Origin of the sequence: Streptomyces sparsogenes subsp. cuspidosporus, assembly GCF_039532705.1 — a bacterium.
In the GTDB taxonomy this organism is placed as follows: Bacteria; Actinomycetota; Actinomycetes; order Streptomycetales; family Streptomycetaceae; genus Streptomyces; species Streptomyces sparsogenes.
The window spans coordinates 114,115-341,344 of the sequence record NZ_BAAASD010000004.1 but is presented as its reverse complement, the minus strand read 5'-3'; the positions used below and the strand labels follow the sequence as shown (position 1 = coordinate 341,344).

196 protein-coding genes and 18 pseudogenes (2 of these 214 running past the window's edge) are annotated in these 227,230 nt (G+C 71.1%); 110 read left to right on the top strand and 104 right to left on the bottom strand.

The window, feature by feature from the left end; all coding sequences use genetic code 11:
• Positions 1-1,154: the 3' portion of a CaiB/BaiF CoA transferase family protein gene (locus ABFY07_RS07745; RefSeq protein WP_346173716.1), read on the top strand. The gene continues 118 nt to the left of window position 1, outside the view; the window shows 1,154 of its 1,272 coding nt (coding positions 119-1,272); the start codon falls outside the window, past its left edge; the stop codon is at positions 1,152-1,154.
• Complete coding sequence (locus ABFY07_RS07740; protein ID WP_346173715.1) at positions 1,151-2,023, top strand: citryl-CoA lyase; 873 nt, start codon at positions 1,151-1,153, stop codon at positions 2,021-2,023. Before ABFY07_RS07745 ends, ABFY07_RS07740 begins: the two co-directional genes overlap by 4 nt.
• A gap of 48 nt (positions 2,024-2,071) precedes the next feature.
• Here ABFY07_RS07740 and ABFY07_RS07735 read toward each other — a convergent pair whose 3' ends face one another.
• Together ABFY07_RS07735 and ABFY07_RS07730 are read right to left on the bottom strand one after the other, a co-directional pair.
• A complete protein-coding gene (locus tag ABFY07_RS07735; protein WP_346173714.1) occupies positions 2,072-2,839 on the bottom strand; it encodes an IclR family transcriptional regulator in 768 nt (255 codons plus the stop codon).
• Between the two features lie 88 nt (positions 2,840-2,927).
• Positions 2,928-3,443 (bottom strand): annotated as a pseudogene (locus ABFY07_RS07730) (alpha-glucuronidase); the annotation flags it as partial.
• On the opposite strand from ABFY07_RS07730, the gene ABFY07_RS07725 reads away from it, so the two are divergent.
• Both ABFY07_RS07725 and ABFY07_RS43105 read left to right on the top strand, forming a co-directional pair.
• Positions 3,403-3,732 carry a hypothetical protein gene (locus ABFY07_RS07725; RefSeq protein ID WP_428836869.1) on the top strand — a complete coding sequence of 110 codons (330 nt, stop codon included), beginning with the start codon at positions 3,403-3,405 and terminating at the stop codon, positions 3,730-3,732. The pseudogene ABFY07_RS07730 and the gene ABFY07_RS07725 overlap by 41 nt on opposite strands.
• Positions 3,733-3,958: 226 nt before the next feature.
• Positions 3,959-4,777, top strand: coding sequence for an ASCH domain-containing protein (locus ABFY07_RS43105; protein ID WP_428836868.1), 819 nt, complete (start codon positions 3,959-3,961; stop codon positions 4,775-4,777).
• Between the two features lie 112 nt (positions 4,778-4,889).
• Here ABFY07_RS43105 and ABFY07_RS07715 read toward each other — a convergent pair whose 3' ends face one another.
• Positions 4,890-6,305 (bottom strand): purine-cytosine permease family protein, encoded by a 1,416-nt coding sequence (locus ABFY07_RS07715; protein ID WP_346173712.1) that lies wholly within the window; start codon positions 6,303-6,305, stop codon positions 4,890-4,892.
• Between the two features lie 136 nt (positions 6,306-6,441).
• Entirely contained in the window at positions 6,442-7,092 is a 651-nt protein-coding gene (locus tag ABFY07_RS07710; RefSeq protein ID WP_346173711.1) for an SDR family NAD(P)-dependent oxidoreductase, read from the bottom strand.
• Between the two features lie 167 nt (positions 7,093-7,259).
• Between ABFY07_RS07710 and ABFY07_RS07705 the strand changes: the two genes are divergently transcribed.
• Complete coding sequence (locus ABFY07_RS07705) at positions 7,260-7,928, top strand: TetR/AcrR family transcriptional regulator (RefSeq protein ID WP_346173710.1); 669 nt, start codon at positions 7,260-7,262, stop codon at positions 7,926-7,928.
• Here the strand turns inward: ABFY07_RS07705 and ABFY07_RS07700 are convergent.
• Positions 7,919-8,089, bottom strand: a complete 171-nt coding sequence (locus ABFY07_RS07700; protein ID WP_346173709.1) for a hypothetical protein — start codon at positions 8,087-8,089, stop codon at positions 7,919-7,921. The genes ABFY07_RS07705 and ABFY07_RS07700 overlap by 10 nt on opposite strands.
• A 7-nt stretch (positions 8,090-8,096) precedes the next feature.
• Between ABFY07_RS07700 and ABFY07_RS07695 the strand changes: the two genes are divergently transcribed.
• A complete protein-coding gene (locus tag ABFY07_RS07695) occupies positions 8,097-8,285 on the top strand; it encodes a hypothetical protein (protein WP_346173750.1) in 189 nt (62 codons plus the stop codon).
• A gap of 66 nt (positions 8,286-8,351) precedes the next feature.
• Here ABFY07_RS07695 and ABFY07_RS07690 read toward each other — a convergent pair whose 3' ends face one another.
• The 5 genes from ABFY07_RS07690 to ABFY07_RS07670 all read right to left on the bottom strand — a co-directional run bounded on the left by ABFY07_RS07690 (position 8,352) and on the right by ABFY07_RS07670 (position 12,592).
• Positions 8,352-9,137: an IclR family transcriptional regulator gene (locus tag ABFY07_RS07690; RefSeq protein ID WP_346173708.1), complete on the bottom strand. Its 786-nt coding sequence runs from the start codon at positions 9,135-9,137 to the stop codon at positions 8,352-8,354.
• Positions 9,138-9,187: 50 nt separating this feature from the next.
• Positions 9,188-9,643: an Lrp/AsnC family transcriptional regulator gene (locus tag ABFY07_RS07685; protein WP_346173707.1), complete on the bottom strand. Its 456-nt coding sequence runs from the start codon at positions 9,641-9,643 to the stop codon at positions 9,188-9,190.
• 80 nt (positions 9,644-9,723) lie between these two features.
• Positions 9,724-10,509, bottom strand: coding sequence for a cyclase family protein (locus ABFY07_RS07680; RefSeq protein ID WP_346173706.1), 786 nt, complete (start codon positions 10,507-10,509; stop codon positions 9,724-9,726).
• Positions 10,510-10,547: 38 nt separating this feature from the next.
• The gene (locus ABFY07_RS07675; RefSeq protein WP_346173705.1) at positions 10,548-11,909 is read right to left on the bottom strand and encodes an amino acid permease; all 1,362 of its coding nucleotides are present in this window, start codon (positions 11,907-11,909) and stop codon (positions 10,548-10,550) included.
• A 224-nt stretch (positions 11,910-12,133) separates the two neighbouring features.
• Positions 12,134-12,592, bottom strand: coding sequence for a YqfO family protein (locus ABFY07_RS07670; RefSeq protein ID WP_346173704.1), 459 nt, complete (start codon positions 12,590-12,592; stop codon positions 12,134-12,136).
• A 282-nt stretch (positions 12,593-12,874) separates the two neighbouring features.
• Between ABFY07_RS07670 and ABFY07_RS07665 the strand changes: the two genes are divergently transcribed.
• The 3 genes from ABFY07_RS07665 to ABFY07_RS07655 all read left to right on the top strand — a co-directional run bounded on the left by ABFY07_RS07665 (position 12,875) and on the right by ABFY07_RS07655 (position 15,684).
• Positions 12,875-13,663 (top strand): IclR family transcriptional regulator, encoded by a 789-nt coding sequence (locus ABFY07_RS07665; protein WP_346173703.1) that lies wholly within the window; start codon positions 12,875-12,877, stop codon positions 13,661-13,663.
• A gap of 97 nt (positions 13,664-13,760) precedes the next feature.
• Entirely contained in the window at positions 13,761-14,225 is a 465-nt protein-coding gene (locus ABFY07_RS07660) for a CBS domain-containing protein (protein WP_346173702.1), read from the top strand.
• A gap of 160 nt (positions 14,226-14,385) precedes the next feature.
• Positions 14,386-15,684: an ArsB/NhaD family transporter gene (locus tag ABFY07_RS07655; RefSeq protein ID WP_346173701.1), complete on the top strand. Its 1,299-nt coding sequence runs from the start codon at positions 14,386-14,388 to the stop codon at positions 15,682-15,684.
• Between the two features lie 37 nt (positions 15,685-15,721).
• On the opposite strand, the gene ABFY07_RS07650 is transcribed toward ABFY07_RS07655, so the two are convergent.
• The gene (locus ABFY07_RS07650; RefSeq protein ID WP_346173747.1) at positions 15,722-16,183 is read right to left on the bottom strand and encodes a GNAT family N-acetyltransferase; all 462 of its coding nucleotides are present in this window, start codon (positions 16,181-16,183) and stop codon (positions 15,722-15,724) included.
• A gap of 262 nt (positions 16,184-16,445) precedes the next feature.
• Here ABFY07_RS07650 and ABFY07_RS07645 point away from each other — a divergent pair, with 262 nt between their 5' ends.
• Positions 16,446-18,266 (top strand): bifunctional metallophosphatase/5'-nucleotidase, encoded by a 1,821-nt coding sequence (locus ABFY07_RS07645; protein WP_346173700.1) that lies wholly within the window; start codon positions 16,446-16,448, stop codon positions 18,264-18,266.
• 22 nt (positions 18,267-18,288) lie between these two features.
• Here the strand turns inward: ABFY07_RS07645 and ABFY07_RS07640 are convergent, their stop codons facing one another.
• The 4 genes and pseudogenes from ABFY07_RS07640 to ABFY07_RS07625 all read right to left on the bottom strand — a co-directional run.
• On the bottom strand, positions 18,289-19,263 hold the full coding sequence (locus tag ABFY07_RS07640; protein ID WP_346173699.1) for a serine hydrolase domain-containing protein: 975 nt from the start codon (positions 19,261-19,263) through the stop codon (positions 18,289-18,291).
• 113 nt (positions 19,264-19,376) lie between these two features.
• Positions 19,377-20,243, bottom strand: coding sequence for an AraC family transcriptional regulator (locus ABFY07_RS07635; protein ID WP_346173698.1), 867 nt, complete (start codon positions 20,241-20,243; stop codon positions 19,377-19,379).
• A gap of 101 nt (positions 20,244-20,344) precedes the next feature.
• A pseudogene (locus ABFY07_RS07630) lies at positions 20,345-20,809 on the bottom strand (TetR/AcrR family transcriptional regulator).
• 1 nt (position 20,810) lies between these two features.
• Positions 20,811-21,005: pseudogene (locus tag ABFY07_RS07625) on the bottom strand (LbetaH domain-containing protein); the annotation flags it as partial.
• 117 nt (positions 21,006-21,122) lie between these two features.
• Here ABFY07_RS07625 and ABFY07_RS07620 point away from each other — a divergent pair.
• Together ABFY07_RS07620 and ABFY07_RS07615 are read left to right on the top strand one after the other, a co-directional pair.
• A complete protein-coding gene (locus tag ABFY07_RS07620) occupies positions 21,123-22,826 on the top strand; it encodes an amidohydrolase (protein WP_346173697.1) in 1,704 nt (567 codons plus the stop codon).
• A gap of 31 nt (positions 22,827-22,857) precedes the next feature.
• A complete protein-coding gene (locus ABFY07_RS07615) occupies positions 22,858-23,682 on the top strand; it encodes a helix-turn-helix transcriptional regulator (protein ID WP_346173696.1) in 825 nt (274 codons plus the stop codon).
• A gap of 84 nt (positions 23,683-23,766) precedes the next feature.
• On the opposite strand, the gene ABFY07_RS07610 is transcribed toward ABFY07_RS07615, so the two are convergent.
• A complete protein-coding gene (locus tag ABFY07_RS07610) occupies positions 23,767-24,663 on the bottom strand; it encodes an NAD(P)H-binding protein (protein ID WP_346173695.1) in 897 nt (298 codons plus the stop codon).
• 68 nt (positions 24,664-24,731) lie between these two features.
• Here ABFY07_RS07610 and ABFY07_RS07605 point away from each other — a divergent pair, with 68 nt between their 5' ends.
• Complete coding sequence (locus ABFY07_RS07605) at positions 24,732-25,541, top strand: LysR family transcriptional regulator (RefSeq protein WP_346173694.1); 810 nt, start codon at positions 24,732-24,734, stop codon at positions 25,539-25,541.
• Between the two features lie 49 nt (positions 25,542-25,590).
• Here ABFY07_RS07605 and ABFY07_RS07600 read toward each other — a convergent pair whose 3' ends face one another.
• The 3 genes from ABFY07_RS07600 to ABFY07_RS07590 form a co-directional block, all read right to left on the bottom strand.
• On the bottom strand, positions 25,591-26,088 hold the full coding sequence (locus ABFY07_RS07600; protein ID WP_346173693.1) for a GNAT family N-acetyltransferase: 498 nt from the start codon (positions 26,086-26,088) through the stop codon (positions 25,591-25,593).
• Positions 26,089-26,171: 83 nt separating this feature from the next.
• Positions 26,172-26,540: a hypothetical protein gene (locus ABFY07_RS07595; protein ID WP_346173692.1), complete on the bottom strand. Its 369-nt coding sequence runs from the start codon at positions 26,538-26,540 to the stop codon at positions 26,172-26,174.
• Between the two features lie 135 nt (positions 26,541-26,675).
• Positions 26,676-27,935, bottom strand: coding sequence for an FAD-dependent monooxygenase (locus ABFY07_RS07590; protein WP_346173691.1), 1,260 nt, complete (start codon positions 27,933-27,935; stop codon positions 26,676-26,678).
• A 74-nt stretch (positions 27,936-28,009) separates the two neighbouring features.
• On the opposite strand from ABFY07_RS07590, the gene ABFY07_RS07585 reads away from it, so the two are divergent.
• The 4 genes and pseudogenes from ABFY07_RS07585 (at position 28,010) to ABFY07_RS07570 (ending at position 31,268) form a co-directional block, all read left to right on the top strand.
• Positions 28,010-28,657, top strand: a complete 648-nt coding sequence (locus ABFY07_RS07585) for a TetR/AcrR family transcriptional regulator (protein ID WP_346173690.1) — start codon at positions 28,010-28,012, stop codon at positions 28,655-28,657.
• 153 nt (positions 28,658-28,810) lie between these two features.
• Positions 28,811-29,455: pseudogene (locus ABFY07_RS07580) on the top strand (alpha/beta fold hydrolase); the annotation flags it as partial.
• Positions 29,456-29,596: 141 nt separating this feature from the next.
• Positions 29,597-30,766 (top strand): ATP-grasp domain-containing protein, encoded by a 1,170-nt coding sequence (locus ABFY07_RS07575; RefSeq protein ID WP_346173689.1) that lies wholly within the window; start codon positions 29,597-29,599, stop codon positions 30,764-30,766.
• 97 nt (positions 30,767-30,863) lie between these two features.
• Positions 30,864-31,268: a hypothetical protein gene (locus ABFY07_RS07570; protein ID WP_346173688.1), complete on the top strand. Its 405-nt coding sequence runs from the start codon at positions 30,864-30,866 to the stop codon at positions 31,266-31,268.
• Between the two features lie 184 nt (positions 31,269-31,452).
• Here ABFY07_RS07570 and ABFY07_RS07565 read toward each other — a convergent pair whose 3' ends face one another.
• The 4 genes from ABFY07_RS07565 to ABFY07_RS07550 all read right to left on the bottom strand — a co-directional run bounded on the left by ABFY07_RS07565 (position 31,453) and on the right by ABFY07_RS07550 (position 34,834).
• A complete protein-coding gene (locus ABFY07_RS07565; protein ID WP_346173687.1) occupies positions 31,453-31,830 on the bottom strand; it encodes a DUF2255 family protein in 378 nt (125 codons plus the stop codon).
• A gap of 218 nt (positions 31,831-32,048) precedes the next feature.
• Entirely contained in the window at positions 32,049-33,320 is a 1,272-nt protein-coding gene (locus ABFY07_RS07560; RefSeq protein WP_346173686.1) for a multidrug effflux MFS transporter, read from the bottom strand.
• 34 nt (positions 33,321-33,354) lie between these two features.
• Positions 33,355-33,768 (bottom strand): (R)-mandelonitrile lyase, encoded by a 414-nt coding sequence (locus ABFY07_RS07555; RefSeq protein ID WP_346173746.1) that lies wholly within the window; start codon positions 33,766-33,768, stop codon positions 33,355-33,357.
• A gap of 49 nt (positions 33,769-33,817) precedes the next feature.
• Positions 33,818-34,834, bottom strand: coding sequence for a zinc-dependent alcohol dehydrogenase family protein (locus ABFY07_RS07550; protein WP_346173685.1), 1,017 nt, complete (start codon positions 34,832-34,834; stop codon positions 33,818-33,820).
• A gap of 178 nt (positions 34,835-35,012) precedes the next feature.
• On the opposite strand from ABFY07_RS07550, the gene ABFY07_RS07545 reads away from it, so the two are divergent.
• Positions 35,013-35,903, top strand: a complete 891-nt coding sequence (locus ABFY07_RS07545) for a helix-turn-helix transcriptional regulator (protein ID WP_346173684.1) — start codon at positions 35,013-35,015, stop codon at positions 35,901-35,903.
• Positions 35,904-36,009: 106 nt separating this feature from the next.
• Here the strand turns inward: ABFY07_RS07545 and ABFY07_RS07540 are convergent, their stop codons facing one another.
• Complete coding sequence (locus ABFY07_RS07540; protein ID WP_346173683.1) at positions 36,010-36,696, bottom strand: DUF2848 domain-containing protein; 687 nt, start codon at positions 36,694-36,696, stop codon at positions 36,010-36,012.
• A 139-nt stretch (positions 36,697-36,835) separates the two neighbouring features.
• Between ABFY07_RS07540 and ABFY07_RS07535 the strand changes: the two genes are divergently transcribed.
• Entirely contained in the window at positions 36,836-38,200 is a 1,365-nt protein-coding gene (locus ABFY07_RS07535; RefSeq protein ID WP_346173682.1) for an MFS transporter, read from the top strand.
• A 66-nt stretch (positions 38,201-38,266) separates the two neighbouring features.
• Positions 38,267-39,058: a carbon-nitrogen hydrolase family protein gene (locus ABFY07_RS07530; protein WP_346173681.1), complete on the top strand. Its 792-nt coding sequence runs from the start codon at positions 38,267-38,269 to the stop codon at positions 39,056-39,058.
• Between the two features lie 154 nt (positions 39,059-39,212).
• Here ABFY07_RS07530 and ABFY07_RS07520 read toward each other — a convergent pair whose 3' ends face one another.
• A complete protein-coding gene (locus ABFY07_RS07520) occupies positions 39,213-39,839 on the bottom strand; it encodes a GntR family transcriptional regulator (RefSeq protein WP_346173680.1) in 627 nt (208 codons plus the stop codon).
• A gap of 92 nt (positions 39,840-39,931) precedes the next feature.
• Positions 39,932-40,783, bottom strand: a complete 852-nt coding sequence (locus ABFY07_RS07515) for a phosphotransferase enzyme family protein (RefSeq protein ID WP_346173679.1) — start codon at positions 40,781-40,783, stop codon at positions 39,932-39,934.
• A 139-nt stretch (positions 40,784-40,922) separates the two neighbouring features.
• Between ABFY07_RS07515 and ABFY07_RS07510 the strand changes: the two genes are divergently transcribed.
• A complete protein-coding gene (locus ABFY07_RS07510; RefSeq protein WP_346173678.1) occupies positions 40,923-41,390 on the top strand; it encodes a hypothetical protein in 468 nt (155 codons plus the stop codon).
• A 63-nt stretch (positions 41,391-41,453) separates the two neighbouring features.
• Positions 41,454-41,984: a chloramphenicol phosphotransferase CPT gene (gene cpt, locus ABFY07_RS07505; RefSeq protein WP_428836879.1), complete on the top strand. Its 531-nt coding sequence runs from the start codon at positions 41,454-41,456 to the stop codon at positions 41,982-41,984.
• A gap of 49 nt (positions 41,985-42,033) precedes the next feature.
• Here cpt and ABFY07_RS07500 read toward each other — a convergent pair whose 3' ends face one another.
• Positions 42,034-43,152, bottom strand: coding sequence for an FAD-dependent oxidoreductase (locus tag ABFY07_RS07500; protein ID WP_346173676.1), 1,119 nt, complete (start codon positions 43,150-43,152; stop codon positions 42,034-42,036).
• 278 nt (positions 43,153-43,430) lie between these two features.
• Here ABFY07_RS07500 and rox point away from each other — a divergent pair, with 278 nt between their 5' ends.
• Positions 43,431-44,867: a rifampin monooxygenase gene (gene rox / locus ABFY07_RS07495; RefSeq protein ID WP_346173675.1), complete on the top strand. Its 1,437-nt coding sequence runs from the start codon at positions 43,431-43,433 to the stop codon at positions 44,865-44,867.
• Between the two features lie 52 nt (positions 44,868-44,919).
• Here the strand turns inward: rox and ABFY07_RS07490 are convergent.
• A pseudogene (locus ABFY07_RS07490) lies at positions 44,920-45,135 on the bottom strand (SAM-dependent methyltransferase); the annotation flags it as partial.
• 23 nt (positions 45,136-45,158) lie between these two features.
• Between ABFY07_RS07490 and ABFY07_RS07485 the strand changes: the two are divergent.
• Positions 45,159-45,359: a hypothetical protein gene (locus ABFY07_RS07485; RefSeq protein WP_346173674.1), complete on the top strand. Its 201-nt coding sequence runs from the start codon at positions 45,159-45,161 to the stop codon at positions 45,357-45,359.
• 46 nt (positions 45,360-45,405) lie between these two features.
• The gene (locus ABFY07_RS07480; RefSeq protein WP_346173673.1) at positions 45,406-46,065 is read left to right on the top strand and encodes a maltokinase N-terminal cap-like domain-containing protein; all 660 of its coding nucleotides are present in this window, start codon (positions 45,406-45,408) and stop codon (positions 46,063-46,065) included.
• 178 nt (positions 46,066-46,243) lie between these two features.
• Here the strand turns inward: ABFY07_RS07480 and ABFY07_RS07475 are convergent, their stop codons facing one another.
• From ABFY07_RS07475 to ABFY07_RS07465, 3 genes are all read right to left on the bottom strand, one after another.
• Positions 46,244-46,756: a hypothetical protein gene (locus ABFY07_RS07475; protein ID WP_346173672.1), complete on the bottom strand. Its 513-nt coding sequence runs from the start codon at positions 46,754-46,756 to the stop codon at positions 46,244-46,246.
• A gap of 131 nt (positions 46,757-46,887) precedes the next feature.
• Positions 46,888-47,868: an AraC-like ligand-binding domain-containing protein gene (locus tag ABFY07_RS07470; RefSeq protein WP_470069907.1), complete on the bottom strand. Its 981-nt coding sequence runs from the start codon at positions 47,866-47,868 to the stop codon at positions 46,888-46,890.
• A 256-nt stretch (positions 47,869-48,124) separates the two neighbouring features.
• Positions 48,125-49,291 carry an ATP-grasp domain-containing protein gene (locus ABFY07_RS07465; RefSeq protein ID WP_346173670.1) on the bottom strand — a complete coding sequence of 389 codons (1,167 nt, stop codon included), beginning with the start codon at positions 49,289-49,291 and terminating at the stop codon, positions 48,125-48,127.
• 184 nt (positions 49,292-49,475) lie between these two features.
• Here ABFY07_RS07465 and ABFY07_RS07460 point away from each other — a divergent pair, with 184 nt between their 5' ends.
• From ABFY07_RS07460 to ABFY07_RS07450, 3 genes are all read left to right on the top strand, one after another.
• The gene (locus tag ABFY07_RS07460) at positions 49,476-50,213 is read left to right on the top strand and encodes a helix-turn-helix transcriptional regulator (RefSeq protein ID WP_346173669.1); all 738 of its coding nucleotides are present in this window, start codon (positions 49,476-49,478) and stop codon (positions 50,211-50,213) included.
• A gap of 18 nt (positions 50,214-50,231) precedes the next feature.
• The gene (locus ABFY07_RS07455; RefSeq protein WP_346173668.1) at positions 50,232-50,834 is read left to right on the top strand and encodes a helix-turn-helix domain-containing protein; all 603 of its coding nucleotides are present in this window, start codon (positions 50,232-50,234) and stop codon (positions 50,832-50,834) included.
• Between the two features lie 134 nt (positions 50,835-50,968).
• Complete coding sequence (locus tag ABFY07_RS07450; protein ID WP_346173667.1) at positions 50,969-51,493, top strand: hypothetical protein; 525 nt, start codon at positions 50,969-50,971, stop codon at positions 51,491-51,493.
• Here the strand turns inward: ABFY07_RS07450 and pdxR are convergent.
• Positions 51,459-52,928: a MocR-like pyridoxine biosynthesis transcription factor PdxR gene (gene pdxR / locus ABFY07_RS07445; protein ID WP_346173666.1), complete on the bottom strand. Its 1,470-nt coding sequence runs from the start codon at positions 52,926-52,928 to the stop codon at positions 51,459-51,461. The genes ABFY07_RS07450 and pdxR overlap by 35 nt on opposite strands.
• A 47-nt stretch (positions 52,929-52,975) precedes the next feature.
• Between pdxR and ABFY07_RS07440 the strand changes: the two genes are divergently transcribed.
• The 4 genes from ABFY07_RS07440 (at position 52,976) to ABFY07_RS07425 (ending at position 57,862) form a co-directional block, all read left to right on the top strand.
• Positions 52,976-54,241, top strand: coding sequence for an MFS transporter (locus tag ABFY07_RS07440; protein WP_346173665.1), 1,266 nt, complete (start codon positions 52,976-52,978; stop codon positions 54,239-54,241).
• Between the two features lie 336 nt (positions 54,242-54,577).
• Positions 54,578-55,786, top strand: a complete 1,209-nt coding sequence (locus ABFY07_RS07435) for a PP2C family protein-serine/threonine phosphatase (protein WP_346173664.1) — start codon at positions 54,578-54,580, stop codon at positions 55,784-55,786.
• A 295-nt stretch (positions 55,787-56,081) separates the two neighbouring features.
• Positions 56,082-57,338, top strand: a complete 1,257-nt coding sequence (locus ABFY07_RS07430; RefSeq protein WP_346173663.1) for an arsenic transporter — start codon at positions 56,082-56,084, stop codon at positions 57,336-57,338.
• A 5-nt stretch (positions 57,339-57,343) separates the two neighbouring features.
• Positions 57,344-57,862: a universal stress protein gene (locus ABFY07_RS07425; protein ID WP_346173662.1), complete on the top strand. Its 519-nt coding sequence runs from the start codon at positions 57,344-57,346 to the stop codon at positions 57,860-57,862.
• A gap of 81 nt (positions 57,863-57,943) precedes the next feature.
• Here ABFY07_RS07425 and ABFY07_RS07420 read toward each other — a convergent pair.
• Both ABFY07_RS07420 and ABFY07_RS07415 read right to left on the bottom strand, forming a co-directional pair.
• Positions 57,944-58,834: pseudogene (locus ABFY07_RS07420) on the bottom strand (bifunctional ornithine acetyltransferase/N-acetylglutamate synthase); the annotation flags it as partial.
• A 59-nt stretch (positions 58,835-58,893) separates the two neighbouring features.
• Positions 58,894-59,700: pseudogene (locus tag ABFY07_RS07415) on the bottom strand (zinc-binding dehydrogenase); the annotation flags it as partial.
• Between the two features lie 178 nt (positions 59,701-59,878).
• Here ABFY07_RS07415 and ABFY07_RS07410 point away from each other — a divergent pair.
• On the top strand, positions 59,879-60,523 hold the full coding sequence (locus ABFY07_RS07410) for a TetR/AcrR family transcriptional regulator (RefSeq protein ID WP_346173661.1): 645 nt from the start codon (positions 59,879-59,881) through the stop codon (positions 60,521-60,523).
• A gap of 105 nt (positions 60,524-60,628) precedes the next feature.
• Here ABFY07_RS07410 and ABFY07_RS07405 read toward each other — a convergent pair whose 3' ends face one another.
• Positions 60,629-61,468 carry a helix-turn-helix transcriptional regulator gene (locus ABFY07_RS07405; protein WP_346173660.1) on the bottom strand — a complete coding sequence of 280 codons (840 nt, stop codon included), beginning with the start codon at positions 61,466-61,468 and terminating at the stop codon, positions 60,629-60,631.
• A 368-nt stretch (positions 61,469-61,836) separates the two neighbouring features.
• On the opposite strand from ABFY07_RS07405, the gene ABFY07_RS07400 reads away from it, so the two are divergent.
• The 3 genes from ABFY07_RS07400 to ABFY07_RS07390 all read left to right on the top strand — a co-directional run bounded on the left by ABFY07_RS07400 (position 61,837) and on the right by ABFY07_RS07390 (position 65,975).
• On the top strand, positions 61,837-63,006 hold the full coding sequence (locus tag ABFY07_RS07400) for an MFS transporter (protein WP_346173659.1): 1,170 nt from the start codon (positions 61,837-61,839) through the stop codon (positions 63,004-63,006).
• Positions 63,007-63,146: 140 nt separating this feature from the next.
• Positions 63,147-63,998: an arylamine N-acetyltransferase family protein gene (locus ABFY07_RS07395; RefSeq protein WP_346173658.1), complete on the top strand. Its 852-nt coding sequence runs from the start codon at positions 63,147-63,149 to the stop codon at positions 63,996-63,998.
• A 228-nt stretch (positions 63,999-64,226) separates the two neighbouring features.
• Complete coding sequence (locus tag ABFY07_RS07390; protein ID WP_428836878.1) at positions 64,227-65,975, top strand: GAF domain-containing sensor histidine kinase; 1,749 nt, start codon at positions 64,227-64,229, stop codon at positions 65,973-65,975.
• Positions 65,976-66,033: 58 nt separating this feature from the next.
• On the opposite strand, the gene ABFY07_RS07385 is transcribed toward ABFY07_RS07390, so the two are convergent.
• Positions 66,034-66,426: an STAS domain-containing protein gene (locus ABFY07_RS07385; protein ID WP_346173656.1), complete on the bottom strand. Its 393-nt coding sequence runs from the start codon at positions 66,424-66,426 to the stop codon at positions 66,034-66,036.
• 175 nt (positions 66,427-66,601) lie between these two features.
• Between ABFY07_RS07385 and ABFY07_RS07380 the strand changes: the two genes are divergently transcribed.
• Entirely contained in the window at positions 66,602-67,042 is a 441-nt protein-coding gene (locus ABFY07_RS07380) for a pyridoxamine 5'-phosphate oxidase family protein (RefSeq protein WP_346173655.1), read from the top strand.
• A gap of 19 nt (positions 67,043-67,061) precedes the next feature.
• On the opposite strand, the pseudogene ABFY07_RS07375 reads toward ABFY07_RS07380, so the two are convergent.
• Positions 67,062-67,243: pseudogene (locus tag ABFY07_RS07375) on the bottom strand (CBS domain-containing protein); the annotation flags it as partial.
• A 444-nt stretch (positions 67,244-67,687) separates the two neighbouring features.
• On the opposite strand from ABFY07_RS07375, the gene ABFY07_RS07370 reads away from it, so the two are divergent.
• The 8 genes and pseudogenes from ABFY07_RS07370 to ABFY07_RS07335 form a co-directional block, all read left to right on the top strand.
• A complete protein-coding gene (locus tag ABFY07_RS07370; protein ID WP_428836877.1) occupies positions 67,688-69,103 on the top strand; it encodes an APC family permease in 1,416 nt (471 codons plus the stop codon).
• 27 nt (positions 69,104-69,130) lie between these two features.
• Entirely contained in the window at positions 69,131-70,345 is a 1,215-nt protein-coding gene (locus ABFY07_RS07365) for an arginine deiminase (RefSeq protein WP_346173653.1), read from the top strand.
• 20 nt (positions 70,346-70,365) lie between these two features.
• Positions 70,366-71,367, top strand: coding sequence for an ornithine carbamoyltransferase (argF, locus tag ABFY07_RS07360; RefSeq protein ID WP_346173652.1), 1,002 nt, complete (start codon positions 70,366-70,368; stop codon positions 71,365-71,367).
• 2 nt (positions 71,368-71,369) lie between these two features.
• On the top strand, positions 71,370-72,293 hold the full coding sequence (locus ABFY07_RS07355; protein WP_346173651.1) for a carbamate kinase: 924 nt from the start codon (positions 71,370-71,372) through the stop codon (positions 72,291-72,293).
• 161 nt (positions 72,294-72,454) lie between these two features.
• Positions 72,455-73,075, top strand: a complete 621-nt coding sequence (locus ABFY07_RS07350) for a hypothetical protein (protein WP_346173650.1) — start codon at positions 72,455-72,457, stop codon at positions 73,073-73,075.
• Between the two features lie 116 nt (positions 73,076-73,191).
• Positions 73,192-74,091 (top strand): universal stress protein, encoded by a 900-nt coding sequence (locus tag ABFY07_RS07345; protein ID WP_346173649.1) that lies wholly within the window; start codon positions 73,192-73,194, stop codon positions 74,089-74,091.
• Between the two features lie 23 nt (positions 74,092-74,114).
• Positions 74,115-75,137, top strand: coding sequence for a zinc-dependent alcohol dehydrogenase (locus ABFY07_RS07340; RefSeq protein WP_346173648.1), 1,023 nt, complete (start codon positions 74,115-74,117; stop codon positions 75,135-75,137).
• A gap of 130 nt (positions 75,138-75,267) precedes the next feature.
• Positions 75,268-75,465 (top strand): annotated as a pseudogene (locus tag ABFY07_RS07335) (type I glyceraldehyde-3-phosphate dehydrogenase); the annotation flags it as partial.
• 417 nt (positions 75,466-75,882) lie between these two features.
• On the opposite strand, the gene yicI reads toward ABFY07_RS07335, so the two are convergent.
• From yicI to ABFY07_RS07320, 3 genes are read right to left on the bottom strand one after another with little or no spacing between them, the layout of a single operon-like run.
• Positions 75,883-78,165, bottom strand: a complete 2,283-nt coding sequence (gene yicI / locus ABFY07_RS07330) for an alpha-xylosidase (RefSeq protein ID WP_346173647.1) — start codon at positions 78,163-78,165, stop codon at positions 75,883-75,885.
• Positions 78,162-78,305 (bottom strand): family 1 glycosylhydrolase, encoded by a 144-nt coding sequence (locus tag ABFY07_RS07325; RefSeq protein WP_428836867.1) that lies wholly within the window; start codon positions 78,303-78,305, stop codon positions 78,162-78,164. Before ABFY07_RS07325 ends, yicI begins: the two co-directional genes overlap by 4 nt.
• 25 nt (positions 78,306-78,330) lie before the next feature.
• Positions 78,331-81,171 (bottom strand): glycoside hydrolase family 3 C-terminal domain-containing protein, encoded by a 2,841-nt coding sequence (locus tag ABFY07_RS07320; protein ID WP_346173646.1) that lies wholly within the window; start codon positions 81,169-81,171, stop codon positions 78,331-78,333.
• Positions 81,172-81,542: 371 nt separating this feature from the next.
• Between ABFY07_RS07320 and ABFY07_RS07315 the strand changes: the two genes are divergently transcribed.
• The 5 genes from ABFY07_RS07315 to ABFY07_RS07295 all read left to right on the top strand — a co-directional run bounded on the left by ABFY07_RS07315 (position 81,543) and on the right by ABFY07_RS07295 (position 89,492).
• Positions 81,543-83,225: a type 2 periplasmic-binding domain-containing protein gene (locus ABFY07_RS07315; protein WP_346173645.1), complete on the top strand. Its 1,683-nt coding sequence runs from the start codon at positions 81,543-81,545 to the stop codon at positions 83,223-83,225.
• The gene (locus ABFY07_RS07310; protein WP_346173644.1) at positions 83,225-84,295 is read left to right on the top strand and encodes an ABC transporter permease; all 1,071 of its coding nucleotides are present in this window, start codon (positions 83,225-83,227) and stop codon (positions 84,293-84,295) included. The genes ABFY07_RS07315 and ABFY07_RS07310 overlap by 1 nt, the downstream gene beginning before the upstream one ends.
• Positions 84,292-85,218, top strand: a complete 927-nt coding sequence (locus tag ABFY07_RS07305) for a carbohydrate ABC transporter permease (protein WP_346173643.1) — start codon at positions 84,292-84,294, stop codon at positions 85,216-85,218. Before ABFY07_RS07310 ends, ABFY07_RS07305 begins: the two co-directional genes overlap by 4 nt.
• A 108-nt stretch (positions 85,219-85,326) precedes the next feature.
• A complete protein-coding gene (locus ABFY07_RS07300; RefSeq protein WP_346173642.1) occupies positions 85,327-87,294 on the top strand; it encodes a beta-galactosidase in 1,968 nt (655 codons plus the stop codon).
• Positions 87,291-89,492 carry a glycosyl hydrolase family 95 catalytic domain-containing protein gene (locus ABFY07_RS07295; protein ID WP_346173641.1) on the top strand — a complete coding sequence of 734 codons (2,202 nt, stop codon included), beginning with the start codon at positions 87,291-87,293 and terminating at the stop codon, positions 89,490-89,492. Before ABFY07_RS07300 ends, ABFY07_RS07295 begins: the two co-directional genes overlap by 4 nt.
• 15 nt (positions 89,493-89,507) lie before the next feature.
• On the opposite strand, the gene ABFY07_RS07290 is transcribed toward ABFY07_RS07295, so the two are convergent.
• The 3 genes from ABFY07_RS07290 to ABFY07_RS07280 all read right to left on the bottom strand — a co-directional run bounded on the left by ABFY07_RS07290 (position 89,508) and on the right by ABFY07_RS07280 (position 95,114).
• Positions 89,508-91,022, bottom strand: coding sequence for a glycoside hydrolase family 43 protein (locus ABFY07_RS07290; RefSeq protein ID WP_346173640.1), 1,515 nt, complete (start codon positions 91,020-91,022; stop codon positions 89,508-89,510).
• Positions 91,023-91,093: 71 nt separating this feature from the next.
• Positions 91,094-92,854 carry a cellulase family glycosylhydrolase gene (locus ABFY07_RS07285; RefSeq protein ID WP_346173639.1) on the bottom strand — a complete coding sequence of 587 codons (1,761 nt, stop codon included), beginning with the start codon at positions 92,852-92,854 and terminating at the stop codon, positions 91,094-91,096.
• Between the two features lie 118 nt (positions 92,855-92,972).
• Entirely contained in the window at positions 92,973-95,114 is a 2,142-nt protein-coding gene (locus ABFY07_RS07280) for an alpha-galactosidase (RefSeq protein ID WP_346173638.1), read from the bottom strand.
• A gap of 192 nt (positions 95,115-95,306) precedes the next feature.
• On the opposite strand from ABFY07_RS07280, the gene ABFY07_RS07275 reads away from it, so the two are divergent.
• Positions 95,307-98,156, top strand: a complete 2,850-nt coding sequence (locus ABFY07_RS07275; protein WP_346173637.1) for a glycoside hydrolase family 3 C-terminal domain-containing protein — start codon at positions 95,307-95,309, stop codon at positions 98,154-98,156.
• A 13-nt stretch (positions 98,157-98,169) separates the two neighbouring features.
• Here ABFY07_RS07275 and ABFY07_RS07270 read toward each other — a convergent pair whose 3' ends face one another.
• The 3 genes from ABFY07_RS07270 to ABFY07_RS07260 form a co-directional block, all read right to left on the bottom strand.
• Positions 98,170-98,886: a GH12 family glycosyl hydrolase domain-containing protein gene (locus ABFY07_RS07270; RefSeq protein WP_346173636.1), complete on the bottom strand. Its 717-nt coding sequence runs from the start codon at positions 98,884-98,886 to the stop codon at positions 98,170-98,172.
• Positions 98,887-99,024: 138 nt separating this feature from the next.
• Complete coding sequence (locus ABFY07_RS07265; RefSeq protein WP_346173635.1) at positions 99,025-101,385, bottom strand: xyloglucanase; 2,361 nt, start codon at positions 101,383-101,385, stop codon at positions 99,025-99,027.
• A gap of 189 nt (positions 101,386-101,574) precedes the next feature.
• Positions 101,575-102,558 (bottom strand): acetylxylan esterase, encoded by a 984-nt coding sequence (locus ABFY07_RS07260; protein ID WP_346173634.1) that lies wholly within the window; start codon positions 102,556-102,558, stop codon positions 101,575-101,577.
• 181 nt (positions 102,559-102,739) lie between these two features.
• Between ABFY07_RS07260 and ABFY07_RS07255 the strand changes: the two are divergent.
• A pseudogene (locus tag ABFY07_RS07255) lies at positions 102,740-103,553 on the top strand (LacI family DNA-binding transcriptional regulator).
• A 138-nt stretch (positions 103,554-103,691) separates the two neighbouring features.
• Here the strand turns inward: ABFY07_RS07255 and ABFY07_RS43100 are convergent.
• Positions 103,692-103,868 (bottom strand): hypothetical protein, encoded by a 177-nt coding sequence (locus ABFY07_RS43100; RefSeq protein ID WP_428836866.1) that lies wholly within the window; start codon positions 103,866-103,868, stop codon positions 103,692-103,694.
• Between the two features lie 397 nt (positions 103,869-104,265).
• Here ABFY07_RS43100 and ABFY07_RS07250 point away from each other — a divergent pair, with 397 nt between their 5' ends.
• Entirely contained in the window at positions 104,266-105,369 is a 1,104-nt protein-coding gene (locus ABFY07_RS07250; RefSeq protein WP_346173633.1) for an SGNH/GDSL hydrolase family protein, read from the top strand.
• A gap of 433 nt (positions 105,370-105,802) precedes the next feature.
• Here the strand turns inward: ABFY07_RS07250 and ABFY07_RS07245 are convergent, their stop codons facing one another.
• The 5 genes from ABFY07_RS07245 to ABFY07_RS07225 all read right to left on the bottom strand — a co-directional run bounded on the left by ABFY07_RS07245 (position 105,803) and on the right by ABFY07_RS07225 (position 113,787).
• Positions 105,803-106,723: an alpha/beta hydrolase gene (locus tag ABFY07_RS07245; protein WP_346173632.1), complete on the bottom strand. Its 921-nt coding sequence runs from the start codon at positions 106,721-106,723 to the stop codon at positions 105,803-105,805.
• Positions 106,724-106,776: 53 nt separating this feature from the next.
• Positions 106,777-108,210: a glycoside hydrolase family 43 protein gene (locus ABFY07_RS07240; RefSeq protein ID WP_428836876.1), complete on the bottom strand. Its 1,434-nt coding sequence runs from the start codon at positions 108,208-108,210 to the stop codon at positions 106,777-106,779.
• 74 nt (positions 108,211-108,284) lie between these two features.
• A complete protein-coding gene (locus ABFY07_RS07235) occupies positions 108,285-109,892 on the bottom strand; it encodes a glycoside hydrolase family 27 protein (RefSeq protein WP_346173745.1) in 1,608 nt (535 codons plus the stop codon).
• Positions 109,893-110,041: 149 nt separating this feature from the next.
• On the bottom strand, positions 110,042-112,159 hold the full coding sequence (locus ABFY07_RS07230; protein WP_428836875.1) for a glycoside hydrolase: 2,118 nt from the start codon (positions 112,157-112,159) through the stop codon (positions 110,042-110,044).
• Between the two features lie 581 nt (positions 112,160-112,740).
• A complete protein-coding gene (locus ABFY07_RS07225) occupies positions 112,741-113,787 on the bottom strand; it encodes a LacI family DNA-binding transcriptional regulator (protein ID WP_346173744.1) in 1,047 nt (348 codons plus the stop codon).
• 449 nt (positions 113,788-114,236) lie between these two features.
• Between ABFY07_RS07225 and ABFY07_RS07220 the strand changes: the two genes are divergently transcribed.
• Positions 114,237-115,658: a non-reducing end alpha-L-arabinofuranosidase family hydrolase gene (locus ABFY07_RS07220; RefSeq protein ID WP_346173629.1), complete on the top strand. Its 1,422-nt coding sequence runs from the start codon at positions 114,237-114,239 to the stop codon at positions 115,656-115,658.
• Positions 115,659-116,007: 349 nt separating this feature from the next.
• Here ABFY07_RS07220 and ABFY07_RS07215 read toward each other — a convergent pair whose 3' ends face one another.
• Together ABFY07_RS07215 and ABFY07_RS07210 are read right to left on the bottom strand one after the other, a co-directional pair.
• Positions 116,008-116,535: a hypothetical protein gene (locus ABFY07_RS07215; RefSeq protein ID WP_346173628.1), complete on the bottom strand. Its 528-nt coding sequence runs from the start codon at positions 116,533-116,535 to the stop codon at positions 116,008-116,010.
• A pseudogene (locus ABFY07_RS07210) lies at positions 116,532-117,446 on the bottom strand (arginase family protein). The gene ABFY07_RS07215 and the pseudogene ABFY07_RS07210 overlap by 4 nt, the downstream one beginning before the upstream one ends.
• A 107-nt stretch (positions 117,447-117,553) precedes the next feature.
• Between ABFY07_RS07210 and ABFY07_RS07205 the strand changes: the two are divergent.
• Positions 117,554-118,216, top strand: coding sequence for a CGNR zinc finger domain-containing protein (locus ABFY07_RS07205; RefSeq protein ID WP_346173627.1), 663 nt, complete (start codon positions 117,554-117,556; stop codon positions 118,214-118,216).
• A 237-nt stretch (positions 118,217-118,453) separates the two neighbouring features.
• On the opposite strand, the pseudogene ABFY07_RS07200 reads toward ABFY07_RS07205, so the two are convergent.
• The 3 genes and pseudogenes from ABFY07_RS07200 to ABFY07_RS07190 all read right to left on the bottom strand — a co-directional run.
• A pseudogene (locus ABFY07_RS07200) lies at positions 118,454-118,757 on the bottom strand (hydantoinase/oxoprolinase family protein); the annotation flags it as partial.
• Positions 118,758-118,810: 53 nt separating this feature from the next.
• Positions 118,811-119,488, bottom strand: a complete 678-nt coding sequence (gene folE, locus ABFY07_RS07195; protein ID WP_346173626.1) for a GTP cyclohydrolase I FolE — start codon at positions 119,486-119,488, stop codon at positions 118,811-118,813.
• A gap of 18 nt (positions 119,489-119,506) precedes the next feature.
• Positions 119,507-120,106, bottom strand: coding sequence for a TetR/AcrR family transcriptional regulator (locus ABFY07_RS07190; RefSeq protein ID WP_346173625.1), 600 nt, complete (start codon positions 120,104-120,106; stop codon positions 119,507-119,509).
• 118 nt (positions 120,107-120,224) lie between these two features.
• On the opposite strand from ABFY07_RS07190, the gene ABFY07_RS07185 reads away from it, so the two are divergent.
• Entirely contained in the window at positions 120,225-120,974 is a 750-nt protein-coding gene (locus ABFY07_RS07185; RefSeq protein WP_346173624.1) for an SDR family NAD(P)-dependent oxidoreductase, read from the top strand.
• A gap of 14 nt (positions 120,975-120,988) precedes the next feature.
• The gene (locus tag ABFY07_RS07180; RefSeq protein WP_346173623.1) at positions 120,989-121,738 is read left to right on the top strand and encodes an SDR family oxidoreductase; all 750 of its coding nucleotides are present in this window, start codon (positions 120,989-120,991) and stop codon (positions 121,736-121,738) included.
• Positions 121,739-122,104: 366 nt separating this feature from the next.
• Here the strand turns inward: ABFY07_RS07180 and mgtA are convergent, their stop codons facing one another.
• Positions 122,105-124,858: a magnesium-translocating P-type ATPase gene (gene mgtA / locus ABFY07_RS07175; RefSeq protein WP_346173622.1), complete on the bottom strand. Its 2,754-nt coding sequence runs from the start codon at positions 124,856-124,858 to the stop codon at positions 122,105-122,107.
• A 252-nt stretch (positions 124,859-125,110) separates the two neighbouring features.
• Between mgtA and ABFY07_RS07170 the strand changes: the two genes are divergently transcribed.
• On the top strand, positions 125,111-126,514 hold the full coding sequence (locus ABFY07_RS07170) for an FAD-binding oxidoreductase (RefSeq protein ID WP_346173621.1): 1,404 nt from the start codon (positions 125,111-125,113) through the stop codon (positions 126,512-126,514).
• Positions 126,515-126,747: 233 nt separating this feature from the next.
• On the opposite strand, the gene ABFY07_RS07165 is transcribed toward ABFY07_RS07170, so the two are convergent.
• The 4 genes from ABFY07_RS07165 to ABFY07_RS07150 form a co-directional block, all read right to left on the bottom strand.
• On the bottom strand, positions 126,748-127,026 hold the full coding sequence (locus ABFY07_RS07165) for an SHOCT domain-containing protein (protein WP_428836865.1): 279 nt from the start codon (positions 127,024-127,026) through the stop codon (positions 126,748-126,750).
• Between the two features lie 291 nt (positions 127,027-127,317).
• Positions 127,318-128,538, bottom strand: coding sequence for a permease (locus tag ABFY07_RS07160; RefSeq protein WP_346173619.1), 1,221 nt, complete (start codon positions 128,536-128,538; stop codon positions 127,318-127,320).
• Between the two features lie 116 nt (positions 128,539-128,654).
• Positions 128,655-129,587, bottom strand: a complete 933-nt coding sequence (locus tag ABFY07_RS07155) for a hypothetical protein (protein WP_346173618.1) — start codon at positions 129,585-129,587, stop codon at positions 128,655-128,657.
• A 104-nt stretch (positions 129,588-129,691) separates the two neighbouring features.
• Positions 129,692-130,120 carry a hypothetical protein gene (locus ABFY07_RS07150; protein ID WP_346173617.1) on the bottom strand — a complete coding sequence of 143 codons (429 nt, stop codon included), beginning with the start codon at positions 130,118-130,120 and terminating at the stop codon, positions 129,692-129,694.
• 183 nt (positions 130,121-130,303) lie between these two features.
• Between ABFY07_RS07150 and ABFY07_RS07145 the strand changes: the two genes are divergently transcribed.
• Together ABFY07_RS07145 and ABFY07_RS07140 are read left to right on the top strand one after the other, a co-directional pair.
• Positions 130,304-130,639, top strand: coding sequence for an ArsR/SmtB family transcription factor (locus tag ABFY07_RS07145; RefSeq protein WP_346173616.1), 336 nt, complete (start codon positions 130,304-130,306; stop codon positions 130,637-130,639).
• Between the two features lie 2 nt (positions 130,640-130,641).
• The gene (locus ABFY07_RS07140; RefSeq protein ID WP_346173615.1) at positions 130,642-131,358 is read left to right on the top strand and encodes a cation efflux transmembrane domain-containing protein; all 717 of its coding nucleotides are present in this window, start codon (positions 130,642-130,644) and stop codon (positions 131,356-131,358) included.
• Between the two features lie 250 nt (positions 131,359-131,608).
• On the opposite strand, the gene ABFY07_RS07135 is transcribed toward ABFY07_RS07140, so the two are convergent.
• Entirely contained in the window at positions 131,609-132,049 is a 441-nt protein-coding gene (locus ABFY07_RS07135) for a GNAT family N-acetyltransferase (RefSeq protein ID WP_346173614.1), read from the bottom strand.
• Between the two features lie 303 nt (positions 132,050-132,352).
• Here ABFY07_RS07135 and ABFY07_RS07130 point away from each other — a divergent pair, with 303 nt between their 5' ends.
• Together ABFY07_RS07130 and ABFY07_RS07125 are read left to right on the top strand one after the other, a co-directional pair.
• Positions 132,353-132,859, top strand: coding sequence for a DUF3995 domain-containing protein (locus ABFY07_RS07130; protein WP_346173613.1), 507 nt, complete (start codon positions 132,353-132,355; stop codon positions 132,857-132,859).
• A 104-nt stretch (positions 132,860-132,963) separates the two neighbouring features.
• Positions 132,964-133,395: a TetR family transcriptional regulator C-terminal domain-containing protein gene (locus tag ABFY07_RS07125; protein ID WP_346173612.1), complete on the top strand. Its 432-nt coding sequence runs from the start codon at positions 132,964-132,966 to the stop codon at positions 133,393-133,395.
• A gap of 191 nt (positions 133,396-133,586) precedes the next feature.
• Here the strand turns inward: ABFY07_RS07125 and ABFY07_RS07120 are convergent, their stop codons facing one another.
• The 4 genes from ABFY07_RS07120 to hisD all read right to left on the bottom strand — a co-directional run bounded on the left by ABFY07_RS07120 (position 133,587) and on the right by hisD (position 139,107).
• On the bottom strand, positions 133,587-135,374 hold the full coding sequence (locus ABFY07_RS07120; RefSeq protein WP_346173611.1) for a thiamine pyrophosphate-binding protein: 1,788 nt from the start codon (positions 135,372-135,374) through the stop codon (positions 133,587-133,589).
• Between the two features lie 36 nt (positions 135,375-135,410).
• A complete protein-coding gene (locus ABFY07_RS07115) occupies positions 135,411-136,079 on the bottom strand; it encodes a ThuA domain-containing protein (protein ID WP_346173610.1) in 669 nt (222 codons plus the stop codon).
• Positions 136,076-137,686 carry an APC family permease gene (locus tag ABFY07_RS07110; RefSeq protein ID WP_346173609.1) on the bottom strand — a complete coding sequence of 537 codons (1,611 nt, stop codon included), beginning with the start codon at positions 137,684-137,686 and terminating at the stop codon, positions 136,076-136,078. Before ABFY07_RS07110 ends, ABFY07_RS07115 begins: the two co-directional genes overlap by 4 nt.
• 95 nt (positions 137,687-137,781) lie before the next feature.
• Positions 137,782-139,107, bottom strand: coding sequence for a histidinol dehydrogenase (gene hisD, locus ABFY07_RS07105; RefSeq protein WP_346173608.1), 1,326 nt, complete (start codon positions 139,105-139,107; stop codon positions 137,782-137,784).
• A gap of 126 nt (positions 139,108-139,233) precedes the next feature.
• Between hisD and ABFY07_RS07100 the strand changes: the two genes are divergently transcribed.
• Positions 139,234-140,841: a PucR family transcriptional regulator gene (locus ABFY07_RS07100; RefSeq protein ID WP_346173607.1), complete on the top strand. Its 1,608-nt coding sequence runs from the start codon at positions 139,234-139,236 to the stop codon at positions 140,839-140,841.
• 20 nt (positions 140,842-140,861) lie between these two features.
• On the opposite strand, the gene ABFY07_RS07095 is transcribed toward ABFY07_RS07100, so the two are convergent.
• The gene (locus ABFY07_RS07095) at positions 140,862-142,445 is read right to left on the bottom strand and encodes a GMC oxidoreductase (RefSeq protein WP_346173606.1); all 1,584 of its coding nucleotides are present in this window, start codon (positions 142,443-142,445) and stop codon (positions 140,862-140,864) included.
• 196 nt (positions 142,446-142,641) lie between these two features.
• Here ABFY07_RS07095 and ABFY07_RS07090 point away from each other — a divergent pair, with 196 nt between their 5' ends.
• Positions 142,642-144,222, top strand: coding sequence for a GMC family oxidoreductase (locus tag ABFY07_RS07090; RefSeq protein ID WP_346173605.1), 1,581 nt, complete (start codon positions 142,642-142,644; stop codon positions 144,220-144,222).
• Between the two features lie 28 nt (positions 144,223-144,250).
• Here ABFY07_RS07090 and ABFY07_RS07085 read toward each other — a convergent pair whose 3' ends face one another.
• Complete coding sequence (locus ABFY07_RS07085) at positions 144,251-145,012, bottom strand: DeoR/GlpR family DNA-binding transcription regulator (protein WP_346173604.1); 762 nt, start codon at positions 145,010-145,012, stop codon at positions 144,251-144,253.
• Between the two features lie 90 nt (positions 145,013-145,102).
• Between ABFY07_RS07085 and ABFY07_RS07080 the strand changes: the two genes are divergently transcribed.
• The 3 genes from ABFY07_RS07080 (at position 145,103) to ABFY07_RS07070 (ending at position 147,043) form a co-directional block, all read left to right on the top strand.
• Positions 145,103-145,306, top strand: coding sequence for a hypothetical protein (locus tag ABFY07_RS07080; protein ID WP_346173603.1), 204 nt, complete (start codon positions 145,103-145,105; stop codon positions 145,304-145,306).
• Between the two features lie 103 nt (positions 145,307-145,409).
• Positions 145,410-146,396: an LLM class flavin-dependent oxidoreductase gene (locus tag ABFY07_RS07075; RefSeq protein ID WP_346173602.1), complete on the top strand. Its 987-nt coding sequence runs from the start codon at positions 145,410-145,412 to the stop codon at positions 146,394-146,396.
• A gap of 35 nt (positions 146,397-146,431) precedes the next feature.
• Complete coding sequence (locus ABFY07_RS07070; RefSeq protein ID WP_346173601.1) at positions 146,432-147,043, top strand: HAD family hydrolase; 612 nt, start codon at positions 146,432-146,434, stop codon at positions 147,041-147,043.
• A 75-nt stretch (positions 147,044-147,118) separates the two neighbouring features.
• Here the strand turns inward: ABFY07_RS07070 and ABFY07_RS07065 are convergent.
• A pseudogene (locus ABFY07_RS07065) lies at positions 147,119-147,492 on the bottom strand (NF041680 family putative transposase); the annotation flags it as partial.
• Positions 147,493-147,794: 302 nt separating this feature from the next.
• Here ABFY07_RS07065 and ABFY07_RS07060 point away from each other — a divergent pair.
• From ABFY07_RS07060 to ABFY07_RS07040, 5 genes and pseudogenes are all read left to right on the top strand, one after another.
• A complete protein-coding gene (locus ABFY07_RS07060) occupies positions 147,795-148,061 on the top strand; it encodes a GNAT family N-acetyltransferase (protein ID WP_346173600.1) in 267 nt (88 codons plus the stop codon).
• A 155-nt stretch (positions 148,062-148,216) separates the two neighbouring features.
• Positions 148,217-148,987 (top strand): annotated as a pseudogene (locus ABFY07_RS07055) (transposase); the annotation flags it as partial.
• Positions 148,983-149,192: a helix-turn-helix domain-containing protein gene (locus tag ABFY07_RS07050; protein WP_346173743.1), complete on the top strand. Its 210-nt coding sequence runs from the start codon at positions 148,983-148,985 to the stop codon at positions 149,190-149,192. The pseudogene ABFY07_RS07055 and the gene ABFY07_RS07050, both read left to right, overlap by 5 nt.
• An 81-nt stretch (positions 149,193-149,273) precedes the next feature.
• Positions 149,274-149,573, top strand: coding sequence for a beta-Ig-H3/fasciclin (locus ABFY07_RS07045; RefSeq protein WP_346173599.1), 300 nt, complete (start codon positions 149,274-149,276; stop codon positions 149,571-149,573).
• A gap of 218 nt (positions 149,574-149,791) precedes the next feature.
• Positions 149,792-150,041, top strand: a pseudogene (locus ABFY07_RS07040) (site-specific integrase); the annotation flags it as partial.
• Between the two features lie 172 nt (positions 150,042-150,213).
• On the opposite strand, the gene ABFY07_RS07035 reads toward ABFY07_RS07040, so the two are convergent.
• The 4 genes and pseudogenes from ABFY07_RS07035 to ABFY07_RS07020 all read right to left on the bottom strand — a co-directional run bounded on the left by ABFY07_RS07035 (position 150,214) and on the right by ABFY07_RS07020 (position 152,782).
• A complete protein-coding gene (locus ABFY07_RS07035) occupies positions 150,214-150,564 on the bottom strand; it encodes a hypothetical protein (RefSeq protein WP_346173598.1) in 351 nt (116 codons plus the stop codon).
• On the bottom strand, positions 150,561-151,073 hold the full coding sequence (locus ABFY07_RS07030; RefSeq protein ID WP_346173597.1) for a DUF6232 family protein: 513 nt from the start codon (positions 151,071-151,073) through the stop codon (positions 150,561-150,563). The genes ABFY07_RS07035 and ABFY07_RS07030 overlap by 4 nt, the downstream gene beginning before the upstream one ends.
• 202 nt (positions 151,074-151,275) lie before the next feature.
• A pseudogene (locus ABFY07_RS07025) lies at positions 151,276-152,054 on the bottom strand (Tn3 family transposase); the annotation flags it as partial.
• Between the two features lie 359 nt (positions 152,055-152,413).
• On the bottom strand, positions 152,414-152,782 hold the full coding sequence (locus ABFY07_RS07020; RefSeq protein WP_346173596.1) for a DoxX family protein: 369 nt from the start codon (positions 152,780-152,782) through the stop codon (positions 152,414-152,416).
• Between the two features lie 95 nt (positions 152,783-152,877).
• Here ABFY07_RS07020 and ABFY07_RS07015 point away from each other — a divergent pair, with 95 nt between their 5' ends.
• On the top strand, positions 152,878-153,528 hold the full coding sequence (locus tag ABFY07_RS07015) for a TetR/AcrR family transcriptional regulator (protein WP_346173595.1): 651 nt from the start codon (positions 152,878-152,880) through the stop codon (positions 153,526-153,528).
• Positions 153,529-153,953: 425 nt separating this feature from the next.
• Here the strand turns inward: ABFY07_RS07015 and ABFY07_RS07005 are convergent, their stop codons facing one another.
• From ABFY07_RS07005 to ABFY07_RS06995, 3 genes are all read right to left on the bottom strand, one after another.
• On the bottom strand, positions 153,954-155,204 hold the full coding sequence (locus ABFY07_RS07005) for an amidohydrolase family protein (RefSeq protein ID WP_346173594.1): 1,251 nt from the start codon (positions 155,202-155,204) through the stop codon (positions 153,954-153,956).
• A 189-nt stretch (positions 155,205-155,393) separates the two neighbouring features.
• The gene (locus tag ABFY07_RS07000; protein WP_346173593.1) at positions 155,394-155,837 is read right to left on the bottom strand and encodes an Rrf2 family transcriptional regulator; all 444 of its coding nucleotides are present in this window, start codon (positions 155,835-155,837) and stop codon (positions 155,394-155,396) included.
• An 896-nt stretch (positions 155,838-156,733) separates the two neighbouring features.
• On the bottom strand, positions 156,734-157,423 hold the full coding sequence (locus ABFY07_RS06995) for a nitroreductase (RefSeq protein ID WP_346173592.1): 690 nt from the start codon (positions 157,421-157,423) through the stop codon (positions 156,734-156,736).
• Positions 157,424-157,531: 108 nt separating this feature from the next.
• On the opposite strand from ABFY07_RS06995, the gene ABFY07_RS06990 reads away from it, so the two are divergent.
• The gene (locus ABFY07_RS06990) at positions 157,532-158,119 is read left to right on the top strand and encodes a TetR/AcrR family transcriptional regulator (protein WP_346173591.1); all 588 of its coding nucleotides are present in this window, start codon (positions 157,532-157,534) and stop codon (positions 158,117-158,119) included.
• A gap of 291 nt (positions 158,120-158,410) precedes the next feature.
• Complete coding sequence (locus ABFY07_RS06985; protein ID WP_346173590.1) at positions 158,411-158,983, top strand: hypothetical protein; 573 nt, start codon at positions 158,411-158,413, stop codon at positions 158,981-158,983.
• A gap of 92 nt (positions 158,984-159,075) precedes the next feature.
• Here ABFY07_RS06985 and ABFY07_RS06980 read toward each other — a convergent pair whose 3' ends face one another.
• Positions 159,076-160,392: a phytase gene (locus ABFY07_RS06980; RefSeq protein ID WP_346173589.1), complete on the bottom strand. Its 1,317-nt coding sequence runs from the start codon at positions 160,390-160,392 to the stop codon at positions 159,076-159,078.
• A gap of 391 nt (positions 160,393-160,783) precedes the next feature.
• Here ABFY07_RS06980 and ABFY07_RS06975 point away from each other — a divergent pair, with 391 nt between their 5' ends.
• From ABFY07_RS06975 to ABFY07_RS06950, 6 genes are all read left to right on the top strand, one after another.
• Positions 160,784-162,541, top strand: a complete 1,758-nt coding sequence (locus tag ABFY07_RS06975) for an ABC transporter permease (protein WP_346173588.1) — start codon at positions 160,784-160,786, stop codon at positions 162,539-162,541.
• Between the two features lie 3 nt (positions 162,542-162,544).
• On the top strand, positions 162,545-163,651 hold the full coding sequence (locus tag ABFY07_RS06970; RefSeq protein WP_346173587.1) for an ABC transporter ATP-binding protein: 1,107 nt from the start codon (positions 162,545-162,547) through the stop codon (positions 163,649-163,651).
• Positions 163,635-164,498: an HAD family hydrolase gene (locus tag ABFY07_RS06965; RefSeq protein ID WP_346173586.1), complete on the top strand. Its 864-nt coding sequence runs from the start codon at positions 163,635-163,637 to the stop codon at positions 164,496-164,498. The genes ABFY07_RS06970 and ABFY07_RS06965 overlap by 17 nt, the downstream gene beginning before the upstream one ends.
• Positions 164,495-165,334, top strand: a complete 840-nt coding sequence (locus tag ABFY07_RS06960) for an inositol monophosphatase family protein (RefSeq protein ID WP_079151319.1) — start codon at positions 164,495-164,497, stop codon at positions 165,332-165,334. The genes ABFY07_RS06965 and ABFY07_RS06960 overlap by 4 nt, the downstream gene beginning before the upstream one ends.
• Before the next feature lie 37 nt (positions 165,335-165,371).
• Positions 165,372-166,562, top strand: a complete 1,191-nt coding sequence (locus ABFY07_RS06955) for an ABC transporter substrate-binding protein (RefSeq protein WP_346173585.1) — start codon at positions 165,372-165,374, stop codon at positions 166,560-166,562.
• Between the two features lie 118 nt (positions 166,563-166,680).
• Positions 166,681-167,454 carry a GntR family transcriptional regulator gene (locus ABFY07_RS06950; RefSeq protein ID WP_346173584.1) on the top strand — a complete coding sequence of 258 codons (774 nt, stop codon included), beginning with the start codon at positions 166,681-166,683 and terminating at the stop codon, positions 167,452-167,454.
• Positions 167,455-167,511: 57 nt separating this feature from the next.
• On the opposite strand, the gene ABFY07_RS06945 is transcribed toward ABFY07_RS06950, so the two are convergent.
• The 6 genes from ABFY07_RS06945 to ABFY07_RS06920 form a co-directional block, all read right to left on the bottom strand.
• On the bottom strand, positions 167,512-168,924 hold the full coding sequence (locus tag ABFY07_RS06945) for an FAD-binding oxidoreductase (RefSeq protein WP_346173583.1): 1,413 nt from the start codon (positions 168,922-168,924) through the stop codon (positions 167,512-167,514).
• 2 nt (positions 168,925-168,926) lie between these two features.
• Positions 168,927-170,189, bottom strand: a complete 1,263-nt coding sequence (locus ABFY07_RS06940; RefSeq protein WP_346173582.1) for an LVIVD repeat-containing protein — start codon at positions 170,187-170,189, stop codon at positions 168,927-168,929.
• 46 nt (positions 170,190-170,235) lie between these two features.
• Complete coding sequence (locus ABFY07_RS06935) at positions 170,236-171,402, bottom strand: substrate-binding domain-containing protein (protein WP_346173581.1); 1,167 nt, start codon at positions 171,400-171,402, stop codon at positions 170,236-170,238.
• On the bottom strand, positions 171,402-172,517 hold the full coding sequence (locus ABFY07_RS06930) for an ABC transporter permease (RefSeq protein ID WP_346173580.1): 1,116 nt from the start codon (positions 172,515-172,517) through the stop codon (positions 171,402-171,404). Before ABFY07_RS06930 ends, ABFY07_RS06935 begins: the two co-directional genes overlap by 1 nt.
• Positions 172,514-174,043 carry a sugar ABC transporter ATP-binding protein gene (locus ABFY07_RS06925; RefSeq protein ID WP_346173579.1) on the bottom strand — a complete coding sequence of 510 codons (1,530 nt, stop codon included), beginning with the start codon at positions 174,041-174,043 and terminating at the stop codon, positions 172,514-172,516. The genes ABFY07_RS06930 and ABFY07_RS06925 overlap by 4 nt, the downstream gene beginning before the upstream one ends.
• A 119-nt stretch (positions 174,044-174,162) precedes the next feature.
• On the bottom strand, positions 174,163-174,669 hold the full coding sequence (locus tag ABFY07_RS06920; RefSeq protein WP_346173578.1) for an ATP-binding protein: 507 nt from the start codon (positions 174,667-174,669) through the stop codon (positions 174,163-174,165).
• A gap of 184 nt (positions 174,670-174,853) precedes the next feature.
• Between ABFY07_RS06920 and ABFY07_RS06915 the strand changes: the two genes are divergently transcribed.
• The 5 genes and pseudogenes from ABFY07_RS06915 to ABFY07_RS06900 all read left to right on the top strand — a co-directional run bounded on the left by ABFY07_RS06915 (position 174,854) and on the right by ABFY07_RS06900 (position 180,114).
• A complete protein-coding gene (locus tag ABFY07_RS06915) occupies positions 174,854-176,737 on the top strand; it encodes a helix-turn-helix domain-containing protein (RefSeq protein ID WP_346173577.1) in 1,884 nt (627 codons plus the stop codon).
• Between the two features lie 159 nt (positions 176,738-176,896).
• Positions 176,897-177,739: pseudogene (locus tag ABFY07_RS06910) on the top strand (dihydrodipicolinate synthase family protein); the annotation flags it as partial.
• A gap of 254 nt (positions 177,740-177,993) precedes the next feature.
• Complete coding sequence (locus ABFY07_RS43090) at positions 177,994-178,164, top strand: SDR family oxidoreductase (RefSeq protein ID WP_404778419.1); 171 nt, start codon at positions 177,994-177,996, stop codon at positions 178,162-178,164.
• Complete coding sequence (locus ABFY07_RS06905; protein WP_346173576.1) at positions 178,161-178,991, top strand: DUF1932 domain-containing protein; 831 nt, start codon at positions 178,161-178,163, stop codon at positions 178,989-178,991. The genes ABFY07_RS43090 and ABFY07_RS06905 overlap by 4 nt, the downstream gene beginning before the upstream one ends.
• A 52-nt stretch (positions 178,992-179,043) precedes the next feature.
• Entirely contained in the window at positions 179,044-180,114 is a 1,071-nt protein-coding gene (locus ABFY07_RS06900) for an SDR family oxidoreductase (protein ID WP_346173575.1), read from the top strand.
• Between the two features lie 48 nt (positions 180,115-180,162).
• Here ABFY07_RS06900 and ABFY07_RS06895 read toward each other — a convergent pair whose 3' ends face one another.
• Positions 180,163-180,873: a GntR family transcriptional regulator gene (locus tag ABFY07_RS06895; protein WP_346173574.1), complete on the bottom strand. Its 711-nt coding sequence runs from the start codon at positions 180,871-180,873 to the stop codon at positions 180,163-180,165.
• Between the two features lie 91 nt (positions 180,874-180,964).
• The gene (locus tag ABFY07_RS06890; protein WP_346173573.1) at positions 180,965-183,898 is read right to left on the bottom strand and encodes an FAD-binding and (Fe-S)-binding domain-containing protein; all 2,934 of its coding nucleotides are present in this window, start codon (positions 183,896-183,898) and stop codon (positions 180,965-180,967) included.
• Positions 183,899-184,413: 515 nt separating this feature from the next.
• Here ABFY07_RS06890 and ABFY07_RS06885 point away from each other — a divergent pair.
• A complete protein-coding gene (locus ABFY07_RS06885; RefSeq protein WP_346173572.1) occupies positions 184,414-186,153 on the top strand; it encodes a gamma-glutamyltransferase family protein in 1,740 nt (579 codons plus the stop codon).
• On the top strand, positions 186,150-186,869 hold the full coding sequence (locus ABFY07_RS06880; protein WP_346173571.1) for a YoaK family protein: 720 nt from the start codon (positions 186,150-186,152) through the stop codon (positions 186,867-186,869). The genes ABFY07_RS06885 and ABFY07_RS06880 overlap by 4 nt, the downstream gene beginning before the upstream one ends.
• Positions 186,870-186,983: 114 nt before the next feature.
• On the opposite strand, the gene ABFY07_RS06875 is transcribed toward ABFY07_RS06880, so the two are convergent.
• On the bottom strand, positions 186,984-188,324 hold the full coding sequence (locus ABFY07_RS06875; RefSeq protein ID WP_346173742.1) for an APC family permease: 1,341 nt from the start codon (positions 188,322-188,324) through the stop codon (positions 186,984-186,986).
• A 345-nt stretch (positions 188,325-188,669) separates the two neighbouring features.
• On the opposite strand from ABFY07_RS06875, the gene ABFY07_RS06870 reads away from it, so the two are divergent.
• Positions 188,670-189,389, top strand: coding sequence for a GntR family transcriptional regulator (locus ABFY07_RS06870; protein WP_346173570.1), 720 nt, complete (start codon positions 188,670-188,672; stop codon positions 189,387-189,389).
• 19 nt (positions 189,390-189,408) lie between these two features.
• Here the strand turns inward: ABFY07_RS06870 and ABFY07_RS06865 are convergent, their stop codons facing one another.
• The 6 genes from ABFY07_RS06865 to ABFY07_RS06840 all read right to left on the bottom strand — a co-directional run bounded on the left by ABFY07_RS06865 (position 189,409) and on the right by ABFY07_RS06840 (position 193,961).
• Positions 189,409-189,894 carry a flavin reductase family protein gene (locus ABFY07_RS06865; protein WP_346173569.1) on the bottom strand — a complete coding sequence of 162 codons (486 nt, stop codon included), beginning with the start codon at positions 189,892-189,894 and terminating at the stop codon, positions 189,409-189,411.
• Positions 189,881-190,543 (bottom strand): TetR/AcrR family transcriptional regulator, encoded by a 663-nt coding sequence (locus tag ABFY07_RS06860; protein WP_346173568.1) that lies wholly within the window; start codon positions 190,541-190,543, stop codon positions 189,881-189,883. The genes ABFY07_RS06865 and ABFY07_RS06860 overlap by 14 nt, the downstream gene beginning before the upstream one ends.
• A 31-nt stretch (positions 190,544-190,574) precedes the next feature.
• A complete protein-coding gene (locus ABFY07_RS06855; RefSeq protein WP_346173567.1) occupies positions 190,575-191,522 on the bottom strand; it encodes an alpha/beta hydrolase fold domain-containing protein in 948 nt (315 codons plus the stop codon).
• Between the two features lie 52 nt (positions 191,523-191,574).
• Positions 191,575-192,816, bottom strand: a complete 1,242-nt coding sequence (locus ABFY07_RS06850) for an acyl-CoA dehydrogenase family protein (protein ID WP_346173566.1) — start codon at positions 192,814-192,816, stop codon at positions 191,575-191,577.
• A gap of 94 nt (positions 192,817-192,910) precedes the next feature.
• On the bottom strand, positions 192,911-193,312 hold the full coding sequence (locus ABFY07_RS06845) for a hypothetical protein (RefSeq protein ID WP_346173565.1): 402 nt from the start codon (positions 193,310-193,312) through the stop codon (positions 192,911-192,913).
• A gap of 199 nt (positions 193,313-193,511) precedes the next feature.
• Positions 193,512-193,961, bottom strand: coding sequence for an Lrp/AsnC family transcriptional regulator (locus tag ABFY07_RS06840; RefSeq protein ID WP_346173564.1), 450 nt, complete (start codon positions 193,959-193,961; stop codon positions 193,512-193,514).
• Positions 193,962-194,127: 166 nt separating this feature from the next.
• Here ABFY07_RS06840 and ABFY07_RS06835 point away from each other — a divergent pair, with 166 nt between their 5' ends.
• The 7 genes from ABFY07_RS06835 (at position 194,128) to ABFY07_RS06805 (ending at position 202,176) form a co-directional block, all read left to right on the top strand.
• Complete coding sequence (locus tag ABFY07_RS06835) at positions 194,128-195,156, top strand: Glu/Leu/Phe/Val dehydrogenase dimerization domain-containing protein (RefSeq protein WP_346173563.1); 1,029 nt, start codon at positions 194,128-194,130, stop codon at positions 195,154-195,156.
• 49 nt (positions 195,157-195,205) lie between these two features.
• Positions 195,206-196,357 carry an acyl-CoA dehydrogenase family protein gene (locus ABFY07_RS06830; RefSeq protein ID WP_346173741.1) on the top strand — a complete coding sequence of 384 codons (1,152 nt, stop codon included), beginning with the start codon at positions 195,206-195,208 and terminating at the stop codon, positions 196,355-196,357.
• Positions 196,358-196,444: 87 nt separating this feature from the next.
• Positions 196,445-197,554, top strand: a complete 1,110-nt coding sequence (locus tag ABFY07_RS06825) for a thiamine pyrophosphate-dependent dehydrogenase E1 component subunit alpha (RefSeq protein WP_346173562.1) — start codon at positions 196,445-196,447, stop codon at positions 197,552-197,554.
• Positions 197,551-198,519: an alpha-ketoacid dehydrogenase subunit beta gene (locus ABFY07_RS06820; RefSeq protein ID WP_346173561.1), complete on the top strand. Its 969-nt coding sequence runs from the start codon at positions 197,551-197,553 to the stop codon at positions 198,517-198,519. The genes ABFY07_RS06825 and ABFY07_RS06820 overlap by 4 nt, the downstream gene beginning before the upstream one ends.
• A gap of 15 nt (positions 198,520-198,534) precedes the next feature.
• The gene (locus ABFY07_RS06815; RefSeq protein ID WP_346173560.1) at positions 198,535-199,857 is read left to right on the top strand and encodes a dihydrolipoamide acetyltransferase family protein; all 1,323 of its coding nucleotides are present in this window, start codon (positions 198,535-198,537) and stop codon (positions 199,855-199,857) included.
• A 306-nt stretch (positions 199,858-200,163) separates the two neighbouring features.
• A complete protein-coding gene (locus tag ABFY07_RS06810) occupies positions 200,164-201,015 on the top strand; it encodes an isocitrate lyase/PEP mutase family protein (protein WP_346173559.1) in 852 nt (283 codons plus the stop codon).
• 120 nt (positions 201,016-201,135) lie between these two features.
• Complete coding sequence (locus ABFY07_RS06805) at positions 201,136-202,176, top strand: bile acid:sodium symporter family protein (RefSeq protein ID WP_346173558.1); 1,041 nt, start codon at positions 201,136-201,138, stop codon at positions 202,174-202,176.
• Between the two features lie 26 nt (positions 202,177-202,202).
• Here the strand turns inward: ABFY07_RS06805 and ABFY07_RS06800 are convergent, their stop codons facing one another.
• The 3 genes from ABFY07_RS06800 to ABFY07_RS06790 form a co-directional block, all read right to left on the bottom strand.
• Positions 202,203-203,393, bottom strand: coding sequence for an alanine racemase (locus ABFY07_RS06800; RefSeq protein WP_346173557.1), 1,191 nt, complete (start codon positions 203,391-203,393; stop codon positions 202,203-202,205).
• 121 nt (positions 203,394-203,514) lie between these two features.
• Positions 203,515-204,963 (bottom strand): APC family permease, encoded by a 1,449-nt coding sequence (locus tag ABFY07_RS06795; RefSeq protein ID WP_346173556.1) that lies wholly within the window; start codon positions 204,961-204,963, stop codon positions 203,515-203,517.
• Positions 204,964-205,167: 204 nt separating this feature from the next.
• Entirely contained in the window at positions 205,168-206,235 is a 1,068-nt protein-coding gene (locus ABFY07_RS06790) for an ROK family protein (RefSeq protein WP_346173555.1), read from the bottom strand.
• A gap of 100 nt (positions 206,236-206,335) precedes the next feature.
• Between ABFY07_RS06790 and ABFY07_RS06785 the strand changes: the two genes are divergently transcribed.
• On the top strand, positions 206,336-207,550 hold the full coding sequence (locus tag ABFY07_RS06785) for an ROK family transcriptional regulator (RefSeq protein ID WP_346173554.1): 1,215 nt from the start codon (positions 206,336-206,338) through the stop codon (positions 207,548-207,550).
• A gap of 50 nt (positions 207,551-207,600) precedes the next feature.
• On the opposite strand, the gene ABFY07_RS06780 is transcribed toward ABFY07_RS06785, so the two are convergent.
• Both ABFY07_RS06780 and ABFY07_RS06775 read right to left on the bottom strand, forming a co-directional pair.
• A complete protein-coding gene (locus ABFY07_RS06780) occupies positions 207,601-207,816 on the bottom strand; it encodes a hypothetical protein (protein WP_346173553.1) in 216 nt (71 codons plus the stop codon).
• Positions 207,813-210,341 carry an FtsX-like permease family protein gene (locus ABFY07_RS06775; protein ID WP_346173552.1) on the bottom strand — a complete coding sequence of 843 codons (2,529 nt, stop codon included), beginning with the start codon at positions 210,339-210,341 and terminating at the stop codon, positions 207,813-207,815. Before ABFY07_RS06775 ends, ABFY07_RS06780 begins: the two co-directional genes overlap by 4 nt.
• Positions 210,342-210,561: 220 nt before the next feature.
• Here ABFY07_RS06775 and ABFY07_RS06770 point away from each other — a divergent pair, with 220 nt between their 5' ends.
• Positions 210,562-211,290, top strand: a complete 729-nt coding sequence (locus ABFY07_RS06770) for a response regulator transcription factor (protein WP_346173551.1) — start codon at positions 210,562-210,564, stop codon at positions 211,288-211,290.
• Between the two features lie 13 nt (positions 211,291-211,303).
• Here ABFY07_RS06770 and ABFY07_RS06765 read toward each other — a convergent pair whose 3' ends face one another.
• From ABFY07_RS06765 to ABFY07_RS06745, 5 genes and pseudogenes are all read right to left on the bottom strand, one after another.
• A complete protein-coding gene (locus ABFY07_RS06765; protein ID WP_346173550.1) occupies positions 211,304-211,663 on the bottom strand; it encodes an AQJ64_40280 family protein in 360 nt (119 codons plus the stop codon).
• A 79-nt stretch (positions 211,664-211,742) separates the two neighbouring features.
• Entirely contained in the window at positions 211,743-213,020 is a 1,278-nt protein-coding gene (locus tag ABFY07_RS06760) for a sensor histidine kinase (RefSeq protein WP_346173549.1), read from the bottom strand.
• 366 nt (positions 213,021-213,386) lie between these two features.
• Positions 213,387-213,578, bottom strand: a pseudogene (locus ABFY07_RS06755) (hypothetical protein); the annotation flags it as partial.
• A 288-nt stretch (positions 213,579-213,866) separates the two neighbouring features.
• Positions 213,867-215,228, bottom strand: a complete 1,362-nt coding sequence (locus ABFY07_RS06750) for an MFS transporter (protein WP_346173548.1) — start codon at positions 215,226-215,228, stop codon at positions 213,867-213,869.
• A gap of 46 nt (positions 215,229-215,274) precedes the next feature.
• The gene (locus ABFY07_RS06745) at positions 215,275-215,586 is read right to left on the bottom strand and encodes a putative quinol monooxygenase (RefSeq protein ID WP_346173547.1); all 312 of its coding nucleotides are present in this window, start codon (positions 215,584-215,586) and stop codon (positions 215,275-215,277) included.
• A gap of 174 nt (positions 215,587-215,760) precedes the next feature.
• Between ABFY07_RS06745 and ABFY07_RS06740 the strand changes: the two genes are divergently transcribed.
• From ABFY07_RS06740 to ABFY07_RS06700, 9 genes are all read left to right on the top strand, one after another.
• The gene (locus ABFY07_RS06740; RefSeq protein WP_346173546.1) at positions 215,761-216,579 is read left to right on the top strand and encodes an Rv0792c family HTH-type transcriptional regulator; all 819 of its coding nucleotides are present in this window, start codon (positions 215,761-215,763) and stop codon (positions 216,577-216,579) included.
• Positions 216,576-217,637, top strand: coding sequence for a TIGR03619 family F420-dependent LLM class oxidoreductase (locus tag ABFY07_RS06735; RefSeq protein WP_346173545.1), 1,062 nt, complete (start codon positions 216,576-216,578; stop codon positions 217,635-217,637). Before ABFY07_RS06740 ends, ABFY07_RS06735 begins: the two co-directional genes overlap by 4 nt.
• 47 nt (positions 217,638-217,684) lie before the next feature.
• Entirely contained in the window at positions 217,685-218,428 is a 744-nt protein-coding gene (locus ABFY07_RS06730; RefSeq protein WP_346173544.1) for a transglutaminase-like domain-containing protein, read from the top strand.
• Between the two features lie 94 nt (positions 218,429-218,522).
• The gene (locus tag ABFY07_RS06725) at positions 218,523-219,932 is read left to right on the top strand and encodes an NAD-dependent succinate-semialdehyde dehydrogenase (RefSeq protein WP_346173543.1); all 1,410 of its coding nucleotides are present in this window, start codon (positions 218,523-218,525) and stop codon (positions 219,930-219,932) included.
• A 46-nt stretch (positions 219,933-219,978) separates the two neighbouring features.
• Positions 219,979-220,707: an NADPH-dependent F420 reductase gene (gene npdG, locus ABFY07_RS06720; RefSeq protein ID WP_346173542.1), complete on the top strand. Its 729-nt coding sequence runs from the start codon at positions 219,979-219,981 to the stop codon at positions 220,705-220,707.
• A gap of 81 nt (positions 220,708-220,788) precedes the next feature.
• Complete coding sequence (locus ABFY07_RS06715; RefSeq protein ID WP_346173541.1) at positions 220,789-221,049, top strand: hypothetical protein; 261 nt, start codon at positions 220,789-220,791, stop codon at positions 221,047-221,049.
• 261 nt (positions 221,050-221,310) lie between these two features.
• A complete protein-coding gene (locus ABFY07_RS06710; RefSeq protein WP_346173540.1) occupies positions 221,311-221,499 on the top strand; it encodes a hypothetical protein in 189 nt (62 codons plus the stop codon).
• A gap of 212 nt (positions 221,500-221,711) precedes the next feature.
• Entirely contained in the window at positions 221,712-221,948 is a 237-nt protein-coding gene (locus tag ABFY07_RS06705) for a hypothetical protein (protein WP_346173539.1), read from the top strand.
• A gap of 36 nt (positions 221,949-221,984) precedes the next feature.
• Positions 221,985-222,155: a hypothetical protein gene (locus ABFY07_RS06700; RefSeq protein WP_346173538.1), complete on the top strand. Its 171-nt coding sequence runs from the start codon at positions 221,985-221,987 to the stop codon at positions 222,153-222,155.
• 400 nt (positions 222,156-222,555) lie between these two features.
• Here ABFY07_RS06700 and ABFY07_RS06690 read toward each other — a convergent pair whose 3' ends face one another.
• Positions 222,556-225,168, bottom strand: a complete 2,613-nt coding sequence (locus tag ABFY07_RS06690; protein ID WP_428836873.1) for an ATP-binding protein — start codon at positions 225,166-225,168, stop codon at positions 222,556-222,558.
• A 289-nt stretch (positions 225,169-225,457) separates the two neighbouring features.
• Between ABFY07_RS06690 and ABFY07_RS06685 the strand changes: the two genes are divergently transcribed.
• The 3 genes from ABFY07_RS06685 to ABFY07_RS06675 all read left to right on the top strand — a co-directional run.
• Positions 225,458-225,946, top strand: a complete 489-nt coding sequence (locus ABFY07_RS06685; RefSeq protein ID WP_346173536.1) for an RICIN domain-containing protein — start codon at positions 225,458-225,460, stop codon at positions 225,944-225,946.
• A 513-nt stretch (positions 225,947-226,459) separates the two neighbouring features.
• On the top strand, positions 226,460-226,957 hold the full coding sequence (locus ABFY07_RS06680; RefSeq protein ID WP_346173535.1) for an RICIN domain-containing protein: 498 nt from the start codon (positions 226,460-226,462) through the stop codon (positions 226,955-226,957).
• A gap of 170 nt (positions 226,958-227,127) precedes the next feature.
• Positions 227,128-227,230: the 5' portion of a hypothetical protein gene (locus ABFY07_RS06675; protein ID WP_346173534.1), read on the top strand. Its footprint extends 83 nt past the window's final position; the window shows 103 of its 186 coding nt (coding positions 1-103); it begins with the start codon at positions 227,128-227,130; the stop codon falls past the right edge of the window.

Below are 227,230 nucleotides of genomic sequence, written 5' to 3'. Positions count from 1 at the left end.
TGGCCGGCCCGCTCGCCGGCTATCAACTCGCCCTGCACGGCGCCGACGTCATCAAGGTCGAGATGCCCGGCAGCGGAGACCTGGCCCGGCAGCTGGGCGCGGACCGGGCGCTCGGCGACGACCTCCTCGGCGCCTCGTTCCTCGCCCAGAACGCGGGCAAGCGCTCGCTCACCCTCAACCTCAAGGACGAGCGCGGCCGCGCGGCACTGCTGCGCGCGGCACACGACGCGGACGTGCTCATCGAGAACTTCCGGCCCGGCGTCATGGACCGACTGGGGCTGGGCTGGGACGTCCTGAAGCAGGAGAACCCCCGCCTGGTGTACTGCGCCGTCTCCGGCTTCGGCCAGACCGGACCCATGCGCACCCGCCCCGCCTACGACCAGATCGTGCAGGGCCTGTCCGGCATGATGAGCGTCACCGGCACCCCGGGAGGCGACCCGCTGCGCGCGGGCTTCCCCGTGGCCGACACCCTGGGCGGCATGGCGGCCGCCTACGCCGTCGCCGCCGCGCTCGTCCGCCGCGAGCGCACCGGGCGCGGCGCCTTCCTCGACGTCTCCATGCTCGAGGCCGCGCTCACCGCGATGGGCTGGGTGACCTCCAACTACCTGATCACCGGCCGACCGCCCCGGCCGATGGGCAACGAGAACTTCACCGCCGCGCCCTCCGGAACCTTCCGCACGGCCGACGGCCACCTCAACATCGCCGCCAACCGACAGCAGCAGTTCGCCACCCTGTGCCGCCTGACCGGCCGCGAAGACCTCCTGACCGACCCGCGCTTCGCCCACCCCGCCGGCCGCAAGGACCACCGCGAGCAACTGCGCGACGAACTGGAGAAGGCCCTCGCGCCGCGCACCGCCAAGGAGTGGGAGGAGATCCTCTCCGACGCCGGCGTCCCCGCCGCCCGCGTGCTGTCCGTCCCCGACGCCCTCGGCCTGGAGCAACTGGCCGCGCGCGACTTCGTCCGCGCCCTGCCCTTCCCCGACGGCCGCGACCGCCCCCTGCGCGTGCTCGCCAGCCCCTTCCGGGTCGACGGCCGGGCCGTCGACACCCCAGCACCGCCCCCGCTCCTGGGCGAGCACACCCACACCGTCCTGGCCGAACTCGGCTACAGCGACGACGAGATCACCGTACTGAAGGAACAGGGCAGCATATGACCATCCGCACCGCCACTACCGAACCCGCCCCCGCCCCTGCCGCGTCACCGTCGCTCGACGACGTCACCGGCTGGTGGTCCACCGCCGTCAGCCGCATCCGCCCCGGCGAGATCCTGCTGCGCGGCTACCCCGTCCAACAGCTCATCGGCCAGGTCAGCTTCGCCGAGCAGATCTGGCTGATGCTCCGGGGCGACCTGCCCACCGCCGCCCAGGGCCGGCTGCTGGAGGCCGCGCTCGTCGCCGCCGTGGACCACGGCCCCCAGGCCCCCTCCATCGCCGCCGCCCGGATGGCCGCGACCTGCGGCACCGGCCTCAACAACGCGGTCGCCACCGGCGTGAACCTGCTCGGCGACGTCCACGGCGGGGCCGGCCAGCAGTGCATGGAAGTCCTCGCCCGCCTCGAAGAAGAAGTGGCCGATGGCGCCGGCCCCGACGAGGCCGCCACCCACCTGGTCGCGGAGTACCGCGCCGCCCGACGCCACATCCCCGGCTTCGGCCACCGCTTCCATCCCCGCGACCCGCGCCGCGACCCACTGCTCACCCTCGTCGACCAGGCGGCCGCCGACGGCGACACACCGGGCGGCGCCCTGCGCGCGGGCCTCGCCCTGGAACGCGCCCTGGCCGTCGGCCGCCCCCGCCCCGTCCCCATGAACATCGACGGCGCCACGGCCATCGTCTACCGCGAACTCGGCTTCCCGCCCGAGCTCGGCCGCGGCCTGTTCGTCCTCTCCCGCAGTGTCGGCATCCTCGCCCACGCCTGGGAGGAAAAGGCCGCCGGCGCCCGCATCAAGGGCCCCCTGCCCCGCCCCCTGCTCCCCGCCTACGAGGGAGCGGCCCCCCGCGACCTGCCCCCGGGGGAACGCCGATGACCGACCCGTGCCCCGCGCCCCCGCGCCGGCCCGCCGGGCGCCGCGGGGTCAGCGGCCGCCGATGAACCGCAGCCGCGACAGGGCCCGGCCCGCGTCGGCGAGCAGGGGAGCGAACCGCTCCACCCGCTCGTCGGTGAACCGGCTCGTCGGCCCGCCGAGGCCGACCGCGGCCACGACCCGGCCGTCCTCGTCGGTGACGGGCGCGGCGATCGCCGAGACCCCGTCCTCGCGCTCCCCGTGGCTGACGGCCCAGCCCCGCTCGGCCGCCCGGCCCACCCGGGCGGCCAGCTCCTCCTCGAAGGCCTCCCCCCGCCCCGCGGCCGCGGCCACGCGGCGCAGCTGCCGGCCGTCCGCACCGGTCAGCAGCACATGCCCGGAGGCCCCCGCCCACAGCGGCATCTCCTCGCCCACGCGCACCACATGGCGCAACGGCTGGGTGCCCTCGTGCTGGGCCACGCACACCCGGAAGGTCCCCTGCTGGACGTAGATGCGGGACGACTCGCCGCCGGAACGCTCCGACACCTCGCGCAGACACGCCTGAGCCTCCGGCGGCAGCCGCCAGGCGTCCTGGGCGAGGGCCGCCCACCGCAGCAGCCCCGCGCCGGGCGTCAGCCGGCCGTCCCCCCTGCTCCACAACAGCCCGCGCTGCTCCAGCGTGGCCACCAGGCGCACCACCGTGGACTTCGCCAACCCGGACTCGTCGATCAGCTCCCGCACCGTGCGCGAACGGTGGGTGTCGTCGAACAGCGCCAGCAGATCCAGTGCCCGCAGCACGCTGCGCACACCCTCGCCACCCTCACCAGACGTCTTCTGCACGCCGCCTCGCTCCACCCGTACATCCCGTCAGCTCGTCACAACGGTCTGAACGTACCACCAGACGGTACGCGGAACCCGTGGAACGCCCTCAGTGGATGCGGCGCCCGCGGGCGTCCGGCACGCCGGACTTCCGGAAGAAGTACGTGTTGATGTGATCCCGCCACTCGCGGGCGCCGCGGAGCTGCTCCTCGTAGCGCTCCGCCACCCTGGCGTGGCGCGCCGCACCCATCAGACCCGCGAGCCCGGCCCACACCCGGCGGGCCTCCTCGACCTCCGCCACGCCCGCGAAGTGGGTGTCGTAGATGTGCTGGATCACCGTGTCGCCGCTGTGCAGCACATGGCCGTACGGCACGTGGTGGAAGAAGAGCAGCAGCTCGTCCGGGCAGGTCTCGGGCGACTCGTACACCTCCGCCCACGGCTTCGGGTACTGCCCCGCGAACCCGGTGCCGGTCGCCCGGCTGCGGTCGACGCCGACCCCGTCCCGGTCGGCGAAGTGGTACGTCCCCCACGGGCTGTACTCGTAGCCGTCCACGCTCGGGCCGTAGTGGTGTCCCGGCTGCACCATGAAGCCGACGCCCAGGGGCGCCGTGTACTTCTCGTACATCGCGCAGGCCAACCTGTACGCGGTCGGCCGGCTGGCCTGGCAGCCCGACGCTGATCCGGGCGCCGTGCTGGACGAGTGGATCGAGCTGTCCTTCGTGCCAGGCCAGACCGCTGGCGTCCGCCACTTCCGCGTGGACCGTGTCCACCAGCGGGCCCGCGCCGCGGATCAGCGTGCGCCGGGACCCGAGCGGACGGAACACCTCGGGCGGCAGCCACGCCGGGTCCACGCCGCCGGGCAGCGACGGTACGGAGGGAAGCACGGATGCGGATGCTGTCACGGACACCCCTGAGCAGTGAGTATCGAGCGCGCTCGAGAGCGCCCAGGCGGTCGGGCGCGGGCGGGCGGCCCAAGTATGCCGGGAGAGGGCGCCGCCGGGAGAGGGCGGCGCCGGGAGTGGGGCCGCCGGGAGAGTGGGGCCGCCGAACCGCTTCCGGGGCAGCCGCCCCGGGGGCCACCGCGGGCCGACCCGCGGCGCCGCCCTTGATCATCGCGTCGGGGGTTCGTACGCTCGCGCGATGGGACACGACGACCTTCCGACTCTTGAACTCGCCTTTCCCGGTCCGGAGCGCGACCGTGGGGTGGCGGCGATCCTGAGCGGTGAGAAGACCGCGCTCACGGGCCTCCTGGAGATCTTCGAGCACGCCGGGGAGGCGGTACCGCGGGTCGGCCGGCGGTTCTCGGTGCTCGACTCCGAGGGGCGTCCGGCCGTCACGATCGAGCTCGTGGACGTGCGGGTCGTTCCCATGAAGGAGATCGACGACGACTTCGCGCGAGCGGAGGGCCGTGGCTACCGCGACGCGGCACAGTGGCGGGCGGCCCACGAGGAGTTCTTCCGGAGCGACGGCGTGACCGAGTTGCTGGGCCGTACCCCCGTGGTCGACGACGACACGCTCGTCGTGGCCGAACGCTTCCGCGTGGTCGAGCTCGACGACCCGGGCCTGACAGTGGTGACCCGCCTGGTCACTCACGTCGATCTGGACGACGGTCCCACCGACACTCGGCGGCTGTCCGTGTCGGCACGGCTCGCGGCCGTCCTGGCGGACGGCCGCGAACTGGTGTTGCTCGACGACCGTGGCTGGAGCTCGACGGCACACGGCAGGGGAGTGGACATCCGGGCGTCCACCTCCGTCGAGGACATCGAGCGGACGGCCCGGACGGTGGTCGGGCCGGACGAGCCGATGGACGGGGAGACGCAGGAGCAGACGGCGGCCGCCCACTGGAGCGCGCTGGCCGGCCTGCTCGGGCGGCAGGGTGTGGAGGTGGACGCACACGAGCTGGAGCGGCTGCCGCACGATGTCCAGCTCAGCGAACGCCTTCGCGCGTGGCTGGCCTGACAGACCCCCGCCCGAGCCGGGCCCCCTCTGACGGGGCTCTCGCCCGGCCCGGGCCCTGCCCGGGGAGACCCTCCAGCCCGGCCCGGGCCTTCGCCCGGGCCGGGCCACCGAGTCACCGCTGCGGCGCGACCGCCTCCGGGGCCGGCGCGTCGGCCGCCGGCTCCGGGAGGTGTGCCGTGTCCCGCCGGGCCACCAGCCAGTACAGCAGCGCGGGGACGATCAGGCCCACGATCCACGACACGTCCGCGCCGCCCAGCGGCTCGACGCATGGGCCGGTGTAGAAGCCCGTCGCCAGGAACGGCAGCTGCGCGAGCAGCCCGACCGCGTACACCGCCAGCGCGCCCCAGCGCCAGGTCCCGTACCGGCCGCGCGGGTCGGAGAGCGCGGGGATGTCGTAGCGCTCCTTGGAGATCAGGTAGTAGTCGACCAGGTTGATCGCCGACCACGGGGTGAAGAAGGTCAGCAGGAACAGCAGGAAGTCCTTGAAGGAGGACAGGAAGCTGTCCTTGCCCAGGAGGGCGATCGCGGTCCCCGCCACCATGATCAGGGCGATGTACGCGGCCCGGCCGCCCCGCGACAGCACCCGCCGCCCCTGGAAGCCGCTGACGCCGGTCACCAGCGACATGAAGCCGCCGTAGGTGTTGAGGACGTTGATGGTGAGCTTGCCCAGGGCGATCACGAAGTAGAAGAACGAGGCCACCGCGCCCGTGCCGCCCAGCGCGACGACATAGCCGACCTGGCTGGCCAGGAACTTCTCCCCGGCCGTGGCCGCCACCAGCACGCCGAACGTCATCGACCACTGGGAGCCGAGCGCCGAGCCCGACAGGGTCCACCAGAAGGTGGCCTTGGGCGAGGTCGTACGGGGCAGATAGCGCGAGTAGTCCGCCACGTACGGGCCGAAGGCCAGTTGCCAGGACGCCGACAGGGACACCGCCAGCAGGAACATCGGGAACGAGAAGTGCGCGTCGCCGAGCAGCGCCCCGACGTCCGCCCGGTCCAGCAGCCGGATGCCCAGGTAGACGAAGGCCAGGGCGCAGATCACGCTCGCGACCCGGCCCAGCGTGTGGATGACCCGGTAGCCGACCGCCGCCATCAGCGCTGTGACGACGGCGAAGACGACGATGCCGGTCGTGTCGTCGGTGTGCGTCAGCTCGCCCACCGCCTGCCCCGCCAGCACACTGCCGCTCGCGAAGAAGCCGATGTACATGACGACCACCAGCAACAGGGGCACGACGGCGCCGTACACCCCGAACTGGGCCCGCGACTGGATCATCTGCGGCAACCCCAGCTTCGGCCCCTGTGCCGAGTGCAGGGCCATGACCGCGCCACCGAGGAGGTTCCCGACCAGCAGACCGACGATCGACCAGACCACGTCGCCGCCGAACACGACGGCGAGGGCGCCGGTGACGACGGCCGTGATCTGGAGATTCGCCCCGAGCCAGAGCGTGAACTGTGAGAATGCCCTGCCATGTCGCTCGTTGTCGGGGACGACATCGATCGAGCGGAGTTCGACCAGCCCGCCTGCCATCACTTCACCAGCCTCTGCTGCTCACCGTGCGTGCGCCGAGCCACGGGCCCCCGAACATCGCGGTGTCCCGTGCGCATCGACTGCATAACATCATGCAGAGTTCTCGATGGCTGAATAAGTTGTCAATGGTTCGGCGTTAATCCGAGGTAACGGATGGCGATGTGGCGCGGATAAATGTCTGCTTGGCGCCGGTATGCGGCTCACGAAGTGGCCGAACCGTGACGTTGCGTGAGCGGGGTCGTCGACGGGCGGCGAAGGCCACGCCGAGCAGGTCATTGGCGCGGAACGACTGCAAGGTGGCCTTGGTGCCGCTGTAGCGCCGCGTCAGTTGCGGGTCCTCCCAGTGGATACGGCCCAGGGTCACGCCGGGGGTGCCGACGTTCATGGCGACCGGTCGCGGCGCGGACTCCAGTACCTCGCGGAGGCCGTGGCTCAGGACGTATCGGCTCAGATAGGCGAGAGCGAAGCTGTGCTCGAATCCCTCGGGGGTGACGGTCCGGGGGCCGAACAGCCGGTACCGCTGGGCGCACAGGACGAGCTGGTCCACCGAGGGGCAGGTGCCCTTGATCGTGGTGACGAGTTCCTCGGCCGCCGCGACCGAGGTCAGGTCGGCCCGCAGGAAGGTGACACGGTCGAGGGCCGAGAGGGCCGCCGCCTCGGCGAGCAGCGCCTCGCCCTTGGCGGGCGTGCTGCCCACGGCGAGTACCCGCGCTCCTTGGCGCAGGTGGTGCAGGGCAAGCCCCTTGCCGAGTCCGTCGGTTCCTCCCGTGATGACCACGGTCCGCATCCCTGGTCCTCCCTCCCTCGGGGCCGTGCGACGGACATACGGCCCGACGCCGCGACCCGCTATGTGGATATCTTGTATCCGCTTATGCGGGGGACCGTACCACGGAAGCGGATATGCTGTATCCGGTTGATGGCCGGTCCGGCCACGCGGGCGGAGAGGGGTCGTTCATGGGCAGGCGGACGGAAGGCGAGGAATCCGCCGCGCCGGGGGCGCGCCCGCTGCGGCGGGACGCCGAGCTCAACCGACGGCGCATTCTCCAGGCCGGGCGCGAGGTCTTCGCCGCACGCGGCCTTCAGGCCACGCTCAACGACGTCGCGCACCACGCCGGTCTCGGAGTCGGCACCGTCTACCGCAAATACCCCGACAAGCAGACGCTCGCGGAGGCCGTCTTCGGCGAAGAGCTCGACGAGATCGCGGCGATGGCGCGGGAGGCCCGGGCCGAGGACGACGCCTTCGCCGCCCTGGCCGGCTTCCTCGAGCGCGCCCTGGCGCGGGCCGCGCACAACCGCGGGCTGCGCGAACTGATGCGCCACGACACCCTCGAAGGCGCCGCCCTCACCCGAGCGCGGCGGGAGATCACCTCACACTGCGAGCATCTGGTGGCGCGGGCCCGTACCCAGGGCGCGCTGCGCGACGGCGTCACCGAGGCCGACATCGCACCGATCGCCGCGATGATCGACGCCGTCATGGCCCTGCCCGCCGAACACCCTTCCGAGACGTGGCGGCGCTATCTGGCGATCATCCTCGACGGCCTCCGCGCCCACCCGCGCCAGGCACCGCTGCCCGGCCCTCCCCGCACACCGCCCGCGCGGATCCCGGGCGCCGATCAGCCCTGACCCGGGCCGGGCAGGGCCATCGGCACGGTGGCGACGCTGTGGCCGCGGCCGTCCAGGACCCGGCCGACGTTCTTCTCCGTACGCAGCACCACCGCCCGGTCCTCGACGCGGAAACCGACGCGGACCAGGTGCTGCTCCAAGTGGGCCTCCAGGCGGTGCACGTCGTGGATGCCGCGCAGGGTGCTGTTCGTCCTCGTCGTCTCGCTCCTCAACCTGCTGACGTGGCTGGGCACGCTGCTGTCCCGGCTGGCCGTCTACGTGCTGCCGTTCATCGTGTCCTGGCTGGCCGTCCTGGGGCTCTTCTACGCCTTCGACCTCCCGCTGGGACCGGGGGCCGGCATCGGTCAGGCCCCCTGAGGAGACGTACATCCCGGCGCCATCGCCGGGGGCGTCACGGCCCCGCCGCGTGGTGTGGAGGTCCGGCTAGTCGGTGGTGTCCTCGATGAGACGCCCCAGCGAGGAGGCCGAGGCGGTCAGGTCGGCGCGGATGGCCTCTTCCCTCGGCCCCAGGTCCGTGTGCCGGCCCAGCACCGCGAGCGCCGCGAAGATCCGGCCCTGACCGTCCCTGACCGGCACGGCGTACTCGGTGACGCCGTGCTCGAACTCTCCGTGCGCGGCGATCATCCCGCCCGGCCGGTCACGGTCGTTGGCCGCCGCCACCTCGGCCGCGGAGTGCGCGGCGTTGGGCCCGCCGACGCCGATCAGTTCGTAGTCCCGCAGCAGCTCGGCGATCTCCTCCCCGGAGTGGTCCAGAAGCAGTGCGCGGCCGGCTCCCGTGCACCAGCAGGGGGTGACCAGGCCCACCCGTACGGGCCATGGCTCGGTCGCGGCCGCCGCCTCCGCGCGCAGGAGGCGGACCAGGACCCCGTCGCGCACCGAGAGGCGGGCACCGGAGCCGTGCTCGATCGCGAGGCGGCGCAGGACCGGACGGGACCCGCGCAGCAGCCCGTGGTTCAGGGCCCGGGCCAGCTCGTGGAAACCGGCGGCGACGCGAAGGGTGGAGTCCTCACGGCGCTCCAGGAATTCCCGGTCGCACAGCTCCTGGGTCATCCGGGAGGCCTTGCTGGGGTCGATGCCCATCTCCTGGGCGAGCCGGGCGACGTTGTACCCGGTGCGCCCGGAGGTCTCCCGCTCCAGGACCGCGTTGATGATCCGCAGGCCGGTGCGCAGCGAGGACGCCGCCTGGGGCTTCGGCGGGTTCGCGGTCACGGCCTCACTCTAACAGCGTGATCCGCGGCGGCCGCGGGGCCGGCGCTCGCTCATCCGCTCCGCGGACGGCTGACCACGCGGGAGAGCGTCAGCGCGGTCACGGTGTCGCGTACCCCGGGCATCTGGGCGATCTGCTCCCAGATGCCCTGGACGCGCTCCAGTGACCTGGCCTCGATCCGCACCATCAGGTCGAACTCCCCGCTGAGCACCTCGCAGATGACCACCTCCGGGATGCGCTTGAGCGCCGCCAGCACCTCCCCGCCGCGCAACCGGTCCTTGCGGTAGACCAGGACGAGCGCCGAGACCAGCTCCTCGTCGTCGGGCCCGCCGCGGACCAGCGTGTAGCCGCGGATGTGCCCCTGCCGTTCCAGCCGTTCGATCCGCTGCCGCACGGCGTTGCGGGACAGCAGCACACGCTGCCCGAGCTCGGCGTGCGACAGGCGGGCGTTGCGGGTGAGTTCGGCGATGATCTTCTCGTCGATCGCGTCCAGGGCCGTCCGTTCCATCGCGACTTCCGTTTCCCGCACGGCGACACCCCGGCGGACCGGTGTCCGCCGGGGTTCCGTGCGCCCTCTCAGTGGTGCTGTCAGCCGTTCGGGCACAGGGCGAAGACACGGGCCGGGAACCCGGAGCCGCCCAGGGGCTTGGGCCAGGTGGCGACGATCAGCGCGCCCGCCTCCGGGACCTGGTCGAGGTTGGCCATCAGCTCGATCTGCCACCGGTCACGGTCGAGGACGTACCGCTCCAGGCTGAAGTCCCCCACGGAGGTGGCCGACCCGGGGTCGGTGTCGGTCTGCTCATGGCCTATCGCGGCGACCCCGGCCTCCTCGAACAGATAGCGCAGGACCTCGGCGGACCAGCCGGGGGAGTGGCTGACGCCCGCCGCGTCCCTGTTGGCCATCGCGTCCCGGTCCGGCCACCGCCGACTCCAGCCGGTGCGCAGCGCCACGAACGAACCCGCCGGAACGGCGCCGTGGCGCGCCTCCCAGGCCGCCACGTCGGCCGCCGAGGGGGTCGCGTCCGGGTCGGCCGCCACCCGCTCGCTGATGTCGAGCACCACCAGCGGCAGGATCATCTCCGACACGGGGATCCGGTCCAGGGTGCGCGCCCCGGCCACGAAGTGCACGGGCGGGTCGACATGCGTACCCCACTGGCCCACGAGGGTGTACCGGTCGACATTGAAGCCGTCCCCGCGGTCCATGTCGAAGATCTTCTCGCGCTGTTCGTCCGGGAACGCCGGGAAGTGCGGCTGGCCGGGGTGGAAGGCGTGGGTGAGATCCGTGTACGTCACCTTCCCGGCCAGCTCGCCCCAGGCCGCCCACAGGCCGGGGGCGGCGGTGCCCACGTCGGTGCTGGTGCTGGTGTGGTCCATGTACGGGGTTCCTTTGCGCGTCGTCACGTCTTCAGGGTTCATGAGGGGGTCTCGCTTGTCCTGCGGCCGTGCCGCAGGTGGTAGTACAGGTAGCAGGCGGCGACGAAGGGGATGCCGAAGTACAGGGCCGTGGCCTGGGCGGGATCCAGGGCGACGCCGACGAGGGAGACCAGGCAGAGCAGGAACGCCAGGACGGGCACGGCCGGATAGAGCGGGGTGCGGTAGGGCAGCGTCCGCACATCGCCGCCGTCGCGCAGGAACGCCCTCCGGTGGAAGAACTGCGAGGCCGCGATCGACATCCACACCGCCACCGCGGCGAACCCGGCGATCGACACCAGCACGAGGTAGACGGTCTGGGCCGCCACCACGCTGCTCAGCAGGGACGCGAGGCCCCCCAGCATGCTCACCACGAGCGCGGCCATCGGGATCTGGCGGGCGTTCAGCCGCCGCAGCGCCTGCGGGGCCTGGCCCTCCTCGGCGAGTGAGAACAGCATCCGCGCGCAGGAGTACAGGCCGCTGTTTCCGGCGGACAGCAGGGCCGTGATGATCACGAAGTTCATCACATCGGCCGCGTAGGGGATCCCGATGGCCGTGAAGACGGTCACGAAGGGGCTCTCGTCCAGGCCGACCTTGTCGTACGGGATCATCGCGGCGATCACGGTGATCGCCCCGGCGAAGAACACCAGCAGCCGGACCACCGTCACCCGCAGCGCCTTGGGGACCGCCCTGGCCGGGTCGTCCGTCTCGCCCGCGGCGACGCCGATCAGCTCGGAGCCGGAGAAGGCGTAGAATGACGCGAGCACGGTGACCAGGACACCGGACATCCCGTGCGGGAAGAGGCCGCCGGGGGTGTCGAAGTTCTCGAGCAGGTGCGGGAAGACCTGGTGGCGGTCGGCCAGCGGGTGGAAGCCGGCGATGGCCGCGCCGCCGAGGACGATGAGGGCGACGACCGCGGCGACCTTGATGAGGGAGAACCAGTACTCGGTCTCGCCGAAGACCCGGGCCGAGATCGCGTTGACGGTGAACACCACGGCGGCGCAGACCAGGCACCACACCCAGACGCTGACGGAGGGGAACCAGCGCTGCATCAGCAGGCCGCAGGCGGTGAACTCCGAGCCCAGGGCGACCGCCCAGGTCAGCCAGTACAGCCAGGCGGTGGTGAAGCCGGTCGCCGGGTTGATCGAGCGCGAGGCGTAGATGTGGAAGGCGCCGGAGACGGGATAGGCGCAGGCGAGTTCGCCCAGACAGGTCATGACGAGATAGACGACGAACGCGCCGATCAGATAGGCGAGGACGGCGCCGAGCGGACCGGCCTGGGAGATGGTGTAGCCGGAGCTGAGGAACAGCCCGGAGCCGATGACACCGCCCATCGCGATCATCACGAGGTGGCGGCTGGTCATCGAACGGCGCAACGTCTCCCGGGGAGGGTGGTCGGGCGCTCTGGTGGGGACCGACGGGCTCTCCGCCGGTGGTGATGGGGTCGGTGGTGATGTGGCCATGACATTACTTCCTCGGGGTGGCGGTGACGGGAACGACACGGCGTGGCGGAGGGTGATGCCACCTCTTCGGCGATCGCGGCGCGCGCGGGGTCCGCGCGCCATCGGCCGCCGGGAGCGCGGAGGACTCACGCGCGGGAGACGAGCTCCAGGGGTGCGGAGAGCTCGACGACCGGGACCTCCCACGGGTGGGCGGCCACGATGCGCGCGAGGACGCGGGACACCTCGTCGTCCGCGACGGAGGCGTCCAGATACGTGGTGAAGGTGAGCGTGGGGGACAGCGAGCGGCTGCCGACCGCCCCGAGGGCAGGGGTGGACCCGGGTGCCGCGGTGAACCCCTCGACACCGACCCCGACCTCGAAGACATCGGTGTAGAGACCGAAGTCCCCGAGCTCCGGCGAAGCCTCCAGGGCTCGGAACAGCCCGGCCAGGGACTCGTCCTCGTGCAGCACCGCGACCTCCCCCTCGGCCAGGGTGGCCAGGGTCTGCCGCGAGACGGGCCAGTACACCTTGATCGCGCGCACCGAACGGCGCCGGATCGCCGATTCGGCACGGCGCGGCCCCTGTCCCTGGGTCGCGGACGTCATCGTCGCCGTCATGGCAGTCGCTGTCCCTTTCTCATGCGCCCCGATGGGGCGGTTCTCATGCGCCCCGATGGGGCGGTTTTCACGCGCCCCGATGGGGCGGTTCTGGTGTGCCCCGGTGGGGCGGCTCAACCGTTGGCGAGATGCTATGCGTGCACATGCTGCATGGCAAGATGCAAATAATGCACGGCCCTCCGGGGAGGGGTCGGGCAGTAGAGTGACGGCGACAGCGATCGCGCCGCGCGGACGGCGCGGGACACGGCGTGGCGACGTGGCTGAGGGGTCATGGAATCGAGCGTGGGCAAGGGGCTGGACGTACTGATGGCGCTCGCCCACCGGACCGCGGCGGGGCATCGCCACACCTCGGCCACCGACCTGGCACGCGAGCTGGCCCGCGATCGCAGCCAGCTCTCCCGCGGCCTGGCCGCCATGCGGGAAGAGGAGTTCGCCTCGCACGGGGCCGGGGGAGGAGCGCCCCGCACCCTCGCCCTGCACTGGAGGCTCTACGCCGACGCCCTGGAGCTCACCGCCCACCGCCTGCGCACGGACGGGCAGACCGCGCTGGAAGGCATGGTCGACGAGACCGGCGAGAGCTGCTACCTGGGCGTCCTGATCGGCGACGCGACGGTGACGATCGCCGAACGCGTCCCGCAGGGCAGCAAGCAGGTCGGCTCCTGGATCGGCCGCCCCTACCCCGCCTACTGCAGCGACTGCGGGCAGGCGCTGCTCAGCGACGCCGACGACGAGGAGGTCGCCGCCGTCTTCGCCCGCACCGACTTCGTGCGCCACGGGCCCAACACCCCCACCGGCGTCGACGACTTCCTGCGCCGGCTCGCCGCCACCCGCGAGCGGGGCTACTCCATCGTCGACGAAGAGGCCGAACCCGGCCTGTACTCGGTCGCCGCCCCGGTCCGCGACTTCCGCGGCGAAGTGGTGGCCGCGCTCCAGGTCGTCGGCCCCCGCGTGCGCCTCGCCCCCCGCACCGAAGAGCTGGCCGCCACCGCGCTGCGCTGGGCCGGCCGCCTCGAGACCGCCCTGCGCGGAAGGGCCGGTGCCGCCGAGGGGCCCGCCTGAGCGGTCCGCCCGGCGGTATCGTGCTCGTACGGCAGGCGTTCCCGACGGCCGGGAAACCACCGACCGGGGTTCGTCGACGGCGGAACAGGAGTTGGGTGTGCGGGCGCGTGACGTGGCGACGGAGTACGAGACGGTCGGCCTCGACGTCGACGCCCTGGACGCCGCGCGGCTGATGGCCGAACACCGGCTGCCCGCGCTGCTGGTGGTGGACGAACTGGGGGTGCCGAAGGCGATCCTGCCCGCCTCTCAGATGATCAAGACGCTGGTCCCCGAGTACGTCGTCGACGACCCCACCCTCGCCGCGGTCGTCGACGAACGCCACGCCGACCGCCTGTGCGTGGCGCTGCGGGGCCGCAAGGTCCGCGACTGCCTGTCGAACACCACGCCGCCACTCGTGGTCGCGGCTCCGGACGACACCGCCCTGGAGATCGCCGCGCAGATGGCGCGGTCCCGCAGTCCGTTGGTGGCCGTCGTGGACCACGACAAGGCGGGCCCCCGGCTGCTCGGTGTCATCACCGCCTCCCATCTGCTGGAGCGCCTCCTCGCCGTCACCTCTGACTGAGGACGGCCCGCGCGACGCGACCGCCGCCGACGGCATCCTGCCGCGGAGGCGTCAACAACCTTTCCCGCGCGGCCGCGGCAGCGGACCGGGAGCGCGGTGGCTCCCGGCCGCTCGGCGTGATCGCCGCAGCGCATCTGTGGGAACGACTCCCTGGGGTGACATGAACTGGCACAGCTGGGCGGCGATCGCCGTCTTCGTGACCGCGTACGCGGCGATCATCAGCGAGCGCGTCCACCGGACGGCCGCCGCCCTCACCGGGGCGGCGGCCATGCTCGCGATCGGCGCCTCCGACGACAAGGCCGCCTTCTTCGACGAGCACTCCGGGATCGACTGGAACGTCGTCTTCCTGCTGCTCGGCATGATGGCGATCGTCGGGGTCCTGCGGCAGACGGGGCTGTTCGAGTACGTGGCCATCTGGGCGGTCAAACGAGCCCGCGGCAGGCCCTTCCGCGTGATGACGATGCTCATAGTGATCACCGCGGCCGCGTCCGCCCTGCTGGACAACGTCACCACCGTGCTGCTGATCGCCCCGGTCACCCTGCTGGTGTGCGAACGCCTCGCCCTGCCCGCCGCGCCCTTTCTGATCGCCGAGGTGCTGGCGTCCAACATCGGCGGCACCGCGACCCTCGTCGGCGACCCACCGAACATCATCATCGCCAGCCGCGCCGGACTCACCTTCAACGACTTCCTGGTCCACCTGGCGCCGCTGGCCGCCGTCCTCACCGTCGTCCTGGCGGTGATGTGCCGGCTGATGTTCCGCAAGCTGTTCGTCTACGACGAGGAACGCGCCGCGGAGGTGATGGCGCTGGAGGAGCGCGAGGCGATCCGCGACCGCCGCCTGCTGTACCAGGGCCTGGCGGTCCTCGCCCTGGTCGTCGTCGGCTTCGTCGCGCATCCGGTGCTGCACTACGCGCCGAGCGTGGTGGCCCTGCTCGGCGCGGGGCTGCTCATCGCCCTGTCCACCGTACGGGCCGACGAGGCCCTCAAAGAGGTCGAGTGGCCGACCCTCGCCTTCTTCGCCGGGCTGTTCGTCATGGTCGGCGCGCTCATCGAGACCGGAGTCATCGGCGAGGTCTCCCGGGCCCTGGCGGACGCCACCGGCGGAAGCCGGCTCGGCGCGACGATGTTGCTGGTGTTCGGCTCGGCCGTGCTGTCCGGGATCGTCGACAACATCCCGTACGTCGCCACCATGGCCCCCATCACCGCCGACCTGGCCCACGGCTTCGGCGGGGGCCACGGCACCCAGGTGCTGTGGTGGGCCCTGGCCCTGGGCGCCGACCTCGGCGGCAACGCCACCGCCATCGGCGCCTCGGCCAACGTCGTCGTCCTGGGCATCGCCGAACGCAACCGCCAGCCGATCTCGTTCTGGCAGTTCACCAAGTACGGCCTTGTGGTCACCGCGGTGACGGTCGCTCTGTCCGCCGCCTACCTGTGGCTGCGGTACTTCGCTCTGGCCTGACCGCACGAGCCCGCCGCCGAGCGCACCACCCGCCCCGTCAGCCCACCCGGCGGGCCAACACCTGCCCCGGCCAGGACCCGGACCGGAAACGATCGGTGGGGGTGAAACCGTTGCGCACGTAGAACGCGACCAGTTCGCCCCCGCCGCCCGCCCAGCAGTCGACCCGCAGCAACTCCACGCCCGCCCGCCGGGTCTCCTCGACGGCATGGGCCAGCAGCGCCGCCCCGATGCCCCGACCGGCGTGCCGGCGGTCGGAGACGAGCAGCCGGACGTACCGCTCGGGCTCCCCGGCCGGCGCGATCGGCACCTGGGGGCTGGGCCCGGAGTGCAACACCATGGCCCCCACGGGTGTCCCGCCCAACTCCGCGACGTAGGGGGAGTTCTCGGTCAGGTACCGCTCGACCCGCTCCACCCCGCCGGGCTTTTGCGAATACGGTGTCGTGCCCCACTGTTCCGTGTTGCCCCGATCGTTCATCCAGGCCACCGCGGCGTCGAGCATGTCCAGCACCGCTCGTGCGTCGGTGAGGTCGCCCGGTCTGATCCGTATGCCATCTGGTGTGCCGTCCACGGCGGAAGCCTAGACCCCGCTCCAGACCTGTGACTTCCCAGGCCCCGCGAGCGGCCGTCCGGCGGGTGGGCGCGCGGATTGTGGCTCGTTCTGTTCGGGTTCACTCGCCGGTCGCTGAGCGAGGCTGGGTTCCTCCCTCGCCGAGTGGCTCCCGCCGACGGCACCTCAGCAGTCGCCCTGATGGAGGCATCGCATGGCCGCTCGCCCGAATCTGTCGCGTCGAAGCGTTCTCGCGGGGGCGGGTGGGCTGGCCTCCGCCTTCGCCATCGGCGCGCCCGCCTTCGCGTCGGACGCCGCGCGCGGAGGCGCGACCGGTGATTCCCTCGCCGTGCAACTGCTCAACATCACCGACTTCCACGGCAACCTCCGCACCCCCACCTCGGCCGCCGACGGCTGGATCCCGAACCCCGACGGGCCGGGCACCATCAACGTGGGCGGCGCCGCTTACCTCGCCGCGCACCTCAAGCGGCTCCGCGCACCGCGCAATTCGATCCTCTTCGGCGTCGGCGACCTGTGGTGCGGTGCCGAGCCCCTGGACACCAAGCTGCTCCGCGACGAATCCGCCATCGAGGTGCTCAACCGGCTCGGCCTCGGATTCTCCACCCTCGGCAATCACGAGCTCGACTACGGCCTCGACTACCTCCTCGACCACATGGTCCACGCCCGCCCCGTCGGCGAACCCGGTCGCGACTCCAGCTTCCCCGACTCCACCGGCCGCAGGTTCCGGGGGCTGGCGTTCCCCTACTACTCCGCGAACATGCTCTCCAGAAAGACCGGCAAGCCGGTGCTGCGGCCGTACAACATCGCATGGGTGAAGGGGCCGGACGGGCGGCGCCATCCGATCGGCTTCATCCACCTGACCGTGACGAACACCCCGGTCGGATCGAGCTCCTACGAGCCGCGGCTCATCGGCTACGACCAGATCGAGATCGCCAACCGCTACGCCGCCCGGCTCAAGAAGCGCGGCGTCAACGCGCTCGTCATCAGCGTGCACGACGGCGCCCAGCAACACGACAACTGGAACGCGCCTATCAACGGCGGCGACATGAGCACCGGCCCCGCCCTGGAACTGGCGGCCCGGATCGACCCGGACATCTGCGCGATCATCACCGGGCACTGGCACTGGTGGTTCAACGCGATGCTGCCCGACCCGAACGGCGCCCTGCGCCCCGTCGTCGAGGCGAGCCACGCCGGACAGATGATCAATGAGATCAACCTGTTCCTGGACCCCGCGACCGGCAAGGTGAAGCGAGACCTCACCGTCTCCACCAACCACGCCGTCACGCTCGACATCGAGCCCGACGCCGAAATGCTGCGGGTCGTCAACTACTGGACCGCCTACGGAGAACGCCGCTACGCGGAACCGGCCGGCCGGCTCACCGGCGACTTCACCCGCACACTGAACGAGCACGGGGAATCCACCATGGGCGACCTCGCCGCGGACTTCGTCCACTGGGACGCCAACTCGTACGACGCCGGCCGGGCCGACTTCGGGCTGTTCGCCGTACGACCCGCGCAGGGCTCCACCGCGCTGCGCGGCGACTTCCTCTACACCAAGGGCCGGGACGCCGCCGACAAGGACGGTCTGATCCTGTACGGCGAGGCGTACGCGTACCTCGGCTACGAGAACCCCGTCCTGACCGTCACGCTCACCGGCGAGCAGATCCGCCAGGCGCTGGAGCGGCAGTGGCAGCCGCAGCGGGACGGGACGGTGAAGTTCGCCCCGCTCGCCGTGTCCTCCAATGTCCGCGCGACCTACGACGCCTCCCAGCCGGTCGGCCGGCGGGTGGACCCGGCGTCCTTCCTCATCGACGGCACGCCGCTGGACCCGGCCCGCCCCTACCGCGTCGCCGGACTGGCCTACACGCTCATCGGCGCCGACGGATTCGGCGCCCTGGCAAGCTTCACCGACCCGGTCCGCAACGACCGCGACCACGAGGGATTCATCAGGTACCTCCAGGCCATGGGCGCGATCAGCCCGTCCCCGCGCGACCGGATCACGATCAGGTCCTGACCCCGCACATCGCGGGCCGCTGTCAGGCGGCGAAGTCGTCGATCGCCTCGGCGATGTCGTCGCCGGTCAGCGGCCGCTGCATGGCGCTGAGCAGCCGCGCCAGGGCGGACAGGGCGCTCTCCTGGCCGGAGAGCGCCACGCTCACGTAGTCCCGGTCCGGGACCAGGACCATGGCGGCCCGGTAGCCGGGCAGCCGGCCGTTGAGATACATCTGGCCCGACGGTCCCAGTGCCCACCCGAGCCCATAGGTCATGGCGTCGTCGGGCCGGGTGCGCGCACGGCGGACCTCCGTCACGAGGGCCCGGTCGGCGAGCAGGACCTCGCCCGCGGTCAGGAGGTCCGACACCGACGACCACAGGCCCCCGCTGGGCCGGCGGGTGCGCGGGTAGCCGAGCGGCGGGAGCTCGGCCGTGCCGTTCCACCCGGTGATGGGCCCCGCCGGGGTGGCGAAACCCGTGCGCGAAAGTCCCCACGGGACAAGGATGTTCTCCTCCAGCGCGCTCTCGTACGTCGTGCCGCTCAGAACCGCAAGGAGAGAACCGGCCAGGAAGTAGTTGCCGTTGTAGTAGGACCACCGCTCCCCGGGCTCCCGCTCGTTCCCGGCACGGACCACGAGCCGCGCGGCTTCCAGGAGCGCCCCGTCCCCGGAGCCCAGCGCCGCCACCGTCGCCGCGTCCACCGATGCGCGCAGGCCGGAGACCTGCCCCAGGATCTGCTCGACGGTCAGACGCGCGTCGGCCCGCCAGTCCGGCGCGAGGCCGGGGAGCAGTTCGACGGCAGGTGTGTCCAAGGGGACCCCCTTGTCCCGCAGCGTCCGAACCAGCCCCGCGCAGGTAAAGATCTTCGTCAGCGACGCGATACGGAAACACGAGTCCGCCGTCACCGCCACCGACCCGCGCGCGGCCGTCGTGCGCACTCCCGCCACCGAGGACCCCGCCACCACGGCCGGGACATCACGAAGACCCGCCTGCTCGTCCATCAACTCCTGAAGGTTCACGGTCCGCATGGTAGAGCGTGTTGTGGCAGGCCGGGCCGGCCTCGGGGAGACCCGTCCCGCAACCGGTGGGCGCCCGCCGTGTCCTGGGTGGGCGCCGACCGCGTCCCGCTCGCTCAGACAGTGGATCGTTCCGCGGGAATCCACAGCGTCGCGTCCGCCCGCGTCCCGTCCTGCGACAGCCGCACCCGCAGGATCTCGGGTCCCGGCCTGCTCTGGTACGGGTTCGACGGGAACCACTGCGTGAACACATCCCGCCACAGGTGCTGGAGCGCCTGTGGGAACGGCCCGGAGTTCTCGAAGACGGCCCATGTCCCGGCCGGGACGGCGAGGACGTCCATGTCCTCAGGCGCCTCGGCGCCCGTCACCACGCCGTGGTAGTAGTCGAGTTCGGTCCCCTCCGCCCGGCTCGGATCGAGCCGGTCGCTCACCCCGACGATCCCCGCCGGCTCCTGGTCGGACAGCGCCGTGATACGCCCCAGCGTCTCGGGGCCGATGCTCCGGATGAACTCGGCGATCGCCGGGTTGACCCCCTCATGGACGAGCGGGACACGGGCCTTCCTGCCGACCACACGGAACTCCTCCTTCTCCACGATCCTGTACCGCATACTGCTGCTCCCTTCGACGATGAGGCGGAAGGACATCCGGGGCTGGGAGCGCAGAGCCGCACCGGTCCGCCGGGCCTCGCCGGGCCCCACTCCGTGGACGGCCCGGAACGCGCGGGCGAAGGCCTCTCCCGAGCCATAGCCGTAGCGCGTGGCGACATCCAGCAGCGTCCGTTCACCGGCGAGCACTTCGGCGCCCGCCACGGTCAGCCGTCTGCGGCGGATGTACTCCGACAGCGGGATGCCCGCCAGCGCGGAGAACAGCCGCCGGAAGTGATACTCCGACACCACCGCGATGCGCGCGAGATCGGCCACCTCGATCTGCTGGTCGAGGTGCGACTCGATGTGCTCCATGGCCTGGTTGAGCCGCTCCAGCATCCCGGTCCCCTTCCCTTTCGATCACTCACGTTAGGAAGGAACCACCCTGCCGGACCCGACATCCTGTGCCCGGCCCGGTCGGGTCGGGGCCGCACGGGCGGTCAGCGGGCCCGTGTGCCGGGTGCGGTGATACGGGCGATCGCCTCGAGAGTCAGCGCGCGGCCGTGGGGCTCCCGGGCGAGGGCCCGGTGCAGGATCAGCCCCTCGATGAGGGCCGGCGGGCGGCGAGGGTGTACAGCTCCTGGGTGAGGACGAGGTCGCGCCGACTCCCCTCGGACAGGGCGTGGACGAGGTCGGCCACCGCCTCCGCTGCCTGGCCCGGGGTCGGCCGGTGTGCTGAGATACGCGTCGAACACCGCCACGATGTGGTCGGTGAAGCGGTCGAAGGCCTCGCGCAGCAGGTCGTCCATGCCGCTGAAGTGGTGGGTCATCGACCCCAGCGGCACCCCGGCGCGGGCGGCGATCCTCCGGTGGGAGACGCGTGCGATGCCCTCGTCGGCGATGAGGTCCAGGGCCGCGGTGAGGATGCGCTCGCGCCGCTGGGGGTCGGCGTGTCCGGTGGCCAGGGTGGTAGTTGACGAAGGTGCGCGCTCCGATGGTGATGTTGCTGCCGTAGTCGACGTACAGCGGCGGCCGCACATGTGCCTCCTCGCCCAGGGAGCCCAGCAGTTCGGCGAGGATCGGCCGGGCCGCCTCGGCGTCCTCGGCGTACGCGGCCTGGTAGCGCGCGGCCAGACGTATGGCCTGCTGCAGGCGGCGGGCGTGCCGGAGCGCGTATCGGTGGGATGACCGATGTGCGCCCGGCGGGGGCGCGGCCATAGTCCTCGGGAGATCGTTCGCGGGCGGCCGTGAGGCGCCCGGTTTTCGAAGGGACCTTCCATGGATACGTACGCGGATCTGGTGTTTCTCGGCGGGCGGGTGGTCACGGTCGACGCCGAGTTCTCCGTCGCCTCGGCCCTGGCGGTGACCGGTGGTTTCATCAGCGCCGTCGGCGGGCGGGACGACGTCGCGCCGCTCATCGGACCCGGCACCCGCGTCGTCGACCTGCGGGGAGCGACGCTGCTTCCCGGTATCAACGATTCCCATCTGCACGGATGCGCCTTCGGCATGGCGACGCCGCCGCTCTCCCTCGACCTCGGCCACCCCGCCGTGTCCTCCCTCGCGGACGTGGCCGAGGCGGTACGGGAGGCCGTGGCGCGGGTCCCGGCCGGGCAGTGGATCACGGGGCACGGCTGGGACACCGGTTACCTCGACGAGTGCGTGTCCGACGCGTCGCGGCTGCCCTCGCGGCAGGACCTCGATGCCGTGAGCCCGGACCACCCCGTCGTCCTGTACTCCTTCTCCGGGCATGCCACCTGGGTCAACTCCAAGGCGCTGGAGCTCATCGGGATCGACCGGCACACCGTCGCCCCGCCCGGCGGGGCCATCGTTGCGGACGAGTCCGGGGAGCCGACCGGGCTGCTCCACGAGGGGGCCCAGGCCCTCGTCCAGAACGCGCTGCCGCCGCTCAGCCGGCAGGAGCGGACCGACGCGATCAGGTCGACCCTCGCCACGCTCGCCCGGCTCGGCGTGACCAGCTACACCGAGCCCGGGCTCGGCCCCGGCGGCGACGGCATCATGCGGGGCGCGCTCGGCGCGGAGACCCTCGACGTCTACCGCGGCCTGCTGGCCGACGGCGAACTGACCGCCCGCGTCGGGGTCCTGCTCCTGCCCACCGGAATGGCGAGCACCGCCGAGGAGTTCGCCCGCACCCTCACCGCCCTCGGCGAGTCCGGCGACACCGATCCGCGCCGCCTCGCCATCCACGGGGTCAAGATCTTCGCCGACGGCGTCGTCCCCAACAAGACGGCCTGGATGCACGAGCCGTACGTCGGCGGCGGCTGCGGCTCCCTGTGCGTCGGCGGCGAGACCGACGCCGAGCGGATCGCCGTGGTCAACGCCATGATCCGGCACGCCCACGCCGCGGGGCACCAGCTGGGCGTCCATGTCACCGGCGACCGGGCCATCGACACCGTGGCGGACGCCTTCGCCGCGGCCCTGGCCGAACACCCGCGGCCCGACGCCCGCCACTACGTCATCCACGGCGACTTCCTCACCGCGCACAGCATGAAGGTGCTGGCCGCGCACGGCTTCGGCGTCAACATGAACCCCACCATCAAGTGGACCGTCGCCGACATGGAGGAGGAGTTCGTCGGCGCCGGACGGGCCGCGTACGCCTGGCCCTACCGCGATGCCCTCGACGCCGGCGTGCGGGTCGCCAGCGGGTCCGACGCCCCCGTCACCTACCCCGACTGGCGCCAGGGCGTCGCCACCATGGTGCTGCGCGAGTCGAAGGCGGCCGGCCGGGTCAGCGGCCCGGAGCAGCGCATCGGGCTGGCGGAGGCGATCCGTACGTACACGATCGACGCGGCCTGGCAGGACTTCGCCGACGACTGGAAGGGCTCCCTCGAGCCGGGCAAGGTCGCCGACCTCTGCGTGCTCGACGGGGACCTGCTCACCGCCGACCCCCACGACATCCCGGAGATGCCCGTCGTCCTCACCGTGGTGGACGGGCGCGTCGTGCACGACACCCTTCACGATTGACGTATTCCGGGCACATGATCATCCTTGGAGGATGACAGCGGAGCGGAGCACGGCGGACATCCTGGACGCGGCCGTCCACGTCCGTGAGGCCGCCAGGAGCGCCACGACCGGCGCGACCGGCGTCGACACGGTCCTGGCGGCGCTGGCGGAGGTGATGGACTACGACCACGCCTCCCTGGCCCGCTGGGACCCGCGGCGTGGGCGCCACACCACCCTGGCCGGGAGCTACCCGGACGACGCCACGGCCTACATCGAGACCCGCCTCCACCGCGACCCGGTGTTCCCCGTGCTCCGCAGCCCGGCCCGAGGCGGTCTCTGGCTCAGGGACGTCCCCCGGCATCTCCTGGCCGCCTCCCCGGGCTTCCAGAAGGTCCTGCGCCCCCTCGGCATCGAGGACGGCGTGGCCCAGTGCCTCTTCGCCCCCGACGGCCGGTACGTCGGCATGCTGAACGTCAGCACCCGCCGCCCGCGGCGCACCCCCGATCCGGCGCGCGCCGTGGTCACCCTCCTCACCGAGACCCTCGCCGCGGCCGTCGCCCCCCGCGTGGGCCCGCCGCCCGAGGAGCCGGCGGCGGACGCCCGCGCCGCACCCGCGCGGCGCCCGGACCCGGCGCGGCCCGGCGGACTCTCGCCCCGGGAGCTCCAGGTGCTGGCCGAACTGACCGCAGGCCGCACCAACCGGGAGATCGCCGAGCGGCTGTATATCACGCCGCGCACGGTGGGGACCCACATCGAGCACCTCCTCGCCAAGCTCGACCTCCCCAACCGCGCGGCCGCCGCCGCCCGGGCCGCCGCCTGGGGAATCGAGCCTCCCGCCGACGCGAGCCCGGCAGCGGGGCCCGGACGGTCCCGATGACGTCTCAGCCGCGGCGCGCGTACTCGGTGGCGAGGCCGGGGCCGAGAGTGCGGGGGGTTCCGACGACGAGGGCGGTTTTGGCGTTCATGCCTGGACCGCGGGCTTGAGGACGTCCTCGCACCACTGCCGGAAGGTCGTCGGGCTCGCGGTCCGGGGCGTGCGCGCCACTCCGGTGTCCAGGCCGTCGTCCTTGGCGCGCATCATGGCGATGTAGCCCTCCACGAGCGCTTCCGCCATGCCGTGTCCGGCGAGCGCGGCGCGGCAGTCGTCGAGCGACTGCCGCTCGTAGCGCACCGGGCGGCCGAGCACCTCGGACATGATGCGGGCCATGTCATTCGCCGACAGGTCCTCGGGGCCCAGCACCGGGACTTCGCCCGTCCCCGTCCAGGAGCGGTCGAGCAGCAGGCCGGCGGCGGCCGCGGCGATGTCCCGGGTGGCCGCGAGCGGTGCCTTGCGGTCGGCGGCGACGACATCGGTGAACACACCGTCGTCACGGATCGAGGCAACCTGCCGCAGCAGGTTCTCCATGAAAGCCGGGTTCGCGAGCGCCCGGTAGGCCACGCCGGTGTGCGCGATGAGGTCGTCCATGGCCAGCGACGCCGTCACATGCCCGGCGCGGTCGGCGACCGGAGTGCCGCGGCCGAGCGCCGAGACCCCGACGACGTGTCCCACTCCATGGGCCGTGAACGCCTTGGCGGCGGCGCGAGTGAACTCCGAGTAGACGGAGTCCAGGCTCGGTGCCCGCGGGTCCGGCGGGGCCAGCCAGAAGACCGCGTCCGCGCCGGCGAAGGCCCGGTCGACGACCTCGGCGTCGCCGTGCGAGCCGGTGACGACGTCGACGCGGGCGCGGACGGCCTCGGGGAGTTTCCCGGGGTCGCGCACGATGACGCGCAGCTCTTCGCCGCGCGTGGGGGCCTCGTTGAGCAGGATGTCCAGGAGCCGGCTGCCGATGTGGCCGGTGGGGGCGGTAATCACCATCATGCGTGGAGTCTCGGCGCGGCCACCCGCGGAGGTCCAATACCTTTGATGGCAATTGATACCTTGAAGGTATGGATCTCGACCTGCGCAAGCTCCGTTACTTCGTCGCGGTGGCCGAGCACCGGCACTTCGGCCGAGCGGCGGATCAGCTCTACATCGCCCAGCCCGTTCTCAGCCGTCAGATCAAGGCGCTGGAGCAGGAGTTGGAGTGCGCCCTGCTCGTGCGGACCACCCGCAGGGTGGAGCTGACCGCCGCCGGGAAGCAGCTCTACGGAGAGGCGCAGGGGATCCTCGCGACCGTCGCCGCGGCGGTGCGGCGCGTGCGGGACATGGACCAGGGTGTCCAGCGGCTCGTTGTCGCCTTCTCTCCCGGGCTGCGGGTGTCGGACGCGATCCGGGCGTTCACGGAGCGCCACCCGGATGTCGAGACCGATGTCGTCCCGGCGCGCTGGTGGGAGCAGGACGCGCCGCTCCGGGACGGCCGGGCCCAGGTCGGATACCTGCGGCGGCCGTTCAACGACTCGGGGTTGCACACCATCCCCATCGGCCATGAGCCCAGGGTCGCGTGCATGCCGGCGGCCCACCCGCTGGCGGGCCGCCGGAAACTCACCACCGCGGACCTCGACGGCGAGCGGATGCTCGACGCGCCGACGCGACGCACCTCCTCACTGGAAGAGAAGTTCGAGCTCATCGCCTCCGGGCACGGCATCGCGCTCGTCCCGCGGAGCGTCGCGCGATCCTACTCCCGCCCCGACCTCGTCCACCTCCCCGTCACGGACGCCCCGGAAGCCGAGACCTACCTGGCTGTTGCCGGGGACCGGCGGGAGAAGCCGCTACGCGACTTCCTGGAGATCGCCACCGCCACCCTGCGGCCCACCTGACCGCTCAGTACGTGAGGCCACGGCCGGCGACGGCCGCGGCCCCCGGGTGTCAACACGCCCGTTCGTACTCGACCTGGTCAAGGGGGTTCCCATCGCCGAAGTCGTAGGTGCGTGCGGTGCCGCACTCGGTGAAACCGCACTTGGTGTAGAAGCGGCGGGACCGTGGCGTGTCGCGCAGTGTCCACAGGTGCACCCGGGCGAACCCGTCGTCGCGCAGATGGCGCAGCGTCTCGGTCATCAATGCCGCGGCGACACCGCTGCCCCAGCTGTCGGGGTGACTGTAAAACGTGAGGATCTCGGCGAGCCCCGGACGGGTCGAGGACGGGGCGAAGGCGGACAGCGCCAGAGGACAACGATCGTGTTCGGCCAGCAGGATCGTCGCCGCTCCCTGCGCGATCCTTTCGTGCCACCGCGTTCGCCTGCTCCGGACCGCACGTGCGGCGAACTCCGGATCGAAGAAGGGGGCGTACGCCGCCTCCCAGGCGGCGGCGTGGATCTCGCCCAGGCGGTCCCCGTCGTACGGGCCGGCGCGACGAACGGTGAACATCCCCTCAGCCTATCGGGCAACGGGCCTCAGCCGTGCGGTTCTCCGGCACGGACCAGCCCGGTCTCGTAGGCGATGACGACGAGTCAGGCCGTGCCGCCGTCCTCGCTGATCTGCGCCCTGCCCGCCGGTGTGTACGGGCTGCTGACGGAGGCGACCCCCGGCGCGTCGGCGATGCGGTCGAGCGCCCCGGCCATCGCCCGTTCGGCCGCCGGCTCGGTGACCTTCCCGCCTCCGACCTGCCAGACGACCCGGCCGCTCTTGCCCGCCGCGCTGTTCGACGCCCGCTCCAGCAGCGCGGTGGCCTTGGCCGAGTCGGTGTTCTGCGAGGTCGGGCTGTTGCCGAAGGCGCTGCCGGCCGCACCCACTCCCGCGCCCAGGGCGAGCAGGAGGCCCACCCAGAGCAGGACGACGGCAAGCCGGTGCCGGTGGCACCAGCGGGCGAGAGGGGACATCGACGAGCCTTTCCAGCAGTACGCCACACGAGGGTGGGCCGGGGGCCCGGCCCACCCTCACGCTCGCATTGCCCCTGGTCCGTCGTCGTTGGCCGGGCGCAGACACTTTCGCCTACTGCGATCGCAGTAGATGGGTCATCGATCCGCTCGACCCCGCGTCGCTGCTCGCGAGGAGCGGTCAGGTCCGCCCGGACCCTGCCGGGCCCGTCCCTGCCGCGGGCCCGGCGGGCGCCAGTCGGCTATGCCGTCGAAGCCCCGCAGCAGCAGGCCGGGGACCAGCCGGCTGACCGCGGCCACCACGGCGTCGCGCAGGGCGACGGCGGGGGCGCTGGACAGGGCCGGCATGCGGCTGCTGAGCGCCGAGCGGCGCACGATGTCCATCGTGCGGGGCAGCCGGTCGCGGGTGTAGGCGGCCAGCGCGCCCGGCAGGTCGGCGGCGTGCGCGGCGTCGCCGGCGGCCACGTGGTGGGCGAGGACGACGGCGTCCTCGATGGCCTGGTTGCCGCCCTGCCCCAGGGTCGGGGCCATCGCATGGGCCGCGTCGCCGAGGAGGACGGTGCGGCCCCGGTGGTAGGCGGGCAGCGGTTCGGTCTGGTGGCGGATGTCGTGGCGCAGCACATCGCCCGGTTCGACGGCCGCGAGGAGATCGGGGATCGGCCGGTGCCAGTCGCCGAAGAGCCGGAGCAGTTCGGCCCTCTCGTCGTCGGGCGCGCGTCCGCCCTCCGGGGTGAAGGCCGCCGCGTAGGCGTAGACGCGGCCGTCCAGGAGCGGCTGCGTGCCCCAGAGCCGTCCCCGCCCCCAGGTCTCGTGCGGCGTGAAGGGCCGCGCGGGGGCGGGGGCGACGATGCGCCAGGTGGTGAATCCGGCGTAGCGGGGTCCGGGCCGGCCGGGGAAGAGGACGCCGCGGGCCGCCGAGTGGATGCCGTCGGCGGCGACCACGAGTTCGGCCTCGAGCTCCTCGTCCGCCACGGTCACGCGCGCGGGGCGGTCGGCGGCCCCGGGGTCGGCCAGTTCGGCGGCGGCCCCGGTGCGTACGAGATCCCCGGGCAGCCGGGAGGCGAGCAGGTCCACGAGGGTCGCGCGGTGGAGGAGGACGGTCGGTCCGCCGAACCGCCCGTTCGCCGCCGCGCCGTCCATCCGGGCGAGCCGGCGCCCGCCGGGGGTGCGCAGCTCGCCGTCGCCCCGCCAGGCGGCCAGGGCGCGTATGTCGTCGCCGAGCCCGATCACATCGAGGGCGCGTTGGGCGTTGGGGGTGAGCGAGATCGCGGCGCCGACGGGTTCCAGGGTGGCGGCGCGTTCCAGGACGGTGACGGCCCAGCCGCTGCGGTGCAGGGCCGCGGTGGCGGTGAGTCCGCCGACTCCGGCGCCCATGACGACGGCACGGGGCTGCTTCATGATTCCTCCCGACACTACAGGTGTAGTAACCGCCAAGCTACTACACCTGTAGTCGGGCAGATAGGTTGGGGGCCATGACCGCTGATCAGACCCCCGCCGCCCCGGCCGGCGGATCCCGCGCCGAGCTCATCGCCGACACCGCCCTCGCGCTGCTGGCCGAGCGCGGCATGCGGGGCCTGACCCATCGCGCGGTGGACGAGGCGGCCGGGCTGCCGCAGGGCTCGACCTCCAACCACGCCCGCACCCGCGCCGCCCTCCTCGCGGCGGCCGTCCGACGGCTGGCGGAGCGTGAGGCGCGGGTACTCACACCCGACGAGATGCCGCACCCGGGCGGCAGCCCCCTCGACACCGCCGACGGCCGGAACGGCGACGCGCTCGACGCGGTGGCCGACGCCCTCGCCCTCGCCCTGCACCGCGCCCTGACCGGTCAGCGCGCACTGCTGATCGCCCGTTACGAACTGGCCCTGGAGGCGACCCGCCGACCCGAGCTGCGGGAGTTCTACGACACGGCCGGACGCGGCTTCCGGGAGCCGCTGGAGTCGCTGCTGACGGCCCTGGGATCGCCCGAACCGCGACGCCATGCCCAGTCGCTCGCCGCTTGGTGCGAGGGGCTGATGTTCCTCTGCGCCGCCGGGGTCGACCATGCCGCCGTGCCCGGCCACGCGGCGCTGCGCAAGGGGTTCGCGGAACTGCTGCGCGGCATGCTCGACACCTCGGCCTGACGACGTCGGCTCCTGCCGCGCCCACATCCTCGGGCGGGCCCCTCTGGGCGACGGCCAGCCCCCCAGTGGCTCGATGAGCGGCTGTGACCGGCGCGTTCGATGCGTTGGCCGCCTGGAAGGCTCATGAACCTTCCAGGCGGGAGGCGACGTGGCCTTGTCACCGCGCTCGGGGTGTCCTCGGCCGCCGTGGTGGGCATCGACGCGGGCACCGCGCCGGCCTTCCTCCTCGCCCTGCGCCGCCCCGGCCTCGTCCGGCGCCTGGTCGTCATGGAGTCCCTGCTGGGCAGGCTGCCCGGCGCCGAGGACTTCCTCGCCGGCGGGCCGCCGTGGTGGTTCGGCTTCCACTCCGCCGCGCCCGGACTCGCCGAGACCGTTCTGGAGGGCAACGAGGCCGCTTACATCGACTGGTTTCTGCGCGCCGGCACGCTCGGCGACGGCGTGCGCCCCGCCCTCCGGGACGCCTTCGTCCGCGCGTACACCGGCCGTCAGGCGTTGAGCCGCGCGTTCTCGTACTACCGGGCCCTGCCCGAGAGCGCGGTGCAGATCGAGCAGGTGGTCGCCACCGACCGCCTGACGGTGCCGACGATGGCGCTGGGCGCCCAGCCGGTGGGTGCCGCCCTGGAACACCAACTCCGCCCGTTCACCGACAATCTCACCGGACACGTCATCGAAAACTGCGGCCACATCATCCCCCTGCACCGGCCCCGCGCCCTGCTCGCGCTGTTGCGTCCGTTCCTGGCCGGTGAGGAGGCGAGAGCGGCGCGGTCATTCGGGACCCGACCCGACGGGCGGGAATGACGCGAGCTATTCCATTCCCCCCATGAGCCGCATTGTGACTTGCGCCACACCCCATCCCGCAAAGGATCACATCTCCGCACCCCTGTGAAATGATGCGGACTTCTTCGAAGTCTTGGCCGGCCGTAATCCGGGGAGGCAAGAATGCCGACGATGATTGTTATCGGATACAGAGGCGATCTCGATCAGGCACTGCGGCGCCGAGGACTGGATCCCTACTACATCGCGCAGGCGCCGGCAATCCCTCCGAATGGCACGAGATTCAGTCGTGTCGCCGATATCGAGGATGTCCAGGAAGTGCTGCGGGCGGTACTCTCCGCGCGCATCGATGACGTGGCCGGGGCGCTGAGCGTCCATGAGATGGGCGTCTTCGGGGCAACCTATTTGCGGCAACAGCTGAACCTGCCCGGGAACACGGACTCCAAGACGGCCCTGTATTTCCGGGACAAGTACCTTCAGAAGAGCAGGCTGCCGTCCCATATCAGGCGGGCTCGCTGCCGGTACGCGTCACAGGACACGTCGTTCGCGGAACTCGCCGACGACCTGGGGGACGTCTTCGTGGTCAAACCGGCGACCGGAGCCGGCTCGCTCCGTACGAGCATTGTCCGTTCCCCGGAAGAGTATGCGCGAGCCCTGGAGCCGTTCCCGGGCCGATCGGACGTCCAGATCGTCGCCGAATCCTTCATCGACGCCCCGGAAGTTTATGTCGACGGGGTCTGGGAGAACGGCGGCCTCCGGTGGTCGTCCATGAGCAGCTACCACGTATCACCGCTGAGGGCCGCGCAGGGCGGCATAATGGCCGCCTATCTGCTCGACCGAAGGCGGCATTCAACACTGTTCGATGAGTCGGAGGCGATCGCCACGCAGGCACTCGCCGGCCTGAACGCACCCGATTGCGTATTCCACCTGGAGATCTTCCAGGCGGAGGCGGGGCTGACTTTCGGCGAGTGCGCCATCCGCATCCCAGGCGGCCTGGCCCCCCAGATCAACGAGCTGACATACGGCGTCGACCTCTTCGACATCGAAATCAGCCTCGCGCTCGGAGAGGGAGCGTCCAAAGCCCTGAGTAACCAAAGGACGCCGGATCGCTTTCACGGATGCATTCTGCTGCGCGCTGCCAGCGACGGCAATCTGACCCAAAAGGACTTCGAACGCAACTTCACTTTCGATCTGATCGACTACGATTCATCGCCCGATGCGCCGATCGGGCCGTACGGCCGCGTCGGCCAGGCAATCGTCTCCGACCCGGACGAGCTGAAACTGCGGAAAACGATCGAGGAGATCGTGCGATTCAACGAGTTCGGACCCAACTGACGCGCCATCCGGGTCACAGTGGCCGCAGTCGGTGATACGCGCGCCCCCCGCGGGTACCGATACCACCCTCCCCGCCGCTGACGCGAAGGACCTCACGATGCGGAACAGCGCCCGCCCGCTCGGTTGTGCCCGGCCCGCCAGGCTGGTGGGCGCGCTGCTGTGTCTGGCGGTGGCCGTCGTCCATGTGGTCGATCAGGGCGGGTTTCCCGGGTCCAAGGCCCCGCGCTACGTGGCGTTCCTCTTCTACGCGCTGGAGGCGGCCGGTGTGCTGGCCGCGGTCCTTGTGCTGGCGCGTGCCGTCAGGCCGGGGTGGTTCCTCGCGATGGGAGTCGCCGCGGGCCCCATCGCGGGCTATGTGCTCTCGCGCGGGCCGGGCCTCCCCGACTACAGCAGCGACATCGGCAACTGGACCGAGCCCCTGGGGCTGCTCAGCCTCGCTGTGGAGGGGCTGCTGCTGGTCCTCTCTGTCTCCTGCTGGTGGTCGGTGGTGCGGCGCCGATAGCGAAGCTGGGCGGGTGGGGGCGACCGGCGCCGCTGCGGTGGACGGAGTCGACGGCGGGAGAGGTGTGTTCAGGCGCATCACCACCCAGGCCGGGACCGGCGCCGATGAGGGCGAACGTGGTCATGGCAGGACGCTCTCCTGGAGATCGGCAGGCGCCCGGCCCGGGGCGGGCCGGGCGGTGGGTTCAGGGCTGGGGGCTCAGGCGGAGCGTGGTGGCGCGGGCCGGCTCGGCGACCATGGGCTCGACGTAGCCGCTGTAGCGGCCGTACTTGGCCCGGTAGGCGCCGTCCACGCGGTCGTTGACCGCCGGGTCGCCGACCGGGGTGAAGGTGACGTCGGTCTCGACACCGCCGGCGCTGATGTGCCCGGTTCGGCCGGCGCGGGCGGTGTTCCACCACGTGCCGGCCGCGCCGCGCCAGGAGCGGACGTACAGGTCGTCACCCTCGCGCACGACCCAGATGGTGGTCGGCGTGCGCAGCGTTCCGTCGGCGCGGCGGGGCGCGATGCGCAGCTCGTCGGCGTCGGCGATCCGCTGAAGCGTCTCGGGGGTCCAGGTGGTCACGGGCCGTTCTCCTTCACGGTGCGAGGGCTTTTTGGAGGGGGAATGTGTTACCAGGCGTATGCCTCGGGGGCTTCGCCGCCGGGGCCGGGCCAGATCTCGTCCAGCTTGCCCAGCGTGTCCTCGGAGAGGGTCATGCCGCCGTAGACGTCGGCCCTTTCCGTGGGCGCGGATCTGTGGGCGCGGACGGATACGTACCCGTCCGGCGGAGCGGCGGCCGGTCAGGAGGCGGCCGTCACCCGGTCGACCGGTTTCCCGCCGGCGACGACGACCTCCGCGGTCCGGGCGCGGGGGCGGACCGCGAAGGCGTAGGCGATCACCGCGAGCGCGGCGCAGACGAGGGTGACCAGCCCGAGCGGGACGGCGGTGCCGGCGCCGCCGAGGCCGACGAGCGGGGCGGCCAGCCCGCCGAACGCGAAGCGCGCCATGCCGAGCAGCGAGGAGGCGGTGCCCGCGATGCCGGGGTAGTGGGCCAAGGCGAGCGAGGTGGACGGCGGGGTGGTGGCGGCCACGCCGCTGACCATGGTGAGCAGGGACAGCACCATCGCGGCCAGCGGCAGCCGCAGCGCGGCGGTGACGAGCAGCCCGGCCGCGCCGAGCAGGGTCATGGCCAGACCGACGACGAGGGTGCCCTTCTCCGACCACCGTTCCGACAGCCGTCCCGCGACGAAGCCGAACACCATGAATCCGGCGGAGTTCAGTCCGAACGCGAAGGAGTAGCCCTGCGGGGAGAGCCCGTAGACGCCCTGGAGGACATAGGTGGCGCCGCTGAGGTAGGCGAACAGGGCCGCGTTGACGAAACCGGTGATCAGGACGGCGCCGAGGAAGAGCCGGTCGGACAGCAGCCGGCGGAAGTCGCGCCCGCTCCGGCACAGCCCGCCGCCGGTGCGCTCCCGCGGCGGCAGGGTCTCACGGAAGACGGTGAGACATGCCAGCAGGATGACCGCGCCGAGCAGGGCGAGGAAGAGAAAGATCCCGCGCCAGTCGGTGAAGGCGGCGAGCTGCCCGCCCGCGACCGGTCCGATGATCGCGGCCAGTCCGCCGATGACGGTGAGGCGGCCGTAGTAGCGCACCAGCTTGCCGCCGGAATACAGGTCGCGCCCGGCGGCCTGGGCGATCACGATGCCCACCGCTCCGGCCAGACCCTGCACGAAGCGGGCGGCGACCAGCGACTCGACGCTCGGGCTGAGCGCACACAGCACCGAGGTGGCGATGTAGGCGACGGCCCCGACCACCATGGGACGGCGCCGGCCGAACCGGTCCGACAGTGGTCCGGCGACCACTTGCCCGAACGCCAGGCCGAGCAGACACGCGGTGACCGTCAGCTGCGCGGCCGAGGTCGACGCGTTCAGCTCACGGGTCAGCGCGGGCAGCACCGGCAGGTAGAGGTCCATCGAGATCGGCCCGAAGACGGTCAGCAGCGCCAGAACGACGGCCAGGGCGCGGCCGACCGCCCGCTCACGCGGCGCGCTCGGGATCACGGGGGTGCTCACACAGCTCCCATCGAACAGCGGAGGGAAAACGGGTTCAGCGGCGGTGTCCGGGAGCGGCGGCGTACTCCTCGTCGGTGACGGGGGCCAGCCAGTGCACGACGTCGTGGTCCGCGTCGCCCTCGTTGATGGCCAGGTGGACCATCAGCCGGTTCGGCGCGGCGCCGTGCCAGTGCTCCTCGTCGGCCTCGAACAGGACGCGGTCGCCGGGCCGGATGACCTCGACCGGTCCGCCCCGGCGCTGGCACAGGCCGACCCCCTCGGTGACGAAGACGGTCTGGCCCAGCGGGTGGCGGTGCCAGTGGGTGCGCGCGCCGGGCATGAAGTGCACCAGGGCGGCGCTGACCCGGGACGGGGAGGGTGCGGCGGCCACGGCGTCGATGTAGACGTCACCGGTGAACCAGTCGTCGGGCCCCTTGAAGGTGTCGATGGAGCTTCGGGTGATCTGCAAGGTCGTGTCCTTCTCTGTGAGCCTCATGCCGCGGAGCCGCGGCGCGGGGTCAGGGCTTGAGGAGCGCCTTGATGGCGCGGCGCTCGTCCATGGCCTGGTAACCCTCGGCGACCCGCTCCAGCGGCAGGGTGAGGTCGAAGACCTTGCCCGGGTCGATGTGGCCGCTCAGGACGCGCTCGATCAGGTCGGGCAGGTAGCGGCGTACGGGGGCGGGGCCGCCGCGCAGGCCGACGTGGGAGAAGAACAGCTCCTGGCCGTCGACGGCCACGTCGTGGGGGACGCCGACGAAGCCGACGTTGCCACCGGGACGCGCGGACTGCAGGGCTTGCCGCATGGCCTGGGCGGTGCCGACGCACTCCAGGACCGAGTCGGCGCCGATGCCGTCGGTGAGCTCCTTGATCCGGGCGACGCCCTCGTCGCCGCGCTCGGTGACGATGTGGGTGGCGCCGAACTCCCGGGCGAGCTTCTGACGGGGCTCGTGACGGCTCATCGCGATGATCCGCTCCGCGCCCATCTCCTTCGCGGCGATCACCGCGCACAGGCCGACCGCGCCGTCACCGACCACCACGGCGGTGGAGCCGGGCCTCACCTCGGCGGCGTCGGCGGCGTACCAGCCGGTGCCCATCACATCGGAAACGGCCAGCAGGCCGGGCCAGAACTCCTCGCCCGGCACCTCATCGGTGGCGACCAGAGTGCCCTGAGCGTGGGGGATACGCACGTACTCGGCCTGGCAGGTGCTCATGAACTCGCGGTCGAGGCAGTTGGACTGCCATCCGTTGCGGCAGTTGGCGCAGGTGTTGTCCGAGGTCGCGAACGAGCCGACAACGAACTGGCCGGGCTTGACCGCGGTGACCTCGGCCCCGACCTCCTCGACGAAACCGACGTACTCGTGCCCCATGGGGTGCGCCTCGTCGGTCGCGTCCAGGCCGCGCCAGGGCCACAGGTCGGAGCCGCACACACAGGTGACGGCCGTGCGGATGATCGCGTCCGTCGGCTTCAGGATTCTCGGGTCGTCCAGGGTCTCGAAGCGCACATCGCCGGGGGCGTGGATCACTGCTCCGCGCATGGGGGAAGTCCTTACGTTCGTTGCTGGGAGTTGCTGGGAGTTGCTGAGGGTTGCTGGTGGTTGCTGGGGGGTGGTTCTGCTCCAGGTAACCGCTCATCCCGACGGCTAGCGAGATACCAGCGAAAGGTGTACTGGCAGTACATCCCTCCCGCGGCGGGCAGGCCGTACGGTCGAAGGCATGGACAACCGTGAGGAGGTCCGCGAGTTCCTCACCTCGCGGCGAGCGAAGATCAGCCCGGAGCGGGCCGGCCTGCCCGCCGGTTCCCGGCGCCGCGTGCCCGGGCTGCGCAGGAGCGAGGTCGCCGCGCTGGCCGACATGAGCGTCGAGTACTACGCGAAACTCGAACGCGGCAACCTCGCCGGGGCCTCCCCGGCCGTCCTCGAAGCCGTCGCCCGCGCCCTGCGGCTGGACGACGCCGAACGCGCCCACCTCCTGCACCTGGCCCAGGCCGCCGACGGCTCCGACGCCCTCACCCGCCCCCGTCGCCGCACCACCACTCGGCAGTGGACCCCGCACCGCAGCCTGCAATGGACCCTCGACGCGATCACAGCGGGGCCCGCGGTCGTGTGCAACGGCCGGATGGACATCCTGGCCGCCAACCCCCTCGCCCGCGCCTTCTACACCGACCTGCTCGCCAACGTGGACAACCAGAAGAACCTGGCGCGCTTCAACTTCCTCGACCCGGCCTCCCGCCGGTTCTACCCAGACTGGGACCTGTTCGCCGACATGGCGGTGGCCATCCTGCGCCGCGAAGCCGGCCGCGACCCCCACGACAAGGACCTGCACGACCTCATCGGGGAGCTGTCCACCCGCAGCAAGGACTTCCGCACCCGCTGGGGCGCCCACGACGTGCGCCGCCACGGCACCGGCACCAAGCGGTTCCGCCACCCCGCGGTCGGCGACCTCACCCTCGCCTACGAATCCCTGGACCTGGCCGCCGAACCCGGACTCGGCATGACCATCTACACCGCCGAACCCGGTTCCCCCTCAGAAGAGGGACTGCGGCTGCTCGCCTCCCTGGCCGCCACCGAGGACGCCGGCTCGACGGCACGGCACCCCACCGCCTGACACCACCGCGCACCCCGACGCCGGCGGACGGAGCGGGCGGGCCGTCATGCCGGTCATCGGGGCCCCTTTTTCTCGAGTTCTTCTCGCGTCAGCCGGTTTTCCCGCGTCAGCCGATGGGCGCCGGCATGGGCTGGACGTCGTAGTCGAGGCGGATGGCGTCCCCGGTGGCGGGGTCGCCCAGTTCCACGCTCCAGCCGTCGGCGAACTGGTCGACGCCGGGGGTCATGGGGATGGTGCCGGAGATCAGGACGGTGCCGGGCGTGAGGGTGCCGCGTGAGCGCAGGACGTCGACCCAGTAGGCGGGGGTGAGGAGCTCGGCGAGGGTGCCGCTCTGGATCTCGGTCCGCGTGTCGCCATGGGTGACCCAGGCGCGCAGGGTGAGCTCGTCGACGCGGGACTCCACGTCGGCCAGGCGCCAGGCGCGGCGTGCGAGGACATCGGGGCCGGCGTTCTTGCTCCACGCCACGCCGTGCACCTCGAGGTCGCGGTCGGTGTGGTCGCAGGCGGCCGTCAGCAGCAGCTCCCCGCCGTCCGCCACGACCAGCGCCCACTCCGCCTCCCCGGAGGTGCGCCCGTGCTGCACCTGGACCCGGTCGGTCTGCTGGGCGAGGTAGGGGGAGACCGGGTAGAGGGCCGGCGTCACGGACGGGCCGGGCACCCCCAGCTCGGCGAGCTCCGCCACGTGCGCGGCGACGTCCTCCTGGCTGCGCCCGGCGTACCCGGCGTTGAGGACCTGGACGACGTCGACCTCGCGCGTCGATCCGTCGGGCAGTTCGAAGGTCAGCACGGCCATGAGGGCACTCCCAGAGATCGGGTGACGGACCGCGGGTGGGATTTCTCCGCGGTTAAGTTCTCGCGCAGGACTTGCGCATACGACCTGTATACAAGAAGTATGCCGGAAGGTCGATGTCCCCCGAGCAAGGATGGGAACCATGCACGACATCCCGATGGACGGCGCGAAGGCGCCCGACAGGCACTCCGGCGTCCGCCGGGCCTTCGTCGCGAGCCTGACCGGCACGGCACTGGAGTGGTACGACTTCGCCGTCTACTCCGCCGCGGCCGCCCTGGTCTTCGGCGACCTGTTCTTCCCCTCGGAGGACCCGCTCACCGGCACGCTCCTGGCGTTCTCCACCTACGCGGTCGGCTATGTCTCGCGCCCGCTGGGCGGCTTCGTCTTCGGCCGCCTCGGTGATGTGATCGGCCGCAAGAAGGTGCTGATCGCCACGCTGGTCCTCATCGGCGCGGCCACCTTCCTGATCGGCGTCCTGCCCGCGTACTCGACGGCCGGTGTGGCCGCTCCCGTCGCCCTGGTCGTGCTGCGCTTCGCCCAGGGCGTCGGCGTCGGCGGCGAGTGGGGCGGCGCCGTACTGCTGTCCAGCGAGTTCGGGGACCCACGCCGCCGCGGCTTCTACGCCTCCGCCGCGCAGGTCGGCCCGCCCGCCGGCAATCTGCTGGCCAACGGAGTCCTGGCCGCCCTCGGCGCGCTGCTGACCGAGGCGCAGTTCGAGTCGTGGGGCTGGCGCGTGGCCTTCCTGCTCTCCGGCGCTCTCGTCGCGTTCGGGCTGTGGATCCGGGCGAAGCTCGAGGAGACCCCGGTGTTCAAGGCGATGGAGGCCGAACACTCCCGGCCCGAGGCGCCGATCCGCGAGGTCTTCACCACCCAGCCCCGCGCCCTGCTCGCCGCCATCCTCTGCCGCGTCGGCCCCGACGTGCTGTACGCCATGTTCACCGTGTTCATCCTGACGTACGCCACCGAGGAGCTCGGCATGTCGCGTGGCTCCGCCCTCGCGGCCGTCCTCATCGGCTCCTCGCTCCAGGTCTTCCTCATGCCGCTGGCCGGCGCACTCTCCGACCGGATCAACCGCCGCCTGCTGTACGGCGGCGCCGCGCTGGCCGCCGGCGTGTGGCCCTTCGTGTTCTTCCCGATGATCGGCGGCGGCACCTGGCTGCCCCTCGCCACCGGTGTCGTCGTGGGCCTCGTGATCCACTGCTGTCTGTACGGACCGCAGGCCGCCTTCATCGCGGAGCAGTTCTCGCCCCGACTGCGCTACACCGGCTCCTCCCTGGCCTACACCCTGGCCGGGATCATCGGTGGCGCCGTCGCTCCGCTGCTGTTCACCAGTCTGCTGAGCGCCTACGACAGCTGGGTGCCGCTGGCCACGTACATCGCCCTCGCCTCGGCCGTCTCGCTCGCCGGGGTCTGCCTGGGACGCGACCCCGAAGCCGCCGTCGACGAGGACACCCGCCTCGCCTCGCCGGAGGCCCCGGCCACGGCGGACGCCACCCGCGTCGGCTGACCACGAAGCCGGCGCTCTCCCGCCCCCTCGATCCCTCATCCCGTCCTGTGAAGGAGGAACCGCACCGTGCGGATCGCCCTCAGTCAACTCACCACCGGCCCCGACCCCGACAAGAACCTCCGGCTCGTCGAGGAGTGGACCCGCCGCGCCGCGGACGCCGGAGCTCGGGTCGTCGTCTTCCCCGAGGCGTCGATGGCCTGCTTCGGCACCCCCCTGGCACCGCTCGCCGAGCCGCTGGACGGTCCGTGGGCCGACGGGGTACGGCGGATCGCCCGGGCCACCGGCATGGTCGTCGTGGTCGGCATGTTCACTCCGGCCGACGGGGGACGGGTGGCCAACACCCTGCTGGCCACCGGGCCCGGGGTCGAGGCGTCCTACGACAAGATCCACCTCTACGACGCCTTCGGCTACCGCGAGTCCGACACCGTCGCCGCGGGTTCCGCCACGACGGTGATCGAGGTGGACGGCGTAAGGCTGGGCCTGGCCACCTGCTACGACGTGCGCTTCCCGGAGCTGTTCCGGGCCCACGCCGACGCCGGAGCCGTGGCCACGCTGCTGGCCGCCTCCTGGGGCGCCGGGCCCGGCAAGCTCGACCAGTGGGAGCTGCTGGTGCGGGCCCGTGCCCTGGACGCCACCGTGTGGCTGGCCGCCGTCGGCCAGGCCGATCCCGGCACCGAGCCGGGCCCCGCGCCGACGGGCATCGGGCACAGCCGGGTCGTCGGCCCCGACGGAACGGTCCGGCACGCTCTGGGCGCGGAGCCCGAGCTGCTGGTGGCGGACCTGGACATCGCCGAGGTCGCCGCGGTCCGGCAGAAGACCTCCGTGCTGGCCAACCGGCGGCCGGAGGTATGGCGGTGAGCAAGCCCGAGCCGGACCGCTCGGCCGGGCCTTCACCGCGGGCATGTACGTCTGCCGCCCGCCCGGGATGGCGCACGGCCCCTGGACCTCGCGGGACGGTGTCACCATGCTGGTGATCACCTACCCCGAGCCCGGCCGGCGGTGATCGACGGGGTCAACCCTCGAGCAGCACCTTGAGTGTCGACTCCAGATGGTGGTCGATGGCGGCGCACGCGGCCTGTGCGTCACCGGCGGCCAGGGCGTCCAGGATGGCCTTGTGTTCCTCCAGCACGGCTTCCTGACGCCCCTGCTGGTTGAAGAGGGCCACCACTCCGGCGCGGACCTGGCGGCTGCGCAGTCCGTCGTAGTGCCGGTCCAGGAGGGCGTTGCCGACGGCGGACACCAGGACCGAGTGGAAGCGGTGGTCCACGGCGATGAACTCCCGGGCCTGCTCGGCCCCGGTGAGCTCGCGCTGCCGTTCCAGCAGGGACCGCAGCTCCGCCACCGGGGCCCGTCCTTGGGAGACGAGCTGCTGGGCGGCGTACCGCTCGACGATGCCCCGCAGCTCCATCAGCTCGCGGATCTCCCGTCCCGCCAGGGGCGCCACCCGGGCGCCCCGCTTGGGCACGAGCTCGACCAGGTCCTCGGCCGCGAGCTGCAGCAGCGCCTCCCGGATGGGCGTGCGGGAGACACCGATGCGGTCGGCGAGCTCCTGCTCCGACAGGAAGGCCCCTTGCATCTCGGGATCCGTCAGCACCGTGTCCTTGAGATACGCGTACGCCTTCTCCCGACCGGACGCCACGGCAACCCCCAGACATCGCATACAGTTTGTATACAGACGCTACCACGCGTCTTTCCGCCACGGCACGCGCGGCGACCGCCAAGGTCCCGCGCTCAGCCGTGGGCGTCCAGGGGGTTGTGGTCGAGTGCTGCCCGGATCCGGCTGAGCCACTCCGCACCCAGCCGGCGGCCGTCGGGGAGCTGGTCGTCCCGATCCCAGCGCCATGTGGTGATCATCGCCAGCACGAGGATCCGGCACTCGCGCAGCAGGTCTCGATCGACGCCCGGATAGTGCTCGCCGACTTCTTCGGGCGCATGGGCGAGGTCGAATTCGACGGGCCCACGGCAACACGTCTCGAGGTCTATGAACAGCAGTCCGTTGCTCGTGGTGAGCACGTTGCCCGGATGCGGCTCGCCGTGCAGCAGCTGCTGGGCACCACCGCGCTCGCCGATCACTCGTCGCAGACGTCGTAACGTGTCGCCGAGCAGCTCCCGGTCCGCGTCGGCGAGCGCCGGAGTGCGGTCACGGTCCGCCAGGAGTCGTTGGGCCTGCTCGACCCGGTCCGTGAAGTGCGGCGTCGGGACATCGACCTCGCGCATGCCGGCGTGCAGCCGCTCGAGCGCGTCGGCGTAGTCGGCTGGTGAGACCTCTTGGGGCGCCACGGGTTCGTACCAGGTCCACAGCGTGACCACGAAGCCGTCACGCTCATAGGCGCGTGGCTCCACCCGAGGCTCCAGAGCAGCCACAGGGCATCCGGATTCGGCGAGCCGCTGAGCCAGCTCGACTTCGAACTCCGCCACCTGATGCGCCACGGGTGCCACCCGGGCCAGGACGTCACAAGGCAGCAGACGCAGGGTGAGCTTGTTCGAGTCGTTGAGAACGACCGCGCCTTCGACTGCCAGGCCGAGTGAGGAGGCGATCGACATGGCCGCGGCCACCGCACGCGGGAACTCCGACGCCTGCATCGTCGCCTGGCCCCTCTCCCTTGGCCGCTGCCATGACTCCCCAAGCGGTGCAACTCGCGCACCCTACCAGGGCCGATCGCGCCGGCCGGAGGATCGCGGCAGCACCGGGGCCGGCATGCCCGGTGGCTAGGGTTGCCTCGTGGAGTTTGACGTGCGGGAACGGTGGGGCCGCCAGCCGTTGTGGGCAAGGTGGGTCCTTGGGGTGTACCTGATGGGTTTTCTCGTCGGCTTCGGGAGCCATGCCGCCGATCTGGCCCGTGGCGGTATCCACGCCTATGCGGGGTTTCCTCAGGTTCCCTTTCAGGTGTTCTTCGTCGGTCTGGTGGTCCTCGATCCGCTGGTCGCCGTCATGGTGGCGCTGATGCGGCGGGAAGGGGTGTGGCTGGCAGTGGCGGTGATGGTGGTGGACGTCTGCGCGAACTGGTGGGGCAATCGGCACTGGCTGCGTGACGATCCGGGGCAATTGGCGGGGCTGCTGCCCCTCACTCTGTTCGGTGTCTTCGTCATCGCGTCCTGGCTGCCGTTGCGCCGCGCGATCGCGAAGGCGCTGAGCGGGCCGTCTCCGGAGAGGGACTCGAGAGAGAAGGGCACCTTCGTCAGCCACTGAGATCCCGCTGTTCACGGAAATCCGTTTAGAGGGTTGCCCCGGGGCCTCTACTGTGGCGCCGTGATGACTCAGGTGATCGTTGTCAACGGTGGTTCCAGCTCGGGGAAATCCGGGATCGTTCGATGTCTGCAGGCGGTCCTGCCGGATCCCTGGCTGGCCCTCGGCACGGACACGCTGGTTGAGGCGATGCCGGCGTCCATGCAGGCTTCGGACGGCGGGATCGAGTTCGCTCCGGACGGAGAGGTGACGGTCGGTCCCGAGTTCCGGACGCTGGAAGCGGCATGGATCGAGGGGGTCGCCGCGATGGCCCGCGCAGGCGCCCGGGTCATCGTCGATGAGGTGTTCCTCGGCGGGGCGGACTCACAACAGCGCTGGCAGAAGGCCTTGGGCGAACTGCAGGTGCTGTGGGTCGGCGTCAGGTGTGACGCGGCGGTGGCCGCGGGCCGTGAGGTCGCGCGAGGCGATCGGACCATCGGGATGGCCGCGTCCCAGGCGGAAGTGGTCCACCAGGGCGTGTCCTATGACCTCGAGGTGGACACCACACACGCGGAGGCGATGGAGTGCGCCCGGACCATCGCCGCGCATGTCACGTGATCGATGGCCGGGCGGGCCGTCTGCCGCTGGGGCCTCGCGCGCTTGGCGGTCAGGATGGCTGGACTTGGTCGAAGAGGGCGACGGCCTCGGCGGGGTCCGGGCTCACCAGGCGTTCCAGACCGGCCATCGTGATCTGCGCCCACTTGCCGGCCCGTGTCCACATCTGTTCCTCGAAGGCGCGGACCGCCTCGTCCAGATCACCAGGGCCGGTGGCGATGGACTCGGCGAGTTCGGCGCCTTCCAGCAGCGCGAGGTTCGCGCCCACCCCCAAGGGGGGCATCAGATGGGCGGCGTCGCCCAGTAGCGTCACCCCGGGGACGTGGGTCCAGGTGTGGGACACGGGCAGGACATAGCAGGGGCGGTGGACGAAAGCGGTGCCGTGGCGGAGGAGGTCGAGGACGGGAGCGGCCCAGCCGTCGAACAGACCCAGCAGGCTCGATCGCACGGCCTCGACATCGGCCAGGTCCAGATTCGCGTGCCAGTCCACGGGCGCGCGGAACCTGGCGTACACCTTGACGTGGCCGCCGCTGTTGCGCTGGGCGACGAGGGAGCGGTTCACGCCGTACGCGGCCACGGAACCGTCGCCGATCAACCGCGCGAGGTCGGGGTGGCGGGTGTCCACGTCGTCCAGAGAGGTCTCGACCGAGGTGACGCCGGTGTAGTGCGGCGTCACCGACGAGACTGCCGGGCGGGTCCGGGACCAGGCGCCGTCCGCGCCGACCACGAGGTCGAAGGTCTCCTGGCCCCCGTCCGCGAAATGGACCGTCGCGCCATCCTGGGTCCCCGGCACCACCCGCGTCACGCCCTGCCCCCAACGGACGTCGAGGGGGCCGAGCAGCAGGTCACGGAGTTGCCCGCGGTCGATCTCGGGATTGGCCTGTTCATCCGGACGGGGTCGCCAGTCGCGCAGGACGGTCCCGTCCGTGTCCAGGATGCGCATGGCCTGCCCCTCGCGACGAGACAGCGCGTGGAACTCCGCCAGCAGCCCCGCCTTGTCCAGCGCGAGTTGGCCCAGCCCTTCGTGCAGGTCCAGCGTGCCGCCCGGGGGGCGGGAGTCGGGGGCGGGATCGCGTTCGAGGACGGCGACGGGGTAGCCATGGCGGTGCAGGACGCGGGCGAAGGCAAGGCCGGCGGGGCCGCCCCCGACCACCGCGATGCGGTGTCTCATGGCGATACACCGTATTGCTTCATTACGGTGAATCGCAACCGTGCGGCGTGACCATCACGGTGGGGGACCGGTCGGAGCCGCCGGCCCGCTCCGGGAAAGCATTGGACGAGGTGATGCCGGGGCTTGTAGCTTGCAGGGGACCGTGACACCGCCCGAGGAGGTGAGACCCATGAACGCTGTATCGACGTGGGTGCTCCCCCTTCCCGTCACGGCCGGCGATTGACGTAGGCGTCGCCGGGAGCGCCTCGACAACAAGGCACTCCCGAAAGGCAACACCTATGGACTCTCCGCAGTGGGACGTGATCATTGCCGGGTGCGGGCCGACCGGCGCGATGCTGGCCGCCGAACTCCGGCTGCACGATGTGCGGGTACTCGTTCTGGAGAAGGAAACCGAGCCCGTTTCGTTCGCCCGCATAGTCGGTCTGCACATCCGCAGTATCGAGCTGATGGCAATGCGCGGACTGCTGGATCGCATGCTCCAGCACGGAAGACAGCGTCCGGCCGGCGGATTCTTCGCCGCCATCGCCAAACCCGCGCCCAAGGGCCTGGATTCCACGCACGCCTATCTGCTGGGCATCCCGCAGCCGGTCGTCGTTCGCCTGCTCGAAGAGCATGCGATCCAACGGGGAGCGCAGGTCCGGCGCGGTTGTGCGGTGGCCGATGTCGAGCAGGACGACGAGGGCGTGACCGTCGAGCAAGCCGACGGCGAACAACTGCGTTCGCGCTATCTCGTCGGCTGTGACGGCGGGCGCAGTACGGTGCGCAAACTGCTCGGCGTCGGCTTCCCCGGCGAGCCCTCGCGGAACGAGACGCTGATGGGCGAGATGCAAGTGGGTGCGCCGCAGGAGGAGATCGCCGCCAAGGTGGCCGAAATCCAGAAGACCAACAAGATTTTCAGTCTCAGGCCCTTCGGCGCAGGTGTCTATCGCGTCGTCGTCCCCGTCGCGGGAGTCAGCGATCGCGCGGAACCGCCCACCCTCGAGGATTTCAAACAACACCTGCGCACTATCGCCGGAACCGATTTTGGCGTGCACTCACCGCGCTGGTTGTCCCGCTTCGGGGATGCCACCCGGCTGGCCGAACGTTATCGGGTCGGGCGGGTGCTGCTGGCCGGCGACGCGGCACACATCCATCCCCCCACCGGCGGGCAGGGCCTCAATCTGGGGGTTCAGGACGCGTTCAACCTCGGCTGGAAACTGGCCGCACAGATCCGCGGCTGGGCGCCGGAAACACTGCTGGACACCTACCAGGCCGAACGCCATCCGGTCGCCGAGGACGTGCTGGACAACACCCGCGCCCAGATGGAACTGCTGTCCACCGAACCGGGCCCGCAGGCCGTGCGCAGGCTGCTCACCGAACTGATGGACTTCGACGAGGTGAACCGCTACCTGATCGAGAAGATCACCGCGACCGGCATCCGCTACGACTTCGGCGAAGGCCCCGACCTGCTCGGCCGCCGCCTGCCCGACATCGACGTGCAACAGGGCCGCCTCTACGACCTGCTGCATCGCGGCCGCGGACTGCTGCTGGACCGCACCGGACGCCTGACCGTCGGCGGCTGGTCGGACCGGGTCGATCACCTCGCGGATCCCACCGCGCCACTGGACGCTCCATGCGCCCTGCTACGTCCCGACGGCCACGTCGCCTGGGTCGGCGACGATCAGGAGGACCTGGACGACCACCTCTCCCGCTGGTTCGGCAACCCCGCCAACTGATGTCGCCTGAGCGACCAGCCCCCGGCACCGAACCCCACCGTCCAGCGGGTCCTCAGCCGGGGCGCTTGGCCATGACCACCAGGCCCGGCCCGCTCTGCTCATCCGCGGGGAGCCGGAGTTCGGCGACCGGACGCAGTCCGGCCTGCTCGATCAGGTCCACGAGTGGTTCCGGCCGCCACTTGTGTGTCGTCCACCGAACGGGTACACCCCCGTAGGCCTCGGTGCGCACCACGTCTTCGTCCCCGACGTGGGTCGCGGTGATGAAGTGCTCTGTCACCGGGGTTGAGCAGGATGTGCCCCCACGCGCTCGCACGGTCCGAGCTGATCTATTCCATCCTCGACCGGGCCGGGCTCCAAGGCCCCCACAACAACGACTTCGACGGCTCCTTCCGGCTCGGGCTGGACACCGTGCTCGACGGGATCGCGGCCCACATCGGCGCCTGGGCCGGACGGTCGGAGCGCCTGGCTGTCGAGGGCAGAAGTACGTCATGATCGAACCACGTATCAGCGCATTCAAGTTTGGTGAGGACACATCGGCATGGCCATCATCCACCGCACCACCCTCAAGCCGACCAAGCTGGAACTGCTCACCTCCTGGCTGCCCTCGCGCCCGTGGTACGGGGGCGGCGCCGGTGAAGCCAGGCTGGCGAAGGCGGGAGGCTTCCGGCTGGACGACCCGCGGGGCGCGGTGGGGATCGAGTTCATGGTGGTCACCGACGCCGCCGGTGCGGAGCCGGTCAGTTACCTGGTGCCGCTGACCTATCGCGGTGCGCCGCTCGACGGGGCGGAGCACGCCCTCGTGGGGACCATGGAGCACGGGGTGCTGGGACGCCGCTGGGCCTATGACGGCTGCCACGACCCGGTGCTGGTGGCCCAGTTGTGGGCCCTGATCGAGGGGCGGGTGCAGGCTCAGGCGCAGAGCACATCCGACGCCGTCGACCGGGAGGTCACCCGCTCCTACGCCGGTGCGGGCCTGGCGTCGGAGGAGGCCACGGCCCCTGTCACCGACGACTCCGAGGGCACCGGGCTGACCGCACCGGATGGCGCGACCCTCCGTGTGCACCGGGTCCTGAGGCCCGCCCCGGACGGCGCGTCGCCCCTTCCCGAAGGAGCCATCGGCCATGTCGGCGGTGTCTGGCAACTGCCGGACGGCACCCGCGCCCGCGGGCTGTTCGCCGTCCTGCACCCCGGCTCGTGAACACCGGGGGCCTCCCCGGCCTCGGCGCCGGCTTCCGGCCCCAAGCCCGTTCCGCCTGAACCCGAACGGTCCGGGGACATCCGGGCGCAGCCCGCCGGAACAGCCCGGACACGCGTGAGGGCCCCCGGGCGGCCAACGCCGCGCCGGGAGCCCGTTCACCCCCGCTGGTCGGTGCCGGCTAGAAGCCCTTGCAGCGGCTGCCCGACTGCCAGGGAGCCTTGGCGCCGACGCAGACGTACACCACGACGCCCTTCGAGGAGGAGTCGCCCCACTGGAAGTGCTTGACTCCGCGCGAGGGCCCGTCCGTGGCCAGCGGACCCGACCACTGGCGCACCCAGCGGCCGGTGTGCTTCTTGTCGTACCTCACGTACGCCCGGGCGGCCTTGCGGTCCCTGCTGCTGGTGTCCTGCACCCAGGAGGACGAGTAGTCGATGCGCGCGTTGTACCGGTTGTCCCAGCAGATGTGAGTGGCGGCGCGGGCCCCCGACACACTGCCACGCGCGGAGCGGTGGTGCGGCCAGTTCCTGCCGCACTCCAGCCCCGCGGTCGGGGAGGCAGCGGTGATCCTCTCTCCCTTTGCGGCCTTGGCGTCCGAGGACGCGGCGAAGGAACTGGTCGCCTGGGGGAGAATGAGGCTTCCCCCTAACACCGCTGTACCGACAGCGAGTGTCAGCCTCTTGCTGATGGACATATCGCTCGATCCTTTGTGACTCCGTTGGTCCTCGACCCGCGGGAGGCTGTTCTCCGGCAGGCCCTGTTCCGTACTCCGGTTCATTCTGCGGAGCGGGGGCGGTGGAGTCGTTGGCCGTGCGCGCCCGGTAGTTAACCCGGCGCGCCAGTTCCGGTGAGCGCCTGCTGCCGGTATTCCTGCGGAGAGCAGCCGTACCCGCGTCGGAAGGCGCGGCTGAAGGCCGCGGGATGGCTGAAGCCCCAGCGCGCGGAGATCCGGCACACCGCGGTCCCGCGCTGCGCAGGATCGGAGAGATCGTGCCGGGCTCCCTCGAGGCGCTGTCGGCGGATCCAGTCGGAGACGGTCAGCCCGTTGCTCTCGAAGAGCCGGTTCAGGGAACGGGGCGAGATGTGCAGCGCGGCGGCGACCTCGGCCGTACTGAGCGCCGGATCGCCCAGACGCTGCTGGATGACGCTCTTGCCCTCCAAGAAGAGCGCGCGTCGGCGGCTCTCGGCCGGCAACTCGTGCTCGGCTTCGAGACGGTGCGCCAGTAAGCCGCTGAGCAGGTCGACCAGGATCGCCGACAGGCGGGCCCTGTCGGATGTCCGGTACTGACGGGCCCTGTTCGTCACCTGGGTGAGGAAATGTGCCAGCAGCTCACCGAAGGCATCGGCCGCCGGTATCCGGGTGGCGAAGGCCTGGTCGAGGGTCTGCGGGCGGACAGGGATGAGGCTGCGCGGGATCTGCGCCAGGATCTGCGACACGGGCCGGTCCTCGGCCCTGGCCGAGCCGTGGAACGGTCGGGAGGAACTGAACACCAGCAGCTGATGGACGCCCGCGGTCGCCTCCCGGCCGCAGTGTGACAGCGTCATGGTCCCGTGGACGGTGAGGGAGAGCAGACACGACTCGGGGTCGCGCTGTCGGATGAGCTTCGGCGTCCTCAGGGAGGTCAGTGAGTGGTACGTCATCGCTGTGACCTGTGCGCCACCGAGATCCACGAGATCGGCTGTCGCCCGGAAGCGGGACCGCCGGTCGGTGTCCAACAGGGAGGGAAGCATCGCCGACGCCGTCATCTCCCGCCACCAGCCGAACCGGTCGGCCTGTGGCAGGTCATCGGTGGTGAGGCTGGTCAAGATCACTGTTCTCCCCCTGAGGCCGCTGAAACCACTGCTCGGTCAGGGCCATGCTGGGGCGGGGTCGTCAATGTCCGGATGACGTTCGATAAATGCCGATGAGATCCCTCAGGCTCACCGGCGGGAACGGCCACAGCCGTTCCCGCTCGGCATCCGGTAAGTCGCCTCGGTCAACACCCGGCACCACGGTCCGACAACCCGACGGTCACAGCAACGGGCGGACAAGTCCTGGCGGGCCACCCTGGCGGGCGCCGCGTCAGTCAAGGTTGGCCATCAGCCAGTCCTCCGCCTCGAACAGGCGCCGCTCCACCTCGGCGGTATCGGCTCCGGCGACGATGACGAAGCACAGATGGGACGCGCTGTGCAGGGTCACGGCGTCGGGCCCGGCCTGCTCGTTGACCTCGTAGTGGCGCACCCACGGGAAGGGCGGCCTGCCGGGTATCCGCACCGGACGGCCCTGCGGCAGGATGGATACCGAGCCATGCACCTCGGCCGGGAGGGCGGCCGGCGGCGGGTCCACGGGCAGGCCGCACATCAGACGCAGGGACACGGCGTGGAGATCGACGCCGTAAGTGGCCCGGGTGAGCGCGGGGATACGGTCTCCGCCCACGCGCGACGCGATCTCGCACAGCACCAGCTCGTCCTGGGGGGTGTGGAACACCTCCAGGTGGTAGGCACCGGCCTCCGGGGTGTCGAAGGCATCCAGCACTCGATCGAAGAACTCCTCCAGCCTGCGGGCGAAGGGGTCGTCGGGACGCAGCTGGAGCGAACCGTTGTTCTGCCCGGAGAACACCCCCAGACAGCTGCGCAGGTACCGTGAGGACGCCACGAAGCGGTAGCCATCGGCCAGCACCGCGTCGATGTGGTACATCCGCCCCTCGACGAACTCCTCCACCATGAGGTCCTCGCGCCAGGCGCGGCGGGTGAACTCGATGAGGTCGTCCTCGCCCCGCAGTACCGTGATGTCGCGCGAGCCCCCCTGCTTCACCGGCTTGACGACAACCGGGTACGCGCACGCGTCGATGAAGTCGGTCAGGTCGACGATCGTGTGGAGGCGCGCGAAGCGGGGCGTGGGGACGGCACGGCCGGCCACCTCCTTCATGACGACCTTGTCGCGGAAGGAACGGGCGCTGGCGGAGGACTGCCCCGGGATCCCGAGGTCCTCGCGCATCCGGGCCACCCGCTCCAGGTCGTACTCGTTGTCCGTGATGATGTGGGTGAACGGCTTCTCGCGCGCCAGCCTGCGGATCATCAGTTCCGCATAGGGCACCGCCTCACAGTTCTCGACGTACTCGTAGCGTGCCAGGGCTTCGGTGTTCTTCAGCTCGTGGTGGCTGAACACGTGCAGCCGTTCGGCGAGTTCCGGGAACACGGCCTGGTAGTCGAGGCGCGGGTTGTAGTTGATCACTGCGATGTCGGTCATGAGGGATCGGCTTTCTGTTGTGCGAGCTGCAGGGGGGTGTGCGATAAAAAGCACGTCAGTGCAGAATAATGTCCACCCGAGGGGGTGATGGCGCTCCCTGCAGCAAGCTGCACCCATGGCGCGTCAACGCGTGCCCGGCAGGTCCGGACGAGGCGCCCACGGGAACCCACGAACGGGGGAAATCATGCGAACGCACTGTGGTCCGCCGAGCCCGGAGCGACGGAGCGACCCGCCGGACCGCTTCCGGCCCCTCGCCGACCAGGCCGCCGTCCGAGCGTGGCTGGCAGCGGCCGTCCGCGGCTGCTCCCAGGAGGTCCTCGTCTCCCAGCCGGACGCCGGCCGGCGGGTCGCCCCGGGACTGTGGGACGGGCCGGGGCCGACCGCGTCGCTGGCGGGCCGCGGCGTCGTGGTGCGCGTCATCCACCGGCACACCGCCCGCTTCGACAACGCCTTACGCGCCGGTATGGGACGAGTCGTCCAAGGCGGCGGCGAGGTCCGCACCCTGGCCGACCCCGTGCCGCCACTGATCATTTTCGACCGGGAGACGGTGCTCGTCCCCACCGGCGAGGAAGGTGCCGCCGTGGCCATACGGCATCCAGGGGTGGCGCACTTCATGGTGGAGGCGTTCGCACGAGCCTGGGCGGTCGCCGTGCCGTTCGAGGACGGCCTCCGCGCGACCGGCGCGAGCGAGGCGGCCTCCCGCGTGCGCGCGACCATCATCCGGCTCCTCGCCGAGGGGCAGACCGACGCGGTGATAGCGCGGCGCGTCGGCGTCAGCGTGCGCACCTGCCGCAACCACATCGCCCGGATCTACCAGGAGCTGGGCGCGCGCAGCAGGTTTCAGCTCGGGGTCCTCGTCAGCCGCTCCGGCCTGCTGGAACGGTTGAATGACGACCTCAAGGACACCCCCGCCCGGACCTGACCCTCCTAGGATGCACCCATGCCCGCTCCGTCCTCCGCCACACCGCCCTCCGGCCCGACCACCCGTGATCCGGAGCTCGACTACCCCCGCCCTGGGGAGGTGCTGCACCGGCTCCGCACCCACCAGGGCATGTCACTGCGCCAGGTCGCGGCCGAGTGCGGGCTGTCGGTGTCGTTCCTGGCCGCCCTGGAACGTGGTGAGACCGATATCGCCCTGGAACGGCTCAGCCGCCTGGCCAAGGTCTTCGGCCACGACGTGGGCTCGTTCCTGGGCTTCTCGCGGGGGCGCGCCACTCCCTCGATCTTCCCGGCGCGGGATCAGGAGTCGTTCGAACGGGCCCCCGGGGTCCATTACCGAATTCTCCGGGAGCCCCGGCTCGGCTACCAGGTGGTCACCGCGGACTTCGAGCCGGGCTGCGGCCTCCTGGAGGAACTGCGACACGAAGGGTCCGACCTCATCCTGATGACAAAGGGCGTCCTCATAGCCCGCTACAACGGGAGCGACCACGAACTGCACGCCGGTGACTGCGCCCAATGGTCGGCCGGTTACCCGCACAGCTTCCGCAACGACAGCGACGAGGCGGCCCAGTTCATCGGCGTCCTCTTCTCGAGCCTCTACTAGGGGCGTCACCGACCTCCGCGGCCTGCGATTCAGAGAGATCCGGGACGCGCAAAGTGGCTGCTCCGCCGGGGTAGGCCCCCGAGCGGTCGGCGCCGTTCACCGGAGTATCCGGTACCGGCGCCTATGTTGGTCCGGTGAGCAGTTCTCCGGCCCCGGCGGGGCGACCCGCGCGCCAAGAGCGGGCCCGCGCTCCTCGGACGGACTACGCGGGTGCGGTCTACGGTTCGCTCCTCGCCGCATCGGTGGTGGCCACCGCCGGCACGGCCGGCGACTTCCCGCGGCTTCAGCTGATCGTGCTGCTGCTGGTGACGGGCGTGGTCTTCTGGGCAGCGCACGTATACGCGCACGTAGCCGGTGAACGGATCGTCGGCAGGCCGATCGACCACCGGGAGGTACGGCGCGTGGCCCGGCGCGAGTGGCCCATCGTGGAGGCGGCGGTGCTGCCCGCGGTGGCGGCGGCGGTCAGCCCGGTGCTCGGCCTGGGCCTGTCCGGCACGGGCTGGCTGGTGCTCGCCGTCGCGATCGCCCAACAGGTCACCTGGGCGACCCTCGGCGCGATCAGCGCGGGCGCGACCCGCCGCATGGCGGTCGGCGAGGGCGTCGTCAACCTGCTACTCGGCCTGGTCATTGTGGCCGCCAAGGCCGCTCTGGGACACTGACCCCCGCGCTGACCTTCGCCGCCCGGCCGTGACCGAGCAGGTCACCGACCGCCGCGATCCCCTCCGCGATCGCCCGCTCGGGAACGTCGCCGAAGCCGAGCACGAGTCGAGGCGGCTCGGAATCGCCCGAGGCCCGGCACGCGCTCATACCGTACAGACCGACGCGCCGGGCCCGCGCCGCGGCGATGACCGCCGATTCGTCCGCCCCGTCCGGCAGGTGGGCCACGGCGTGGAACCCCGCCGCGAGGCCGGTCAGGCGCACCTTTGGGGCATGCTCGGCGAGGGCGGCTCGCAGTGTCCTGCAGCGGGCCCCGTACAGAATGCGCATACGGCGCAGATGGCGGTCGTAGCGGCCTGATTCGATCAGCCGGGCCAGGGCCAGCTGATCGAGGGTGGGCGTGCCTCGGTCCGCGATCCGTTTCGCCTCGGTGAGCGGCGCGACGAGCGCCGGGGGGCTCAACAGCCAGCCGATGCGCAGGGCAGGGGCCAGGGACTTGCTGACGGTGCCGATCGAGACGACCCGGTCGGCCGCGAGGCCTTGGAGAGCGCCGACCGGCTCCCGGTCGTAGCGGAACTCGGCGTCGTAGTCGTCCTCGATGACGTACGCGTCGCGGCGCCGGGCCCAGGCGAGCAGCGCGTGCCGGCGTGCAGGGGCGAGGAGGACGCCGGTGGGCCACTGGTGGGCGGGGGTGACGACCACCGCGCGAGCGCCGGTCGCCTCCAGGGCCGCCACATCGACGCCGTGCGCGTCGACCGGGACGGGGACCGGGGTGAGGCCCGCCGCGAGGATGGCCGCGCTCACCGTGGCGGGACTGCCGGGATCCTCGTGTGCGACGGCACGGACCCCGCCGCGGGCCAGCGCCTGGAGGGCGAGGGCCAGCCCCTGGGCGTAGCCGGAGCAGATGAGGGTGCGGTCCGGTTCGGCGTCGGCCGCGCGGATCCGGCGCAGATAGGCGGTGACGACCGTGCGCAGCTCCCGGCTGCCGCGCGGATCCCCGTAGTCGAGGTCGGCGGTCGGCATCCGGCGGGCCGCCTCGCGGACCGCCCACAGCCAGTCGGCACGCGGGAAGGAGGCCAAGTCGGGCACGCCGTGCCGGAAGTCGGCGATCAGACGCGTGGGCTGCGGAGGGCGCTCGGCCGACGGCTCGACGGGGGCGGCGGGTGCGCAGGCAGCGACACGGGTGGCCGAGCCCACGCGGGTGACCAAGTAGCCCTCGGCCTGCAACTGGGCGTAGCAGTCCTGGACCAGGCCGCGGGACAGGCCGAGGGAGCGGGCCAGTTCCCGCGAGGAGGGGAGGCGTTCGTCCACGGCGAGGCGGCCGCCGCGGATCGCGTCCCGCAGCTGCCGTTCCAATTGGACACGCAGTTGCTCACCGCTGCTCCGGTCGATGGCCAGCAGCAGCTCGGGCGACAGACCGGTCCACTGCACAGGCATGAAATTGGATCTTACCGGTGATCCGGTCCCTGCCTAGCGTCAACGGCATGACTCGTCCTGACCCGACCGCGAACCCCGTCCCGGACCCCACCGTCCCGGACCCCACCGTCCCGGACCCCACCGCCGCGACGGCCACCGCCCCGATGGCCACCGCACCGTCGCGGCCGCCCCTGCTGAGCCGCGCCCTGCTGCTGCGGCTCGTGAGCGTGGTGGCTGTGACGGTGAGCTTCTTCCTGTTGCTGTCGGCGGTCCCCACGCACGTCGGCCGCGGTGCGGCGGGCCTCGCGACGGGCGCACTCATGCTGTCCACGGTGCTCGGCGAGCTGGCCGGGCCCCGGATCGTCGGCCGGTACGGCCACCGGGGACCGCTGGCGGCGGGGTTGTTCCTGCTGGGCGCCCCCGCGCTCGCCCTGCCCCTCGACGACGGCGCTGCCTGGACCGCGTCGGTGTGCCTGGTGCGCGGCCTCGGGTTCGGTCTCACGATGGTCGCCGGCGGCGCCCTGACCGCGGTGCTGATCCCCGCCGAGCGCCGAGGCGAGGGACTGGCCTTGGTCGGCCTGGTGGGTGGTGTGCCCTCGCTCGTCACCCTGCCGTTGGGGGTCTGGATGTCCGGACACCTCGGGTACACCACGGTCACCATGGCCGCGGGCCTGGCGGCCCTGGCGGCGATCCCGACCGTCCCGGGACTCCGGGAGACGCAGCCGCCGAAGACCCACGGAACTGAAGGCACGAGTGCCGATGCCGAAGCACTCGGCATGGTGGCCGCCGTGCGTGCCGCGGGGCTGCGGCGTCCCGCGTTGGTGTTCTCCGCCACCGCGGTCGCCGCCGGGATCCTGGTGACGTTCGTGCCGCTGGCCGTACCGCGCGCATCGGCAGGTGTCGCGACGGCGGCGCTGCTGGTGCAGAGCACCGCTTCCACCGTGGCCCGCTGGCTGGCGGGCCGGTACGGCGACCGCCGGGGCTCCGCGCGGCTGGTAACCCCGGGTCTGCTCGCGTCGGCGGCGGGGCTGTCGACGCTGGCCGCCACTGCCGGCCCGGTCGCCGTACTGATGGGCGCGGCGGTCTTCGGCACCGGCTTCGGCATCGTCCAGAACGCCACCCTCACCCTGATGTACAGCCGCGTCTCCCGCCCGTCGTACGGCACGGTCTCCGCACTGTGGAACCTCGCCTACGACGGCGGCATGGGAGTGGGCGCCGCAGGCTTCGGCCTGCTCGCGGCGCACACGGGGTATGCGTGGGGGTTCGCGCTCACGGGGGTGCTGATGATGGGCGCCCTGGCCCCGGCGGTGCGTGACAGGCGGTCAAGAGCGTGACCGGCTGAACCGGGGGAGGGCACCCGTCCGACCGCCCGCCCGCGGCATGGAGAACCGCGCCGCCGTCCAGAGGTTTCGCGGGACGTCGCACCATGGAGCGACGTCGGCCTCGCAGCTGTGGCAACCTGCCGACATGCCAGCAGAGCTGCGAGAACACGCGGGCCTCGGTCCGCGAGGCCGGACCTGAACGTATGGCGACGGATACGGCACCCAGCACACCTCCCGGGGCACCGGCTTTGCGGCGCTGAGGCACGTGCGACCCCGCTCGGCTGCCCCGTCGCACACGTCACAGAGGACGGGATCAGTGTGAGACTGGGCAGGGAAGGGGTGATCTCCGTGTCGGAGCCATCACACGCGCCCGCCCATCCCGGCCTCCCCGTCGACGAGAATCGGCTGGAACAGCTGATCACTGAGGCGCAAACGGCCCTGCCGGTCGAACTGCCTGCCCTGGCCGACCAATGCGCCTCGGCCCTCGGCCTGGGCACCGCGCTGATCTACCTCGTCGACCTGCAACAACGGCTGCTCATTCCACTCGGCGAAGCGTGGGAGCCGCTGTCGGTGGACCACTCGTCGGCCGGCTGGGCGTACCGCACGGTCTCCCCGCGGGTGGTCGATGCCGATGAAGGCTTGATCGTCTGGATGCCTCTGGTCGACGGTGCGGAACGGCTGGGCGTGCTGGCGGTGCGCACCGCCTCGCTCGACGGGGTGCTGATGCGCCGCAGCCGGATGCTGGCCTGTCTGTCCGCCATGATGATCTCCTCGAAGCGCGCCTACAGTGACTGGCTCGCCGCCCGCACCCGCACCGCGGCCATGGGGTTGCCCGCCGAGATGCTGCGGACCTTCCTTCCGCCACGCACCATCGGCAGCAGCAGGTGCGTCTCCACGGCGGTTCTCGAACCGGCGTACGGCATCGCCGGCGACGCCTTCGACCACTCGGTGGCCAAGAACGAGCTGCACACCATGATCCTCGATGGCATGGGTCACGATCTGATCGCCGGCCTGACCACATCGGTCGCCATGGCCGCGGCGCGCAACGCCCGCCGCGGCGGTGGCGACCTGGCTGATGTCGTCGGCTCCGTCGATCAGGCGCTGGCCCAGTGGCTGCCCGACCACTTCTGCACCGGCGTACTGTGCCGACTCTCCGCCGAGACCGGGATGCTGCGCTGGGTCAACTGCGGTCACCCCCCACCGCTGCTGGTCCGTGACGGGCGCGTGCTCGCCGGAGCGCTGGACAGCCCCCCGCAGCCGCCGATCGGCCTGGCCGGCCCACTCGCCCCGGCAACCCGGCAGGTCCACGAGACGAAGCTGGAACCGGGTGACTGCGTCCTGCTGTACACCGACGGTGTCGTGGAAGCTCGCGACGCGGACGGTGCGGAGTTCGGCCTCGACCGGTTCACCGACTTCATCATCCGCTCCAACGCCGCCGGTGAGCGCCCGGCCGAGGTACTGCGGCTGCTCATCCACGCCATCCTCGACTACCAGCGCAACCGGCTGCGGGACGACGCGACCATCCTGCTCTTCGAATGGCGTCCGCAGTACCAGTGACGCGGGCCACCCTCTCGCTGCGGTCGCCGAGCGGCAGGCGCCGGGGTGCTGGGGTGCTGGGGGGCAGGTGGGGGGAACGCCCTGGTTGTCCCGGTCATTGTGCCGCGCCGCACCCAGTCCGCGGCGCGCGGCCCGGCCGACCCGCGCGCCACGTCCCCCTGGTCCCGGGCAGGAGCGGGTCGGCCCTGACCGGGGACTGCCGCGGGGCCCGGGTCGGCCGTCCGGCGGCCTGATGCCCTGCCGTACCGTGCGGCTGTCGTTGCCGCGTCGGGCGGTCGGGGGAAGAATTCTGCTGGTGAGTTCATCTGTGGCGGAGGTCGTCTCCGTCGTTCTGCTTCTGGCGGTGCTGGCGTGCGCTGTCATTCGTCCGTTCGGGTGGCCGGAGGCGGTCGTCGCGGTGCCGGCCGCGGGCGTGGTGATCGCCACAGGGGCGGTCTCGCTGGGGCACGCCCGCGAGGAGGCGGAGCGGCTCGGGCCGGTGATCGGGTTCCTCGCGGCGGTCCTGGTCCTCGCCCAGCTGTGCGATGACGAGGGTCTGTTCCACGCGTGCGGGGCGTGGATGGCGCGTAGCGCGGCGGGTCGCCCGCGCCGCTTGCTGGTGCAGGTGTTCGCGGCTGCGTCGGTGATCACTGCGGTGCTCAGTCTGGATGCCACCATCGTGTTGCTCACGCCGGTGGTGTTCGCCACCGCCGCGCGGCTCGGCGCCCGACCGAAGCCGCACATCTACGCATGCACCCATCTGTCGAACACCGCGTCGCTGCTGCTGCCGGTCTCCAACCTCACGAACCTTCTGGCGTTCGCCGCCAGCGGGCTGAGCTTCACCCGGTTCGCCGCTTTGATGATGCTGCCCTGGCTGGTGGCGATCGCCTGCGAGTACGTGGTCTTCCGCCGGTTCTTCGCCACCGACCTCGGTGCCGGGGCCCAGGCCCCGCCCGCTGCCGAGCCGCGCGAGCTGCCAGTGTTCGCGCTGGTCACGGTGGCCTGCACGCTGGCCGGGTTCGTCGTCACCTCGGCGGTGGGGATCAACCCCGCCTGGGCGGCCTTCGCAGGCGCCGGCGTGCTCGCCGTGCGGGCGCTGGCCCAGCGCCGTACCACGCCCAGGGCCGTCGTACGCGCCGCGGCGGTGCCGTTCCTCGTATTCGTCCTGGCCCTGGGCATCGTGGTCCGTGCGGTGGTCGACAACGGGCTCGCGACCGGGCTGGGGCACCTGGTTCCCGGCGGCACGGGCCTCGCGGCCCTGCTGGGCATCGCGGTGCTGGCCGCGGTGCTGGCCAACGTCATCAACAATCTGCCCGCCGTACTGGTGCTGCTGCCGCTGACCGCGCCGTCCGGGCCGGGCGCGGTGCTGGCGGTCCTGCTCGGTGTGAACATCGGCCCCAACCTCACCTACGCCGGTTCCCTGGCCACGCTGCTGTGGCGGCGCATCGTGCACGAACACGACAGTGAGGTCGGGCTCGGGGAGTTCACCCGGCTCGGTCTCTGCACCGTGCCTGCCGCTCTGGTGCTGTCGGTGGTGGCACTGTGGACCTCGCTGACCCTCATCGGAGGCTGATCGCCATGCACGTCATCGCCTGGATCACCGAGGGCACCTGGCCCGCCGGCATTGACGCAGCCCGCACTCACGCACCCGAGGACGCGGAGATCGTGCTGCTCCACGTCACCCCGGCCGACGTCCCGGGCGCGGCGCACGGCGCGTTCGCCGGCCTGCTCGGCCGAGGTCACCCCGAACGCGACCCCGGCACGAGAGTGGAGCACCTGGCTGCCGTTTCCGCCGACCAGCTTCTCGCTGACGCCGCGCGGCGTCTGGGCCGCCCGTGTACCCGTGTCGAGCGCACGGGCCGTGTCGAACGGGAGGTCGTAGCCGCCGCCGAGGGCGCGGACCTGCTCGTTCTCGCCCGCGACGGCGACCGCACCCGCCTCGGGCCGCACAGCTTGGGGCCGGCCACCCGCTTCATCGTCGACCACGCTCCGTGCCCGGTGCTGCTGGTGTGGCCAGAGGCCGCACCCGACATCGCCACCATCCCGCACCCGCCACCCCACCCGCCACCACCTCCGCACCCGCCACATCACCGGTAGCAGCAGGCGTCGAGCGGGTACCGTGATCAGATGCGGGCCCAGATCACGTCGGTCGAGTTCAGGCTGAGACAGAGCTCCCGGTCATGTCGTGTAGTCCGCGTTGATACGGATGTAGCCGGCGGACAGGTCGCAGCCGTAGACCGTGGCTTCCGCCTCCCCGAGACCCAGCGTGATGACGATGTCGACCTCGTCCTGGCTCATGATGCCGACGAGTTTGCCGAGGGTGTCGGCCTCGGGCTCGTCGGGGTACACCTCGATGTCGCCGAATCGCACGGTGACGTCGCCCGGCGCGATGTCGGTGTCGTCGGTGTTCTTGCCGATGGCCATCACCACCCGCCCCCAGTTGGGGTCGGCGCCGTGGACGGCGGTCTTGACCAGCGGGGAGTTCACCACGCTCTTGGCGATGCGTTTGGCCTGGCTGTAGTCGCCGGCCTGGCCGACTGTGACGCGTAGGAGCTTGGTGGCGCCTTCGCCGTCACGGGCCAGTTGCTGCGTGAGGTCCAGGCACAGGTCGTCGAGGGCTTCGGAGAACCGCGCCGGATCGACCGGTCCTGCAGCGCCGTTGGCGATGACCGCAACAGTGTCGGAGGTGGAGGTGTCCGTGTCCACGCTCAGGCAGTTGAACGTGCGGTTCACCGCTCCGCGCAATGCTCTGTCCAGGTCGGTCGGGGACAGGGCCGCGTCGGTGAACACGTAGGCAAGCATGGTGGCCATATTGGGTTCCAGCATGCCGACACCTTTGGCGACGCCCACGATGCGGGCCTGCCCGACGGTCCGTACGGCGGTCTTCGGGCGGGTGTCGGTGGTCATCATCGCGCGGGCCACATCCAGCGGTCCGGCCGTGAACGCCGCGAGGCCGCGTTCGGGGGTCCCGTCGAAGTGCGTACGGATGGTGCCCATCGGCAGTGGGCGTCCGATGACCCCGGTGGAGCCGATGAGTACCTCGTTCTCCGGGATGCCCAGAACCCCGGCGACGCGGCGGACGACCTCGGCGGCGTTCTCCTCGCCCTGACGCCCGGTGGCGACGTTCGGGGGCCGGGCACGGTGTCGGAGCTGAAAGTGGCGAACGACAACGACCTGCGGAAGGCGTCCACCAGCCGCATGCCGAAGTCTGCCGGTGGCTGCCCCCCGACCACGCCGACAGCCACATACCGCCCGTTGGGGTTCAGCTTGTCCAGGAAGAGAGGAAGCTGAGGACCTGCCACGACATCGATCACGATGTCGAAGCCCGCCGGTGCGTCCGGGCCGCTTCCGCCGGAGCGGTCAAGGGTGTGGGTTGCGCCCAGGTCTCGCAGGCGGGCGCCTCGCTCCGCGGACGAGGTGGTGACGGCCACGGCGCCGGCGCCATTCCTGGCCGCGAGCTGGATCGCCGTGATTCCGATGCTGCCCGCCGCCCCGCGCACGAGCACCGTCTCACCGGGCGTGAAACGGGCACGGTCGAGGGCGTAGTGGGCGACCACGCCGGAGCCGCCGAGGGTCACCGCGTCGGTGTCGGTCAGACCGTCGGGCAGCGCAAGGACGTCCTGGACCGCGGCGACGGCTTGCTCGGCGTACCCACCGGACAGGCCGGTGAACGCCCACACCCGCCGCCCCATCCACGAGGCGTCCACGCCCTCTCCCACCGCGGTGACGATTCCCGCGACTTCGCTGCCGAGGAGATGGCCCTCTTGGAAGCCGTGGGCGGCAAGCGTTCCCCGGCGGATCACGGCGTCCACCCCGCCTACCCCGATCGCCTCCGTGGCGATCTGCACCTGCCCGCGGGCAGGAACGGGCACGGGCACATCGACGACCTCCAGGCCATCGGGGTCTCCGAACGTCCTGATCACGACGGCTTTCATCTTGGCTCCTCGGGTCGGTGGAAGGGACGGGGCGCAACTGCTGCGGTCTTGGGCGTCGAGCCGGCCCCCGCAGCCGGGGCATCACCGGTGAAGTGCGGGGGCGGGGTGGCGGCACCGCCATCGGACCGTAACGGACGCCTCCGTCCGTTTGGCCGCCGTTTGGCTAAAGTGAGAAACGATGACCACCCACTTGCCTCACCCTGTGCGCTCCGACGCCCGCGACAACCGGGCCCGCATCCTGCACGCCGCGCGCGCGGTGTTCGGCGAGGAGGGCCTGAGCGCGCCCATGCGCGAGGTCGCCCGGCATGCGGGCGTCGGCCCCGCCACGCTGTACCGGCACTTCCCGACCAAGCAGGCACTGATCGCGGAGACATTCGCCGAGCAGCGGCGGGCCTGCCATGCCGCCGTCCGCGACGCCCTCGCGGACTCCGATCCGTGGCACGGATTCCGGAGCCTGATCGAGCGGATCTGCGAACTTCACGCGCACAGCCGGGGATTCGCCGACGCCTTCATGACGGCCTTCCCCGACGCCATGGACTTCGCCGCCGACCGGCAGCAGACTCTGCACGCGGTCGGCCAACTGGCCCGCCGGGCCCAGGAGACCGGCCGGCTGCGCCCCGGCTTCGTCGTCGACGACCTGATCCTCATGCTCATGGCCCACCGGGGCCTCCAGGACACGCCGCGTGCCGCCCGGGTCGCGGCCTCCCGCCGCTTCGCCGCCTACGTGATCGAAGCGTTCCGCGCCGCACCAGAGACGGGAGCGCCCACGCCGCTGCCGTCGGCACCGCGCCTGCAGCTCACCCACTCGCCCAGCACGCCGTAAAACACGTCGCGGCGCACCAAGGCGGCTCGCGTTCAGCCGGCCCTGTCGAGTCGGCCGCATCTCCATGCCGGGGGCCGTGTCCCGGAACGGCCGGATGTCCTGGGCTCATCCGCCTGTCTGCAGGCGGCGCAGGGCATCCTCGGAGTCGCGGTCGTCGGGCAGGTAGGCCAGGAAGTGGTGGCCGGGTTCGTCCACGGCGGCCAGCTTCACGTACCGCAGGCGGAGTTCGCCCACGGCCGGGTGCCGGAAGCGGCGGACGGAGGGCTGGAATGCGGCTGTTTCCCGGCGCTCGTACCAGCGGGCCGCGTCGCCGTCGGACAGCAGCTCGCCGATGAGTTCGGCGAACCGCGGATCGTTGGGCCGGCGAGCCGCCCGGGACCGGAACTGGCCGAGCAGGGCGCGGGCCTCGTGTTCCCAGTCGGGGAGCAGGGTGCGGGCCGGCGGCCAGCGGAACACCAGCCACAGGAGGTTGCGCTGCTTGGGGTGCAGCCTTGCCGGATCGGTCAGCAGGGCGGCGTACCCGGCGTTCCACGCCAGCAGGTCCCAGTGCGGGTCGAGCACCACGGCGGGGTGTGGCGTCATGGCCTGCACCAGAGTGAGCAGGTTGCGTGACACCCAGGTGGGGACGTCGACGGTCGGGCTGCTCTCCTCCACGAACGACAGGACGTGCGCGGTTTCCGCGGCATCCAGCCGCAGCACCCGCGACACCGCGCGCAGCACCTGCTCCGAGGTGCGCACCCGGCCCTGCTCCAGCCAGGTGTACCAGGACACGCTGACGCCGGCGAGTTCCGCGACCTCGGCCCGCCGCAGCCCCGGTGTCCGTCGGCCCGGGGCGTCCGGCAGACCCACGCCCTTCGGCGTCAGCCGTTCACGGCGGGACCGCAGGAAGGCCCCCAGTTCATGGCGGGAGGACTCGCCCGGCGGCGGTGTGGGTGCGGTGCTCACCGACCACCGCGCCGGCGCCCGGCCGTGTCCGGCGAGGATCCGTGGTCCGCAGTGGGCGGTGCGGAGGTGTCCAGGGGTGACAGCCTGCCGCGCGTCATGGTGCCCCTCCTCCGGACGGCGGGCGTCCGCCCGGCCGCGGGCGCCCTCTTGTGATGCTGCCGTCACCAGGCCCGATGCCGAACCGGCAGGCTGTGACTGATGGTAATAGCCAGCGGTCTCCGCCCCGAGGGACCCGGTGCTGAACTGGTGGCGGACCGCATCCGACCAGGGTCGGTCCGTCTCTGCCACCCGCTCACCCGCTCACCCGCTCACCGGCTCACCGGCTCATCCGTTCTCGTCGAACCCTCTCGGAAGGGAGCCTCCGCCCCATGACCACCACCGCGTCGACACCGGTGGCGACCTCGCCCGCGGCCTCCCTGCGGCTGTTGCGCACCGCTGGATTCGTCAGCAACTTCGACCGCTTCTGCATCGCGCCCATGCTGGTTCTCATCGGCCGCCGCCTCGGGGCCCCGCTCCCCACCGTGGTGCTGGCCGCCAGCGGCTACTACCTCACCTACGGGCTGATGCAGCCGGTGTGGGGGGTGGCCAGCGACCGATGGGGCCGGGTGCGGGTGATGCGGGTGTCGCTCACCGGCGCGGCACTGGCCGCCCTGGCCTCGGTCCTCGCTCCCAACGCTCCCGTGCTGATCGGGGCCCGCGCCCTGGCCGGCGGGTTCTTCGCCGCCTCCATCGCCGCCTCCTTGACGTACGTGGGCGACACGGTGCCCGCCGCGACACGGCAGCGCGCCCTCAGCGAGCTGATGACCGCGTTCGCGCTGGGCACCGCCGTGGCCACGGTCGTCGCCGGGGTGTTGGCGCACTATCTGACGTGGCGGCTGGTGTTCGCGCTGCCCGGTATCCTCGCCGGCTACCTGGCGGTGGCCCTGCGCCGCCTGCCCGAGCCCGAACGGGCCCCCTCCGGGTCACTGCTGGCGCCCTTCCGCGTGGTCCTGTCCTCGCCGTGGCAGTGGTACGTGATGGCGGTGGCGATGCTGGAGGGGGCGGTGCTCCTCGGCTTCCTGACCTACCTGGCACCGGCTCTGGAGGCGCGTGGCGTTCCCACCACCCTGGCCGGCGCCGTCGCGGCCCTGTACGGGGTCGGGTCCATGGCGGCGGCGCAGGTGGTCAAGCGGCTCGTCGGGCGGTGGTCTCCGGTGGGCCTGATCGTGGCCGGCGGGGTGCAGATGGCCGTGGCGTACCTGCTCGCCGGGTGCAGCCAGTCCACCGGGGCGCTCGTCGTCGTCGCCCTGCTCCTCGGGGGCGGCTGGTCCTTCATGCACTCCACGATCCAGTCGTGGGCGACGGCGCTGTCCCCGACGGCCCGCGCCACGGGCGTGGCCATGTTCGGTGTTGCCCTGTACGTGGGCAGCGCCCTGGCCGGCGGCCTGGCGGCCTCCGCCGCTCAGGCGCACGACTACCGGCCGCTGTTCTGGCTGGCGGCGCTCCTGACCGTGCCCCTGACGACGGCCGCGGCGGTGGGCCGGGCACGCTGTCGCTGAGGGGCGGTCCTGTACGTCGGCCCCGCAGGGCGTGGCCCCGGAACTCGTCCGAAGCCCCGGGGCCGGGCGGGGGACGGGCCGTACGGGCGAGTAGGCTGATCCCCCGTTCGAACCGGTGAGGGGGAGCGGTGAGGGGGAGCATGATCGACATCGACGGGTACCTGGCCGTGCTGGGGGTGGCCCGGCCGGCGGCCCCGACCGCCGAAGCGCTGTGGGCACTGCACCGGGCGCAGGTGGAACGCGTCGCCTACGAGACCCTCGACAACCAACTGGGACGGCCGACGAGCATTGACGCCGCGGAATCCGTGGCCCGGATCCTGCGCGGGCGCGGCGGCTACTGCTTCCACCTCAATGGGGCCTTCGCCGCGCTGCTGACGGCCCTCGGCTACGACGTGACCCTGCACAGGGCCGGAGTGCAGGACGAGGTCGAGGACCCCGAGGGCCCGGGCGGTGACCACCTCGCGCTCACCGTGGGGCTCGACGGCGAGCGATGGCTGGTCGACACCGGGCTCGCCGGCGGAATGTACGAGCCACTGCCGCTGCGCGAAGGCACCTACACCCAGGGCCCGTTCAGCTACGCGATGGCCCCGTCGGCAGTGGTGCCCGGCGGCTGGCGGTTCACCCATGACCCCCGCGGCGCCTTCACGGCGATGGTCTTCGCGCCGGAGCCCGTGGAGCTGTCCTCCTTCGCCGCGGAGCACCACCGGCTGTCCACTTCCCCCGAGTCCGGATTCGTCCGGGTCCTCCAAGCCCAGCTCCGTGACGCCGAGGGCGTGGACATGCTGCGCGGCTGTGTGCTGCGCCGGATCGACGCCGAAGGCACGTACGAGCGGACCATCGACTCGGCCGACGACTGGTACGACGTACTGGCCGACGTGTTCCACCTGAATCTGACCGACGTCGACGCCTCCGCCCGGGCGGCGCTGTGGCACCGCGTCCACGCCGCGCACCAGGAGTGGGCGGCCGCGGGGGAGCGGGCGACAACGCTCTGACGGGAGGGTCGGCGCCCGGGACGGGATGGTCGGGCTGCGGTGGTCGCGCCTCGGCCAGGCCACTGGAGCGGTGGTGACGGTCCGGGCGCGGCGTGGGACTTGTCGCCGATAACCGGTGGACTGACAACGCCGTGGTGCGGTCGTGGCTGTAGCAGGATCCGTTGTCCACCAACAGGGCCGTTCGGGCATGCTGTACCCATGGTCAGGAGAGAGGACAAGGACACCCGCATGGGCGAACCGCCGGGGGCGGAGCGTCCCGGTTCGGTCCCGCCGTTGCGGATGGACGCGCTGCTGAGTGAGCTGCAGGAGCATGTCGAACGGGTGCGCGGCGGCCGGGACCGAATGCAGACCCTGCTGGACGCCGTCATGGCGATCGGCAGCGACCTCGAGCTGGAGGACCTGCTGCGACGGATCGTGCGGTCCGCCGTCGTCCTCGTGGACGCCTCGTACGGCGCGTTGGGCGTGCTGGGCGAGGAGGGCACGATCCGGCAGTTCATCACCGTGGGCATGGATGAGGAGACGATCGCGAAGATCGGGAACTACCCCGAAGGACACGGCATCCTGGGTCTCCTCATCCGTGAGCCCGCGCCGCTCATCCTCGAGGACCTCGGGGGGCACCAGGAGTCGGTGGGTTTTCCACCGGGGCACCCGCCCATGCGCACGTTCCTCGGCACCCCCGTGCAGGTGCGCGGCAAGGTCTTCGGCAACCTCTACCTGACCGACAAGCGCGGCGGGCTGCTCTTCGACGCCGACGATCAGGTGGTGCTCCAGAGCCTGGCCGCCGCGGCGGGGGTGGCGATCGACAACGCCCGTCTGTACGACGACAGCCGCCACCGCGAGCGGCGTCTGTCCGCCAGCGCCGACATGACCCGCGCTCTGCTGTCGGGCGCGCCGCCCGAGGAGATCCTGCGGTCGCTGGCGGACACCGTCCGGCAGATGACCGGCACCGACCTGGTCACGCTTGCCCTTCCCGTCGGGGAGGGCCCCGACCTCACCGTGGAGGCAGCAGCGGGTGAGGCGGCCGACCGGGTGCTCGGCCTGGCGCTCTCGGCGTCCACCCTGGCGGCGAAGGTGTTCACCACCGGAGAGCCGATCACGAGTGAGGCCCTGAGTGATGACCCCCGCGGATCGGGCGGCAGCGCCTCCGTGGTAGGCCTGGGCCCTGCCTTCTTCGTGCCCGTGGGCGACCGCGACAGGGTGCGGGGCGTGTTGCAGGTGGCCAACGTCCCCGGCGGCCCCTCTTTCAGCGACGCGACCATCGACATGGTGTCCACCTTCGCCGACCAGGCCGCCCTGGCGCTGAAGCTGGCCGAGCACCGCCGGGAGGCCGAGCAGCTGACGCTACTCGGTGATCGCGACCGTATCGCCCGCGACCTGCACGACCAGGTCATCCAGCGGCTCTTCGCCGACGGGCTGACCCTGCAGGCCGTACTCGGCCGCGTCCGCGGCGAACCCACCGCGACCGAGCGCATCCAGCGGGTCGTGGACGACCTGGACGACACGATCAAGATCATCCGTGCGACCATCTTCGCGCTCCAGCACCGGGACCGGCAGGAACAGGCCGGCGGGTTGCGCGCCCGGCTGCTGACCGTGACCGACGAATCCGCCGAGGCCCTCGGCTTCTCCCCGGCCCTGCGCATGACCGGCCTGCTGGACACCGAAGTGCCCGCCGCCCACGCCGGCCACCTCCTCGCCGTCCTGCGGGAGGCGCTGTCCAACACCGCCCGGCACGCGCAGGCCACCACGGTGGAAGTCACCGCCGAAGCCTCCGATCGGACACTGCGGCTGACAGTCGCCGACAACGGACGTGGTATCGACCCGGCCGACACCCGCCGCAGCGGACTGGCGAACCTGCGAAGCCGCGCGGAAGAACTCGGCGGCACCTTCGACATCACACGCCGTCACCGGAGCGGCACGCTCTTGGAGTGGACCGTACCCCTGCCCACCGACGGCGAGGCCGCCGAGGAGGGCGGCTGATCCACTCGACGAGGCCCACGCGGCGCCCGGCCGACGTCCGAGCTCGTCCGTGACCCGGTCAGCTCGCCGCGCGCAGAGGGCCTTCCGGGGCTGCGACAGCAAGGGCTTCGGGCAGGCGGTCGTGGACATCGAACACGTCGCTCAGCCCTGCCCCGCTCATGACGCGCAGCACTCGATCGCTGTCGGCGACGAGGCGCAGCCGGCCGTGCCGTCGCCTGATCCGGTTCCGGGCCCGGCACAGCGGGGTCAGTCCCGCGGAGTCGATGAAGGACACGGCGCGCAGGTCCACCACCACGTCCGGGCGCAGGGAAGCCGTCAGGCCGTCCAGACGAACCGTCAGAGAGTGTGCGGCCAGTATGTCGATCTCGCCGTACAGCTCCACGACGGTGGTTCCGCCGACGGTGCGTTCCGTGTGGCGGCATTCGGAGCCGATGTTGGTTTCGGGGGCCATGCTCAGAGGAAAGCCGAGCGGGCGGGCAGGACGGAAGGGCCGTTGGGCCCCCTGCGCCGAAGCGTTTTCCTGGGTCGCTCTCCGGCCGGGGCGGGACCGGTGGCACTCATGGGTGGCCGCGTCCGGGGCTCAGCATGGACAGGACTCCTTGTACCGGCCGGGGGAGGGCTGACCCGTGTACGCGAACGATGGCTTCCGTGAACTCGATCGTGGCGAGTGCCTGCGCCTGCTGGCGACAGCACCCGTGGGACGAGTCGTCCACACGCGGCAGGCCCTGCCGGCGGTGGTGCCGGTCAACTTCGGCCTGGCCACGGACGGAGCGGTGTTGCTGCACACATCGGCGGCGTCCGAGCTGAGCCGCGCGGTCGACGGCGCGGTCGTCGCGTTCGAGGCGGACGCCGTCGACGCGGCGGCGCGGTCCGGCTGGAGCGTCGTCCTGACCGGCCGGGCCGCGGTCGTCACCGACCCGGCGGAACGGGAACGCCTTGAGCGGATGGCCCCGTGCTCCTGGGCCCCCTCGCCCGACGAGGTTCTCGTGCGGATCGACGCCGAACTGGTCACCGGGCGCCGACTCGTCGGCAGCCGGACGCTGTACGGCGTACCGCTGCCGGGCTGACCACCGGGCACCGCCTCGGCTTCCACAGGAACGTCGACGTGCTGACGACGCCGACCACCCGGCCCTCGCCCTCCAGACGGGCAGGCCGCTGACCTTCCAGTCCTGCGTCAGCCGCACCAGCTCCTTGAAGGAGGCGTGGCGGCCGACCGCGACCACCGTGTGGGACATGACGTCGCTGACGAGGTAGGGGGTGCCGCGCATGGTGGCTCCCTCGTGGTTCGGCATGTGGCGAACAGCCGCGCCGGGTCGTCGGCTTCGTCGGCGCCGAGCGGTCCGGCTGGAGTGCGACTCTCCCCGGGACCGGTGAAGTTGACCGACGACCTCAGCGTGGGACGGCGGGCGGGACCGAACCAGGGGCTTCCGGCCCCGGGGCAGGGGTCACCCGTCCCCAACCGCTTGCCGGGCCGGCCGGTGGCGGTGGCGGGCGAGTCCGCCGGGCTGAGCGGGCCCCGGGGACCGGGACCTTCGGGCCGGAGCGGGGCCCTGCGGCCACTGACCTCATCCGGCTCGACGCAGCAGGATCGTTCGCGGATCGACCCGGCCCTGACCTGATCGCGCAAGGAGTACGCCATGCCCGCACCCACACGAGACAGGGAGGGGACGGCGCCGCCTGCGACGCTCGGCCTTCCAGCGGCCTCCGCTCTTGTGATCGGCAGCATCATCGGTACCGGAGTCTTCGCGCTGCCCTCCGCCCTCGCCCCGTACGGACCGGTCTCCCTGATCGCGTTCGTCGTCGTCACCCTCGGCGCGCTCGCGCTGGCGCTGACCTTCGGCGCGCTGTCCAAGCGGATTCCGGCGAGCGGCGGGCCGTATGTCTACGCCCGTGAGGCGTTCGGTGAGTTCGCCGGCTTCCTCAACGCCTGGTCGTACTGGATCACGGCCTGGGCCGGCAACGCCGCGATCGTGGTGGCCTGGGTCGGCTATGTGGAGGTGTTCGTCAACACCGGCCACCACAAGGGGATGTCGGTGCTCCTCGCACTGGTCGGACTGTGGATCCCCGCCGCGATCAACCTCACCGGTGTGCGGAACACGGGCGCCTTCCAGGTCGTCACGACCGTGCTGAAGTTCGTCCCGCTCGTTTTCATGGCCACCGTCGGGCTGCTCTTCATCGACTCCCACAACTTCGGCCCCTTCAACGCGAGCGGCCGGCCGGCGCTGGGCGCGATCTCCGCCGCGGGCGCCATCGCCCTGTTCAGCTACGTCGGTCTGGAAGCCGCTTCGGTGGTCGCCGGGCGGGTCCGGGAGCCGGGGCGCAACGTGCCGCGCGCCACGGTCTACGGCACGCTCGTCTGCGCCGTCATCTACATCCTGGGCACCCTCGCCGTCTTCGGCACCGTTGCCCACGACAGGCTGGGCGGCTCGACCGCGCCCTATGCGGACGCCGCGAACAACATCTTCGGGGGAACCTGGGCCGGTGACATCGTCGCCGTCGCCGCGATCGTCTCCGGGATCGGCGCGCTCAACGGCTGGACCATGCTGTGCGCCGAGATGCCCTACGCGGCCGCCCGCGACGGCCTGTTCCCACGCGCCTTCGCCCGGCTGCGCGGGAAGAGCGACACCCCCGTGTTCGGGATCGTCGCGTCCACCGTACTGGCCTCGCTGATCACCGTGTTCAGCTACACGCGCTTCGACGACGTCTTCACCAAGATCGTGCTGCTGAGCGTGCTGACCGCCGTGATCCCCTACCTGTTCTCCGCCGCCGCCCAGTTGTACTGGCTGCTCGTGCGCAACGGGGAGAAAACGAGCCCCCGACGGCTGGCCCGTGACGTCACGGTCGCCGCGCTCGCCCTCGCCTTCTCGTACTGGTCGATCCAGAGCAGCGGCTACCAGACCGTCTACTACGGCCTGTTCGTCCTGCTCCTCGGAGTGCCGGCCTACATCTGGCTCAAGAAGGGCCAGGCCGTCCGCGAACGGCCGGCCGCCACCCGGGCCGGGGAGAACCCGGCCCAGCAGGAGCGGGCGCCCGAGACACCCCCGCCGGCCCGGCGGCTCTCCCGCGGCACGCGCACCGGCCGCGCCGGCGGACTCCGCCGGCGACACGACCCGCACCCCCACCACTGACCGCACCACCACAAAGGAACCCCCGCTATGCCTACCTTCCACGTCGACTCCGAAGTCGGCCCGCTGCGCCAGGTGATCCTGCACCGCCCCGGCCTCGAACTGTCCCGTCTCACCCCGCGCAACGTCGACGCCCTGCTCTTCGACGACATCCTGTGGGCCAAGCGCGCCCGCGAGGAACACGACGCGTTCGCCCAGGTCCTGCGCGACCACGGCACCCGCGTCCACTACTTCGCCGATCTGCTCGCCCAGACCCTCGACATCCCCGAGGCCCGCGACTGGCTCCTCGACCGGGTCGTCACTCCGGCCACCGTCGGTCCGGCCCTCATCGACCCGGTCCGCGCCCTCTGCGCCGAGCTGGACGGCGAGACGCTCTCCGGCTACCTCATCGGCGGGCTGCTCAAGAGCGACCTGCCGCTGGCCGACCCGCACAGCCTGGTGTGGAGCGCACTCGACGCCGACGACTTCGCCCTCACCCCGCTGCCCAACCACCTCTTCCCGCGCGACAACTCCTGCTGGATGTACGACCGGCTCTCCGTGAACCCGATGGCCAAGCCGGCCCGACGCCGCGAGAGCCTGCACGCGGAGGCGATCTACCGCTTCCACCCGATGTTCACGGAGGTCGCGCCGCGGCCGCTGCTCGACGGTGCCGTGGGCACACTGGAGGGCGGCGACGTCCACGTCCTCGGCAACGGTGCCGTCATGGTCGGCATGGGCGAACGGACCACGGCCCAGGCCGTGGAGAACCTGGCCGCCCGGCTGTTCGCGAGCGGCACGGCAGACCGGCTGATCGCCGTCCACCTGCCCGCCACCCGCGCCTACATGCACCTCGACACGGTGCTGACCATGCTCGACCGCGACGCCTTCGCCGTCTACCCGGGCCTGGCCGACTCCCTGCGTTCCTGGACCCTCACCCCCAGCGACACCCGCGGGACCGGCTTCGACGTCACGCCGAACTCCGACCTGGCCACCGCGCTCGCCGAGGCCCTGGACCTGGACAAGGTCCGCCTGCTCTCCGCGCCGCAGGACGTCCGGGGCGCCGAGCGCGAACAGTGGGACGACGGGAGCAACTTCCTCGCCCTCGCGCCCGGCGTCGTCGTCGGCTACGAGCGCAACGTCACCACCAACACCTACCTGCGCAAGCAGGGCATCGAGATCGTCACCATCGCCGGCGCCGAACTCGGCCGCGGCCGCGGCGGCCCCCGCTGCATGAGCTGCCCCATCGAACGCGGCCCGGCCGCCTGACCCCCGGAAGGGACACCATCATGACCGTCGATCTGCGAGGCCGCTCCTACCTGAGCGAACTCAACTTCACCGCCGCGGACATGCACCACCTCCTCGATCTCGCCGCCGAACTCAAGACGGCCCGCCGCGCCGGCACCGAACAGCCCAGGCTCACCGGCCGGCACATCGCCCTTCTCTTCGAGAAGTCCTCCACCCGCACCCGCTGCGCCTTCGAGGTCGCCGCCGCCGACCAGGGCGCCGCCACCACCTACCTCGGCCCCGGCGACACCCACGTCGGTCACAAGGAGTCCGTCGCCGACACCGCCCGCGTCCTCGGCCGCATGTTCGACGGCATCGAGTACCGGGGCTCCGCCCAGTCGATCGTCACCGGACTCGCCGCCCACTCCGGCGTCCCCGTCTACAACGGACTGACCGACACGGCCCACCCCACCCAGAGCCTGTGCGACATGCTCACCATGCGCGAGCACAGTACCAAGCCGCTCACCGACATCAGCTACTGCTACCTCGGCGACGCCCGCAACAACATGGGCAACTCCCTGCTCTCCATGGGGGCCCTGCTCGGCATGGACGTGCGCATCGCCGCTCCCCGCGCGCTGTGGCCGGACAGCGGGCTGGTCGCCACCTGCCGGAAGCTCGCCGCGCGCAGCAAGGCCCGCGTCACCCTCACGGAAGACGTCGAGACCGCCGTGCGCGGCGCCGACTTCCTGCACACGGACGTGTGGGTCTCGATGGGGGAGCCCGCCGACACCTGGCGCGAGCGCATCGACCTGCTTCTGCCGTACCAGGTCAACGGAAAGACCCTGGCGGCCACCGGAAACCCGGACGTCAAGTTCCTGCACTGCCTGCCGTCCCTGCACGACGACGGCACCGGGCTCGGCAGGGAACTGCTCGCCACCTACGGCCTGACAGGACTCGAAGTCACCGACGAGGTCTTCTCCTCACCCGCCTCCCTCGTCTTCGACCAGGCCGAGAACCGCCTGCACACCATCAAGGCCGTCCTCGTCGCCACCCTGGAGGACTGACCATGCGCATCGTCGTCGCGCTCGGCGGCAACGCCCTGCTGCACCGCGGTGAACGCCCCGACGCGGCCGTCCAGCAGACCAACATCGACCGCGTCGCCACCGCGCTGGCCGCCCTCGCCCAGGAACACGAGCTGGTCGTCACCCACGGCAACGGGCCGCAGATCGGGCTGCTCGCCATGGAGAGCGAGGCCGACCCCGCGCTCAGCGCCCCGTACCCGCTCGACCTCCTCGGCGCACAGACCCAGGGCATGATCGGTTCCCTGCTGGCCCGCGCCCTGCACGAGGCCCTGCCCGGGCGCAGGATCGCCGCACTCGTCACCCACACCCTCGTGCGGACCGACGACCCCGCGTTCACCCGTCCCACGAAGTTCGTCGGTCAGGTGCACTCGCGCGCCACGGCCGAGAAGCTGGCCCGCGAGCGCGGCTGGCACATCGTCCGGGACACCACCGGGTGGCGCCGCGTCGTACCCTCCCCGGCGCCCGAACGGATCCTGGAGACCGACACCGTCCACGACCTGCTCGGCCTCGGCACCCTGGTGATCTGCGCCGGCGGGGGAGGCGTCCCCGTGACCGCCGCCCCCGACCCGGGCGCCCGGACCGGCGTCGAGGCCGTCATCGACAAGGACCTCACCGCCGCCCTGCTCGCCGAGGACCTCAAGGCGGACTTCCTCCTCATCCTCACCGACGTGCCCTGCGTGTACGAGAGGTACGGCACACCGGACCAGCGGCCTCTCTCCGACGTCACCCCCGCCGACCTGCGCCGGGGCGGTTTCCCGGACGGCTCTATGGGCCCCAAGACCGAGGCCGCCGCCCGCTTCGTGGAACGTACCGGAGGACTGGCCGCGATCGGGGCACTGGAGGCCGCGTACGAGATCGTCCACGGGGGTTCCGGCACCCTGGTCCGCCCGCATCTCACGGTCGGCTGAACGGCGGCAGCCCCGTCATACGTGCCGTCAACCGGCCCGCGCGGCAGGGACCTTCAGCCCCGTCGTCAGTGCCCTTCGGCATCCGGCGCATCGCGGCGCACACCGCGAGAGTGAGCAGTGTCAAGCAAACGACACCTGAAAACGCGGAAAGGACCACCATCATGGCCGTGCACCAGCACTCCCACCGCAGCCCGGACTTCCCCCTGTCGCCGCGCCGGAACCGGGCCGGGGCCGCGAGCGCCGTGTCAGAAGGGCTCCACACGCACACCGCGCAGGTCCGCGCCCTCGCGTCCCTGCGCGTCCTGACCGGGTTCGTCTTCCTGTGGGCGTTCCTGGACAAGGCCTTCGGGCTCGGATACGCCACGGCGTCCGGCAAGGGCTGGACCGACGGCGTGTCCCCGACGAAGGGCTTCCTCAGCTCCGTCGCCGCCGGGCCCATGGAGTCCACCTTCCACGCGTGGGCCGGCGACGCGTGGGCGGACTGGCTGTTCATGCTCGGTCTGCTCGGCATCGGCGTTGCCGTCATGACCGGCGTGGCGCTGCGACCGGCGGCGGCGGCCGGCACGGCGATGCTGGCGCTGATGTGGCTCGCCGAGTGGCCGCCGGCCAAACACCTGTCCAACGGTTCACCGAGCATGTCCACGAACCCGTTCGCCGACTACCACCTGATCTACGCCGCCGCGCTGGTCGCCGTGGCGGCAGCGGGCGCCGGCGCCACCTGGGGCCTGGGCCGGCTCTGGGCACGCCTGCCGATCGTCCGCGACCACGCCTGGCTGCGCTGACCGCGACCCCCCCCGCGCCGCGCCCTCCCGCCTGAGGCGCCGCGGCCCCACCCGAACCGAACCCCGAACACGACGCTGGAATCGGGCCGTCGCGCCCGATTCAGGAGGTGGAGAACATGTCCCGCACCATCACCGTGGGCCTCGACGGCTCGCCCGAGAGCCACGCCGCCGCCGAATGGGCGGCCCACGAGGCCGAGCTGCGCGGACTGCCGGTGAAGCTCGTCCAGGTCTGGGGGCCGGTGCCGACCCCGATGGCCGAGGCCCCGTTCCCGGGAGCCGAGAAGAACCAGCACTGGAGCGAACAGATTCTCCGTGAGGCCGCCGATGCCCTGCGCCTGCGCCACCCCGGCGTCGAGGTGACCACCGAACAGCTCACCGGACGGCCCGCCGAGGCCCTGATCGGCGCCGCGGAGGACGCCCACCTCCTCGTCCTCGGCTCCCGGGGCCTGAGCGGGATCGGCGGCTTCCTGGTCGGCTCCGTGGGCCTCGCGGTGGTGGCGCACAGCGAGCGGCCCGTCATCCTGGTCCGCGCCGGTGAACAGGCTCCGAAGGAGCGGGAACCGGCGGCGACCGCTGCCGGTGCCGCACAGCTGCGGCCCGTCCTGCTCGGACTGGACACCACCACCCCGGACCCGGCCCTCATCGAGTTCGCCTTCGAGGCCGCCGCCCGCCGCGCCGTGACACTGCGGGTACTGCACGGCTGGAACCCGCCGTACTACTACGCCTACGCCATGGCCCCCGACCCGGCGGTCACCGAGACGGTGGCCCAGGCCGACGCCGCCGCCTTGGCGGAGACGCTGCAGCCCTGGCGGCAGAAGTACCCCGATGTCGTGGTCGTCGCGGAGTCCCGCTGCTGCAGCCCGTCGCTCGCCCTGATCGACGCCTCCCACGAAGCCTCCCTGGTCGTCCTCGGCCGGAGCATCCGCCGCTCGTCCGTCGGTGCCCACATCGGGAGCGTCACCCACGCCGTCCTGCACCACGCCACCGCCCCGGTCGCCGTCGTCGCGCACGACTGAGCCGCCACTCCCAGGAGAAACCCATGAAAGCAGCTGTCGTACGGGCCTTCGGCGAGCCTCTGGTCATCGAGGAGCGGCCCGACCCCGAGCCCGGCCCCGGCCAGGTCCGCATCCGCGTCGAAGCCTCCGGGCTGTGTCACACCGACATCCACGCCGCCCACGGCGACTGGCCCGTCAAGCCCGACCCGCCGTTCGTCCCCGGTCACGAGGGTGTGGGCCTCGTCGAGGCGCTCGGCGACGGAGTCACCCACCTCCACATCGGGCAGCGGGTGGCGGTCCCCTGGCTCGGCAGGGCCTGCGGACGGTGCGAGCACTGCCTGTCCGGCTGGGAGACACTGTGCGAGCAGCAGATCAACACCGGGTACGGCTGCGACGGCGGGTACGCCGAGAAGATGCTGGCCTGGGCCGACTTCGCCCAGCCGGTGCCCGAGAACCTCACCCCCTTCGACGCCGCCCCGCTCACCTGCGCCGGCGTCACCACCTACAAGGCGCTCAAGGTCGCCGATGTGCGGCCCACCCAGCTCGTGGCCGTCTCCGGTGTGGGCGGGCTCGGGCACCTGGCCGTGCAGTACGCCAAGATCGCCGGTGCCACGGTCGCCGCGATCGACGTCACCGACGACAAGCTGGAACTTGCCCGGGAACTGGGCGCGGACCTCGTCATCGACGCCCGCGAGCAGGATGTCGGGGCGGAGCTGAAGAAGCACGGCGGCGCCCACGCGGCGATCGCACTGGCCGTGAATCGGACCGCGTTCGAGGCCGTCAACTCCGGTCTGCGGCGCGGTGGGAAGCTCGTCATGGTGGCGCTGCCCGCGCACGGCACGATCCAGGTGCCGATCTTCGACACCGTGCTGAACGGCACGGCGATCATCGGCTCCATCGTCGGCACGCGGCAGGACCTCGCCGAGGTCTTCCGGCTGCACGCGGCCGGGCGCACACGGGTCATCCACGAGACCCGGCCGCTCGCCTCCGTGAACGAGTCCATCGACGCCGTGCTGCGCGGCGAGATCAAGGCCCGGATCGTCTTCGACCTGGGTGCCGACGGGTGACCGCGTCCGGCAGCCGCCCCGCGGGGCACCCCGTGGGCCTGGTGGTACCCGAACTGGCCGGCGCCCTCGACGGGATCGCCGTCCGGGTCCCCGTGGATCGGCGGCTTCGGCGAAAGCCGCGTTGATCTCGTCGGCGGCACCGAGCGTCTCGCGCGACATCATCATCGGCGACCCCGCCTCCTGCGTCCTCGACGCCGCGCTGACCCAGGCCAAGGGCACCTTGGCGAAGGTCTTCGGCTGGTACGACAGCGAGTGGGGCTACACCAACCGGCTTCCGGACCTCACCGCGCTGGTCGCCGACGACCGCTCGGACCGGCCGGAGGCTTGAAGGAACGCGTGATGCCGTGGAGGGCCACCGACCGCGCCCGCGCCGCGGCAGCCCGACCCTGCTCGGCGTGGCCGTCGCCCTCACCCCGCGGCGGAGCAGCACCTCCCGACCGGTCTCCGGCAGCGGCGCCGGAGACCGAGTCCCCGGCAGCGGCGCCGGAGACCGAGTCCCCGGCAGCGGCGTCGAGACCGCCTCCCCGGCTCTTTCCGCCTGACCGGGAGAACGGCCACGCCGCCGGCCCGCGGCCGGCAGGGCCCGGCGGCGCGGTTGGTTCTCACGCTCACCGCGGGAGAAGGAGGAGCGCGTCGCAGGTGCCCACCCCCCCCGGTCTTGGTCGTGGGGACGGCCAGGCTGGGCACCTCGGCCTCGGCCATCAGAACAGTCCGAGCTGCGCGGGCCCCGCCCTGGCCGTCGGGTTCAGGCCGGGTACGGCAGGTCGGCCTCCGAGGTGCCGGCGGGGTGGGGGTGCACGGTCGCGTTCGGGCCGCCGATCCGCAGCTGCCACGGGTGCGGGCTGTCGGTGGTCACGTGCAGTCGGCCGCCCCGGCGGCGCAGGTGGAAGCGGGCCGTCTCACCGGGGCCGTCGGTGCTGGGGATCACCACGGTGTGCTCGGCGCCCTCGGCGAAGGCGTGCACCCGCAGTTCGACGCCGTCGGCCCAGGCGGAGACCGGATGCTGGTCGTCGGCGGCCAGCGGGATGACCGAGTCCGGGCGGGCCAGCAGGGGCAGGGTGTGGAAGCCGTGCTGCTCGCGGACCCAGCGCGGACCGGTGACCTGAGCGCCCGTCAGCACATTGGTCCAGGTGCCTTCCGGCACGTAGTACTCGACCGTGCCGTCGTCGGTGAAGACCGGGGCGACGAGCAGGTCGTCGCCGAGCATGTACTGCCGGTCGAGGGTGGCGGCCGCCGGGTCGTCGGGGAATTCCAGCACCATGGCGCGCATCACCGGGACACCGGTGGTGTGTGCCTGCTGCGCGGCGCGTTGGAGGTACGGGGCGAGGCGGTGCTTGAGCAGGGTGAACTCGCGGGTGACGTCGACGGCCTCCTCGCCGTAGTCCCACGGCACGCGGTACGACTTGCTGCCGTGCAGGCGGCTGTGCGAGGAGAGCAGCCCGAACTGCACCCACCGCTTGAACACGGCCGGGGTCGGGGTGCCCTCGAAGCCGCCGATGTCATGGCTCCAGAAACCGAATCCGGACAGGCCGAGGGAGAGTCCGCCGCGCAGCGACTCGGCCATGGCCTTGAAGTGGGACTCGCAGTCGCCGCCCCAGTGGACCGGGTACTGCTGGCCGCCGGCGGTGGCGGACCGGGCGAACAGCAGCGCCTCGCCCTCGCCCCGCTCGGCGCGCAGCAGCTCGAAGACGGCCTGGTTGAAGAGGTGGGTGTAGTAGTTGTGCATCCGCTCGGGGTCGGAGCCGTCGTGCCAGACGACGTCGGTGGGGACGCGCTCGCCGAAGTCGGTCTTGAAGCAGTCCACGCCCTGGTCGAGCAGCGTCTTCAGTTTGCCGGTGTACCAGTCGCGCGCGGCCGGGTTGGTGAAGTCCACCAGGGCCATGCCGGGCTGCCACAGGTCCCACTGCCACACGCTGCCGTCCGGGCGCCGCACCAGGTAGCCCTCGCGCATGCCCTCCTCGAATACCGCCGACTTCTGTGCGATGTAAGGGTTGATCCACGCGGAGATCCGCAGCCCCTGCTGCTTGAGCCTGCTCAGCATGCCGGCCGGGTCGGGGAAGGTCTCCGCGTCCCATGTGAAGTCGCACCACTGGTAGGCGCGCATCCAGAAGCAGTCGAAGTGGAAGACGCTCAGCGGGATGCCGCGCTCGGCCATGCCGTCGATGAAACGGCCCACCGTGGCCTCGTCGTAGTCGGTGGTGAAGGACGTGGTCAGCCACAGGCCCAGGGCCCAGGCGGGCGGCAGGGCCGGGCGCCCGGTGAGCGCGGTGTAGCGCGCCAGGATCTGCTTCGGGGTCGGGCCGTGGACGACGAAGTACTCCAGCGACTGGTCCTCGACGCTGAACTGGACCTGGCCGACCGACTCGGAGCCGACCTCGTAGCTGACCTTGCCGGGATGGTTCACGAAGACGCCGTATCCACGGTTGGTCAGGTGGAACGGGACGTTCTTGTACGCCTGCTCGCTGCTGGTGCCGCCGTCGGCCTGCCAGATGTCCACGGTCTGCCCGTTCTTGACGAACGGGGTGAAACGCTCGCCCAGGCCGTAGACGAGCTCTCCGACGTCCAACGAGAGCTGGCCGAGCATGTAGTGGCGGCCCTCGGCGTCGGTGACGAAACCGGTGCCGCGCTCGCCGGCGGAGGTCAGCACGCGTCCGCCGGCGGTGAACTCCAGCAGCCACGGCTGTTCGGTGTCCACCCGCAGCGTCAGTTCGCCGGAGGACAGCTCCAGCACCGCTCCGTCCCGGCGTACCTTGCCCGCATCGCCACCGGCGCCGGGCAACGCGAACTCCGGCCCCCGGCGCACCGATCCGGCGTGGTGGGTGGTTCGCACGCCGATGACTCCCTCGGCCGGGGACCAGCACTCCACCGTCAGGAGCGGGCTGTTGAGGGTCTGCCCGCGCCGGCTCACGTGTTTCACGGGTGCGTACAGCGTCATCCGGTGGTCATCGGCGTGGATGTCGGCGACCTCGGTGGCATAGCGGGCGGTGCAGCCCGGGCGCATCAGCCAGTAGCCGTCCGTGAACTTCATCGGGCACGTTCCTCCGTCCGCGCGCGGTGCGCGGTGATCAGGCCCCGGTACCAGTGGTAGCTGTTCTTGGGGGTGCGGTTCAGGGTGTCGTCGTCGATGCGGGCCAGGCCGAAACGCTGGTCGCGGCCTGGCTCCCGCACCGTGCACAGGGGGTCGATGCGGACCTCAGCCGGAGAAGGTGACGCGCGCGAGCCGCACCGGTCCGCGCAGTCCGAGGCGGACGTCGTGCACACCGCCCGCCACCACGACGGGGGCGCTCACCGTGGTGTAGTCGTAGGGTCCGGCGGTACCCGGGGAGAGGGTGAGCACTGTCAGTGCCGGACCGCCGCCCAGCGACAGTTCGACCGCGCCCTCACCCGCCGCCTCCACCGCGATTCCGGCAGCCCCCTTGCCGAAGTCGCAGTCACGGAACACCAGCTCGCCCTCACGGCCGGCCACGGGGATCACGGAGTCACCGGACGTCTTCGCGCGGTCCACGATCTCCGTGTCGCTCTGGTCGTCGAAGTCCACCGCCTCCAGGCCGCCCACCATGACCGGCCGGGGGGCGGACGGCTCGCCGTCGAGGTCGACGGTCTCCACCAGGCGGATGTCCTCGCTGGACGCTCCGACGAGGATCTCGTGGCGGCCCGGGGCCACCCGCTGACGTCCCCGCGCCACGTCCCAGAACGCGAACGCCGACAGCGGCACCCGGAAGGCGATCTCCGTGGCCTCGCCGGGCGCGAGCGTCACACGCCGGTGCGCGGCCAGTTCCCTGCGGGGCCGTGGCACCGACGGGTCCGTGGCCCGGGTGTAGAGCTGGGCGACCTCGTCCGCGGTGATGTCACCGGTGTTGCGGACCGTGAAGGTCACGTGCAGTGTCCCGTCCTCGACGCGAGTCGTGAGGTCTGCGTAGGAGAAGGACGCGTACGACAGGCCGTGGCCGAACGGGAAGAGAGGCGTGCCCTCGAAGTAGAGGTACGTCTGGCGGCCGCCGATCACGTCGTAGTCGAGGAGGTCGGGCAGGTCGGAGTCGTCGGCGTACCAGGTCTGCGGGAGGCGGCCGGCGGGGGAGACGTCGCCTGCCAGGATCCGGGCCAGGGCGCTGCCGGCCGCCTGGCCGCCGTGGGCCGTCCACAGCAGCGCCGGCACCTCCCCGTGGTCGACCGCGTACGGATACGCCGACACCAGCGCCAGCACCGTGTTCGGGTTGGCCCTGCGGGCCGCGCGCAGAAGACGCTCCTGGTGGCCGGGGAGGGCCAGGGTGCTGCGGTCCTCGGTCTCGCGTCCGTTGATGTGCGGATCGTTGCCCCCGACCACCAGGACCACGTCCGCCTGTGCGGCGGCCCGGCTCACCGCGTCCTCGCCGCTTTCGACGACGACGACCTCGAAGACCTCCCCGTTCCCGTCGGCGGCCTTGACGCCGTCGGCGGTGACGGAGACGGGGTGCCCCGTACCGATGTGCCGGAGAAGATGCCCGTCGCCGTGCGGTTCCAGGCGGAACGTCTCCTGGACGATCCAGCCTCCGGGCTGGTCGGCGGAGGCCCGGACAAGACCGTCCTCGGCGACGGAGAGATAGCGGCCGTCGGGGGCGCGCAGGGTCAGCACGCCCCCGCCCCAGTCGATGAGGGAGAGTTCGGTGCCGGTCGCGTCGGTGGTGAGCGGGGGCAGGTCCGTCCGGCCCGCGAGCAGGGCCGGGTCGAGGGCGCCTTCCGCGCCGCGGACCTTGTCGTCGGCGTCCGTCTCGGGCACGTGCAGGAAGGTACCGGCCGAGGTCTTCAGCAGGATCCGGTCCACGCCCTCCGCGAACCGCACGCGCTCCGGGCCGAACCGCTCGCGCAGGCCCTCCAACGGGGTGCGGCGGTGCAGGAGCGTGCCGCTGTACCAGTCGAGCTTGCACTCGTCGGCGAGCGGGCCGACCACGGCGAGCCGGGTGCCGGGGGCGAGCGGCAGCAGGCCGCCGTCGTTCTTGAGCAGCACGACCGCCTGCTCGGCGGCCTCCTGGGCGAGGGCGCGGTGGGCCGGGGTGTCGAAGTCCGTGGTGAGCGCGTACGGGTCGTGGTCCGGGTCGAACTCGCCGAGGCGGAAACGGACCGAGAGCTGGCGGCGGACCGCCGCGTCGATGTCCGCCTCGGTCAGCAGGCCCTTGTCGAGAGCGCCGCGCACCCGCGCGGTGATCTTCGAGCTGTCGGTGCCGTGGTCGGTGAAGCTGTCGACGCCGGCCAGCAGCGCGGCGGCCGTCGCCTCCTCGTGGGTGTCGAAGTAGTGCTCGGAGTCGACCAGGTTGGAGGGCGCGCCCGCGTCCGAGCAGACCAGCAGGTCCTCGTCGGTCCAGGTGCGCAGATGCTCGCGCAGATAGGGCGAGAGGTGGTTCGGGCGGCCGTTGACCAGGTTGTACGCCGGCATCACGCCGGCCACGGCGCCCGCCTCGACCGTCTCGCGGAAGGCGCGCAGGTCGTATTCGTGCAGGACGCGCGGGCGGACCGAGGAGGACGTGACGTCGCGGCCCGTCTCGTTGTTGTGGGCCAGCCAGTGCTTGAGGACGGGTGCGGTGCGCCAGTAGGTCGGATGGTCGCCGCGCAGACCGCGGGTGTAGGCGGTGGCGATGGCAGAGGTGAGCCTCGGGTCCTCCGAGTAGCCCTCCTCGTTGCGGCCCCACAGAGGGTGGCGCAGCAGGTTCACGGTCGGCGCCCAGACGTTCAGCCCCACGCGGTCGTCGCGGGCGCGCATCGCCCGGACCTCCTTGGACACCGCCTCGCCGACCCGTCGTACGAGATCCGTGTTCCAGGTCGCGCCCAGGCCCACCGCCTGCGGGAAGACGGTGGCCGGGCCCATCCAGGCCACGCCGTGCAGGGCCTCCTGACCGGTGCGGAACGCGGCGACGCCGAGCCGCTCCACGGCGGGTGCGTACTGGTGCAGGAATCCGATCTTCTCGTCGGGGGTGAGCCGCGCCAGAAGGTCGTCGACGCGCTTCGCGAACGGCAGTCGCCGATCGCGGAAAGGCGGAATTGGCGGCGTGTGTGCGGTCACTTGGGGGTCCCCTTGCCCATGGAGCGGTGTAAACGCTTTCGAAGCGCTTCGATGCTCAGTCGACCCGGGGGTGGGTGTCAAGACACCCCGGCGCAACATCTTCGACTCCTGACCGTTATTCAGGTGAGATATGAGCGCGTTCGGGTCCTCGCACCTCGGAGGAATCTTGGAATCGACCCTTGTGTGCCCTCACGCCTTCACTTAACCTCGCAGCAACTTCGAAGCGCTTCGACTGCGAGGCCGCCCACGTGTGGATGGGGTGTCTCTCGGTAGTGGTCGGAGGACTGCTTCAGCTCAGCCGACTCCACCAAGGACACTACAGCCGACGGCCCACCGCCGAGTGTCCAGGTGCGCCATGAAGGGTTGACGCAATGACGCCGAATGCCGCCTCCATCTCCTCAGGACCCAGCCGGAGAAGCTTCCTCGCTTCCACGGCGGTCGCCACCGCAGCGGTGGCCGGGGGGATACCGCTGCTCACCGCCTGCGGCGGTTCGGACAGCGGTTCGCGAGAGGGTGCCACGTCGGGTAAGGCAGCGGACAAGCTGATCCCGACGTACGTCGCCAGCAAGACCGCTGCCAAGCCGGACCTTCCGTCGAAGAACGGTTCGTCGGCCGGCTACACCGGCAAGATCGACCTCGCGAAGCTGGTCACCTCGGTCCCGGACAAGCTCGGCACCGGCGCCCCCTTCAAGATCATGTCCCCGTTCTGGGGCTCCCCGCCGAAGCCGGGGTGCGTCTACTACACGGCGCTCGACGCTGCGGCGGGCACCAAGATCACCTGGCAGAACCAGGACGGCATCACCTACGGCGAGAAGCTCGGCGCCGTCCTCGCCTCCAGCTCGATACCCGACATGGTGGTCGTGCCCAGCTGGGAACTGGTCGGCAAGATCTCGAGCGCGGTCACCGCGAAGTTCATGGACCTCGGCCCCTACCTGGCGGGCGACAAGGTCAAGAAGTACCCGAACCTGGCCGCGATCCCCTCCGACTCCTGGCGCATGTCCATCTTCGGTGGCGCGCTGCGCGGCATCCCGATGCCCGCCGCTCCCGCGAACATGATCGTGCCCTATTACCGCAAGGACCTCTTCGACAAGAAGGGCTACACCGTTCCCAAGTCGCCCGACGAGTTCCTGAGCTGGGCCAAGGAGGCCACCAGCGCCAAGGCCAAGGTATGGGCCTGTGGCGACATGAGGTGGGCGGCGGCAGCCATCTTCGGTCTCCTCCCCGCCGGACCGCTCGGCTGGAACATCGGGGACGACGGCAAGCTGACGTACCGCATCGAGCACCCCGAGTACCTCGAACACCTGGAGTGGGTCCGCAAGCTGTTCGACGCGGGCGTGGTCCATCCCGACGACAAGGCCATCACGGGCGACGCCGGCCAGCGGTTCACCGCCGGGCAGATCCTGGTCTTCAACAGCGACACCTCCGCCTGGTACGGCAAGACCGCCGAACAGGCGAAGTCCAATCCGGACTTCGACATGGAGGGCATGGACTACTTCGGCGCCGACGGCGGCAAGCCCACGCTGTACGCCGGCCCGCCCGCCACCATCTGGTCGATGATCCGCAAGGGCGCTTCGAAGGAGACGATCGAGAACGCGCTGGCCGCCGCCAACTTCGCGGCAGCGCCCTACGGCACCAAGGAGCGGATGTTCGTCGACTACGGCGTCGAGGGCACCCACTACACGGTCGAGAACGGCGTCCCGGTCAAGACCGACAAGGGCAACCAGGAGGTGGTCAACGCCTGGCCGATGCTGGCCGCCCCGGCTCCCTACCTGGCCCACCCCGACCTTCCCGAGGTCGCCCGCAAGCAGGTCGAGTGGCAGCAGCGGCAGGGCGCCTTCGTGAAGAAGACGTCCACCTACGGCATGAACATCGTCGAACCGGCCCGCTACGCGACCCTCTCCAGCCAGTTCGAGCAGATGGAGATCGACTTCGTGCGCGGCCACAAGAAGCTGTCCGATGTGCAGCAGGCCATCTCCACCTGGAAGTCCTCCGGTGGCGACAAGCTGCGCGACTGGTACAAGAAGCTTCTCGACAAGAACGGCAGCGGCAACTGATGTCGCTCACGGCCGGGAGCCGACCGGACGGGACCCGTCCCCCCGCGGCCGTCGAGGAGCCGGCGGCCGCGGTCGCCACCGCGGCGGCGAAGATCCGGGTGCCACGCAGGACGAGCAAGGCGGGCAAGGCCGGCAAGGCGGGCAAGGTCCCCTGGCGGACGCGGCTGCGCCGCGACCGCGCGCTCATCCTGATGACCTTGCCCGTCATCGCCCTGCTGTTCCTCTTCAACTACCTCCCCCTGCTCGGCAACATCGTCGCTTTCCAGGAGTACGACCCGTACGTCTCCAGCAACGGCATCACGGCGATCTTCCACAGCCCCTGGGTGGGCGTGGAGCAGTTCTCGCGGATGTTCGACGACCCGTTGTTCTGGAGCGCCGCGAAGAACACCGTCGTCCTGTTCGTGCTCCAACTGGTGCTGTTCTTCCCGGTCCCCATCGTCCTCGCGCTGGTCATCAACAGCGTGATCCGGCCCCGGGTGCGGGCCGTGGCGCAGGCGATCATGTATCTGCCGCACTTCTTCTCGTGGGTCCTCGTGGTCACCGTGTTCCAGCAGGTCCTCGGTGGCGCGGGCATCATCGCGCAGACCCTGGAGAAGCACGGGTGGGGCGGCTTCGACCTGATGACCGACGCGGACCTCTTCAAGTACCTGGTCATCGGGCAGACCGTGTGGAAGGACGCCGGCTGGGGGATCATCGTCTTCCTCGCGGCCCTGTCCGCCGTCAGCACCGACCTGTACGAGGCCGCCGCCATGGACGGCGCGGGGCGCTGGCGACGCATGTGGCACGTCACCCTGCCCGCGCTGCGCCCGGTGATCGCCCTGCTGCTGGTCCTGCGGGTGGGCGACGCGCTGAGCGTGGGATTCGAGCAGTTCCTGCTCCAGCGGTACGCGGTCGGCGCGGGGGCCAGCGAGGTCCTCGACACCTACGTGTGGAACGTGGGTATCCAGAACGGCGACTTCAGCTATGCGGCCGCGGTCGGCCTCGTCAAGGGAGTCATCGGAGTGTGTCTCGTCCTGGGCGCGAACAAGGTCGCGCACCTGCTCGGCGAGCAGGGGGTGTACAAGAAGTGAGCCTCAACACGCAGCTCATCCGCAGCCTGAAGGCTCCCCCTCGCCCCGCATGGGAGGAGCCGCCGAGCAAGGTCGGACTCACCGCCAAGGGCGGCTTCCTCCTGCTCTGCTGCCTGGGGGTGCTCGGTCCGCTGTGGATCGTGATCGTCACCAGCCTCTCTCCCAAACCCGTGATCGACCGGGTCGGCGGACTCGTGGTGATCCCCCAGGGCATCACCTTCGTCAACTACACCGAACTGCTCAGCGGCGGCCAGGTCAGCCGCGCCATCATGGTCTCGGTCGGTGTCACGCTCTTCGGCACGCTGTTCTCCATGATGGTCTCGGTGCTCGCGGCCTACGGGCTGTCCCGGCCGGGCAGTCTGGGTCACCGGTTCTTCCTGATGACCATGATGGCGACCATGTTCTTCGGAGCCGGGCTCATCCCGACGTACCTCCTGGTGCAGTCGCTGGGCCTCACCGACACCTATCTGTCGCTGGTCCTCCCGAGCGCGGTCAGTGTCTTCAACATCCTCGTCCTGCGGGCCTTCTTCATGGGGATCTCCCCGGAGCTCACCGAGTCCGCCCGCATCGACGGCGCCGGCGATCTGCGCATCCTGCTGACCATCATCGTGCCGCTGTCGCGCGCGGTGCTGGCCGTCATCTCCCTGTTCTACGCGGTCGGCTACTGGAGCGCCTGGTTCAACGCCTCCATCTACCTCACCGACCAGGAGATGATGCCGCTGCAGAACGTGCTCATCCAGTTGGTCCAGAAGAACACCCAGGCGCCGACCGGCCTCCAGCAGGCGGTCCACACCGGGCAGCTCTCCGCCCTGGGACTGCAGATGGCCGTCATGGTCCTCGCCCTGATCCCCGTCGCGGTCGCCTCCCCCTTCGTCCAGCGGCACTTCAAGAAGGGCATGCTCACCGGAGCCATCAAGGGCTGAGACCCCCTTGACCCCCTTCCCCTTCGTCAAGACCGAGGTATGTCATGAGCACGCTTTGCCTCAGCGGGCTTCCGCTGGTGCCGGTTCGCAGCACGGGGAGCCCGTCCGATGCCCGATCTGAATGACGCGACACGGGGCCGCCTGCTCTTCGGTGGCGACTACAACCCCGAACAGTGGCCCGAGGAGACCTGGCACGAGGACGTCCGGCTGATGAAGGCGGCCGGGGTCAACTCGGTCACCCTCGGCGTCTTCTCCTGGTCGACGCTGGAACCGGAACCCGGCGCCCGGGAGTTCGGCAAGCTGGACACGCTGATGGACCTGATGCACGACCACGGCATCGGCGTCGTCCTCGCCACTCCCACCGCCTCGCCCCCGCCCTGGATGGGCCGGCTGCACCCGGACACCCTGCCCGTCACCGAGGACGGCCGCACCGAGTGGTGGGGCGGCCGGCAGCACTTCTCCCACTCCAGCGCCAGCTACCGGCGCTACGCCGCCGCCATCACCGAGGACCTCGCCGCCCGCTACGGCGGCCACCCGGCCCTCACCATGTGGCACATCAACAACGAGTACTGCACCTTCGACTACGGGGACCAGGCTGCGGCCGCCTTCCGCCGCTGGCTGCGCGAGAAGTACGGCTCGCTCGACGCCCTCAACGAGGCATGGGGCACCGCCTTCTGGAGCCAGGGCTACGACACCTGGGACGGCATCCTGCCGCCGCGCCTGCCGCACTACATGCGCAACCCCGGTCAGATGCTGGACTTCAGGCGCTTCACCTCCGACATGCTCCTGGAGTGCTACGTCGCCGAGCGCGACATCGTCCGCCGCCACACCCCGCACCTGCCGGTCACCAGCAACTTCATGCCGCTGTGGTTCGGCCAGGACGCCTGGCGCTGGGCCGAGGAGGAGGACGTCGTCTCCGTCGACATCTACCCCGACCCGCGCGACCCGCTGGGGGCCCAGTCCGGCGCCCTCGTGCAGGACCTGACCCGCTCCCAGGCGCGCGGGCCGTGGATGCTCATGGAACAGGCGGCCGGGCCCGTCAACTGGCGGGGTGTGAATCACCCCAAGCCACGCGGCCTCAACCGGCTCTGGTCCCTCCAGGCCGTGGCCCGGGGCGCCGACGCCGTCTGCTACTTCCAGTGGCGGCAGTCCCGGCAGGGCGCGGAGAAGTTCCACTCCGGCATGGTCAGCCATGCCGGGGAGGAGGGCAGGACCTACCAGGAGGTCAAGCGGCTCGGCGCGGACCTCGCGCGGATCGCCCCGGACGTCTCCGGCCGGCACGTCACCGCCGACATCGCCGTCCTGCACGACTGGCACTCCTGGTGGGCCGGCGCCCACGACGGCCGCCTGTCGACCCAGGTGGACTACCCGGACGTCCTGCGCGCCTGGCACCGAGCCCTCTGGCGGGCCAACCTCGCCACCGACTTCGCCCACCCCGAGCACGACCTGACACCGTACCCGGTGGTCGTCGTGCCCCAGCTGTACGCGCTCACCGACGCGGCGATCGACAACCTCCTCGCCCACGTCCGCGGCGGCGGCACCCTCGTGTGCGGCTTCCAGACCGGCGTCGCAGACCAGGACGACCGGGTCCGCCCCGGCGGCATGGACGCCCGGCTGCGCGAGCTGTTCGGCATCCGCACCCTGCACGAGTGGTGGCCGCTGGACGCCGGGGAGACCGTCGCCTGCGAGGGCTTCCGGGCGTCCCTGTGGTCCGAGGAACTGGAGGCCGACGGCACCGCCGAGGAGAGCATGGCGTACCAAGGCGGCGAACTGGACGGACTGCCCGCCGTCCTGCGCAAGGGCCGGGCCTGGTACCTCTCCACCCTTCCGGAACCTGAGGCGCTGCGCGACCTGCTGGCCCGGATCGCCTCCGGCGCGGGCGTCCGGCCGGTGCTCGACGGCCTCCCCGAGCAGGTCGAGGCCGTCCGTCGGGGCGAGACGCTGTTCGTGCTCAACCACGGCCGCGAGCAGGTGACCGTGGAGGTGCCCGGGACCCACCACGACCTGCTGACGGGGGAGGCCGTCACCGACCGGGTGACCCTCGGCCGCCACGGCGCTGCGGTGCTCCGGCCGTGACCGCCATCCACGGGCCCGTCCACGGCACCTGGGAGCCGCACCCAGCCGCTCGCTGGGAGGACGGTTTCCTGAGCGGCAACGGCCATCACGGCGCCCTTGTGTTCGGCGAACCGGACGCCGAGCGGATCGTCGTCACACATCACACCCTGGTCCGGCCGGGCGGCGACGGCGAACACCGCCGGCCGCCCCGGCTCGCCGCCGAACTGCCCGCACTGCAGGACCGCCTCCTGGCGGGCGACCGCACCGCCGCGGAGGGTTTCACCGACGGCCGTCCGCTGCAGTGGGTACGGCCCTTCCACCCCGCCTTCCAGGTCCGCCTGGCCCGCCGCGCCGCGGGCTGCCACGACTACCGTCGCGACGTCGACTTCACGACGGGCGTCGTGCGGACGACCTGCGCCGGCTGGAGAAGCCGGGTCTTCGTCTCCCGCGCCGACGACGTGATCGTCCAGCACATCACGGCGCCCGTCCTGACCCTCGACATCTCCTTGGACCACCGCCTCCCCGGCGCCCCCGACCACCTGGCCGTCGGCCACGGAGCCGTCGTCATCCCCGAGGGCGCCCTGCTGAGCCTGCGCGCCCGCTACCCCGACAGCGACCGCGCCTTCACCGGCGTCACCCTGGTCGTGGTCACCGGCGGGACGACGACCCTCGCCCCGCCCCACACGCACATCGAGGGCGCCCGGTCCGTCACTCTCCTCACCCGGGTCCGGCGGCACACCGGCGAACTCGACGTGACGGCGGAAGGCCGGGCCCTGCGCGACCTGCCGACGGTGTACGACGAACTCCTCGCACGCCATGTCGCCCTCCACCGCACCGCCTACGAGCGAGTCACCCTCGACCTCGCCGCCGACCCGGCCGGCCGGGCCCTGCCCGGCTCCGAGCTGCTGAAGAGACCGCGCGACCCCGCCCTGCTCGAGCGCCTCTTCGCGGCCGGCCGGTACCACCTGCTGTCCGCAAGCGGCCTCTTCCCGCCCCGCCTGACCGGCCTGTGGACCGGCGACTGGAACACCGCCTGGTCGGGGGCGTTCACCAACGACGCCAACCTCAACCTCCAGACCGCCTCCGCCCCGGCCGCCGCACTCCCCGAGGTCACCGAGGCCCACGCCACGCTGATCCACCGCCAGCTCCCCGACTGGCGCGACAACGCCCGCGCGATCTTCGGCGCCCGGGGCGTGGTCGCCCCCGCCCACAGCGACGGCGAGTCGGGCCACTCGTACCACTTCAGCCACGAGTACCCCCTGCACCTGTGGACCGCGGGCGCCGACTGGCTGCTCAAGCCGCTCGTCGACCACGACGAGACCCACGGAACCCGCGACCCGCGCACCGCGTCCGCCTTCGCCGACGTGGCCGTGTTCTACGAGGACTTCCTCACCCGCACCGACGACGACGGCCACCTCGTCGTCGTCCCCTCCTACTCACCCGAGAACCGCCCCGCGGGCGCGAGCTGGGGCACGATCAACGCGGCCATGGACCTCTCGGCGGCCCGCCACGCCCTGCTCACCGCGGCCGCCTACCACCCGGGCACCCCCGCGGCCGACCGCTGGCGGGCTCTCGCCGAGCGGCTCCCGCCGCACCGGATCAACGAGGACGGCGCCCTCGCCGAATGGGCCTGGCCCGGCCTCGTGGACTCCTACGACCACCGTCACCTCAGCCACCTCTACGGCGTCTGGCCGCTCGACGAGATCACCCCCTACGACACCCCCGACCTGGCGGCCGCCGCCCACCGCGCCCTCGAACTGCGCGGCGCGGAGAACGACTCCGCGCACGGCCACCTCCACCACGCGCTCATCGCCGCCCGGCTCCGCGACGGCGAACGCGTCGCCCACGCCCTCGGCCAGGTCCTGGACGGCGACTTCTTCCACACCTCCCTGATGAGCGCCCACTACCCGAACCGCCAGGTCTACAACGCGGACGCCGCGCACACCCTGCCCGCCGTACTGATCGAGATGTTCGTCCAGTCGACCCCCCACCGACTGGCCCTCCTGCCTGCGCCGCTCCCCGCTCTCCCGGCGGGCCGGCTCACGGGCGTGCGCACGCGATTCGGCGCCGAGGTCGATCTGACCTGGGGGCCCGACGGGGCGACGGCGGTCCTCAGGCCGACTCGCTCCGTCCGGATCGACGTCAGAACTTCTTCCGGCGACGCGGAGCCGATCGATCTCGTCGCCGGAGAGGACCACGCCCTCAGCATGGAGGCGTAGTGGGCCGGAGCCCGTTCAGGCGAGCGGTTCGTAGTCGAACCAGTCGAAGTGGACCGTGCCTTCGGCGGCGTACAGGCCGATGACCCGGCCGGTGAAGCCGCCGGCCACTTCGGTCGACAGGTAGCGGCCGTCGAGCGTCGCCAGAGCGGTGAACGTGCCGTCGGGCCCCTCGACGCCGAAGGAGACGACATCGGGCCCGGTGCGCGCGTCGTGCGGAGCCGGCGGTTCGATGACCCTGACGGCGAGGACCACCTCCGGCCCGGCAGGCAGGGTCTGGGAGGCCACGACGGTGCTCAGCGAGCCGACGCGCGCGATCACCCGGACGTCCGTGGCGGATGCCTCGATCTCGTAGTGGTGCCGCTCGTCGAGGCGGACGGCGAGGCCACCACGTCCCGACGCCGCGTCGACCAGGGTGCGTGCCCGGCACCTCAGGTGCCGCTGGCGGCGGCCGGCGAACACGACGTCCGGCTCGTCCAGGGAGCCGCCGCGAGCCCGGAGCGTCAGCCAGCCGGGGCGCTCCTCGGTGCTGTAGTGCTCGGCGGGACGGTCCCGAGGGGAGATCCACTGCGGCCGCAGTTCGCCGGCGTCGAAGTCGTCCCGTTGCTCCTCGGCGGGGCCGGGGAAGAGCGGCCAGCCGGGCACGGACGTCTCCAGCGGAACCCCGCCGACGACCGGCCAGCCGTCCACCCAGGTCACGGGCGCCAGAAACGTTTCACGGCCGAGCACGTGCCAGCCCGGGGTGCCGCCGCCCGGCCGGACGCCGAGCAGCACCATCCACCAGGAGCCGTCGGGGGCCTGCACGAGATCGGCGTGGCCGGTGTTCTGGATGGGGTGGTCGGTGCCGCGGTGGGTGAGGATCGGGTTGTCGGGGCACGGCTCGAACGGCCCGCCGGGCGTGCGGCCGCGGGCGATCGACACGCCGTGGCAGCGCTCGGTGCCGCCTTCGGCGATGAGCAGGTACCAGTAGTCGCCGATCCGGTACAGGTGCGGCGCCTCCGGGGCCTTGGCGCCGGGCCCGCCGGACCAGAGCTTGCGCGGTGCGCCGTACGTCTCGCCGGTGGACGGGTCGAGACGGATCTGCGACACCCCGGCGACCGTGCACCAGCAGGTGCCCTCCTCGTCCCAGGCCAGGTCGGGATCGATGCCGGGCACCCCCGGCGCCCGGACGGGGTCCGACCAGGGGCCGGCAGGGTCGGTGGCCGTGACGATCAGATTGCCGCCGCCCTCGCTCACGTTGGTGACGATCAGCCAGAAGCGTCCGTCGTGGTGGCGCAGGGTGGGGGCGTAGATCCCCGCGGAGGACGGCACGTCCGCGGCCAGACGCAACTGGCTCGGCCGGTCCAGGGCGTTGCCGATCTGTGTCCAGTGGACCAGGTCGCGGCTGTGGAAGAGGGGGATGCCGGGGAAGTACTCGAAACTGGAGCAGGCGAGGTAATAGTCGTCGCCGACCCGGCAGACGCTGGGGTCGGGGTGGAAGCCGGGAATCACGGGATTGACGAACGTGTTGTCCGCCTGGTGCTGGTGGGGCACCTGCTGTGTCCTTTCGTTGGGTCCGGGCAAAGAACCCCGGGTGCCGGGTCGGCACCCGGGGCGAGGGGCCGTCAGCCGACGGTGCCGGTCACCGAGGTTCCGGACTTTGTCACGCGGTACGTCACGGTGGCTCCGCTCCAGAAATGGAAGGTGAGCGTCGCCTGTGCGTTGTCACGCAGTGCGTTGATGAACTTGGGAGTGAGCAGGAGAGCGTTGCCCGGGTAGTCGGGGGAGAAGGATTCGTTGAACTCCTGGTAGGACGACCAGTCGACCGGGCCGGCGTTGCCGCCGTCGGCGTACCTGGCCTCCATGGTCGCCAGCTGGTCACCGCGGAACCGGGTGGGGATGGTGAGTCCGCCGGTGCCCCCGGTCGCGGGGGAGAGCACCGGCGTGTCGTACGTGGTCACGTGGATCTTCCAGGGGAGGCCCCGGGAGAACCGGGCCTCGATCGTCGCGTTGACGCCGTAGTCGCGGTTGCCCGCCAGCCGGGTCAGCGCGGCAGCCGTGAGCGTGAGCCGGCTTCCGGAGACGGTGTAGTCCCGGCCCTGGACGAGTGCCGTGCCGCCCTGCCACAGCCCCCGGAAGCCGGTGCCGTTGGGGCTCAGCGTGAGCGTCCGGGCCGTGATCGGACCCGACTTCGCCAGGAAGACGCGGTCCGAGGACGCGGTCCCGGAGCGTGTGGTCCAGCTCGACTTGATCTGGTTGATCAGGGCGGGGTCGGTCCACCGCAGCGTGGTGCGGTCCAGGAAGGCGAAGGTTCCGGGGTCCCACAGGGCCGTGGTCACTCCGGCGGCCCGGGCCTCGTAGCCGAACTGCTCGAAGTACTTCAGCGCCTCGCCCCGTTCGACCCGCGGGGGATGGTTGTGGTCGGGGTACGACAGCAGGCCGTACTCGCCGAGGTAGACGGGGATTCCCTTGGAGGTGAGGGTGTTGCGGATCCGGGCGAAGGAGTCGGTCATGTCCTTCTGCGCGGTGGCGTCGAACTCGGTGCCGCCCGCGACGTTCACGCTGAACGGGTACCAGCCGTAGTAGTGCACGGTCGCCACGAGGTTGGCGTCGTTCAGCGACTTCATCTCGCCGACCAGGGTGTCCAGGAATTCCTGGCCGGCGTTGGTGTGCAGGGTGGGCAGCACGAGCAGACGGGTCGCGTTGTTGCCGCCGGACTGGCGCACCACGGTGTGGAACGCGGTGTTCAGTTCGCTGTTGTACTGGATGCCCTGGGCGTCGGTGGTGTTGTTGAACTGCGGCTCGTTGTTGCTCTCGAAGAGCAGCGTCTGCGGGGAGTCCCTGAACGTGGCGGCGATCTGGGTCCAGGTGGCCTTGAAACGGGCCAGGACGTTGTCGTGGTCGGTGGGCATGTTCGCGATCCACTGCCACGAGTCGTGATGGACGTTGATCACGACGCGGAGACCGTCGGCCAGGGCCCAGTCGACCACCTGCTTGACGCGGTTCATCCAGGCCGAGTCGATCGTGTAGGGGGCGGTGGAGGACTGGTGGTCGGTCCACGTCACGGGGATCCGGACACTGCGGAAGCCCTGGGACCTGAGGGTGTCGAACAGGGCCTTGGTGACCGGCGGGTTGCCCCAGGACGTCTCGTCGGGGATGGCGTCCAGGGTGTTGCCCAGGTTCCAGCTCGGCTGCATCGCGGCCACCGTGTCCATCGGGCCGGCGGCAAGCCGGGGCTTTTCTGCCGAGGACGCGTCCTTGTGGCCCACTGCGGCGAAGGCCGCGGTGCTGGTCAGCCCGATGGTGGCGACCAGCGCCAGGAGGAGGCTGAGCACACGGCCGGGGCCGCGACCGCGGTGGCCGGTGGGTTGTTGCGTTCCCTTCATCTTTGCCCTTTCTCTGTTGGCCGGGCGGGGGTTCCGCCCATGGGGGGACGAAGCGGCAGATGGCCACCGGAGGGGCCCGTCGTCTCCACGGCGGCGGGGTGCGTGCGGTCGCGGTGGCTCAGGGCGCGTCCGGCACCGTGGGGGCGAGGCGGAGCAGCACGGCGGACGGAGCCGTGGGCAGCGTCAGCGTGAGCTCGGCGGACTCGGGGTCCCAGGAGGGAGCGGCCTGGCTCGCGGTGGGGTAGAGGATGTCGACGCGAGCCGCGGAGCCCTGGAGGTGAGGCAGGGGGAGGGCGGTGGTGGCCTCGGCGCCGGGGCGGCGCCAGACGGTGAGGTACGTGGTGGCGGGGGTGCGCAGGGCCAGGGCGAGCCACGGGTCGTTCCAGGCCGGCAGACCGAGCGGCCACGCGGGGACGGCCTGCGCCAGGTCGGTCCGGATGGCCTTGTACACATCGATGGCCTCGTGGACCAGGGCCCGGTCCTCGGGTCGGAGGTCCGGAAGCATTCCCGACAGGTGAACGCGGCCGAGGAGGGCGTTGGCCATGGTGAAGGCCACCTCGTCCGGGGAGTCCTCCGGCCGGGGGTAGGCCCAGACGGCGCCCTGCTCGGGGGTGACCGCGGTTGGCGCGGAGGCGGCGATGGGAGCGTAAAGCCGGAGGTTCTGCTGGTCGCTCGTGGACTGCAACTGGAGCCGCGACAGCAGCGCGTAGTCCCAGCGCATGCCGCCGGAGGAGCAGTTCTCCACCACGAGGTGCGGATAGCGGTCCAGGACGCCGTCGAGCCAGTCCAGCTGGGCACGGTTGTGGCCGAGCAGACCGGCGCCCGGGGTCTCGCCGGGGTGGGCGCTGGTGCCGGAGCCGGGATCGATGTTGTGGTCGAGCTTGAGGTAGCCGACGCCCCACTCGCCGACCAGGCGGTCCACGACCTGGTCCAGGTGGGCACGGGCAGCGGGGTGGCGCAGGTCCAGGTGGTGGCGGCCGGTCTCGGTGACGCGGACGCCGTCGCGGCGGAAGAACGCCTCGTCGGGCAGGGACTTCGCCATGGGGCTGCGTACGCCGATCACTTCCGGCTCCAGCCACAGGCCGGGGACCATACCGCGCTCCCGGATGCGGTCCAGCACCTCGTGGATCCCGCGGTCACCGGGGAAGCGGGAGGCGGCCGGCTCCCAGGCGCCGACGCTGTCCCACCAGCCGCCGTTGTCGCCGTCGTACCAGCCGGCGTCGATCACGAAGTACTCCGCGCCCGCCTCGGCCGCCGCGTCGATCAGTGGCAGCAGTTTCTCGGTGGTGGGGTCTCCCATCAGGCAGTTCATGTAGTCGTTGAAGATGACGGGGAGGCGCTGGTGGTCGGGGTGCGGGCGGCGGATCGCGCGGCGGTAGCGGGTGAGCGCGGCGAACGCCTCGTCCGGGCCGCCGTCGGCGCTGAAGGCGAGGGCGACGGGGACGGTGCGGAACTCGTCGCCGGGCTCCAGAGGGTGGCGCCAGCCGTGGTGGGTGTCGTTGGGGCCGAGCAGCGCCACGTAGGCCAGCTCGTCGCGTTCACCGCACTCCCAGTGCCAGCCGCCGCCGTTGTGTTCGATCTGCCACAGCCAGGTGCGGCCGGAGCGGCGGTCGGCCAGGCCGCCCATGGGCAGCCGGCCACAGCTGGACCACACGCCCCGCCCGGTCCGGGTGAACTCCCCCTTGCCGTTGTCGTAGGCGACGGCGCGGTCGTTCAGGACGGGGGAGGTCGCCCGCATCTGCCGGCGCTGCCAGCGGCATTCGGCGACCCAGTCGTTCTCCGCCCACAGCAGGTCCGCGTCCCCGATGGCTTCCGGACCGTCCGCCAAACAGCCGACGACAAGGGAGGAGACCGACTCCAGGTGCAGCGCGGCCTCGCCTTCGTTGCGCAGGACCACCTCGCCGCGCAGTACGGGCACGGCGTCCGGCGAGCGGTAGACCACCTCGGCCCCGAGCCCGGTCCCGGCATCGTGGAGTTCGACCGTCAGGACGTGCCAGTCACCGTCGCGAGTCGCTCGGTGGGCGCGGTAGCGCAGTCGGCCGCCGAGGGACGTGTCGATGAGGCGACCGCCCGACCAGGCGCGGCCGTGGCCCGCGGCCGTCACCTCCACCAGGGGCAGTGGGGGCCAGGAGCGCCCCTCGGGGGGTGGGCCACCGGGGAGGCCGATCCGCGTGAGGCGGGCGGTGCCGTCGTCGCCGACGCCGATCTCGACCTCCAGAGCCGAGTGGCCCCATCGGAGCGTCCGCGGTGTGCTGGTCATGGCGGCGGCCCTCCCTTCATGGCGTCGAAGCGCTTGACTTGGCGGCGAAACGTTAATGACACATTTCTCGCGAAACAAGAGGGGGAACGCCAAGAAACTTTCTCGCTCCCTGGTCATTGACAGTTCCGTGGAACGAGTGACAGCGTCGAAGCGCTTCAACGCCTCCAACCAGCCTTCATAGGGGTCAGCCTCGTGGGTTCTCCCTCTCCGTCCGCCGCCGGCCGTCTTCCGTTCCGCGACCCCGCGCTGCCGATCGACAAGCGCGTCGACGACCTGCTCGGGCGGCTCACGCTCGACGAGCGGATCGCGCTGCTGCACCAGTACGCGCCGGCCGTGGAGCGCCTCGGCCTCGCCTCGTTCCGCACCGGCACGGAGGCGCTGCACGGCGTGTCATGGCTGGGCGAGGCGACCGTCTTTCCGCAGGCCGTGGGGCTCGGCGCGACCTGGGACGAGGAACTCGTCCACGAGGTCGCCGAGGCCGTCTCGGTCGAACTGCGCGCCTTCCACTACCACCGCCCGACGGCGAACGGCGTCGGCACCAACAGCCTCCACGCGTGGGCACCCGTGGTGAACCTGCTGCGCGACCCGCGCTGGGGCCGCAACGAAGAGGGCTACTCCGAGGACCCGGTGCACACCGCCCGGCTGGGCACCGCCTACTGCCGGGGCCTGTCCGGCGACCATCCGGCCTATCTGCGCGCGGCTCCGGTGCTCAAGCACTTCCTCGCCTACAACAACGAGGACGACCGCTGCGTCACCTCCTCCGGACTGCGCCCCCGCGTCCTCCAGGAGTACGACCTGGCCGCCTTCCGGCCCATCGTCGCCTCCGGCGCGGCGACCGGCGCGATGGCCGCGTACAACCTGGTCAACGGCCGCCCCTGCCACGTCAGCCCACTCCTCGAGACGGAGCTGCGGACCTGGGCCCGGACCACCCGCCACGAACTGTTCGTGGTCAGCGACGAGCAGGCGCCCTCCAACCTGGTGGAGATGGAGCACTACTTCGAGGACCACGCGGCGTCCCATGCCGCCGCGCTGAAAGCCGGCATCGACAGTTTCACCCAGCATCGCGAGGACAGTTCGATCACGGTCGGCCGGCTGCGCGAGGCCCTGGAGCGCGGCCTGATCGACGAGGCGGACATCGACCGAGCGGCCCGGCGACACCTTCACATCCGCTTCCGGCTGGGTGAGTTCGACCCGGAACTCGACCCGTACGCCGGTATCGGACCGGAGGTCGTCGACCGCGCGGAGCACCGCACCCTCGCCCTGCGCGCCGCGACCGAGTCGGTGGTGCTGCTCAAGAACGACGGCCTGCTGCCTCTCCGGGCGGAGCGGGCGCCGCGCGTCGCCGTCATCGGCCCGCTCGCCGACGCCCTGCACGAGGACTGGTACAGCGGCACCCTGCCCTACCGGGTCGGCATCGCGTCCGGGCTGCGTGCGGCGCTCGGCGAGGGCGGCGGCGACGTCGTCACCGTGGACGGCGCCGACCGGATCGCGCTCCGCTCCCGCACCTCCGGCGAACGGCTCGGCGGGACCGCGTACGACGTCTTCGAGTGGGGCGACGGTGTGCTGACCCTGCGCGACGCCGAAACCGGCCGCTACCTCAGCCGCAAGGACGACGACTCGCTCGCCGCGGACCGGGATGTCATCAAGACCTGGTTCATCAACGAAACCTTCCTTCTGGAGCCCGACCCGGCGGGCGACGCCGACACGGTGCTCCTGCGCAACGTCCTCACCGGCCGCTATGCCGCCGTCGACGCGGCCGGCGGCCGGGTCGCCGTCACCGCCGAAACCCCGCAGGCCGCCGAGCGCTGGCAGCGCGAGCTGCTCCGGGACGGCACGGCCGAAGCACGCGCCGCCGCCGAGGCGGCCGACGCGGCGATCGTCGTCCTCGGCAACCACCCGCTCATCAACGGCCGCGAGACCGAGGACCGTTCGGGCATCGCACTACCCGCGACCCAGGCAGCGCTGCTGCGCGCGGTCGCCGAGGTCCGTCCGCAGACCGCGCTGGTCGTCATGAGCAGCTACCCCTACGCCCTCGACTGGGCGGAGGAGCATCTGCCCGCCGTGGTGTGGACCTCCCACGGCGGGCAGGAGACGGGCGGGGCGCTGGCCGCCGTACTGCTCGGCGAGGCCGACCCGTCGGGCCGGCTGCCGCAGACCTGGTACCGCGGCGACGACGACCTTCCGCACCCGCTCGACTACGACGTCATCAAGGCCGGCTGGACCTACCAGTACCACAGGGGCGCGCCCCTGTACGCCTTCGGCCACGGCTTGTCCTACACCGACTTCGCCTACAGCGACCTGCGGCTGTCCACCCCGGCGGTGCCGCGGGACGGTGCGCTCGACGTCACGGTGACGCTGTCCAACACCGGAGCGCGACCCGGCAGCGAGGTGGTCCAGCTCTACGTCCGTGCCCTCGACGCGCGTTACGAGGCGCCCCGGCTGAGGCTGGCCGACTTCCGCAAGGTGCGGCTGGAGTCCGGGGAGAGCCGGGAGGTGGCCTTCCGGCTGCCCGCCGCGCGGTTCGCCCACTGGGACGTGGCCACCGGGGCCTTCACCGTGGATCCGGGCGCCTACGAGATCCTCGTCGCCCGTTCCGCGGAACACGTCGTCCTCAGCGCCCCGCTGACGGTGACCGGCACGCCCCCCGCACCCCGCGAGGTCGTCGGGCGGCACACCCCGGCCGCCGACTTCGACGACTACACGCGCGTCACCCTCGTCGACGCCACCCGCGCCGCCGGCGACGCGGTCACCCCCACCGATCCCGCGCTCCCCGCGACCCTGCTCTACCGCTCCGCCGACCTGGCCGGAGCCGCCCGCTTCGAGGCGAGGGTCGCATGCGAGGGTGCGGGTGCGGGGGAGGCACGGCTGGAGGTGAGGGCCGGTGACCGGCTCCTGGCGCGGATCGCCGTACCGGTCACCGGCAGCCGCTACACCTGGACGACGGTCACCGCCGACGCGACAGCGCCCGACGACGGCGTCCACGATCTGCGGCTGACCCTGCACGGTGACTTCCGCCTGGCGTCCTTCGGCTTCGACGCCTGAGCTCGTCGCGGCGTCAGAAGCCCACGGCGCCCCAGGAGTGAGCGGTGTAGTCGCCCGGCCCGAATTCCCAGCCGGCCATGACGCTGTTGAGGTAGTGGTCCTTGGTGTAGAACCCCCTGTTCAGGCCGTAGTCGAAGAACGGGGTGAGGCTGCCGGACCACCAGCCGGACCTGTTCCTGTCCAGGAAGCTGAGGGTGTGGTCGCCGTTCGGCCAGTTGTACTCGTAGACGTCCCAGGCGCGGCCGCCCAGGCTCACGTTGGTCGCGGCCGGGATCGCGTTGCCGTTCGCGTCGTAGTGGTCGGCCAGCGGCTTGGTGTTGTACCAGTTGAGCCAGATCATGATCTCGGTCTTGGAGTTGCGGTCGGTCGGCGCGGGGTAGGGGTCGATGAAGATGTCGTAGGCGGCGTCGTAGTAGGAGCCGGACCTCGGGTACGCCGACTGGCTGAACCACGTGGTGTTGTTGCGGTTGACGTCGCCGATCTTCTTGGGGAGTGTCGTCACCGGGGATGACCAGCCCCAGTCCTTGCCGTTGACCATGGCGACGAAGCCGGTGCCGGTCGAGGAGTTCACACCCCAGTTGGCGTCGTCGCTGTACCACGTCGAGGCGTTGCCGCCGGTCGCGTAGTGCTTGAACCAGTACGTCGACGACGCTGCCGCTGCCGAGTTCGGCAAGGTGAAGACGAGAGCCAGCGCCGCGAGAAGCGCGGCCCAGCCGATGCGGAATTTCATCAGCCCTCCTGAAGTGGTGCGCTGAGTGGGGGGATCACACGGGAGAGGAGGATTCGGTCGCCCTGCCCTGGGGGCAGGGCCACGTCGGTCTCCCCTTCGGGACGGCGGGTGCGGATCGCGGCGACCTGGAGTCGGACCTCACGTGGGGTCGCCGCAGATGACTCCGCGTCCGTTGGTCCCGAAGTACACGCGGCCGTAGACCCGGGGGTCTCCGGTAATGGTGTTGCCGGTCCAGGCGTACTGGTGGCGGTCGTCGTTGATGCGGACCCAGGTCCGGCCCGCGTCGTCGGACCGGAAGATGCCGCGTACGCCGCGGATCCTGGAGCTGGTGTAGACGGCGGGGTACGTGGCGCCGGGCGCCGCCTTGCCGAATCCGACGACATCGCCCTCGTCCACCGCCTTGAACCGGGTGAAGGTCGCTCCTGAGTCGGCCGACCGCCACAGCCCGTAGGGCGTGGAATCGGTGGACTTGCTGCTGCCGCCGGCCAGCCAGATGTCGCCCTCGTGGCCCGGTGCCGGCTTGAAGCGGACGTTGCCCGCGGTGGGCAGCCCGGTCGCCGCCGTGGCCCTGAAGCTCTTGCCGCCGTCCGTGCTGAGGTAGAACACGCCGGAGCCGAAGGCGTAGAACTTCGCCGGGTTCACCCGGTCGGAGCGCACCGAAACCCCGGCCGGCAGCCCCTTCGAAGCCGTCCAGGTGGCTCCGTTGTCGTCGGACCAGCCGGCCGGCGCTCCGGCCGGTGACCACACGATCCGCCTGCCGTCGGCGCTGACGGCGACGGCCTGGTCATCGACTCCGGGCCCGGTGACGCCGGACGGCTCACTGCGCGAGGGCGTCCAGCTGTCGCCGCTGTCGGTGGAGATGGCGAAGTGCTGGGTCCAGCCGCTGGTGGGGTTGCCGACCCGCACGATGATGTGCGGCGCCAGCTCCGCGTAGTCAAGGGCCGGGGTGGCGCCGAAGGTCGGGTTGTCGTACATCTTCGGCGCCTTGTGGACATCCGTGTGCCGGAAGCCGCCGACGTCGCCCACGCCCGAGAAGAGGTGCGCGGGGCCGGCGGGAGGGCTGATCACGCAGCCGACCGAGGTCTCCTCCAGGCCCTGCGCCCGCACGGAGAGGTGCACCGTGCCTCCGCGGTCCCAGTCGGTCAGGTTGTTCGCCCCGTAGATCGTCGCGCCGGTTCCGTACATGAAGTGGTCGGAGTCGAACGGGTCGATCTGGACGGACTCCATCATCCAGCCCAGCTTCGGTGTGATCTCGGGCAGCGACGGCGAGGCGTTCCAGGTCAGCCAGGGGGCGGCGGAGATGTCGATGTCGTAGCGCAGGGTGCGCTCGGAATCGGCGCCCAGGTCCCAGGCCCGGGTCCAGGTCGCGCCGCCGTCGGTGGAGCGGAAGAGGACGCAGTCGGGGTACCACTTGACCTGGGTGGACACCATCAGGGTGTCCGGGTTCTGCCGGTCGATGGTCAGGCCGCTGTAGCCGTACTGGTTGTCGTCGCTGGTGGACGGGACCGGGCTGATGCGGGTCCAGGTGTCGGTGGCGGTATCCAGCTTCCACACGTCGCCCTTGGAGCCGTCGTAGGGGCCGGCGGTGTCGCTGGTCGCCAGGTACAGATAGCCGCCGGCGTGGTCGAAGACCGCGTGGTGCGGGATGTAGCCGGTGGGCTGCCCCGGTACGCGCTCCCAGGTCGCTCCCGCGTCGGTGGACCGGTACAGGATGTTGTCCTTGTCGGCGACGGTGACATAGATCGTCCGGGTGGCCCTGCCCGCTCTGCCGGTGCGCTTGTCGAAGACGACCTGCAGCACGCCCAGGTTGTCGCCGTTCGGGCCGTTGGTGTCATGGGGGTCGGGGACGAAGTTGCCCGCGTTGGGGAAGCCGGTCACCTTCGCGAAGGTCTTGCCGTGGTCGGTGCTGCGCCACAGCCCGTGGCCCCCGCGCACCCCCAGGTAGAGGATCTTGTTGCGGTTGGGGTCGATCACCAGCCGCTCCCCGATGCCCCGGCCGGGCATGTTGCCGCCCAGCCGGAACGGCAGGGGAGTGGTCTTCCAGGTGCGGCCGCGGTCGGTCGAGCGCAGGATCGCCGCCATCGACGGGTCCCAGTCGGGCATGGGGTAGGTGCCCGCCGCCAGGTAGACGCGGTCGGGATCGGCCTCGTCGGTGGCGACGCTGATGATGCCGGTGTGTCCGTACTCGTCCCAGCCGATCCAGTCGGTGAGGGGAATCCACCGCCGGGACGCCGTGTCGAGGCGGTAGGCGCCGCCGATGTCGGTCCGGGCGTACACCAGTCCGGGCTCGCTCTGGTTGAAGACGATGCCGGTGACGAAGCCGCCGCCGACTATCTCCGCGTTGCGGAAGGTGTACGGCGTGGAGTCGGCCGCGCGGGCGGAGCCGGACGTGCCGGCCGGGCGGGCGGCCGCGGCGGAGGGGGCGAGCAGGGGGAGTGCGGCCGTGGCCGCCCCGGCGGCCAGCAGTCCTCGGCGGGAGAGGTGCGGGGCAGGGGACATGGCGCGTTCTGCCTTTCTGGTACGGGGTCTGTACGGGCCTGCGCGGGAGCGGCGGCCCAGCGGCTCTGGGCGGTGTTTCCGGGGAGGGGCGGGTGGACGGAGGTGGTCGGAGGAGCCGCCGCCGCGGGCGGCCGGCGGCGGCGGGAGACAGGCGGCGCCCGCCGGTCGGGTCGGGCCGGTCTTCTCCGCCTATCGCCGCGGTGTCAGACCGCGTTGGCGCAGCCACTTCATCTGCACCGCGGTGTTCCGGCCGAAGCCACCGCCGTGGTCGGCGAAGGGCCAGACGGTCATGGTCCGGTCCGCCCCCGCGTAGTGGTTGAAGGCGGCATAGACGGTGGAGGGCGGGCAGACCGGGTCCATGAGGCCGACGCTGAACAGTGCCGGGGCCGTCGCCCGACGGGCGAAGTGGACACCGTCGAAGTAGTCGAGCGTGGCGAAGGTCGTATCGACACGGTGCGGACTGTGCCAGCGCAGGTACCTGGTGACTTCCAGGTACGGGCCCTCCATGCTGATCTGCGCCGCCTGACGGAAGTGGCAGAGAAACGGAAGGTCCGCGAGCACTGCCGCCACCCGGTCCGGGGCGAGTCCGGCGACCGCGAGAGCCAGACCGCCCCCCTGGCTGCCGCCCGCGGCGATGACCCGGCCGGCGTCCAGTCCGGGCAGTTCGGCGACCGCGTCCACGGCGCGTACGCAGTCCGTCATGAGGCGGCGGTAGTAGTAGTGGTCGGGTGAGTCGATGCCGCGGGTCATGAAGCCCGCGGCCCATTGCGTGCCGTCGCCCTCGCCGCGGTCCGGGGTGTCGTGGCCCTGTCCGCGGCTGTCGACGACGAGTTGCGCGTAACCGGCCGCGGACCACAGCAGATGGTCGGTGGGAAGCCCGCGGCCGCCGGAGTACCCGATGTAGGTGACGACGACCGGCAACGGGCCTTCGGCGCCGCGCGGGCGCAGCAGCCAGGCGGCCACAGGTTCGCCGTTCCAGCCGGGGAAACGCACGTCGTCCACCTCGACCGTGCTCAGCAGGTGCCGGTCGGTGACCCGCTCGGCCTTGACCGCTCCGCCCAGGGCGCGGGCTTCCGCCAGGGTCCGCCGCCAGAAGGCGTCGAAGTCGTCCGGTACGGAGACGTCCGGCCGGTAGTCGAGGAGTTCGTCAGGATTCTGGTCGGTCAGAGCCATGGTGGTCCTTGCGTTGAGGGGCAGGAATGTGTGGAAGCTCGTGCCGCGCGCACCCTTGATCAAAGGTGTCGGAATGGCGGCGGCAGCAGTCGAGGGATGGGGAAAGGCGACCGCGCCGGACAACCGATCGGGCAGACCTTCACCGGAGGAACACAGTGAGCGTGGTGCGGGACCCGAATCGGTGACCATCGCGTACATCGCCGAGTCGGCGGGCGTCTCGATCCCCACCGTGTCGAAAGTTCTCAACGGCCGATCCGGGGTCTCGGACGAGACCCGGGCCCGGGTCGAGTCGCTGATCCACGAGTACGGTTACCGCAAACCTCCCAAGAGCCGGAGCAATCTGGTGGAGCTGGTGTTCCGGGAGCTGGAGCACATGTGGTCGGTGGAGATCATCCGCGGTGTCGAGCGCGTGGCCCGCAGAAACCGGGTCGGGCTGCTGGTGTCCGCGTTCGGGCTTCCGGACGCGGAGGGAAGGGCCGGGTCAGGCGGCCCCCCGGCATCTGGTCGAGCTGGGGCACCGGCGCATCGCCATGGTCAGCGGGCCGGACCATGATTTCTGCCGCGCGCGGCTCTCCGGTTACGTCTCCGCCCTCGCGGAGGCGGGCCTGCCCCTGGACCCCGGTCTGGTGGTGAAGACGCGGCTCTCGCGTGAAGACGGGTACGCGGCGGCTCGGGAGCTGCTGTCCCGCCCCGATCGCCCCACCGCGGTGTTCACCGCCAACGACATGCAGGCGGTCGGCGTCTATCAGGCCGCGCGGGAGCTGGGGCTGCGTATCCCGCATGACCTGAGCGTGGTGGGTTTCGACGACGTGCCGCCCGTGGCGTGGATGGATCCGCCGCTGACCACCGTTCATCAGCCGCTGGCCGAGATGGCGACGGCCGCCACCGAGCTGGCCCTCGCGCTCGGCCGGGGTGAGGCGGTGCCCCAGGTGGGGCTGGAGATCGTGACCACCCTCACCGTGCGGGAGAGCACGGCCCCGCCGAAGGAGGAGTGAGCCCCGGCTGTCCGGGTCCGCAGGGCGGTGTGGCTGGGCCGTATCGCCGCGACGGCGTCCGTGGCGGAAGCCGGAACCCTGACAGCCGACGGTGCGCTCTGCTCTCATGACGGCTCCTTGGACGAATCAGGGTGGGTGTCACTGCTCTGGCTGATGGTCAGGGCTTGGCCTTACTGCTCTGGCGGATGGTGAGGGCCGGCGTCGCAAGGACCCGTTCGTCCGCCGGCGGCTCCCCCCCCGCCGCGCGGGACCGGACACGGTGGTGAGGGCTGGTGTGTGCTGCTCGGCCGATTGCGCCGGGCGGAGGGCGACCACCGAGGCGTCGTCGGGAACGGACCGCCCGAGGGCGCGCAGCAGGCCGAGCAGAGGCGGCGATCTCCATCCTGACCGGGACGTACATGACCGTCCGCAGCGGCATCACCAGCGCGATGATGCGGGAGCGGCGGTCGGCGTACGCCATGGTCGCCCTCTTTTCTCAAGCGTGTCGAAGCGCTTCACTAGGAAGGGAAGTTAGCGGGCCTGTTTCGTGCGCAACAAGAGCAAAGACGCAAGGAAAGTTTCTCGACCTGGTCCATTGACAGCCCGTTCGGGTCCTGGGGGCGTCGATGCGCTTCGACAACTCATGCATCGGCCTGACAACAGGGAGGCATGAATGCAGGGCAGGCATATGACATTCAGGGTGTCGTGGCGGAGAGGCGCGAGGCGAACGGCGGTGATCACCGCGGTGACCGCCCTGTGGACATCGCTCCTGGCCGGACTGGGCGCCGCCGACACGCGGCCGGCCGACGCGCCGGAGGGTCGAGCGGGCCGCGCGACGGGAGTGCTGGCGCGGGTGCACACCGCCGGGCGGGTGAAGGACGGCGGAAACACGGTGCAATACAGCTGGCCCGGGGTGTACTTCGAGGGCGCCGTCAGGGGCACCGGCGTCGGCATCGTGCTCGACGACCCGGCCGCCGACTACGACGTCCAGATCGACGGAGCCACCGTCGCCACCCTGGTCACGCCCGGCCGGACCACGCACTGGATCAACGGTCTGCAGGACCGCGCGCACACCGTCCGGCTCGTCAAGCGCAACGACAGCCCGTGGGACACCAGCACGTTCGGAGGCTTCGTCGCCGCGCCCGGCGGTGCCGTGCTGCGCAAACCACCGGCCCGCCACCGCCAGATCGAGTTCATCGGGGACTCCCTCACGGTGGGCTACGGCAACCTCTCGGCCTCACGCAGCTGTACCGGGGACCAGCTCAGACGGACCACCAACGCCGACGTGAGCTACGGCGCCCTCACCGCCCGGAAACTGAACGCCGACTACCAGATCAACGGCTATTCGGGCCTCGGCATGGTGCGCAACTACAACGGAGGCTCCCCGGACGTCACCTACCGGACCTTCTACGACCGCGCCCTGCTGAACGTGTCCGGCGACGTCTGGCAGAACCCGGGCACCTGGCACCCCCAGCTCGTGGTGGTCAACCTCGGCACCAACGACTTCTCGACCGCCGTCAACCCCGGTGAGCCGTGGACGCCCGACAGCCTCGCGGCCGCCTACCGCACCGCCTACGGCGACTTCCTCCAGAAGCTGCGGACGCGCTACGGGGCCACGACCACCATCGTGGCAGTCGGCGCCGGCCAGTTCGCGGGCCATGTCCAGCAGGTGGTCAAGGCACGCAACGACGCCGGTGACAGCCGGGTGCGCTACTGGTTCCTCGACGACTCGGGGCTGGACTTCCTGGGCTGCGACTGGCACTACTCGGCGCACGACGACCGACTCATCGCCGACCGGCTCAGATCGTTCGTCGCCGGTCTGCCGATGGGCTGGTGACGCCACCGGACCTGATGGCCGAGGCCCGGTGCCCGGTGGTCCGGGTCGGGGAGTCCGTGTGGTCGAACAGGCCGGGGCAGTCCGTCACCACCCGCATCTCCTACGACCGGGTGGCCGCCGAGGACGCCGAACTGACTCCCGAACAGCGGGGCCCGGGCCGCGTCTACCGGGAACTGGCCCGGCTGGGGGAGGAGCTGGAGACGGCCGGCGGCCTCGTCGCGGGCCTGCGCCCGGACGCCGACGCGGCCTTCCTCTCGGCGGTACGCGGCCGGCGAGACCTTGCCGCTGGGCCCGTGGGACGTGCGGGTGTGCGTCGAGGAAGGCGTGCCGCCGGCCGACCCGGGCACCGACGCGAGCCAGTAGCCGCAGTGGCAGGGCCCCGGCCACGGCCGGGGCCCTGCCCTCGCCCGGAATCCCGGCACGGCGAAATCGCCTAGCCGAGGGCCGCCTGCCAGGAGGTGCCGCTGCTGGTGGCGTCGCTCCCCAGGCGGTCGCGAGCGGCGGTGTCGCCGTACAGGCTCCAGCGGAACCAGTCCAGGAAGGTGTTCTTCGTCTGGGCGTAGTACCGGTAGTCCGGGACCAGGTACTGGCCGTGGTCCGCCCCGACGTGGGTGAGGAACGCCTTGGGCGACGGGAGCTCCGCGTACGCCGTGCGCGCCGAGTTGTAGTCGCAGGTCTGGTCGCGGTCGCCGTGGATGAACAGCACGTTGGCGTGGAGGCCGGCCGGGTTGCCCATGTCCACGCAGGCGACCGGAACGGCGGCGACGACGCGGTTGTCCGGCCAGGCGGTGAGCAGGCCGTGGGTGGTCATGCCGCCCATCGAGTGGCCCGACGCCCCGACACCGGCTCGGGTGTCGATGTGTCCGGCGAACGGGTCGCCCGCCGTGTTGTTGAGCGCCAGTGTCCGGGTGATGACCTCGGAGACGTCCTTGGACCAGTTGCCGTTGTAGACGCTGCCGATGTTGGTGTTGTCGGAGAACGAGGGAGCGGGGCAGATGAAGCCCGCCGAAGCCAGGTCGTGGGTCTGTGAGGAGTAGCAGTCGGAGTTGCACCCCATGCCGTGGCTCCATTCGGCGATGGGAAAGATGCCGCCTGCGACGGGCGCGTTCGGGACGGGATTGCCGCCCGCCGTGCCGGAGGCCGGATAGAAGATCTTCGTGGTCAGCCGGCGGCTGCCGCGGTACCAGTTGAACTGGCGCACGCCGACGGCGAACGGCGCGGTGGGCGCCTGCCGCGGTGAGGACATCCGTGGCGTCAGGGCGCCGGCGGCCGCGCCGCTGCCGAGCAGGGACATGCCCACGCCCGTCGCCGCTGCCGCGCCGAGGCCCAGTAAGGTACGCCGTCGCATCGACATGGATGACTCCTTCGACTCTCCCGGGGTCCCATGGGACCGTGAGACACGAGCACTCATGCGGACGCCCCCTCACTCATCACGGGCGCCGGGGTGAACTGCCACCAGTTCACGTTGGCCAGGTAGCCGCTGCCGCCGGTGAACCGCAGATACAGGTCCTGGGTTCCCACCGCCCCGCTGATCGGGCAGGACACCGTCGTCCAGGTTTGCCAGCCGCCGGTGTTCGGTACCGCGCACCGGGCCGCGACCGTCCCGTTCGGGCCGCCCAGTCGGACTTCGACGGTGCCGCCGCCGGTGGCCGAGGCCACGCGCGTGGCGAAGGAGGACGCACCCGAGCCGAAGGCCACGCCCTTGACCTTGACGTAGTCGCCGTTCTCGAGCCATCCGAGGTTCATCCCGCCCTCGCTCGACGGCTCGGTCTCGATGCCGGAGCCCCAGGCGAGCGTCTCGGCCTCCTGGCGCACGTACGGGTTGAGCGTGCCGGCCTGGGGGGCGCCCGTGGTGGTCATGGTGATGGTCGGGATCGTGCCGTCGGCGTTGTAGGAGAACTTCTCCACGGCGACCGAGCGGGTGAAGCCGCCGCCTCCCGGAAGGGCGCCGTTGTGGTAGAAGAAGTACGAGTTTCCCTTGAAGTCGATGATGCCCGGGTGGTTGGTGAAGCTGCTGCCCTGCGTGGGCATGACCGTGCCGCGGTAGGTCCACGGTCCGGTCGGGCCGGGCGCGGTGGAGTAGGCGATGAACTCCGAACAGCACTTGGCGGCGAACACCAGGTAGTACAGGCCGCCTCGCTTGTAGACCCAGGGCCCTTCCTCGAACAGGGTGGGCCGGTTGGGGTCTCCGGTGCGGGTGCCGAAGCCCGCGGTGGTGAGCGGGATCTTGGTGGGGCTGCCCGAGTACGAGGTCATGTCGGCGTTCAGCTTGACGTACCAGAGGTTCGGGTTGCCCCAGTACAGGTAGGCCTGGCCATCGTCGTCGACGAGAACGGTGGGGTCGATCTCGCCGTTCTCCACCAGGGGGCGGCCGATGGCGTCATGGAACGGCCCGGTGGGGCTGTCGGACACCGCCACGCCGATGGCCATCCGGCCGGTCGCCCGGTTCGTCACCGGCACGTACCAGTAGAACTTGCCGTTGCGTTGGACGGTCTGTCCCGCCCACGCGTTGGAGGACGCCCAGGCGAAGGTGGACAGGCTGAGGGGCGAGCCGTGGTCGGTCCAGTTGACCATGTCGTCGGAGGACCACACCCGCCACTCCCTCATGGTGAAGTTGGTGGAGCCGTCCTCGTCGTGCCCGGTGTAGAGGTAGACCCGGCCGCCCACGACCAGCGGGGCGGGGTCGGCGGTGTAGATGTGCTGCACGATCGGGTTGTCCGCCCTGGCCGTCGTGGGCCGCAGCGCGGCGGGGACGGCGGCCAGGGCCAGGACGAGGGCCACCACCCAGGTCACGGCTCGGCCGAGCCTCGCGTGGGTCGGTGCGGGCCGGGCCGGGAGCATCGTGGCCTCCACGGTGGGCTGGTCGACGAGTGACGTTGGACGGCCGCCGAGGCGGACACGAACGCGTTCCGGCTTCACGCGCGGCTCCATTTCTGGCCGGCCCGGCCGTCGCAGGTCCACAGGACGAGCGGGGTTCCGCCGGCGGTGCCGGATTGGTCGGTGTCCAGGCACAGGCCCGCGTGTGCGTTGCGGATCGACCCGTCGGAAGCGAGGGTCCACTTCTGGTTGTCCTGTCCGTTGCAGGGCCAGGTGATGACACGGGTGCCGTTGGTGGTGCCCTGGTTGTAGGCGTCCAGGCACTTGTCGCCGAAGACGCGGATCTCGCCGCCGTCCCATGTGGTCCACAGCTGGTTGGCGGCCGTGTGGCAATCCCAGATCAGTACCGTGGCCCCGGCGGCGGTGGAGGCGTTGTCCACGTCCAGGCAGCGCCCCGACCCGTTGCCGCGCAGACGGGAGGTGGTGGCGGCCAGCGGGGTGCCGCCGGTCACCCGGAACGTGGCGACGCCGTGTGCGGGCACGCTCGCCGAGATCTGGCCGGACGTGCTCGACGTGCCGCCGGTCCACAGGTCGGTGAGGGTGAACGACCCGCCGGACAGACCGACCTGGGCCGCCGTGGTGGTGACGGTCGCGGTGCCGCTGCCCCGGTTGAACAGACCCACGGCGACCGAGCCGTCGGACAGGGGCTTGGCGAACACCTCGGTGTTCCCGTCGTCGCGCACCCTGCGCCCGCCCGCGCCCAGCGGATCCTGGTTCACCGCCAGCAGGCGCGGGTTGCGCAGGATCGCGCTCACGTCGGCCGACATGGTGCGGATGTCGTTGCCCGCCATGAGCGGCGCGGCCATCAGCGCCCAGAGGGCGAAGTGGGAGCGGGACTCGGTCAGCGACAGGCCGGGTCGGCCGACGACGAGCATGTCGGGGTCGTTCCAGTGGCCCGGCCCCGACTGCGCGGCCAGCGGCGCGGTGACGTCCAGGACGTTGCCCACGCCCATCGGATAGCTGTTGGTGTTGCCGTTCTGCCAGATGTCCAGCAGGTCCTCGGTCGTCCGCCACAGGTCGGCGACCTGGCCCCAGTCGTACTTGTCGCCGGTGATGGCATGGAAGCTGTTCGGGTTGATGCTGTAGACGATCGGGCGCCCGGTCGCGCGCAGGGCGTCGCGCATCAGTGTGAACCGCGCGACCTGCTCGTCCCGGGTGCCGGCGGAGGAGCACCAGTCGTACTTGAGGTAGTCCACACCCCAGGAGGCGAACGTGCGGGCGTCCTGGGTCTCGTGGCCCTTGCTGCCGGTGGACCCCGGGTAGCCGCCCGTGCCCTGGGCGCATGTGCGCTCGTTGGGGACCTGGTAAATGCCGAACTTCAGGCCCTTCTGGTGGATGTAGTCCCCGAGGGCCTTCATCCCGCTGGGGAACTTGGTCGGGTTGGCCCGCAGGTTGCCGGCGGAGTCGCGCTGCGGGTCGAACCAGCAGTCGTCCACGACCACGTACCGGTAACCGGCGTCCCGCATGCCCGAGGACACCATCGCGTCGGCGGCCTGGCGGACCTGCGTCTCGGTGACTCCGCAACCGAAGCTGTTCCAACTGTTCCAGCCCAGCGGCGGGGTGAGCGCCGGGCTGCCCGGCGCGGCCCGAGCTGCCGAGTGGACCGAGGCGGTGGTGAACGCGGTGGCCGTCAGTGCGGCGGCCATCAGGAAGCGGAGCAGTCGGCCGCGTGGTCGTATGGGCACGGTGGTTCCTTTCCCGTGCTGGAGGGAGGGGCCCGGTCGTTCGGGAGGGACCTCGGCGCGGTGCGTGTCCCGGGGCTGATGTCCGCGCCGAGGTCGGTGTCTTCCCGTTGTCAGCAGGTGGAGTTGGTCTGGGTGAGCAGACCGAGGCGCCAGGGCAGGGAGTTGTAGTCACCGCCTGCGTTGGGGTTCATGCCCTGGTAGAGGTACTGCATCTTGCAGGGGTTGATGGTGAGGGTCTGGTCGTAGCCGGCGCGGATCAGCTCGCCGTGGCTGATGTCCCGGGTCCAGGCGCCGGAGGGGAAGCCGACGTTGCCGGCGCGGGCGAAGGGATTGTTCTCGGAGGCGGCGAGCGGTGTCCAGGAGCCGGCGAGGCTGCTGGAGGTCCAGGAGCGGAAGTAGCGCCGGCCGTCGGACCCGATGGCCTCGACGATGAGCAGGTACTGGTTGCTGCCCTGCACTTTGTACACGTTGCTCGCTTCGAAGAGCGCGTACTTGTTGGAGTCCTGGGCGGCGATGACGGTGTTGGTGAACCCGTTGGGGAACTGGGCGAGGGTGGTCTGCGAGCGGTAGAGGTGTCCGTTGTCGTCGGAGGAGAACAGGTAGCAGTTGGCGCTGTCGCAGATCACCCACATGTCGACCCAGTAGCCGTTGCCGATGTTCTGCTTGATGATGTCCGGCATGGAGGAGTAGAAGTTGCGCGGGGCGCTCCATCCGGCCGGGTTGCTGATGTCGGTGTTGGTGGAGTACGAGGCGTTTCCGGTCTGGTAGACCAGGTACCAGGTGCGCTGGGGTGCGAAGTAGAACACCTGGGGCGCGGCCCGGTATCCGCTGCCGATGCCGGTCCGGTCCAGGTAGTGGTGCGTGGCCGAGGCGGCCTGGGACCAGTCGCTGAAGCTGAGGTAGACCAGGCTGTAGCCGGAGGAGCTGGCGACGCTGGCGAACACGTGGTACTTGCCGTTGTAGTAGACCACGGTCGGGTCCTTGAGCCCGGCGATGTTGTGGGTGGAGTCCGGCTTGGGGGACATCAGGACCCCGCTGGAGCTCCAGCTGAAGCTGCCGGGCAGGGCGGCCGCCGAGCCGAGGGAGGCCGGGGTCTTCGCCGGGGCCTTCATCGGCTTCGGCGGGGTTTGTGCCGAGGCATTGGTCACGGTGTTCGCCGTGGCTTTCGCCGGGGTCTTCGCCGTGGGGGTGCCGCCCAGCGCGGACAGCGTCGCGTTGTAGGCGGGCTTCTTGTTGCCGCTGCCGTCGAAGAGCAGGGGCTTCTCCCCGGAGCGCCAGGAGTCGGTGTCCCGGATGCCCCAGACGGTGATGCCGTTGCAGCGGGCGACGTTCATGCAGGCCTTGACGGTGTTCGCGTACGCGGTCGTCGGCGCCTGCGCGATGTCCAGCTCGGTGATCTGTACGTCCACGCCGAGGGCGGCGAAGTTGGACAGCGTGGTCTGGAAGCTGGCGGGCGGGCCGCCGGTGCCGAAGTGGGCCTGGAAGCCGACGCAGTCGATGGGCACGCCCCGCGCCTTGAAGTCGCGGACCATGCGGTAGACGCCCTGGGTCTTGGCGTCGCTCCAGTTCTCGATGTTGTAGTCGTTGTAGCAGAGCTTGGCCGCCGGGTCGGCCGCCCGCGCGGTGCGGAAGGCCTGTTCGATGAAGCCGTCGCCCAGCAGGTTCTGGAACACCGAGGGGCGGTGCGCTCCGCTGCCGCCGTCGGCGAACGCCTCGTTGACCACGTCCCAGGCGTAGACCTTGCCCTTGTAGTGGGCCATCACGCCGTTGATGTGGTTGTTCATCACGGTGCGCAGCGTGTTCGCGTCGCCGATGGAGCTGACCCAGCTGGGCAGCTGGGAGTGCCACACCAGCGTGTGGCCGCGTACGCGCTGGCCGTGAGAGGTGGCGTGGTTCACGATCTGGTCGGCGGGGCCGAAGTTGAACGAGCCGCGGGAGCGTTCGGTGGTGTCCCACTTCATCTCGTTCTCGGGGGTGACCATGTTGAACTCGCGGTTCAGGATGGTCGAGTAGGTGCCGTCGCCGAGCTTGCCGGCGGCCACGGCGGCCCCGAAGTACCGCCCGGACTGAGCCGCCTGAGCGCCCAAGGTGGACGCCTGAAGGGAGGCGGAGGCGGAGTCAGCGGCGGTGGCGGTGGCGGGCGCGGCGGTCGCGGTGCCGGCCACCGCCATCACGCCGGCGGCCAGCAGACCTAACGCCGAGGTTCGGCGCCGACCGGGCGCCTTCATGACAGCCATGATTCTCCTTGTAGGTCGGGACCTTCTTTGTTGGGAGCGCTCCCAATGACGGCTGTGGTGCGATCGGCCATGTTTGAGGATGTCCGGGGGCCTGGGCGGCCGGCGTGCTCCTCCCTGGCGGACGTTCGTGCGATCGCCTGCTCAGGGCGCGACCTGCTCGAAGCGTGCGACTCCGACCGGGTCGCCGGTTGCCGTTCCGCGCAGGCGAGGGGGCGCGGCGGTGATCCGGCGGTCCGGCCGGGCGGGTGGGGGCATGGGGGGACTCCTGTGTCGGCTGGGGGCGGCTCCCCGAACGTCGCTGCCCGTGTGCTCGCACTGCGGCGCGGTGACGTACGGGAGCCTCACCGGATACGTCCTTCAGCGGTGGTCTGTGGGGCCGACACAAACCTGTCCGCCCGGACTGTTCGTTCGGGATGCCGAACGGTAATCGGAAGGTCGGACAAGCATGGATGATAGGCGGGCCGCACGGGACGTCAACACCCCGTGCGCCAACCAACTCGCCGATGGCCGATAAAGACTGTTCGGGTGTCCGGCACTCGGCTCGGGTGCCGGAAGGGCGCTTCCCTCGCCGTTCATCCGCGGGATGCGCGCCAGGGGCCGGTGCTCTCGCGGACGATGAGCGCGGGCTCGTCGCAGGGGTCGGGCGCGGGGGACGCGGGATCGAGCAGCCGGTGCAGCAGTCCGAAGCAGGTACGGCCGAGCCCCTCGAAGTCGGGTCGGACCGTGGTCAGCGCGGGCGCGAGGAAGGCCGCGACGGGTACGTCGTCGAAGCCGGCCACGCTCAGGTCACCGGGGATGTGGCGGCCGGCTTCGCGGGCCGCCCGCAGCACCCCGGCGGCCACGTCGTCGTTGCCGCACAGCACGGCGGTCACCGCCGGGTTCGCGACCAGTCCCCGAGCGGCGAGGTAGCCGGTACGCGGCGTCCAGCCGCCTTCCACCACGGGCGGCTCCGGTGCGCCGGCCGCGCGCAGCGCGTCCAGCCAGCCCTGTGTGCGCTGGGCCACGTCCGCGGTCGAGGAGGGCAGTGCCAGGTAGTGGACGGTGCGGTGGCCCAGGCCCAGCAGATGGCGGGTGGCGTGGGCTGCGGCGAGCCGGTCGTCCAGCCAGGCCTGGGGCCGACTGGAGACCGGCTCCTTGCCGGAGGGGCGCTCGACCGCGGCCACCACGGGTGTGTCGGCGGGCAGCAGCCGCAGGGCGCGCACCCCGGGGGCGTCGAAGGCGATGACCACGACGGGCTCGCCCGGGCGGGTGAGCCGGGCGCGTAACTCGGCTCGGTCCGGAAGGGCCTGGCGGTCCAGCACGCTGACCGCGACCGCGAACGAGGCGGCACGGGCGGCCTCTTCGATCCCGCGCAGTGTTGAGGCGGCCCCGTACAGACTCGTGTCGCTGGTGACGACGGTCAGCGAGCGGGCTGCCTTGCCCGCGAGCTCGCGGGCCGCGTGATGGGGCCGGAATCCGAGCGAATCGATGGCGGCTTCGACGCGGTGACGGGTGGTGTCGGCCACGGCCGCGTGGCCATTGATGACGCGGGAGACCGTCTGGTGGGAGACCCCGGCTTCCCGCGCGACATCGCGGATGGTCACGATGGGTGCGCCACCGGTGTCAGGGGCGGCGCCCATCAGGCTGCGCCGACGTGTGGGAAGGCGGAGGTAGCCGCTCGGCATGGCTGGCTCCTTGCTCCTTGCGGAGGCGGTTATGTGACCGGTCACTCAAGGGCGGGATCATCCGCTCGGTCATTGTGTGCGGTCGTCGGGCCTGATGGGACGGGAGGAGCCCGGTGAAATGTACGCTGCGCGAACTCTTGACACTTCGGTTTCCGAGGCCACAATCATCCGGTGCGCAGCTCCAACCCGTTCCATGTGCTTGCAGTCAACTGGTTGGGGCTGCGAACGTTTCGGCTTGCGAATTATGCAAGAAGTATTGACGCCGTTCACAGGTTCTCCCATCATCCACTTTGCTCGACACTTCGACCCTTGTTCGACATGGCGAACCAACTGCACCGCATGCCAGTCCGTAAAGCCCCGGTTGTTTCGACCGGAACCGCTTACTCAAGGATGACGAGGCTCCCATGCGCAGAAGAAGGTTCAGCCGCAGACGTCTGTCTGTGATGCTCGCCGCCGCGGTTGCGGCCCTGGTCTCGCTGGCGGCCACGCTCGTCGCCGGTCCGGCTCAGGCCGCCACCAGCGGCGCCTTACGCGGCCTTGGTTCCGGCCGGTGTCTCGATGTGCCGAACGCCGGCCAGGCCGAAGGCACGAACCTGCAGGTCTGGGACTGCCACGGCGGGACCAACCAGCAGTGGACGCTTACGGACAGCAACCAGCTCACGGTGTACGGCAACAAGTGCCTCGATGTCCCGGGCCACGCCAATACGGCCGGCGCCCGGCCGGTGATCTGGGCCTGCAACGGCGGTACGAACCAGCAGTGGCGGATGAACTCCGACGGCACGGTCGTCGCCGTGGAGTCCGGACTGTGCCTGGACGTGTCGGGCGGCGCCACGGCCAACGGCACGGCGGTGCAGCTCTGGAACTGCACCGGCGGCGGCAACCAGAAGTGGACCGGCCTGTCCGGAGGGGGCACCACGTGTTCGCTTCCGTCGACCTACCGGTGGACGTCGACCGGTGCGCTGGCCCAGCCCGCGAACGGGTGGAACTCGCTGAAGGACTTCACCAACGTGGTGTACAACGGCAAGCACCTGGTCTACGGCTCGAACGTGTCGGGCGGGACGTCGTACGGCTCGATGGCGTTCAGCCCCTTCACGAACTGGTCGGACATGGCGTCGGCAGGCCAGACCGGGATGAGCCAGTCCGCGGTGGCGCCCACGCTGATCTACTTCTCACCCAAGAACACCTGGGTGCTGGCCTCCCAGTGGGGTGCATCGCCCTTCATCTACCGCACCTCCAGCGACCCCACCAACCCCAACAGCTGGTCCGCGCCGCAGCCGCTGTTCACCGGCAGCATCCCGGGAGGCGGCCCGCTCGACCAGACCCTGATCGCTGACGACAAGAACATGTACATGTTCTTCGCCGGCGACAACGGCAACATCTACCAGGCGAGCATGCCGATCAGGGACTTCCCGGGCAGCTTCGGCTCGTCGTACAAGACGGTCATGACCGACACGAGGAACAACCTGTTCGAGGCGCCGGAGGTCTACAAGGTCCAGGGCCAGAACCAGTACCTCATGATCGTCGAGGCGATCGGCACCAGCGGGCGCTACTTCCGCTCGTTCACCGCCTCCAGCCTGAACGGGCCGTGGACCCCGCAGGCCGCCACCGAGTCCAACCCCTTCGCGGGCAAGGCCAACAGCGGTGCCACCTGGACCAACGACATCAGCCACGGTGACCTGGTCCGCAACAACCCCGACCAGACCAAGACAATCGACCCCTGCAACCTGCAGTTCCTCTACCAGGGCCTGTCGCCCGCCTCCGTCACCCCGGGCATGCCCTACAACGAGCTGCCCTGGCGGCCGGGCGTGCTTACCCTGCAGCGCTGACCAGCGCGATCCACGGTGATCGCGACGTGGTGCGGTCCGCCCGACGCGTAGACGAGCGGTTTACGACGTGGGCGACTCCACCCGCTGACCGATACTCACCGCCTTGAGGATCCCCAGCCGCGCGTCGGCTGGGGGTCCTCTCTTGCGTGGACTTCCATCCTGGGTACGGACCGAAGCGGGAAGGGACCGAAGCACACCAGCACCCCCACGCTCAGGAGGCAGCGCCCGACTGCTGAGCGTGGGGGTGCTCTGGGGCCTCGCCTCCGGTGCCGTAACGGGGGGGTGTCGCCCGTGCCTGCCCTTTCGCCCGCGAGTCATGAGAGATCCTCGTCTGGTCGGAGGACGTCTTTCATCCCGGTTCCTGAGTGGCTTCCAGGCGGCGGGCGTCGGCCTCTTGGTCGAGCCGCCAGGTGTGCCCGCCGTCGGTCGATCGTTCGTTTCGCCAGTGGAAGGCGGCTGCGGTGATGTCGGTGAAGACCCAGCGGACGATTTCGCCGCCTGCGGCGCGTTCCATGACGATCTCATCATCGATCTGACGGGCGTACATGTGCACCAGGTCGCCGCGGGCGGTGCCGTGGAAGGTGAAGCGCCACAGTTGCAGGCGCGGATCCCAGATTCGTACGCACAGGCCGCACTCCTGGTCCGGAGCGCGACCTGAGGCGAGGAGTTCCTCGTGCCCGGGCCATCGCCAGACGTCCAGGACCGCTCTGCCTTCCAGGGCGTAGCCGAACTCCCATTCGCCGCTGACGTGGCGGGCCGGTGAGCCGTCGGTGGGGTAGTAGGTGATCCGGGTTGCCCAGTGTCCGGCCAGGCGTCCGAACTGCTTCATCTCGGTCGCGTACAGGTTGCTGGGGCCGTTGGCGAGCAGCGTCTTCATGCGCGTGTCGCCTCCATGGTCGCAAGCGGGGCCAGGGCGGAGGCGAGGCAGTCGACGATGGGAGCGGCGTACGCGCCGTCCGGGTCGAGCTCCGGGTCGTAGACGGCGACGTCGAGCCCCGCCACCCGGCCGGTGCCGGCCAGGGTCGAGGTGAGTTCGGAGAGCTGGGAGAAGTCCAGGCCGGGACGGCCCGGGGAGTCCACCGCGGGCAGGACGCGTTCGTCGAGCACATCGAGGTCGAGGTGGAGCCAGACGCGGTCCAGTCCACGCTGCTCCAGGCGGCTGATGACCCGCTCGCCCAGACGGGCGATGCCGATCTGCTGGATCTCCTGGGCGGTGAATCGGGTGACCGGGGGTATCTCCTCGTGCTCCCGGTCACCGATCTGGATCACGTCCTCGTCGGCGACCAGCGGCCGGCCCACCTCCGGCCAGTGGGTGAGCAGCAGTTCACCGCGGCCGGTGGCCAGGGCCAGATCCATGCCGGCCACCGAGCCGAGGGTCGAACCGGCGTCGTAGTTTCCGGGGTGCCGGAAGTCGCTGTGCCCGTCGAGGTGAACCAGGCCGCAGTGTCCCTAGCTTCGGGCCCCCAGCAGGCACCCCAGCAGGATGCTGCAGTCGCCGCCCAGCACGACCGGGAACCGGGAGGCGGCGAGTGCGGCCCGGACCGCCTCGCCGAGCCGCAGTGTCTGCTCGCGGATGGTCACCCCGTTGCGGATGCGGGTCGCGGGCTGCGGGTCGAAGTCGTACGGCGGACGGTCGAGCTCCACCGTCCGGGCCGGCCGCAGCCGTGCCTCCAGCCCTGCCGACAGCAGCGCTTGGGGGGCGCGCCAGGTTCCGGGCTCGCGCCCCGGCGCCGGTGGTCGCAGGCCGAGATTCCAGGGGGCCGCGATGAGCTCGACGGCAGCAGTCATGGCGTCGCCTTTCAATCGTGAGGCATTCCAACCGGATAAAATCCAACCGGATAAAATCAGTACACTGGTTGGATGGAGCGAGGCAAGCCCATGAAAGGAGGTCATGCGTGACGGGAACCATCCAGGCTCACGCCTTCAGGCCCCGTGACCTGGTCGGCGGGCACATCGTCATCGACCTGGTGAACACGGTCACCGCTCGTGACGCGGAGCCGATCGACTGGCTCGACGGCTACCCGCGCCTGCTGGAGTGGGCCGCCCTCACTGGTCAGTTCGCCCCCGCCGCCCTCGCCGACTTGCGACGGCTGGCCGAGACCGAGCCCGGCAGGGCCGCGTCGGCCCTGGAGCACATCCGCGAGCTGCGCGAGGCGCTGTACGACCTGATCACGGCCCTGCTCGACCACGACGCCGCGGCTGCTGAAGGCGCGGTCGGTCAGGTTGAGAATCATTGGAAGCAGGCGGTCGCCAGTGCGCGTCTCGTCGTCCGCGGGACCACGCCGCAGCCCCAGGTCGGCATGGAGACATCGGGGCTCGAGTACCTCCGTCACGAACTCGCCCTGCAGGCGTTCGACCTGCTGCGGTCGCTGCCGCTGGACCGCACCCGCGTCTGCCCTGGTCTGCGATGCGGCTGGGTGTTCATCGACGGCTCCCGAGGCGGCCGCCGCCGGTGGTGCGACATGGCCACCTGTGGGAACTCGGCCAAAGGCCGAACTCACTACCAGCGGAAACGCCAGACCGCGAGCCCGCAGGGCCACCAGCGGCCGCCCGGCTGACGGTAGATCGAAGCAGCCTGTGCGTGGGGGACGCCCCGGAGGCGCGTCGACCGTGCCGACGTACACCTCGACCACCAGCGGCCGCGACCGGTGCCGGGTTGGCAGCCCGGTGGCGAGCCCGCCGTCCCGCTCTATGACGCGGACCTGCGCCGGGTCGGGGTTCATGCGGCGCCCGAACTCCTCGGCTGCCTGGGCCCATCGGCGCAGGACCAGGGGATCACGCCCCTCGTGGGTGGGCGTCCCCGCCGGCAGTCCCACCGCGGGCGCCGGCACCCCGTCGTCGCCGTACGAGGTGGCGTCCCGCACCGGCGAGGCGAGCGCCTCGCCGGCCGCGCCCACGGTCGTCGTCCTCACCCGCGCGTCGGACACCCCGAGCCGCACCACCCCAGCCGCGTCCACGACCCGCACGGGTCGCCGCAGTGCGCGCAGCCGACGCGACGCCGTGGGCCGCGGCGCCCTGCGCGACGACCGCGCGCTCGGCCTCGACACGCACGGCGAGGACCTGTTCCCGGGGGGCGCCGGGGGTGATGCGCTCGACCTGGCCGGGAGGGGCTCGTTCCCCCTGGCGCGCGCGCCTCAGGAGGGTTACGCCGGTCAGGAGGTTGCGCCGGTCAGAGCGAGGAATTCGCTGCGGGAGCGGGCGTCCGAACGCAGCAGGCCGAGCAGGGTGGAGGTCATGGTGCTGGAGCCGGTGGCCTGGACGCCGCGCAGGGTCATGCAGGAGTGCTCGGCCTCGATGACCACACCGACGCCCTTGGGCTCCAGACGGGTCTGCAGCCAGTCGGCGACCTGCTTGGTCAGGCGTTCCTGTACCTGGGGTCGGCAGGCGAAGTGCTCGACGACGCGCGCCAGCTTGGACAGGCCCAGGATCCGGGCGCCGGGCAGGTAGCCGACGTGGGCGGTGCCGAGGAACGGCAGCAGGTGGTGTTCGCAGACGCTCCGGACAGGTATGCGGCGGGCAAGGACGAGTTCGTCGTAGCCCTCGTCGTTGGGGAAGGTGGTCAGGTCGAAGGCGCGCGGGCTGAACAGTTCGGCGTACGCGCGGGCCATCCGGCCCGGTGTGCCGCGCAGGCTCTCCGAGTCGGTGGGGATGCCGAGCGCGGTGAGGAAACCGCCGTCCAAGAGGACGGGCGGGCCCTGTGCGGTGCTGCCGTCAGGCCGGCCGGCCGTCGTCCACCACATCGTGGTGTCCGCCGGGAGCTTGACCTCGTCGTCGGTCTGGGCGAGCTCGTCCCTGCCGAGCAGGACGCGGCCGTACGCCGGGATCCGCACGGCCTCCGAGCGGTCCGCTCACGCCCGCAACCCGTCCACTGCCGCGTCGATCGCCGCCAGGGCCGCCGTCTTGTCGAGCCCTGCCCTCGATACGAGGGAGAGGCCCTGGACGATATAGAGCAGGAGTTGCGCCTGGGCCTCTGGAGAGCAGGTGTCCGTGACTTCTCCGGCGGCCTGTGCGCGACGGAGTGCGCCGGCGACGATGTCGGTGAACCGGAGGTACGAGCGGGCGACGATCTCCGTGGCTTCGCTGTCCTGGGGGACGAGTTCGGCGGTCGTGTTGCCGACCAGGCAGCCCTGCGGCACGCCCCGGTCGGAGATCAGTTCGTCCAGCCGCACGGGATGGGTCAGGATCTCGCGCAGGGCGGGCAGGAGCGGGCTGGTGTCGAGCGCGCTCACGAGGTGCCGTTCGTACACCTGCCAGTAGAGCCTGACGGCTTCGAGGTAGAAGCGGCGCTTGTCGCCGAATGCGCCGTAGAGGCTGCCGCGCTCGACGGCCAGTGCGTCGACCAGGTCCTGGATCGACGTCGCCCCGTATCCCCGGGACCAGAACAGTTCGAGTGCGCGCTCCAGCGTCTGTTCCCTGTCGAACTCGCGGGGGCGTCCGGTTCGTGCCACGGGCTCGATACTACGACTTCTTGACTAGGCGTTCAAGAAGTCGTAGCTTCCGTTGCGGCACTTCTTGAACGGATGCACAGAAGTCGGCCGCTCACCGGCCGGCATGGAGGGCGGAGCAATGGAGTTCGCAGGCAAGACGGCACTCGTCACCGGATCGGGCAGGGTCGGGGGACTCGGGCACACAACGGCCAAGGTGCTGGCCGCGGGCGGAGCCGACCTGATCCTGACCGGCACCGATCCGCAACGGGGCGCCCAGGTCGTGGAAGACCTCCGCGCAGCCGGTGGCGAGTCCGCCGGGACGGTGCGTTTCATCGCTGCCGATGTGTCCGACCCGGAGGGTGTGCGAAAGCTGGTCGAGGGCGCCGGAGCCGTCGACATCCTGATCAACAACGCGAGCGTGATGACGTTCTCCCCGACCACCGCGCAGGACCCGGCGAGCTACGACGCCGCCTTCGCGGTCAATGTGCGTGGCCCGTTCCTGCTCACCGCCCTGCTCGCGGAGAAGATGGCCGCCAACGGCGGCGGCAGCGTCGTCAACGTCAGCTCCACCGCGGCCGGCCTCGGCATGCCGGGCATGGCCGTCTACGGCGCCACCAAGGCGGCGCTCGAATCGCTGACCCGTACCTGGGCGGCGGAGTTCGCCGAGTGGAACATCAGGGTCAACGCCGTCGCTCCTGGCCCCATGCGCACGTCGAAGGTGGTCGCGGCAATGGGGCCGGACATGGGGGGCATGGGCCTGGCCACCGCGCTCAAGCGCACCTCCGACCCGGTCGAGGTGGCCCACGTGATCGCCTTCCTCGCCGGCGACCGGGCCAGTTACATGACCGGGGCCGTCGTGGCCGCCGACGGTGGCCGCACCGCAATCTGAAGAGAGACGGAACAATGGATCGCCTTGCGGGAAAACACGCACTGATCACAGGGGGAACGAGCGGCATCGGCCTGGCAACGGCCCGCGAATTCCTCGCCGAGGGAGCGACTGTCGCCATCACCGGCCGCTCGCGGGAAAAGCTGGACCAGGCAGCCCGGCAGTTGGACGGCCCGCTGCTGACCATCGCCAGTGACGCCGGCGACGTACCCGGCCAGGCGGCGCTCGCCGCGCGGCTCCGGGAGGAGTGGCCGAAGCTCGACATCCTGATGAGCAACGCCGCCGACGTCACCCACCTCCCGATCGAGGCATGGACGGAGGAGGCGTTCGACAGGCTCCTCGCAACCAATCTCAAGTCGCCGTTCTTCCTGATCAGGGACCTGCTACCGCTCTTCTCGCAGCAGTCCTCGGTCATCCTCGTCGGCTCGGTCTCCGCGTACATCGGACACGGGAACGCGACGGTCTACGGCGCGGCCAAGGCGGGCCTGCTCTCCTACACGCGCGGGCTGACCTATGAGCTGAAGGACCGGGGCATCCGCGTCAACGGACTGAGCCCGGGCCCGACGATCACCAACGTGTTCGCGCCCCTCGGCCCCGAGCGCCAGGCCGCCCTCTACGAGGAACTCCGGCAGACCGTGCCTCTCCACCGCCTGGGAACCGCCACCGAGCTGGCGAAGGCGGCGGTCTACCTCGCCTCAGACGAGTCCGCCTACACCGCAGGGACGGTGCTGCGCGTCGATGGGGGCATCGGGCAGCTCGCGTACTAGGGAGGGTCTCCTGGCCCACTGGGCAGCCGACGGTACCTAACGCCATTGATGTGCACCGCGCCGTGTGAACGGTGACGCTCACAGCCCATAGGTTCACCGTCACGGGTGATGCAGCGAGCAAGAGAGCCTGCCTGACAACCGCCACGTGGCTGCGTGACCGTGTCGATGGCCGCCGTGGGGCGGGAGGCAGAGCGGAAGGAACCGTGCGCATCGCCGTGGAATCCGCGACTGACCCGGCGTGAGCGAAGGATCGCTGTGCGGGCTTCTCAACTCTTCGGTCGGCGGCAACCGCCCGCGCTACTGGGGCTCCCTCACCTGCGCGACGGCAAGATCCAAAGGGCGCGCCGTCGTCAGCCCCACGGTGGATCACTGAGTGGCTCTCGGCCGCGGCAGCCGGGTGACGGTGCTGAACCGCGCTGCCCGGCGGCGCAGGTGCCGGTGGCCGAGGGCCGGCCGGGGCGGTATCGATGGGGGCGCGGCCCTGTAGAAGATCCTCTTGCCGATCTCGACGAGGACGAGGTAGACGACGACCATGCCGGCCACCGTGGCGAAGAAGACGGTCGGAAGAAGCTGGAAGCCGAGGACATGGGCCAGCGGGGTGACCGGCAGGGCGGCACCAAAGGCAACGACACCCAACGCGGTCAGTGTCAGGGGCAGGCTGGGGCGGCTGCGCCAGAAGGGGATGCGGCGGGTGCGGATAGCGAAGATCACCAGGGTCTGTGTGGCGAGTGATTCCACGAACCAGCCGGTGTGGAACTGGGCGGCGTCGGCGTGGAAGACACCCAGCATCACCGCGAAGGTCAGGAAGTCGAACAGCGAGCTGATCGGTCCGAAGCACACCATGAAGCGCCGGATGAAGGCGATGTCCCAGTGCGCCGGCCGACGCACCTGCTCCTCGTCGGCCTCGTCGGTGGGGATGGCCAGTTGGCTGCTGTCGTACAGAAGGTTGTTGAGCAGGATCTGCGAGGGCAGCATCGGCAGGAAGGGCAGGAACAGGGAGGCGCCGGCCGCGCTGAACATGTTGCCGAAGTTGCTCGAGGTACCCATCAGGACGTACTTGATGGTGTTGGCGAAGATCCGCCGTCCCTCAGTGACGCCGTCGGCCAGGACACCGAGGTCCTTCTCCAGAAGGATCACGTCGGCGGCGTCCTTGGCCACGTCCGTGGCCGAGTCCACCGAGATGCCCACGTCGGCGGCGTGGAGCGCGAGGGCGTCGTTGACGCCGTCGCCGAGGAAGGCGACATCGCCGCCGGTCCGCCGCTGGATGCGCACGATGCGGGCCTTGTGCTCGGGGCTGACGCGGGCGAAGACAGTGGTGTTCCGGGTGGCGGTGGCGAGCTGGTCGTCGTCCAGGGTGTCCAGGTCGTTCCCGGTCAGAACGCCGGCGTCGGTCAGCCCCAGGTCGTGGCAGACCTTGGCGGCCACGGCGGGGTTGTCGCCGGTGACGATCTTCACCGTGATGCCCAGCGTGTCCAGCCGCCGCAGCGCCGCGGCCGCGTCGGATTTGGGCGGGTCGAGGAACACCAGCAGACCGGCCAGGGAGAGGTCGTGTTCGTCGGCGGCCGTCAGGGTGCCGGCGGCCGGAGCGGGGCGGGTCGCCACCGCCACGACGCGGTTGGCGGCGGCGAACTCGGCTTCCAACGCCCGACGGGCCGTCTCCGGCACCTCCGTGCAGCGTTCCAGCACCGTCTCGGGGGCACCCTTGGTGATCAGCACGGTGACACCGTCGGGATCGGTGACCGTGACGGAGACCATCCGGCGCTCATGGTCGAAGGGCAGGATCCCCACGCGCTTCCGACCGCCGAGCGCCGACCGCTCCGAAGCGGCAGCCGGGGACTCCCACAATGCGGCGTCCAGCGGGTTGCCGCCCACCGGCCGGCCCTGGTCGTCGACCTCCGCCTCCGTGCACAGCAGCCCCAGGCGCAGCACCTCCTCCGCCGACGTACCGTCGACCGGCACGGCCCGCATGAAGTCGATGCGGCCTTGCGTCAGCGTCCCGGTCTTGTCGGTGAACAGCACATCGACGTCCCCGAGGTCCTCGATGCACACCAGGCGCTTCACCAGCACCTTGCGCCGGCTCATCCGCCGCGATCCCGCGGCCAGGCTGGTGGAGACCACGGCCGGCAGCAACTGCGGGGTGATGCCGACCGCGATGGCGAGCGAGAACAGCAGCGCGTCGATCAGCGGCCTGTGAAGCGCCACGTTGATGACGAAGATCGACGTGGTCAGTGCCCCCGCCACATACACCAGCAGCATCGAGAACCGGCGCAGCCCCACCTGGAACTCGGTCTCCGTCTGATGACCACTCAGCCCAGCGGCGATCTTCCCGAACTCGGCCTCCGCGCCGGTGGCGACCACCACCCCACGGCCGCTTCCGGAGTGCACCACGGTGCCCATCAGGGCGCATCCGGACAACTCCGCCAGCGCCGTGCCGGCCCGCACGGGAGCGGTGTCCTTGACGACCGGCAGGGACTCACCGGTCAACACCGACTCGCTGCACTCCAGCCCGGTGACCTGGAGCAGCCGCAGATCCGCAGGCACGATGTCGCCCAGCCGCAACTCCACCACGTCACCCGGAACCAGGCCCGTGACCTCCACCTCCTGCGGACGGCCGTCGCGCAGCACGACCGCCCGGTGACGGACCTTCGCGTGCAGCGACTGGGCGGTCTTCTCCGCCCGGTACTCGTTGACGAAGCCCAGACCGACGGACAGCGCCACGATCACCCCGATGATCAGCGCATCGCTGCGCTCACCGACGAAGGAGGAGACAACGGCGGCGGCCAGCAGCAGACCCAGCAGTGGTGACCGCATCTGGTGCCACAGGACCAGCCACACCCGGGCTCGGTGCGAGTGGACCGCGTTGGGCCCCCAGCGCCTCAGCCGCCGTGCCGCCTCGTCCGACGACAGACCACCTTCGGTCGCCCCCAGATCACGCAACGCCTCCGCAGCGGGCCGGGTGGCCGCGGCGGCGGCACCCCCGGTGGCCGGCGGGCGCGTCGGCACGGTGGCCGTCACCGTCGCCGGCCAGTCCCTGAGGCCCTGCACTCCGCCACGGCGGAACACGTCGGCGCGGAGCTGGACGGGCGTGGGGGAGCGGCCACCGGACAGGGGCACGGACATGGCCGCGCATGAGCTGACAGCGGCATCACAGACCCACCCTTGCCGTTCTCCGCTCGCGTCCCAAGGGCCATGCGGCCCCCTCCGCCGGGACCTGCCTCCCGGGATGACTCCGCCGACCGACCTATCGACTGGCCAGGGCTTCCCGGACGGCCGGCTTCGTGCCGGACTTCGCCGCACATGCGGGGGCGTCCGTTCCGGCATAGCGTGGAAGGCAGGGTGGCTCGCGTCGCGTGCCTGGGAGAGGTGAGGCCCATGCCGAGCGAGCAGACAGAGGCACAGGAACGAGCCCTGGTCGAACGGCTCCGGTCCTCACTGCGCGGTGAGGTGATCGATCGCCGTCACCCCGGCTACGACGAGGCACGGGCCGTATGGAACGGGCTGATCGAGCGCCGACCCTCCGTGATCGCCCGGTGCGCCGGGACGGCCGACGTCGTCGAGGCGGTGGCGGCCGCGCGCGAGCACCGGCCGGTTGTGAGCATCCGCGGTGGCGGGCACCAGGTCGCGGGGAGCGCTGTGTGCGACGACGGTCTGGTGATCGACTTGTCGCACATGAAGGGCGTGCACGTCGACCCCTCGGCCCGCGCCGCACGCGCCCAGGCGGGCGTGACCTGGGGCGAACTGGACCGTGAGACCCAGCTGCACGGGCTGGTCACGCCTGGCGGGGAGATCTCTGCGACCGGGATCGCCGGTCTCACGCTCGGCGGCGGCCTCGGGTTCGTGATGCGGACGTTCGGGTTGAGCTGCGACAGCGTCCGGTCACTGGAGATCGTCACCGCGGACGGCAAGGTGCGCACGGCGAGCCGGGAGGAGGAGTCCGACATGTTCTGGGCGGCGCGTGGCGGGGGCCGGGGCCTGGGCGTCGTCACATCCTTCGAGTTCGACCTCCATCCGCTCGGTCCGGACGTGGCCGTAGTGCTGGTTCTCCACCCGTACGAGCGCGCCGAGGAAGTGCTGCGGGCTTGGCGGGACGCGACGTACACTGCGCCGGATACGGTCACGCCGGAGATCCTGCTCTGGAGCGTCCCCGCCGACCCCGCGATCCCGCAGCAACTTCATCGATCGAATTGCGTGATGGCCGGCGCCGTGTACGGTGGTCCGCCGGACGACGGCGCCACTGCCGCGCTGGCGCCGCAGCGCGAACTGGGCCCGCCGCTCATGGACCTGAGCGGAACCGTGCCCTACGTCATGTTGCAGAGCGCGAACACCTGGCGGTTCCCCGACGGCGAACGCTACTTCATGAAGTCGCACTTCGCGGAGGAGCTGACGGACGAGGCCATCCGGACACTGGTGGACTGGGACTCCCGGCGGCCGACTCCGGAGAGTCTGATAGTCATCCGCACCCTGGGCGGCGCTGTGGCGCGCGTGGGTCCCGATGACAGCGCGTTCGCGCACCGGTCCGCGCGCTACAACGTGAGCATCGACGCGGGCTGGCAGGACCCCGCGCTGGACGAGACCGCGATCAGGTGGGCGCGCTCGGCATGGGAAGCGATGAAGCCGTTCTCGAGCGGTGGGGCGTACGTCAACTTCGCCGGCTTCGGCGAGGACGCGAGCGAGCTGCGGGGCGCGGTCTTCGGCTCGCACGAGGAGCGGCTCGAGCGCATCCGCGCCGCCTACGATCCGGAGGGCCTGTTCGCACCAGCCGCGCGCAGGCCGTGAACCGGCCGTACCGCCGGGGCGTGCGCGGAGGACCTGCCGCAGATCGCCGCTGAGGCACTCTCGGCCGGTCTGGACACTCGCCATGCCGCAGGAGCCGCGTGGCCGAAGAGGCCGGTGCCGGCCAGCACCATGGACGCCGGTGCTGGCCAGCACCATGGTGGTCGCGCTGCCCAGCACCAGTGCGGTGGCCGCCCCGGCGATGATCAATCATGTGCTGCGCCGGCGGTCCGGGTTCACCGGTGCTCCCGCAGCAGCGCGAGCCGTCGTTTGTACTCGTCTTCGTCGATTTCCCCGCGAGCGAACCGCTCGGCCAGCAGGTCCTCGGCCCGTCTGCTTCCCCATCCCGGTTCACCGGACGAGGGAGGCCGTTCGGACTGGCGGTCGTGAGGCGCGCCACTGAAGTAGCGGACGAGCGCGACGATGCCGAAGATCACCAGCGCCCAGAACAGCACCATGAACACGGCCATGAAGAACCAGCCGCCCCAGCCCCAGCCACCGTCGTACCAGATCACGCCGATCACCCTCTCTCGGCCCGCCTACGGCTGTGAGAGCTGTCCTCTTCCAGGATGACGCGGTGCGACGTCTGCGAAGAGGGCCTACCGGCCCTCGCCCAGGGGCCGGTAGGCCGTGCGGGCGATCGGGTGGCTTGGGGCGTGCCGGGCAGCTGGACCGGTTTGCCGTCCGGGCTGGGTATCACGCACGGCAGGGTGGCAGTCACAGACCTACTCCAGCATGCCTGTGGCGGTTCAGGGACCGGCCCGTGGGCAGAGCTGGTCCTCCGCCCGGGGGTGGAGGACTGCTCTTCAATTGTGGTGCCCGCCGTGCGTGTCTCCTGGTTGCTGCCCGCGCTGCTGATGGCCGGCGTGGTCGTGGCCGGGGTGGTCGTGGCCGGTGTCGGGTGAGCCGCCCATCATGCGCAGCATGGACAGCCCGCCGGTCCGGATGAAGCGCACCAGGAGCACGGCGGCAAGGAGGAGGAAGGCGATGTTGAGCCAGGTGGTGTAGTTCCAGCTCAGGCCCTCCATGGGGACCCTCGCGTCGGCCTGGTCGGGGATCAGGCCGAGCCCGCCGAAGGCGAATTCGACGATGTACCCGGCGAGGACCGTCGCCACGTAGAAGGTGCCGAGCAGGAAGGCGGCCGTCCTGACGCCGTAGTACTTCCGGTAGATGTTGAGGATCGGCAGGATCAGCAGGTCGGCGAAGATGAACGCCACCACGCCGCCGAAGCTGATGCCGCCCTTCCACAGCACCACCGCCAGCGGCACGTTGCCGATGGAACACACGAATGAGGCGATCGCTACCAGCGGGCCGACGACCGGGCCCCACAGCTTGGCAGCCAGGGGGTGGCCGTCGAAGAAGAAGGCGCGCCAGAAGGAGTCGGGAACCCAGGCGGCGATGGCCCCGGCGATGAGCAGGCCGACGACCAGGTCGCGCAGGATCGCCGCCCACTCCATGACGAACACGTGGCTGGTGGCGGTGAAGCCGTCGGGGGAGAACAGGCGCCGAGCGAAGGGGCCCTCACGGTGGACGGACATGTCCATCGAGGCGTGCCCCTCCATCGACCCGGCCAGTCCCCGTTCTGCCTGCTCGCGGGCGGCGCGCAGAAGTTTGTCCCGCAGGAAGACGCGGAACAGGACCGACAGCAGGATGATCATGATCGGGCCGCCGACGAATTCAGCGGCAGTGAACTGCCAGCCCATCAGCAAAGCCAGGATCACGCCGAGCTCGACGACCAGGTTGGTGGAGGCGATCTCGAAAGACATCGCCGCGGTGAAGTTCGCACCCTTGCGGAACAGCGAGCGGGCCAGCGCGACGGCCGCATACGAGCAGGACGAGGACGCCGCGCCCAGGCCGGCGGCGACGGCGAGGGTGCGGGGTCGGTCATCGCCCAGGAGCGAGACGACGGTGGACTTGCGGACCACGCCCTGGACGAGCGCGGACAGGGCGAAGCCCAGAATCAGGGCCCAGGTGATCTCCCAGGTCATGGACCCGGCGATCGACAGTGCGTGCAGTACGGCGTGCATCTGTGAAGCCTTACTCCGTGAGGTGCGGCCCGCTGCCTGCGGACACGCCCTGTGCGGGGTGCGCGTCCGGCGGGCCGGGCTGCGGGACGCCGCCAGGGGCGGCGCCCCGCCGGGGCTCAGCCGACGCGCAGGGTCAGAGCGGCGGTGTGGAGCTTGCCGCCCGTCTGGAACTGCAGGAAGAGCCGCCAGTTGCCGGAGGTGGGCAGCTCGGCGTGGAAGGACAGGTCCGGGCCGCCGTTGTCGCCGGTCACCTTGGTGGTCGGGTGGAGGTGGGCGAACGCGGCGTCGCCTTCGTGGAAGGCGGTCAGGTGGGCATAGGTGTCCAAGTAGGGCTCGAGGTCGGTGACAGGCTTTCCTTCTTTGGTGATTGAGACGGTCAGCGGCTGCGCCATGCCTGCCATGGGCTCGCCCTTGACGGTGACGGTGTACCCGTCGGCCTCCGTGCCGGTGGCCGGTGCGGGCAGCGGGGTCTTCGCTGCGTTGCCGGGCACCGTGACGGCGCGGGAGAGCACGAAGTCCGCGCCCCTGCCCGTGCCCGTGCCCGTGTTCGGGGTGAAGGAGGCGAACACACGCCAGGAGCCCGGGGCGAGGGCGGACAAATCCGCACTCCAGGTGCCGTCGGCGGCCATGGTCGGGTGGACGTGCTGGAATCCGGTCAGGTCGGAGCGGATCGCGTAGAAGTGCATCCGCTTGGTCTGGTCGACAGCGAACTCGGTGACCGGCTTGCCGTCCGGGCCGGTCACCGCGAACCGGTACGCGGCCGGTTTGCCGGCCGGCAGCGTGGTGTCCTTCGAGGTGAGGCGGTAGCCGCCCTGGCTGTCGGACAGGCCGTTGCCGGAAGCCATGTGGTCCATGCCGGGCATGTCACCCATCGAGGGCGACGCGCTGGACGAGGACGCTGCGGAGGACGTGCTGCCGTGGTCCCTGCCCGGCATGGGCGAGGAGCCGCTGGAGGAACCACAGGCGGCCAGGGCCAGCGCGAGAGCGGCCGTGGCGCCGGCCGCGGCGATCGCGCGGCGGCGCGCGATGAGACGGGAAGAGGAGATCATCGAAGTGGGGATCTTTCCGGGTGGGCGCACCACACCGGTGGCGCGCGGAGAGGGACAGGGCACAGGGCCGGTCCCGGCCGGGGCCGGGTCTCGGCGCGTTCCTGTCACGTCCGCGCGATGCACGCCTGAAGCAGATGATCTCGTCCGCCGGCCGGCGGGCCGCGCAGCCCGCTCCCGCCCAGTGCCCGCAGCCCGGCGGGCGTCCATGCGGCCGGCACCGTGACGGCGGCCACGGCGAGGAGGCCGGGCACCGGCAGAGGCATCCGCTCGGGGACCGGGATCGCCGCACACAGCGCCCCAGGCATCCCGGTGGCCTGGAGGGCGGGGTCCTGGTGACGCGAGGCGGTCGCGTGAGCCGTGGTCGTCGAGGAGGCGCCGGGGCCGGCCGCCACCGGTGCGGATGCAGGCATGGAGCTGTGGCAGCCCTCGGCGGCACTCGCCGGGGAGCCGTGCATGAGGAACAGGCCGAACACCACCGCGCACACCGCAGGCAGCCGGGCGATGCCCCGCCTGCCCGCATGCCCGCCACCCATGTCGCGTCCCTCTCGCCCTCGCCGTTCGGCGCGTCGCCTGTGATCGTCCATCTCACCATACCGGGGCGGGGTATCGACTGCCTCGGGTGCGTTCGCCGGAGGCGCCGGGCGTATCGCTCACCGCCTCTCGCGAGCGATGATCCACGTTTCTGTGAATTCAGGATTCCGTGTACTGTCGTGTGCGTGCTGACTGTTGCCCCCGACATCGAGGTACTGGCCCGCTTCGGCCGTGCGCTCGCCGACCCGATCCGGTGCCGCATCCTGCTCGCCCTGCGCGACGCCCCCGCCTACCCGGCCCACCTCGCCGACACGCTCGGCATCTCGCGGACCCGGCTGTCGAACCACCTGGCGTGTCTGCGCGACTGCGGCCTGGTCGTCACCGTGCCCGACGGTCGCCGCACCCGCTACGAGCTGGCCGACGAACGTCTGGGCCACGCGCTGGACGACCTGCGTACCGCTGTGGTCGCGGTCGAGACCGACCGCACCTGCCCGGACGCCGGCGAGAAGGGCTGCTGCTGACCGTGACCGCCGAGATATCGCTGTCCGCGGGCCCCTGCCCTGCCCGCCGTGACGCGCTCACCCGCCGGATACGTCTGCTCGTCACCGCGACCATCACCTATAACGTCATCGAGGCGATCATCGCCATCACCGCCGGCACGATCGCCTCCTCCACCGCCCTCATCGGATTCGGCCTGGACTCCGTCATCGAGGTCTCCTCCGCCGCCGCGGTCGCCTGGCAGTTCTCCGCCCGCGATCACGCCGTGCGCGAGGCACGGGAGAAGACCACCCTGCGGATCATCGCCGTCTCCTTCTTCGCGCTCGCCGCCTACGTCGCCGTCGACGCCGTCCGCTCCCTGGCCGGCACCGGCGAGGCCGAGCGGTCGATCCCCGGCATCGTGCTCGCCGCCGTATCCCTGGCCGTGATGCCGTTCCTGTCCGCCGCTCAGCGCGCGGCCGGCCGCGAACTCGGCTCCGCCAGCGCGGTCGCCGACTCCAAGCAGACCCTGCTGTGCACCTACCTGTCCGCCGTGCTGCTGCTGGGCCTGCTCCTCAACGCCATGCTCGGCTGGTCCTGGGCCGACCCGATCGCCGCCCTCGTCATCTCCGCCGTCGCGGTGAAGGAGGGCCACGACGCCTGGCAGGGCAAAGGCTGCTGCGGACCCACGACCGCGGCGGCGCCCGCCGACGCCGAGACGGACTCCGGTGGCTGCCGCCCCGGCTGCGACTGCTGCGCCTGACCCCACGCAACGCACAAAGTGGGCCCCGGCGCCAGCCAGGACCCACTTCGCGTTCAAGATCATGCGCGCAGAACGGCTGCCCCGCTGCTCCGCGAGCACCGGGCCCAGCTACCTGCACGGGTTCCTCACCGGCTCGCCGAACTGGCGCGGAAAACCCCGGCTCGAACGTCTTGCTGCACTGGCCGGACGCCCGCCCGAACTGCTGGGGCGAGTCTTCCAGGCAGTATGGGCCGTGGCTTCACCTATCGGGTCACAGGGCGATGAGTCCGGCGTTCGTCGGCTGAAATCCGCAGGCGTCAAAGTAGAACGGCCGGTGTTCGTCGTCGAAGTCTACGTGCAGCCACTCGCACCCGGCTGCCCGAGCACCGCGTACGGCTTCCGCGACGAGGCTTGTGCCGACGCCCCGGCGCTGGAACTCCCTGTCGACCAGCGTGTCCAGGACGAAGGCGTGCACGCCACCGTCCCAGGCGACGTTCACGAATCCGACAAGTCGACCGCCCGCCTTGGCCTCCCCCGGCGCACCGCCCTTGCCGACTCCCTCGGTTTCCCTGGCCACGACCCACCCGAGGCTGTGCCGCTGCACCTGCTCCCACCAGCCAATGGGCAGCGTCGAATGACCGAACCCTTGACTGTGCAGGGCGTTGAGGGTGCCATCGTCGAAGTCGCCGCGCCATTCGTATGTGACCTGCATGCGCCGATCGTAGTGGTCTCTCGCAGGCCACCCGGCGCGGTCCCAAGGGCTGTCCCATAGCTGATCTTTGAGGATGCCGGTTCCGGGTCCGTCGGACTGCTCGCAGCTCGGACGCCGAGAGGTAGCTCTCGTGGTGGAGGCGGATCCCCCGTGTGGATGACGCACAGTCTTCGCGGTGCGGACCATGCTCGAGTCATGTCAGTCATGCGTTCCTTGGACGCGACAGAACATTCCGTCCCGTGCCGGAAGGTCCGCCTCTGCCTGAGCAGGTGGCCTGGATACGCCGCTGCGGCATGGGGGTTCTTGTTCGCGGTACCCAGTTTCTTCTGGGCGACGGGCCATACCTTCGGCGCGCAGTCGACGGTGTCGCCATCGTTGGTGAAACTCGCTCGCGACGGAGTGCCGTGGTTCCTGACCGTCCTGGTGGTCACTGGCTTCCTGAAGCTCTTTGGGGCACTGGTCGGCATCGGCTTGACGCGGCCGCGAGGCTCGCGGATCAGCCGACTCATGGTGTTCTGCGGCGGTGGCGCGGCGATCCTGCTCACGTGGCATGGCGGCCTCTTCGTCGTCCACGGTGTGCTGGTCGAGGCTGGTGCCATCTCTGTTGAGCCGGATCTGGCTGCGCTGACTGGTTGGTACCTCTACCTGTGGGGACCGTGGTTCATCATCGGCGGCCTGGCCTTCGCCGGGGCTACCGCACTGTATGTCCGCCAACGCGATGACCGGCGCAAGCTGCGGCTCTACGGCGCCGTGGGCGCGCTGGGTGCCCTGGTCCTGTCCGTGGCCTCGACGGCTACCGGGATCGGTTGAGAGCTGTCACGCAACTGCTGGTCACGGGTGCGAGATCTCGTGGTGGCTGGTGTGATCACGGCATCGGAGCCGGCCCGGACCGCTCCGTTCACAGCCATACGGTGATGTACCGGCCCAGCCCGGCCGTCGGCGACGCGGTCATCCACCAGGCTGTTGGCGCCCGCCTGCGCCGGGTCCGCGAGCCCGGCGTCGACAGCCCCCTCCGCGTCTTCCAGCGCTTCTATACCCTCATCTCGGGTACCGAGTTCGACAAGATCAGCAAGCTCTGGCTCAACGCTCGGCATCTGTCGCGGTACCGCCCAGCGCTCCACGACCGGGTCGTCAGCCAGGAGCTGCGCTGGTGCCACCGCATCGACCAGATCATCGCGCAAGGAGTGCGGGAGGGGGCATTCCGCTGCGCCGACCCGTGGAGCGCCGCCGTACGGGTCCTGGCCGTGGTCGACGGAGCCGGCGCGTACATCAACACCAGCACCGACCGCCGCGTGGAGCCGCTGGCGATCTGGTCCGCACACTCGCGGAAGCGGAACTGGGCCTGACGCCCGGCGGTCTGAAGCAACCTCCCCGATGCCCGCCGGAGTGAGCACCCGCGGCTACGCCGACATCCCCGCGCGGGGGTACGATCCCCACCGCGGCCGCCACTTCAAGCCCCAGCGCCTCCATGAGGACCGCCCGTGCGGCCAGGTCTCGGCTGCACGGGCGGTCGTTTGTCGGCGGGCGCGGGGCCGTCTCAGAGGTGCTGTTCGGTGGCGCGGGTGCGGTGGTACTCGTCCTGGCGTTCGTCGGTGATGTACGCCGGGATCGGGAAGTCCCACCAGCCGGGGACCCAGGGACCCGCGGCGTCGCGGTCCGTGGGGACCTCGATCACGGCGGGGGCCCCGGACTGGACCGCCTTGCGCAGGGTCGGCTCCAGGGACGCGGCGTCGTTGACCTTCCACGACTCGATCCCGAAGGCCCGGCCCATGGCCGCGAAGTCAGGGCTGTACGGCGAGCCGTCGGGGTACGAGAACTCGGTGCCGATGTGGCGCGAGGTCTGCTTGCGCTGGCCGCCTCGGATCGACATGTAGCCCGCGTTGTTCTGGACGACGAAGATCACCGGTGCGTCGGCGGTGACGCTGAGGGCGATCTCCTGGGCGGTCATGAGGAAGTCGCCGTCGCCGAGGACGCACACCACGGGGCTGTCGGGCCGGGCCAGCTTGGCGCCGACGGCGGCGGGGACGGCCCAGCCCATGGACGAGAAGCCGCCGGAGGTGAGGTGGGTGCGCGGGGAGTACACGGGGAAGGTCTGCTTGACCGCCCCCTGAGTGTTCCCCGAGCCGGCGACGATGATCGCGTCACGCGGCAGGACGGAGCGCAGGGCGCCGAGCGGGCGCTGGGAGGTGAACGGGAAGCGGTCGCTGTCGCGGCGGCCGGCGAGCTTCTCCTCCCAGTCCTGCTTGAGCCGGGCGAGTTCGGCGAGGTACTCGGAGCGGTCGACGCCCTGGGAGGGCAGGGAGTCGACGATGGCGGCCACGGCGCGCTGCGCGTCCGCGACGATGCCCACCTCGGCGGGGTAGTTCTTGCCGATCTCGTGGGGGTCGATGTCGATGTGGATGAGCTTCGCGGGCGGGATGGAGAAGCTGATGCCCTTGGCGTAGCTGGATGCGGACCAGTCGGTGAAGCGGCAGCCGACCGAGATGACGACGTCGGCGGAGCTGGCGATCGCGTTGCCGGTCATTGTGCCGGTCTGGCCGACGCTGCCGGCGAACAGCTCGTGGTCCTCGGGGAAGGCACTCTTGCCGTTCCACGTGGTGACGACCGGGATCTGCCACCGCTCGGCGAGCGCGAGGACCTGGTCGGACGCCTCGGAGGTGATCGCACCGCCGCCGACCACGATGACCGGCCGAGTGGCCGCGCGCAGCACGTCGACCGCACGCTCCACGGCTTCCGGGTCGGGGTGCTGGCGGCCGACGGGGATGCGCCGTTCGAGGTCGTGGAGTTCCACGTTCGCGGCCTCGGCCTGTACATCCATGGGGACTTCGAGGTGCACCGGGCCCGGGCGGCCGGTCAGCATGGAGTTGAAACAGCGGTGCAGGACGAAGGGGAGCTCCTCGACCCGGGTGACGACCCAGTGCCGCTTGCTGACGGCTTCGGCCACCTTGGGGAAGTCGTTGGCCGTGTAGCGGTCGAGTTCCTGGAGCAGTCCGTGGCCGCGCATGTGGGTCGGCGGGCCGCCCGTGACGACGAGGACACTGGTGGAGTCCGTGAACGCGGTGCCCATGCCGATGACGGTGTTGCTGGCGCCGGCGCCGATGGAGGTCACCGCGGCCTGCGGGCGGCCGGTGGCGCGGTAGTAACCGTCCGCGAGGTGGACGGCGCTCTGCTCGTGGAAGGTCTGTATGAAGGGGATCCTGGATTCGTCGTCGAGGAACGCGTCGGTCAGTGACCAGATGCCGTGGCCGGGGATGCCGGCGACGACGTCGACCCCGTAGTTGCGCAGCGTCCGCGCGACGATCTGGCCTCCGGTGAGGACAGGCATGGTGTGCTCCCGATCAAGCTCGGTTCGGATGGGGGATCAGGCGTTCCGACGGGCGGCCCAGGCGAAGCCCTGGGTGCACAGGCGGGTGACGTCCGGGTTCTGGAGGTCGTCGAGGTCGTGTCCGACCGCGCTGTAGAAGACGCGGCCCTGTCCCCAGGTGCGGGTCCAGGCCTGCGGGACGGTCCGGTCCTGCAGCCAGGGCAGGTGCTCGCCGGTGAAGGTGGTCTCCGCCAGGACGTGGTTGTTGGGGTCGACGGACATGTAGTACTGCTCGGAGGCGACCCGGAAGCTTTTCACGCCGTCGGTGATCGGGTGGCCGGTGTCCGTGACGGTGACCTGGTAGGGGTACTTCACGCCTTCGCCCGCGGGGTGTTCGAGAAAGCTGCCGCCGATCAGCCAGTGGTACTTCAGGCTCATCCGGAACGCGGCGGCGGCGCCGTGCCAGGCGGCGATCCCGGTGCCGGCCTCCACCGCCCCCAGCAGACTCGACTCCTGGGCGGCGGTCAGCCCCTCGGACAGCAGGGCGTTGTTCCAGTTGAGCGCGATGAGGTCGTAGCCGGTGAGGTCGGCGTCGAGCGCGAAGATGTCGTTGGCCTCGTCGACGTCGAAGCCCAGGTCCCTGAAGATCGGCAGGGCCCATTCCTGGGCGACCTGGTAGGGCTTGTGCCCCGGCCAGCCTCCGTACAGGTACAGGACGCGGGTCATGCGGTTTTCCCTCCGGTCGTGGATGCGAGGGCAGCGGCGCGGGCGCGCAGTTGCTCGGCGATCTCCAGGGCGTCGCCTTCCGGCGCGGTGGACTTGCGCTCCGGCTTCGCGGCCAGCAAGTAGACGAGACCCACGGCCGAGACGACGAGGAAGCCGATCAGCGCGATCCACCGGTCCAGGAGCGGGGTTCCGGCGTCGCCGGCGGGCCAGGCCAGCAGAACCATTCCCAGGATGCCGTAGGCCAGGGCCGCCACGTTGACCACGAGTCCCCAGCGGCCGAGGGTCCAGGCTCCGGCAGGACGCCAGCCCTTCAGGCGCATCCGCAGCGCAGCGAGTACGACCATCAGGAAGGCCGCGTATCCGGCCAGCACCTGGAAGGCCACGATCTTGGTAAGCGAATCGGGCGAGTAGAACACGAACACGAAGATCACCAGCGGAACGACGTTCACGGCCAGCAGTGCGTTCAGGGGGACACGGTGCTTGCGGGAGATCCGCGAGAAGACCCGGGAGCCCGGGAACATGTCGTCGCGGGCGAAGGAGAAGACGATCCGGCTCGCGGCGGCCTGCTGGCTCATGACGCCCGCGATGAAGGACGTGATGGTGACCATGAGCACCGCCTTCGTACCCACGGTGCCGACCGAGCTCTGCAGGATCGACGGGATCGGGTTGGCGTCCTTGCCCGAGAGGATCGAGGGCAGGTCGGGGGCGGCGAGCGCGTAGCCGACGAACGCGAAGAGCGCGGCCGCTCCGCCGACCGCCACGGTCAGCTGCATGGCGCGGGGGATGCTGCGGGAGGGGTTGGGGACCTCTTCGGCGATCTCGCCGCATGCCTCGAAGCCGTAGAAGAGGAACAGCCCGACGAGTGAGGCGGCGATGAAGGCCATGAAGTAGTTGTCGTGGTTGGAGCTGCTGGTCTCGAAGAAGATCGAGAAGGAGTTGTGCCGCTCGAAGATCAGCAGGTACAGGCCCACGAGAACGATGCCGATCAGTTCCGCGGCGAGCCCGATCTTGGAGATCAGGGCCAGTGTCCTGGTGCCGAAGCAGTTGCAGACCAGACAGACGACGGTCATGCCGATCGCGATCCAAAGGCGCTCGGCGGGGGTGGAGGTGATGCCCGGCTCGTCAGCGGTACCGGTGAAGAGGCTGGCCACGAAGTCCGAGCTGAACAGCGCGGTACTGGTGATGCCGATGGTGATGCAGCAGATGTAGGTCCACGCGTTGAACCAGGCGTAGCGCCCGTTCCAGAGCCTTCGGACCCACTGGTAGAGCCCGCCGGCGAGCGGGAACTGCGAGACGACCTCCCCGAAGACCAGAGCGACGAGGAACTGTCCCGCTCCGACAATGGCTATCCAGAAGATGGACGGCCCGCCGGCGGTCGCCAGACCGACCGCGAAGAGGGACACGACGCCCACGAGGGGCGAGAGGTACACGAAGCCGAAGGCGAAGTTCGCCCACAGGCTGACCTTGCGGTCGAAGCGCTGCTCGTAGCCCAGCGCGGCGAGCAGTTCCGCGTCCTCGGCCGAGGAGACAAGGCCTGGGGTCCCGCCCGAGGGAGGGACGCGGTTGGATCTGGGCGCCGTGGGCGCCTCGTTCTCTGTTGCTGACATGACGATCTCCGTGGGTCGAGGGGGAGGTGCTCCTTGGCGAACGGATGCCGCGCCGCGCCTGCGGTCCGGCGTAAGCCCTGGTCCGTCATCGCGGGTCAGGCCTGGTCGAAGGCGTAATCGGCCCAGCCCAGCGGGGCCGATCCGAAGCGTGCGGCGCGGACGTCTCCCGAGCGCGCGTGTCCCTCGAAGTTCTCGATACGGGATGCCCTGCCGCAGATCTCACCGAGCCGGGCACTGGCCCCGGCGTCCCTGATCTCCTGGTAGGTCACCGTCTTGAGGTACTTGCCGACCCAGAGGCCGCCGGTGTAGCGGGCCGCCCCCAGAGTGGGAAGTACGTGATTGGTGCCGATGACTTTGTCGCCGTATGCGACACATGTCTTGTCGCCAAGGAAGAGGGCGCCGTAATTGCGCATTCGGTGCAGGGCCTCGCGGGGCTCGGCAGTGAGGATCTGGACGTGCTCACTGGCGTACTGGTCGGCGAGTTCGTAGGCAGTGGTGAGGGTGGGAACCACGATCACCTCGCCGTGGTCGCGCCACGCTCGCCCGGCGACGTCTCCGGTGGGCAGGTCGGGCAGCAGCCTGTCCACCCAGGCGATGGTCCGCGTGCCCACCTCCTCGGACGTCGTGATGAGGACCGTCGGGGAGTCGGGTCCGTGCTCGGCCTGGGACAGCAGGTCCGTCGCCACCACGAACGGGTCCGCGGTGTCGTCCGCGACGATCAGCACCTCCGTCGGTCCGGCGAAGAGGTCGATCCCGACCTCGCCGAACAGCTGGCGCTTGGCCTCCGCCACATAGGCGTTGCCGGGGCCGGCGAGCATGTCGACCGCGTCGATCGTCTCGGTGCCCAGCGCCAGGGCGGCCACGGCCTGGACACCGCCCATGACGTAGATCTCGTCGGCCCCGGCCAGGTGCATCGCGGCGATGCTGACGGGCGGCGGGGCGCCTCGGTCCGGCGGCGTCGTCGCGGCGACCCGTTCGACGCCCGCGACCTTGGCCGTCAGGACGGTCATGTGGGCCGACGCGGTGAGGGGGTAGCGGCCGCCGGGGACGTAGGCGCCGGCCGCGCCGATGGGGATGTTGCGCTGCCCCAGGAACACTCCGGGCAGTGTCTCCACCTCGAAGTCGGTGAGCGAGTCCCGCTGCGCCTGGGCGAAGCCGCGGACCTGCTGCTGGACGAACCGCAGATCATCGAGGACCGTCTCCGGGACGGAGGAGACGACGGAGGCGAGCTGGTCGGGACCGAGCCGGTAGGACTTTGGGCTCCAGTTGTCGAACTTCTGCGACCAGCGGCGCACGGCGGCGTCGCCGTGGGTCCGTACGTCGGCGATCACGTCCGCGACGGTCTCGACGATTTCCGGACGGCTGGTCCGTGCCGTCTTCACGGCGGCCGGAGCCTTGATGGTCTTGTGTTGTGCTGACACTCTGCACTCCTTGCAGGGGTCGTGCCTGCGGGCTTGACCTGAAGTCTGGGGAAACAAGGAGTGGGATGGCAGGCACAGGGTGTGCAATATTGGCCGTGGATCCTGCACACACCGAGGTAGTGGATCATGGCTGAAGTGCTGACGGTTCGCGCTGCCCTGGAGCTCGAGGTGTTCACGCGCACCAGCGTGCGGGTGTACGCCGGAGACAGGAATCTCAACCGTCCTGTGCGCTGGGTGCACACCGGTGAGATCCCGGACATCTATCGCTTTCTCACGGGTCAGGAGATGCTGCTGACCGCTGGCCTCGGCATGGGCGCGACAGCGCTCGAGCAGCGGGCTTTCATCCGGCGGCTCGCGGACGCCCACGCGGCCGTCCTCGTCGTCGAACTGGCCGGGCGCATGTTCGACTCCATGCCGGAGGCCGTGATCGAGGAGGCCGAGGCGGTCGGCCTGCCCCTGGTAGGACTCGCCGACGAGATCCCCTTCGTCGAGACCTCGGCCCAGGTCCACGAGGTCCTGGTCGGGATGCGCGTCAAGCAGCTGATCGCCGAGGAGGCCACCAGCCAGGCGTTCATGGACCTGCTGCTGGCGGACGAGGACTACGTCGGAGTGGTCAGGGAACTGGCCCGCCGCACCGGGCACCCTGTGGTGCTGGAGAACGTCGCTCATCAGATGCTGGCGTACGGGGGCGCGACGCCGGAGGCCGACCAGGTCGTGGACCAGTGGAGTGCGCACTCGCGGGCGATCCACGAACGCCACCCCTCGCTCTCGGCGCAGGACCCCGGGGTCCCCACCGCCCCGGCGGCCTCGTTCCGCGAGGTCGCGCCATGCGCCCGCCAGGCCGTGGTGCTCCGGGGCGAGTCATGGGGCTGGCTGCACCTTCTGCACGGCGGACAGCGGCCGAGCCCGCCCGAACTGCGCACGCTGGAGCGGGCCGCCGCGGCCGTGGCGATCTCGCTGCTGAGCGAGCGGGAGAGCGGGGCCCGCGCCTCCCAGCGTCAGACGGCACTGCTCAACCGGCTTCTGCTCGGCGACATCACGGGAGAGCGGTTCGTGATTCTCGGCCTGGCGCTCGGCCAGGACCTGCGCGGACGGGACCTGATCGTCGTCACGGCCTGGGCGGGCGACGAGGAGCCCACCAAGGACCACCTCCTCGCCCGTCTGCTGCAGGAGGCCGGCTGGCCCGCCGTCGTGGGCGACACCGGGGACTTCGACGTGGCGGTCGTGGGCCTGCCCACCCGTGCCGACGCCACCCGCGTGCGGACCCTGCTGGCCGATCACGGGATACGGGGTGGCATCAGCCGGATCGTGGAGCCGGCGGTCCTGCCGCTGGCGCTGTCCCAGAGCCGCAGCGCGGCGTCCGTCGCGGCCGCGGCCTCGACCGCGGAGGTGCGTCATTTCGACGATCTGGGCGCGCTGCGCCTCCTCGTCGCGCTCTCCGAAGGGCCCGAGCTCAGACGGTACGTCGAGGATGAACTCGGTCCGCTCCTCGAGCACGACGCCCTGGTGAAGAACCCCCTGTTGCCCACCCTGCGCACCTTCCTCGACTGCGGTGGCAACAAGGCCCGGGCGGCGGAGGAGCTCTTCATCCAGCGACGCACGCTCTACCACCGCCTCGACAAGCTCTCCGAGATCCTCGGCCTCGACCTCACACAGGTCAGCAACCAGCAGCGGCTGCTACTGGCCGTACGCGGACACGATCTGCTGCGCAAGCCGACGCTGCGGCGGACCTGACCGCCCTCACCGCCACGACGTCAGCCCTTCGTCGCCCTGGCGAGGAACGGGGCGATGCGCAGGGCGTTCGCCCCGATCGTCAACGCCGGGTTGAGCGCCGCGGAGGACGGGAAGAAGGACGAGTCGGTCACCCAGAGATTGTCGACGTCATGGCTGCGGCAGAGGGGATCGAGCACGCTCTCCGCCGGGTCGTGACCCGCCACGGCCGTTCCGCACATGTGGGAGTTGGTCTCGATCCCCATGCGCTGGGTGAAGATCAGCGGATAGCCGGCCTTGCGGACCGCCCGGGTCACCCGGCGCACGAGTTCGTGGTGGGGCGCGAGGTTGGTCGGCGTCCAGTCGATGAGGATGCGGTCCCCGTCCACGCGGACCCGATTGTCCCGGGACGGGAGGTCCTCGGTGGTCAGGTAGATGTCGAGGCTTCTGGCCGCCATGAACTTCAGGGCCCAGGTCGGTGCCCACGGGCGCGCGGGCTTGAGCATGGGGGCCTGCAGCTTGCCCAGCATCTGGAGGTTCCCGAGCGGGAAGCGCGTTCCCGGTCCGGCTTCGTAGAAGTCGTTCAGGCCGAGTGTCTTCTGCCACTTCGTGGGGTTGGTCCGCAGCGGGTTGACCCCGACGAAGAACGTGCTGTTGTGGACCATGTAGTTGCGGCCCAGCAGTCCGGACGAGTTGGCGAGCCCCTGAGGGTGCGCGTCGTCGGCCGAACGCAGCAGCAGCGCGGCCGAGTTGACGGCACCTCCGGCGAGGGCGAAGGTTTTGGCGTTGACACGGATGATCCGGCCCGCGTGCCGTGCCTCGGCGGCGACGACCTTCCGGCCGTCGGGCGAGGTGATCAGCCGGGTGACCTCCGCACCCGTGAGGATCCTGACGCCGTCGCGCAGCGCGGGGAGAAGGAGCCGGTTCTCGGCGTCGGACTTCATGCCCGTCTCGTCCGGACAGCCGTCGGCGGTCGTCACGGCGGCGCGGTCGGCCTGCGTGCTGATATTCAGGGCGTTCGGTGTGTGGAACGGGTGCAGGCCCTGCCTGCGCAGCGACCGGGCGAACCGCTCGATCTCCGGTTCGTGCTGGAGCGCAGGATAGGGGTAGGGCTTGGAGCGCGGCGGCTCGGTCGGGTCCTCGCCGGTCTGCCCGTGCACCTGGAGCAGCTGCTCCATGGCGGTGTAGAAGGGCTCCAGGTCGTCGTAAGCGAAGGGCCAGGCGCGCGAGACACCCTCGTGGTGTTGCACCTCGGTGAAGTCGCTGCGCCGGAAACGGGGCAGCATGGCGCCGTAGAAACGGGTGTTCCCGCCCACCCAGTAATAGACACCCGGCGCGAACGGCTTGCCGGTGCTGCCGTCGTACCAATAGCCCGCGTTCTTGTAACGGCCCTTGATATACATCTCGACCGGCTGCGAGTTCTCGGGTTCACGTGGAAGGAAGTGGCCCCGTTCCACGACGAGTACGTCGAGACCGGAGTCCTTCAGCGCCCAGGCCAGCGAGGACCCGCCCATGCCGGAGCCGATGATCAGGACATCAGTGCTGATCTCCTCGGCGGTACCGACTGAGACGAGGGCGTCGGGCCGAAGCTCCGGAGGCGTGTAATTCTGACGGACCGGGTCGGACATGAGTCGGGATCCCCTCTTCGCCGCAATAGTTCCAAGAGAGCCTAAGCAGCGGCATGGATACAGAACATGCACGGAATGGGTAACGACTGGCGCCATAAGCGCTCACTTCGTGCATGTGCTGGGCATGCCCGACGTCCCTAGCCTCTCCAGGAACGACACGTGCCGACCAGGGCGACCAGAGTTCCACGGAGGCGAAATGGACAGGGAATCGTACGACTACGTCGTCGTCGGGGCCGGATCGGCCGGCTGCGCGGTGGCGGCCCGGCTGTCCGAGGATCCGGATGTCACGGTCGCGCTGATCGAGGCAGGACCGCCGGCCCGGGGCCGCCTCTTCGAGATCCCCGCGCTCTTCTCGCAGCAGATGAAGACAGCGTTTGACTGGGACTTCGAGACGGAACCCGAGCCGCGGCTCGCGGGGCGCCGCGCCTACCTGCCCCGCGGCCGCGCGATCGGCGGCACCAGCTCGATGAACACCATGCTGTACGTGCGCGGGCACCGCTACGACTACGACACGTGGGAGCGGCTCGGCAACCCGGGCTGGGGGTACGACGACGTCCTGCCGTTCTTCAAGAAGTCCGAGGACAACGAGCGCGGGGCCGACGACTTTCACGGCGTCGGCGGCCCCCTCACCGTCAGCAACCCCCGCTCCGTCCACCCGCTGCTGACGGCATGGGTCGAGGCGGCTCAGGATGCGGGGTACAAGCACAACCCGGACTTCAACGGGGCTGAGCAGGAGGGCGTGGGCTACCACCAGGTCACGCAGCGTAATGGCCTGAGGTGCAGCAGCGCGATCGCGTTCCTGGAGCCGGCCGCGGGTCGTCCGAACCTCACCGTGCTTCCCTCGACGACCGCCCTGCGCCTGAGCTTCGACGGCCCGCGGGCCGCCGGCCTGGAGGTCGACCACCTCGGAACCGTCCGGACGATCCATGTCGACCGTGAGATCGTGCTGTCCCTCGGGGCCTACAACTCGCCCCACCTGCTTCTCCAGTCCGGTGTCGGGCCGGCCGACGAACTCTCCGCGGGCGGGATCACCCCCCTGCACGATCTGCCGGACGTCGGCAGGAACATGCAGGACCACACCGGGTGCTTCATCAGCTTCTTCAGCGACACCGAGCCGCTCCTGGGACCGGACACCTCCGCGCAGGAACAGCTGCTGCGCCGGCAGGGCACCGGCCCGATGGCCTGGAACGAGACCGGCGGCTTCTTCAGCTCCAGCGACGACGTCCCTGCCCCGGACATCCAGGTCCACGCCGCGCTGGGGATCGTCCGCGACGAGGGTCTCGCCGCGCCTCTCGAGCCCGGAATGTCGTTCGGGCCGTACGTCGCACGGCCCGCGAGCCGTGGCTGGGTGCGGCTGCGGCACTCCCACCCGTACGCCAAGCCGCGCATCTTCCACAACTACCTCGACGACCCCGACGACCGGCGGCGGCTGCGGGAGGGCGTCCGTCTGTGCATGCGCATCGCCCGTGAACAGCGGTTGACGGCCCTGCTGCAGTCGGACCTGCGCGGTGCCGCTGACGCCGGACTCGCCCCGCTGTCGGACAGCGACCAGGACATCGACGACTTCATCCGCACGCAGTCGTTCTCCTTCTACCACCCGTCGGGCACCTGCATGATGGGCAAGGTCGTCGACCACGAACTCCGGGTGCGCGGGCTGGAGAACGTCCGCGTGGCGGACACGTCGATCATGCCGACCCTCGTCACCGGGAACACCAACGCCCCCGCCATCATGATTGGCGAGAGGGCCGCCTCGTTCATACGGACGTCGGCAGGGTGAACCCTTCTGAGCGAGCCGTGCCGGTCTCTCACACGGTCCGGACGACGGTTCCGCCGGCTTCGAGTGCGGTGACCTCGTCGGCGGCCGCGGAGGCGTCGGTGACGAGAGTGTGCACGAGGGCGGCGGGGCCGACGTAGGCGTAGGCGGTGTGGCCGAGCTTGCTGCCGTCGGCGGCGGCGATGACACGGCGGGCGGAGGCGATGCCCGCCTTCTTCACCGCGGCGTCGTCGAGGTCGTAGGCGGTCAGGCCGTCGGCCGCGGTCAGCCCGCAGCAGCCGACGACGGCGGTGTCGAAGCGCAGTGCGGCCAGGGAGGCGAGGGTGAGGGGGCCGGTGAGGGCCCCCTCGGCGACGCGGGGCTGGCCGCCGGGCACGACCAGGGTGGCCGGGCCAGGAGTCTCGGCGAGCAGGTGGATGGCCTGCAGGGACAGGGGCATCACGGTGACGGGCCGCTCGCGCAGGAGCCGGGCCACCTCCAGACAGGTGGTGCCGCTGTCCAGCAGGACGGTCTCGCCGTCGGCGACGAGTGCGGAGACGGCGGCGGCGATCCGGTGTTTGGCGTCGACCGCCTCGCGGGCGCGCAGCGCGAACGGGGGCTCCTCGCCCCGGAGCAACAAGGTGCGCGCACCGCCGCGGACGCGTTCGAGGACGCCCTGGGCGGCGAGGGTGTCGAGGTCGCGCCGGATGGTCATCTCCGAGGCGCCGGTCAGCTCCGCGAGTTCCTGGACCGTGGCACCCCCGGAGTCCCTGACGACCTTCGCGATCAGCCCGTGCCGGTCTGCGTTGCTCATACCGCGATTGAACACCACCGTGAAATGAACAACAAATCTGTTTGTTTGCGCAGTCTTCAAACGCTCGAAATGTTCGTTACGCTGGTCAGCGTGGAACGTTCCCTGCGAGCCGCCCGCGTGGCGATCTCTGTCTGCTTCTTCCTGTACGGCACCTTGCCGGGGACGTGGGTGGTGCGCACCGGACCCGGCCTCATCCGCCAGGCGGAGACGGAGACAACGGCCGACCGCACCCGCCGGCCCGAGACGGCCGCCAACCACCCCCGCCAGTGTGAGATGGCGGCCCGCAACCACTGACCGCTTGTGCGGCACGGTCCGCGACAACCGTGCCGCACCACCTCGCCTCTCCCCGCTCACCAGGGCCGGGAGGAAAGCCCTCAGCCGACCGAAGGAGCCCCCGATGTCCGAGTCCCTCGCCCTGCCCGCCCGTGGCCGGGTCGGTGTCATGCTGCCCCGCGATCTCCCCGTCGGCGATGTACTGCCCTTCGCCCGGCGTGCCGAGGAACTGGGGTTCGACCAGGTCTGGGTAGTGGAGGACCTCGGCTGGCGCGGCGGTGTCGCCCAGGCCGCCACCGTCCTGGCCACCACCACGAACCTCACCGTCGGGATCGGCATCATGCCCGCCGGCGCCCGCAACGTGGGCTTCGCCGCGATGGAACTGGCCACCCTCGCCCAGCTCCACCCCGGCCGGCTCATCGCGGGCGTCGGCCATGGCATGCCCGGCTGGATGCGGCAGGCCGGATCCTGGCCCGCCAGCCCCCTGACGCTGATCAAGGAGTACGCGAGAGCGCTGCGACTGCTCATCGCGGGTGAGCCTGGCCCGGCGAACGGCCGGTACGTGCGCTGCGAAGGCGTCGTCCTCACCGAGATCCCGGACACCGTGCCCCCGGTCGTCCTGGGCGTCCGCGGCCCCAAGTCGCAGGAAGCCGCGGGTGAGGTCGCCGACGGGCTCCTCTTGGCCGAGCCCGCCGCACCCGCTTACATCACCGCCTCCCTGCGCAACCTGGGCGCCTCCGCGAGCCCTCGGGAGATCGTCGTCTACGACGCCGCGGCCGTCGACGACGACGAGGAAGCCGCCCTGGCCCGCGTCCGCGCCGTCCTGGAGTCGGTCGGCGAACCGGAGTGGGCCGCGCACATCGCGCCCCTGTCCTTCGCCGAGGAACTGCGCACACACCGCGCCGCCAGCCCCGACGCCGGGCACTTCGCCCGGACGATGCCCGCCGCCTGGGTCCGCGAGCTGAGCATCGCCGGCACCCCCGCCCAGGTCCGCGCGGCGATCGACGCCCGCCATGCGGCCGGCGCGACCAGCGTCGTGCTCGCCCCGGCAGGCCCCGACACCCTGGCCGCCCTCAACTCCCTCGCCCGCGCCCTGCCCGACCGGCACTGAACCCGACGCCCCGAGAGCCAAGGGAACCGACCCTCATGACCCCCGACCGCCGCCGCATCGTGCTCTTCGACCTCTTCGGGGTCATCACCCGCCACCAGCGCCCGGGCGCGCTGGAGAAGATGGCCGCCCGCTGCCACACCTCCCTCGACGCCTTCACCACCGCCTACTGGACCCATCGCCCGCCCTACGACGCCGGCCGGCACACCGCGTCCACGTACTGGACCGACGTACTGCACGCGCTGTCCCGCCCCGCCGACGCCGGCACGATCGAGGAGCTGCGGCTCACCGACATCGACAGCTGGTCCCGCGTCGACGACCGCATGGTCGCCTACGTGCGGACCCTGCGGGACCGCGCCCGGGTCGCCCTGCTGTCCAACATCCCGGCGGACCACGCGGACGCCTTCCTCGCCGCCCAGTCCTGGCTGCACGACCTCGACCACGTGGCGTTCTCCGGGAAGATCGGTGCGGCCAAGCCCGACCCGGCCGGCTTCCAGCACTGCGTCGTCGTCCTGCGCGCCGCACCCGCCGACTTCCTCTTCGTCGACGATCGCGAGGAGAACGTCCGCGCGGCGCGGGCCATCGGCATGAACGGGCACGTCTTCGACGGCCGGGACGACCTCGCAGCCGCCGTCGACGCGTGGCTGTGAACCCGAGGAGCGGCGCTCCCCGACGCTCCCCGACAGGACGGAGACTCCTTCGTCTTCCTCAAGGCGATGGAGGGAGGCGGCTGTCGGACGGATGTTGCTGAACCCCCGCCGGACTCGGGCTGGGGTGAGCCGGTCCGGCGGGGCCGGCTTCTCCCAGGGGTGTCTTAAGTCCTGGACCAGCGGGCGGGCGAGTCGGAGCTGGTGTGGGCGGCGACGACGAGCCGGGTCCACCGGTCGGCGGCCTCGGGGCTGCGGAGCCTGGGGGCAGTCCAGCCCAGGGTCTGCTTCATCATCCGGAAGGTGTGCTCGACGTCGAACCGTCGCAGGAACGCCTGCCGGCAACGGTCGACGTCGGCCGCGGCCGCACCGGTCTTGGCCCACCACAGCCAGACCCGCTTCGGCTCGGCGCCGGACGGCAGGTAGGACACCTCCAGCCGGAGCACGGTGCCCACTGGCGGCGGCGTCCAGAATCGCTGTCCACGACGTCCTCCCGGGCTCCAGCGCGGCAACGCAGCCCCGGTCGTCCACCCGATGCACTTCACTGCCTGGTCGCATCCCTTGACGACCGGACGGTGTCCGTCGAGGGCGGCCCGTGTTTCGTCTTCCCGGACCGTCTCGCCGTCCCAGACCCAGCCCCGCTGCCGATCATCGTCTCCACCGCCGACGGCCGGCGCACCCCCCCACACCTGATCCGGCCGGACAACTGGCAGCCCGACGAGTGGAACGAACTGATCAACGGGCGCATGGGTGAGTGGACCATGGGGTCCACGAACGAGAGCCGGTGTCGATCTGCTTCACCCCCGCGTCGAACGCCACCGCCGCAGAGGCGGGCATCTGGACCCGCCCCGACTTCCGCGGCAAGCGCCTCGCACCGACCGTCGTAGCCGCCTGGTCCCAGCGTGAGCACCGCAACAAGACCGTGCTCTTCTACAGCACCACCGCAGACAACCACGCTTCCCAATCCGTCGCCCGCGCACTCGGCCTCACCCCACTGGGCTGGATCTGGACCGCACGTTAAAAGACGAGCTCAGCTTGACGATTAACGTCCCGGTCCGAAATCGGACTCGAACTTGGTCGCTCACCTGGGCATTCGCCGGACGGTGCGGTGGACCCGGCCTGATCCCGTGCTCCGACCAAGGATGCGCGTGATCAGACCGGGGCCATGAGACGAGTGTGCTGCAACAGCCGGATGCGCGTGAGGCGTTCGCGACGCCGTCACGCTTCCGCGCGGAGTTCTACGAGTGCCTGAGCGGACGGGGAGATGCGCTGTTCGAGCTGGTGGACGCATTGCTGTGCGCGGACGGCCCGGTGAAGACGCTGGTGGACCTGGCGCTGGCGCCCGAACCCCGCCGCGGTCACGGATCTCTCCATGGTGCGCTGAACCATGGCCGCATTGAGGTGGACCGGCTGCGCCGGACTCCAGCGAGCCTGGTGCTGCCGAAGGCAGCGGACGACCGACTCGTCCTGGCCGTGGACGTCTCCCCATGGCTGCGGCCGGATGCCGCCACCTGCCCGGACCGCTCGTTCTGCCACACCTACGGCCGCGGCGACGCCAGGCACCAGATGCTTCCAGGCCGGCCGTACTCAGTCGTAGCGGCTCTGGAGACCGGCCGCACCTCCTGGACCGCTGTCCTGGACGCCATCCGGCTCCAGCCCGGAGCAGACCTCGCCGCCGTCACCGCCGCCCAGATCCGCGACGTCGTCGAACGGCTCGTCGCCGCCGGCCAGTGGACCGACGGCGACCCCGACATCCTGGTCGTACTGGACGCCGGATACGACGCTCCGCGCATCGCCCACCTGCTCAGTGGCCTGCCGATCGGAGTGCTGGGCCGGATGCGATCCGACCGCGTCCTGCGCCGCCCGACAACGTCACGGGTCTACGACCCCAAGGGCGGTCGACCGCCCGAACACGGCGGCGAGTTCGTCACCGGCCGCCTGGATACGCCACCGCCGTCTGGAACGCTGCCGCCTCGACCTGGTTGATCCCCTCCTGAACGCCCGCCCGATCCAGGCCATCGCCGAACTCTGGGGCTTCCACAACCCCCACTTCAGCCGCCTCTTCAGCGCCACCTACGGGATCCCTCCGCGGGACTACAGACACCTCCCGCCCAAGGCGTGCGCGAATCGGCAACCACCCTGCGCGGAATGACAAGGCCGAGTGCCATCGCTCTCGGGCATCCTGAGGGCCGAAGCCCTGACCTCAGGAATCGGATCGATCAGGAGGGACTACATGAACATCCGACGTGCACTCACCGTCGGCGCGGCCACCGCCGCGCTCGCCGGTGGATTCGCTGCCAGCCCGGCACAGGCAGCAGGGGGGACCGCGCCCGCCTGCGTCACCCGCAGCGTCAGCGGCACCATCGAGGGCTTCTACGTCTACCTCGAGAACACCTGCCGCAACACGATGCGGGTCCAGGTCATCGTCAACCTGGCGCCCGACAGCCGCTGCTACACCCTCGCGCCCGGGGACTGGGACGTCTACACCTACGAGGGCATCACCGGGACCTACGACAGGACCGCGGTCTGCTGAATGGTCTCGGAGATACCTTGGTGCTTCCGCCCAAGATCGATCCGTGATGCGTGAGATGTGATCGGGACGATCACGACGGAGTCGGCGGCGGAGCCGGTGGGGTGACCGGGTCGGAAAAGTGCCGGGGGGAGAAAAACCGAAGCTGGGCACGGGGCTGTCCTGGTGCCGCGCAAAAAGAACGGGCGACAAGGGCGGTTGGGTCGCCCCGGACGCGGCTTATGAATCGACTCGGCTACGCCTGGCATGGGGAGGGCCCGCGGCCTGTTGGCGGCGGGCCCTCGGCCGTGCAGCTGTCCGCCGGGAAGGCGTTGACCGTCCGTACAGCGGCGGACGTGTTCCTCGATTCGCTCGACAACCCGCACACCCTCCGCTCGTACGGCATCGGCGTTCGGCAAGACCGCCGAACGCCTCGGCGAGGCCCGCCCGCTCGCCACGGTCGCGGACGACGAGATCGGCGAGACTCTCGAACCCTCGGCGCGGAGGCGATCGCCGAGGCCACGAGTCTGCTCGCGCCGGGGGACAGCAGACGGTGAGGCTCTACAGGCCGGGGACGCCGTGGGAACTCGGCCGCTGTCTCAAGGCCCGGGTTCGCTGCTTTGCCTACGGCGTAGGCCATGACCGTATCCACCAGGGCAGGGCGTCAGCCCACCAGCGCGAGCAGCCGCCCCAGCGCCTCCACGACGGGCCTGCCCACCTCGCCCACGGTCGCCGCGATCTGTGAGACGGACGCCAGGATCACGCCGCGCTCACGGAGGGCGGCCCGGTCGGGGGTGAGCGCGGGCAGCGCGTTCTCCAGGGTCTGGGCCTGGTCCGGGGTGAGCTCCGGGCGCAGGTCCTTGAGGAGGCGGGTGAGGTCTGTCACGGCGGCCTGCAGCTCGGTGTCCTGAGCGGTGCCGTCGTTGTGGACGACGGTGCCGTGGTTGATCCCCGTGTTTCCCCTGCCGCCGTTCATGTTGACGATGGAACCGAAGTTGTTCGATGTGTCGCTCATAGTCTGATCCCCGTGTTTCCCCTGCCGCCGTTCATGTGGACGACGGAACCGAAGTTGTTCGTGGTGTTGTACTGCTCAAGGACGGCGAAGAACTCGTATTCCGGGTGGTCGATCGCGTACACGATCTGCCCGGCGACCGCCCGCAGTTCATCCATGGTCGGCCGGGTCAAAACCACCCTGGAACCGCTGTTCAGCTCGACGACCAGCACCGGCTTCCTCGACCGGAGCAGGACGGCGCAGACAACGACCAGGTTGAACAGGGTCAGGACGCTCGGGACAGGGCCGCTGACCCCGCCGCCCCCGTCCGTGGAGTCGAGTTGGGCGGAGACCAAGAAGGTGAAGACCACCAACGGCAGGAAGTAGACGCCGGCCTTGCCCCAGTCGGGCTTCGACTTGAACACTTCGACCCAGCTGATATTGCGCACCGGAACCGCCGCCCAACCCACCCACATGATCTGCCGCTGGACCCGGAGTTCCAGCGGCTTTCCCTTGCGGGGAGGCGGCGGCATCTGAGGAGGCGGCTGAGACGGGGGCCGGGGCGGAATCTGTGGCGGAAGCCCGTGAGGTGTCCCGGGAGGTGGTACGCCGATGCCGCCTGTGTGATCCATGGTCCCCCCGTGCTGCTGTCACAACCATCCGCGCAGTGCGTGGTGCGGGAGCATCATTAAGCCTGTGTGGGGTCGTGGGACGGCAGACGAGATACGGCCAATGTCATCGTCGCTCGTCGCCGGCAACGTCCGGGTCCCGCAGCGGCCGCAGACCGCCGGGCAACTCGGGAAGTTGGAACGAGTACCGGCCCAGCATGTGGATGTGGTGCCGCACGAACGGGGAGAGGCGGGCGACGCCCTCGTCGTGGACGTCGAAGCCGTCCGCCCGCAGCTGGTTGACCGCGGCGTCCACGTACCGGGTGTTGAACAGCACGAGCGCGTCGAGGACCAGGCCGAGGGCGCCGATCTGGTCCTCCATGCCGTCCACGGAGGCCACCGGACCGCCGCCCCAGACTTGCACGAGCGGGATGGACGCCTGGGCATCGATCAGGGTGGCATGCGCCGCCCGGTACTCGCGAGCCGTAGATAGGTCTGGTCGACGTGGGACAGACGGCCGTACTTCAGCGGGTCGGCAGCGCCGATGACGGGGGTGCGGCCGACGTTGCAGCCGTGCGCGACCAGCGGCGCGGCGACCGTCACATGCAGGTCCTTCAACCGCGCCTCGCCGCCGGTGACCGAGGTGAACGCGTGGTCGGCGCCGGTCCACGAGAACACCTCCAGCAGCGCCCCCGGCAGATCGACACGGGGCAGCATGGCCTCCACCGCCTTCCGCAGCTCGCGCAGGGAGGCCGGTTCGGGCTCAGGCTCCAGGGCGGCGTAGTGCAGCCGCCCGCCGTCGTCGAACACGATCTGAGAGTTGGCCGGCACCCGCCCGGCGACCTCGAGGTAGGTGCCGTCCAGCAGCGCGGCCCGCACGGCCAGGTGCTCACCCGCCTCGGCAGGCGGTGTGCGTGGCGGTGGCGCCGGGCGAGGGTGTCGGCGGGGGAGGGGTGGGCGGGATCGCCGACGCCCGGGGGGGGCGATCGTCTGGCGTGCCGGCCGGGCCGCCGGTCTCCGTTCTCTGGTCGTCGGACACGGTGAGGGTGTCTGGCGCGGGGTACGGCTCGCCGCCGGTGCGCAGGTGGCGGGAGCGGTTGCGCACCGCCGCCGCACGGCCCGGCGGCGTACTCACGTGGCCGGCCGGGCAGCTGCCCACCAGGCTGACTCTGTTGGCCGAACTCGGCCTTCGGGTGTTGCCGCTTATGCGGCCACTCCAGCGGACGTGACTCGGCCATCCCGGTGTCCTGAGGGGATGTGAGGGATCAGGGGAGGGAGCGAAGTGTTCCCCAGGCGGTCAGCGCAGCGATCAGGAGGACGGTGATGTTGCCGATGCCGTGGGGGTATTCACCTCGGGTGACGTGTACAACCGCGCCGCCGGCCATGATGACGGCGAGGCCGGCCGCGGCGGCTGGTGTGAGCGCCGGGGCGATGTTCGTGGCGCGGGGGAGGATGAGCCCCACCGCGCCGAGTACTTCCAGTGCTCCGATCGCTTTGATGGTCTCGGGGCGGAAGTCCTCGACCCACGGCATGAGTGGGATCAGGGCGTCCGGGGACATGGCCAGCTTCATCCCGCCGGCGGCGGTGAACAGTGCGGCGAGGAGGGCCTGGGCGACCCACAGAACGACGGGCACGGCACACTCGTTTCGTAAGTGAAGGGGACCCTGCGGTTTGTTGGGCTCAAGCTACCAGAAACCGCAGTACCACCTTCACTTGTAGAATCCAGGCCATGGGATCCGAGCAGGGCCGAAGGCTGCGCAGGGACGCCGAGGCCAACCGGCAGCGCATCATGGCGGCTGCCCGTACCGTGTTCGCCGAGCGGGGACTGGGCGCGCCCCTGGAGGACGTCGCGCGGCAGGCGGAAGTCAACATCGCCACGCTCTACCGGCGTTTCCCCGACCGGGAGGCCCTGATCGAGGCGGTGCTGACCGACCGCATGACCGACCTGGCCCGCCTCGCCGAGGAGGCGATGCTCAACCCCGACCCTTGGGAAGGCTTCAAGGGCTTCGTTGAGCGGATCTGCGCCATGCAGGCCGCCGACCGCGCCGTCACCGAGGCCTTTACCGCCTGCTTTCCCGACTCACCGGCCATGGAAGAGCCACGCTCCCGCGCCATAGAGGCCCTGGACGCCCTGATCCGCCGCGCGCAGCAACAACACCGCCTGCGCCCCGAGATCACCAGCAGTGACGTCATCCTGTTCCTGATGGCCAACACCGGTGTTCTGTCCTCCACCCGCCACGTCGCCCCCGGCGCCTGGCAGCGCCTGGTCGCCCTGCTGCTCGACTCCTGTCGCCCTGAGGTGTCGGCGTCGCCGCTGCCGCCCGTTCCCGGCCCCGAAGAGCTTCACGACGCGATGCTCGCGGCGCGGCCGCGTCGCTGATCGAAGCCCCTGCGAGCAGGCGCTTTCCGGGGCAGCTCCTGACCCGGGAGGAACCGCGGGCCTGGGAGACGCCGACCGCGGGGCGGTCCAGCCGTGGACGACGGGGCCGGCACCCGGATGTACAACGCAGGCGGCATGCCGGCCTCCGCTGGCCATCCTGCGTCCACAACGGGGCACCCTGCAGCGCCAGCCCGGGCGGCAACCCCTGACGGATCATGACGTGATGGGTCGTGTATATCAGCAGGGATGGCGGGACGGCCCGAACGGACACGCTCGATCAGCAGCCGCCTGCCGTGAACGGTCAGCCGGGCATTACGGTGGGACACGAGGACCTGCGTGTGGTGTGCGGTGTGTTCCTGGACAGCTCCACGGCACCGGAGGTCTAGGCCATGATCAAGCCCGGCCGGCGTTGACAAGGCTCGTGATCAGTGCACCTGGCGCCTGTCGATGACGAGTTCGCCGTTGAGGATCACCGTGCTGAGGTCGCGGAGGTTGCCGATGTCCGCTGTGGGGTCGGTGTTCAGTACGAGCAGGTCGGCGCGTCTGCCGGGGGCCACCGTGCCGAGGTCGGGGCGGACGCACTGCCGTGACGCGCCGCTGGTGCCTGCGGCCAGGACCTGGGTGGGTGTCATCCCGGCCGCCACCATGAGTCGGGCCTCTTCCAGAGTGTTGGCTCCGAACAGGCCCCGACCGCTGAAGGTGTCGCTGCCCAGCGCGATGTGCACGCCGGCGTCAGCGACCCTTTTGAGATTCCGACGGGCGTCCGGGTGGGCATCGTCGATCCACAGGGTGGGTGTGTAGGTGATGTCGTGTTCGAGCATCAGGTCGATGAGCGAGTGGTCGGTGAGGGGCTCGATGGTGACACCGTGCTCCAGGCCGTCCGCCCCGGCCTCGATCGCCTCGCGTGCCGCGGCTTGCTGGGTGGTGTGGACGGTCACCCGAAGGCCCCGGTCGTGTGCGGTCTCGATACCCGCCCGCAGGAGATCGAGGGGAAGCCGTTCCAACTCGACACCATCCGGGAAGGCGGGATTGCGCCAGAGGTACTTCGGCCCGCCAGAGTGTGCGCACGCGCCTTCCGACAGGAGTTTGATCGCGTCCACCTTGCGGTCAGCGAGGTGGTGCACCAGGTCGCGGATCTGCTGCACGCTGTCGACCTCTCCCGTGAAGCGTTCGCGCGCCCAGGGGTTGTCGCTGAAGACCGTGGCGGCGGGGTGCCCGTCGCGTCCGGTGATGCCGCAGCCGGTTGCCAGCAGTCGCGGGCCTGTCAGTGTGCCTGCGGCGATTCCGGCCCGCGTGTCCAGGATTCCGCCGGTCGGATCGCCCACCGACTTGATGGTGGTGATCCCGTGGTCGAGGAACAGCCCGAGTTTTTCGGGGAGCTCGTTCTCCTCGAAGGCCCGCATCGAGTCCGGATCGGAGACGGAGCGCACGTCGTAGACGTGGATATGAGTGTCGATCAGGCCCGGCATGACCCATCCTCCGGCCGCATCCACCTCCTGTCCGCCCCTGAGCGGCTCGGCCGAGACGGATGCGATCTCCTGGCCGTTGATGGCGACGTCGTAGAGACCGGCGAGCGTCTGGTGGCCGTCGAAGACATGTGCGCGCCTGACCACGAGGTCGTAGGTTGCCGGGCCGCGAGCCTCGGCGCTCGCGACTGCTTCGGATTCCTGAGGCATCGCTCTCCTCCTGGCGCGTAGGTGTTCGAGTCCTGGCGCGTAGGTGTTCGAGCCGTGGTGCACGCATCGTGCGGCCGCCGGCATCGGGAGCCGGGAGGGTTCGGACCCGCCCCCGGAACAAACTACAACTAAGTCAGTTACAGTTAAGTTGTGCGTCGGGGCGCAGGGCGTGCGTGCGCCACCGATGGATCAGTGATCCTTCACTTCGCTGTCGTAGGCCAGTATCCGCTGCAGCAGGCCGGCGATCGTCGTCCTGCCGAGCTGTTGCTCCAGAGCCCGCTCCGCGTTCTGGAACTCCGCGTCAAGCAGGTCGCCGATGTTGCGTCCGACCTCGCACGCCCCGCTGGGCGGACGGGTGTGCCGCGAGAAGATCCGGCCCCCCTCGACGGCGGCGTACGCGTCGTAGAGCGTGATGTCCCGCGGATTGCGGGCAAGGGACCAGCCGCCACCCCGGCCCTCGGTGGACCGCACCAGGTGGGCGTCTCGCAAGCGTCCGAGGATGCGCCGCACGAGGACTGGATTGCTGTCCAGGCTGTCCGCGATCTCCGCGGAAGTCAACGAGCCCCCACGCCGGTGCGCCAGCATCGCAAGCGCGTGGATCGCGACCGCGCTCCTGCTGCTGAGCCCCGCCAACTCCTGCTCCTGTCATCGCCTCATCGCCACCGATTAACTGGAACCAGACTAGTTGCAGTTAAAGCGATGGTCAATCGAGCTGTAGGGCCGGCCGCGTTCGGCAGGGCGGCAGTGCCCGCCAGGCACAGCCGCCCCGTTCCCAACCCGGCCCGCAGTGGCGGTGCATCGCGAGCCGTACGAATCCGCCCCGGCCGGGGATCCGCCGCCCGCCCGGCACCCACCGCTGGTGGGCCGCGTACCTCTGGTGCGCACCCACCCGGTGCGCACACCAGCCCTGCCGGCATGGCCCGCCTGCTGCGACACCCCCGCTCCGCCGCAATCGGCGGTGGGCACGGGGGATCGCGTCATCGAAGGCTGCAAGGACCGCGAGCGCGATGTTCTCGTGGACGCGCCACAACAGGTCCGCTCCCGTGTCCGTGGCGGCCCGCCACGGCTCGAAGCCGGTGATGCCATGGTCGGCCATCACCAGCGTCCCCGGCCCGAGCCGACCCAGCAGGCCGGGAATCAGGTGCTGTTCGGGACGAAAGGGGACCTGCCGCCGCGGCGAACACCGCGTGCGTCCCGTATTCCACCAGCGCTGCAACCCTGGCCTGGGGGTACGCACTGCCGGATGCGTGCCGCGCTGCTGCCCACGGCTCGAGCCCGGCCCGCCGAAGAACGAGCCGTTGGCTGCGGTGTCCGGTACACCGAAGACGGTGCCGAAGGCTCCGGCCCCAGCCTGCGCCGGGGCCGGCCGATCGCGGCTGTCGTCGGCACCGCCACGGCTTCTCCCACCGTCGCACCCGCTCCAGCCCCTGCGTCGGCAACCGGGCCACTTCCTCGTAGCCCTGCCCCGAGAACAGGCACATGGCCGGCACGAAGTAGACCACCACCCAGCAAAGTCACCGGCATTGACCCTAGCCGTGGAAGGTGGTGACTTCTTCGAGTGGAGCCCGTTCGGTTGTGATGTGGTTCACGGGCGCGGCCTCGTCGGCGTAGCCGAAGGAGATGCCGACGAGCAGTCGCCCTGTGCTGACTGCGAGTTCGGTGCGGACGGTGTCGGCGTGGAAGCTCAGCAGTCCCTGGGGGCAGCTCGCCACGCCGTATGCGGTCATCGCCAGGAGGAGTGTCTGCATGTAGGCGCCGGCGTCGGCGGCGAGCCGGGGCCCGCCGTCTCCGGTGACGAACAGGAACGCGGCGTGCGGCGCGCCGTAGAAGCGCAGGCTCTGCGCGTCGTAGGCCGCCCGTGCCTGGTGATCGTGGGGGCTGATGCCCAGTGCTCCGTACAGGCGGGCGCCGAACGCCGTCCGGCGGGCCTTGTGGACCTGCGTGTACATGTCCTCGGAATACGGGAAGTCCACCGAGGTGCGGTGTGCGGCGTGTGCCGCCTGCAAGGCGTCCGCCAGTCGCTCCCGCGCGGTGCCGCTGACCACCTCCACCCGCCACGGCTGCGCGTTGGAGTTGGACGGCGCGGCGCCGGCCAGCGAGAAGATCGCGCGCATCGTGTCCTCGGGCACGGCGTCCGGACGGAACGCTCGGGTCGCATGACGACCGCGTATCAGCTTCTCCGCGCAGCCGCTCAGTTCGGTGGGGGCCGGCAGGCTCATGGATCACTCCTCGACAGCAACGATGTAAACGAATCCGTTTACCTTGCGGGTGTGGCGGACCCTAGCAGACGCCGCCCGCCGAGGTAAACGCAGGCGTATACTTGGTGCATGAGCGCGACGACTACGGCCTCCGGGGGGCGCGGGCGTGGCGGGCGGGAGCGCATCCTGGCCGCCGCCGCCCGGCTGTTCGCGGTCCAGGGGATCAACGCGACCGGTATGGAGCAGGTCGCGGAGGCGGCACCGGTGTCCAAGCGGACGCTCTACGTGCATTTCCGGACCAAGAACGACCTGGTGATCGCCCACCTCCAGGCCCTCGCCTCGTCGGGGGCGACCCTGGAGGGCGTGCTGACCCGCGAGGACATCCCTCCGCGGGAGCGGATTCTCGGGCTGTTCGACCAGCCCGTGCCGGAGGCGGCACCGGTGCGCGGGTGCCCGTTCATCGACGCGGCGGTGGAGTTCCCCGATCCGGACAGCCCGGTCCACTCCTACGCCCGCGAGCAGAAACTGCGGATGGTGGAGCTGGTCACCGCACTGGTGACGGAGCTGGGCTGCCGTGAACCGGCCGCACTCGCCGAACAGCTGGTCACCCTGGCGGACGGGGCGGCCAGCCGGGCCATGGTGCTGGGCGAGGCGGACTACGGCCGGCACGCACGGGCAGCAGCGGAGACCCTTCTCGCGCACGCCCTCGCGGGGTGACCCGTCTGCCTCCGGCCGCACCCCCTCCCGCCTTGCCCGCCGCTGTCCGCTCGTTTGCGGATACCCGTCCTCACAGCACGCGGCAGGTTTCCCTGCCGCCCCGGGAGCCGGGCCGTCCGCCCACAGCGCGAGGGCGGAGCTGAGCAGCCTGTGTTGTTCTGCGGTCCGATCGGATGACACCTTGCGCGAACGGGTGATCCGGGCGGTTTTTCTGTGGCCGGGTGTGGCCGAGTGGAAGGAAAAAGGTGGCATTCATGCGCGAATGAGACGTATGAGCATCGAGGAGGAAAGATGCCGATACCTGCGAGCGCGCTGGTGCGCGGCGGCGTGGTGCTGGCCACTGCCGCGGCGACCGTCGCCACGCTGGCCGCCCCGGCCCAAACCACCGAGGCCGCACCCCGCCGCGGCGGAACGGGCGGCGGGAAGGAGGCCGAGACCAGGCAGATCGCGTCCGCGGTCCTGGACGCGGACGAGGGCGTCAAGTTCACCCTGACCGCCATCCGCTCCACCGCCGCCCCGCTGAGAGCCACCGTCCGGCTGAAGGTCTTCGTCCGGCAGGACGGGCGGCTCGTGCTGTCGGACCAGGTACGGGTCGGCGCGGTGGACAGTTGGTTCTGGTTCCCGGTCACCGGGCGGGGGGCCATCTGTGAGTTCTCGACGGCGAGCACCGACCCCGCACCCGTCGCGGTAAGCCTGCTGGTCACCCCGGCGATCGGCTGCTCGCTGCCCGAGCGCTTCGAACTACGGGACGGGAAGTTCGAAACCGACCACTCCGCCGCGCGGTCCCCGCACGGCGGAGTGCGCACCGGCGGTGGCGGCACGGCCGAACGGACCGCTGCCCGGGAAACGTCGGCCGCCTCGTAGGACAGGGGGTCCATGCACCGGAGCCAAGTCCATTGACCGTGTCCGGCTCGGTGGCCTCGCCACCGAGCCGGATCCCGCCGGAGGTCAGGCGGTCAGTTCGCGTCGCGGGGATCGAAGGACTCGGTGTCGACGGTCAGCGGTTCGGAGAAGGCGCTCGCGAGGGCGTCCCACCGGACGAACTTGAAGCCGGTGCCGGCCCGGTCGCCGTCGGCGGGCGTGGCCTCACCGTCGTGGGCGATCAGCAGGCCCTTGGGAAACGCGCGGCCCAGCGGGACGTTGACCACGGTGGAGCCATCCGAGTGCTGCACGCCGTCGACCGCGCCGTCGCCGATGCGGAAGGAGCCGACGTAGTCGTTGTCGCCGTCGCGCTCGTACACGGCGAAGGTGTTGTCGCCCTGGCTGGAGGCCAGGACGTACCCGGTGCCGTCCTCGGCGTGGTAGACGGTGACGCCCTCGGCGTCGGCCCGCAGGTTCTCACCGCCGAAACCGGGGTCGTGGGCCGTGTCGAGGACGCACTCCTCCTCTTCGGTGTCGTACGTCCACGGCGTGCCGTACTCACGTACGCGGTCGACCAGTTCCGGGTCCTCGAACTCCCCGTCGTCCAGGTCGACGCGCCACAGGCCGACCCGCTCCTGGGCGGCGTACAGGACGTGCTGTTCCTGGTCGACGGCCATGCCCTCGACCTGAGGTTGCTCACCGAGGTCCGCACACGGGGTCCACGCCTTGCCGTCGGGCAGGGTGAAGGTGCCAGGGAGGTCGAGGGTGTCCTCGGTCTCGTAGCCGACGCGCCCGTCGCGGTCCTTCAGCCGCAGCAGGCGCATGCGGGTCTCCTCGCGCTGTGACACCACCACGTAGGCGTGGTCGTCCTTGCTGAAGGCGGACAGGCCGTAGGAGGTGCGCTGGTCGTCCACCTCGGCCTCGTCCGCGGCGAACACGGGAGCGGCGTCGTCGGAGGTGACGTCCTTCAGCGGCGGCTTGCCGGCCGCGACGGCGGCCGGGTCGATGGCGAAGGCGCGGACGCGGTCCCGGCCCCGGTCGCTGACGAGCGCCAGATCGGTCTTCCGGCCGTCCAACTCGAAGCCGTAGACGATGTCGACGTTGTTGAAACGGCCGGGCTTGGCGTCCTCGTCCGGTGCCTGGGGCGCCGCCATGTGCTGCAGGCGCCGGCCGTCGAGTCCGTAGACGTCGAGGCCGGCCTCCTTCAGTGTGCCGATGACGATGCTGCGGCCCGGGGTGTCGGGGTCGACCCACACGGCCGGATCGTCGGCGTCGGCGTTGCCACCGGCCTCGTCGTCGTACACCGCGGGAGTCTCCACGGCGGCTGTGACGGTCACCGGTGCCACGGGCCCGGTTGCGAGGGTGAACGCGGTGGTGAGTGCGGTCAGGGCGCTGAGAGCCGAGGCGCTCACATTACTCCTTGGTAGGAATGGGGACGCCGAGCAGATATGGGGGTTGCGCGCGGGAATCGTATTGAAGCGATCACGAATGCCGCAATATCCCTCGGTCGTGCCGGGCGGGCGCCGGGTCGGGGCGTGCCCGGGCCTCCATCGCCCTGCCGGGTGGCCGCAGGTGCGCGTTCTCTTTGCCCGAGCAGGTATTGACACGCCAGGGGGCCTCTGCGACGGTACGGGACATCTCTAAAAAGAGATGTCCTGACAAGTGCAGTGAGACGAGGACGTCGCTGTGAACAGACAGGCCCAGGCGCCACCGCGCGCCGCCACGGCAGAGACGACTACGCCGGTCGTCCCTCCCCTTCCGCCGCCCGGGCGTGGCGGACGCGCTCTGCGCTATGGATTGCGGGTGGGGCTTCGCCGGCCCACCACGGCGATCGGGGTGCTCGCCCTGATCCTCTTCGGCTATCTGATCGCGGTGCCGATCGTCACCATGCTGGTGCAGGGCTTCACCGTGAGCCCGAAGGACACGGTCGTCGTGCAGCGGCAGGAGGGGTCACCGACCTCCTACTACCTGTGGCGGGTGTTCCTGTCGCCGGTGGCCGCCGACCTGTTCTGGCGTCCGCTGGTGCACACGCTCCTGGTGAGCACCTGCTCGGTGGTGTTCTCGCTGATCCTGGGCGGGGTGTTGGCGTGGCTGATCACGCGCACCGACCTGTGGGGCAGGCGCTGGTTCAGCACCGCGCTCATCGTGCCCTACATGCTGCCGACATGGGCGTTCGCGCTCGCCTGGACGACCATCTTCAAGAACCGCACCGCGGGCGGCCAGCCCGGATGGCTGGAGTCCATCGGGGTCACCCCGCCGGACTGGCTGGCATACGGCGGCGTGCCGATCACGATCATCTTCACGCTGTACTTCACGCCGTTCGTCATCCTGCTGCTGGGCAACGCCCTCAAACGCCTGGACCCGCAGCTCGAGGACTCCGCCCGGATGCTCGGCGCGGGCTACGGCACGGTGGCGCGCACCGTGGTGGTGCCGCTGATGCGCCCAGCCCTCGTGTCGGCCGCGACGCTGATCCTGGCCAAGGTGCTCGGTGAGTTCGGCGTTACCTACATCCTGGGCCTGCCCACGGACTTCAACGTACTGGCGACCTCGCTGTACCGCAGCATATCCACCCGGGAGGACGGCGCCGCCGCCGTCATCGCCGGTGCGATCATCCTGATCGGGCTGCTCTCGCTCTGGGTTGACGTGCACTTCCTGAAGGAGGCCCGGCGCTTCGTCACCATCGGGGGGAAGGGGGCGATGGACCGTACCCGCGCACTGGGCCGGTGGCGGGTACCCGCCACCGCGTTGTGCGGCCTGGCGTTCGTGCTGAGTGTCGTGGTGCCCCTGGGGGTGCTGGCGCTCTCCACGGTCATGCGCCGGCCGGCGGACTTCTCCGCGGACAACTTCACCCTCGACTACTGGGTCGGCCACGGGCTGGACACGCCGGCCTTCACCGACGGCGTTCTGGTCAGTGGGGCCGTGTGGTCGGCGGTCTGGAACACCTTCTGGATCGTCGGACTCGCCGCGGTAGCCGCCGGTGTGCTCGGCCAGCTCGTCGGCTACGTGGTCGTCCGTTCCCCCAGCCGGCTGCTCAGTACCACACTGCGGCAACTGACCTTCCTGCCCTACCTCGTGCCCGGCATCGCCTTCGCGGTGGCGTACCTGTCGCTGTTCGCGGTGGACCGCGGACCGATCCCGGCCCTGTACGGCACCAGCACCCTCCTGGTGCTGATCTACATGGTCGAGCAGATGCCGTTCGCCACCCGGGCCGGAATCTCGTCGATGATGCAGCTCGGTCCCGAGCCGGAGGAGGCCGCCCAGGTCGCGGGCGCCGGCTGGTGGCGACGCATGGCCCATGTCGTGCTGCCGATCCAGAAACGCGCTCTGGCGACCGGTGTGCTGATGCCGTTCATCGCCGGTGTCCGCAGCCTGAGCCTGGTGGTGATCCTCGCGGTCCCCGGCATGGACGTGCTCACCACCTTCGCGATCAGGCTTGTCGAGTACGGCTACACGCAGGCGGCCAACGGCGTGGTCCTCGTCGTCTCCGCCGTCGCCTTCGGCGGCACCTATGCCATCCAGAAAACGATGAAGACCGACCTCGGTCGGGGACTAGGTGGGTGACAGATGCCGACGATCCAGCTCCAGGGCATCAGCAAGCGCTACCCGGGCAGCACCGCCAGCGCGGTCGACAGCCTTGATCTCACCGTGAACGACGGCGACTTCATGTGCATGCTCGGCCCGTCCGGCTGCGGCAAGACGACCACGCTACGGATGATCGCCGGCCTGGAACAGCCCACCGGCGGCTCCATCTCGGTCGGCGACCGCGTGCTCGACTCGGTCGAGCAGGGCGTGTTCGTCGCCCCCGAACGTCGCGAGATGGGCCTGGTTTTCCAGAGCTACGCGCTGTGGCCGCACATGACCATCCGGCAGAACACCGAGTACGGCCTGCGGCTGCGCAAGGTCGGCCGGACCGAGCGCGGCCGCCGCGCCGACGAGGTCATGAACGTGATGGGCATCGGCCGCTTCGCCGACCGCTACCCCTCCCAACTCTCCGGCGGCCAGCAGCAGCGGGTCGCGTTGGCCCGCATGCTGGCCGTCAACCCCGGTGTGATGCTGCTGGACGAACCGCTGTCCAACCTCGACTCACGGCTGCGCCTGGAGATGCGCACCGAACTCAAGCGCATCCACCAGGACTTCCGCTCGACCATCGTGTTCGTCACCCACGACCAGTGGGAGGCGATGACGCTGGCCACCCGCATCGCGGTGCTGGCCGACGGTCGCCTCCAGCAGATCGGAACCCCTACGGACATCTACGACCGACCCCGCAACCGTTTCGTCGCCGGTTTCCTCGGCAACCCCCCGATCAACATCATCGAGTTCACCGACGACGAGCCCACCCCGCACATCGCCGCGGCCCACCGCTTCGCGGAAACCCGCCTGCACGGCACCACGGCTGTCCCCGGCTCGATCGGCATCCGCCCCGAATCCATCCGGATCGAGCCGCCCTCCCAGGCCCCGGCCCCCGACGCCCTGACGATCGACGCCTCCGTCTTCGCCATCCTGCCGACCGGAGGCAACTGGACCATCGAAGCGGTCGCGGACGGCCGGCATCTGTTCGCCACCACATCCGTCCCGCCGACCTGCCGCCCCGGGGACGACGTACGGCTGCGCGTGGCGGCACACGAGGCCCACGTCTTCGACACGGAGGGCGAACGTGTCGGTCTCTCCTGAGCCGCGACCGCGACCGCGACCACAAACGCAGCCGCAACCGGGACTGCCGCCGCCGCGACTGCTCGCCCTCGACATGGGGGGCGTGATCGTCGAGACCCTTCCCGCTCCCGGATGGGCGGCGCGCTTCGCCACCCGCCTGCTCGGCCACGCGCGCCACAGCCTGCCCCCCGGCACCGCCCTGCCCACGATCGAGCAGGTCGCCGGCGATCTCGCCGAAGGCCGCGCTCGCCACGAATCCTGGAAGGACAGCACCCTCGGCGGCGCCGAACGCAGCCAAAGCGAGCTATGGGCCGAGCTGTCCCGTCCCACATGGGGCAGACCACTGCTCGACCACATCACCCGGAACCGCGCCGACCTCACCGCCGAACTCTGCCTGGTATGGGAGGAGCGCGCAGTACGCGACGGCATCCGCGAGCTGCTCGTCGAGTGCACCCGCGCCGGGATCGCCGTCGGCGTCGTCAGCAACACCATCTCCGGACCGGCCTACCGCAGCGTCCTGGACCGGGCCGGCCTGACCGGCTACTTCCGCGCACTGTCGTTCAGCGACGAAGTCGGCATCCGCAAGCCCGACCCACGGTTGCTCCTCGACACCATCGACGACGCCGGTGTCACCCCGGGCGCCACCTGGTACGTCGGGGACACCTATCGGCGCGACGTCGTCTGCGGCCGCCGCGCCGGTGCCGGGACCACCATCCTGATGCGCTCACGTCGCACCGAGCCGGCACCGGGCGGCGGGCCCGAACCCGACCACACCGTCGGCGACCCCGCCGGTCTGCACGCCCTGTTGCGCGCCGCTCTGCACGGCCCCACCACATCACGTGGCGGGGGACTCCATACGACCCGATGAGGATCGCCCTTATGCCCTCGCTGTCCGCCCGCTGCTCCGCCACCGCGCGGCGCGCCGCCCTGGATGTGGCTCCGATGCTGCTCAGCGGGTTCCGGCACGACATGAACATCGACCTCAAGGCCGACTTCCACGACGTCGTGACCAAGTACGACCGGGCCGCCGAAGCCCGCATCCGCGAGATCATCGAAGAGGACTTCCCCGGCTCCGCCGTCGTCGGCGAGGAAGACGGGCTCCGGGCCGGAGCCGATCCCACCTGGTACATCGACCCGATCGACGGCACCTCCAACTTCGCCCGGGGGATCGCGTTCTGGTGTGTGTCCATCGCCGCTGTCGTCGACGGCGAGGTGATCGCCGGAGTGATCTACGACCCCGTACAGGACAACCTGTTCACCGCGGACGACACCGGCGCCCGCCTCGGCGGGAAACCCATCCACGCCCGCGGGTTCGGCGTCAGTGACCAGGCCACCGTCCTCGCCCACTATCCGATGCCCGCCGACCTCGCCGCCGACGAGGAGTTCAGCCTGCGCCGCTACGGTGCGCTGGTGCGCGGTTTCTCCGCTGTGCGCAACACCAGCAGCGGCGCCCTGTGCCTGGCCCATGTCGCCGCCGGCTGGGCCGACGCCACCTTCAACTTCGGTACCAACGCCTGGGACGTCGCCGCGGGCAGCCTCCTGCTGAAACTCGCCGGCGGCAGCTACCACGCCTACATCGACGGAGTGGAGCAACCCGCCCACGGAGACTTCCTCGCCCCCGACTATTTCGGCCACGTCGCCGACGCCGACTTCCCGCTGATCACCCGCACCATGCACGAAGGATCCCGGCTGCGCTCCGCCTGAGCCCGGCCACCGGGTCGCTCCAGAACAAGGAGATTCCATGCACACGCCCAGATCAAGAGCCGGACGCCTCGCCGCCGCCGTGACCGGCGCGGCGCTGTTCACCGCCCTCGCCGCCTGCGCCCCACCCCCGGCCACCGGTACCGAGTCCTCCGCCACCCCCCTGGCGCAGAAGAGCACCCAGCCCGACGAGACCGCCGAGGGCTTCGACCTCGACGCGCTGATCGCGGCCGCGAAGACCGAGCCCGGCATCACCGTCTACGACCAGACGGGCAAGGTCGTCGACACCGCCAAGGCGTTCTCCAAGAAGTACGGCCTCAAGGCCACGGGCGTGAAGGTCGAACTCGGGGCCATCGACAAAGTCCTGCGCGAGAACCAGTCCGGCAACGTCATCGGAGACGTCGTCATCAACGAAGACCTGCCCACCTACGCCGTGGAACTGCTCCAGCGCGGCGTGCTCGTCAACTGGGTGCCCGGCGACCTCAAGAACTCGATCAAACCCGAGGACCGGTACCCGCTGACCGTCCACTACGGGCCCATGGGCTGGGTCTACAACAACAAGACCTACTCCCACTGCCCGGTGTCCAACATCTGGCAGCTCACCGACCCCGAGTTCGCCGGTCGCGTCGCCATCGCGGACCCGCTCAGCAACCCCAAGTACCCGTACTGGTTCAACTCCCTCGCCCGCAACGACGACGACGCGCTGCGCGCCGCCTACAAGCAGCAGTACGGCACCGACCTGTCCACCGACCAGCCGGACGCGGCGCACGAATGGCTCAAGCGATTCGCGGCGAACCAACCAAAGATCACGCAGACCGACGAGGAGGTCTCCGAGGCCGTCGGCGCGCCGGGCCAGAAGACCCCGAGCTTCGGCCCGATATCGATGGCGAAGTTCCGCAACGTCGCCCAGAAGGGCTACCACCTGGCCATCTGCGACGGCATGAGACCCAACGCCCTCCAGGCATTCCCGTCGGCGATCGCCTACGCGGCCAAGACCAAGAGCCCCAACACCGCCAAGCTCTACATCCACTACATGCTCACCCAGGAGGGCTTCGCCCTCCAGCTCGCCGACGGCAAGCCCTCCACCAACGCGAAGGTTCCGCCACCCAACGACCCCTCACACATCAAGAACTACCTCGAGCAGATGGCCCCGTTGCGCGCCACCGACCTGCTCAGTGACTACCGGACCAAGTCCGACTGGGAGGACTTCTGGCGCACCTCCCACCACTGACGCCCATCACCCGTCCCGCAGGCGGTGAGCACCGCCGACCCGGTGCTCACAGCCTGCTACCATCCAACCCGGCGCCGGGTACCACCCAGTGACGCCCCGGGGAAGGACGAGACTCAGCGTGGCCGACGAACGCATCGAATTCTCCCAGTGCTTCCGTCCTGTCATCCACAGCAGCGGAATACCGCTCTACACCCAGGTCGTGCACCAGATCGAAGACGCGCTACGGCGCAACGTCATTCATCCCGGCCAGTTCCTGCCACCGGAACCGGAACTCTGCCACGCCTTCGGAGTCGGCCGCACCACCGTCCGCCGTGCCGCCGAGCAGCTCATCGACAGGGGCATCCTCAGCCGCGTCCCCGGCGTCGGAACTCGAATCAGCAAGGCCCCCACACTCGACTACTCCTCGCTGACGAGCCCCAGCCTGTACGCCGATCTGAAGTCGGCGCACCGGGACCCCGCCACCCGCCTCATCTCCTGGCAGACGGTCACCGCCGACAAAGCCCTCTCCGAGCGCACCGGCTTCCCCGTCGGTACGGAGCTGGTGGCCCTGGACCGGCTCCGCCTGGCCGGCGACACACCGATCGCGCTCCTCGGCAATCACCTGCCCCGGGCCCTCGCCGACTTCGACGCCGAGCGTCTGCGCGACTCCAGCCTGGACGCCGTCATGAGAGGCCGCGGCCACCACACCCGCCGCATCGAGTACGAGGTCAGCGCCTGGCTCGCCACACCCCACGAAGCCGAACTCCTCGACATCGCCGAAGGCACACCGCTGCTGCGGGAACACCGCTGGGCCTACGACATCGACGACAACTACATCAACTTCTCCGAGAACTACTACCACCCCACCCACTTCCACATGCGCGGCGTGCTGCTCGCGGAGGTGCCCACGTAGCGCAGCGGCGCCCTCCGCACTTCGTGGCGGCGAAGCGCCGTCCGGCGTCCCCACGGCTCAGGCGGGGTCCGTCGAGAAGAGCACGCCCGGGTTGAGCAGCGTGTCCGGGTCCCAAGCACGTTTGGTGACGGCGGCCAGGTCCAGGTCGACCGCGGCGCGGGTGAGGGACAGCCACCGCGCCTTGGCGATCCCGATTCCGTGTTCGGCGGAGATGGTGCCGCCCCGGCGGGCCACGGCCCGCAGCACGGCATCGCTCAACTGGGCGTCGCTGTCCCCGGCGCCGAGGATGTTGACGTGGTAGTTGCCCTCCGCGAGGTGGCCGAAGAGCACCAGCCGGGCCCCGGGTGCATGGTGGGCCGTCAGCCCGCGCACTTCCTGCTCGAAGCTCGCCAGCTCCTCCAGCGGGACCGCGACGTCCAGCTTCAGCGGCACGCCTTCGGCGTTGACGGCGTCGGTGTGGCCCTCGCGGTACGCCCACAGGGCGCGCCGGGCCTGCTCGTCGGTGGCGATGGCGGAGTCCAGCAGGTCGGGGCTGCGCTCCAGGGCCTCGATCAGGTCGTCGGCGGGGTCCCGCTGGGCCGCGCACTCCAGCAGCAGATGGACCGGGTAGGGAGCCCGGGTTCGGAACGGCGCGGGGAGCCGGAGGTGCTTGTGGACCAGCTCCAGGCCGTCCGCATAGGTGATCTCGGCCGAATCCAGCGAGGGCACGCTGCCGCGTACCAGGGCCAGCACCCGCAGGGCGGCGGCGGTGTCCTGAAGGGCGAGCAGGACGGTGACCCGGTCGGTGAACAGCGGGATCAGCCGCAGCCGCACCCGGGTGATCACCGCGAGTGTTCCCTCGCTGCCCACCAGCAACTGCGTCAGGTCGTAGCCGGAGCTGTCCTTGGGCAGCCCGGAGAGCCGATTCAGCACCCGGCCGTCCGCGAGGACCGCCTCGACACCCACGACCTGACCGCGCATCGGCCCCCAGCGCAGCACCCGCAGCCCGCCCGCGTTGGTGGCCACCATCCCGCCGATGGTGGCGCTGTCGCGGGCGGCCAGGTCCACGGCGACGTCGTAGCCGGCTTCCCGCACATGCCGCTGCACGGCGGCCAGGGTGGCGCCGGCGCCCACCGTCACCTGGCCCGAGAGCTGGTCCACCGGCTCCAGGTCGGCGAGCCGCGTCGTGCTGAGCACGGCCTCACCGTGCCGGGGGACGCCGCCACCGACCAGGCCGGTGTTGCCGCCCTGGGGGACCACCGGGACGCCGTACTGGGCGCAGGCCCGCAGCGCCGCCGCCACCTCGTGCGCGTTGTGGGGGCGGACGACGACGGGGGTGGGTGCGGTGAAGCGCCCCGTCCAGTCGGTTTCGTGGCCTGCTGTCAGGTCCGGGTCGCTGAGCACATGGTGCCCGCCGACGATCGAACCGAGCTGGTCCAGCAGGCCCCCCGGCGCGCTGGGGCGCGCGCCGAGGGTTGCCGTGTCGGCCACGTTCACTCCCCGTCGTACTGCAGGATGTACAGCCCCGCGTTGTAGTCGGTCACGTACATCACGCCGTCCGGGTCGACGAAGACATCGCAGCTCTGGATGACCTGCGGCCGGCCGGGCCGTACGTCGTACATCCGCCGCGGGGCCGGGGGCACCCAGGCGCCGGTCTCCCGCGGCCGGAAGGCGTCGCTGATGTCGAAGACCCGTACTCCGGCGTTCTGGTAGGTGGCGAAGATCAGGTCGCTGCTGACGAAGGAGCCCGGCCGGTTCTCATGCAGGTTGTGCGGACCGAAGTGGCTGCCCTTGGCGACGTAGTCGGTCTCGTCGGGGGTGGGGAGGGTGGCGATGCTGACGGGGTTGTCCGGCTGCCGGATGTCGAAGATCCAGGTGTGCTTGAGGCCGTCGGCGCAGTTGTCGGCGATGCCCTCGTCGGCCACCACCAGAAGGTCGCGGTCGGGCAGCGGGAGCGCGCTGTGGGTGCCGCCGCCGAAGGGCGGTGCCCAGTTGCGGTGGGTGATGAGTTCGGGCGCCGCGCGGTCGGAGACGTCCAGCAGGGTCAGCCCGCCGTCCCGCCAGCAGCCGTAGGCGGTGTCGCCCGCGACGACGGCGTGGTGCAGACCGTACCGCCAGCGCCCGGTGTCCCAGCCGGGCTTCTCGCCGCCCGCGGCGTGCATCCCCGGCAGCCACCAGCGGCCCACCGGCCGGGGCCGGGCCGGATCGCTCATGTCGATGGTGAGGAAGATGTAGTCGGTGTAGCCGTCCAGAAGTGCCGAGGCGTAGGCCCAGCGGCCTCCGACGTACCACAGCCGGTGCAGGCCGACGCCGTCGACCGGCATGAACGCGATCTCCCGGGGGCGCGCCGGTTCGCTGATGTCGTAGACGCGCATCCCGGCGCTGTGCCCGCCGGAGCGGGCGGCGGCCGCTCCGACGGAGCGGCCGTAGTAGGCCGACTCGTCCGCGAAGCTCTGCGCCGCGAAGAGGTTGGCCGCGTTGATGACCAGCAGCAGGTCGTCGGCGGTCTGCAGATGGATGCTCCAGGTGCCGGGCGGGGCGGACAGGAACGCCACGGGCTCGGGGGTGCGCGGGTCGCGGACGTCCACCACCGTCACGCCGTTGGAGAACATGTGGCCCACAAAGGCGTGGCCGCGGTGGACCATCACCTGTACGCCGTCGGCGCGGTTGCCCTGATCGGTGTGGCCGAGGAAGGAGATGTTGGAGGCGAAGTCGGGCTCGGTCCCGGCGCTCGTGGCGTTCGTGCCATGCGTCATCGTGCTGTGTGCTCCCTGTGAGAAGACGTACGGGGTTCGGCGGGGTTCAGCGGCCCCAGATGGCCCGGTATCTGTCGCGGTAGCCGTTCGGGGGGTCGTAGCTGCCCTCGTCGCCACCGGCCTTGTGGACGTTGCCGGCCACGACCACGTGCACGGGCGGGGCGAAGCCGCTGGGCTTCTTTCCGGTGAAGGCGCGGTTGAGCTCGTCGACCGCCTGCCATCCCTGGAGGTTCAGAGGCTCGGGAACGGTCGCCTGCTGGTAGTCGCCGGAGGCGATGCGCTGGAAGGCGGCCTTGGTGCCGTCCTGGCCACCGAAGTGGAGCCGGTCCGGCTGGACACCGGCGGAGCGCAGCGAGGAGGCGGTGTAGTCGAAGTAGCCGTCATTGATGCCGATGACGTGGGTGAGCTTGCCCTTGTACCGCTGCACGAGGGAGGTGATGAGCTGCGGCATGCGCTGGGAGACGTCGGCGATCGGCACCTCGGTGGTCTCCAGCATCGAGCACTCGCCGCACTCCTTGATGCGCTTGCGCATCGCGTCCGCCTTCAATCGGGCGATCTCGTACTGGGAGTCGGTGAGGATCACCACGCCGGCCCGGCAGTGCGAGGTGGCGATCACCCAGTCGCTGGTGGCCCGGCCGATCACGGCGGGGTCGGTGGACAGGTTGGTGAAGACCTCGGGGTCGGCGATGGGCCCTGGCCGGGCCGCCGAGTGCCAGCCGACCACCTCGATCCCCTGGGCGGTGGCGCGGCGGATGGCGTCCTTCTGACCCGCGGCGTCGACCGAGCCGAGCACGATGCCGTCCGGCTTCAGGGCGACCGCCTGGTTGAGCGCGGCCGCCTGGTCGGAGACCGTTCCCTTGCCGTCGATGAGCTGGAAGCGCCAGCCGATGGCCTTGGCGGCCTCCCGCACGCCCTGGCCGACGCCGTGCGCGCCGCCGTTGCGCTCGTCGGTGGAGACGTAGACGACGAACTTGCCGCCTGCCGCCTTCGGCCCCGTGGTCGGGCCGGTCCAGGAGGTGGGCAGGGACTCGGCCTTGTCGAAGGACTTGCGGGCGGCCGGGTAGAGCGAGCAGGAGCCGGAGGCGGACTGGTCCTTGCCGCCGTCACCTCCGCCGGAGGAGTCCCCCAAGGTGCTGGAGCAGCCGGCCAGGAGGAGCATGGCGCCGGCGGCCAGCCCGGCTGCGAGTGGTCTGGCAGAGCGGTACGTGCGCATCAGGAACTCCCGGTGGGGGTGGCGGAGGGGGACGGTTCCACGGCCGAGGATTCGGAGGCGGGCGGTGCGGACGCGGCCCGCGCGGCCGTGGCGGCGGTGGCGCGGATGCGCCGCCGCTGGGCGAAGCCGGACAGGCCGACCGCGAGCACCAGCGTGCCGCCGTTGAAGAGGGGTTCGACGAAGAAGGCCTGGCCAAGCTGTTCCAGACCGGAGATGCCGACGGCAAGGACCAGGACGGCGAGGACGGTGCCCCACACATTCGCCCGGCCGGGGCGTACCGAGGTGGAGCCGAGGAAGGCCCCGACGAAGCCGGGGAGCATGAACTCCGGGCCGATGTTGGCCTGTCCGACCTGGAGCTTGGAAGCGACCAGCACACCGGCGCAGGCCGCCAGGACACCGGAGAGCATGAACGCCCCGGTGGTGTAGCGGCGGGCGGAGATGCCGGTGAGCGCGGCGGCCCGGGGGTTGGCGCCCAGGGCGTACATCCTGCGCCCTACGGGCAGGAACTCGTACGCCACCCACAGCACGAGCGCGACGGCGGCGACGTAGAGCGCGGCGATCGGTATCCCGGCCACCTCGGTGGCCGTCAGCCGCAGGAACGCGGTTGAGAGCCGGCCGGTGACCTGCTGTCCCTGGGTGTACCAGTTGGACACCCCGAACAAGATGGTGCCCATGCCGAGCGTGGCGATGAACGAGTGGATTTTCGCCACTTCCACCAGCAGCCCGTTGACCAGCCCGACCAGCGCGCCGACGGCGAGCACCACGACGACGACCAGCGGCCAGGGCAGCCCGGCCCGCACCTGGAGGCCGACGGCGAGGATGTGGGTGAGTCCGAGGAGATAGCCGACCGACAGGTCGAACTGCCCGGCTGTCATGGGCACCATCACGGCCAGCGCGATGAACCCCACGGCGGCCTTGTCGGCCAGGATGGTGCGGGCGTTGAACGCGGTGGGAAAGGTGTCGGGCAGCGCCAGGCTGAACGCGATCACCAGCACGACGAGCAGCACCAGCAGCCCGTGGGTGCCGATCAGCCGCTGCGGCGACAGTCGTCGTGGACGCGCGGACGCGGTCCGCTCGGCGGTGGGGGGTGAGGTCGTGGGCGCGGTGGCGGTCATCGGGAGTTCTCCGTTCGAGCGGGGGAGCCGTGGGAGGCGGCCGCGATCAGGGCGGCCGGGGTGAGCTGCTCGCCGTCCAGCAGCCGGCCCGCGCGGCCCCGGTTGAGGACGAGGGCGCGATGGCAGATTCCGGCGACCTCTTCGAAGTCGGAGGAGATGACCAGGACGGTGTTGCCGGCGGCGGTGAAGTCCCGCAGCAGCTTGTAGATCTCGGCCTTGGCGCCGATGTCGACACCGATGGTCGGCTCCTCCAGCACGAGCAGGCGGATGGGGCTGCTCAGCCAGCGGGCCAGCACCAGCTTCTGCTGGTTGCCGCCGGAGAGGGTCTGTGCCTGGCGGTCCGGGTCGGCCGGCCGTACGGTGAACCGGTCGATCAGCTCCCGGGCCGCGCGGCGCTCGGCGGCCCGCGGCTGGGGGAGCAGGGCCCTGGCGCCGCGCCGGCCGGGGTTGAGGAAGAGGTTCTCGGTGGTGGTCAGGTCGGCGGCCAGCGACTCCTCGGCCCGGTTGCCGGACACGAAGCCGACGCCCCGGGCGAGAGCCTCCGCCACCGAGCCGGGGTGCCACTCCCGGCCCTCCCACTCGACGGTGCCGCCGCACAGCGGGATCACGCCGAACAGGGCCCGTCCGATCTCCTCCTGGCCCGCGCCGCGCAGTCCGGCGAGCCCGAACACCTCTCCGCGGCGCAGTTGGACCGACACCGGTCCGGCGGCGGGGGTACGGACGTCCCGCAGCGCGAGCAGGGTCTGCTCCCGGGGCGGCCGGGAACGGGGGAACACCTCCCCGAGCGGTCGGCCCACGATGGCGCTGACCAGTGCGTCGGGGTCGGTGTCGGCCGTACGGCCCTGCCAGACCAGGCGTCCGTCACGCAGCACCGAGACCTGGTCGGCGATGCGGAACACCTCGTCGAGCCGGTGCGTGACATAGAGCGCGCCCACGCCCTGGTCGCGCAGCCGGTCCAGGGCCGCGAGCAGGGCGACCACGTCCTCCTCCGGCAGGGTGGCGGTCGGCTCGTCCAGCACCACCACATCGCGGCGCTGGGCGAGCGCCCGGGCGATGGCGACGATGGACCGCGCGCCGGGGGCGAGCGAGGACACCGGCTGGTCGACGGGGATCTCGGCGTGCAGCAGGTCGAGGACCTCCCGGGCCCGCCGGGCCACCGCCCGCCAGCGGATCAGCCCCGCGCGCCGGGGATACCCGACGGTCAGGGCGATGTTTTCGGCCACGGTGAGCGTCTCGACGAGGCCGAGATCCTGGTGGATGAACGCGATGTCCAGGTCCTCGCCGAGCGCGACGGACGCGCCGCGGCGCCGGATCTCGCCGCCGTCGGCCCGGTGGACCCCGGCGAGCATCTTGATCACCGTGGACTTTCCCGCGCCGTTCTCGCCGAGCAGCGCGTGGACCTCACCGCCGTGGAGCGCCAGGTCGACGCCGTCGACCACCGTGACCCCGTTGAACCGCTTGGTGAGCCGGCGGCAGTCCAGCAGCGGCTGGACGGCCGTTACGGCCTGCTCATGTCTCGTGAGCACGTCGGCCTCCCTACGTCGGCGCCTGCAATACGCCGTTTGCCTGGCCGAAACCATGCCGGTGCGCCAGTGTGGGTCCTATGTGGCCGTTCCTCGTTTTTCCGCTCTCACGTTGTGGGCCGTCACAGGGTCCGGGCCGGATCCGCGGCGGCGGGCTCGGGGACCGGGTCCGCGGCCGTGTCCGCGGCGCGGACCAGGCACGCGTGGACCGTCTTGCCGAAGGGACGGCGGACCGCGCCCCAGTGCTCGGCGAGGTGGTCGACCAGGCTCAGGCCGTAGCCACCGCACGCACCGCGCCGGGACTCGGGAACCACCCCGGGGAGCGTGTCGCCGCGGTCGTCGACCTCGATGGTCAGGGCCCGGCCGTCCCATCCCATGCGCAGCTCGACGGCACCGCCGCCGTGCCGCCCGGCGTTGGTCACCAGTTCCGAGACGGTGAGCACGGCGGAGTCCGCGGTGTCGCGGAGCGCGGCGTCCGGGGAAGTCGACAGCCCGGCCGCGGCCAGCAGCTCCCGGGCGGCGGCACGGGCCCGGGCCCCGGGGTTGGGCTCGTGGAGGAGCGGGAGACGGCAGGCGGCCGGACGGACTCCGGCACGAGCCGAGCGGGGGGACAGGGGCGCAGGGATCATGATGGTTCCTCGATGCCGCGGCCGAGGCGGCGCAGCGCTCAGGGGGCCGCCCGGCAGACCGCCCGAGCGGGGAAAAACACTCGATATCCAGGTGAAACGATGCCCCTGACCTGGTTCTCGTCTCATAGGGGCATGCCTAGACTTTTCGGAAGGCGCTTGTGATCAGCCACAGCTGGAGGCGGCCGTGAGCCACGACACGGAACTCGACCGGCTGCGGCGCTGGTCGGACGCGGTCACCGAGATCACCAGGATGGTCAACTCGGACAGCGGCGCCGGGCTCCTCGACCTGATCGCCGCCCGTACCGCGGAGCTGACCGGATACGACTTCTGCTCGGTGCAGCTTCACGACGCCGAGCACCAGAGCCTGCTCATCGCCGGGTCCTTCGGCCTGGATCCGAGGTATGTGGAGCACGTCAACACCGACCGGCCGATCCGGCTCCGCGCCGGGGACGACTTCTACGACAGCCCCTCCAGCCGCGCGTTCCGGGAGCGGCGCACCATCGAGGTGGCGAGCGTGGCGGACACGGTCTTCGCCCCCTGGCGCCCGATCGCCGAGGAGCAGGGCTACCGGTCGATGCTCGCCGTGCCGATGGTGGTCGAGGGCGAGGTGGTGGGCGTCCTCACCTGCTACAGCCGCCGGCCGGGCGAGCACGCCCCCACCGAGCGGGACGTGGCCGAGCTGATGGCCGGGCAGGCGGCCGTGGCCATCCACACCGCCCGGCTGCGCCGCCGGGAGCGGCAGGCACTGGCCAGACTCGAGGAGAGCAACCACGCCCTGCAGCGCCATCAGAAAGTGCTGGAGCGGGCCGACCGGATGCACCGCCAGCTCATGCGGGTGGTGCTGGCCGACCAGGGGCTGGAGGACGTGGTGCAGGCTCTCGCCAGGGTGCTGCGCGCGCCGGTGACGATCGAGGACTCATCGGGAGCCGAACTGGTGCACGCGGACTTCCTGAGCAGCCGGGCGCGACCGCTGCCCCCGGTCGCCGACCCCGCGGTGGCCGCCGCGCTGGAGGCGGTCCAGTCCCGTAAGCAGGTCACGGTGGTGCGCCCGGAGGAGAGCGACGGGCCGGCGGGGGACGACTTCTGGGTGGGCCCGGTGGTGATCGGCAGCGAGGTGGTGGCGCGGCTGTGGGTACGGGCCCCCTCGCAGGGACTCGGCCCGCTGGAGCGCCGGGCCGTCGAACGGGGCTGCCTGGTGGTCGCCATGGAGATGCTCAAGCGGCGCACGGCGCTCGAGGTGGAACTGCGGCTCTCCCGCGACGTGCTGACCGACCTGCTGCTGGGCGAGGGCGCGCACCGACCCGCGGATCTGCTCGCCCTGGCCGGGAACCTGGGCCACGACCTGTCCGTGCCGCACCGTGTGCTCGTCGCCTCGCTGGACGGCGGCAGGGGCGCGCCGCGCGACCCTGAGGTGGCGGGACGGCGCATGGTCTCGGCGGCGCTGCGGGCCGCCGACGGTATCCGGCCCAAGCCGCTGGTGGGGTTGCGCCAGGACACCGGCATCATGCTGCTGCCCACCGCGTCCACGAGCGTCCGGGGGCCCGGGGAGGTGGCCGGGCGCTGGCGCGCCGAGCTGGAGCGGCTGTCCTCCGAGTCGAGGGCGACCGTGATCCTCGGCGAGTCCTGTGCGGACGTCGCCGACTATCCGGCGGCGTTCGCCGTGGCGCGGGGCGCGCTGCGCCTGGCCACCCGCGGCGGCCCGGTCGGCCGGGTCGTCGACCTCGCCGAATTCGGGATCTACACCGTGCTGCTGCGCAGCTCCGACCCCGAGCCCCTGCTGGAGTTCGCGTCCGCGAAACTGGCGCCGGTGCGCGCCCATGACGAGCGGCGCGGCACCGATCTGCTCAGGACGCTCCGCGCCTACCTGGAGCACGGCGGGCGCACCAGCGAGGTGGGGGCCGAGCTGATGGTCCATGCCAACACCGTCCTCAACCGGGTGGCGCGGCTGGAGAACCTGCTGGACGTCGACCTCGCCGATCCCCGCGCGCGCCTGGAGATCCAGCTCGCCCTGATGGTGGCCGACGTCGCCGACGCCACGGGTGTGGCGAACCACAGCCCCCGCGCCTGAACTATGGGCACGCCCCTATGTGCCGTGCGGGGCCCGCCGGGGACGCTCATGGCCGAGGCGGATCTTCCGCTTCGCTTCGGAGCGAAGGAGACTCGACGGTGAGCCGATCCGCAGCACTGACGCGCGGGGTATGGGGCGTGCTCGCCCACCCCGTTCCACGGCCCCGATCTGAGGGTCGACCGGACGTCGGTGGAGCGGCTGGTCCGCCTGTACCGCGACTGCGGAGCCACCGGGCTGACCGCACTCGGGGTGTTCGGCGAGGCCGCCGCGCTCACCCCGGCGGAGCGGCGCGAGGTGCTGGCCGCGGTCGCCGGGGCACGCGGCGCGCTGCCCGTGGTGGCGGGGCTGACCGCGCTGGCCACCCGGCCGGCGGTGGAGCAGGCCGTCGAGGCGGCCACCGTCCTGGGCGACGGGTGCGCCGGTGTCATGATTCAGGTCAACACCCCCGACGGGGACGCCCTGGCCCGGCATCTGCGTGCCGTGCACGAGGCCTGCGGCGTCGGCGTCGTCGTCCAGGACTACCCACTGCACAGCGGCGTCCGGATCGACCGCGCCACCCTCGCCAGGACCGTGGTGGACTGCCCCTTCGTGATCGGGGTCAAGGCCGAGGCCGCGCCCACCGTGCCGGCCGTGGCCGCCGTCGCCGAGCGCACCGGGGTCCCGGTCTTCGGCGGACTGGGCGGGGTCGGTCTGCTGGACGAACTGGCGGCGGGCGCGGCCGGGGTGATGACCGGGTTCTCTTTCCCCGAAGCCCTCGTCGCCACGGTCGGCGCCTGGCACGCCGGTGGCTTCCCCGCGGCGCGGGAGGCGCTCGCCCCCTGGCTGCCGCTGATCAACTTCGAGGCTCAGGCAGGAATCGCGCTGGCGGTGCGCAAGGAACTGCTACGGCGGCGCGGACTGATCGCCGAAGCCGGGGCGCGGCTGCCGGCCCCGCCCCTGCCCGCCGGTCTCGCGGCGTTCGCCGAGGCGCATCTGGCGGCGGTCGCACCGGTGGCGGGTTGAACACCGGGGGCCGCCCATGGCGGCGGCCACCGACATCACCGAGGAGCAACTGGCCGCCGCGCACGACCTGCTGCTGTCCACGCGCCGCCTGCCGGCGCTGGTGCTGCCCGGCATGCGGCGGCGGGGCTGGGGGCGGGTGGTGGCGATCGGCTCCAGCGGGATCGAGGAGCCGCCGCCCGGCCCGGCGCTCTCCAACACCTGCCGGGCGGCGCCGGCCGGGGGCCGGGGGCCGGGGGAGAACCGAGCCCTGAACGATCCCGGCGGGCCGGTACGGCCGCCCCGAGGAGTTCGCGGCGGTGGCCGCGTTCCTGTGCGGCGAGCCCGCCTCGTTCGTCACCGGCCCCCGGATCAGGGTGGACGGCGGACTGACTCATCGCGGGCCACTGAGATCGGGTGGCCCCCTGTTCGAAGGCGAGACGGCATGAGCTGGGCAGTGCTGGGGATGGGCCCCGTGGGGCAGCGGTTCGCGGACGAGCTGGAGGGGGCGGGACGGCAGGTGGTCGTGTACGACCCGGTGCCCGGCCGGTGCGCCGGGCACCGGGCCGCCGACTCGGCGGCCGCGGCGGTGGAGTCGGCCACCTGGGTGCTCTCGGCCGTGCCCGCCGCGGCCTGTGACACCGCCGCCCAGGCGGTGGGCCGGGCCGCCGGCGAGGACACACACCTGGTCGACATCAGCTCCGCGGAGCCGGAGGCCAAGCGGACCGCGGCCCGCCATCTGCCGGACGGGCGCTATGTGGACGCCACCTTGCTGGACGCGATCACCGCGGAGACCCCGCTGGTCTGCCTGTCCGGCCCGCACCGGGAAGCGGCCGCGGCGGCGCTGGCCGGCCTCGGCCTGGAGATCGTCTCCGCGGGCCCCCAGGTGGGGACCGCCGCACGGGTCAAACTGCTGCGCTCCCTGGTGATGAAGCCACTCGAGCTGCTCACCATCGAGCTGATGGCACGGGCGCGGGACCTCGACCCGGAGGGCATCGCGCTGCGGTCGGTGGAGCGCTCACTGCGCACGCCCTTCCGGACGGTCGCGCACGACTTCCTGACCAGCAACCGGCTGCATGCCGGGCGCCGCGCGGCCGAACTGGTCGCGGCGGCGGCAGCGGTGGCGGCACCGGGCTCCGCACCGGTGTACGCGCCGATGGCCGAAGGTCTCGCCCGGCTCGCCGAGCGCTGGCGGGAGCCCGGCGCCCCGGCCGCCGACGCGCCGGCCGAACTGCTGCTGACACATCTGTCGCCGGACGGCGGGAGCGGCCGTTGACCGGTCGTCACCGCGCGACGGCGCACCCCAACCGATTCACGAGGTGGAGACCATGAACACATCAGTGACGCACGGAACCGTCCTGGTCGCCGGGGCCGGCGGCGTCATCGGCCGGCACGCCGCGGCCGAGTACGCCCGACAGCCGGGCCGGCGGGTCCGGGGCGTCAGCCGCCGGCCGCCCCTGGACGCCGCCTGGGAGCATCTGCCGGTGGACCTCGCCGACCGGGACGCCGCCCGGACCGGGCTGGCCAAGGCGGGCGACACCACGCATCTGGTCTTCGCCGCGTACAGCGAGCAGGGCTCGCTCGGCGCGCAGATCGCGCCCAACCTCGCCCTTCTGGACCACACGCTCGACGCCCTCGACGCGGCCGGGGCGCCGCTGCGACACGTCACCCTCTACCAGGGCGGCAAGGCGTACGGTGCCCATCTCGGCCACTTCAAGACGCCCGCCAGGGAGGACGATCCGCGCCTGCTCGGCCCCAACTTCTACTATGACCAGGAGGACCGGCTGCGCCAGGTCGCCGAGGAACGGGGCTTCGCCTTCACGATCCTGCGCCCCGAGGGCGTGGTGGGTTACGCGGTGGGCAACCCGATGAACCTGCTGATGGTCATCGGTGTGTACGCCGCGGTCTGCCGGGAGCTGGGGCTCCCCCTGCGGTTCCCGGGGAGCCACGCCGCCTATGACGCGCTCTACCAGGTGACCGACGCGGAGTTGCTGGCGCGGGCGACCGTGTGGGCGGGCGGCAGCCCCGCCGCCGCCGGGCAGGTCTTCAACGCCACCAACGGCGACCAGTTCCGGTGGCGCCATGTGTGGCCGTCCTTCGCCCGCCACTTCGGCATGCCCCTCGCCGAGCCGCAGCCGCTCTCGCTCAGCGAGCACATGGCGGACAAGGAGGAGGTGTGGCAGCGGCTGGTCGAGCGGCACGGCCTGCGGCCCACACCGTGGCAGGACCTGGTCGGCTGGGGCTTCGGGGACTTCCTCTTCCACGCGGGCTTCGACAACATCAGCTCCACCGTCAAGATCCGGCAGGCCGGGTTCGGCGACTGTTACGACTCCGAGCGGCGCTTCCTCGAACTCTTCGAGCGGCTGGCCTCGGAACGTATCCTGCCGCCCGCTGGGTGAGGGGAAGGGGTCGGGGGAGTGCGCATCCCGCCGGCCACGGACTCGGTGTCAGTGCTCGTCGGCGCAGTGCTCGCCGCCGCCTACCCATTCCCGCCATTCGAGGTAACTGGTGGATTCCTTCTCTCCCACCAGCAGTTCCGCGGAGTTGAGCAGATGGCGGAGCATCGCCCGGGCCGCGCCGTCCGGTGCGCGGGCGGCGATCGCCCGGGCGATCCGCTCGTGCTCCGCGATGACCTGCGTCGCGTCCCGGTACCGGGGGATCGTGCGGAGCCCCTGCAGAGTGGCCGTGTCGCGCAGACCGCTTACGTGGTCGGCGAGCCTGCGGTTTCCGCTGCCGCGCAGGATCACCTCGTGGAACCGGTGGTCCGCGGTGTAGAACGTCTCCACGTCGTCGACGTTGTCGCGCATCTCCTGCAACGCCGCTTCCAGGTCCTGACGCTCCTGCTGGGACATTCGGGCGGCGGCCCGCCGGGTGGCCGGCGGTTCGAGCAGGAGCCGCATGGTGAAGATCTCGGCGAGATCGGCCTCGCTGGTGGTGGCGATGCGGACGCCGCGGTTCTTCTCGATGTTGACGAGCCCGGCGTCCTCGAGCCGTAGCAGCGCCTCCCGTACAGGGGTGCGGGACACCCCGAACCGCTGCCCGAGTTCCTGGGCGGAGTACAGGTCTCCGCCGACCAGGTCCCCCCGGCGGATGGCGTCACGGATCTCGACCGCGAGCCGATCCGTCTTGCTCGGCACACTCTCCGGTCGTTGCACCACGTCCCCATCCGTCGGTCCCACGTCATGCACACCGTACCGGGCAGGAGCGCCCCCACCCCCGGCGGGCGCTCCCTGCCCGGGTTCCTCGACGTCACTCCCGCGCGACGGACCGCGCCTCCGCCGAGTCCATGGCCGGCTCGCGCGACAGCAACTGCGCCAGGTGCACTCCCCGTACACCGGCCAGGTCGTCGGCCTGAGTGCGGCAGGAGAAGCCGTCGGCGATGAACACCGTTCCGGCGTCCGCCTGCCGCAGCGCGGGCAGCAAGGCGTTCTCGGCGACGGCAACGGAGACCTCGTAGTGGCCCTTCTCCATACCGAAGTTCCCTGCGAGGCCACAGCATCCGGCGAGTTCCGTGATGCTCGCGCCGGCCTTCGCGAGCAGCTCGCGGTCGGCGTCGAAGCCGAGTACCGCGTGCTGGTGGCAGTGGGGCTGGACGACGGCGGTGAGCCCGGTGAGGTCCGGCGGCGTCCAGGTGGAGTCCTCCGGAAGACGACGGGTGAGCAGCTCGGCGAGGGTGTGCGTGGCTTCGGCCACCGCCCGCGCACGGGGATCGCCGGGGAGGAGTTCCAGCAGGTCGGAGCGGAGGACAGCGGTGCAGGAGGGTTCGAGCCCGACGATCGGGGTGCCTTCCTGGGCGTACGGGGCCAGGACGTCGAGCACACTCGTGAGCCGGTCGCGGGCGGCGTCGAGCTGACCCGTGCTGATCCAGGTCAGGCCGCAGCAGGCCTTCCGCTCCGGTACGACCACCTCGAATCCGGCCTCCTCCAGGAGGTGGGCCGCGGCTCGGGGGACACCCGGACTCAGCGTGTCGGAGAAGGAGTCGGCCCACAACACGACCTTCGCGGTCGGCGCGGTCCCGCCGGAGCGCTCCCCGGCCTTGTGGCCGCGGCGCCAGTGCCGGGTGAAGGTTTCGGGGGCGACGCGCGGGATCCCCCTGCGGTGGTCGATGCCGGCCAGGCGCAGCGACAGGCTCGCCAGCGGCCGTACGCGCATGACGGCGTTGATGATCGCGGGGCCGACGCGTCCGGTCCGGCCGAGCAGGGAGAGCCAGGCGGGCAGACGCCCCAGGCTGTAGTGGGTGAGGGGACGCCGTCGCCCCTTGTACGCCTCGTGCAGGGCCTGTGACTTGTAGGCCGCCATGTCGACGCCCGCCGGGCAGTCGCTGCCGCAGGCCTTGCACGACAGACACAGGTCGAGCGACTCACGCACCTCCGGGGAGCCCCAACCGCCCCGTATCAGAGTGCCGTTGACCATTTCCTGGAGCACCCGCGCCCGGCCGCGGGTGGAGTCCTTCTCATCGCGGGTGGCCTGGTAGGAGGGGCACATGAAGCCGCCGGAGGCGCTGTTGTCGGCACGGCACTTTCCGACGCCGGCGCAGCGGTGCACGGCCTTGGCGAAGTCCCCGTCGTCGTCCGCCAGGGCGAGGCCGCCGCGCAGCGGCAGGCCGGGAGCGGCGGGGAGGCGCAGGTCCGCGTCGACCGGGCGCGGCTCGACGAGCACGCCGGGGTTGAGGAGGTGGTCCGGGTCGAACAGCGCCTTGAACCGGCCGAACAGGTCGAGTGCCTCGGAGGAGTACATCAGGGGCAGCAGACCGCTGCGGGCCCTGCCGTCGCCGTGCTCACCGGACAGGGAGCCGCCGTAGGAGGCCACCAGGCGAGCGGCGTCGTGCAGGAAGCCACGCAGCACGTCGCCGCCGCGCTCCAGCGGCAGGTCGAGCCGGACGTGGACGCAGCCGTCGCCGAAGTGCCCGTAGGGCACACCGTGGACCCCGTGGTCCGCCATGAGTTCCTCGAAGTCGCGCAGGTACGCCCCCAGGTGTTCGGGGGGTACGGCAGCGTCCTCCCAGCCGGGCCACGCCTTTTTGCCCCCGGAGGAGCGCCCGGCCAGGCCCGCGCCGTCCTCACGGATGCGCCACATGGCGGTGGCGGCGGCGCCGGTCGGGAAGACCACGTGGTCCAGGGCCTGGGCGTCCCGGGCGATCGCCTCGCCGGTCCGCCGCGCCTCGCCCGCGTCGGCACCGCCGACCTCGATCATCAGCCATCCCGCACCGGCGGGCAGCGGCGGCACCCGGTCAGCTCCGCGATACCGGCGGACCACGTCGACCAGGCGGGCGTCGAGGCCTTCCACGGCGAGCGGCCCGTGCTTCAGGAGGGCCGGTACGGCGTCCGCCGCGGCGGCCATGTCCGGATACCCGAGCACCACCAGGACCCGGGCGGGGGCCACCGGCACCAGGTCCACCTCGGCACCGAGGAGGACGGCCACCGTGCCCTCCGTGCCCACCAGCGCCCGGGCCAGGTGCTGCCCCCTCTCGGGCAGGAGGTGTTCGAGGGAGTAGCCCGACGCCTGGCGCGCGAAGCGCCCGAACTCGGTGCGCAGCACGGCGAGACGGGAGCGTACGAGCGCCTCCAGGCCCGGCACGGGAGCCAGGCCCCGGCCCGCGGTGTAGCGCCGCCCGGTGCCGTCCACGACGTCGAGCGAGGCGACGTTGTCCGCGGTCTTGCCGTAGGCGACCGCGTGCGAGCCGCACGCGTTGTTGCCGATCATGCCGCCGAGCGTGGCCCGGGTGTGGGTGGAGGGGTCGGGGCCGAACCGCAGCCCGTGCCGTCCGGCGGCGCGCTGCAGGTCGGAGAGGATCACGCCGGGCTGGACACGGGCGGTACGGGCGTCCGGGTCGATGGCCTCGATCCGGTTCATGTGCCGGGAGAAGTCCAGCACGATGCCGGTGCCGATGGCGTTGCCCGCGATGGACGTGCCGCCGCCCCGAGAGGTGAGCGGGACACCGGTCCGACGGGCGACGCCGACTGCGGCGAGCACGTCGTCCGCGTCCCGGGGCTGGACCACGACACCTGGAACCACCCGGTAGTTGGAGGCATCCGTGGAGTACTCGGCGCGCCTGCGCACGGAGTCGTCCACCTCGCCCGCGATCGCGGTGCGCAGCGCGGCCACCGCCGCGGCCATGGCCCCGTCGGAAGCCTGGCCGCCGCCGGAGCCTCGGGAGATGGGGGAACCGGAGGAGTGGTCCACGGTGATGTCTCCGTTCTGGATGAGTCCGCACGCTCATGTCGCATGCAACCCAGGCGTAAAGCGGCGGCGCCGCAGTCGGCGCAGGGGCTCCGTCTCCCGGCCGTGCGGTCTGGTGACATGAGCCGCTTCCCCGTATGACACGGGGAAGTCTCGGACTCGGATGTTACATGCAAGTCCTTGCGGCAGGAACCCTCTGGCCTCTATGTGCTGGTGAGGTGCGCCGCTCAGCCCTGCTGTGACCGAGGGTACTGGCGGCGGAGTATGTCTCAGAGGAACCTCGCGCGGTGGTTTCTCGTCGTTGCGCCCCCGTGTCACCCGTTGTTGCATATCACTCTCGGCCGAACGTGCTCGGTGGGAGCGGGGTGAGGTGTGGCCGGGTCGGCAACCCCGATTCGCCCCCGGCTCGGGCAATATTGGATACAATTACGGCTATGTTTAATCCAATCTCGGGCTCGAAGGCAGCGCCACTCGCCGACGGCTTCACGACAAGGCCGACGCTCCAGGGGTCCTTCGGGATGAGCGCCTCCACACACTGGCTCGCCACGGCGACCTCGCAAGCCGTCCTGGAACGCGACGGCAATGCCTTCGACGCGGCAGTGGCCGCCGCCTTCGTGCTGCACGTGGTCGAGCCGCATCTCAACGGACCCGGCGGCGATCTGGTGGCCCTGTTCGCCACTTCCACGGTCTCCGACCCCATGGTGCTGGTGGGCCAGGGCCACGCCCCACGCGGCGCGACCGTCGAGCACTTCACCGCGGAGGGCCTGGACCACGTGCCCGGCGCCGGTGCCCTGGCTGCCGCCGTCCCCGGTGCCGTCGTGTCATGGCTGTGGTTGCTGGCCGAGCACGGCACCTGGGAACTGCCCGACGTACTCGCCTACGCCATCCACTACGCCGAGCGGGGACACGCGATCGTGCCGCGGCTGGCCCGGGTCCTCGCCACGGTCGAGGACCTGTTCCGCGAGCACTGGCCCAGCTCGTGGCGGCTGTGGATGCCCGACGGGCGCCTTCCCCAGCCGCACGAGGTCATCACGAACTCCGACTACGCGACCACCCTGCGCCGCTTGATCGCGGCCGGCGCCGGCGCCGCCACGCGAGAGGGCCGTATCGGCGCCGCGCGCGAGGCATGGCAGCGGGGATTCGTCGCCTCCGCCGCCGCCGACTTCACAGCGAGGCCCCACCGGCACTCCTCCGGCCGGGACCACGCGGGCGTCATCCGTGTGGAGGACTTCGCCGACTTCGAACCGACCGTGGAACACGCGGCGACCCTGGAGTTCCGGGGCGTCACAGTGGCGAAGACCGGGCTCTGGGGACAGGGGCCCGTCCTGCTTCAGGCCCTGGCGATCCTGGATCACTTCGAGGACCGCTTTCTGGATCCCGCCACGGCTGACGGCATCCACACCATCACCGAGGCGGTCAAGCTGGCGATGGCCGACCGGGAAGCCCATTACGGCCACCTGGACGCCGACGAGGCCGACCGAGTCCTCACCCGGCTGCTCTCGCCGGGCTACGCCGAGCAGCGTGCCGCGATGATCGGCGCGCGGGCGTCGATGGCATTCCGCCCCGGCGACATCGGGCATGCGTCCTTCCGTCCGCCGCTGGTCGAAGCGAGTCCGATGGCGGCCGGGGCGGGGCTGGGCGAACCCACCGTGCAGCGATCGGGGGAGACCCGGGGCGACACCTGTCACCTGGACGTGGTCGACCGGCACGGCAACATCATCTCGGCCACGCCTTCGGGCGGCTGGCTGCAATCCTCCCCGGCCATCCCCGGGCTGGGATTCTGCCTCGGCACCCGGTTGCAGATGACGTGGCTCGACCCTGCCGCCCCCTCGCGCCTCGAACCCGGCAGGCGCCCCCGCACCACCTTGACCCCCACCCTGCTGCTTCGCGACGGGGAACCCGTCGCGGCGCTGGGCACGCCCGGCGGCGACCAGCAGGACCAGTGGCAGCTCCTGTACCTGCTGCGCACCCTCGTCTTCGGACAGACTCCTCAGCAGGCCATCGACGCCCCCGCCTTTCACACCACCGCTGTGCCCAGCTCCTTCTGGCCCCGCACGTGGACCCCCGGAGGGTTGGTCGTCGAGGAACGCGTCGGCACGCCGGTGGTCGAGGAACTGATCGGGCGGGGCCATGCCGTCACCCTGTCGGACCCATGGAGTCTGGGACGCCTGTCCTGTGTCTCACGCGACCCGGCCCGAGGGCAGCTCCAGGCGGCGGCCAATGCCCGTGGCGCCCAGGGCTACGCGGCCGGCCGGTGAGCGGCCTCACCCGGCAGCGGCCGAAGCGGGCGTCGGCCGATCGCGGCCGACGCCTCGGCACCGCCCTGATGCTGCTCCTGACCTTCACCACCGGGATGATCGACGCCGTCGGCTACCTGGGCCTGGGCAAGGTGTTCGCCGGCAACATGACGGGCAATGTGGTCATCCTCGGCATGGCCGTCACCGACTCGGGCCATCTGCCGATCACCGGCCCCGCACTGTCCCTGGTGTGTTTCGCCTCAGGCGCGGCGATCGGCGGGCGCGCACTGCGGGCGGCCGCCCCGGGCTGGAGCGGGAAGTGCACGGTGCTGCTCGGGGGAGTGGCGGCTGCCCTGGCCGTTGCCGGCGCCGCTGCGCCGGCCGTCGGCCATCCGCCGCGCCCCTGGCCCGGGCTGGCCGTCTCCGGCCTGTTGGCCCTGGCCATGGGGGCTCAGGCGGCGACTGCCCGGCATATCGCGGTGAAGGATGTCACCACCGTTGTGGTGACCTCGACGATGACAGGACTCGCGGCCGACTCCCGGTGGGGAGCCCGGCGCGCACAGCCGTGGGTCCGACGCCTGTCGGCCATCGCACTCATCTCGGCGGGAGCCGGAGTCGGCGCCTGGCTGCTGCGGTGGAACACAGGCTGGGCAGTGATCACGGCCGCCGTCCTCACCTTTGCCGCGGCGCTCGTCGGTCACAGGGCCCGATGCGCCGGGGAACCAGCGCCACGATGACGTGTTGCCGCGGCGGTCGGGAACGCTCGGACGGAGTGGTGGACGTCATGGCCGAGTTCGGCCCGGCCGCACCGCGGGGTCCCGCCGCAACGCTGTGGGACCCCGCGGTGCGGGTCATCCGGCCAGATGCTCGTCGAGGGCGGCCTCGCCCTTCCTGCGGCAGATCGCCACGCCGCACACACCGGCGAGGGCCGGCACCACCGGCATATAGGCGACGATCACCGAGTCGCTGCCGGTGACGGCCTGGTAGTTCATGATCACGATCGCCGCGGTCAGGAGCAGTCCCAGCCCCGCGACAGCGGGAGCGGCCACCGTCTCCCACCGGCTTTCGCCGACCTTGCCGCGCAGCGCGGCGGCGATCACGCTCACGCAACAGCCCGTCATCAGGGCGAGCAACGACAGGGACGTGATGCCGGACACCGCGGGGAACAGGTTGGAGATCGGATCGGCGCCGACGAGGACGAACGGCACCAACATCGCGACGGAGACGGCGGTTTGCGCGGCCGATCCCAGATACGGAGTCCCGTGACGGTCATGCACCTTGCACAGGGGCTTCGGCAGGTACCCGGCGCGCCCCAGCGCGAACATGTACCGGGTCGCGATGTTGTGGAAGGCCACCGCCGAGGCCAGGAAGCTGAACGTCACCACCGCGCTCAGCAGCGACCCGGACCAGCCCCCGAGGTACTGGTCGGCGGCGGCGAAGAACAGGGAGCCGGGGTCCTTGGCGGCCACGGCCCGCACATCGTCGAAGGCGGCCACCAGGGACCAGGTGGAGAAGCAGAAGATCCCGACCAGCAGGGCCAGCGCCGTGTAAGTGGCGATCTTGATGCTCCGGCGGCCCGCTTTGGCCTCCTCGCCGTAGTCGGCGGTCGCCTCGAAGCCGGCGAAGGACAGGACACAGAACACCAGGCTGAGTGCCACATTGCCGTGGAAGACATTCCTCGGGGCCACCACATCCGGTGACCACCCTCCCGGGTTCTCGGCCAGGACGACCACGGCCAGCAGCAGGATGACGGCGAACTGGGCGAGGGAAACGACCGTCATCACCTTCTGCGCGAGGTCCACGCCACGGATGCCGAGGAACCACATGATGAACAGTGCCACCAGCCCATAGGCGTACCAGGGCGCGGACAGTCCGGTGCTGGAGGTGACGGTCAGACCCGCGAAGTAGCCTGTCGCCGCGATCATCCCGCCGGCCGCCAGGTTGTAGACGAGTGTGGCGATGAACGCGGCAGCCGCTCCACAGTAGCGCCCCAGGCCGAATGTGATGAACGCGTAGTAGGCGCCGGCGTTGGTCACATACCTGCTCAGCACCGAGTAGCCGACGGCGAACAGGGCGAGCAGCGCTCCCACGGCCAGCAGGAGACCGACGGTGCCCCGGCCTGCGCCGAGGCCCAGACTCAAGGACAGGTTGGATGCCATGGCGGTCAGGGGAGCGGCCGCGGCGACAACCATGAAGATCATGCCGACGGCGCCGATCGAGCTTTGGCGGAGCTTGGGGGACTCCGGTCTGACTCCGGTTGTCCGGTTCTCAACGGTCACAGGCTGTTCCTCCAGAGTCGGTGAGCACCGCCGCCATGCTGAATGCGATTTGCTCAGGATTGGATCCAATCGCAACATGGCAGGCGCTCGACCGCACCGTCAAGACATGAACCGGAGGGAAACCGGGCGGGTCCCGGCGCCGCCCGGGTCCTGGCCCCGGGGCTGGGGGCACGGGGCTAGGATTGGATACACCCGGTGTGCGGTCACATCCGATGCGTGCCGGGGCGGACATGGCAATCGGGACCAGGGGGACGAGAGATGCCGCGGTCGGAGCAGGGGGCTGCACTCAGCCGCACGGAACAGAAGAGGCTGGTCGGTTCACTGGTCGATGCCCTCCAGGACCGGATCGGGGAGGGCGAGATCGGCGTCGGCTCCTGGATCCGCCAGGACCGCATCGCCGAGGAGTACGGCGTGAGCCGCACGCCGGTGCGCGAGGCGCTGCGCCAGTTGGAGGCGCTCGGCGTCGTCGAGATCATCGCCAACCGCGGAGCCCGGGTGAAGCTCCCCTCCATGCGGGACATCGCCCAGGCGTTCGAGGTACGCGGCGTACTGGAAGGCCATGCGGCCTGGCTGGCGGCCCGCAATATCGGGCAGAGCCAGCTCGACCTCCTGAAAGAGACCGGGGCGTGGTTCGAGGACGTCATCGGATGGGCCGCGCGGGGCACCGAGGACGCGATGGCCAAGGCGCGCGCCGACTGGTTCCGCGCCAACGGCACCTTCCACGCCACCGTCATCGCCGCTTCTGGCAACCACCAACTCGAAGTCGCGATCGACCAGTTGCATCGACGGCTGCCGCGCGGACTGACCTGGACGGCGCTCGGCGGCGACCCGCGACTGCTGAAGGAGAACGCCGAGGACCACGCCCAGATCCGCCGCGCGATCGAGGATCAGGACGGCGAGCTGGCCCGTCAGCTCACCATCGGGCACAGCGACCGTGCCAGGGAACTCATCCTCATGCGCTCCGGCGAACTTTCCTGATGCGAACGTCAACCAGCTCTCAGGCGAGCTGGCGGAACGCACTGGCGTGGAACACCAGCGGTGTGCTCTCCGGGTCGGATTCCAGGCCCACGATCCTCAGCAGGGCGATGGAGTGGTCGCCGGCCTCGACCTCGCGTTCGAGGGCGCAGTCGAAGTGCGCGGCGGCCCCCTCCACGAACATCGCGCCTTCGGCCGTGACCTGCCAGGGGATGCCGCTGAAGCGATCGCCCTCCTTGCGGGAGAGCTGGCGCGCGTGGCCGCCGTGCGCGTCGGAGAACACGCTCACCCCGATCCGATCGGCCAGCCGCAGCTTCCGCCAGGTGCGCGACGTGTTCTGAATGCACACCGAGATCAGGGGCGGGTCCAGCGAAACCGGCGTGAAGGCGCTGACCGCCATGCCCACCGCCTCGCCGCCGACCTGGGCGCAGATGGCGGTGACCCCGCTGGGAAAGCAGGCGAAGGCCCGTCGCAGCACGGCTGCGTCGTGGGGTTCAGTGAAGGTCATGGTCTTCTCCGGGTGGAGCGCCGACAGGGGTCGGGATCGTGAGATAAAGGCATGACATCTCGGCCACGTGCGCGGCGTAGGTGCGCCAGGGCGGGATGCCGGCGTAGGTGGTCTCGCCCTCGGGCGAGCTCCCCTCGGTGATCGTCCGGGAGATGAGGCTCTGCACGACGACCTCGTACAGGACGTCCACCGCGGTCGTCCGGTCCCGGGAGATCGATTCGCCGTGGCGCCCGAGGGCGTCGCGGAAGAGGTTCTTCATGCGCTCGTGGAAGACGAAGCCACGGCGCCGCATGGCCGGGTCGTCGGCGCTGTGCAGGAAGACGAAGGCGAACAGCCGGCTGCGCGTGTGCAGTGCTTCGGCGAGCGTGGTGACCAGCGTGGTCAGTGTGGAGCGAAGATCACCCGGGTCCGCTTCGGCCCTGCTGCGCACCTCCTCCTCCAGTTCGGTGAGGACGTCGTCCTTGACCTCGCGCAGCAGCGCTTCACGGTTGGGGAAGCGCCCGTAGACACCACCGATGGACAGCCCGGCGGACCGCGAGACGCCGGTCATCGTGAAGTCGGCGATGCCGCTCTCGGTGAGCATCTCGACGGCCGCGGTCAGAATCTGTTGGGCGGAGCGGCGACTGCGATCCTGCTGCGGCTCCTTCACCGTCTTGTCGACAGCGATGGTGTGACTCCTCTCAACGGGCCCGCGACGCGGGCCGGCTCCGGTTCCAGGTGTGGTGCAGGAACTCGACGGCTTCCGTCAGCCGTTCGGGCGTGGTGAAGTCGGGGGCGGCGTGGTCGGCCCCCGGTACGACGACCAGCCGGGCATCGTGGCCCCGGGCGGTCAGTCCGTCGTGCAGCCGACGGCTCTGGGCCAGGCCCACCCGGTGGTCGTCGTCGCCGTGCAGGATCAGGAACGGCGGCGGATCCGTCACCCGGTCGGCGAGGGCCAGCGGGTCGGCGGCAGCGGCCCGGGCCGGCTCCTCGGCCGGGTCGAAGCCGAGGAACTGCCGGGCGATCGCCTCGATCGCCCGGACCTCGGCCTCGGTGTTGTCGAAGGCGTCCTGTCCGAGTCGGGTGGGGTCCGCCACGCCGTAGTGGTCGATGACGGCCGACAGCCGGCTGGAGGCAGCGGCCGGATCGCCCACCGGGCGGCCCAGCGGCGAGTCACCGGCCAGCCCGGCCATGGTGATCAGATAGCCGCCCGCCGAGCTGCCCCAGCCGGACACCCGGGTGGCGTCCAGGTCGTAGTGTCCGGCGTTGACACGGATCCAGCGGACCGCCGCCCGGATGTCCTCGACCGGCTCCGGGAAGTGCACCTCGCCGGAGAGCCGGTAGCCGACCGAGGCCACCGCGATCCCGTGGGCCGGCAGGTCGTGCCATGGCCCCATCGCCTTGATACCGCCGACGAAGCTGCCGCCGTGCGCGTACACCACCACGGGGAACGGCCCGGTTCCGCCGGCCGGCAGGTGCAGGTCGAGCAGGAGCGGCCGCCAGCCGATCATCGTGGCGTAGGGGATGTTCAGATAGCTGCGCGCCCCGGGCATTGCCGCGACGCACACCGGGGTGGTCAGCGACGGGGGTGCCAGCGCCGCGTAGTCCATCGGTGCCACCAACTCGGACGGGTGGGCCGGCGCAGTCATGGTGTCCTTCCCTGTCGGGGCCACGTTCTGGCGGGATCGCGTCCCGGCGGGCTCAGATGCGGATGTAGTCGGGGACCGCGGGCAGCTGGCCGTCGAGGTCGAAGGCGCCGATGAACGCGCTCTTGGCGTCCACGGAGTCATGGCTGCCGAAGACCCGCGCATTGCGCCAGAACCGGTCGAGGCGGTACTTGTTCGAGGTGGACCGGGCCCCGGTCAGATCGTGGATCCGGGAGGTGACCTCCAGCCCGGCCTGTGTGCTGGCCACCTTGGCCCGGAAGCCGCGGATCGCCATCTCCTCGGCCGGCACGGCGAGCCCCGGCGTCTCGAGTTCGTCGGCGACGTTCACCATCAGCGCGCGGGCGGCGGCCAGTCGACTGGACAGCTCGCCGATCTGGCGGTGCATCAGCGGGTCCTGGGAGGCGGTGCCGAACTTCGGCATGCTCGGCCTGTTGAGCTGCCGCACGAAGGCGAGCGCCGCCTCCAACCCGCCCTCGCCGATGCCCTGGAGCAGCCCGGCGTGCAACAGCATCGCCGCGCAGAAGAAGTAGGGGTCGGCGTGGTGTGCCGGGAAGTGCCAGCCGTCGGGTACGAAGACGTCCCGGTAGCTGATGGTCTGACTGTACGTGCCGCGCTGGCCCATGTTGTCCCAGTCGTGGTGTGCCTCGAGGGCCGGGTCGTCCAGTCTGATCAGCGCGTGGTGCCGGGTAGCGGTCTCCAGCGACTCGTCGGCGCCGAGCAGGGCGAAACTGACGCTGCTGATGTCCCGGCCGCCGCCACCGCTATTGGTGTTGAACGTCTTCACGCCGCTGACCACCAGCCCCCCGGGCACCCGGCGGCCGACGACGCGCCCGGTGCCGCCGGTCTCCGCGTTCGAGGCGACGAAGCGGCGTCCCTGGTGGAGGAGTTCCTCCGCGAGCTGCTCCTTGGTGGCGATGTCGAGCTCGGGAGCGGTGAAGATCTCCCGAGCGACCAGCGAGGTGCTGACGAAGCACTGCCCGGTCGAGCCGTCGGCCGCCGCCAGCTCGGCCAGCGTTTCGATGACCTGCCGCCAGGCACCGAAAGACGGCCCGTCCCACACGCCGCCGAACTCCACCGGCACGTTGACGGCCAGCAGGCCGGCCTCGCCGATCAGCCGCATGTTACGGGTCGGGTCGCAGCCGGTCGCGTCGATCTCGATCGCGTCCTCGGCGAGCACCGGGCGCAGTGCCCGCGCCCGCTCGACGATCTCGTACCGGTTGGTCGGCAGAGGGCCGCCCACCGGCGAGGCGGCGGTGCTGGGCTCGGCTGTTGTCACATCTGCTCCTGGCAATATGAATGCGAATCGTGATTCGGATATCAAGCCGTGTGGCGCCGTCGGGATCCGCCCGGAAGGGAGGGGGCTCGCGCCCTCAGGCGTCGGTGCCGGGCTTGAACTCGCCGCGGTCGTTGAAGGTCCATGGCCGGGCCTCGGCACTGGGGGAGGGCTCCAGCAGCTCGATGATGTAATGCGTGTTCCCCGTGGCACCCACATTGCGGATGCGGTGCGGGGTCAGGGGCTCGCTGTGCCCGACCGTGCGGTAGAGCACGAAACCGGGCCGGGCCTTCTGGACGATGCCCCACTCGTCCGTGCCGAGCTCCTGCCCTTGGGAATCACCGGCGACCGGCCAGAGCACCACATGGTCGTGATGGTGCTGGTGATAGCCGACCTCCTGACCTTCCTCGAGTGTCATCGACCAGACGCGGACCCGGTCGTTCTCGAACAGGAGCGTGTCGCCCGGAGCTGGGGAGTACGGGGGGTCCTGTGGCGTCATGCCGGTCTCCGATCGGGTTCGCGTGGCCGTCGTGCGGATCTTGAACCAATGTGGTTCGGATTGGATCCGATCTGAGGCTGACAGTCCGGCGAGTGCCGGTCAAGGGGTGAACCGCGAATGAATGCGATTTTGCATTCGCATTTCCGTTCCGCGGTCTCGGCCTCGGAGCCCGCCGCTCGCGGGTGTCCTCAGGGTGTCCTCAGGGTGATCGGCGCCACGTTCCCAGGACCATGAGCGTCTTCGTCCCGATCACGGAGCCACCGCGCCGGATCTGATCGATGACCTGCCGCAGATGCTGCACGCTGCCGACCCGCACCCGTACCAGGGCGTCCGGATCGCCGGCCGTGGTGAACACCTCGACCACCTCCGGCACCGCGGTGACCGCCGCCGTGATGCTCTCGACATCGGTGTCCCCCGTGAACCGCAGCTCGGTGAAGGCTTCGAAGGTGGCGCCGAGCCGGGAGTGGTCGACCACCGTGGTGTAACCGACGATCACCCCGAGCCGTTCCAGTCGGTCGATGCGCCGCTTGACGGGAGACGGGGACATGTTGACCCGCTGGGCGATGTCCGTGACTGTCCGGCGGCCGTCCTGGATGAGCAGTTCGAGTATCGCGCGGTCGATGCCGTCGACCCCTTCTGAGTCGTTCATGGCGGCACTGTAACCGTCGGCGCGCGACTTTCTCGCGTGTGAAGGGCCACTGACTTACCGCATCGTGCGCGTCGCGCAGGAATCACACAAGGTAATTGCCCATCCTCCTCGGCTCGCCCTCCAATGAGGCCACCCAACACGGAGCGAGCAGTGAGGAGCCGCGGCCATGCCCGAGATCGACGCCTACTGGGCCGGCGAACAGACGGTTTTGTGCCGGGACGACCGATCGGGCCTGCGCGCCGTCATCGCCGTCGACGACACCACGCTCGGACCCGGCCTGGGCGGTGTCCGGCTGGCGTCCTATCCGAGCCCGCAGGCCGCCGCCACCGAGGCACAACGCCTCGCCGCAGCCATGACCATGAAGAACGCATTGGCCGGGCTGCCCTACGGCGGTGCCAAATCAGTGATCATCAGCAGCGGTCCGATCCCGGAGCGGGCCGCGCTGATGGATGCCTTCGGCCGGTTCGTCGCCCGTCTGCGCGGCACCTACATCCCCGGCGTCGACATGGGTACCACCACCGAGGACCTCACCGTCATGGCCGCCGCCGGCGCCACCGTCTCCTGCGCCACCACCGACCCTTCCCCCTGGACCGCGGCCGGTGTGCTCGCGGCCGCCCTCGCCGCCGCCCGACACGAGTTCGGCGACGACGACCTGACCGGGCGCCGCGTCCTGGTCCAGGGCGTCGGTCATGTCGGCGCCGCGCTGGCCAGGTCGTTCGCCGATCGAGGTGCCCGGGTGTACGTCGCCGACATCGACGCCGGACGGGCGGTCGGCCTCGCCCAGGACATCGGCGCCATCGCGGTGCCGGCCGACCGGGCACTGGCCACCCCGTCCGATGTGTTCGTGCCCTGTGCCCGCGCCCGGGTCATCGACGCCCCGCTGGCCCGCCGCCTGGACACCCGCATCGTGGTCGGCGCCGCCAACGACGTGCTCGCCGACGACTCCGTCGCCGACGTCCTGGCGGAACGCCGGATCGTCTACGTGCCGGACTTCGTGGCCAACGCCGGCGGTGTCGTCCAGATCCACGCGCTCGCCGACGGCTGGGACACCACGCGCCTCAAGAACACCGTGGCCGCCATCGGAGACCGCGTCACCACAGTGCTCACCGCGGCCCGCCGCTACGGCACTCCGCTGCGCGCCGCCCAGGAGCAGGCCAGGCGCATCGTCCGCGCCGCGGCTCTGCTGCCCGGCTGACATCCGGGCGGCCCCGCCAGGAACGGACACCATCATGAAAGGGACATCTGTGAACGTCGAGCGCGAACTGCCGTCCGACGAGGCCCACCAGCTCATCGAGCTGACCGCCGAGATCGCCGACAAGGAACTGGCCCCCCGGGCAGCCGAGTTCGAGGAGCACGACCGGTTTCCCCGGGACGCCTTCACGACCCTCGGCGCGGCGGGCCTGCTCACCCTGCCGTTCGCCGAGGAATACGGGGGAGGGGGCCAGCCGTACACCGTCTACCTCCAGGTGCTGGAGGAGGTGGCCATCCGCTGGGCGGCGGTCGCGGTCGGCATCAGCGTGCACACCCTCTCCTGCCACCCGCTGGTCACCTTCGGCACCGAATCCCAGCAGGCCGAACTGCTGCCCGGCATGCTGGGCGGCGACCAGTTGGGCGCGTACTGCCTGTCGGAAACCCACGCCGGATCCGACCCGGCCGCCATGCGGGCCTTTGCCGCGGCGACGGACGACGGCTGGCTGGCCCGGGGTGCCAAGGCGTGGATCACCCATGGCGGCAAGGCCGACTTCTACACCACCTTTCTGCGCACCTCCGACGACCGTCGCCGGGGCATTTCCTGCTTCCATGTGGCAGCCGACGCCCCCGGCCTGGCCGCGGGGGTCCCGGAGCGGAAGATGGGACTGCGCAGCTCCACCACGGCCACCATGAACTTCGATGACGTACCGATCCCCGCCGACCGGGTCATCGGACGCCCCGGACAGGGCTTGCCGATCGCGCTGTCCGCTCTGGACGCCGGACGGCTCGGCATCGCCGCCATCGCGGTCGGTCTCGCACAGGCGGCTCTCGACCACGCGGTGGACTACGCCCGTGAGCGCGAGACCTTCGACCGGCCCATCATCGACCACCAAGGCATCGGATTCCTGCTCGCCGACATGTCGGCGGCCACCGAGGCCGCTCGCGCCACCTACCTGGCGGCAGCCCGCCGCAAGGACGCCGGCCTGCCCTACAGCCGTCAGGCCAGCATCGCCAAGCTCGTGGCCACCGACACCGCGATGCGGGTGACGACCGACGCGGTGCAGGTCCTCGGCGGCGCCGGCTACGTCCGCGACCACCCGGTCGAACGCTATATGCGGGAAGCCAAACTCACTCAGATCTTCGAGGGCACCAACCAGATCCAGCGCCTGGTCATCAGCCGTGACCTCGCCCGCTCCGCGACCTGAGCGCCCCGCGCAGCTCGCCCACGACCGTACCCCGCCCCACGTTCCCTCACCGCGCCCCGCCGCCGTACCCAGAGACAAGGAGCGACCGTGCCCCGTAGGACCGCCACCGCGGGGGCTGACGATGCCCCGATCCAACTACTCGACGAGAAGGGGAGGTTGAGGCCCGACCGGCGACTGCCACTCGACCTCGGCACCGTCGACGTACCTTCCCTCTACCGTGACATGGCGTTGACCCGTCGCCTCGACGCCGAGGCGATCGCCCTGCAGCGCCAGGGCGAACTTGGCCTGTGGCCCTCGCTGTTCGGGCAGGAGGCCGCACAGATCGGCGCCGGACACGCGCTACGGGACGGCGACATGGTCTTCCCCACCTATCGTGAGCACGGTGTCGCCTGGTGCCGAGGCCTCGACCCGGTCGCGCTGCTCGGCCTGTTCCGGGGCACCACGCTGGGCGGCTGGAACCCGCGGCAGACCGACTTCAACCTCTACACCCTGGTCATCGGCGCCCAGACACTGCACGCCGTCGGCTACGCGATGGGCGTGGTCCGGGACGAGACGGCCGACGGCGCCGCGGTGCTGGCGTTCCTCGGCGACGGAGCGCTCAGCGAGGGCGAGACCAACGAGGCGTTCATCTGGGCGGCCACCCAGAAGCTCCCCGTGGTGTTCTTCTGCCAGAACAACCAATGGGCCATCTCGGCTCCGTTCAGTGTGCAGAGCAGGGTGCCGGTGGCCCGGCGCGCCGCCGGCTTCGGCTTCCCGGGCATCCGCGTGGACGGGAACGACGTCCTCGCCTGCCTGGCCGCCACCCGGCAGGCCCTGGAGACCGCCCGCTCCGGCGGCGGACCCACTCTCGTCGAGGCGTTCACCTACCGCCGCAACGCGCACACCACCGCCGACGACGCCACCCGCTACCGTCCGGCACACGAGGCGGACGAATGGGCCGCGAAGGACCCACTGAGCCGCCTCCGCGTCCACCTCGTCGACACCGGCGCCGTCGAAGAGGGCTTCTTCGACGAGGTCGAGGACGAGGCGCGGGAACTGGCGCAGCGGTTGCGCGCCGGGTGCCGCGCACTGCCCGAACCCGACCCGGACGCGCCGTTCGCGCACACCTACGCCGAGCCGACCGCGGAACTCGCCCGCCAGCTCGGTGAATACCGGTCCTTCCTCTCCCCTCCGGACGGAAATGGAGTCCCCGCATGACCAGGTCCCTGGCGAAAGCGCTCAACGACGGTCTGCGCCACGCTCTCGCCTCCGACCCCAAGGTGTTGCTCCTCGGTGAGGACATCGGGCGGCTCGGCGGCGTCTTCCGGGTCACCGACGGCCTGCGCGCGGACTTCGGCGACAGCCGGGTCGTCGACACCCCGCTCGGCGAGGCCGGTATCGTCGGCACCGCCATCGGTCTGGCGATGCGCGGCTACCGGCCGGTGTGCGAGATCCAGTTCGACGGTTTCGTCTACCCGGCCGTCAACCAGATCGTCAGCCAGCTCGCCAAGTACCGGCACCGCTCGCAGGGCGCGGTGGCCATGCCGGTCGTCATCCGTATCCCGTACGGTGGCGGCATCGGCTCCATCGAGCACCACTCGGAGTCGCCTGAGGCGTACTTCGCGCACACCGCCGGTCTGAGGGTCGTCACCCCCGCCACGCCCGACGACGCGTACACGATGATCGGCCAGGCCATCGCCTGCGAGGACCCGGTGGTGTTCCTCGAACCGAAACGGCGCTACTGGACCAAGGGAGAGGTCACCGGAACCGGCGGGCTCGGGCTGCACCAGGCCGGCGTCGTGCGGCAGGGCACCGATGTCACGGTCGTCGCCTACGGCCCGATGGTCGCCCCGGCCCTGGAAGCCGCAGAGGTGGCGGATGCCGAGGGCCGCAGCGTCGAGGTCATCGACCTGCGCAGTCTGGCTCCGCTGGACACCGCCACCGTCGTCGACTCGGTACGCCGCACCGGGCGCCTGATCGTCACACACGAGGCACCCCTCACCCACGGCCTCGGCGCGGAACTGGCCGCCCGGGTGCAGGACGAGGCCTTCTACGCGCTGGAGGCCCCGGTGATCCGGGTCACCGGCTACGACACCCCCTACCCTCCGAGCCGCCTGGAGGAGGGCTGGCTCCCGGGCCCCGACCGGATCCTCGCCGCTGTCGACCGCAGCCTGAGCTATTAGAAGGGCGGCCACATCATGCCAACCGCCAAGGATTTCCTCCTTCCCGACGTCGGTGAGGGCCTGACCGAAGCCGACATCGTCGGGTGGAGCGTACGGCCCGGCGACGTCGTCGAGGTCAACCAGATCATCGTCGAGATCGAGACCGCCAAGGCCGTGGTCGAACTGCCGTCCCCGTACGCGGGTGTGGTCACCGCGGTGCACGCCCAGGAGGGCGAGACCCTGGAGGTCGGCCGCCCGCTGATCACCATCGAGGTCGCCGACGACGAGCCGGCCGTGGCCCCCGCCACCGCGACGCCACCGGATCCGGTGACCCCCACCGCCGCCGTGGAGGCGCCGGAGGAGCAGACCGCGCTGCTGGTCGGCTACGGCCCGCGCGACAGCCGCCCCGCCCGCCGCCGCCCGCCCCGGGCAACCGCCACCGCACCCGAACGACCCGCCACTTCCCCGGCTCCGCCGGCGTCCCGACCGGCCGCCAAGCCCCCGGTGCGCAAGCTGGCCAAGGACCTCGGCGTCGACCTGGCCACCGTGACGCCGACCGACCCCGGCGGCGTCATCAGCCGCGAGGACGTGCGGCGCGCGGCCCGGGACGACGTCGAGCCGCCCGCCGGGGCCGAAGCGGACGGCCGGACGCGCGGCGAGACCCGGATACCGATCCGAGGGCTCCGCAAGCACACCGCGGCGGCGATGGTCGCCTCGGCGTTCACCGCCCCCCATGTCACGGAGTTCATCACCGTCGACATCACCGAAACCATGCGACTGCGCGAGGTCATCGCCGCGCGCCGGGAGTTCCGGGGCGTCCGGATCTCACCCATGCTGTTCATGGCGAAGGCCCTCATGCTGGCGCTGCGCCGCACTCCGCAACTGAACGCCGGCTGGGACGAGCAGGCGCAGGAGATCGTGCTCAAGCACTACGTCCACCTGGGCATCGCCGCGGCCACCGAGCGCGGACTGGTGGTGCCGAACATCAAGGACGCGGATCTGCTGTCGCTGCGGGACCTCGCCGGCGCGATCGCCTCACTCGCCACGACGGCGCGGGAGGGCCGCACCACCCCCCAGGACATGGCCGGCGGCACCATCACCCTCACCAATGTCGGCGTCTTCGGCGTCGACACCGGCACACCGATCATCAACCCGGGTGAGGCGGCGATCCTCGCGGTGGGGGCGGTGCGCCGGATGCCGTGGGTGGTGGAGGACCATGCCGGGGAACGCGTCGAACCGCGCTGGACGACCCAGCTCGCACTGTCCTTCGACCACCGGATCGCCGACGGGCAGCAGGGATCCCAACTGCTCGCCGACATCGCCGCCGTGCTGCGCGAACCGGGCCTCGCCCTGCTGTGACGACGGTATGGCGGCGCGGCCTTTCGGTCATTCCGAAATGGCCAGTTCCATCCGTGTACGCGTTTCAGTGTGTCGAACCACGGTCGGGCGATGGCCGTATCTGTATCGGAATCCCCAAGGGATGGTTGTGATAAGGCAAAAACTTTCTTAGTGTGCCGCCATCGCACTGGACAGCGCAGACCGGGTGCCCCTTCCGAAGAGAGGCACCCGGCCCGTCTGGTGCGCCACGCACCGCGCGGCCACGGCTTTCGCAGGCAGAAGGCCGCACGGTGGACAGGCCACGCAACCAGTTCCCCGGAGGGTACCGTGAGCCACCCCAATCGGCTACGCCATGCCATCGACACAACCGGCACCACGCCCCTGATCGGCGTGTTCGACATGTTCTCCGCATCCGTCGCCGCCCGGCACTACGACGGGATGTTCATCTCCGGATTCGGTTTCGCCGCGTCCCACTACGGGCTGCCCGACATCGGCTTCATCGCCTGGCCGGACATCATCGCCTTCGTCCAGCGCCTGAGACTGGCGTTCCCGCGACAGCACCTGCTCGTCGACATCGACGACGGCTACGTCGATCCGGAGACCGCGTGCCACGTCGTGCGGAGCCTGGAGGCGATCGGAGCCTCCGGCGTCATCCTGGAGGACCAGAAGCGCCCGCGGCGCTGCGGACATGTCGACGGCAAGCAGGTGCTGCCGCTGGAGGAGTATCTGGAGAAGCTCGAGATGGTTCTCGCCACGCGCCGGGAGCTCGTCGTGGTCGCCCGCACCGACGCGACCGAGGAGAGTGAGATCCTGCGCCGCGCCGAGGCGCTGGCCGCGACCGAGGCCGACGTCGTGCTCGTGGACGGGGTGCGCAGCGTCGACTGGATCCACAGGGTACGGCGCGTCATCGGGGGCAAGCCCCTGCTGTTCAACCAGATCGCCGGCGGGAAGTCCCCCCGGCTGTCGTTGAGCGAGTTGTCGGAACTCGGCGTTGACGTCGCCATCTACAGCACCCCCTGCCTGTTCGCGGCGCAGACCGCCATCGACCGGGCACTGAGGGAGCTGCGGGAGGCCGACGGCCGTCTGCCGCGGACCGGTCCGGACACCGTCGGTGTCGCCGAGTGCCTGGCACTGCTGGAGAAGAACATCAGCCGCCACCACGAACTCGTGCGGGCCTGACACCGGTGCCGTGTCGCCAGGGGGACACCCCCCTGGGCCGCGCGCGGTACCCCGGCCTCTTCCCGGGCCCGGCCTCGGCCGGGCCCGGGTCCCATGACATCCGACCCGAGGCGGGAGCGCATGTCCCCGACCCTCAGCCGCGCCGCGCGTGGTCTGGCGCGCCGCGTCGACTGGTACATCGTCGCGCTGTTCGGCGCGATCGGCGTCGCCACCCTCGCTCCGGCCGAACGGCAGGCGGCGGAGGCCGTCTCCTGGATGACCCATTTGGCGATCGGCGCGCTGTTCTTCCTCTACGGAGCCAGGCTGTCCCCGTCGGCCGTGCTGGAGGGCGTACGGCACTGGCGGCTGCATCTGCCCGTCCTGGCCATGACGTTCGCCGCCTTCCCGCTGATCGCGCTGGCCATCGGGCTGTTACCGGAACGGATGCTCGGTGCCGAGCTGACCGCCGGGGTGTTCTTCCTGGCCGTACTGCCGTCCACCGTCCAGTCCTCCATCGCCTTCACCTCCATGGCACGCGGCAACGTGGCCGCCGCCGTGTGCTCGGCCTCCTTCTCCACCGTGCTGGGCGTCGTCCTCACCCCCGTGCTGGCGGTCCTGCTGATCCGGCGCACCGAGGGCGGCGGCCTCCCGCTGGGCCTCGGTCAACTCGCCGACATCGCGGTGCAGTTGCTGCTGCCGTTCCTCGCCGGGCAGATGGTACGGCGCTGGATCGCCGACTGGCTCCGCCGGTACCGCGCCGTGATCAGCGTCTGTGACCGCGGTTCGATTCTGCTGGTGGTCTACTCGGCCTTCAGCCGGGGCATGACCACGGGCATCTGGCAGCGCGTCTCGCCGGCGCGCATGGCGCTTCTCGGCGCGCTGTGCGTGGTGCTGCTGTGTTCCGCCCTGCTTCTGGCCGACCGCTCCGCGCGGGCGCTGCGCCTGCCCCGCGAGGACCGGGTGACCGCGGTCTTCTGCGGCGCCACCAAAAGCCTGGCCAGCGGGCTGCCCATGGCCTCCGTGCTGTTTCCCGCGGGCCGGGTCGCCATGACCGTGCTGCCCCTGATGCTCTACCACACCCTTCAGCTCGTGGTGTGTGCCTGGCTGGCCCGCCGTTGGCCGACCGCCCACCACGCACCGCACACAGAAGCCGGGGCGGGTGATCCGGCACCCACAGGGTGACGAGCCGTGCGTCCCGGCCGGTGTCTTCACCGCGGCCAGGACGCCGCGGAGCCGTCGGCGGCCCAGATCCCCGCGACCCGGGGGTTGCCGGTGGCCAGTCCGCGGACTCCCGCTGTGTAGGCACGGGTCACAAAGGCCTGGACACGAAACCCGAAGACGACGCTCGTCCCGGTTTCGACGACGGCGTGGGCGGGGACCTCCAACTGGCCGTAGTAGTCGATGGCCTGCGGTGGCGGCAGCGTCGCGTCGAGGGTGGCCGTCGAGGACGGGTCGTGGCCGACGACGGCCTGGACCTGGTAAGGCGGGAAGACCGGGTCGACGTACATGCCGCCGCCGAAGCAGTAGGCGCGTCCGCCGTACAGATGACTGACCTCGCTGAGGTAGCAGACAGCGGGCCGCTCGGGGAGATCGGTGGCGGCGTGCCAGGGTGTGGTGCCTGTCAGCGCGTGGCCGGGTTCCACCTGGGTGACGCCGGCTGACGCGAGTGCGGCGAGGGTCTCGGTGGAGGTGGTGCCGGGGCCGTTGATCTGGATGTTGGTGCGGCCCTGGTCGTGAAGCCGGGTTGCGGCCTGTTCGAGGGTGGCCAGGTTGCGGGTGCGGCGCACGGAGCGCGTCTCGGGGTCGAACAGCAGCGCCGGGAAGGTGGTGATCCCCGCGAAGTGGGCCGAGTCGAGGGCGTCGAGTCCGTCGGCGACGGCGAGGATGTCCCGGGCGGGGAAGCCGCCTTCGTGGCCGGAGTAGAACTCGTCGCCTTCGGTGTGGATGCGGGCCAGGAGCGCTTGGTCGTGTCCGGCGTGGCCGGCGGCCGTGGCGGCTTGGCGGGCCTTGTCGGTGCTGAAGACGGTCCAGTTCGCAGGGCGCATGGCCGCGGCGGCCGCGGCCTCGGCCCGGGGCACCTGGACGAGGTGGCCGAGATGGCCCAGGCGCATCCCGGCTCGGGTGGTGGCGCGGGCGCATTCCATGTCGACGGCGACGGCGGCCTCGATGCCGCCTTCCATGATCGCCTGGCAGGCGTCCGGGTTCCGGCCGATCTGCTTGGTCATGGCGAAGGGGGTCAGTCCGAGCCGGCCGGCCTCGGTGGCGAGGGCGCGCGCGTTGGCACTGATCGTGTCGAGATCGAGTACGTAGGTGTTGGACGGAAGGTGTCCGGACTGGTGGAGGGCGATCGCGGCGCTGATCAGTGCGGGGTTGCGTCGGCGGAGGACGTCGAGGAACACGGTGACTCCAGGTACGAGGTCAACAGCGGTGGTGCGGGTGGCCGCAGTGGGTGAGGGTGACCTTGTTCGGCCCGGCGGGCCGGGCAGGGGCGATGCCCAGGGTGGTCGCCGGAGGGGCGGTTCATGATCCGGACTCATGTCCGTCGGGATCGGTGTCGGCCTCGAAGACACGGCCCATGGCGGAGACCAGGGCGGGGCGGCGGGTGCGCAGGAAGACGAGGTAGCCGGCGCCGATGACCAGCCAGGCGGCGATGAGGTAGGGCACGAGATTGTTGGGCCAGGCGGGGGCGGGGTGGAGCTGGCCCCACACCGGGAGCAGCATCAGGACCGCGGTCAGCGCGGGAAGCACGCCGAGGCGGATCCACCGGAACTCGCTCCGGTGCTCGCGACGGTAGAAGCGGATGACCGCCAGGCTGATCAGGATGTAGATCAGGATCATGCCCAGGCCGAGGACGGTGCCGGCGAAGCCGTACACGCCCAGGGGGCCGAGCTTGAGGCCGAGCAGGAAGGTGAAGGCGAAGGAGAAGAGCATGTAGGCGCCCAGGGCGAGGTGCGGGACGTCGCGGCGGCTGGTACGGCCGAGGGCGCGGGGCAGGATCCCTTCGCGGCCCATGGAGAACAACACCCGGACGAAGGAGTTCGAGCCGGAGACGAAGTTGGCGAACTGGCTCACGATCACCGTGAGCATCAGTGCCCATGTGATGCCCCAGTACCGCTGGGACAGCGTCGTCCACGGCGATTCGTCGCCGGCGAAGGCGCCCGCGTGCGCCGGGCCGAAGCCGATCGCGGCGCCGTAGGCGGTGAGGACGTAGAACAGGCCGATCACGATCACCGCGCTGAACAGGGCGAGGGGGATGGTGCGCTTGGCCGCCTTCGCCTCCTCGCCCAGCGTCGCGACCGATTCGAAGCCGATGAACATCAGGATGCCCCACAGCATGCCGGTGCCGAGTCCGGCGGTGCCCTTGAGGGAGTGCCCGGGGGCGAACGGGGCGAGGCTGAGCCCGTGGTCGCCACCCTTCCCGAGGACGGTGAGTGCCAGCCCGAGCATCACCCCGACCTCCAGGACGAGGAAGACCATGGCCACCTTGGCGGAATCGGAGACCCCGGCCGCGTTGATGCCCCAGACGATCAGCCCGAACACCAGCGTCATGATCTGCCAGGCGATGTGCACGTGGAACTGGACGGCCAGGAACTCGGAGCTGAAGGAGCCGATGGCGGCGAGCAGCATGGGCGCGACCATGCCGTAACTGAGCAGCAGCAGCCAGCCGGACAGGAACCCGCCCGACGGGCCGAACCCGTGCGTGTTGAAGGTGTAGGCGAACCCGGCGGTGGGGATCTTGCGGGCGAAGGCCGCGATGGTGTTGGCGACCAGCAGGCAGGCCACCAGGGCCAGCAGGATCGACAGCGGCAGTGCGTATCCCGCGCCGGCCGCGGCCGCCGGGGTGTTGAAAGCGACGCTGGTGGCGGGGCCCATGAAGGCCATGCACATGGCTACGGATCCCGCGATGGACAGCGTGTTGCGGCGCAGCGATTGGCGTGGTCCGGTCTCGGTCGTGATCGTGTCGGTCATCGGTGTTCCTGTACGGGGGAGGGGTTCACGGGGCGGATCCCGCGAGGGCCGTCGGTGTGCGTCGCCGCGGGTCAGGGCGCGGGGGACGTGGCGGGCGCGTCGCGGGCGGGGTGACGGGGCTGTGCGGACGGGGCGGCGAGGCGCCGGAGTCCGGGCGCCTGGCCTGGAGGAAGGCCGGGGCGGCGAGGATAAGTGCACGTTAGATCACCTCCTACCAGATGCCCCAGCGCATTGGACAGGGTCACCTGCCGCGGACTGCGGGCCGGCGGGTCCTGGGTCCGCCCGGCGCCGCGGGCCGGCCGGGCCGCTTCGGTCGCCTGGGTGCCGCCCGCCGTGGGCCGCGTCGAGGTGGTCCAGCGCCAGAGCCACGGCACCGTAGAGCGAGGCATCCTCGACGAAGTGCGCCACAGCCACCTGCGGTGGGAACGGCACCGTCCGAGCGAGGTGGGCGGTCAGGGTCGGCAGGATGGTGTCGGCGGACGCCATCATGCCGCCGCCGACAACGATCCGCTCCGGGTCGACGAACACCGCGATGTTCGAGATCGCCACAGCCAGCGCGCCAAGGGCCGCACGGACGATCCGCCGAGCAGCGGCGTCCTGCCGCAGAAACAGGGCCTCGGCGGTGAGGCCGACGCCGAGCAGGTCGCTCGCCCGCTCACCGAGCGCCTTACCGCCCACGATTTCCTCGAGCGGCGCATGGCCCTCGGCCACGGCGTCGGCACCGGCCCCACCAGGGTCGACATACCCGATCTCGCCCGCCGCCCGGTGCGCTCCGGCCACCACGCCACCGCCGATCGTCAGGGCGGCGGCGACGCCCGTGCCCAGGCTGACGTATACGCCCGGATCGACACCTCGCAGCGCCCCGAAGCGCAGCTCGGCGAGAGCCCCGGCCCGTACGTCGTTGCAGACCGCAACCTTCTCGGCACCGAGAGCACGTTCAAGACGCCGCGCCAGCGCGATCCGCTCCCAGCCGGGAAGGTTCGGTGCCAGCAGGATCCGATCACTCTGGATCACGCCCGGACTCACGGCCGCGTAGGCGCCGACCGCCATTCCGTGCGTCCGGAGCGAGAGTCGTTCCAGGCGTCGCGCGGCTGCGACGGCACGGTCCAGCGCCTGGTCGGGCCCCTGGTCGGCGCGGGTTTCCATGCGGACCCGCTCCAGGACGGTGCCCCGGGCGTCGGCGAGCGCGACTTCGATCTTGGTTCCGCCGAAGTCGATGCCGACCACCGTCCGGTCGGCCACGGCTTCTCGGTTCTTCGAGACCTGCGACATAATGAGGAGTCTTTAGTTAGGACTCTTTAGTGTCAACCCCTGGGCTCGGGATCCCTCCCGACGCCTTAGGCTTTCGTCCGACGACTACAGAGGTGAAGCGATGGATTTCCCTGGGCAGCCTTCCGGCCCCCGGTCCGCCGCGGTGGCTCCCTCGCTGCTGCGACGGATGAACCAGCGGCTCCTCCTCGACCTCCTCTTCACCCACGGCCCCGCCATCCGGCCCCAACTGGCCCGCGACGCGGGCCTGTCCCTGCCGACCGTGATCGCCGCACTGAACGATCTCGAAGAGGTGGGTCTCGTCCGCACGGCCGGACGCCTGGAATCGCCGCAGGGCCGCCCGGCCACCGCCTACGAGGCCGACCCCACAGCGGGAACCGTGGTCGGTGTCGACATCGGCCACGACTGGCTCCGTGTCCTCGTGGCCGACCTCGCAGGCTCCCCGGTCAACCGGCTGGACGTGCGCAACACCGCCCGCAGCGCCGGCGCGCTCGTCCAACTCGTCGCGCGCACCGTGGCCGACGCGACCGAGCGGGCGGACCTGGAACCGTCCGCCGTCACCCACACCGTCATCGGATCACCCGGCGTCTTCGACCCCGAGCGCGGACGCATCCGGTACGCCGCCAACCTCCCCGGATGGCAGCGCGCGGGGCTCGCCGAAGCACTCAAGGAGCGCCTTGGAGCCGCGTTGACCATCGACAACGACGCGAACCTCGCCGCCCTCGGGGAGCACACCTATGGCGCCGCCCGCGGCGCCCGGCACTTCGTCTTCATCACCATCGGCACCGGCCTCGGCCTCGGCCTGGTCCTCGACGGCAAGCTGTACCGCGGGCTGAACGGCGCGGCCGGCGAAGTCGGCTACCTGCCGATCGGCGACCAGGTCCCCGAGGCGCAATCCGGCCGGCCGAGACGCGGCGTGCTGGAAGAAAGCCTCGCCGCCGACGCCGTGGTACGTCAGGCCGTCGAGCACGGCATGGCCGGATCCCTCACCGCGGAGTCCGTCTTCGCCGCGGCCCGCGAGGCGGACCCCCGTGCCCGGGCCGCCGTCGACGCGGTCTCCACGCGCCTGGCCCAACTCGTCGCCAGTGTCCTCGCGTTCATCGACCCCGAACTGATCGTCATCGGCGGCGGCATCGGGCAGAACCTCGACCTCCTCGAACCCGGCATGAGAACTGCCCTGGCGTCGATCACCCCGATGCGCCCGACGCTGACGGTCAGTGCCCTCGGCAACGAGGCGGTGGTTCGCGGGGCGGTCGCCACGGGCCTCACCATCGCCCGCGAGACGGTGTTCAACTCGCTCACCACCAAGAGTGGTTGAGGGGACGGGCGCGGACATTGAGGCGGCGCCCGACCTCGGGCGCCGCGCGGTCAGGACGCGGGGACGGGCGACTCCGGCGACCGGCCGGCGGCCCGGTACGCGGCGAGGTCGCGCTCGGTCTCCTCGTCCACCAGCTCGTGGTTGAGGGCGAAGGCGGCGGCCATACCGGCCGCGGTGATGGCCTGGGCACGCGAGTCCACCACATTGCCGACGGCCCACAGGCCGGGGCGGCTTGCCGTTTCCGGGAAACGTCCGGAACGGATCACCCGACCTCGCCGGCGATCGCCCGTGTCACCGGCACAGCCACCGCCCGCGCACCCGGGCCGAGCGCGGCGAGCACTCCGACGACGCCCGCGCCGACGAGCAGAGCCGACAGGGACATCCACGGCACCGAGACCACCGCCCCGCTCTGTCCGGCCACCGCCGCCACCCCCGCCGCGACGCCCGCGAGGATGCCCGACCCGGCGCCCAGCGCCGACACCACCACCGACTCCACCCACAGCAGGGAGCGCACCCCCGCCCGGTCGAGACCGACCACGCGCAGCAGGCCGATCTCCCGGGTCCGCTCGAAGACCGCCATGCTCATGGTGTTGGTCACGCCCAGCGCCGCGACGACGGCCGTGACACTGAGCATCGCGTACAGGACCGACCGCAGCGCGCCGAAGCCCTGCCCCGCGTTCCGTACCGCGTCCACCCGGTCCTCGACGAGCAGCGCCGGATTGCGCAGCGCCCGCCGGATCTCCTCCTTGGCGGCCGCCGTCCGCCCCGCCTCGGCACGCACCAGCACCGAGGTCACCTCGACGCTCGGCGCGCCCTTCCCGGTCACCGCGCTCTCGGGCAGCAGGGCGGGGCCCAGGGACTCGGGCCCGTCGTAGACCGCGACGATCTCGCGTTCCAGTGCCGGGCCGGCCGGGGCGCCCGCGTCCGACAGCCGCCTGCCGGTGAGCCGGTCGCCCAGCCGCCACCCGTGCTCCGCGGCGAGGTCCCGGGTGACCGCGATGCCCCGGGGAAGGTCGGCCAGGTCACCGGTGTGCACCGTGAGATCGGCGAGGCGGCCTGGGCCCACGGCCTCCGGATCCACGACGGCGGCCCACACGTCCGAGCCTTCGCGCAGGCGGAGCCCGACCTCTCGCACCGAGCCGGCCGCCGCCACGTGCGGCAGCCGCGCCACTTTCGCGGCCGTGCGGGCGTTGATCTCGGCGAAGTCCACTGCGGTGATCCGCAGGTCCGTCGGCATGGCCGCCTCCGCTTCCCGGCCCGCCGTGGCGCTCAGCGAGGACAGCCCCACGGTGACCGCGCTGACGAGCGCCAGGCACACGGTGAGCGCCCCGGCGGTCGCGGCGGTGCGCCGGGGATTGCGGCACACGTTGGCCAGCGCCAGGGTTCCGCTCATCCCGGCCAGACGCCTCGCCGGCGCGCGCAGCACACGGGTCGCGGCCCTCGCGGCCTGCGGGGCGAGCAGGATCAGCCCGGCCAACAGCACCGATGTGGCGACGCACAGGGCCCCGAGTTCCCCCTGGCCGGCGATCAGCAGGAGCGCGCCGGCCGCGGTGACGGCGCTGCCGATCCGGTTTCGGCGCCGCAGGGAGACGGCCGGGTCGGGCACGCTGGTGCGCAGCGCCGCGACCGGGGCGACGGCGGAGGCCCGCAGCGCGGGGAGGTACGCGGCGGCGGCCGTGAACCCCACGCCGACGCAGAGGGCCGTCAGCAGCGGGAGAGGGGAGAGGACGTCCAGTGGAGCCGTGCTCGCCGGGCCGGCGGCCGCCGGGAACAGGTCGGCGAGCAGCGTGGCCACACCGACGCCGAGCGCGTATCCGGCCACGGCCGCCGCGGCGCCGACGACGGCCGCCTCGGCGAGCACCGTGCCCAGCACCCGGCGGCGGCTCGCTCCCACCGCGCGCAGCAGGGCCAGCTCACGGGCACGCACGGTGCCGAGCATGGTGAAGGTGTTGCTGACCAGGAAGGCGGAGACGAACAGGGCGATGCCGGCGAAGAGCAGCAGCAGCGTGCCGAGTTTCCGGCGGTCGGGTGCCTCGGCGGCCTCCGCGTCGAGCCGCGCGCGGGTGACCGCCTCCAGACCGCGGGGCAGGGCGCGGGTGACCCGCTCGGCGAGCGCGGAGGCGGAGGTGCCCGGGGCGGCGGTGAGCGTCACCGACGCGTACCGGCCGGGCGCCGGCGCGAACAGGGCGCGCGCCGTGGGCTCGTCGAATGCGATGACCGTGCCACCGTCGGCGGTGGCGGGGTCGTACACGGTGAAGGTTCCGGTGAGCCGGGCCGAGCGGACCTCACCGGCGACGACGACCCGTACCCGGTCACCGACCCGGTATCCGGCCCGCCGGGCCGACCACCGGTCGACGGCAACCTCCCCGGGGCCGTGCGGGCCGCGCCCCCGGGTCATCGGGTAACGGGGATCGGGGCCGTGTCCGCGCGGTACGAAGTTCACGCCGGTGGCGGCCGACGGCGGCCCCACCAGGGAGCCGTCGCGCCCCACGAGGAAGGCCCGGCCCCGCAGGGTGCCCCGCGCCGCCGTCACCCCGGACAACGCGGAGAGCCGGTGCCGCAGCGCCTCGTCCGGTGCCGCCGTCCCCTCCGCCGGGCCGGAGCCGTCCGGGCGTACCTCCACCGACACGTCGGGGCGCGAGGCATGTTGGAGCCGGGCGGCGCCGCGGGCCAGGGACTGGGTGTACAGCAGCGAGCCGCTGACACAGGCGACCCCGATCAGTACGGCCATGGCCGGCAGCAGGAAACGGTGCCGGTCGCGGAACACGGAGCGCAGGACGGCGCGGAGCATATGGGGCCTTCCGATGTCGCGGTCCTGGGAGGGCGGTTGGACCGGGGACGGTGGATGACCCGATCCTGGACCGGGCGGAGAGCCCGGGGGATCAACCGGAAGACCGAATGTCCGGCCACGGGCCACCCCGCCTCGGCCGAACGGTCGAGGCAGGGCGTCGGGGCACCCTGGACCGCTCTTTCCGCACGAGGGGGAGCGGACGAAATGCCACCCTGGACGCATGACTCTCAGCATCCTCATCGCCGACGACCAGCAGATGATCCGCTCGGCCTACGGCATGATCCTCGGGGCGCAGCCCGACATGGAGATCGTCGCCTCCGTCGCCGACGGAGTCACCGCCGTACGGGAGGCCAGGCGTCTGCGCCCCGACGTGTGCCTGCTCGACATCAGGATGCCGGGCCTCGACGGCCTGGAGGCGACCCGGCTGCTGGCGGGCCCGGATGCGGCCAACCCGCTGAAGGTACTCATCGCCACCACCTTCGACCTGGACGAGTACGTGTACCGGGCGCTGCGCGACGGCGCCTGCGGCTTCCTCCTCAAGGACGCTTCTCCCGCGCTGCTCGTCGAGGCCGTCCGGGCCGTGGCCACCGACAACGCCCTGATCTCCCCGGCGGTCACGGTCCGGCTGCTGAAACGCATGACCGACGCCGCGTCCGAGGCGACGTCCGGGAAGACGGCGGACCGAATGCGGGACTCGGCCGAGGCGCGCCCCACGGCTCCGGAAATCCCGCTGACCGAAAGGGAACTGGACGTCGTACGACTCGTCGCACGCGGCCGGACCAACGAGGAGCTGGCGGCCGAACTCCACGTCACCCTCTCCACCGTCAAGACGCACCTGGGCAACGTGCAACGCAAGCTCGCGGCCCGCAACCGGGTGGAGATCGCGGCCTGGGCCTGGGAGCACGGCGTGTGCGTCGGCCGGGGCGCACGGAGCGGGGCACGCGACTGACCCCGCCGCTCCTTCACCCCAGGGCGCCCTCGAGAGCCGTCCGCGCGTGTTCCCCCACCATGTGATGCACCGTCATGCAAGGCAGAGCGGGCAGCTCTGCCCAGTGGGTGACGGGTTCGGCGCACGGGCGGCCGTACGGCAGGCGCACCACACCGTCGGAGTCGACGAAGCAGTCGCGGTACTCGGTCCCGTCCTCACCGATGTGCCGCGTCGTGAAGTGCATCGGCAGCACCACCCAGAACTCCTGCCCGGCCATCGGATCGGGCTCGGCCGTGCGGTCGGGCGGATAGCGGCCCGACGTCGCGGCCGCCACGGGCATGCCGTCCCTCGGCAGCCTCTCGCGTGCGTCCACCCACTTCACCACCGCGTCCACGCCCGCTCCCGTCCGCTCCTCCGTCAGGTACGCCCATTCTCGCCGAGCACCCGGTCGTCGGCGACAAGCACGCCGATCGTCACGCGTCCGGGGTGACGGTCCTCACGTCGTCGTCCCGGAGGGGCAGCGGGCCGGGGAGCGGGATGTGGGCCTCGACCATCCATCCGGCACCGGGACGAGGACCCGCCGTGACCCTCCCGCCCACCATGGCGGCGCGCTCGGACAGCCCGACCAGGCCGTAACCGGTGCGTCCCCGTGGAGGCGAGGCCGGGCGGAGGCCGGCAGGTGCGGCCGCGGACTCGGGCGTACGCCCGACGGGCCGTGGCCCGTCATCGGTGACCGACACCCGTACCACCGGCCAGGTGGCGTCCCCGGCCAGCCGAACGTCGACGGTGACCGCCTTCGCCCCGTGGGCGTGCCTGCGCACGTTCGTCAGCGACTCGCGTACGACCTGGTGCACGGTGGTGGCGACGCCGGGCGGCAACAGGCCCGCGACGAGGCGCGGATCGAGGGCGAGCGTCGTGGCGGGACCCGTCGCCGAGAAGCCCGTTGTCAGGGCACGCAGGTCGGCGAGCCCGGCGCCCGGCTCCGCTGCGGACACCGGTCCCGCCGGATCCCGCAGGACGGCCACCATGCCCCGCATCGACTGCATGGCCTGCGAACCGGCCTCCTCCATGGCCGCGAGCATGCCGTCCAGCTCCTCGGGGCTCGGTGGTCGGCCCGCCGCCGAGGCGAACCGCACGGCCTTGGTCTGGGCGATGATGGCCGTCACGTGGTGACCGACGAAGTCGTGCAGCTCCCTGGCGTATTCGAGACGCTGGGCCTGAAGACCGGACTCGTGCTCCCGCGCCCGGAGCCTGTCGAGCAGTCGCAGGTACAGTCCCAGCGCCGTCGCCAGGGCGGCGGCGCACCAGACGGCCGGGCCGGCGAGTGACCCCACGGGGCCGTACTCGGTCTCCGGGAGCCTCAGGAACATCACGGTCAGGGCGACCAGGGATCCCACGGCCACAGCCGCGGCCGACAGCGGTGGACGCAGGCGCAGCGCACGGGCGATGACCAGCAGGAGCGCGCACGACTCGACCGTACCGAAGGTCACCTCGGGGCGCGCCGTCAGTTGGGTGTTCACCACCGTCACCAGGCAGGACGCGACGATCCCCGCGGCAGCGGTCGGCCCGAAGCGGTCCGGGGGAACCGCGAGTGCGGCCAGGGCGAGGCCACCGGACAGCGTCCAGGCCGCGGCGAGCGGCACCGAGCCGGTGTCCGCGCCCTCGGTCGCCACCGCGGCAAGCAGCAGCACCGCCGTGCAGGCCACCGCGATCCGCCGGCCGTTCACCGGGGTCCCGAAGAGCTGGTTCATGTCCGCACAGGCTACGGCCATCACCCGCGGCGCCGCCTCGGCCGTTCGGCCGAACCGAGGGGACACCGGACCGCGGGGTTCGGTCGTTCGGCCGATCCGCGGTCACCCGGGCCCCGCCCGCGCACCTGGCCCGCTTCGCCGGAAGCCCCGTGGTGACCGCCCCCGCCGCCCACGCCTACGCGGAGCACCCTGAGCTGCTTTGTGGAACGAGGGACTGTCGGCCCATCACCAAGGGCTGATAACCCCCGCGTCGGACGGAATCGACGCCGCATGCTGATCAGCGACCGATCCGGAGGTATCCCGTGTACTACTGCAATCGGCGTTCGTGCGGTTGTCTCCACCGCCGTCCCCCGTCACGGGTGCTGTGGAGTAGGTGATCACGCTGGGGCGGTCGGCTGCTTCGAGGTCCGCGTCGGGCGGCCGGGCGGTGGAGGTGGCGAGGTCGGCCGGGTTCTCGTTGCGCGCTTGGAGCAGCACGGCCGCCTCGGCGTTGTCGGGGGTCGCTCCGTTCCTGGTTCTTTTCAGTGCCCGGCGCAGGGAGTTGGCAGTAGGGGCCACGGTCGGTTCTCCGGAGTTCGTACGTGTCCGCGGGGCGGGTGGTTCCGCCTCGCGGGGGTTTTCCTGGTGGTGGGGCGGATCAGTGCAGTGTCCGGACGGGTTTGTGGTCGGCGGACGACGCGGGCGGGTTGTCCTTCCCGGCCTTGCGCTCGGCGGGTCCAGGGGCTGTGATGCGGCTCGGTGCTCCTGGTCCGGGGTGGGGTGGTGCTTGACCGGCCGGGTGGAGGGCGCAGTTGGTCCCACCGGCTGCCGTTGTGCGGTCGTGGCCGGTGGGAACCGGGAGTTCGTTCACCGGGGGAGGGGTTGTCCTTTGGTCTCCGGCCCGACGAACCAGACGGTGGCGATGGCGATGGCGTACATCACCACTCCGACGACGGTGGCAGCGGCGGTGATCCCGCCGAGCAGGCTGATGAGCATTCCGGTGCCGAGGGTGACCAGCGCGCCTGCGATGCGCGCGGAGTTGAACACCGTGGAGATTGCGGTGGCGCGACCCGAGGTGGGGAACAGCTCGGGCATGTAGATGGGCATCCAGGCGAACTGGCCCAGGATGAAGAACCCGGCCACGGCTGTCACGGCCAGTGCCGCCTGCGGGGTGTGGACGGCGAAGAAGAAGACCGGGACGACGGCCGCGGATACGGCGTAGTAGAGGAGCATGGTGGGTTTCCGGCCCCAGCGGTCGGCCAGGTAACCGAGCAGGAGGTAGCCGGGTACGGAGGCGCCGTTGAACACCAGGCCGGCGTTGGCACCCCATCGGGTGCCCGTCTCGCCGGTGTCCTTGGCGAGTTGGGCGGTGTATGCGGGGATCCAGGCCGACACGGCGTACAGGCCGATGACCGACACGACGGTCAGCACGAGCAGCCGCAGCCCGCGACGGCGTAGGTGGGGGTGGCTGAAGACGGCGGTGAAGGGGGAGCGCAGGAGTTCCCTGTCTGCGGCTGCGACGGTGTTGCCGGCTTCTTGGGCGGCTTTGGCCTTGCGCCGCCGGTCGCGGACCGAGGTCCACATCTGCGGGTCGCGGACGGCCCGCCGTACGTAGAGGACGATGAGTGCCGGGAGCGTGCCGACCAGGAAGAGGTAGCGCCAGGCGTTGTCGCCCACGGGCTCCAGCAGGTACCAGGCCAGCGCGGCGATGACTGCGCCGACGCCGAAGCCCGACTGAAGTACTGCGGCGGCCCGTCCTCGTGAGCGGTCCGGCCAGAGTTCGCCGATCAGGGTGGTGGCGCTGCCCCACTCCGCTCCCAGTCCCATGCCGGTGATGAAGCGCAGGGTCAGCAGCCACCAGTAGTCGGGTGCGAGTGCGGTCAGACCGGTGAAGAGGGCGTACCAGAGGATGGAGAGGATGAGGGTGCGGCGTCGGCCGAGCCGGTCGGCCGCGAAGCCGGCGAGGATCCCGCCGAGCGCCCAGCCGGCGAGGGTGGCCGCAAGCAGGCCGCTGACGTAGGTGGGAAGGTCTGCCAGCTGTGCTTCGGTGCTCACCGCCACGACGGCCGTGGGGCCGACGAGGACGAGGGCGTAGGTCTCGAACCCGTCGAAGGTCCATCCCAGCCAGGACGCGAACAGCGCACGGCGGCTGCTTTTGTCGATGTGGCGCACGGCTGGGGACGGGCCGTGAGTTCTGGGGGGCGACACGTCGTTTTGCAGGTCGGACATGGTGCTCTCCTTTGAGCGGTCGCGCGACGTCGTGACGTGCCCGTTGTCAGCCGGTGACGTTGACCGGCCTGAGGACGGAAACCTCGACCGGTTCGGCGAGGAGGTCGGACAGCTGGGCGCGGTACGCCTTGTAGTGGGCCGTCGTGCGGTGCGCCTCCAGGGCTGCGGAGTCCTGGTAGCGCTCCAGGAGGACGAAGTCCGGGGCTTGCGTCTGGGTGGTGTAGAGGTCGTAGGAGCGGCATCCCGGCTCGGAGCGGGTCGGGGCGATCATTCCTTCGAGCAGGGCCTGCAGCTGCGGAGCGCGGTCCGAGGCCGGGGTGAAGCGGGCGATCACGGTCACGTGGTTCTGGTCTGGCACGGGTGACTCCTTTGATTCCCGGCGGGGGCTACTTGCGCCCACCAGATGTAAGACGTTATAAAACGTCTTATGACGTGCGTCAAGGGTTCGGTGCCCCCGCCGACCGTGACACCCGAAGGGGTCGTTACGCGTCCGGGCCTGCTGCCGGGTTCAATACGACTTATGACATCTGACATGGGCAACGAGCCCCGCTTCGACCTGTCGGCCGCCGGATTCCGGATCGAACGGGGCCGGACATCGGCGACGACGCAGCTGGCGGAGCAGATCAAGGCACTGATCCTCAAGCAGCAGCTGCCGCCGGGAACGCGGCTGCCCACGGAACGGGAGCTGATGGCCGAGACCGGTCTGAGCCGCATCACGGTCCGTGCCGCCGTGGGTGCACTGGAGTCGCAGGGCTGGGTGGTACGCAAGCAAGGACTGGGCACCTTCGTCTCCGAACCGGTGGACCAGGAGCTGTCCTCCGGCGTGCGCACCATCACCGAGGTCCTCCTCGAACAAGGCGTCACACCGCACATCGACGTCCTGGGCTTCGGGGTCGAATCCGCTGCGCCCCACGTCGCGCAGGTCCTCGGGGAGTCCGAGGTACTGACGATCCGGCGCCGGTACGGCGACGGGGAGAAACCGGTCGCGCTCGTCACGATCCACCTCCCGACCCGGGTGCTGGAGGCGGCCGGACCGCTGCGCTCCGGCGAACCCGCCACCGAGACCACGTACACGATGTGGGAGCAGCGACTGGGGGTGCGGATCGCGCAGGCCCAGCACCAGATCCACGCGGCCGCAGCTTCTCCCGACGTTGCCGCGGCGCTGGAGATCGACGAGTCCGCACCCGTGCTCGTCCTGGAGCGGGTCAGCTTCGGCCACGACAACCGTCCACTGGAAGTCGTGATCTTCCACTACCGCCCGGAACGCTACGGATTCACCGTAACGCTTCCCCGCGCCGTCTCCGGTGCCCCGGTCGGCATGACCGACATGACAGAAAGGCGACGTCCATGAACGACAACGATCCCTCCGGCGCGACTCCCGCCCACGAGCCCGAGCCGCACATCGGGCTGATCCTGGCCCTGACCATCCGCGGCCTCGCCGTGGGCAACTATCCCGACATGGTCCGCGCCGCGCAGGCGGCCGAGTCCTACGGATTCGACTCCGTGTGGCTGTGCGACCACTTCCTTACCCTCAGCCCCGACGACTACGTCCGGGACGCGGGCATCACCGCCGGACCCGAGAACGACGGCGATGCCCAGCAGAGCCGCTCGTCGTCGGTCCCGCTGCTCGAATGCTGGACCGCGCTGTCGGCCCTGTCCCGCGACACCACCACCGTGCGCCTGGGCACCAGTGTGCTGTGCAACTCCTACCGCTACCCCGCCGTGCTCGCCAAGATGGCCGCCACCCTCGATGTCATCTCCGGCGGCCGACTGGACCTGGGCATGGGAGCGGGCTGGTTCCAGCAGGAGTACGAGGCATACGGCATCCCGTTCCCCCCGACCGGGGACCGGGTCACCGCGCTCGGCGAGTCGCTCCAGGTGATGCGCCAGGTGTGGACCGACCCGCACCCGGCCTTCCACGGCGACTTCTACAGCATCGACGGGGCGGTCTGCGATCCGCCCCCGCTCCAGCAGCCGCATCCGCCCCTGTGGGTGGGCGGCGAGGGGCTGCGGGTCCACCGCATCGCCGCCCGGCACGCCAACGGCATCAACGTCCGATGGTGGCCCGCCGAGAAGTGCGCGGAGCGCCGCGCGTTCCTGGACCGTGAGTGCGAGGCGATCGGCCGCGACCCGGCGACCCTGCGCCTGTCGATCACCACCCTGCTCGCGCCGACCGACTCCCCGGCACAGCAGGACGAACTGCGTACCCGCTTCCAGTCGATTCCCGACACCGGACTGATCACCGGGACACCGGAAGCCTGTGTCGAGCGCATCCGCGCCTACCAGGACGCCGGCATCGACCACTTCCTGTTCACCATCCCGGACATCGCGGACTCGACCTGTCTCGACGTCGTCGGGGAGCAGATCCTGCCCCACATCAAGCCCGCACGGCACACGCAACCCACCTGACCCAGCCGCGCGACCACGACACCAACGACTCAACGAAGGGCTACTCCGTGACCTCCGAGACGACCGCACACAACGAGCCCACCACCATCGACGAGGCGTACCTGAGGCCGACCGCCTACATCGATTCCGACCACCCGCTCGTGGTATCCACCGCACGAGAGCTGACGGACGGCGCCACCACCGACAGCGAACGCCTGGGCCGCATCTACCACTACGTCCGCGACCTGCCCTACGACATCCTCGCCTCGTTCCGCTATCTCGCCGAGGGCGAATCGGCGGCCAGCGACGTCCTCGCCCACGGCGTCGCCTTCTGCATGGGCAAGGCCAGTTCGTTCGTCGCCCTGTCCAGGGCCGCCCGCATCCCCGCCCGCATCGCCTTCCAGGCGCTCCACGCCCCGAAGATGGAATTCCTCTCACCGGAGGTCCGCACCCTGTGGGGAGGGCCGGTCGGACGGCCACTGCCCTGGCACTCGCTCGGCGAAGCCTTCCTCAACGGCCGGTGGATCAAGCTGGACGCGACCATCGACGCGCCCACAGCGACCCGACTGGGCAAGCCCTACACCGTCACCTACGACGGCGTCACGGACATCCCGACCGTCGAGGGGCCCGTGCTGCGGGAGAACGGCAGCTACGCCGACTACCCCGCCGAAGTGGCGCGATGGTACGAGCAGGTCGCCCACGAAGTCCTCGAAGCGCTTGCCTCACCCGCCGCGCACGAGCGGGTCGCCGGCGACGACGTGCTGTGGAGCGGCCCCGATCCGGAGCTGGTCGGCCGCACTTCCGTCGCCTGAGCCGGCCCCGCGACGGGTGCCCCGGGACACCGACCGCCGGACATGCCCGCCCTTCGCGGACCATCACCTCAACCCCCAAGGAATGAGACCGACCATGGGCGTTCACCAGATCAACTCCGTCAACCCGGCCACCGAGGAAGTCATAGCCCAGTTCACCCCCCACTCGCCGACAGCTGTCGACGCGGCAGTCGAGCGGGCATCCCTCGCCGCCAGAAGGTGGCGGACGACACCCCTACCGGCACGGGCCGAGCACCTCAAGCGGGCCGCCGCGCTACTGCGCGCCGAACGAGACCAACTCGCCGCACTCATCACCGAGGAGATGGGCAAGCCCATCGCCGAAGCGGAAGCCGAGGTCGACAAGTCCGCCTGGTGCTGCGAGTACTACGCGACGCAGGGACCGGAACTGCTGACGCACCAGCCCGTGGCAACCGGGGCCGCCCGCAGCCACGTCGCCTTCGACCCGCTGGGCCTCGTCCTGGCAGTCATGCCCTGGAACTATCCGCTCTGGCAGGTGTTCCGCTTCGCGCCGCCCGCGCTGCTGGCCGGCAACGGTGCCGTGCTCAAACACGCCTCGAACGTGCCGCGTTGTGCCCTGGCCATCGCCGACATCTGGGACCGGGCCGGCTGCCCGCCCGGTCTGTTCACCACGCTGCTCGTCGGCCCCGACGCGGTGCCGGACCTCATAGCCGATCCCCGCATCCACGCCGTGACCCTCACCGGATCGACCGAAGTGGGCTCTGCCGTCGCCGCAATGGCCGCGCACCACCTCAAACCACAGGTCCTCGAACTCGGCGGCTCGGACCCCTTCATCGTCCTCGCCGACGCGGACGTCCCGGCCGCCGCCGCGGCGGCGGTCAGCGCACGCATGCACAACACCGGGCAGAGCTGCATCTCCGCCAAACGGTTCATCGTCGAGGAAACGGTCGTCGAGGAATTCACCGACGCGTTCGCCGCCGGTGTCGCTGCCCTGACCGTGGGCGACCCCTTCCGCCGAGACGTACGGATCGGCCCGCTCGCCCGGTCCAATCTTCGCTCCGACCTTGTCGACCAGGTCAAGCGGAGCACCGCGGCCGGCGCCCGCGTCGTCACCGGCGGCACGGTCCTCGACGGCCCCGGGTACTTCTATGTGCCCGCCGTCCTCGACCAGGTCACCCCGACGATGGCCGTCGCAGCGGAAGAGACCTTCGGGCCGGTGGCCGCCGTCGTCTCCGCGAAGGACCCGGCCCAGGCCGTCGACATCGCCAACGCCACCGAATTCGGCCTCGGCGCCGCGCTCTGGACAACCGACCTCGAGCGCGCCGACCGCCTGATTCCCGGTATCGAGGCCGGCGCGGTGTTCGTCAACGGGATCGTCGCCTCCGATCCGCGGCTGCCGTTCGGCGGCATCAAGCGCAGCGGCTACGGACGCGAACTGGGCGCCTTCGGACTCCGCCAGTTCACCAACATCAAGAGCGTATGGATCGGCCCCGCGCAGAACACACAGCACCAGCCCCTCAGTGAATGACCAGCATTCTCCCGTACCGCAACCAGCCGACCGAAGGCGATCACCCATGACAGTCACCCAGCCGGACCCGTCCCCCACCACAAGAACACATCACGAGAACACCGTCGCCATCGTCGGCGGCACCGGCGCCCTCGGTCTCGGGCTCGCCACCCGATGGGCCCACAGCGGCGTCAACGTCCGCATCGGATCCCGACGCGCAGACGCGGCGCAGAGCTGCGCCGACAAACTCCCCGAAGCGATCGGCGGGGACAACACCACAATGATCGAAGGCGCGGCGGCAGTGGTCGTCGCCGTGCCCTTCAGCGCACACGTCGAGACGATGCGCTCCATCGCGAAAGTCATCCAGCCCGGACAACTGGTCATCGACACGACCGCACCTCTTCTGCCCGTCGGCCCCCGCGGCCTGCGCCCCATCGTCCCCTGGGCCGGTTCGGCCGCCGAACAGGCCCAGACCCTGCTGCCGCACGGCACAGGCATAGTCTCGGCCCTGCAGACGGTCAGCGCCGCCACCTTGCAGGACATCGAGCACCGGCTGGACGAGGACGTACTGATCTGCGGTGACCACACGGCCCACAAGACCCTGGCCGCAGACCTCATCAACCGCATCCCCGGGCTGCGCGCCGTCGACTGCGGCCTGCTGGACATGAGCGGTGTCTGCGAGCGGATCACCGCCCTGCTGATCGGGGTCAACCGGCGTTACAAGACCCACGCCGGCATTCGGCTCACAGGCCTCCCCGAACCTCTCGCCCGACCAGGACTCGGCCGCTCCGCGTAACTCGGCCGCAGACCCGCACTTCTTCAGGTGTCCACGACCAAGAAGCTCCGGGGAACCTCATCCGGACCGGAAGGCGCTGTCATGACCACTGAATCCTTGTGGCTGGTCGGACTCGGATTCCGCACACCGTGCGGTCGGCTCGTACACCACTTCTACCTCGTCGACGGCATGGCCGATCGGGAGCAGGCCCACGAGGCTGCTCTTGAACGGGCGGACGAGCCGAGCGAACACGCGGTGCGCGGAAACCTGCGGCTCGACGACGGCCGTGTCGAAATGCGTCGGATGTCGTGTGACCTTCTGGGCACCTGGCGGCTGTCCGTCCCAAGTCCGTGCACCGCGTAGCCCCTTGGAACCGCACACCACCGTCGACGAGTGCAGACCTGCCAGGCGCTGCGCGGCCGCCGACGCCCACAACGGACGCTGCCCGTTTCCCCGTCAAGGCCACCGTGAGCCGCTTCAGGGCTCCCACCTGCGTGCTGCAGAACATCCGGGAGCAGCCACCTGACGCACATACGGGCGCAGCGTCCGGCTGCCATACGCTGCGGCCGTACGGCGCGTGACAGCCAGCGCGGTCCACCGCCCGGTGCGCCGGACACGCCTGCGGTGTCGGCGGGGAAACTGAGCGACGGCGCCCTCGACGCGCAGCACACCCCCTGCGACCTCGACGGGCACCGGCCCGCACTCCTGGCCATGCACGACGCTTTCGACGACGACACCGCCTACCGGGCGGAGCTGTCGGCCCGCGTCCAGAGCCGGTCCTGTCCGACGACCCCATCCTGCGCCAGGACCTGAACCTGCCCGACTGAAACGCTCACCGGGACGCTGGAGAAGCTCCCGGCTACCAGCACCGACCGCGTCGCCGTGCGCGAGCAGCACATGAACCGCGCCATCCCCGAGTTCGTGGGCATCCCGGCCCCGGCCGTGACCCGCTGGACAACAGCCCACGCCGATCCGCACTGGGCGAACCTCACCGCATCACCCCTGCGGCTGCTCGACTGGGAAGGGTGGGGCCAAGCCCCCAGCGCTTCGACTGCGCCACCCTCTACGCCTACACGCTGCTTCAGCCGAACGTCGCCGCCCGCGTCCGCGCCGCCTTCCCCATCCTGGGCAGCCCGGCCGGCCTCGCCGCCGAAGCGACCGTGTGCGCCCAGCTTCTCCAGACCGTCAGCCGCGGCGACAACCTCGTCCTCGAGGACCGACTCCGGGACTGGTCCGAGGACCTCTGCCGCCGACAGTCCTGAGCGCAGCCCGCCCACCCGATGCCACGGACCTCGCCGGTGCAGTGGGAGGTTGAGGCGCTGGAGCCGGACGAACTCCAGCGTCTGGTCCTCGCCGCCGTCGACCGCGACGTCCCCGCCCGGCAGGTTGCCCGCGAGGAAGCACAACGCCGCGCCCTGGCCGCCTTCTCGAACGGCTGGGACGCGGCGGGCGGAGGAGCACGGTCGTAGCGCTGGACAGGGCCCGCAGACTCAGGAGGGTGCCGGTTCCGGGCGCAGCGAGGCGAGCGGGGAGCGCCGGCCCCTCTCCACCGCGCGCAGCTGCTCCCGGTCGACCTTGGGGTGGTCGGGGACGATCGCGTCGGCGGACGCGGTGGTGTAGAGCGCGACGTCGACGGCCCCGGTCCGGCTGGTGCCGAAGCGGACAAGCGGACCTCGATCGACTGCGGGGAGCGGACCCAGCCGAGCCGGACCATGTGGTCGAAGTCGGCGCGTCGGGAATCCGACGAGTTCGCAGATTCCTGGAGCCTTCTCGTAGCGAACCAGAGGGAGGTTGCGCCTGAGTAGCGCATCTGCTCGTCGGGTTCGTGCCGGGTCTGTCCGTCTCTGGAGCGTCCCAGGAGGGCGGCCTTCAGCCGGAGCTTCTGCCGGCGCCGGACGCGTCGCCGCTCTTCCCGCCCGGGATCGGTGTCCTGTCCGTCTTGTTCTTCGCAGCCGCCCCCTTCGACCTGGCCTGCTCCGCCACGGTGGCCACCTTGTCCAGCGCGTTCAGGACGCCCTCGGCCAGGTGTGTGCCGGCCGCGTCGTGGTGAGCGCGCGCGGCGGTCGAGCCGCGGCCGTCGATTCCGTCGATTCCGTCGGCTTCGTCGAGGAGGCGCAGTTGGGTGGCGGCTTCGAGCTGGCGGGGGTGGTTCAGCCGGACGAGGCCCTCGTGGGCGGCGCTCAAGGTGGCGCGGGCCTCTTCGGTGCGGTGGAGGCGGCTCAGGGTGATGCCGAGGTCGAGGCGGGCCGTCTCGCTCCAACTGGGCATCCGGGCCGCTTCGAAGGCGGTGACCGCCTGGCGCAGCGGGGCCTCGGCCTCGTTCCACCGGTGGAGGGCGGCGAGGTCGTTGCCGATGTGCATGCGGGTCGCGGCCAGGTAGATGCCGAGGACTTCGTTCGACCGTGCGGGGAAGTTTCCCCCGCACAGGGCTTCGCTGCGCCGGTGCACGGCGAGGGCCTGGTCCGCGTGCCCGGTGCGGCGCAGGTGGCGGCCGAGGGTGTTGAGGGTGGACAGTTCGGCGAGGCGGCTGTGGGTGTCGGCCTGACCGGCGAGGCTGTCGGCAGCCCGGTGGAGGTGGGCGGTGGCCTCCTCCGCGCGGTCGAGTCCGATGAGCGCGATCGCCGCGTAGTAGAGGGCCCAGCCGGTCTGGAGCCGGTCGTCGGCGGCGCGCGCCACGGCGAGGGCGGCCTGCGCGGTGGCCAGGGCGGTGGTGTGGTCGTGGCGGCACGTGCTGTGGGCCCAGGCCAGGTAGTTGAGGTGGACGGCCTCATCGCGCCCGCTGCCCAGGGCGCGGGCGGCATCGACGCCGAGTCCGAAGACCTCGGTCCACTCCTCCCAGTGCGAGGTCCGGTCGGAGAACCAGTGCATGGCTTCGGCGGTGCCGAGGACCTGGCGGTGCCGGCCGGCGGCGTGGGCGCGGTGCAGGGCGGTGAGCCACTGGGCCCGTTCGGCTTCCAGCCAGGCGTGGGCCTGTGCGTGATCCGTGGGGGCGCTCGCCGGGTCCGGATCGTCGGCGAGGCCGGTGCGGCCGCGTCCGTGGTCAGAGCCGCCGGAGTCGGGTCCGTCGTGGTCGCCGCCGGGGTCGGTGCTGAACAGGCGTGCCGCGGCGGCGGCGCGGCGGACCATCCAGGTGTCGGTGCGGGTGTGGGCGGCGGTGAGGTCGGCGGGCCGGTCTTCCTCGGCCAGTTGCTCGGTGGCGAACAAGCGCAGGAGGTCGTGGAAGCGGTAGCGGTCGGCGGTGGGATGGGGCTGGAGGAGACCGCCGTCGGTGAGGTCCCGGGCCGCACGGGCGGCCCGGTGAGGGGGCAGGCCAGCCAGAAGAGCGAGGGTCTCGGGGCCGGCGTCGGGCCCCGAGGCGAGGGCGGCGCGGCGGAAGACGGTGCGGGTGTCCTCGTCGAGCTGCCGGTAGGAGAGGGCGAACGCGGCCCGCACCTCCAGGGAACCGGCCCGCAGGCCGTCCAGGCGGCCCTCGTGAGCGGCGAGTTCGGTGACGAGTTTGGCGATGTGCTCTTCCGGGCGGGCGGCGAGGCGCTGGGCGGCGATGCGGACGGCCAGCGGCAGGTGTCCGCACAGTTCCGCGAGGTCCCGGGCAGCCTGTTCCTCGCGCCGGACCCGCTCGGGTCCGACGATACGGGTGAGCAGTTCGACGGCTTCCTCGCGGCGCAGCAGCGCCATTTCGACGCGGTGGACGGCTTCGAGGCCGCTCAGGGCGTGGCGGCTGGTGACCAGGGTGAGGGCGGGGCCGTGGCCGGGCAGCAGGGGGCGGACCTGGTCCTCGGTGGCGGCGTTGTCGAGCAGGAGCAGGACGCGCCGGTCGCGCAGCACGGACCGTAACAGGCCGGAGCGGTCGTCGGTGCCGGCGGGGACTGCGGTCTCCGCCACATTCAGGGCGCGCAGCAGCCGGGCCAGGGCCTCGCGCGGCTGGACGGGCTCGGCGTCCATGCCGCGCAGGTCGAGGACGAACTGCCCGTCGGGGAAGTGCGGGGCGAGGGTGTGGGCGGCGTGCACGGCGAAGGCGGTCTTGCCCAGGCCCGGCTGCCCGCAGACCACCGCGACCGGCGGCCGGGCCGCATCGCGGTCTTCCACCAGGGCGCGGAGCCGGTCGAGAGCCGGGCCGCGCGCGGTGAAGTCGCTCAGGTCGCGGGGCAGGGCGAGCGTGTGGTGCGCGGTGCGCCCCGTGGCGGGTGCGGATTCCGGATCGGTCCCCGCTTCGTCGGCGAGCCCGGTGACGGGGCGGGAGCGGCCCAGGCTGGCGGCGTCTTCCAGTTGCCGGGCGCCTGCGGCGTCCAGACGCAGGGCTGCGGCCAGGGCTTGCACGGTGCGGCGCTGCGGCCCTCGGGACCGTCCGCGTTCCATATACGACAGCGCCCGCACGCTCACTCCCGCGGCATGCGCCAGCTCCTCCTGCGTGAGCCCGGCGCTCCTGCGCAGACCGTGCAACAGCGCACCGAAGTCGCCGGTGGCCGGTGAACCCGTACCCATGCTCAAAAGCCCCCACAACGCCAGGATCCGCAGGACCCGCAACCCCACCCGCAAAAGTATGCCGCAACCTGCTTTTGCGGGTGGAATTTCCTGTTGCGTCTGGTGGGCGTCGGGTTGGCTTGAGGCCGTACGAACGAGGGGCCGGCCCCACCCGGCCGCCCGGCTCCGCCACTTCGCGAACCTGTGTGCGCCGGCGCATCCCGTGCCGGACACCACCGGGAGCGGGCCGACCGGTCTCGCGAACGGGCTGCGCCCGCGCCTCAGCACCCACCTCACGAAAGGTTGTCCGATGAGCAAGCGAACCGTTCTTTCAGGGCTGGCGGCAGTCCTGGGAGCGAGCGCCATGCTGCTGGCCGGCATGTCCGGCAGCGCGAGCGCCGCCGACGACGGCGATAGCGAATACCAGATCAAGAACGTGCAGACGGGGCTGTGCCTGGACTCCGACGCCAAGGGCAACGCCTACACCAAATCCTGCGGAAACGACAACCCGTACCAGCAGTGGGGCATGTTCGGGTCCGACAAGGAGGGCTGGGACGTAAGGAGCGAGAAGACTGGCAGATGCCTCGAAACCGTCGGCCAAGGCGATGCTGTCAGAACCGCGCCGTGCTCCCCCGATTCGCCGGCGTCACAGCAGTGGGAGACGGTAGCGCTCCCCGGCGGGAGGTACATTTTCAAGAACGGCGCCAACGGCAGGGCGCTGGATTCAAATGCCAAGGGGCAGCTCTACACGAGCCCCTTTGGCACGGGCAACCTGTACATGCAGTGGTGGCTCTGGTAGGCAGGCCCACGTGCCTGCCAGGCACGTCTCCAGGTCTGGGCCCGGTCCGTGAGCTCTCCTGCCGGACTTCGGCCTGCCTCGCACCATCCTCACGGTCGGCGTCAGGGTCGAGTTCCGGCCAAGGGTGGTGCGGGGCTCGGCCGGGCCCGACTGCCGCAGATCAGCCGAGCCGATCCCGAATGCGGGTCCGCAGCGGCTCGGACGGGTCCTCCTCGGTGAGGACGACGCCTCGTTGCCGCACGGGCCCTGGATCATGCGATCGGCTCACAGGAGGTCGGGACGGCATCACCGATTTCTGGTTCCGGCCTTTTCCGGCAGGCGGGAAACCGGCATCAGTGGATCCGGTTGTGCCGCGAAAACCGGGCAGAATCCCCCAGCCGGGGCCGGCGCATACCGCAATACCGGAGACAACTCGCCTGCATTTCAGATCACCCGTCCCGGCTGTCCGGTCGGGCGCCCCGTGGAAAATCGGCACGGAAACCATTCTTCAGCGCATTCACGAAAGGCTACCTCATGAGCAAGCGAACCGTTGTTTCGGGACTGGCAGCAGTCCTGGGAGCGAGCGCGATGCTGCTGGCCGGTATACCCGGCAGCGCGAGCGCCGCCGAAGCCGGAATCCAGGCAGTGGGAAACCAGTACAAGAACGAGAAGACGGAGCTTTGCCTGGACTCCGACGGCCAGGGCAACGTCTACACGAAAGACTGCGCCTGGGACAAGCACAACGCCTACCAGCAGTGGATAGTCGCAACAATCCCGCCGGAGTGGCTCAATGTTTTCGTCGTGCAAAACGTACAGACCAACAGGTGCCTCGAAACCGGCAGCGGCGATAGCATGAGAACTGCGCCCTGCACCTGGAGTCTCTCCCAGCAGTGGACCAAAACCACTTACAACGGTGCATGGATCATCAAAAACGTCGAAAACGGCAGGGTGCTGGATTCAGATCACGCGGGTCATGCCTACACGAGCACCTTTGGCGTGGGCAACCCGTACATGCGGTGGGTTCAGCAGTAGACAGGCCCAAGGGGGTCATCTCATTGGTGAGTCGGTGCGACGATTTGTCGGCCCGCGGGAAGCCGTGAGCGGGCCGAAGGCCGATAAGTACGTCAGTTGCGACGCGCAGGTCGGCGCTGAGCCCCACCAAGGGGTCAGGCGGGACGCTCCCGCCGGATGGAGGTACTGCTGTGATCGCTCGTTTCGCGGGTGGCCCGCTCGCCGGGCGCGAGCCGGAGACCACCGACGCCCCGTGGGCCGGCGGCTGGCTCACGGCCGGTGACGCCGACTGGG

Excerpts from the sequence above, each read along its gene's own strand:
- ABFY07_RS07740 (WP_346173715.1), top strand. The coding sequence starts at position 1,151 with ATGACCATCCGCACCGCCACTACCGAACCCGCCCCCGCCCCTGCCGCG.
- ABFY07_RS07725 (WP_428836869.1), top strand. The coding sequence starts at position 3,403 with ATGAAGCCGACGCCCAGGGGCGCCGTGTACTTCTCGTACATCGCGCAG.
- ABFY07_RS43105 (WP_428836868.1), top strand. The coding sequence starts at position 3,959 with ATGGGACACGACGACCTTCCGACTCTTGAACTCGCCTTTCCCGGTCCG.
- ABFY07_RS07715 (WP_346173712.1), bottom strand. The coding sequence starts at position 6,305 with ATGGCAGGCGGGCTGGTCGAACTCCGCTCGATCGATGTCGTCCCCGAC.
- ABFY07_RS07710 (WP_346173711.1), bottom strand. The coding sequence starts at position 7,092 with ATGCGGACCGTGGTCATCACGGGAGGAACCGACGGACTCGGCAAGGGG.
- ABFY07_RS07705 (WP_346173710.1), top strand. The coding sequence starts at position 7,260 with ATGGGCAGGCGGACGGAAGGCGAGGAATCCGCCGCGCCGGGGGCGCGC.
- ABFY07_RS07695 (WP_346173750.1), top strand. The coding sequence starts at position 8,097 with ATGCCGCGCAGGGTGCTGTTCGTCCTCGTCGTCTCGCTCCTCAACCTG.
- ABFY07_RS07685 (WP_346173707.1), bottom strand. The coding sequence starts at position 9,643 with ATGGAACGGACGGCCCTGGACGCGATCGACGAGAAGATCATCGCCGAA.
- ABFY07_RS07680 (WP_346173706.1), bottom strand. The coding sequence starts at position 10,509 with ATGGACCACACCAGCACCAGCACCGACGTGGGCACCGCCGCCCCCGGC.
- ABFY07_RS07675 (WP_346173705.1), bottom strand. The coding sequence starts at position 11,909 with ATGACCAGCCGCCACCTCGTGATGATCGCGATGGGCGGTGTCATCGGC.
- ABFY07_RS07670 (WP_346173704.1), bottom strand. The coding sequence starts at position 12,592 with ATGACGTCCGCGACCCAGGGACAGGGGCCGCGCCGTGCCGAATCGGCG.
- ABFY07_RS07665 (WP_346173703.1), top strand. The coding sequence starts at position 12,875 with ATGGAATCGAGCGTGGGCAAGGGGCTGGACGTACTGATGGCGCTCGCC.
- ABFY07_RS07655 (WP_346173701.1), top strand. The coding sequence starts at position 14,386 with ATGAACTGGCACAGCTGGGCGGCGATCGCCGTCTTCGTGACCGCGTAC.
- ABFY07_RS07650 (WP_346173747.1), bottom strand. The coding sequence starts at position 16,183 with ATGCTCGACGCCGCGGTGGCCTGGATGAACGATCGGGGCAACACGGAA.
- ABFY07_RS07645 (WP_346173700.1), top strand. The coding sequence starts at position 16,446 with ATGGCCGCTCGCCCGAATCTGTCGCGTCGAAGCGTTCTCGCGGGGGCG.
- ABFY07_RS07635 (WP_346173698.1), bottom strand. The coding sequence starts at position 20,243 with ATGCTGGAGCGGCTCAACCAGGCCATGGAGCACATCGAGTCGCACCTC.
- ABFY07_RS07620 (WP_346173697.1), top strand. The coding sequence starts at position 21,123 with ATGGATACGTACGCGGATCTGGTGTTTCTCGGCGGGCGGGTGGTCACG.
- ABFY07_RS07615 (WP_346173696.1), top strand. The coding sequence starts at position 22,858 with ATGACAGCGGAGCGGAGCACGGCGGACATCCTGGACGCGGCCGTCCAC.
- ABFY07_RS07610 (WP_346173695.1), bottom strand. The coding sequence starts at position 24,663 with ATGATGGTGATTACCGCCCCCACCGGCCACATCGGCAGCCGGCTCCTG.
- ABFY07_RS07605 (WP_346173694.1), top strand. The coding sequence starts at position 24,732 with ATGGATCTCGACCTGCGCAAGCTCCGTTACTTCGTCGCGGTGGCCGAG.
- ABFY07_RS07600 (WP_346173693.1), bottom strand. The coding sequence starts at position 26,088 with ATGTTCACCGTTCGTCGCGCCGGCCCGTACGACGGGGACCGCCTGGGC.
- ABFY07_RS07595 (WP_346173692.1), bottom strand. The coding sequence starts at position 26,540 with ATGTCCCCTCTCGCCCGCTGGTGCCACCGGCACCGGCTTGCCGTCGTC.
- ABFY07_RS07590 (WP_346173691.1), bottom strand. The coding sequence starts at position 27,935 with ATGAAGCAGCCCCGTGCCGTCGTCATGGGCGCCGGAGTCGGCGGACTC.
- ABFY07_RS07585 (WP_346173690.1), top strand. The coding sequence starts at position 28,010 with ATGACCGCTGATCAGACCCCCGCCGCCCCGGCCGGCGGATCCCGCGCC.
- ABFY07_RS07575 (WP_346173689.1), top strand. The coding sequence starts at position 29,597 with ATGCCGACGATGATTGTTATCGGATACAGAGGCGATCTCGATCAGGCA.
- ABFY07_RS07570 (WP_346173688.1), top strand. The coding sequence starts at position 30,864 with ATGCGGAACAGCGCCCGCCCGCTCGGTTGTGCCCGGCCCGCCAGGCTG.
- ABFY07_RS07550 (WP_346173685.1), bottom strand. The coding sequence starts at position 34,834 with ATGCGCGGAGCAGTGATCCACGCCCCCGGCGATGTGCGCTTCGAGACC.
- ABFY07_RS07545 (WP_346173684.1), top strand. The coding sequence starts at position 35,013 with ATGGACAACCGTGAGGAGGTCCGCGAGTTCCTCACCTCGCGGCGAGCG.
- ABFY07_RS07540 (WP_346173683.1), bottom strand. The coding sequence starts at position 36,696 with ATGGCCGTGCTGACCTTCGAACTGCCCGACGGATCGACGCGCGAGGTC.
- ABFY07_RS07535 (WP_346173682.1), top strand. The coding sequence starts at position 36,836 with ATGCACGACATCCCGATGGACGGCGCGAAGGCGCCCGACAGGCACTCC.
- ABFY07_RS07515 (WP_346173679.1), bottom strand. The coding sequence starts at position 40,783 with ATGCAGGCGTCGGAGTTCCCGCGTGCGGTGGCCGCGGCCATGTCGATC.
- cpt (WP_428836879.1), top strand. The coding sequence starts at position 41,454 with ATGACTCAGGTGATCGTTGTCAACGGTGGTTCCAGCTCGGGGAAATCC.
- ABFY07_RS07500 (WP_346173676.1), bottom strand. The coding sequence starts at position 43,152 with ATGAGACACCGCATCGCGGTGGTCGGGGGCGGCCCCGCCGGCCTTGCC.
- rox (WP_346173675.1), top strand. The coding sequence starts at position 43,431 with ATGGACTCTCCGCAGTGGGACGTGATCATTGCCGGGTGCGGGCCGACC.
- ABFY07_RS07485 (WP_346173674.1), top strand. The coding sequence starts at position 45,159 with ATGTGCCCCCACGCGCTCGCACGGTCCGAGCTGATCTATTCCATCCTC.
- ABFY07_RS07480 (WP_346173673.1), top strand. The coding sequence starts at position 45,406 with ATGGCCATCATCCACCGCACCACCCTCAAGCCGACCAAGCTGGAACTG.
- ABFY07_RS07475 (WP_346173672.1), bottom strand. The coding sequence starts at position 46,756 with ATGTCCATCAGCAAGAGGCTGACACTCGCTGTCGGTACAGCGGTGTTA.
- ABFY07_RS07465 (WP_346173670.1), bottom strand. The coding sequence starts at position 49,291 with ATGACCGACATCGCAGTGATCAACTACAACCCGCGCCTCGACTACCAG.
- ABFY07_RS07460 (WP_346173669.1), top strand. The coding sequence starts at position 49,476 with ATGCGAACGCACTGTGGTCCGCCGAGCCCGGAGCGACGGAGCGACCCG.
- ABFY07_RS07455 (WP_346173668.1), top strand. The coding sequence starts at position 50,232 with ATGCCCGCTCCGTCCTCCGCCACACCGCCCTCCGGCCCGACCACCCGT.
- pdxR (WP_346173666.1), bottom strand. The coding sequence starts at position 52,928 with ATGCCTGTGCAGTGGACCGGTCTGTCGCCCGAGCTGCTGCTGGCCATC.
- ABFY07_RS07440 (WP_346173665.1), top strand. The coding sequence starts at position 52,976 with ATGACTCGTCCTGACCCGACCGCGAACCCCGTCCCGGACCCCACCGTC.
- ABFY07_RS07425 (WP_346173662.1), top strand. The coding sequence starts at position 57,344 with ATGCACGTCATCGCCTGGATCACCGAGGGCACCTGGCCCGCCGGCATT.
- ABFY07_RS07410 (WP_346173661.1), top strand. The coding sequence starts at position 59,879 with ATGACCACCCACTTGCCTCACCCTGTGCGCTCCGACGCCCGCGACAAC.
- ABFY07_RS07400 (WP_346173659.1), top strand. The coding sequence starts at position 61,837 with ATGACCACCACCGCGTCGACACCGGTGGCGACCTCGCCCGCGGCCTCC.
- ABFY07_RS07395 (WP_346173658.1), top strand. The coding sequence starts at position 63,147 with ATGATCGACATCGACGGGTACCTGGCCGTGCTGGGGGTGGCCCGGCCG.
- ABFY07_RS07390 (WP_428836878.1), top strand. The coding sequence starts at position 64,227 with ATGGGCGAACCGCCGGGGGCGGAGCGTCCCGGTTCGGTCCCGCCGTTG.
- ABFY07_RS07385 (WP_346173656.1), bottom strand. The coding sequence starts at position 66,426 with ATGGCCCCCGAAACCAACATCGGCTCCGAATGCCGCCACACGGAACGC.
- ABFY07_RS07365 (WP_346173653.1), top strand. The coding sequence starts at position 69,131 with ATGCCTACCTTCCACGTCGACTCCGAAGTCGGCCCGCTGCGCCAGGTG.
- argF (WP_346173652.1), top strand. The coding sequence starts at position 70,366 with ATGACCGTCGATCTGCGAGGCCGCTCCTACCTGAGCGAACTCAACTTC.
- ABFY07_RS07355 (WP_346173651.1), top strand. The coding sequence starts at position 71,370 with ATGCGCATCGTCGTCGCGCTCGGCGGCAACGCCCTGCTGCACCGCGGT.
- ABFY07_RS07350 (WP_346173650.1), top strand. The coding sequence starts at position 72,455 with ATGGCCGTGCACCAGCACTCCCACCGCAGCCCGGACTTCCCCCTGTCG.
- ABFY07_RS07345 (WP_346173649.1), top strand. The coding sequence starts at position 73,192 with ATGTCCCGCACCATCACCGTGGGCCTCGACGGCTCGCCCGAGAGCCAC.
- ABFY07_RS07340 (WP_346173648.1), top strand. The coding sequence starts at position 74,115 with ATGAAAGCAGCTGTCGTACGGGCCTTCGGCGAGCCTCTGGTCATCGAG.
- yicI (WP_346173647.1), bottom strand. The coding sequence starts at position 78,165 with ATGAAGTTCACGGACGGCTACTGGCTGATGCGCCCGGGCTGCACCGCC.
- ABFY07_RS07315 (WP_346173645.1), top strand. The coding sequence starts at position 81,543 with ATGACGCCGAATGCCGCCTCCATCTCCTCAGGACCCAGCCGGAGAAGC.
- ABFY07_RS07310 (WP_346173644.1), top strand. The coding sequence starts at position 83,225 with ATGTCGCTCACGGCCGGGAGCCGACCGGACGGGACCCGTCCCCCCGCG.
- ABFY07_RS07300 (WP_346173642.1), top strand. The coding sequence starts at position 85,327 with ATGCCCGATCTGAATGACGCGACACGGGGCCGCCTGCTCTTCGGTGGC.
- ABFY07_RS07285 (WP_346173639.1), bottom strand. The coding sequence starts at position 92,854 with ATGAAGGGAACGCAACAACCCACCGGCCACCGCGGTCGCGGCCCCGGC.
- ABFY07_RS07280 (WP_346173638.1), bottom strand. The coding sequence starts at position 95,114 with ATGACCAGCACACCGCGGACGCTCCGATGGGGCCACTCGGCTCTGGAG.
- ABFY07_RS07270 (WP_346173636.1), bottom strand. The coding sequence starts at position 98,886 with ATGAAATTCCGCATCGGCTGGGCCGCGCTTCTCGCGGCGCTGGCTCTC.
- ABFY07_RS07265 (WP_346173635.1), bottom strand. The coding sequence starts at position 101,385 with ATGTCCCCTGCCCCGCACCTCTCCCGCCGAGGACTGCTGGCCGCCGGG.
- ABFY07_RS07260 (WP_346173634.1), bottom strand. The coding sequence starts at position 102,558 with ATGGCTCTGACCGACCAGAATCCTGACGAACTCCTCGACTACCGGCCG.
- ABFY07_RS07245 (WP_346173632.1), bottom strand. The coding sequence starts at position 106,723 with ATGTCGATGCGACGGCGTACCTTACTGGGCCTCGGCGCGGCAGCGGCG.
- ABFY07_RS07240 (WP_428836876.1), bottom strand. The coding sequence starts at position 108,210 with ATGCTCCCGGCCCGGCCCGCACCGACCCACGCGAGGCTCGGCCGAGCC.
- ABFY07_RS07235 (WP_346173745.1), bottom strand. The coding sequence starts at position 109,892 with ATGGCCGCCGCACTGACGGCCACCGCGTTCACCACCGCCTCGGTCCAC.
- ABFY07_RS07230 (WP_428836875.1), bottom strand. The coding sequence starts at position 112,159 with ATGAAGGCGCCCGGTCGGCGCCGAACCTCGGCGTTAGGTCTGCTGGCC.
- ABFY07_RS07225 (WP_346173744.1), bottom strand. The coding sequence starts at position 113,787 with ATGGGCGCCGCCCCTGACACCGGTGGCGCACCCATCGTGACCATCCGC.
- ABFY07_RS07220 (WP_346173629.1), top strand. The coding sequence starts at position 114,237 with ATGCGCAGAAGAAGGTTCAGCCGCAGACGTCTGTCTGTGATGCTCGCC.
- ABFY07_RS07215 (WP_346173628.1), bottom strand. The coding sequence starts at position 116,535 with ATGAAGACGCTGCTCGCCAACGGCCCCAGCAACCTGTACGCGACCGAG.
- ABFY07_RS07185 (WP_346173624.1), top strand. The coding sequence starts at position 120,225 with ATGGAGTTCGCAGGCAAGACGGCACTCGTCACCGGATCGGGCAGGGTC.
- ABFY07_RS07180 (WP_346173623.1), top strand. The coding sequence starts at position 120,989 with ATGGATCGCCTTGCGGGAAAACACGCACTGATCACAGGGGGAACGAGC.
- mgtA (WP_346173622.1), bottom strand. The coding sequence starts at position 124,858 with ATGTCCGTGCCCCTGTCCGGTGGCCGCTCCCCCACGCCCGTCCAGCTC.
- ABFY07_RS07170 (WP_346173621.1), top strand. The coding sequence starts at position 125,111 with ATGCCGAGCGAGCAGACAGAGGCACAGGAACGAGCCCTGGTCGAACGG.
- ABFY07_RS07160 (WP_346173619.1), bottom strand. The coding sequence starts at position 128,538 with ATGCACGCCGTACTGCACGCACTGTCGATCGCCGGGTCCATGACCTGG.
- ABFY07_RS07155 (WP_346173618.1), bottom strand. The coding sequence starts at position 129,587 with ATGATCTCCTCTTCCCGTCTCATCGCGCGCCGCCGCGCGATCGCCGCG.
- ABFY07_RS07150 (WP_346173617.1), bottom strand. The coding sequence starts at position 130,120 with ATGGGTGGCGGGCATGCGGGCAGGCGGGGCATCGCCCGGCTGCCTGCG.
- ABFY07_RS07135 (WP_346173614.1), bottom strand. The coding sequence starts at position 132,049 with ATGCAGGTCACATACGAATGGCGCGGCGACTTCGACGATGGCACCCTC.
- ABFY07_RS07125 (WP_346173612.1), top strand. The coding sequence starts at position 132,964 with ATGTACCGGCCCAGCCCGGCCGTCGGCGACGCGGTCATCCACCAGGCT.
- ABFY07_RS07120 (WP_346173611.1), bottom strand. The coding sequence starts at position 135,374 with ATGCCTGTCCTCACCGGAGGCCAGATCGTCGCGCGGACGCTGCGCAAC.
- ABFY07_RS07115 (WP_346173610.1), bottom strand. The coding sequence starts at position 136,079 with ATGACCCGCGTCCTGTACCTGTACGGAGGCTGGCCGGGGCACAAGCCC.
- ABFY07_RS07110 (WP_346173609.1), bottom strand. The coding sequence starts at position 137,686 with ATGTCAGCAACAGAGAACGAGGCGCCCACGGCGCCCAGATCCAACCGC.
- ABFY07_RS07100 (WP_346173607.1), top strand. The coding sequence starts at position 139,234 with ATGGCTGAAGTGCTGACGGTTCGCGCTGCCCTGGAGCTCGAGGTGTTC.
- ABFY07_RS07095 (WP_346173606.1), bottom strand. The coding sequence starts at position 142,445 with ATGTCCGACCCGGTCCGTCAGAATTACACGCCTCCGGAGCTTCGGCCC.
- ABFY07_RS07090 (WP_346173605.1), top strand. The coding sequence starts at position 142,642 with ATGGACAGGGAATCGTACGACTACGTCGTCGTCGGGGCCGGATCGGCC.
- ABFY07_RS07085 (WP_346173604.1), bottom strand. The coding sequence starts at position 145,012 with ATGAGCAACGCAGACCGGCACGGGCTGATCGCGAAGGTCGTCAGGGAC.
- ABFY07_RS07075 (WP_346173602.1), top strand. The coding sequence starts at position 145,410 with ATGTCCGAGTCCCTCGCCCTGCCCGCCCGTGGCCGGGTCGGTGTCATG.
- ABFY07_RS07070 (WP_346173601.1), top strand. The coding sequence starts at position 146,432 with ATGACCCCCGACCGCCGCCGCATCGTGCTCTTCGACCTCTTCGGGGTC.
- ABFY07_RS07045 (WP_346173599.1), top strand. The coding sequence starts at position 149,274 with ATGAACATCCGACGTGCACTCACCGTCGGCGCGGCCACCGCCGCGCTC.
- ABFY07_RS07035 (WP_346173598.1), bottom strand. The coding sequence starts at position 150,564 with ATGAGCGACACATCGAACAACTTCGGTTCCATCGTCAACATGAACGGC.
- ABFY07_RS07030 (WP_346173597.1), bottom strand. The coding sequence starts at position 151,073 with ATGCCGCCGCCTCCCCGCAAGGGAAAGCCGCTGGAACTCCGGGTCCAG.
- ABFY07_RS07015 (WP_346173595.1), top strand. The coding sequence starts at position 152,878 with ATGGGATCCGAGCAGGGCCGAAGGCTGCGCAGGGACGCCGAGGCCAAC.
- ABFY07_RS07005 (WP_346173594.1), bottom strand. The coding sequence starts at position 155,204 with ATGCCTCAGGAATCCGAAGCAGTCGCGAGCGCCGAGGCTCGCGGCCCG.
- ABFY07_RS06995 (WP_346173592.1), bottom strand. The coding sequence starts at position 157,423 with ATGAGCCTGCCGGCCCCCACCGAACTGAGCGGCTGCGCGGAGAAGCTG.
- ABFY07_RS06990 (WP_346173591.1), top strand. The coding sequence starts at position 157,532 with ATGAGCGCGACGACTACGGCCTCCGGGGGGCGCGGGCGTGGCGGGCGG.
- ABFY07_RS06985 (WP_346173590.1), top strand. The coding sequence starts at position 158,411 with ATGCCGATACCTGCGAGCGCGCTGGTGCGCGGCGGCGTGGTGCTGGCC.
- ABFY07_RS06970 (WP_346173587.1), top strand. The coding sequence starts at position 162,545 with ATGCCGACGATCCAGCTCCAGGGCATCAGCAAGCGCTACCCGGGCAGC.
- ABFY07_RS06960 (WP_079151319.1), top strand. The coding sequence starts at position 164,495 with ATGAGGATCGCCCTTATGCCCTCGCTGTCCGCCCGCTGCTCCGCCACC.
- ABFY07_RS06955 (WP_346173585.1), top strand. The coding sequence starts at position 165,372 with ATGCACACGCCCAGATCAAGAGCCGGACGCCTCGCCGCCGCCGTGACC.
- ABFY07_RS06940 (WP_346173582.1), bottom strand. The coding sequence starts at position 170,189 with ATGACGCATGGCACGAACGCCACGAGCGCCGGGACCGAGCCCGACTTC.
- ABFY07_RS06935 (WP_346173581.1), bottom strand. The coding sequence starts at position 171,402 with ATGCGCACGTACCGCTCTGCCAGACCACTCGCAGCCGGGCTGGCCGCC.
- ABFY07_RS06930 (WP_346173580.1), bottom strand. The coding sequence starts at position 172,517 with ATGACCGCCACCGCGCCCACGACCTCACCCCCCACCGCCGAGCGGACC.
- ABFY07_RS06920 (WP_346173578.1), bottom strand. The coding sequence starts at position 174,669 with ATGATCCCTGCGCCCCTGTCCCCCCGCTCGGCTCGTGCCGGAGTCCGT.
- ABFY07_RS06905 (WP_346173576.1), top strand. The coding sequence starts at position 178,161 with ATGAGCTGGGCAGTGCTGGGGATGGGCCCCGTGGGGCAGCGGTTCGCG.
- ABFY07_RS06900 (WP_346173575.1), top strand. The coding sequence starts at position 179,044 with ATGAACACATCAGTGACGCACGGAACCGTCCTGGTCGCCGGGGCCGGC.
- ABFY07_RS06885 (WP_346173572.1), top strand. The coding sequence starts at position 184,414 with ATGAGCGCCTCCACACACTGGCTCGCCACGGCGACCTCGCAAGCCGTC.
- ABFY07_RS06875 (WP_346173742.1), bottom strand. The coding sequence starts at position 188,324 with ATGGTTGTCGCCGCGGCCGCTCCCCTGACCGCCATGGCATCCAACCTG.
- ABFY07_RS06870 (WP_346173570.1), top strand. The coding sequence starts at position 188,670 with ATGCCGCGGTCGGAGCAGGGGGCTGCACTCAGCCGCACGGAACAGAAG.
- ABFY07_RS06865 (WP_346173569.1), bottom strand. The coding sequence starts at position 189,894 with ATGACCTTCACTGAACCCCACGACGCAGCCGTGCTGCGACGGGCCTTC.
- ABFY07_RS06855 (WP_346173567.1), bottom strand. The coding sequence starts at position 191,522 with ATGACTGCGCCGGCCCACCCGTCCGAGTTGGTGGCACCGATGGACTAC.
- ABFY07_RS06845 (WP_346173565.1), bottom strand. The coding sequence starts at position 193,312 with ATGACGCCACAGGACCCCCCGTACTCCCCAGCTCCGGGCGACACGCTC.
- ABFY07_RS06840 (WP_346173564.1), bottom strand. The coding sequence starts at position 193,961 with ATGAACGACTCAGAAGGGGTCGACGGCATCGACCGCGCGATACTCGAA.
- ABFY07_RS06835 (WP_346173563.1), top strand. The coding sequence starts at position 194,128 with ATGCCCGAGATCGACGCCTACTGGGCCGGCGAACAGACGGTTTTGTGC.
- ABFY07_RS06820 (WP_346173561.1), top strand. The coding sequence starts at position 197,551 with ATGACCAGGTCCCTGGCGAAAGCGCTCAACGACGGTCTGCGCCACGCT.
- ABFY07_RS06815 (WP_346173560.1), top strand. The coding sequence starts at position 198,535 with ATGCCAACCGCCAAGGATTTCCTCCTTCCCGACGTCGGTGAGGGCCTG.
- ABFY07_RS06805 (WP_346173558.1), top strand. The coding sequence starts at position 201,136 with ATGTCCCCGACCCTCAGCCGCGCCGCGCGTGGTCTGGCGCGCCGCGTC.
- ABFY07_RS06795 (WP_346173556.1), bottom strand. The coding sequence starts at position 204,963 with ATGACCGACACGATCACGACCGAGACCGGACCACGCCAATCGCTGCGC.
- ABFY07_RS06790 (WP_346173555.1), bottom strand. The coding sequence starts at position 206,235 with ATGTCGCAGGTCTCGAAGAACCGAGAAGCCGTGGCCGACCGGACGGTG.
- ABFY07_RS06785 (WP_346173554.1), top strand. The coding sequence starts at position 206,336 with ATGGATTTCCCTGGGCAGCCTTCCGGCCCCCGGTCCGCCGCGGTGGCT.
- ABFY07_RS06775 (WP_346173552.1), bottom strand. The coding sequence starts at position 210,341 with ATGCTCCGCGCCGTCCTGCGCTCCGTGTTCCGCGACCGGCACCGTTTC.
- ABFY07_RS06770 (WP_346173551.1), top strand. The coding sequence starts at position 210,562 with ATGACTCTCAGCATCCTCATCGCCGACGACCAGCAGATGATCCGCTCG.
- ABFY07_RS06760 (WP_346173549.1), bottom strand. The coding sequence starts at position 213,020 with ATGAACCAGCTCTTCGGGACCCCGGTGAACGGCCGGCGGATCGCGGTG.
- ABFY07_RS06750 (WP_346173548.1), bottom strand. The coding sequence starts at position 215,228 with ATGTCCGACCTGCAAAACGACGTGTCGCCCCCCAGAACTCACGGCCCG.
- ABFY07_RS06740 (WP_346173546.1), top strand. The coding sequence starts at position 215,761 with ATGGGCAACGAGCCCCGCTTCGACCTGTCGGCCGCCGGATTCCGGATC.
- ABFY07_RS06735 (WP_346173545.1), top strand. The coding sequence starts at position 216,576 with ATGAACGACAACGATCCCTCCGGCGCGACTCCCGCCCACGAGCCCGAG.
- ABFY07_RS06725 (WP_346173543.1), top strand. The coding sequence starts at position 218,523 with ATGGGCGTTCACCAGATCAACTCCGTCAACCCGGCCACCGAGGAAGTC.
- npdG (WP_346173542.1), top strand. The coding sequence starts at position 219,979 with ATGACAGTCACCCAGCCGGACCCGTCCCCCACCACAAGAACACATCAC.
- ABFY07_RS06715 (WP_346173541.1), top strand. The coding sequence starts at position 220,789 with ATGACCACTGAATCCTTGTGGCTGGTCGGACTCGGATTCCGCACACCG.
- ABFY07_RS06690 (WP_428836873.1), bottom strand. The coding sequence starts at position 225,168 with ATGGGTACGGGTTCACCGGCCACCGGCGACTTCGGTGCGCTGTTGCAC.
- ABFY07_RS06685 (WP_346173536.1), top strand. The coding sequence starts at position 225,458 with ATGAGCAAGCGAACCGTTCTTTCAGGGCTGGCGGCAGTCCTGGGAGCG.
- ABFY07_RS06680 (WP_346173535.1), top strand. The coding sequence starts at position 226,460 with ATGAGCAAGCGAACCGTTGTTTCGGGACTGGCAGCAGTCCTGGGAGCG.